The 230,686-nt window shown below is 45.3% G+C and carries 179 protein-coding genes, 1 rRNA gene and 1 riboswitch (1 of these 181 cut by a window edge); of the genes, 23 read left to right on the plus strand and 157 right to left on the minus strand.

Going from position 1 to position 230,686, the window contains the following annotated elements:
* Window positions 1-290 (minus strand): 16S ribosomal RNA (locus EL84_RS02600); the annotation flags it as partial.
* A 599-nt stretch (window positions 291-889) separates the two neighbouring features.
* On the opposite strand from EL84_RS02600, the gene EL84_RS02605 reads away from it, so the two are divergent.
* The gene (locus EL84_RS02605) at window positions 890-2,263 is read left to right on the plus strand and encodes a molybdopterin-dependent oxidoreductase (protein WP_047840608.1); all 1,374 of its coding nucleotides are present in this window, start codon (window positions 890-892) and stop codon (window positions 2,261-2,263) included.
* Window positions 2,264-2,391: 128 nt separating this feature from the next.
* Here EL84_RS02605 and ligA read toward each other — a convergent pair whose 3' ends face one another.
* From ligA to EL84_RS02725, 24 genes are all read right to left on the minus strand, one after another.
* Window positions 2,392-4,413, minus strand: a complete 2,022-nt coding sequence (gene ligA / locus EL84_RS02610; RefSeq protein ID WP_047840609.1) for an NAD-dependent DNA ligase LigA — start codon at window positions 4,411-4,413, stop codon at window positions 2,392-2,394.
* Window positions 4,414-4,699: 286 nt separating this feature from the next.
* Window positions 4,700-7,054: a DNA helicase PcrA gene (gene pcrA / locus EL84_RS02615; RefSeq protein WP_036612363.1), complete on the minus strand. Its 2,355-nt coding sequence runs from the start codon at window positions 7,052-7,054 to the stop codon at window positions 4,700-4,702.
* A gap of 437 nt (window positions 7,055-7,491) precedes the next feature.
* Window positions 7,492-8,187, minus strand: coding sequence for a heptaprenylglyceryl phosphate synthase (locus EL84_RS02620; protein WP_047840610.1), 696 nt, complete (start codon window positions 8,185-8,187; stop codon window positions 7,492-7,494).
* 115 nt (window positions 8,188-8,302) lie between these two features.
* Window positions 8,303-9,178, minus strand: a complete 876-nt coding sequence (locus EL84_RS02625; protein WP_047840611.1) for a phosphatidylinositol-specific phospholipase C/glycerophosphodiester phosphodiesterase family protein — start codon at window positions 9,176-9,178, stop codon at window positions 8,303-8,305.
* Between the two features lie 124 nt (window positions 9,179-9,302).
* The gene (locus EL84_RS02630) at window positions 9,303-10,703 is read right to left on the minus strand and encodes an undecaprenyl-phosphate glucose phosphotransferase (protein ID WP_047840612.1); all 1,401 of its coding nucleotides are present in this window, start codon (window positions 10,701-10,703) and stop codon (window positions 9,303-9,305) included.
* Window positions 10,700-11,692, minus strand: a complete 993-nt coding sequence (locus EL84_RS02635) for a glycosyltransferase family 2 protein (protein ID WP_082218814.1) — start codon at window positions 11,690-11,692, stop codon at window positions 10,700-10,702. Before EL84_RS02635 ends, EL84_RS02630 begins: the two co-directional genes overlap by 4 nt.
* 233 nt (window positions 11,693-11,925) lie before the next feature.
* Entirely contained in the window at window positions 11,926-12,798 is an 873-nt protein-coding gene (rfbD, locus tag EL84_RS02640) for a dTDP-4-dehydrorhamnose reductase (protein ID WP_047840613.1), read from the minus strand.
* Window positions 12,795-13,820 carry a dTDP-glucose 4,6-dehydratase gene (gene rfbB, locus EL84_RS02645; protein WP_047840614.1) on the minus strand — a complete coding sequence of 342 codons (1,026 nt, stop codon included), beginning with the start codon at window positions 13,818-13,820 and terminating at the stop codon, window positions 12,795-12,797. Before rfbB ends, rfbD begins: the two co-directional genes overlap by 4 nt.
* Window positions 13,821-13,850: 30 nt before the next feature.
* Window positions 13,851-14,396, minus strand: coding sequence for a dTDP-4-dehydrorhamnose 3,5-epimerase (gene rfbC / locus EL84_RS02650; protein ID WP_047840615.1), 546 nt, complete (start codon window positions 14,394-14,396; stop codon window positions 13,851-13,853).
* Window positions 14,397-14,414: 18 nt separating this feature from the next.
* A complete protein-coding gene (locus tag EL84_RS02655) occupies window positions 14,415-15,158 on the minus strand; it encodes a sugar phosphate nucleotidyltransferase (RefSeq protein WP_047840616.1) in 744 nt (247 codons plus the stop codon).
* Window positions 15,159-15,182: 24 nt separating this feature from the next.
* Window positions 15,183-16,310: a dTDP-4-amino-4,6-dideoxygalactose transaminase gene (gene rffA / locus EL84_RS02660; protein ID WP_047840617.1), complete on the minus strand. Its 1,128-nt coding sequence runs from the start codon at window positions 16,308-16,310 to the stop codon at window positions 15,183-15,185.
* Between the two features lie 40 nt (window positions 16,311-16,350).
* A complete protein-coding gene (locus EL84_RS33030; protein ID WP_047840618.1) occupies window positions 16,351-16,680 on the minus strand; it encodes an EamA family transporter in 330 nt (109 codons plus the stop codon).
* Window positions 16,677-17,042 carry an EamA family transporter gene (locus EL84_RS02670; protein WP_047840619.1) on the minus strand — a complete coding sequence of 122 codons (366 nt, stop codon included), beginning with the start codon at window positions 17,040-17,042 and terminating at the stop codon, window positions 16,677-16,679. The genes EL84_RS33030 and EL84_RS02670 overlap by 4 nt, the downstream gene beginning before the upstream one ends.
* Complete coding sequence (locus tag EL84_RS02675) at window positions 17,032-17,733, minus strand: WbqC family protein (protein ID WP_047840620.1); 702 nt, start codon at window positions 17,731-17,733, stop codon at window positions 17,032-17,034. The genes EL84_RS02670 and EL84_RS02675 overlap by 11 nt, the downstream gene beginning before the upstream one ends.
* The gene (locus tag EL84_RS02680) at window positions 17,730-18,434 is read right to left on the minus strand and encodes a metallophosphoesterase family protein (protein WP_047840621.1); all 705 of its coding nucleotides are present in this window, start codon (window positions 18,432-18,434) and stop codon (window positions 17,730-17,732) included. Before EL84_RS02680 ends, EL84_RS02675 begins: the two co-directional genes overlap by 4 nt.
* On the minus strand, window positions 18,415-19,383 hold the full coding sequence (locus EL84_RS02685) for an ATP-grasp domain-containing protein (RefSeq protein WP_047840622.1): 969 nt from the start codon (window positions 19,381-19,383) through the stop codon (window positions 18,415-18,417). Before EL84_RS02685 ends, EL84_RS02680 begins: the two co-directional genes overlap by 20 nt.
* 3 nt (window positions 19,384-19,386) lie before the next feature.
* Window positions 19,387-20,259 carry an NAD-dependent epimerase/dehydratase family protein gene (locus EL84_RS02690; RefSeq protein ID WP_082218817.1) on the minus strand — a complete coding sequence of 291 codons (873 nt, stop codon included), beginning with the start codon at window positions 20,257-20,259 and terminating at the stop codon, window positions 19,387-19,389.
* Window positions 20,228-21,184 carry a glycosyltransferase family 2 protein gene (locus EL84_RS02695; RefSeq protein WP_047840624.1) on the minus strand — a complete coding sequence of 319 codons (957 nt, stop codon included), beginning with the start codon at window positions 21,182-21,184 and terminating at the stop codon, window positions 20,228-20,230. The genes EL84_RS02690 and EL84_RS02695 overlap by 32 nt, the downstream gene beginning before the upstream one ends.
* A 52-nt stretch (window positions 21,185-21,236) precedes the next feature.
* A complete protein-coding gene (locus EL84_RS02700) occupies window positions 21,237-23,810 on the minus strand; it encodes a hypothetical protein (RefSeq protein ID WP_047840625.1) in 2,574 nt (857 codons plus the stop codon).
* A 404-nt stretch (window positions 23,811-24,214) separates the two neighbouring features.
* Window positions 24,215-25,843 carry an acyltransferase family protein gene (locus tag EL84_RS30670; RefSeq protein ID WP_053061360.1) on the minus strand — a complete coding sequence of 543 codons (1,629 nt, stop codon included), beginning with the start codon at window positions 25,841-25,843 and terminating at the stop codon, window positions 24,215-24,217.
* Window positions 25,844-25,873: 30 nt separating this feature from the next.
* A complete protein-coding gene (locus tag EL84_RS02710) occupies window positions 25,874-27,226 on the minus strand; it encodes a mannose-1-phosphate guanylyltransferase/mannose-6-phosphate isomerase (RefSeq protein ID WP_047840626.1) in 1,353 nt (450 codons plus the stop codon).
* Between the two features lie 11 nt (window positions 27,227-27,237).
* Window positions 27,238-30,552 carry a glycosyltransferase gene (locus EL84_RS02715; RefSeq protein ID WP_047840627.1) on the minus strand — a complete coding sequence of 1,105 codons (3,315 nt, stop codon included), beginning with the start codon at window positions 30,550-30,552 and terminating at the stop codon, window positions 27,238-27,240.
* Window positions 30,553-30,567: 15 nt separating this feature from the next.
* Window positions 30,568-31,851, minus strand: coding sequence for an ABC transporter ATP-binding protein (locus EL84_RS02720; RefSeq protein ID WP_047840628.1), 1,284 nt, complete (start codon window positions 31,849-31,851; stop codon window positions 30,568-30,570).
* A 12-nt stretch (window positions 31,852-31,863) separates the two neighbouring features.
* Window positions 31,864-32,625, minus strand: a complete 762-nt coding sequence (locus tag EL84_RS02725) for an ABC transporter permease (RefSeq protein WP_235431476.1) — start codon at window positions 32,623-32,625, stop codon at window positions 31,864-31,866.
* Between the two features lie 117 nt (window positions 32,626-32,742).
* Here EL84_RS02725 and EL84_RS02730 point away from each other — a divergent pair, with 117 nt between their 5' ends.
* On the plus strand, window positions 32,743-35,208 hold the full coding sequence (locus EL84_RS02730; RefSeq protein WP_047840630.1) for an O-antigen ligase family protein: 2,466 nt from the start codon (window positions 32,743-32,745) through the stop codon (window positions 35,206-35,208).
* Between the two features lie 101 nt (window positions 35,209-35,309).
* Here the strand turns inward: EL84_RS02730 and galU are convergent, their stop codons facing one another.
* From galU to uvrB, 8 genes are all read right to left on the minus strand, one after another.
* Complete coding sequence (gene galU / locus EL84_RS02735; RefSeq protein WP_047840631.1) at window positions 35,310-36,188, minus strand: UTP--glucose-1-phosphate uridylyltransferase GalU; 879 nt, start codon at window positions 36,186-36,188, stop codon at window positions 35,310-35,312.
* Between the two features lie 257 nt (window positions 36,189-36,445).
* Window positions 36,446-40,096, minus strand: a complete 3,651-nt coding sequence (locus EL84_RS31155) for a DEAD/DEAH box helicase (RefSeq protein WP_082218818.1) — start codon at window positions 40,094-40,096, stop codon at window positions 36,446-36,448.
* A 104-nt stretch (window positions 40,097-40,200) separates the two neighbouring features.
* Entirely contained in the window at window positions 40,201-42,714 is a 2,514-nt protein-coding gene (locus EL84_RS02745; RefSeq protein ID WP_047840632.1) for a U32 family peptidase, read from the minus strand.
* Between the two features lie 504 nt (window positions 42,715-43,218).
* Window positions 43,219-45,114, minus strand: a complete 1,896-nt coding sequence (locus tag EL84_RS02750) for a stalk domain-containing protein (protein ID WP_235431477.1) — start codon at window positions 45,112-45,114, stop codon at window positions 43,219-43,221.
* Window positions 45,115-45,157: 43 nt separating this feature from the next.
* On the minus strand, window positions 45,158-46,327 hold the full coding sequence (locus EL84_RS02755; RefSeq protein ID WP_047840633.1) for a S1C family serine protease: 1,170 nt from the start codon (window positions 46,325-46,327) through the stop codon (window positions 45,158-45,160).
* A gap of 277 nt (window positions 46,328-46,604) precedes the next feature.
* On the minus strand, window positions 46,605-46,817 hold the full coding sequence (locus EL84_RS02760; RefSeq protein ID WP_017692026.1) for a hypothetical protein: 213 nt from the start codon (window positions 46,815-46,817) through the stop codon (window positions 46,605-46,607).
* A 337-nt stretch (window positions 46,818-47,154) separates the two neighbouring features.
* Window positions 47,155-50,013, minus strand: coding sequence for an excinuclease ABC subunit UvrA (uvrA, locus tag EL84_RS02765; RefSeq protein ID WP_047840634.1), 2,859 nt, complete (start codon window positions 50,011-50,013; stop codon window positions 47,155-47,157).
* Between the two features lie 578 nt (window positions 50,014-50,591).
* The gene (gene uvrB / locus EL84_RS02770; RefSeq protein ID WP_047840635.1) at window positions 50,592-52,583 is read right to left on the minus strand and encodes an excinuclease ABC subunit UvrB; all 1,992 of its coding nucleotides are present in this window, start codon (window positions 52,581-52,583) and stop codon (window positions 50,592-50,594) included.
* Window positions 52,584-52,752: 169 nt separating this feature from the next.
* Between uvrB and EL84_RS02775 the strand changes: the two genes are divergently transcribed.
* Together EL84_RS02775 and EL84_RS02780 are read left to right on the plus strand one after the other, a co-directional pair.
* Window positions 52,753-53,550: a flagellar motor protein gene (locus tag EL84_RS02775; protein WP_036612388.1), complete on the plus strand. Its 798-nt coding sequence runs from the start codon at window positions 52,753-52,755 to the stop codon at window positions 53,548-53,550.
* A complete protein-coding gene (locus EL84_RS02780; RefSeq protein WP_036612391.1) occupies window positions 53,534-54,376 on the plus strand; it encodes a flagellar motor protein MotB in 843 nt (280 codons plus the stop codon). Before EL84_RS02775 ends, EL84_RS02780 begins: the two co-directional genes overlap by 17 nt.
* A 100-nt stretch (window positions 54,377-54,476) precedes the next feature.
* Here the strand turns inward: EL84_RS02780 and EL84_RS02785 are convergent, their stop codons facing one another.
* From EL84_RS02785 to EL84_RS02795, 3 genes are read right to left on the minus strand one after another with little or no spacing between them, the layout of a single operon-like run.
* Window positions 54,477-55,655 carry an ABC transporter permease gene (locus EL84_RS02785; protein WP_047840636.1) on the minus strand — a complete coding sequence of 393 codons (1,179 nt, stop codon included), beginning with the start codon at window positions 55,653-55,655 and terminating at the stop codon, window positions 54,477-54,479.
* Entirely contained in the window at window positions 55,648-56,844 is a 1,197-nt protein-coding gene (locus EL84_RS02790) for an ABC transporter permease (protein WP_047840637.1), read from the minus strand. The genes EL84_RS02785 and EL84_RS02790 overlap by 8 nt, the downstream gene beginning before the upstream one ends.
* Before the next feature lie 12 nt (window positions 56,845-56,856).
* Window positions 56,857-57,792, minus strand: a complete 936-nt coding sequence (locus tag EL84_RS02795) for an ABC transporter ATP-binding protein (protein WP_047840638.1) — start codon at window positions 57,790-57,792, stop codon at window positions 56,857-56,859.
* Between the two features lie 211 nt (window positions 57,793-58,003).
* Here EL84_RS02795 and EL84_RS02800 point away from each other — a divergent pair, with 211 nt between their 5' ends.
* Window positions 58,004-59,215, plus strand: a complete 1,212-nt coding sequence (locus tag EL84_RS02800; RefSeq protein WP_053061362.1) for a sensor histidine kinase — start codon at window positions 58,004-58,006, stop codon at window positions 59,213-59,215.
* A gap of 20 nt (window positions 59,216-59,235) precedes the next feature.
* The gene (locus tag EL84_RS02805) at window positions 59,236-59,925 is read left to right on the plus strand and encodes a response regulator transcription factor (protein ID WP_047840640.1); all 690 of its coding nucleotides are present in this window, start codon (window positions 59,236-59,238) and stop codon (window positions 59,923-59,925) included.
* Between the two features lie 90 nt (window positions 59,926-60,015).
* On the opposite strand, the gene EL84_RS02810 is transcribed toward EL84_RS02805, so the two are convergent.
* The 5 genes from EL84_RS02810 to ftsE all read right to left on the minus strand — a co-directional run bounded on the left by EL84_RS02810 (window position 60,016) and on the right by ftsE (window position 66,078).
* Window positions 60,016-61,344 (minus strand): PDZ domain-containing protein, encoded by a 1,329-nt coding sequence (locus EL84_RS02810; RefSeq protein WP_047840641.1) that lies wholly within the window; start codon window positions 61,342-61,344, stop codon window positions 60,016-60,018.
* Window positions 61,345-61,408: 64 nt separating this feature from the next.
* Complete coding sequence (locus tag EL84_RS02815; RefSeq protein WP_047840642.1) at window positions 61,409-62,881, minus strand: S41 family peptidase; 1,473 nt, start codon at window positions 62,879-62,881, stop codon at window positions 61,409-61,411.
* A 135-nt stretch (window positions 62,882-63,016) separates the two neighbouring features.
* The gene (locus EL84_RS02820; RefSeq protein ID WP_036612408.1) at window positions 63,017-64,297 is read right to left on the minus strand and encodes a murein hydrolase activator EnvC family protein; all 1,281 of its coding nucleotides are present in this window, start codon (window positions 64,295-64,297) and stop codon (window positions 63,017-63,019) included.
* Between the two features lie 187 nt (window positions 64,298-64,484).
* Complete coding sequence (gene ftsX / locus EL84_RS02825) at window positions 64,485-65,402, minus strand: permease-like cell division protein FtsX (RefSeq protein ID WP_047840643.1); 918 nt, start codon at window positions 65,400-65,402, stop codon at window positions 64,485-64,487.
* Window positions 65,392-66,078, minus strand: a complete 687-nt coding sequence (gene ftsE / locus EL84_RS02830) for a cell division ATP-binding protein FtsE (protein ID WP_024631580.1) — start codon at window positions 66,076-66,078, stop codon at window positions 65,392-65,394. Before ftsE ends, ftsX begins: the two co-directional genes overlap by 11 nt.
* A 254-nt stretch (window positions 66,079-66,332) precedes the next feature.
* Here ftsE and EL84_RS02835 point away from each other — a divergent pair, with 254 nt between their 5' ends.
* The gene (locus tag EL84_RS02835; protein ID WP_047840644.1) at window positions 66,333-67,766 is read left to right on the plus strand and encodes a VanW family protein; all 1,434 of its coding nucleotides are present in this window, start codon (window positions 66,333-66,335) and stop codon (window positions 67,764-67,766) included.
* A gap of 213 nt (window positions 67,767-67,979) precedes the next feature.
* Here the strand turns inward: EL84_RS02835 and EL84_RS02840 are convergent, their stop codons facing one another.
* The 4 genes from EL84_RS02840 to EL84_RS02855 form a co-directional block, all read right to left on the minus strand.
* Window positions 67,980-69,533 (minus strand): MDR family MFS transporter, encoded by a 1,554-nt coding sequence (locus EL84_RS02840; RefSeq protein ID WP_047840645.1) that lies wholly within the window; start codon window positions 69,531-69,533, stop codon window positions 67,980-67,982.
* 72 nt (window positions 69,534-69,605) lie between these two features.
* On the minus strand, window positions 69,606-70,289 hold the full coding sequence (locus EL84_RS02845) for a hypothetical protein (RefSeq protein ID WP_047840646.1): 684 nt from the start codon (window positions 70,287-70,289) through the stop codon (window positions 69,606-69,608).
* Window positions 70,290-70,323: 34 nt separating this feature from the next.
* On the minus strand, window positions 70,324-71,052 hold the full coding sequence (locus EL84_RS02850) for a polymer-forming cytoskeletal protein (RefSeq protein ID WP_047840647.1): 729 nt from the start codon (window positions 71,050-71,052) through the stop codon (window positions 70,324-70,326).
* A gap of 14 nt (window positions 71,053-71,066) precedes the next feature.
* On the minus strand, window positions 71,067-71,690 hold the full coding sequence (locus tag EL84_RS02855) for a YhbD family protein (protein WP_047840648.1): 624 nt from the start codon (window positions 71,688-71,690) through the stop codon (window positions 71,067-71,069).
* Window positions 71,691-71,964: 274 nt separating this feature from the next.
* Between EL84_RS02855 and EL84_RS02860 the strand changes: the two genes are divergently transcribed.
* Window positions 71,965-72,753, plus strand: a complete 789-nt coding sequence (locus EL84_RS02860; protein WP_047840649.1) for an alpha/beta hydrolase — start codon at window positions 71,965-71,967, stop codon at window positions 72,751-72,753.
* A gap of 205 nt (window positions 72,754-72,958) precedes the next feature.
* Here the strand turns inward: EL84_RS02860 and argH are convergent, their stop codons facing one another.
* The 8 genes from argH to argC all read right to left on the minus strand — a co-directional run bounded on the left by argH (window position 72,959) and on the right by argC (window position 82,398).
* A complete protein-coding gene (gene argH / locus EL84_RS02865) occupies window positions 72,959-74,362 on the minus strand; it encodes an argininosuccinate lyase (RefSeq protein ID WP_036612430.1) in 1,404 nt (467 codons plus the stop codon).
* 107 nt (window positions 74,363-74,469) lie between these two features.
* Complete coding sequence (locus EL84_RS02870; RefSeq protein WP_017692004.1) at window positions 74,470-75,705, minus strand: argininosuccinate synthase; 1,236 nt, start codon at window positions 75,703-75,705, stop codon at window positions 74,470-74,472.
* Window positions 75,706-76,030: 325 nt separating this feature from the next.
* Window positions 76,031-76,996 carry an ornithine carbamoyltransferase gene (gene argF, locus EL84_RS02875; protein ID WP_047840650.1) on the minus strand — a complete coding sequence of 322 codons (966 nt, stop codon included), beginning with the start codon at window positions 76,994-76,996 and terminating at the stop codon, window positions 76,031-76,033.
* A 199-nt stretch (window positions 76,997-77,195) separates the two neighbouring features.
* Entirely contained in the window at window positions 77,196-78,449 is a 1,254-nt protein-coding gene (locus EL84_RS02880; RefSeq protein ID WP_047840651.1) for an aspartate aminotransferase family protein, read from the minus strand.
* A gap of 368 nt (window positions 78,450-78,817) precedes the next feature.
* Complete coding sequence (gene argB, locus EL84_RS02885) at window positions 78,818-79,657, minus strand: acetylglutamate kinase (RefSeq protein ID WP_047840652.1); 840 nt, start codon at window positions 79,655-79,657, stop codon at window positions 78,818-78,820.
* Between the two features lie 44 nt (window positions 79,658-79,701).
* Complete coding sequence (locus EL84_RS02890; protein WP_047840653.1) at window positions 79,702-79,884, minus strand: hypothetical protein; 183 nt, start codon at window positions 79,882-79,884, stop codon at window positions 79,702-79,704.
* A 93-nt stretch (window positions 79,885-79,977) separates the two neighbouring features.
* Window positions 79,978-81,216 carry a bifunctional glutamate N-acetyltransferase/amino-acid acetyltransferase ArgJ gene (argJ, locus tag EL84_RS02895; RefSeq protein ID WP_047840654.1) on the minus strand — a complete coding sequence of 413 codons (1,239 nt, stop codon included), beginning with the start codon at window positions 81,214-81,216 and terminating at the stop codon, window positions 79,978-79,980.
* Window positions 81,217-81,348: 132 nt separating this feature from the next.
* The gene (gene argC / locus EL84_RS02900; RefSeq protein WP_047840655.1) at window positions 81,349-82,398 is read right to left on the minus strand and encodes an N-acetyl-gamma-glutamyl-phosphate reductase; all 1,050 of its coding nucleotides are present in this window, start codon (window positions 82,396-82,398) and stop codon (window positions 81,349-81,351) included.
* A 330-nt stretch (window positions 82,399-82,728) separates the two neighbouring features.
* Between argC and cls the strand changes: the two genes are divergently transcribed.
* A complete protein-coding gene (gene cls / locus EL84_RS02905; RefSeq protein WP_047840656.1) occupies window positions 82,729-84,177 on the plus strand; it encodes a cardiolipin synthase in 1,449 nt (482 codons plus the stop codon).
* Window positions 84,178-84,309: 132 nt separating this feature from the next.
* On the opposite strand, the gene EL84_RS02910 is transcribed toward cls, so the two are convergent.
* From EL84_RS02910 to EL84_RS03315, 81 genes are all read right to left on the minus strand, one after another.
* The gene (locus EL84_RS02910) at window positions 84,310-85,218 is read right to left on the minus strand and encodes a YitT family protein (RefSeq protein ID WP_036612451.1); all 909 of its coding nucleotides are present in this window, start codon (window positions 85,216-85,218) and stop codon (window positions 84,310-84,312) included.
* Between the two features lie 132 nt (window positions 85,219-85,350).
* A protein-coding gene (gene prfB, locus EL84_RS02915; protein ID WP_152682954.1) for a peptide chain release factor 2 occupies window positions 85,351-86,464 on the minus strand; the annotation gives its coding sequence in 2 pieces (ribosomal slippage) (window positions 85,351-86,391 and window positions 86,393-86,464; 1,113 coding nt in all).
* A 242-nt stretch (window positions 86,465-86,706) separates the two neighbouring features.
* The gene (gene secA, locus EL84_RS02920) at window positions 86,707-89,211 is read right to left on the minus strand and encodes a preprotein translocase subunit SecA (protein WP_047840658.1); all 2,505 of its coding nucleotides are present in this window, start codon (window positions 89,209-89,211) and stop codon (window positions 86,707-86,709) included.
* 786 nt (window positions 89,212-89,997) lie between these two features.
* Window positions 89,998-90,561: a ribosome hibernation-promoting factor, HPF/YfiA family gene (gene hpf / locus EL84_RS02925; protein ID WP_047840659.1), complete on the minus strand. Its 564-nt coding sequence runs from the start codon at window positions 90,559-90,561 to the stop codon at window positions 89,998-90,000.
* 421 nt (window positions 90,562-90,982) lie between these two features.
* Complete coding sequence (locus tag EL84_RS02930; protein ID WP_024631599.1) at window positions 90,983-91,180, minus strand: cold shock domain-containing protein; 198 nt, start codon at window positions 91,178-91,180, stop codon at window positions 90,983-90,985.
* Between the two features lie 248 nt (window positions 91,181-91,428).
* The gene (locus tag EL84_RS02935) at window positions 91,429-91,785 is read right to left on the minus strand and encodes a hypothetical protein (protein WP_047840660.1); all 357 of its coding nucleotides are present in this window, start codon (window positions 91,783-91,785) and stop codon (window positions 91,429-91,431) included.
* On the minus strand, window positions 91,778-92,164 hold the full coding sequence (gene fliS, locus EL84_RS02940) for a flagellar export chaperone FliS (RefSeq protein ID WP_047840661.1): 387 nt from the start codon (window positions 92,162-92,164) through the stop codon (window positions 91,778-91,780). Before fliS ends, EL84_RS02935 begins: the two co-directional genes overlap by 8 nt.
* Before the next feature lie 21 nt (window positions 92,165-92,185).
* Window positions 92,186-93,757, minus strand: coding sequence for a flagellar filament capping protein FliD (gene fliD / locus EL84_RS02945; protein ID WP_235431479.1), 1,572 nt, complete (start codon window positions 93,755-93,757; stop codon window positions 92,186-92,188).
* A gap of 12 nt (window positions 93,758-93,769) precedes the next feature.
* Window positions 93,770-94,159, minus strand: a complete 390-nt coding sequence (locus EL84_RS02950; RefSeq protein ID WP_047840662.1) for a flagellar protein FlaG — start codon at window positions 94,157-94,159, stop codon at window positions 93,770-93,772.
* A 151-nt stretch (window positions 94,160-94,310) separates the two neighbouring features.
* The gene (locus EL84_RS02955; protein ID WP_047840663.1) at window positions 94,311-95,504 is read right to left on the minus strand and encodes a class I SAM-dependent methyltransferase; all 1,194 of its coding nucleotides are present in this window, start codon (window positions 95,502-95,504) and stop codon (window positions 94,311-94,313) included.
* Window positions 95,504-96,427, minus strand: coding sequence for an NAD-dependent epimerase/dehydratase family protein (locus EL84_RS02960; RefSeq protein WP_047840664.1), 924 nt, complete (start codon window positions 96,425-96,427; stop codon window positions 95,504-95,506). The genes EL84_RS02955 and EL84_RS02960 overlap by 1 nt, the downstream gene beginning before the upstream one ends.
* A complete protein-coding gene (rfbC, locus tag EL84_RS02965) occupies window positions 96,424-96,957 on the minus strand; it encodes a dTDP-4-dehydrorhamnose 3,5-epimerase (protein ID WP_047840665.1) in 534 nt (177 codons plus the stop codon). The genes EL84_RS02960 and rfbC (EL84_RS02965) overlap by 4 nt, the downstream gene beginning before the upstream one ends.
* 25 nt (window positions 96,958-96,982) lie before the next feature.
* Window positions 96,983-97,717 (minus strand): cephalosporin hydroxylase family protein, encoded by a 735-nt coding sequence (locus EL84_RS02970; RefSeq protein WP_047840666.1) that lies wholly within the window; start codon window positions 97,715-97,717, stop codon window positions 96,983-96,985.
* A 22-nt stretch (window positions 97,718-97,739) separates the two neighbouring features.
* A complete protein-coding gene (locus tag EL84_RS02975; protein ID WP_047840667.1) occupies window positions 97,740-98,969 on the minus strand; it encodes a class I SAM-dependent methyltransferase in 1,230 nt (409 codons plus the stop codon).
* 18 nt (window positions 98,970-98,987) lie between these two features.
* Window positions 98,988-100,061 (minus strand): CDP-glucose 4,6-dehydratase, encoded by a 1,074-nt coding sequence (rfbG, locus tag EL84_RS02980; RefSeq protein WP_047840668.1) that lies wholly within the window; start codon window positions 100,059-100,061, stop codon window positions 98,988-98,990.
* Window positions 100,062-100,835: a glucose-1-phosphate cytidylyltransferase gene (gene rfbF, locus EL84_RS02985; protein WP_047840669.1), complete on the minus strand. Its 774-nt coding sequence runs from the start codon at window positions 100,833-100,835 to the stop codon at window positions 100,062-100,064.
* Window positions 100,836-100,874: 39 nt separating this feature from the next.
* Complete coding sequence (locus EL84_RS02990) at window positions 100,875-103,886, minus strand: TIGR00180 family glycosyltransferase (RefSeq protein ID WP_047840670.1); 3,012 nt, start codon at window positions 103,884-103,886, stop codon at window positions 100,875-100,877.
* A 67-nt stretch (window positions 103,887-103,953) separates the two neighbouring features.
* Entirely contained in the window at window positions 103,954-105,831 is a 1,878-nt protein-coding gene (locus EL84_RS02995; RefSeq protein ID WP_047840671.1) for a glycosyltransferase, read from the minus strand.
* Between the two features lie 167 nt (window positions 105,832-105,998).
* Window positions 105,999-106,895 carry a flagellin Hag gene (hag, locus tag EL84_RS03000; protein WP_047840672.1) on the minus strand — a complete coding sequence of 299 codons (897 nt, stop codon included), beginning with the start codon at window positions 106,893-106,895 and terminating at the stop codon, window positions 105,999-106,001.
* 144 nt (window positions 106,896-107,039) lie between these two features.
* Window positions 107,040-107,285 carry a carbon storage regulator CsrA gene (gene csrA, locus EL84_RS03005; protein ID WP_024631614.1) on the minus strand — a complete coding sequence of 82 codons (246 nt, stop codon included), beginning with the start codon at window positions 107,283-107,285 and terminating at the stop codon, window positions 107,040-107,042.
* Window position 107,286: 1 nt separating this feature from the next.
* Entirely contained in the window at window positions 107,287-107,694 is a 408-nt protein-coding gene (fliW, locus tag EL84_RS03010) for a flagellar assembly protein FliW (RefSeq protein ID WP_053061363.1), read from the minus strand.
* A 117-nt stretch (window positions 107,695-107,811) separates the two neighbouring features.
* Complete coding sequence (locus EL84_RS03015; RefSeq protein WP_047840674.1) at window positions 107,812-108,381, minus strand: DUF6470 family protein; 570 nt, start codon at window positions 108,379-108,381, stop codon at window positions 107,812-107,814.
* 18 nt (window positions 108,382-108,399) lie between these two features.
* Complete coding sequence (gene flgL / locus EL84_RS03020; RefSeq protein ID WP_047840675.1) at window positions 108,400-109,320, minus strand: flagellar hook-associated protein FlgL; 921 nt, start codon at window positions 109,318-109,320, stop codon at window positions 108,400-108,402.
* Between the two features lie 24 nt (window positions 109,321-109,344).
* A complete protein-coding gene (flgK, locus tag EL84_RS03025; protein ID WP_047840676.1) occupies window positions 109,345-110,901 on the minus strand; it encodes a flagellar hook-associated protein FlgK in 1,557 nt (518 codons plus the stop codon).
* Window positions 110,902-110,920: 19 nt separating this feature from the next.
* Complete coding sequence (locus tag EL84_RS03030; RefSeq protein WP_047840677.1) at window positions 110,921-111,424, minus strand: flagellar protein FlgN; 504 nt, start codon at window positions 111,422-111,424, stop codon at window positions 110,921-110,923.
* A gap of 11 nt (window positions 111,425-111,435) precedes the next feature.
* Window positions 111,436-111,720: a flagellar biosynthesis anti-sigma factor FlgM gene (gene flgM / locus EL84_RS03035; protein WP_047840678.1), complete on the minus strand. Its 285-nt coding sequence runs from the start codon at window positions 111,718-111,720 to the stop codon at window positions 111,436-111,438.
* A 178-nt stretch (window positions 111,721-111,898) separates the two neighbouring features.
* Window positions 111,899-112,303, minus strand: a complete 405-nt coding sequence (locus EL84_RS03040) for a TIGR03826 family flagellar region protein (protein ID WP_047840679.1) — start codon at window positions 112,301-112,303, stop codon at window positions 111,899-111,901.
* Between the two features lie 149 nt (window positions 112,304-112,452).
* Entirely contained in the window at window positions 112,453-117,930 is a 5,478-nt protein-coding gene (locus tag EL84_RS03045) for a fibronectin type III domain-containing protein (RefSeq protein ID WP_047840680.1), read from the minus strand.
* Window positions 117,931-118,247: 317 nt separating this feature from the next.
* Window positions 118,248-119,183: a ComF family protein gene (locus EL84_RS03050; RefSeq protein WP_235431480.1), complete on the minus strand. Its 936-nt coding sequence runs from the start codon at window positions 119,181-119,183 to the stop codon at window positions 118,248-118,250.
* Window positions 119,184-119,216: 33 nt separating this feature from the next.
* Window positions 119,217-121,100 carry a helicase-related protein gene (locus tag EL84_RS03055; RefSeq protein WP_047840681.1) on the minus strand — a complete coding sequence of 628 codons (1,884 nt, stop codon included), beginning with the start codon at window positions 121,098-121,100 and terminating at the stop codon, window positions 119,217-119,219.
* A gap of 455 nt (window positions 121,101-121,555) precedes the next feature.
* Window positions 121,556-121,933, minus strand: a complete 378-nt coding sequence (locus EL84_RS03060; protein WP_036612497.1) for a hypothetical protein — start codon at window positions 121,931-121,933, stop codon at window positions 121,556-121,558.
* 357 nt (window positions 121,934-122,290) lie between these two features.
* Window positions 122,291-123,013: a response regulator transcription factor gene (locus EL84_RS03065; RefSeq protein ID WP_026081439.1), complete on the minus strand. Its 723-nt coding sequence runs from the start codon at window positions 123,011-123,013 to the stop codon at window positions 122,291-122,293.
* A gap of 7 nt (window positions 123,014-123,020) precedes the next feature.
* Entirely contained in the window at window positions 123,021-124,181 is a 1,161-nt protein-coding gene (locus EL84_RS03070; protein ID WP_036612500.1) for a sensor histidine kinase, read from the minus strand.
* 47 nt (window positions 124,182-124,228) lie between these two features.
* Window positions 124,229-126,952 (minus strand): stalk domain-containing protein, encoded by a 2,724-nt coding sequence (locus EL84_RS03075; RefSeq protein ID WP_047840682.1) that lies wholly within the window; start codon window positions 126,950-126,952, stop codon window positions 124,229-124,231.
* Between the two features lie 303 nt (window positions 126,953-127,255).
* Complete coding sequence (locus EL84_RS30680) at window positions 127,256-130,981, minus strand: Ig-like domain-containing protein (RefSeq protein ID WP_053061365.1); 3,726 nt, start codon at window positions 130,979-130,981, stop codon at window positions 127,256-127,258.
* Between the two features lie 216 nt (window positions 130,982-131,197).
* Window positions 131,198-132,400, minus strand: coding sequence for a methionine adenosyltransferase (gene metK, locus EL84_RS03085; RefSeq protein ID WP_047840683.1), 1,203 nt, complete (start codon window positions 132,398-132,400; stop codon window positions 131,198-131,200).
* A 254-nt stretch (window positions 132,401-132,654) separates the two neighbouring features.
* Window positions 132,655-132,927 (minus strand): alpha/beta-type small acid-soluble spore protein, encoded by a 273-nt coding sequence (locus EL84_RS03090; RefSeq protein ID WP_017691962.1) that lies wholly within the window; start codon window positions 132,925-132,927, stop codon window positions 132,655-132,657.
* Window positions 132,928-133,075: 148 nt separating this feature from the next.
* A complete protein-coding gene (locus tag EL84_RS03095) occupies window positions 133,076-133,669 on the minus strand; it encodes a hypothetical protein (RefSeq protein WP_047840684.1) in 594 nt (197 codons plus the stop codon).
* 140 nt (window positions 133,670-133,809) lie between these two features.
* Complete coding sequence (locus EL84_RS03100; protein WP_047840685.1) at window positions 133,810-136,407, minus strand: hypothetical protein; 2,598 nt, start codon at window positions 136,405-136,407, stop codon at window positions 133,810-133,812.
* A 151-nt stretch (window positions 136,408-136,558) separates the two neighbouring features.
* Window positions 136,559-139,531 carry an S-layer homology domain-containing protein gene (locus tag EL84_RS03105; RefSeq protein WP_161799402.1) on the minus strand — a complete coding sequence of 991 codons (2,973 nt, stop codon included), beginning with the start codon at window positions 139,529-139,531 and terminating at the stop codon, window positions 136,559-136,561.
* A 603-nt stretch (window positions 139,532-140,134) separates the two neighbouring features.
* Window positions 140,135-140,476 carry a hypothetical protein gene (locus EL84_RS03110; protein ID WP_047840687.1) on the minus strand — a complete coding sequence of 114 codons (342 nt, stop codon included), beginning with the start codon at window positions 140,474-140,476 and terminating at the stop codon, window positions 140,135-140,137.
* Window positions 140,477-140,682: 206 nt separating this feature from the next.
* On the minus strand, window positions 140,683-144,582 hold the full coding sequence (locus EL84_RS03115) for an S-layer homology domain-containing protein (protein WP_047840688.1): 3,900 nt from the start codon (window positions 144,580-144,582) through the stop codon (window positions 140,683-140,685).
* A gap of 163 nt (window positions 144,583-144,745) precedes the next feature.
* On the minus strand, window positions 144,746-145,873 hold the full coding sequence (locus EL84_RS03120; protein WP_036667762.1) for a glycosyltransferase family 4 protein: 1,128 nt from the start codon (window positions 145,871-145,873) through the stop codon (window positions 144,746-144,748).
* A gap of 415 nt (window positions 145,874-146,288) precedes the next feature.
* Window positions 146,289-147,050, minus strand: a complete 762-nt coding sequence (locus EL84_RS03125) for a WecB/TagA/CpsF family glycosyltransferase (RefSeq protein ID WP_047840689.1) — start codon at window positions 147,048-147,050, stop codon at window positions 146,289-146,291.
* 7 nt (window positions 147,051-147,057) lie between these two features.
* Window positions 147,058-148,239 carry a polysaccharide pyruvyl transferase CsaB gene (gene csaB / locus EL84_RS03130; protein ID WP_047840690.1) on the minus strand — a complete coding sequence of 394 codons (1,182 nt, stop codon included), beginning with the start codon at window positions 148,237-148,239 and terminating at the stop codon, window positions 147,058-147,060.
* Window positions 148,215-150,236 carry a DUF5693 family protein gene (locus EL84_RS03135; RefSeq protein WP_047840691.1) on the minus strand — a complete coding sequence of 674 codons (2,022 nt, stop codon included), beginning with the start codon at window positions 150,234-150,236 and terminating at the stop codon, window positions 148,215-148,217. Before EL84_RS03135 ends, csaB begins: the two co-directional genes overlap by 25 nt.
* 217 nt (window positions 150,237-150,453) lie before the next feature.
* Complete coding sequence (locus EL84_RS03140; RefSeq protein ID WP_047840692.1) at window positions 150,454-152,175, minus strand: phospho-sugar mutase; 1,722 nt, start codon at window positions 152,173-152,175, stop codon at window positions 150,454-150,456.
* A gap of 111 nt (window positions 152,176-152,286) precedes the next feature.
* Window positions 152,287-152,718 (minus strand): 3-hydroxyacyl-ACP dehydratase FabZ, encoded by a 432-nt coding sequence (fabZ, locus tag EL84_RS03145; RefSeq protein WP_036613058.1) that lies wholly within the window; start codon window positions 152,716-152,718, stop codon window positions 152,287-152,289.
* A 486-nt stretch (window positions 152,719-153,204) separates the two neighbouring features.
* Window positions 153,205-153,426 (minus strand): DNA-directed RNA polymerase subunit beta, encoded by a 222-nt coding sequence (locus EL84_RS03155; RefSeq protein ID WP_047840694.1) that lies wholly within the window; start codon window positions 153,424-153,426, stop codon window positions 153,205-153,207.
* Window positions 153,427-153,438: 12 nt separating this feature from the next.
* Window positions 153,439-154,278 (minus strand): flagellar hook-basal body protein, encoded by an 840-nt coding sequence (locus tag EL84_RS03160; protein WP_047840695.1) that lies wholly within the window; start codon window positions 154,276-154,278, stop codon window positions 153,439-153,441.
* A 645-nt stretch (window positions 154,279-154,923) separates the two neighbouring features.
* Window positions 154,924-155,808 carry a flagellar hook-basal body protein gene (locus EL84_RS03165; RefSeq protein ID WP_047840696.1) on the minus strand — a complete coding sequence of 295 codons (885 nt, stop codon included), beginning with the start codon at window positions 155,806-155,808 and terminating at the stop codon, window positions 154,924-154,926.
* 102 nt (window positions 155,809-155,910) lie between these two features.
* Window positions 155,911-156,909 carry a rod shape-determining protein gene (locus EL84_RS03170; RefSeq protein WP_036612542.1) on the minus strand — a complete coding sequence of 333 codons (999 nt, stop codon included), beginning with the start codon at window positions 156,907-156,909 and terminating at the stop codon, window positions 155,911-155,913.
* Between the two features lie 219 nt (window positions 156,910-157,128).
* The gene (gene spoIIID, locus EL84_RS03175) at window positions 157,129-157,416 is read right to left on the minus strand and encodes a sporulation transcriptional regulator SpoIIID (protein ID WP_024632710.1); all 288 of its coding nucleotides are present in this window, start codon (window positions 157,414-157,416) and stop codon (window positions 157,129-157,131) included.
* A 170-nt stretch (window positions 157,417-157,586) separates the two neighbouring features.
* Complete coding sequence (locus EL84_RS03180; protein ID WP_047840697.1) at window positions 157,587-158,324, minus strand: M23 family metallopeptidase; 738 nt, start codon at window positions 158,322-158,324, stop codon at window positions 157,587-157,589.
* 1,148 nt (window positions 158,325-159,472) lie between these two features.
* Window positions 159,473-160,813, minus strand: coding sequence for a stage II sporulation protein D (spoIID, locus tag EL84_RS03185; protein WP_047840698.1), 1,341 nt, complete (start codon window positions 160,811-160,813; stop codon window positions 159,473-159,475).
* A 469-nt stretch (window positions 160,814-161,282) separates the two neighbouring features.
* Complete coding sequence (gene murA / locus EL84_RS03190; RefSeq protein WP_017691942.1) at window positions 161,283-162,629, minus strand: UDP-N-acetylglucosamine 1-carboxyvinyltransferase; 1,347 nt, start codon at window positions 162,627-162,629, stop codon at window positions 161,283-161,285.
* Window positions 162,630-163,151: 522 nt separating this feature from the next.
* On the minus strand, window positions 163,152-163,409 hold the full coding sequence (locus EL84_RS03195; RefSeq protein ID WP_017691941.1) for a DUF1146 family protein: 258 nt from the start codon (window positions 163,407-163,409) through the stop codon (window positions 163,152-163,154).
* 606 nt (window positions 163,410-164,015) lie between these two features.
* On the minus strand, window positions 164,016-164,420 hold the full coding sequence (locus EL84_RS03200) for a F0F1 ATP synthase subunit epsilon (RefSeq protein WP_036612555.1): 405 nt from the start codon (window positions 164,418-164,420) through the stop codon (window positions 164,016-164,018).
* A gap of 62 nt (window positions 164,421-164,482) precedes the next feature.
* A complete protein-coding gene (gene atpD, locus EL84_RS03205) occupies window positions 164,483-165,886 on the minus strand; it encodes a F0F1 ATP synthase subunit beta (protein ID WP_047840699.1) in 1,404 nt (467 codons plus the stop codon).
* 95 nt (window positions 165,887-165,981) lie between these two features.
* On the minus strand, window positions 165,982-166,854 hold the full coding sequence (gene atpG / locus EL84_RS03210; RefSeq protein WP_036612560.1) for an ATP synthase F1 subunit gamma: 873 nt from the start codon (window positions 166,852-166,854) through the stop codon (window positions 165,982-165,984).
* 170 nt (window positions 166,855-167,024) lie between these two features.
* Window positions 167,025-168,539, minus strand: a complete 1,515-nt coding sequence (gene atpA, locus EL84_RS03215) for a F0F1 ATP synthase subunit alpha (protein WP_047840700.1) — start codon at window positions 168,537-168,539, stop codon at window positions 167,025-167,027.
* A 16-nt stretch (window positions 168,540-168,555) separates the two neighbouring features.
* The gene (locus EL84_RS03220) at window positions 168,556-169,104 is read right to left on the minus strand and encodes a F0F1 ATP synthase subunit delta (protein ID WP_036612565.1); all 549 of its coding nucleotides are present in this window, start codon (window positions 169,102-169,104) and stop codon (window positions 168,556-168,558) included.
* The gene (gene atpF, locus EL84_RS03225; RefSeq protein WP_036612568.1) at window positions 169,101-169,589 is read right to left on the minus strand and encodes a F0F1 ATP synthase subunit B; all 489 of its coding nucleotides are present in this window, start codon (window positions 169,587-169,589) and stop codon (window positions 169,101-169,103) included. Before atpF ends, EL84_RS03220 begins: the two co-directional genes overlap by 4 nt.
* Before the next feature lie 113 nt (window positions 169,590-169,702).
* Window positions 169,703-169,927 carry a F0F1 ATP synthase subunit C gene (atpE, locus tag EL84_RS03230; RefSeq protein ID WP_017691934.1) on the minus strand — a complete coding sequence of 75 codons (225 nt, stop codon included), beginning with the start codon at window positions 169,925-169,927 and terminating at the stop codon, window positions 169,703-169,705.
* Between the two features lie 78 nt (window positions 169,928-170,005).
* A complete protein-coding gene (gene atpB / locus EL84_RS03235) occupies window positions 170,006-170,824 on the minus strand; it encodes a F0F1 ATP synthase subunit A (protein WP_017691933.1) in 819 nt (272 codons plus the stop codon).
* 45 nt (window positions 170,825-170,869) lie between these two features.
* On the minus strand, window positions 170,870-171,247 hold the full coding sequence (locus EL84_RS03240) for an ATP synthase subunit I (protein WP_017691932.1): 378 nt from the start codon (window positions 171,245-171,247) through the stop codon (window positions 170,870-170,872).
* Window positions 171,240-171,494 (minus strand): AtpZ/AtpI family protein, encoded by a 255-nt coding sequence (locus EL84_RS03245; RefSeq protein WP_017691931.1) that lies wholly within the window; start codon window positions 171,492-171,494, stop codon window positions 171,240-171,242. The genes EL84_RS03240 and EL84_RS03245 overlap by 8 nt, the downstream gene beginning before the upstream one ends.
* Window positions 171,495-171,679: 185 nt before the next feature.
* Window positions 171,680-172,837, minus strand: coding sequence for a non-hydrolyzing UDP-N-acetylglucosamine 2-epimerase (gene wecB, locus EL84_RS03250; protein WP_036667768.1), 1,158 nt, complete (start codon window positions 172,835-172,837; stop codon window positions 171,680-171,682).
* A 37-nt stretch (window positions 172,838-172,874) separates the two neighbouring features.
* Entirely contained in the window at window positions 172,875-173,504 is a 630-nt protein-coding gene (upp, locus tag EL84_RS03255) for a uracil phosphoribosyltransferase (protein ID WP_017691929.1), read from the minus strand.
* 429 nt (window positions 173,505-173,933) lie between these two features.
* Window positions 173,934-175,181 (minus strand): serine hydroxymethyltransferase, encoded by a 1,248-nt coding sequence (gene glyA / locus EL84_RS03260; protein WP_164783303.1) that lies wholly within the window; start codon window positions 175,179-175,181, stop codon window positions 173,934-173,936.
* A 218-nt stretch (window positions 175,182-175,399) separates the two neighbouring features.
* Window positions 175,400-175,993, minus strand: coding sequence for a TIGR01440 family protein (locus EL84_RS03265; protein WP_047840701.1), 594 nt, complete (start codon window positions 175,991-175,993; stop codon window positions 175,400-175,402).
* A 141-nt stretch (window positions 175,994-176,134) separates the two neighbouring features.
* Window positions 176,135-176,216, minus strand: a riboswitch (ZMP/ZTP riboswitch).
* Between the two features lie 96 nt (window positions 176,217-176,312).
* On the minus strand, window positions 176,313-176,885 hold the full coding sequence (locus tag EL84_RS03270) for a low molecular weight protein arginine phosphatase (RefSeq protein WP_036612575.1): 573 nt from the start codon (window positions 176,883-176,885) through the stop codon (window positions 176,313-176,315).
* A gap of 58 nt (window positions 176,886-176,943) precedes the next feature.
* Entirely contained in the window at window positions 176,944-177,504 is a 561-nt protein-coding gene (locus EL84_RS03275) for a manganese efflux pump MntP family protein (RefSeq protein ID WP_047840702.1), read from the minus strand.
* A gap of 175 nt (window positions 177,505-177,679) precedes the next feature.
* Window positions 177,680-178,852 carry an L-threonylcarbamoyladenylate synthase gene (locus EL84_RS03280; protein WP_414855707.1) on the minus strand — a complete coding sequence of 391 codons (1,173 nt, stop codon included), beginning with the start codon at window positions 178,850-178,852 and terminating at the stop codon, window positions 177,680-177,682.
* A gap of 247 nt (window positions 178,853-179,099) precedes the next feature.
* The gene (spoIIR, locus tag EL84_RS03285; protein ID WP_047840704.1) at window positions 179,100-179,759 is read right to left on the minus strand and encodes a stage II sporulation protein R; all 660 of its coding nucleotides are present in this window, start codon (window positions 179,757-179,759) and stop codon (window positions 179,100-179,102) included.
* Window positions 179,760-180,014: 255 nt separating this feature from the next.
* Window positions 180,015-181,235, minus strand: coding sequence for an FtsW/RodA/SpoVE family cell cycle protein (locus EL84_RS03290; RefSeq protein ID WP_047840705.1), 1,221 nt, complete (start codon window positions 181,233-181,235; stop codon window positions 180,015-180,017).
* A gap of 270 nt (window positions 181,236-181,505) precedes the next feature.
* Window positions 181,506-182,726, minus strand: coding sequence for an FtsW/RodA/SpoVE family cell cycle protein (locus EL84_RS03295; RefSeq protein ID WP_036667776.1), 1,221 nt, complete (start codon window positions 182,724-182,726; stop codon window positions 181,506-181,508).
* A gap of 85 nt (window positions 182,727-182,811) precedes the next feature.
* Window positions 182,812-183,696, minus strand: coding sequence for a peptide chain release factor N(5)-glutamine methyltransferase (gene prmC, locus EL84_RS03300; RefSeq protein WP_082218880.1), 885 nt, complete (start codon window positions 183,694-183,696; stop codon window positions 182,812-182,814).
* A gap of 24 nt (window positions 183,697-183,720) precedes the next feature.
* Window positions 183,721-184,788, minus strand: coding sequence for a peptide chain release factor 1 (prfA, locus tag EL84_RS03305; protein WP_017691918.1), 1,068 nt, complete (start codon window positions 184,786-184,788; stop codon window positions 183,721-183,723).
* 638 nt (window positions 184,789-185,426) lie between these two features.
* Entirely contained in the window at window positions 185,427-186,527 is a 1,101-nt protein-coding gene (ychF, locus tag EL84_RS03310) for a redox-regulated ATPase YchF (RefSeq protein ID WP_017691917.1), read from the minus strand.
* A gap of 192 nt (window positions 186,528-186,719) precedes the next feature.
* Window positions 186,720-187,190, minus strand: a complete 471-nt coding sequence (locus tag EL84_RS03315; RefSeq protein WP_235431481.1) for a GNAT family N-acetyltransferase — start codon at window positions 187,188-187,190, stop codon at window positions 186,720-186,722.
* A 214-nt stretch (window positions 187,191-187,404) separates the two neighbouring features.
* Between EL84_RS03315 and EL84_RS03320 the strand changes: the two genes are divergently transcribed.
* Window positions 187,405-187,845 (plus strand): hypothetical protein, encoded by a 441-nt coding sequence (locus EL84_RS03320; protein ID WP_047840707.1) that lies wholly within the window; start codon window positions 187,405-187,407, stop codon window positions 187,843-187,845.
* 182 nt (window positions 187,846-188,027) lie between these two features.
* On the opposite strand, the gene EL84_RS03325 is transcribed toward EL84_RS03320, so the two are convergent.
* From EL84_RS03325 to EL84_RS03335, 3 genes are read right to left on the minus strand one after another with little or no spacing between them, the layout of a single operon-like run.
* Window positions 188,028-188,465, minus strand: a complete 438-nt coding sequence (locus tag EL84_RS03325) for a hypothetical protein (protein ID WP_047840708.1) — start codon at window positions 188,463-188,465, stop codon at window positions 188,028-188,030.
* Window positions 188,465-189,070, minus strand: coding sequence for a hypothetical protein (locus EL84_RS03330; protein ID WP_152682966.1), 606 nt, complete (start codon window positions 189,068-189,070; stop codon window positions 188,465-188,467). Before EL84_RS03330 ends, EL84_RS03325 begins: the two co-directional genes overlap by 1 nt.
* Before the next feature lie 29 nt (window positions 189,071-189,099).
* Window positions 189,100-190,218, minus strand: a complete 1,119-nt coding sequence (locus tag EL84_RS03335) for a hypothetical protein (RefSeq protein ID WP_047840709.1) — start codon at window positions 190,216-190,218, stop codon at window positions 189,100-189,102.
* A 290-nt stretch (window positions 190,219-190,508) separates the two neighbouring features.
* On the opposite strand from EL84_RS03335, the gene EL84_RS03340 reads away from it, so the two are divergent.
* Window positions 190,509-191,072 carry an RNA polymerase sigma factor gene (locus EL84_RS03340; RefSeq protein WP_161799403.1) on the plus strand — a complete coding sequence of 188 codons (564 nt, stop codon included), beginning with the start codon at window positions 190,509-190,511 and terminating at the stop codon, window positions 191,070-191,072.
* Window positions 191,073-191,212: 140 nt separating this feature from the next.
* Here EL84_RS03340 and fni read toward each other — a convergent pair whose 3' ends face one another.
* The 9 genes from fni to EL84_RS03385 all read right to left on the minus strand — a co-directional run bounded on the left by fni (window position 191,213) and on the right by EL84_RS03385 (window position 201,828).
* Entirely contained in the window at window positions 191,213-192,280 is a 1,068-nt protein-coding gene (fni, locus tag EL84_RS03345) for a type 2 isopentenyl-diphosphate Delta-isomerase (RefSeq protein ID WP_047840711.1), read from the minus strand.
* A 334-nt stretch (window positions 192,281-192,614) separates the two neighbouring features.
* Window positions 192,615-194,096, minus strand: coding sequence for a phytoene desaturase family protein (locus EL84_RS03350; protein WP_047840712.1), 1,482 nt, complete (start codon window positions 194,094-194,096; stop codon window positions 192,615-192,617).
* Complete coding sequence (locus tag EL84_RS03355) at window positions 194,093-195,241, minus strand: glycosyltransferase (RefSeq protein ID WP_047840713.1); 1,149 nt, start codon at window positions 195,239-195,241, stop codon at window positions 194,093-194,095. The genes EL84_RS03350 and EL84_RS03355 overlap by 4 nt, the downstream gene beginning before the upstream one ends.
* A gap of 1 nt (window position 195,242) precedes the next feature.
* Entirely contained in the window at window positions 195,243-196,004 is a 762-nt protein-coding gene (locus tag EL84_RS03360) for a lysophospholipid acyltransferase family protein (protein ID WP_047840714.1), read from the minus strand.
* Window positions 195,973-196,740, minus strand: a complete 768-nt coding sequence (locus EL84_RS03365) for a carotenoid biosynthesis protein (RefSeq protein ID WP_047840715.1) — start codon at window positions 196,738-196,740, stop codon at window positions 195,973-195,975. Before EL84_RS03365 ends, EL84_RS03360 begins: the two co-directional genes overlap by 32 nt.
* Window positions 196,740-197,612 carry a phytoene/squalene synthase family protein gene (locus EL84_RS03370; RefSeq protein ID WP_047840716.1) on the minus strand — a complete coding sequence of 291 codons (873 nt, stop codon included), beginning with the start codon at window positions 197,610-197,612 and terminating at the stop codon, window positions 196,740-196,742. Before EL84_RS03370 ends, EL84_RS03365 begins: the two co-directional genes overlap by 1 nt.
* Window positions 197,609-199,072, minus strand: a complete 1,464-nt coding sequence (locus EL84_RS03375; protein ID WP_047840717.1) for a phytoene desaturase family protein — start codon at window positions 199,070-199,072, stop codon at window positions 197,609-197,611. Before EL84_RS03375 ends, EL84_RS03370 begins: the two co-directional genes overlap by 4 nt.
* The gene (locus EL84_RS03380) at window positions 199,069-200,619 is read right to left on the minus strand and encodes a phytoene desaturase family protein (protein ID WP_047840718.1); all 1,551 of its coding nucleotides are present in this window, start codon (window positions 200,617-200,619) and stop codon (window positions 199,069-199,071) included. The genes EL84_RS03375 and EL84_RS03380 overlap by 4 nt, the downstream gene beginning before the upstream one ends.
* Before the next feature lie 264 nt (window positions 200,620-200,883).
* On the minus strand, window positions 200,884-201,828 hold the full coding sequence (locus tag EL84_RS03385; RefSeq protein ID WP_047840719.1) for a MerR family transcriptional regulator: 945 nt from the start codon (window positions 201,826-201,828) through the stop codon (window positions 200,884-200,886).
* Window positions 201,829-202,200: 372 nt separating this feature from the next.
* Here EL84_RS03385 and EL84_RS03390 point away from each other — a divergent pair, with 372 nt between their 5' ends.
* The 9 genes from EL84_RS03390 (at window position 202,201) to EL84_RS03430 (ending at window position 213,514) form a co-directional block, all read left to right on the plus strand.
* On the plus strand, window positions 202,201-203,571 hold the full coding sequence (locus EL84_RS03390) for a phospholipase D family protein (protein WP_235431490.1): 1,371 nt from the start codon (window positions 202,201-202,203) through the stop codon (window positions 203,569-203,571).
* Window positions 203,572-203,697: 126 nt separating this feature from the next.
* Entirely contained in the window at window positions 203,698-204,321 is a 624-nt protein-coding gene (locus EL84_RS03395; RefSeq protein ID WP_047840721.1) for a TetR/AcrR family transcriptional regulator, read from the plus strand.
* Window positions 204,318-204,659 carry a DMT family transporter gene (locus tag EL84_RS03400; protein WP_047840722.1) on the plus strand — a complete coding sequence of 114 codons (342 nt, stop codon included), beginning with the start codon at window positions 204,318-204,320 and terminating at the stop codon, window positions 204,657-204,659. The genes EL84_RS03395 and EL84_RS03400 overlap by 4 nt, the downstream gene beginning before the upstream one ends.
* Window positions 204,659-204,973, plus strand: a complete 315-nt coding sequence (locus EL84_RS03405) for a DMT family transporter (RefSeq protein ID WP_017691901.1) — start codon at window positions 204,659-204,661, stop codon at window positions 204,971-204,973. Before EL84_RS03400 ends, EL84_RS03405 begins: the two co-directional genes overlap by 1 nt.
* A 266-nt stretch (window positions 204,974-205,239) precedes the next feature.
* Entirely contained in the window at window positions 205,240-205,371 is a 132-nt protein-coding gene (locus EL84_RS32710) for a hypothetical protein (protein WP_268794675.1), read from the plus strand.
* A gap of 213 nt (window positions 205,372-205,584) precedes the next feature.
* The gene (locus EL84_RS03415; RefSeq protein WP_036612627.1) at window positions 205,585-206,532 is read left to right on the plus strand and encodes a TetR/AcrR family transcriptional regulator; all 948 of its coding nucleotides are present in this window, start codon (window positions 205,585-205,587) and stop codon (window positions 206,530-206,532) included.
* A 33-nt stretch (window positions 206,533-206,565) separates the two neighbouring features.
* Window positions 206,566-209,790 (plus strand): efflux RND transporter permease subunit, encoded by a 3,225-nt coding sequence (locus tag EL84_RS03420; RefSeq protein WP_047840724.1) that lies wholly within the window; start codon window positions 206,566-206,568, stop codon window positions 209,788-209,790.
* 169 nt (window positions 209,791-209,959) lie between these two features.
* Window positions 209,960-211,552 (plus strand): hypothetical protein, encoded by a 1,593-nt coding sequence (locus tag EL84_RS03425; RefSeq protein WP_152682956.1) that lies wholly within the window; start codon window positions 209,960-209,962, stop codon window positions 211,550-211,552.
* Between the two features lie 285 nt (window positions 211,553-211,837).
* Window positions 211,838-213,514: a PucR family transcriptional regulator gene (locus tag EL84_RS03430; RefSeq protein WP_053061366.1), complete on the plus strand. Its 1,677-nt coding sequence runs from the start codon at window positions 211,838-211,840 to the stop codon at window positions 213,512-213,514.
* Window positions 213,515-213,530: 16 nt separating this feature from the next.
* On the opposite strand, the gene EL84_RS03435 is transcribed toward EL84_RS03430, so the two are convergent.
* From EL84_RS03435 to EL84_RS03485, 11 genes are all read right to left on the minus strand, one after another.
* Window positions 213,531-213,758, minus strand: a complete 228-nt coding sequence (locus EL84_RS03435) for a hypothetical protein (RefSeq protein WP_047840726.1) — start codon at window positions 213,756-213,758, stop codon at window positions 213,531-213,533.
* The gene (hydA, locus tag EL84_RS03440) at window positions 213,758-215,203 is read right to left on the minus strand and encodes a dihydropyrimidinase (protein ID WP_047840727.1); all 1,446 of its coding nucleotides are present in this window, start codon (window positions 215,201-215,203) and stop codon (window positions 213,758-213,760) included. The genes EL84_RS03435 and hydA overlap by 1 nt, the downstream gene beginning before the upstream one ends.
* Window positions 215,200-216,495, minus strand: a complete 1,296-nt coding sequence (gene preA, locus EL84_RS03445) for an NAD-dependent dihydropyrimidine dehydrogenase subunit PreA (RefSeq protein ID WP_047840728.1) — start codon at window positions 216,493-216,495, stop codon at window positions 215,200-215,202. The genes hydA and preA overlap by 4 nt, the downstream gene beginning before the upstream one ends.
* A gap of 672 nt (window positions 216,496-217,167) precedes the next feature.
* On the minus strand, window positions 217,168-218,535 hold the full coding sequence (locus EL84_RS03450) for an NAD(P)-dependent oxidoreductase (protein WP_047840729.1): 1,368 nt from the start codon (window positions 218,533-218,535) through the stop codon (window positions 217,168-217,170).
* Window positions 218,536-218,583: 48 nt separating this feature from the next.
* Window positions 218,584-219,465, minus strand: coding sequence for a nitrilase-related carbon-nitrogen hydrolase (locus EL84_RS03455; protein WP_047840730.1), 882 nt, complete (start codon window positions 219,463-219,465; stop codon window positions 218,584-218,586).
* Window positions 219,466-219,469: 4 nt separating this feature from the next.
* On the minus strand, window positions 219,470-220,759 hold the full coding sequence (locus tag EL84_RS03460; RefSeq protein WP_047840731.1) for a M20 family metallo-hydrolase: 1,290 nt from the start codon (window positions 220,757-220,759) through the stop codon (window positions 219,470-219,472).
* 98 nt (window positions 220,760-220,857) lie between these two features.
* Entirely contained in the window at window positions 220,858-222,231 is a 1,374-nt protein-coding gene (locus tag EL84_RS03465) for an aspartate aminotransferase family protein (protein WP_047840732.1), read from the minus strand.
* Between the two features lie 201 nt (window positions 222,232-222,432).
* Window positions 222,433-223,497, minus strand: coding sequence for an ABC transporter substrate-binding protein (locus EL84_RS03470; RefSeq protein ID WP_047840733.1), 1,065 nt, complete (start codon window positions 223,495-223,497; stop codon window positions 222,433-222,435).
* Window positions 223,498-223,641: 144 nt separating this feature from the next.
* Complete coding sequence (locus EL84_RS03475; RefSeq protein ID WP_053061367.1) at window positions 223,642-224,580, minus strand: ABC transporter permease; 939 nt, start codon at window positions 224,578-224,580, stop codon at window positions 223,642-223,644.
* A complete protein-coding gene (locus tag EL84_RS03480) occupies window positions 224,577-225,389 on the minus strand; it encodes an ABC transporter permease (protein WP_047840734.1) in 813 nt (270 codons plus the stop codon). The genes EL84_RS03475 and EL84_RS03480 overlap by 4 nt, the downstream gene beginning before the upstream one ends.
* A complete protein-coding gene (locus EL84_RS03485) occupies window positions 225,370-226,194 on the minus strand; it encodes an ABC transporter ATP-binding protein (protein WP_047840735.1) in 825 nt (274 codons plus the stop codon). The genes EL84_RS03480 and EL84_RS03485 overlap by 20 nt, the downstream gene beginning before the upstream one ends.
* A 524-nt stretch (window positions 226,195-226,718) precedes the next feature.
* Here EL84_RS03485 and EL84_RS03490 point away from each other — a divergent pair.
* The 3 genes from EL84_RS03490 to EL84_RS32830 all read left to right on the plus strand — a co-directional run.
* Window positions 226,719-228,944: a methyl-accepting chemotaxis protein gene (locus EL84_RS03490; RefSeq protein ID WP_321163400.1), complete on the plus strand. Its 2,226-nt coding sequence runs from the start codon at window positions 226,719-226,721 to the stop codon at window positions 228,942-228,944.
* A 119-nt stretch (window positions 228,945-229,063) separates the two neighbouring features.
* On the plus strand, window positions 229,064-230,065 hold the full coding sequence (moaA, locus tag EL84_RS03495) for a GTP 3',8-cyclase MoaA (RefSeq protein WP_047840737.1): 1,002 nt from the start codon (window positions 229,064-229,066) through the stop codon (window positions 230,063-230,065).
* Between the two features lie 376 nt (window positions 230,066-230,441).
* A protein-coding gene (locus EL84_RS32830) for a methyl-accepting chemotaxis protein (RefSeq protein WP_036612668.1) crosses the window boundary here: on the plus strand, window positions 230,442-230,686 show its 5' end (the start). Its footprint extends 592 nt past the window's final position; only the first 245 of its 837 coding nucleotides appear in the window; its start codon is at window positions 230,442-230,444; its stop codon lies beyond the right edge, outside the window.

Genomic DNA, 230,686 nt, shown 5'->3' on the forward strand with positions numbered 1-230,686 from the left:
GTCGCCTTGGTGAGCCGTTACCTCACCAACTAGCTAATGCGCCGCAGGCCCATCCCCAAGTGACAGATTGCTCCGTCTTTCCAGTTTCCTTCAGGCGAAGAAAACAATTATTCGGTATTAGCTACCGTTTCCGGTAGTTGTCCCAAACTTGAGGGCAGGTTGCCTACGTGTTACTCACCCGTCCGCCGCTAACTATCAGAGAAGCAAGCTTCTCTGATAGTCCGCTCGACTTGCATGTATTAGGCATGCCGCCAGCGTTCGTCCTGAGCCAGGATCAAACTCTCCAATAAAGTATTGAAAAGAGCGATAAGCTCATTTTGAATCTGACGATTCATTGTGAATCAAAAGTTACTATCCATTTGTTCAGTTTTCAAGGAACTTGTATGTCCGTTTATGTTGATGTTTGTCAACCGGACAGGAATCTTATCATATCATGTTAACTAACTTACTGTCAACACTTTGTTTTCGTCATCTTTCAAATGATTATGACAATCATTCGTTTGAAGCGACAAGAAATAATATATCACGTAGTGATTTATTTCGCAAGCATTTTTAATCAACCTTTTGATATCATCATATCTTCATCTACGGTGTCTTGTTTCCAACCTGTATTCGACAGATTAGCACATTCTCTGAACCCAAGATGGGATAACGATCCCTGCCCTTCTAATGGTTTGAAGAAAGTGATCCAAAAACTCTATAATAAGGTATATAGATATAGGGATAAGGTTAAGCAGTCAAGTGTACTACTTTCATAAGTAGCCTATGAACAATCGTATAACCATCTCGCATTGCACCTTTACACAGATCACGTACTCCATTCACAGCTAGCTATTACATATCAAAGTTCTGAATAAACTCATTACTAACCTATATGGGGTGATCGCACTTGAAGCAATGGTTGAAGAACAGACGCAAAGGTTACGGCAAAAAGTTGGTTTCCATCCATGCTTGGAATGCCTGGATTGTTGTGATCCTTGCTATAACAGGTCTTATGCTGGTAGGCGGCTTTTGGCGCGAGATACTCGGAATTGGACGTGTCTGGTTAAAATGGCTACATATCATCGTTGGGCTAGCTATGCTGGCACCCGTAGTATATTACTTGATTTTGGCCGGAAAGCACTGGAAACAACTTCGAAATAGGCCTTGGCAAAGGGTGAACACCATCTTTGTTCTTGCGCTGCTGGTAGGCTGGCTCATCTCGGGTATTGTATTATGGCAGTTCAAGCTAGCTGGACCTCGATGGTCGAATGCTGCACTTTTGATCCATGACCTGCTGACTTGGGTGGGCTTACCTTATATTATCTATCACTCCATCACTCGGACCAAATGGTTAAAGGATCCTGCACGTCGTGCGGTTAAAACCACTACAACTTCAACACGAACTCAAAATACAGCTGACCCATCTGATTCAATATCGGATGAAAAAGAAACTCCGGCTGCTATATCTTCTTCCCAGTTTGATCGCAGTTCCGAGAGAGATCCCCTCAAATCAGAGGAGCGACCTCAACCGTTGTATACACGACGAGCTTTCATCCGTTCTGCTGTGGGGGTTGGTCTCGCCGTGACTCTTGGTCCTACTTTTATATCCTGGGTAGGACGAAATCTCAAGATCGATAATAGTATTGATAGCATGCTGGAGAACGATCCTAACCGTATGGTTCCTCTGCCACAACCGCTGTCTGCCTCTTCACCTCCCATTGGAGGCGGAGCTGAAGGTCATTTCCGCGTATATACGGTTACGCCTATACCGTCCTTCTCCAATGCTAACTGGTCTTTCCGAATTGATGGACTGGTTGAACGGGCACAGGTTTGGAATTGGGAACAATTCGTGAAGCTGACGCGCACCGTACAGGTTAGTGATTTTCACTGTGTAACGGGCTGGTCTGTATATAAGAATACCTGGGAAGGTATCTCTCTTGCACAGCTTTTGAAACAAGCCGGGGTCAAACCGGAAGCTCACAGTGTGAAATTTTATTCCGGTGATGGTGTGTATACGGATGCCATTACGATGGATCAAGCGCAAATGGAAGATATTATGGTCGCTGTCATGCATGATGGCAAACCTATCCCTGCTGATCTTGGCGGTCCGGTACGGCTCGTCATTCCTCAGATGTATGCCTATAAATCAGTAAAATGGTTGAATCGCATTGAACTCATCGACAGTGAACATATCGGTTACTGGGAAGAGCGAGGATATGACAAGGATGCATGGCTTACAGGCGCATCTCAACGCATTCCTAACAATTTAAGTGGGTCATGATCAGATAAGATAAAATTGGTGAGCGTTCATTCGTTGTAAAAGTAATTCAATAAATAGCAAAAGCCCCCGATCATATATTCGTGTCTTCGGGGGCTTTTTTTATATGAACTCTTTTGTTCATTTATCCTCTAACCCTGTGGGTTCAAAAGACGTACAAGTTCGTCCTCATCCTCAATCGTTGGAATACCGAGATCATGAGCTTTGGTTAGTTTACTACCTGCCTTCTCTCCGGCAATCACCAGATCTGTCTTTTTCGACACACTGCCGGTCACCTTCGCTCCGAGCGCTTCCAGTCTTTGCGTTGCCTCTTCCCGCGTCAATTGGTGCAGCGTTCCGGTCAAGACGACCGTTTTACCACTGAAGAAGGAATCTTCCACAACAGCAACGGCTGGTGCCTCAGGTGCCTGAGCTTTCACGCCCAAGTTGAGCATTTTCTCAATCGCAGCCTGTGTAAACGGATCTGCAAAAAAGTTTACGATGCTCTCAGCCACGATACCACCGACGTCGGGTAGTTCAACCAGTTCTTCCACGGTTGCATTCATAATGGCGTGCAGATCTCGATAATGATCAGCCAGCATGCGCGTTGTCGATTTACCTGTGTTCGGAATACCCAGTGAGTATAAGAAGGAAGCCAAGTCTCTATCTTTACTAAGCTCAAGCGCAGCGATAAGGTTGTTCGCTTTCTTTTCCCCAAATCGCTCCAGCTTCACCAGATCATCAAACTGTAACGTATACAGGTCGGCAGGCTCACGTACGTTCAATTCATCATACAACTGAATCGCCGTTTTCTCACTGAACGTCTCAATGTCCATAGCATCACGGGAAGCAAAATGGGAAATACGTGCCACCGTTTGTGGTTTACACGCAAGTCTATTGTTACAGAACAGATGCGCTCCGCGTTGCTCCAGTGGGAATCCACATGCAGGACACTGCTCAGGGAAGACGATCTCCTCGCCATCACTCTCCTCCGTCACTTTGCCCAGAATCTCAGGAATGACGTCGTTGGAGCGGCGAATAAAGACCCGTGTACCCAGAGCAAACTTCAGATTTTTGCGCTCAATATCGCCGACATTGTTAAGAGTACAGTTCTGTACCGTTACTCCAGCAAGTTCAACCGGTTCTACGCGTGCCAACGGAGTTACTTTGCCAGTACGGCCCACATTCCATACCACAGCGTTAAGAACCGTCGTGGTCTCTTCAGCCTCGAATTTATATGCCACCGCCCAGCGAGGGAATTTATCGGTATAACCCAGCACTTCGCGGGTGCGCATGTCCGTAATTTTGATAACAGCTCCATCGATCAGATAGTCCAGCTGACCCCGGTTCTCCTGAATCGCAGCCAATTGTTCCATCACATCATCAAACTCATGGAAATACGTGATGGATGGATTAACTTTGAATCGGTTCTCACGCAGGAAGTCCATCATCTGCTGATGATTGGCAAACTGAATGTCATCCGAATAACCTACATTATAAAAATAAGCATTCAACCGACGCTCAGCCGTCGCCTTCGGATTCAGGTTGCGGAGCGCTCCTGCTGCTGCATTACGCGCATTCTTGAGTGGCTCTGCCGCTGTCTCATTGTATCGATCCAGGACAGACAGATTCATGATGCCTTCACCCTGTACTTCAATCGTACCGCTTGTGTAAGGAATTTTGAGCGGAACGGATCGGATCGTTCTTACCTGTGCCAAAATACCTTCACCTACGGTACCGTTCCCTCGTGTAGAGGCTTGCACCAACTCACCGTTGGTGTATGTCAGGTTCAGCGTCAATCCGTCAAACTTCAACTCAATGACATAACCTGGTTCCGGTAAAGGCGTATCGGGATTTTTACTGTTATAGTCATTAATCAGTTTCAGTACACGGGTATTCCAGCTCCGAAGCTGCTCAATATTCTGTGCTTTGTCCAGACTCCATAAGGAAGATAAGTGGCGATGCGGGGTAAACCCCTTGAGCAGTTCGCCACCCACACGCTGTGTTGGAGAATCAGGCAGAACCATGCCGCTTTCCTGTTCCAGCGTAACCAGTTCATCGTACAGAAGATCATACTCCTTATCGCTGATCTGTGGCTGATCCATCGTGTAGTACTGATAATTATGCTGGTTCAGCTCGGTAACGAGTTGCTCCATCCGGTGCATCGGGTCCATACAGGGCCATCCCTCCGTTAATTTGATCTATATATGTAGAACGAACACTCCTATTGCACTGAACTGTGATAACAGAAAAACGTTCCATCGTTGATATCACTACATAATTTCAATGAATGAATATCCACACTGACACTCCGATAACAGAATAACTTTCTGATCGCTGTCATCCCCGGACTTCTTTTAATCCATTTTAAAAGGTGGAAATCCGGGGATAAAGGCGAACGCTATGCTTCTTCAAGTTATTTCTGCTCTCTCTGTTATCGTGCAAAAGGAGGTTTCGTTCTTATTCTACTTTCGTAATTGGGGCAAATCCGGCAAGCAAACGTTTCACACCCACCGGAGCCGGGAAGGCAATCTGCAGTTCGGTATCATTACCTGTCCCTTTGACCGCAACAATGGTGCCTGTCCCCCATTTGCCATGCTGCACTTTATCTCCTGCCTTGAATCCTGCTTCACCATCAGAAGCTACCGGCTTGGAAGCAGATGATGGCGTAGAATATGTTGGGCGGGAGACACTTGTGGTCACACGCGAAGTTGGCGTGGATGAGGTAGCAGATGAACCGCTTTTACTTTGGTGATCAAAGAGCTTGGTGCCGCCACCGAAGTTACTTCCTCCACTAGAGCCTAACCCACGTCCACCATATGAGCCGCCTCCGCTACTTCCACGACGGTAACGATCACGAGCCATGGAGGTGTCTTCCTTCAGCTCATCCGGAATTTCATCCAGGAAGCGGGAAGGCGGGTTCGCTGTTGTACGTCCAAACAAGGTCCGCATCTGGGCACAAGACAGGAACAGTTGCTCTTCCGCACGGGTGATTCCTACATAAGCAAGTCGGCGTTCTTCTTCCAATTCTTCATTGTCCATAAAGGCACGGCTATGCGGGAAGACTCCTTCCTCCATACCTACGATAAAGACAACCGGGAACTCCAGACCTTTGGCGCTGTGCATGGTCATCAGGGTAACAGCGTCGCTCTGATCCTCTTCATCATCGTTCATGCTGTCGATGTCAGCAATCAATGCAAGATCGGTGAGGAACGACACGAGCGTTTTATCTTCATTATTTTTCTCAAATTCCATCGTTACCGACAGGAACTCTTCAATGTTCTCCAGCCGTGCACGGGATTCGAGTGTGTTTTCATTTTGCATCTCAAGACGGTATTGGCTCATCTCAAGAATCTTCTCGGTCAGTTCAGTTACAGACAGATACTCTACCATCTGATGCAACGCAGCGATCATGTCATAGAACTCCACCAGCGCATTCCGCGTACGACCAGCAAAACCAAGATCATCTACGACCTGAAGTACACGGAAAATAGAAATTCCACGCTCTCCTGCCGCAGCCGCAAGCTTAGCTACCGTTGTATCACCAATGCTACGTTTCGGTACATTAATGATCCGGGTAAGACTGATATCATCGTCCGGGTTAGATAACAGGCGCAGATACGCCAGAATGTCCTTGATCTCTTTACGATCATAGAACTTGATGCCGCCGACAATCTGATACGGAATATCAGACTTGATCAGAATTTCCTCTATAACCCGGGACTGAGCGTTGGTACGGTACAAAATGGCATGGTTCTGATAGGATTTGCCGTTCTTCACATTTTTACTAATCTCGGAGGTAACAAAATACCCCTCATCATGCTCGGAATCCGCACGGTACACCTTGATCTTCGAACCACCCTCTTTGTCCGTCCACAGTTTCTTCGGTTTACGCCCTGTATTCAGGCCGATCACTTCATTCGCTGCATTCAGGATATTGGAAGTTGAACGATAGTTCTGCTCCAGCAAAATCGTACTTGCTTCAGGGTAATCTTTCTCAAAGTTCAGGATATTGCTGATATCCGCCCCACGCCAGCGATAGATCGACTGGTCACTATCCCCTACAACGCAGATGTGATGGTGACTGTCAGCGAGCATGCGGCACAGCATGTACTGTGCACGGTTCGTATCCTGATACTCGTCCACGTGAATGTATTGGAATTTCTTTTGGTAAAAGTCGAGGACTTCCGGCACTTCTTTGAACAGTTGAATGGTCTGCATAATGAGATCGTCGAAATCAAGTGAGTTGTTGGCTCTTAACTTTTTCTGATACATCTTATATACCTTCGCCACAATACCCTCGAAATAGTCTCCCGACTGCTTCTCATATTGCTCCGGACTGATCAGTTCATTCTTGGCCGTGCTCATCATGGATTGAACTGCTTTGGGCTCAAATTTCTTGGTATCAATATTCTGGTCTTTCATACAGCTGCGAATAACAGATAATTGGTCCGATGAGTCCAAAATACTGAAGTTGGAGGTAAAGCCAATACGTTCAATATCACGACGCAAAATACGCACGCACATGGAGTGGAACGTGGATACCCATATGTCGCGGCCTTGGGAGCCACCAACTAGTTGGGATACACGATCTTGCATCTCACGGGCGGCTTTGTTCGTAAATGTAATCGCTAAAATGCCCCACGGGGGTGCCTTCCGTGTTGCAATAAGGTAGGCAATCCGGTGTGTCAGCACCCGGGTCTTGCCGGAGCCCGCTCCGGCCATAATCAGCAGCGGGCCATCCGTCGCCTCGACGGCTTGCCGTTGAGGGGTGTTAAGCCGTGCAACGGCATCATGTATATTTACAGGTTGCATGCATGCATGCTCCTTTCGTTGGTTGGTCGGTATAAGTGAGCTATCGGTTACACTCATCACTACGATGACAGAATAATCTTCCGATCGCTGTTATTCCCGGATTTTTCGATCTACTTTTCAAAGGTAAAAATCCGGTAATAAAGGCGAACGCTCCGCTTCTCCAGCTTATTTCTGTCCTCTTCGTTCTCGTGTAAACATAGTCCCTGTATACGAATTTCTTAGTAAAAAAAGAACAAAATCAGGTAATAGAAATATGCTTAGGATTTAGCTTTCTTACAGAAAGCTTTTAACGAGCATTTCGTTTCTCCAGCTCACTTCTCTCCTCTTTGTTATCGTGTAAACGACATTACGCTCATATAACTTCTTTAATTAGTAAGGGCAAAGTTCTATTTTAACAGATCATAAGGGGAAAATGGGGGAATGGTAAACTAAACCGATTAAATGGTTCCTTTTACAGCCAACACCGTCTCAAGTGCCTTAGTTAAATCGCTGTACACAATGTTACCTACCACGATGGTGTCTGCCACCTGCGCAGCTTGCGAGGCTTTCTCAGGATCATCAATTCCGCCGCCGTAGATAAGGTGTGCCCGATCCAATTGTCTGTGTGTCTCACCAACAAGCTCCATATCTCCGAACGTTCCGCTGTACTCCATGTATACAATTGGAAGATTGAGCAGACGCTCCGCTGCCTGGGCATATGCCACCGCAGCTCCTGTCGTCAGATCCGTATCTGCACCAGTCAACCGCGCTACCGTGGAGTTTGCATTCAGGACGATATAACCCTCGGCAATAAGCAGATCCCAAGGAATAAGATAACCATAACGCTCTATGGCTTGCTGGTGGTGCCCAATCATCCATTTGCTGTCTGTTGCATTCAGGACCATGGGGATCAAATATCCATCAAAGCCGGGAACAACAGCCTCCAGATCGGATACTTCAAGCACACATGGCAACTCATAACGACGCACACGGGACAACAGGTCTACCGTGTTATCATAGGTAATCCCGGAAGATCCGCCGACGATAATTGCATCGGTCCCCGACATGCAGACCAGATCGAGTTCTTCGTCTGTAATTTCCCGGTCCGGGTCAAGCTTAAATACATGTCTCCACTGCTTAATCATGTCTATCAACGAACATTCCTCCAGAGGTTCTTCTGCATCCTAGAAAGCTTGTAAACTAAGTCTAAGTCAGCAGACAGTGAGTGTCAATGTTCGTATAAAAAGGGGAACAGAAAAACATGAATTTTTACGGTTTCCAGGCAAAACGTGTATTCATCTCATCCAGTTCCTGCTCCGTCAGCACGTCCGAGTAGACCCCGTACACGCCCCATTTCTCATAGTTAGCCACCTGTTCAGTGTCATTGATAGTATGCACGTAGGTGACTGAGCCTGCACTATTCAGCTTGGCGACGAAATTCTGGTTTACTTTATATTCCGGCATAGTCACGGCATCAATATCATTCTTTTGTACAAAATCAACAACCTGAGCTTCTGTATCCTGTGTGGCATATAACGTATAGATAATGGAAGGGAATGCATAGACTTCTTTCACCGTTTCGAGCATCGGTTCGTTATAGATCTGTACAACCACCCGGTCCAGCACGGATGGATCATGTTCTTCCGCTGCATCCACGAGGGATCTTAACACCTGCTGAATATCCTCATCCTTCTGTTCCTTGGTGTCGGTTACGATATACATATCCGGATACTCGGCCAGTACATCTATAATGCCATCGGCATCCATGGGTTGATACATGCCCAAGATTGGCGTATCCATGAATTCATCATGTGTCAACGCCCCGGCCTGTTTATCCTCCGGAAGCTCTTCGTCTTGTCCTAGCATTTTGCTCATATTAGCGGTCCATTCATGTCTGGCTACGGCTTTGCGATCCGAGGTTAACATAAAGTCGATCTCAAATACACGTGTGCCTTTCTCGTAATTGGCAATCATCGCTTCATAGGCGTTGGTATATGGTTGATCACGAATGCTGCCCATCGCATGGGCGATTAATCTATAAGCAGTAAATCCGTCCCGTTGCTCCTCACTCTCACTTTCGTAGGCGAAAAAGAGTGTGCCCACGGTAACGATCAGTAGTATTAACACGGCGGCAATGCGTTTCATATAGCTTTCACATCCTCAGTACCTTTTTGTTAGCTAACTACCCGAATTGATGAGGGGCAAAACAAAATAGCCGCCCGAGGCGGCTGTTAAATGGTGGTATGCAAGATTAAATGAATTGTGAATCTCAGTAAGCATTCTTAAGGCCTTTGCGAATAGTCTCCCATATGATTTTGATATCAAATAATAAAGACCAATTTTCAATGTAAAAGATATCTTGTTCAATTCGATCCTCAATCGAGGTATCTCCTCGTAATCCCTTGCTCTGTGCCAATCCTGTTATTCCCGGTCGGACGTGGTGTTTGATCATATATTTAGGAATTTCATCCCGGAATTGATTCACGTAGTATGGACGCTCTGGCCTTGGACCAACTACACTCATATGACCAAGCAAAACGTTGAAAAATTGAGGTAACTCATCCAGGCTTGTGCGTCTTATAAAAGTGCCAAAAGCCGTTCGTCGCGGATCATTCTTGGTGGACCACCCTGTGTCCATTGTGCCCTCAGGAATGACTTTCATCGAGCGGAATTTGAACATCATGAAGTTGCGTCGGTTAAGTCCTACTCGCTCTTGTTTGAAGATGACGGGCCCAGAAGAAGTAAGTCGTACTCCTACCGCGACAACGAGCATTACCGGAGAAGTTAAGATGATCGCAGTAAGAGAGAAAAGAATATCGAAAGTTCTCTTCATCAATCGGTTCACCGCAATATCCAGTGGAATGTCGCGAACGTTAATCATGGGCATACCCGCAAAGTTATCGAAATGCGGCCGTGCTGGCAAGTAATCAAAGAAATCAGGAATGATTAGTGTCCGAACTCCTGCCTTCTCACACACATTGATAATATGTGAATACTTATCGTGAGCATCCAGAGGTAATGCCAGAATGACTTCATCAACAAGATGCGTAGACAAGAACTCTTCCAGTTCGTCTATTCGGCCGAGAATAGGTTTGTATCTTTTCTGTTCACTCTCATCCCAGTGACGATAATCATCCATAAATCCAGTTACTTCGTATCCAAGTTCGGGATAATTTCTAAGGTTATCATAGAAACGTTTACCTAGTGATCCAGCACCAAGGATGAGCACAAACTGACGGTTAAATCCTTTTTTACGGAAGCGTTTCAGTTGTACTTTCACTATATAACGATAGAATAGTGTGAATGATACATTGCCAATCATATACATGGCGAGATATGCACGAGAGATGTTTACTTCCTTGAAAAAGAACATCAGACTCAGCAGCATGAAGAAGGCTATGCCATGAGATTGGAGAATTTTCCAAAGTTCGTCTACAAATCGTTTTTTCCGCTTGGCTACATAAAGAGAGGACATCAGTCCTGTGATGATGGCAAGAACTGCGTAAACCAAGCTCCACATCATATATTTCTCTATAGGTAGTGGATTTTGGTTCGTTAACAGGTCACTCTCAAATTTCAGCCACCAAGCCACCAAGAACGAAAGCTGAATCACGCCAAAATCAGCCGCAATATACAATTGGGTTAGAAATCGTTGATTACGCCGAATCATGGGTTCACCTCGGAAGATGCTTCATTCTCCGCTCTCAGGCGGGTTTCAGTCCGCACTTGACGGGAAGGAGGAGACAACTTGCTGCGTAATAAAGATAACGTAAACTTGAGTGAAATCCCCATCCACACAGCCGTATTCGTGAGTAGATTGTACTTCTTCGCGTAGTGTTTGCGGTGGAACACCCACATCGCTCTATGAAACTCATACGTTATTTTCAAAGGTTTACGACGAGCACTGCCGCCCTTGTAGTGCACAATATATGTACGCGGATAATAAAAAATTCCCCATCCCGCTTCTTTGATGCGATAACACCAGTCAATATCTTCTCCATACATAAAGAACGTCTCATCCAACCCGCCAACCTGGTCAACCGTCTCACGCCGCACTAGCATGAACGCACCAACAAGACAGTCTACCGGATATTCATCATCCGGGCTCAAATGTCCCAGTTGATATTGATTGAACTTCGGCCGATCAGGGAAAAGACGAGAAACACCGAATGCATAATAAAATGAAGCCGATAGTGTAGGAAATCCACGCTTACAAGCCTTATCCAAGGAGCCATCAGGCAGGATGACTTTGCAGCCTGAGGCCCCCATCTCGGGGTAGCGGTCCATGAATCCGACCATAATTTGCAGCGTATCCGGCTGAATAACGGTGTCAGAATTGAGTAACAGGATATAGCGTCCTTTCGCTACTCTCATGCCTTGGTTGTTGGCAACTGCGAAGCCTGTGTTGTCTTCGTTAGCTATAAGATGCACTTGTGGATATGCCTCTCGGATCGCTTGCACAGAATCATCCTGCGAGGCATTGTCCACGACGATGATCTCGTAGCTGTATGAAGTATTGGAGGCATAGACAGAGTCCAGACAATCCAGCGTCAGCTGAAGGGTGTTGTAATTGACGATGATGATGCTAGTGTCGACCTTTTGAAATGCCTCTGTTGATTGTAAACCGACCGAATGGGAAGCTTCTGATACTTGGGCCATTTGTAAAACTCCTGACTTGTGATTCTTTATATAAAAACTGGAACTTGTCCTCATACGAAATATACATGGTAAAAGCAAGCTTCAATAAACTATCAATTCTTAAGATAGACGATATCTATCCAACGAGAGTATATCATATTTTGGAGGAGGTAGCAGTTGAAAGGTATTATAGATATTTTCTATACCATGAAAAATCTCCCGCTCAACCATTAATGGGCGGGAGATTAGAGTGCTTAATTTTGTACTTCGGATATTTTTTTCAAAAAATCGCACAGTCCTTCACGCCAAGGCCTAAGATCATTAAAACCATTGGTACGGATCGACAGATGCTCCATCACTGAGTTTCGCGGGCGTGGGGCAGGGCGAGGAAACTGATCTGTAGCACATGGATCAACTTTGGCTTGAATATGGAAACCAGATAATAACTGAGCCTCCTCAAAAATTGCTTGAGTGAATTCATACCATGTACATGCCCCACTGTTGGAAGCGTGGTAGACGCCGTATTTTTCAGTACTCATTAAATCATGCAAGAAGTAGGCCAAATCAACCGTATACGTGGGTGATCCCTTCTGGTCGTGTACAACTTGAAGCTTTGGCTTCTCCTGACCAAGTTTCAATATAGTTTTCACAAAATTATTACCATAAACGCCATACACCCACGAAGTGCGGACAATAAACCATCGGGAAGATAAAGATTGCACCAACAGCTCTCCCGCACGCTTGGACTTACCGTAGACGCTCTGGGGATTCGTGTTATCATATTCTTGGTAAGGCTCTTCGGAGGTACCGTCGAATACATAATCCGTACTGATATAAATGAGCTTTGCTCCAATACGCTCAGCAGCTACCGCAATATTTCGGGTTCCTGTGGCGTTGATTAGGTAGGCTCCATCTACATCCGTCTCGGCGGCATCCACCGCAGTATAAGCCGCACAATGGATAACCACCTCTGGATGATACGTCGATATAACATCATTGCTTTGAAACTGATCCGTAATGTCCAATTGTTCGCGATCACAAGCCATGACGTCATGCCCCTCTTTTTCCAAAAGAAGCACCATATCCCGGCCCAATTGTCCGTTAGCTCCAGTCACAAGCACCTTCATGCCTTGGCGTCTCCCAAACGAGAACCGTATTGCTTCGCATAGTAATCCTGATAGGCACCAGACTGAATACGTGTCCACCATTCCTTGTTATCGAGATACCACTGAATGGTTTCTTGAATTCCCGTCTCAAAGTTATATTTGGGCTTCCAGCCGAGTTCAGTCATCGTTTTGGTCGGGTCAATACCATATCTGCGATCATGTCCAAGACGGTCCTGTACGTATTGAATCAGAGATTCGGGTTTACCGAGCTGCTCCAGGATCGTTTCAACAATGTGTACATTGGTTCTCTCGTTATTGCCACCAATATTATACACCTCACCATTGCGTCCCTTGTGGATGACCAGATCAATCGCACTGCAATGATCCTCTACATATAACCAATCTCGAATGTTCAGCCCGTCTCCATATATAGGCAGAGCTTCATCATTCAACGCACGCGAGATCATAAGTGGAATGAGTTTTTCCGGGAACTGGAACGGTCCATAATTGTTAGAACAGCGTGTAATATTCACAGGAAGACCAAAGGTTTCGTGATAAGCGCGTACCAATAAATCTCCTCCAGCCTTGGAGGCAGAGTACGGGCTATTCGGCTGAAGTGGGGTCTCTTCCGTAAACAATCCGGTAGGTCCGAGAGAGCCGTACACCTCATCTGTTGAAACTTGAACAAATTTAGTAATATTGTGCTTTTTGGCAGCATCCAGTAATACCTGAGTACCGTTGACGTTCGTTCTTACAAACACATCCGGTTCCAGAATACTGCGATCCACATGAGACTCAGCTGCAAAGTTAACAACCACATCCACGCCCTGACCGATCAGGCGGTCCATCTCCTTGGCGTCAGTGATATCTGCTTTAACAAAGGTATGTCGCTTGTTGCCTTCAAGTGACTTTAAGTTCTCCAGATTGCCAGCATATGTGAGTGCATCCACGTTGATAATCTCATAGTCTGGGTACTGCTCAAGCATATACATGACAAAGTTACTTCCGATAAATCCGGCACCGCCGGTAACGAGCAGTTTCATACAGTTGAAACCTCCTAATTACTTCACTATCTAAAAATTCATCTCTGCGTCCTTAAACAGAGGATGCTGTTTGTCTTTCTCTGATAAAATTGGATTTAATGTAGGCCAGTCTATACCCAGTGTTGGATCATCCCATAATATTCCACGATCATTTTCAGGGGAATAGTATTCGTCCACTTTATAAAATACTTGGGTATTCGGTACCAACGTACAAAAACCATGAGCAAACCCTTTGGGAACCAGCAATTGTCGGTGGTTATATTCGCTAAGAATGAATGCCTCCCATTGGCCGTATGTCGGAGATCCTGTACGTATATCCAAGATAACATCGTAGATCGCTCCAGCAATAACACGAACCAGCTTGGTTTGAGCTTTTGGATTGATTTGATAATGCAGGCCACGAAGCACACCTGGCTGTGTAGAAAGAGACTGATTATCTTGAATAAAATGATGGCTTAGTCCCTTCTGCCTCATGATTTGTTCATTATAACTCTCCATAAAGAAACCACGATTGTCTCCATGAACGACTGGTTCAAGCAACATTGCGCCTTGCAACTTGGAGGAAGTCACTTTCATGATTGAACTCCCCTTTTATTATAATTTTAACTTTCCAAACTCTTCTCCGAACACAATCTTTTGGGAAAGCTCATTAGCTCGTGCAAGAGAGGCATGCGTACCGGCATCGGTCCACCAACCTTGCAAGATATCAAAGCTTAGCTCTCCTTTTTGAATATATGCGTTGTTTACATCGGTTATTTCAAGCTCCCCACGTCCAGAGGGTTTCAGTGTCTTGATGATGTCGAAGACCTGGCTATCAAACATGTATATTCCAGTAACTGCATAGTTGCTTTTAGGCAACTGCGGTTTTTCTTCAATGGATACTATGCGTGTTCCTTCAATTTCAGGTACTCCAAAACGTTGCGGATCCGAAACCTCTTGAATCAAAATTTTGGCTCCAGTTCCCTGTACCCTAAAATTATCTACATAAGTAACGATATCATCCGAAAACACATTATCTCCTAATATGACGGTCATTTGATCATTTCCTACAAAATGCTTAGCGAGATCCAGAGCTTGAGCGATACCTCCAGCCTCATCTTGAACTTTGTATGTGAAAGTGACCCCCATATCGTTACCACTACCAAGCAGATTGACAACATCCCCCATATGGTCTTTACCTGTAACAATCAGAATATCCACAATACCGGCTTGTTTTAGTTTATATACGGAATGAAAAATCATAGGATACTTCCCCACAGGAAGAAGGTGTTTATTAGTAACTTTGGTCAAGGGATACAAGCGTGAGCCTGTCCCACCTGCTAGAATTATTCCTTTCAATGTAGTCACATCCTAATTATTATTTTAGAGGTAGAACTTATATAACATTTCAATAACTTTACCAATATCGCTACTATTCATATCATAATACATTGGTAGCCTTAAAAGCTTCTCACTTTCTTTTGTAGTGTGATTATCCATTCCATGAAAATAACCAAACTTTTCTCCTGCTTTTGAAGAATGTAAGGGTATGTAATGAAATACGCTCTGTATTTCATTACTTTTCAAAAAGTTTATCAACCGCGTTCTTTCATCAAGAGATTTACACTTCAAATAGAACATATGCGCATTATGAATACAATTATCAGGTATAAAAGGTAATGTAATCCTCTCGAGACGTTGCAACTCTTCTAATTCCCTGTAATATAAATCCCAACTTTTCCTACGATTCTCATTAATTACATCTGCTGTTTGTAATTGAGCGTATAGAAAAGCAGCGTTTATTTCACTTGGTAAATACGATGATCCTAAATCAACCCATGTATACTTATCTACTTGGCCCCTGAAAAATCGGGAACGATCAGTACCCTTCTCCCTAATTATTTCTGCTCTTTCAACGAATGGTAGCTCGTTCACAAGTAAGGCTCCGCCTTCTCCGCAATTATAATTTTTGGTTTCATGGAAACTATAACACCCTAAATGTCCTATGCTTCCAAGATACTTACCTTTATATTTACTCATAACTCCTTGCGCCGCATCTTCAATAACAAATAAGTTATATTTCTCAGCTATTTCCATAATGGCGTCCATTTCACAAGACACACCTGCATAATGAACAGGAACTATAGCTTTAGTACGAGGAGTAATAGCCGCCTCTATTAAAGTTTCATCAATATTCATCGTGTCTGGACGAATATCGACAAAGACAATTTTTGCCCCTCTTAACACAAAGGCATTTGCTGTTGAGACAAAGGTATAAGAAGGTAGAATAACCTCATCTCCTTCTTTAATGTCAGCTAATATAGCTGACATTTCCAGAGCATGGGTACAAGATGTTGTCAACAGAGCCTTTGTAGTATCGAATTTTGATTCCATCCATCTGCTACTTAAACCAGTAAATTCTCCGTCACCAGAAAACCTGCGATTTTGAACAACTCTTTCGATAAACTCTTGTTCTTTTCCTGTAACAGCAGGTACGTTAAATAATATCATTGATGAAGAGCTCCTATCATATATTTCAATATTTATAGCGTTATAAATTGAATACAATTACTCCGACAATAATCATGAAACTTGCAAGAAACTTTTGTCTGGAAAGTTTTTCTTTTAATATAATATATGAAAACAATAAAGTAACAATGTAGTTTAGAGCAATGATTAACGTAAAATTCTTTAATGGGATAACTTTCAATAAATAAACAGATAAGACTGTTGTTACTAAAAAAAGAAAATAGCCTATTAAAATAGGTATATTAATTGAGAGTATTGCCTTACTTTCTCTACTTCTCATTGCACCTAATTTCAGTAGAATTTGAGCTAGACTGTTAATCAAGACCAACAATGTACTAAGAATTATGATCATTTCTCTTCGCTCTTTATATTTAAAATAATTATACCAATCATAATAATAAGCACTCCGATTAGATTATTGAAAGTGACTTCTTCATTGAATAAAAAATAGCTGAAAGCAACAATCAGAATATTGTTCAAAGCTGTAAATGGATAAGCAACTGACAATTCTAACTCTCTAAGTGTATATTGCCAGAATAGAGCCTGAAAAAATAAACATGCTAAAGACAACATATAGTAGCTGTTAGTAATTAAGAATAATAAGTTACCTTCTCTGACAGTTTCAGCAGCATATTTTGAAAAAAGAGAAGCACTTGATTGAAAAATAACACTTAAAGATAGGAATAGAAAGCTCTTTCTTAGTTCAATTTTCATCTTCTCTCCAGCCCCAAATGAAATAGGAAGCATCCGGCCCAGTATGGAATAACACATCAAAAATCGATACATAGTGCTCAAAGGGGGGGTGAAATTGATTGTATTCTGGATAATTGTCATAATTTTTATATACTAATTCAATCCCCTGTTCTTCAAAACGAGTACTATCAATGTAATCCTTAGCAGCTGGTCCTGAAACGTAAAGATCAGCTTTAGACTTAGATAGTAAATCGAGTAATCTGTCTAACTTGTTACCTTCACTCTTGTATTCCCTTGAATCTTTGAAATCTGTTGAGACGCCTAAAAATTCACTAGAAATAGAAGTTATTAGATACTGATTGAGTTCGGATAAACTATTCCAACTTCGTTCCATATAGACATACTCCAAGAAATCTTTGTATTTTTTGAAATATGGTGCTTTCGAATATAAAGCTTCTATTGTTTTCATGTGCTTAACATTCCAGTTAGTCTCAGGTAGCATAACCTCACAAATCAACGAAGCATTAGAACTCTGTACAGGAATCGTAAGCCACTGAGTACCTGAGGAGCATTTGACTTTATTACGGTTTCTCCAATCATTTTTTGTGTATTGGACATCATCGTAGAAGATAAACTCATCGACATCATGAATAATATCGAAGTAACCTTTCCACGGAATATAACTTGATTGAAGAACAGCCACTCTATTCATAATTCACCACCATTAACTTTTATGCTCGAGATGCCTCCTCCTATTTTCTCACCTGTATATAAATTAGAGTAAAAATAGGATTCAAACCCCGACCTTTCCATCTCATAGGCTACGTCCTTGATAGCATATTCAACTCTTCGTAATTCAATAGATTTATCTTCACGCAGTAATGCATAAGCAGCTCTCGGATCACCGTCCCTTGGTTGTCCGATTGATCCCGGGTTGCAATATAATTTATTTCCTAGTTGAACCTTAAACTGAACATGACTATGACCTGAAAAAAAATAGTTCCATCTTAACTTCCTAAAATATTCTTCGGAAACTGAATAAAGGTATTCTTCTAAGTAATCATTCCAGCCTCCGTGCACAAAGCAAACATCATTTATTTCATGTAAGTTTTTTGAATCACTAAGCCAACTATAATTTTCGGAAGTTAATATTTTTTTCTGATACAAAATACATCGATCAGCTGTTTTGGAACGTCCAGAAGTGATATTATTAACTAAATAATAATCGTGGTTTCCCATCAAATGAATGATATTCCTGTTCTTTAACGCCTCTATGCACTCGTTTACCATACAATAGTATCCGGCAATGTCTCCGAGTGATATGATTTGCTTACACCCCAGTAAATCAATCTCTTTTAATACAGCAGACAATGCTGGATAGTTGCCATGAATATCAGAGATTATCGCTATCATAATTTATCCAATCTTCAATATATCTAACAGCATTTCCTGTTTTCAATTCCCTTAATTCGGGGTCTTTTTCTTCTAAATAATATTCAATGCACATTTCTGCCTCATTGAATCCAAAGGAAGATCGTAAAGAAGTAGAAGAAGAAATCCTTGGGTTTATCTCAAGTAGATAGTAATGTCCGTTTTCATATCTGAACTGAAAATTTGTTGGTCCCTCTGGTCTGAATATTTGAACCAATTTATCAATCTCAGCTTCTAGTACTTGATTTTTGACAATTTTCGCTTTGGAAGTTGAACCTTCTCCACTCAATTGACGCTGCATAACAATTTTTTGCGATTGTCCACTTCTTGTTACAAACACACCAGCAGTATACTCGCTGCTCGAATCACCAACAATTTTTTGTACCATAAAGTTGGCTCCAATTTTCTTTTTCCAATAGTCAAAGTCCGCTTCATTGTCAATCTCCAAAATACCTTTAGAAGCATAAGATCTTCTTGGTTTAAGAAGCATAGGTTTACCGACCTCATTAGAAATATGATGGTATTCTCCTTGTATATAAGAAGGAATCGATTGTACTCCAGCGGTCTCAAGCTTCTGATGTGTCAACCACTTATCGTCAGATACATGAAGTAACTCTCTGTTATTAATGACAAATTTAACATTTGTATTGCCTAATTTCTCATAATCTGCAGATATCCGAGTTATATCTTGTTCAATCCCAGGAATAACCAGATCAATCTTATATTTACCAATCACTTCTATTAGAAAATCCGTAAATAACGGATCCTTCGCCATAACACCTTTTTCAAAATGATCACACCAATGCTGTCCAACAGCATCCTCGTAAATGTCCATTCCTACAACATTAACGGGATATTTTGATTTTTTTAGCGACTTTACTATCCCATATCCGATAATAGCTCCTACGCCTGTAACGAGAATATTATACAAGGACTATTTCCCACTTTCTCTTAGATCATATTGTAGCTTAAGCATTTCAATACCTTGCTTCAAGTCAATTTCTGGTTTGTAATCTAACATAGTATATAATTCACAATCATCAGGAATATATATACTTCCAATATCAGGTTTGTCCCTTAGAAAATTAATGGTTCCGCCCTTATTAAAAACAGACTGAGCCAGCATTGCTAATTCACCTATTTTATAGGAGCGTGGATAAGTGCAGTTATATTTTCCATTAATCCTCAAATCGATCGTCTTAGAAATGATTTTCACTAAATCTTTAATATGCAAATAATTTCTTAACGGATCTTTATTCCCAAAAATATTAATATCTTGTCCCTCGTAAGCTTGCTTGATGATCCGATAAAACATCCCCTGATGTTTAAAAAATTGTAAATGCTCATCATATATTTGAGATACCAATAATGCAGTAAAATTTATTCCTTGCGATAAACATAAAAACTCTAAATTCTCTTGACCATGCCGTTTCGATAATCCATAGGACCCAAAATACTCATTTTCAGCATGACTATAAGTAGATAGAGAAGATATATATATAATGTTCTTACAGTTAGTTCGTTCGGCAACTTGCATAATCTTAAACGAACCTAAAGAATTAACAATTTCATTTCGCATAGCTTCTTTAACTGAATTTCCTTCGAAACTAGCGACACAGTGGATAATAACATCAAGATTTTCTGGAAGATTGGGAATCTCTAAATTAAGGTCAGAGAAATCAATATAGACTTCGGCATCATGGTTTCTTCCTGACAAAAACACTTCGTGCTTAGAAGATAAACTATGATACAAATTCCTTGCCAGTGGTGAAGTACTACCTGTTATTAACACTTTCATAGTCCCCATGTCCTTCCTCGTATATTTTTCTAATCACAGAAATTGGTCTGTTCTTAGTCTCATTGAATATTTTTGATATATATATCCCTACTACTCCTACAGAAAATATAATAAGACCACTCATTAACCAGATTGAAACCATTACACTGGTCCATCCTCCTATTACTGATTGGAAAAACACTTTTTGGAATACCAAGAAGAAAGCATAGGTTAATGAGAGAAAAGCAATAAAAAATCCGCTGCCCATAATAAGTAGAAGTGGCCTACTGCTGAAAGAAGTGACCCCATCCATCATTAATGTTAGCTTTTTAATAAGATTATAGGAACTAGAACCTTTGTAGGTCTTTTTGATAGCCAATGGCTTTTGTTTATATCCTACCTTCTCATACATAGCTGCAAGAAAAACATTTTGGTCTTTGAATTCTAATAAACTTCTGACATAACGCCTAGTCATCAACCGAATCGTACATGGATTTTTGGGGATTTTTTGATCTGATACTAAATTAAATAACTTGTAAAATAAATCACCTGCAATCTTTCTGTAAAACGTCCCTTCTCTTTCCTGTTGCACACCAAAGATCACATCGTACTCATTGTTACCTTGTAACCATTCTTCGTAGAAGATCTCTAGATTTTCTGGTTCTTCTTCCAAATCACAATCCAATAAAAATACCAAATCGCCTTTAGTATGAGAGAGACCACTTAATATAGCTTTGTGATGACCAAAATTCTTAGATAAATCTATTACTTTCACACATGGATCTTGTTGTTGTATTCCTATTGCAACATCCAGTGAATCATCAGGCGACCCATCATTAACCATAATAATTTCATGGGACAAACCAAGTTTGGATATATTTTTTTTGATTCTTGTATAGAATTCAGGAAGGTACGTGGCGGAACGGTACATTGTAGTAACAATAGAGATATTCATAATTCTTCCTTTCTTGAAAACAATTAAACTCTTTCAACTAACTTAAGTCTAACTATTTAACCTTAAAGCTATTAACAACTAAAGATAACTCTCTTGTATCTTCTCCCGTACCAACTTTGTTCGGAATAAACGATTTATCTAATTCCAGACGCACTTCCATTTTTTTGTTTTTGTCCAAGTCATATTTTAATTGGCGTTGACCCTTTTCTAAGAACTCTGTCCGGTATAATTTGTTGTCGATATATATCTTCAGCGTCGCTTTTTTTAAATTCTCCGGCAAACTAACATTTATATCAATTCCCCCTTCACTTCCGGTCGTAATCAGTGCGGTTGCTTTTTTGCTTATCCACCTGTAACCTCCTTCATAATTGTACCAACCATCTAAATACTCAACATCATTACTCAAATTATTTCGAATTGTAGCAAAATCAATTTTAATCAGATCATACTGATTGTCAGCTATTATATTTCCATTAGCTCGACTCGCAGATCTTATTTGATCAAGTAAATTATAAACTAATGGCCATTCTCCAGAATTAGAATGAGGCATTATTATATATTGCGTATCATTCCATTTTAGATAATTAATTAAACTTTCCATATCAGAAAATACTTTAGAATTACCCAAATAATCGGATGCCGAGGCGTTAACGGTTTCCATTCGACATGAAAGCTGATTCAAGGCGACATCATCACCAAAGCCCAAGCATTTCTCCATATTCCCAGTATTTTTTAAATAATTCTCAATACCTAACATACCCTTATATTCGAATAGTTTACGTTCAAATTTTTGTGTGTTATTTTCGTGAAACGGAAGTTGTAATGGTGAGAGGCCATAGCTCCACGATGGATGTGATATAAACATGGTCAGAAATTGTAAAGGCACAAATAGAATAAGTGAAACAAACACTACTTTTCTTAATTGGAGCATTGAAACTGTCGAAATAAATTTAAATAAACCTATCATTGATAAAATCAAAGGAATTTGATAAACATTACCATCTCCTCCGTTTGGCAATGTAGTTCCATAATACAACCACGCAAGGAAAACTGGTAATACTAAAAGAAGAAAGCTATCTTTTGATATTCTCTTAACATTGCACACATTAAAAACCAGGAAAAGAAAGAATAAAAATAAAAATATATTTCCAATCCAGAGCATTATTACGTGCCCAAAGGGTTGAGGATCAAGAAACATATGATACCAGCGACCAAAAATATCAATTAACTTAAAAGAAGCAGATGTAGAAGTATCACCAACATTTTTCATAAGAAAGGGATACTTCACTTTAAACCCTAGAAATTCCCACAATCCACCCACGATTGGATACATAGGAACCCCCGTTATCCTGTATGTCCGATAACAAATCCCTATAAATACAGCAACTGAGACCACAAATAGTGTTAAATAATTATAATTAGTACGAACTCCACGAAGTATTGTTTTGATACCAAACAACTTTCCATTAATCATTAAATAAATTATAACTCCAAATATAACGAGTGGCGCATACAATATGCTCGTTGACTTTCCGCCTAGAGAAAGAATGAAAGCAATTATCGCTATCCAGAAATATCCTGTTTGAACGTTATCCTTTGTTTGCAAACTAATAATCCATCTCCATATATAGAGAGACCCAAGAAGAACTAGTGTAGTAGAAAATAAGTCTGTTTTAGCTGTTGAGGCCATATTTGATAGAGCGGGCACACAGCTTATTAAAGAGGTAAAAAACAGAGATTTAAATTTATCTAAATTTAGTTCTCTTAGTAAAGAATAAATAATGAAAATTATAAATAAATAAAACATAACATTTATAGAAAGAATGTAACTATAATTCCCTAAATTACTTAGCGGAATACTAAATAGCTCAAAGAGCTTAGGATACACATGTACGAAACTCAAAAAACCAAGATTGTCAAAAAAGGAACTATTACCAACTAGAACCGCTTCTGGTCGTAAACCGTACCACACAGAATCATATTCATATGCTAATAAAGTATTAGTTTTTCCGAATTGAATCAATACCAAAAGCAATAAAAAGAAGGCAAGCAACAACTCTCTTGGATTAAGTTTTGTTGCTCTAATATAGAGACTTATAACAAAGGGGGTATTAACTCCATTAAGGAAACTTGCTAATGTTAAAACTACAGTTACTATTCTCAAATCACTAAAGGTTCCGAAGTTAAAATAAGAACTGACAATGGCTATAAAACTCCATATTAGGAATCCAATCAAGAAAAATACTAAATACTGATTTTTATTATCTTTGATAAACATATATTTTGAAATTGACCGTCCAACCGATATCATAGCTTCAAAATACAATAAAACAAGAAGTGCAGATATGAACACCCCATGGAAAATTAAAAATATAACACTAACTAAGGTTGCAAAAAAAACACTCCAGTACCCTTTGAAAAATAGAATACAGATCAAAAATAGAAGAACAATCAATGAAATCTCCATTACTCCATGTATTGTTTCTGGTTGAAACAACTGCCATTTATATACTTTATATACAATATTTTTTAAGGTAGTAAACTGTAACAATAACGAAATCAATATTATCGAAACAAACAACGTATAGTATTTTTTTTTCTTAAGGCTGAGAATAACTTCCTCCATATGTTCCTCCAATTATGAAAATCAATAAACAAATAATCAATGAATAATCTTTATTCAAATGAGAATTTATGAACTCAAAGAATACAAGCAACGATATAGAATACTCAAAATTTATATCATTAGGCCCTCACACAAAAAGTAATTCATAATGCCTACGTATAAAAAACTTAAAATAGCCAAGCTGTTTGAAGTAATTAATCAAAATCCCAGCAAGTTGTGAAATCAAAAATTCCTATAAAATAGATTTTTCATTCCTTTTCCAAAAACTTCTTTTGGGTCATAGCAACAACAGACGCGGGCTGGAGGCATCAATCCATCTTGCTGCAATTTTTTTCTCATGCTTGAGCTTAGAAACACTCAAATTATCCAAAGACTAGATAATGGCCCCTTTACTCCGTAAAGAATTATTTCACTTGGATTTTACTGATCAGTGCACTCATCTTACGCTGATCCTCGCTAGCTTGATCAGGAGAATGAACATCATTGAATTCCATTAGTATTATAGAATTTCCTTTCCCGTTACTAATGGGTATGTCAAGAAAAAAGCCTTCACCGATTACAAGTGCAGTATTGTATATCTCCTCATCATTTAAATATACTTTTATCGAATTTATTTCAGTAAATGTATCTGGAACAAAACCATCAATTAACAAATGACCATTGGTCGGCAAGTCAAGAACAATACCTGCCTGCTTTGCAACCCAACGATATTTCTCACTATTACTCTGGGGAAGCCAATCTCCTTTAAGAATATTCTGATTCTTTGTATATGGAAATTCGATAGCTGTAGGCTGCGATTGATAAGTAAGAAATATCGTAGCAGCAACTATAAGATAAGCGCCAAACTTGATCCAATTCATACGAAAGAAGTAACCGCAAACCTTAGCTATCCAACCATTCCAATGATTATTCAATTGTAACATCGCCAAAGTAAGACGCTCCCCAAAAAAATTTCGTTTTTTGAAAAGAAGAGCTCTTTTTTCTATTACATACCATGAGATAACAGCCAAAATGTATGTAATTGGAACCGAAATTAAGAAGTTCAACCATACATAGGTGCTTCCTCCATAAAAATAAGTCACCATCTGTTGAACAGGGAAAGCGTACAAATACAAACCGTAAGAAAAGTCTCCGTATTGGGTCAGTACATGCGCTCTGGATTTAGGTAAATAAGCAATATAAAGTATCAAATATGTTCCTGCAATAACAAATACAGGCTTAAAGCCCCCATTGAAAAATGAAATCAATAATAATGAAAGGCTGAGCATTGCCATCTCTTTTTTTATTATGATTACGTCCTTGAACAAATAAACTATGCTTCCTGCCATAAAATAAACAGATAATTCAATCAAAGTCTTAATTTCCATACCAAACAAATGTCCACTATTAGCAAGCAGGGAATCACCAAACGTATAAAAATAATACAAAATAAGAGAAAACAAAAGAACTACATACTTATACCTTAGAATCCCTAAGAATCCTAGAAGGCCCACTAAAAGATAACAAATGAATTCAAATGGAATAGTCCATAAAGATCCATTAACTACTCCTTTATATACATTACTTTCGAATACCCCTGGTAAATTCCATTGCATAGGAAACAAGAAAACCGCTTTAAGATATTCCACAATTCCGCCACTTGTAAAGTAGTCTGCTAACGGAAGTTCTGTAACTATCGGTCCTATGATAAATACAGAAAATAGCAGAACCCCCATTAAACCAGGAAAAATCCTTAGGAGCCTAGATTTAAGAAATACAATTAAATTATTAGAATGTAAATAACTTTGAGTGATCAACAATCCACTTATTACAAAAAATATAAACACAGCCAAGTTTCCAAAATTAATTTGACCGTTTGAGAAACGACTTAACGGTTCACCGGATCCATCACCCGACAATGGATAAGCATGAGAAAAAATTACAAGTATTGCTGCAACCACTCTGATGAGGTCAAAATAGTTATTTCTCCCCATCAGCAGTTCACTTAACCTACGCGATACATTCTGTCTTTTATCACCATTTACTTTATTCATGCTATACTCCCAACATTGTTGATTTAAGTATCAACTTCTGACCACATCATCTTCTCCAATATACTCCCCTACTTGAACCTCAATTAAATGTAAATCTATCTTCCCTGGGTTCTGGACCGTATGCTCATCGCCCATATGAATGAAGGTTGATTCATTTCTACGAAGTAGGGACTGTTCTCCATTCACTGTAATTAAAGCCGTCCCGCTTACAACGATCCAATGTTCATTACGGTGGAAATGTTTTTGCACACTAAGCTTTTCCCCTGGCTTCACTACCACTTTTTTTATCTTATAATTCGTTGAAATATCTAATTCCGTATGGTTTCCCCACGGTCTGTAAGCAGTAACATGGTTATCACAAAGATTAGATTTTCTTCGTTTCAATTCATTAACAATTTCTTTTACTTTTTGAGAAGAGCCATGTCTGGATATCATTAATGCATCAGGCGTATCTACAATCATGAGATCTTCCACATCGATGGTTGCAATCGTCCTGTCATTTGACAGGATAAGATTACGCGAAGAATTAACACTAATATAATGATCAGCCAGAGAATTACCTGCCTCATCTTTGGGCAGTTGTTCATATAAAGCTTCGAAGCTGCCAAGATCGGACCATCCAATGTCGGACGAGACGACTTTTACGTTGGTACTGTATTCCATAACCGCATAATCGACACTGTTAGAAGGTATGGCCTCCATCTCTTCTTTGAGTACACGAATGGTGTCGTAATGGAATCTTGCATTGTTAAAAGCCAAGAGCGTTCTATCATAAATCTCATTGGCTGAGGCCTCTAATTCCTTGAGGAATACCCCTGCTTTGAATAGAAACATTCCGCTATTCCAATAAAAGTTTCCTGATTTCAAATACCTTTCAGCAGTTAATAGATCTGGTTTTTCTTTAAAGGAAACCACAATCTGACCATCCGCTTCTATGTATCCGTAACCTGTTTCAGGATAATTCGGGTTAATCCCAAATGTTACCATGTGTCCTTCAAGAGCCAGTCCTTTGGCTATTTCGAGACAACGATTATATTCTTGCTGATTTTGAACTACATGATCAGATGGTGTAATCAATACCAATTCATCTTCCTCTGCAGCAAAACAAGCCAAAGCTATAGCCGGCGCGGTATTCCGGCCGACTGGCTCCAGGATAAATTTATCTGCTTTCATCTCTAACTCATTAAGATGATCTAATGCCAGGAAATACTGTTCTTCATTAGATACAATATATGTTTGATCACAAAGGGAGGCATTTCTCTCCACGGTCATTTGAAATAAAGAGCGGTCTCCTATCATTTTATTAAATTGTTTAGGATACAAAGTTCGAGATAGCGGCCATAACCGGGTACCATTCCCTCCGCATAACACAACATTTATCATATTCGTATCTCCTAGTCTTTAAAATCGAGAGCAAGGATCTTACTAGCAGCCTCTCGCGTGAAATATTTTTCTATATATTGGACTGATGCTTGGAAATGGGCATTCCACATCGTTTCGTCTTGATACAATTGAATGACGGAATGAGCAAACTGCTGTGCATCATTGGCTATTGTCATTACTATCTCAGACTCTTCCAATCCTTCTGAACCGATTGATGTTGTAATAACAGGCACTTGATAATAAATCGCTTCGACTACTTTTCCTTTGACGCCCGCTCCATAACGTAGAGGCACAATGACAAGCTTGGACTGATTATAATATCTCTCCAGTTCTTCATCGGATACAAACCCAGTAACGATTACATCCTCTGCGGATCTTGCTTTTAAATCATCAGGAGGATTCGAACCCACAATATAAAGCTTCACATTTGGAATTTCCCTCTTGATGGTATCGAAGATCTCATCCAAAAACCATACGATTCCATCATAGTTCGGAGCATGGTTAAAACCACCAACAAATAGCAAATCTTTTCTAGCATCAAAGCCCTCAATCTTTTTAGCGTAATTATAAGAATGTTCATACGGAAATAACGGAATATTTCTTACTGGTTTATTCGGGAACTCATTTTGAAGCAGTGATTGTTCATATGAACCTACTACATGAATAACATCAGCATCATTAAATAGGGAAAACTCTGTTTTCTTCCACTCTTCTGAGGATTTTATAAGATTTATATTTCCCGTTAATTCATAATTTCTCATTTCTCTAAGAAAATGAAGATCGTGGCCGAAATAGATGATTTTCGCTGAAGTGAATTTCTTAAACGTTTCCATGTATTTTATAGAAATATGTGGACGATTAAGATAAACATAATCAATATAGGCTCCATTATTTTTAATCCATTTGTTTATATTTTTCGCATAATAGTCTCCATATAAGACTTCTATTCCAAGTTCTTGTAAGTTCGAAGTGTAAGGCTCATGTTTAAAGAAATTATCTCCTATGAAAATCACATGGAAACCCATCGAAACAAATAACTGTAAATAGAAATACGTCGCTCTACTACCTGCATCTTTGTCATAATGCGGCACATAGTGGTCCACGACTACAATGGTTTTTCTACCTCCAGATCTGTCTCTTGCCCAAAAAATATGTTCTGCATTTGGAAAATGTTCTTGCTTCAGCACCGAATCCCATTTATGCAAAAACTTCTCTTTATTTTTGACCTGATAGCTTTTAATCCCACTGTTTGTATCTGTCCCATGAGATATTCCTTCGAAATGGACAATGACAGATTTGGGTTGGAATATAACTTTATATCCTAAATCCCTAATGGAAAACGCCAGATCTGTATCTTCAAAATAAGCGGGCACATAGCGTTCGTCAAATCCGCCCAAATCCTTCCATATATTGTGTCTAACTAAAATTGCCGCCCCTGAAATGTAGTCAACTTGCTTCACATAGTTGTATTCTGGCTTGTTTGGATCGTCCAATCTTCCGAAATTCCAACCACTCGCATCATTCCAAATAATGCCGCCTGCTTCCTGTTGTCTACCATCCGGATAAATCAACTTGGATCCTGCCATACCAATTCGGGAATCTGAGTCCATCAGTTCCACTAGTGAACTTAACCATTTAGGCTGTACATTCGTATCGTTGTTCAGGAAAAATAGATATTCTCCTTTAGCACACGCCGCTGCATTATTGCAGTTAAGTAGGAACCCACGGTTAACTCCATCTCTTACTACTCTAATGTTAGAAACATATTCATTTATCTTTACGGTATCATCATCGGACATGTCATCGGCAATGATTATTTCGTAGGTTACATCAGTGGTGTTTTCAAGAATGGACGCCAAACAAAGATACGTATATTTCCATTGATTATACACAGGAATAATAATGGACACTCTTGGATTCTCTTCAATTGGGAAGCTCAACTGTTCAAAATTCACAATGTCAGGCACTGCAACTTGAAGAGTTGGAAGTGGCGTTTCATTATGTTTCTCAATGTAGTTATTAATCCTGCCGTTAAGTCGACCCGTGTCTTCCGCTTTTAAATAATATTTAAGTTTCCGAAAATTGGCTTTGTTCAAGGCGGATAACATGATTTGAGGTCTTTTTATAGTCATTTTGGTGAGTTTTAACAACATACGACGCTTGCTGTTCATAGGAACCAGACTATCACGCAACCTATAATAACTGCTCAGAACTTTCCAACCGCTGGACTTGTAAATATTTTGGAGTGTCCTCTCTTCTTGAAGCAATAGATCGATATGCCCTTTCTGGTTCTCGATCCGAACTAAGTGTTCATTCAGCTGCTGTGAGAAATATTCGTTCTCTTTTTTCACTTTTTGAAGTTCGTTCTCGGCCTCCAGCTTTGTGCCGTAAAGTTCATCAAGTTTCTTTTGAATTGCCTCATATTCTTTATTAGAATGTTCTAACTGATCATTTAAATCTTCTTTAACATCCTTCATTTGCGCGAGCCTGATCCGGATTGATTCGAGTTGCTTATACTGTTCTCTTAAAAATTCAACTTCTTTGTCTTGAAGAGAAATATGATTATTCCGTTCTTCAACTTCTTCCTGAAGAGTCATAACTCGTTCAATAAGATTTTGATATTGCCCTGACTGTACATTAATGGAGTATGCAGGTTGGGCATTCTGAGAATCATTTGAGCAAAATGCAATCATATACTTCTCATAAAATCCCTCTTTTTTCTCCTGTTCTTGCATAAAAAATTCAGTCCCTCTTGCAGTTGAAGGGTTATCGATTAGTGATACCACTTCGAAACGCTGAGAGACCATATTTACATAAATAAAATATTCTTTTAGTAGTTCAGAAAATTCTTCTTTATATAATTCTTTCACATGAAAATTGTTACTGTATCCTCTTTCATCAGAATAGTATTTCTTGTTTGGGGTAGAGATAATGAAGGTTCCATTTTCCTTCAACAACCTTTGAACCTCTTTCAAAAATGCTAACTGCATTTGTTCATCTACGTGTTCCAATGTTTCGAATGAAACAATGATGTCAAATGAGTGATCAGGAAAGGGCATATGATCTATACTCGTTACAAAGTAATCCAAATTATCCTTCACATATCTATTCTTCGCATGATTAATTGTCTCTGAATCAATGTCTATACCGATAACCTTAGCCGCGGAATTTGATAATAAAAATGAACCATAACCTTCGCCACATGCGGCATCCAGAACTGATTTATTTTCGACTAATTGATTTAGCATATTGTACCTTTGAGTATGCTCAATCTCTAACTCCTCATCTGATTCATTAGGTATAAATCGCTCCCCCGTAAAATCCAAGTTTATCCCCACTTTCTATACGATTGCTGAAAAAGAAACATCTTTCAAACACAGAATACCACTAACAGATTCATAGCCAAGAGGTAACACTTCAACGACCAAAGCATCGTGGACCCAGCTATGTTGCTTATGTTCTTGTTGCGTCCCGGAAGCAATCGCTGGCGATATTGTATAAGAACCATGATTAAGGCTTGGGAATCGGAAACCAAAGCTAAAAACGTAACTTTCACCAGGCCGAAGTGACTCGAGTTCGTCTCCAAGGATATAATTGTTTGTCTGAACAATAATATTTCCAAGCCGATCCTTCATTGAAAAACCAACAATGGGATAATCAATAATTTCATAAATATCCAGTCTAATCAGGACTTCCACTTCTTGCTCCGCTTCTACAAGCGTGACCTTATCTTGCCCGTTGGCTTCAAACATTGATATTCCAGTGATAACTGCTTTTTCATCACCCATCATATCTAGATTACCTTGTAATGAATCTACCAAGTGTGCCTTCGAAGAACCAGTGAACTCTTCCCCGGAATCAGACAACTCACTAAGATCTAGCTTTTTGTAATTAGCGCCAATCATAAACGCTTGGTATTTTTTTGAGATGTCTCTTGGCGAACCTTCCTCCACAAGTTTCCCCTCATTGATCCATACAACTCGATCACAATACTTGTTAATTACTGACATATCGTGAGTTACAAACAAAATGGTCTTCGTTTGCTTCAGCTCATCAATTTTTCTGTAACATTTCTGCTGGAACCGTAGATCACCAACACTGAGTGCTTCGTCTACGATCAATATATCAGGGTCAACGTTTATGGCTACTGCGAAAGCAAGTCTTACAAACATACCACTGGAATATGTTTTAACTGGTTGGTATATAAATTCACCAATGTCCGCAAATTCCAAAATCTCGTCAAGCTTCAACTGCATTTCGTCCTTGGAAAAGCCCATTATCGTTCCATTTAGATATATATTCTCCAGTCCTGTAAGATCAGGATTAAAGCCTGCTCCCAGCTCTAATAACGCAGAAATACTACCTTCTACATGAAGTGAACCGGATGTTGGGGTGAGTACGCCCGTAATCATTTTAAGTAACGTAGATTTTCCAGATCCGTTTTTACCAATAATGCCGAGACATTCCCCTCTATTTACCTGAAAATCAAGATGATCTAGCGCAGTGAATTTTTTATGATATATTTTGTTTGAAAAATGTAAAGCTTCTTTCAATCGATCTACCGGCTTATTATACAGTTTATATTGTTTAGTTAGGCCTTTAGCCTCAATCACATAATTGTTCATTATATTCCACCCTTAGAGAACATCAGCAAAATGCGGTTTCAGTTTGCGATATAAGAAGTACCCCACTACAAGTGTAACAAGAGTAAACGACCAAAAATAAATTGTAAGTTTCATGTCTTGCCAGAACCACTGCCGATAAATAAATACCCTCCGGTAACCGTCTGTAATATAGTACATAGGGTTAGCCTTAAAGAGAAACATGTATTTTTCTGGGATCATTTTTAGTGGATACATAATTGGAGTTAACCAAAACCCAAATTGAACGATCAAGGCCACAATCTGTGCGGTATCCTTAAAAAAAAGAATCACTGAGCTTGTTATCCAAGATAGACCTACAACAAGCAATACTGTAGCAATCAGATAATAGAATATTTGGAGATAGTATAGCGTGAATTCATATTTATATATTGTAAACATGAGTATAAGGAAAACTAAAAAAAACAAATGGACAAACAATGAAGAACAAATACGAATAATCGGCAGTATCTCTAATTTAAATACAACTTTCTTAACGAGAAAATTGTTGTCGGTCACGGACGTAGTTGCCGTTTGAAATGCATCTGAAAAGAAATTCCAAGGAATCATGGCACATATCAACCACAGGATAAAAGGTGCATCATCTACTGGAGTTGATCTAAACCCAACTTGAAACACAAACCAAAACAATAGGATAGTCACCAGAGGCTGGATAAACGCCCATACAGCACCGAAATAAGATCCCAGGTACCTTTTTTTGAAGTCACTTTTGGCCAAATCAAAAATTAGCCTTCTCATCTTTACAAACTCCGAATACATATGTTAAGTCCTCACTCACTTTTTATTTGAAGTGGAATAGCTGAATAATCCTATGTTAGAATATTGTCGTATCTACAAGAAAAGGAGACTCAAACCTTGTCGAATCCAGTATACGGGAAACAAAGGAAGACGTCGAGCAAAGTAAGTACTAGCTCAACTTCGCCTCTACTATGGACCCTGACCATAGGACTGATCATATTTTTACTCTGGTCCGCTTTTCAAGTTGCGCTATTCAATGGGCAATTGCTGCAATTTGAAGCTCCCATTTATTGGGCGGTTGCAATCACTACCCTCCTATTTATCATCTGGGTAGCCATTTACTTCAAACAAATCAAGTTAGAAACACAGCAAGATTGGCTCAAAGTGGCCGTGCTATTGATTCCACTTACCTATGTACTATCCCTCATCAGTGCTGCATCGGAATATTTGGCAATCAATATGATCCTCATCCAGTGCATTTATGCGATAATTTTTGTGATGACGATGTACCTGCTTCAAAACAACAAAATCAATCATATCATACAATCTTCTTTAATAGGAATTGCATATGTTATTGTGGGTTTTGGTTTGTTAAACTGGCTAGGAGCCTTCAGTTTCGCCGGCAAGCTGGTGGGGTGGTTTTCTGCAGGAGTTATTAACGGTGTATACAACCAAGCGATCTGGAATGATTCAAACGGACCACGACTTGCATCAGTGTTTCAGTATCCTAATACATACGCCGCATTCCTAATGGCATTTTTATTTATCACCATTTTTAGTATGATCCGTTCCAAAAAAGTGTACACGCAGTTTCTACATAGTTTTATGCTTGTACCTATTATTTTGTCGCTACTGTTGACACTTTCCCGGACTGGGCTTGTCATGCTTCCGATTGTGTTCGTTATACTGTTATTATTGTTAAAACCCGCTAAACAAATTCTATGGTTTATCTATAGCGGAGTAGCCGCAATCGGCACACTGGTTGTATTGAATCCAATAAATACAGCAGGACTTGAATTGCAACTACAATTTTCCGGCTCACTCGCAGCCAAGGGTTGGATTTATCTGTTAGCAGCATCCACCATTGTGGCAATAGTAAGTTGGGTTATCCAGCGTTGGATCGCACCACAACTAGAGCATGGCATTCAATCCTGGTCAGCTCGAAAAGGCTCCAGTTTATGGATTCCACTAGGATCTGTTATTCTCACAGTTGTTGTTTCCGTGCTTCTGCTCGGTACGAGTGTGAGAAACATTTTACCTGATAGCATTAGTACACGACTTGAAAATATCAATTTCCAACAACACAGTGTACTCGAGCGAATTACGTTTTATAAAGATGCCACAAAACTATTTGCTGACTATCCAATCATAGGTGCGGGTGGTGGAGCATGGACCACTTTGTATGAAAAGTATCAGAACAATCCTTATGTCAGTGCTCAAGCACACAACTTCTTCATGCAATACCTCGTAGAAGTTGGGATCATTGGATTTGTTATCTTTATGGCATTTATACTCTTTGTTTTCTATCAGTATGTGCGTGCTTTTTTAAGGCGTAGTGAAGAAGAGCGTGAATCCCATTTTGTGTACTTTATCCTGTCCATGTCCATTCTTATACTGAGTTTACTCGATTTCAATATGAGCTATGTCTTTATTGGAATGTTGGTATTCCTTGGCCTCGGCGGTATGACTGCTTCGATGGATCCCAAACCACTACGTCGATTGAAGTTTAGCAAATCTGCGGCACGTGGGATCTACAGTGTAATTGCCGGTATTGCAGCAATTGTCCTGCTCATTACATCCGTTCGCTTCCTGCAAGCAAATCATTACGCTTACGAGGCGAAAAAGGTAGCTCAAACTAGCCAGGACTTCCAAGAGATAAAGGTGCCACTCGATAAAGATCTATCGATTCGCAGTACACACACAGATTCATTGCTAATGCTTAGTTCCCTCTATCAACAAGGCTTTCAGCAAACACAAGATGATCAGTTCTATTCGAACTCCATACAGTTACTCCAACGTGGTCTTGAAGCAGAACCATTTAATAAGAACATTGTTAAACAACTCATGAGTCTATATGAAATGAAAGGGGAATCTGGCCAAGCCTACACTCTTCAAAAAGAATATGCCAACAACTATATCTGGGATATGGAGTGGTACGAACGGCTAATCACCCGTTCGTTCGATCTAGGATATCAAGCACTCGGACAAGGCGATACAGCTAAGAAGGAATCTTATTTTACTTCAGGTCTGGAAGCCTATCAGCATGTTGTTGATGGAGTAGAACATCTACAGACTCTCCCTGAAGGACAGCTTCAAGGACAGCCGTTCGAGCTGACTCCAACAATGATTCTGAACACGGGGAAAATGAAATATATGTTAAACGATTCAGCTGGAGCAGCTACTATCCTTAAGGGTGGGATTGCAGACGATCTGAACGATGCTACCAACCGTGAAATTGCTCGTTGGTACCTTGCCGCTCTAACTAAGGATGGGCAACAGGATCAAGCTATATATGATAAGCTTATCGCTGTCGCACCTAACGAAGCAGACGAGATAAAACAGATAGCAGAACTGAATTTCTAATAACAAAATGCACTAGTGGTCCTCTATAATTCCACAAAAAAAAAGGTTTGCCTTCATCAAAGGGCAAACCTTTTTTTTTGATCTAATACGTTAGGGATGTGTTAGTTCGATGCCGTTATCTTCTTTAAATACGCCAACAAATCATCACGTAGATCCGGGCGCTGCAATGCGTAGTGAATAGATGTCTCAATAAAGCCCAACTTCTCGCCAACATCATGACGCAATCCATCAAAGTGATATGCGAGAATCTGCCGCTGTTCATTCAATCGGGACAAGGCATCCGTAAGCTGAATTTCTCCCCCGACACCAGCAGATTGTTGACCCAGGATCTCGAAAATATCCGGTGTAAGAATGTAACGTCCCATAATAGCCAGGTTGGAGGGAGAGTCTTCGGTCTTTGGTTTCTCAATTAAGCGGCGGGCCCGAAAAACACGATCATCGGTAGGGGTCAGCAACTCTCCGTCCACTATCCCATAGCGGGATACCTCGCTCCAATCAACAGGCTGTACACCAACAATCGGAGATTGCAGTTCATCGTAGACATCGATCATCTGCTTCAGGCAGGGATGGTCCGCTTCCACGATGTCATCCCCTAACAGGACGGCAAAAGGCTCGTTGCCGATAAACTTGCGGGCACACCAGATGGCGTGACCAAGTCCCTTCGGTTCCTTTTGACGGATATAATGGATATCTGCCATCTCGGAGGGTTTGCGTACTTCGTTAAGCAAGTCCCACTTCTGTTTGTCCGCCAGATTCTGCTCCAGCTCAAAAGAATAATCGAAGTGATCTTCAATGGCCCGCTTGCCTTTACCTGTCACAATAATGATATCTTCAATGCCAGAAGCTACGGCTTCTTCAATAATGTACTGGATCGTTGGCTTGTCCACGATGGGCAGCATTTCCTTAGGCATCGCCTTGGTCGCAGGCAAAAACCGGGTACCCAGCCCCGCGGCTGGAATAATCGCTTTGCGAATACGCACACGAACCCACTCCTTTTGCTAAACAAGTTGAACTAAAGATTATTTACACTGACACTACGATGACAGAACAACCTTCCGATCGCTGTTATCCCCAGATTTTTTAATTCACTTTTACAAAGGTGAAATCTGGTGAAAAAGGCGAACGCTACGCTTCTCCAGCTTTTTTCTGTCCTCTACGTTTCTCGTGTAAATGATTAGTTAAACTTGTATAGATTCATATATTTAATGATTCTGAGAGCTAAGATGCTTGGACTCCATTATACCATCAACAATTCGCGGATATCCTGTTCGGATAAGGTCGTCGATCCTCCGTCTCCCGGTTCGATTACTTCGGCAATCAAGTCCTTCTTGCGCTGCTGGAGTTCCAAAATCTTCTCTTCGATCGTACCCTCGGTAACCAGGCGGATGACTTGCACCACTTGTTTCTGTCCCATGCGATGGGCACGGCCAATTGCCTGTTCTTCCACGGCAGGATTCCACCATAGATCATATAATATAACGGTATCTGCCCCTGTTAAGTTTAGTCCGGTACCGCCAGCTTTCAGGGAGATTAAGAACAGTTCAGCTTCGCCCTCATTAAATCTGTGGCACATCTCAACCCGGCTCTGTGCAGGGGTCTGACCATCGAGGTAGAAAAGATTCCTTCCCTGGGCCGAAAGGGTCTGACGAATCAGGTTCAACATGCTCGCAAATTGGGAGAAGATGAGAATTCGTTTCCCTGCAGCCAAACAATCCTCGACCGTTTCAAGCAACTGTTCCATTTTCCCGGAATCGCCTTGATATCCTTCCACAAAGAGGGCCGGATGACAACACAACTGACGTAAGCGCGTGATGCCAGCCAAAATTTTGATACGATTCTTCTGGAATCCGTTATCCTCCATATCCTTCGATGCTTCATCCTGAAGTTGGGAAAGATATGCGGCGTACAATTTCTTCTGCTCAACCGTAAGCTCTGACCGCTGTACCGTTTCAATTCGATCAGGCAATTCTTCCAACACATCCTTCTTCAGGCGGCGCAGAATAAACGGACGCACCATCCGCGAGATCCGTTCCGGAGGAAGGTCACGGAATCTTCTGTAACTTGGAAACAACCCTGGGAAGACGGCTTCAAAAATGGACCACAATTCATCCAGTGAGTTCTCTACAGGCGTTCCTGTGAGTGCAAAACGACGCGGAGCTTGAATCTGTTTGACTGCCTGCGCGGTCTGAGAAGAAGCATTTTTAATTGCCTGAGCTTCATCCAGAATGAGCGTATGAAAGGTTCGGCCCAGGTAGGTATCCAAATCCCGTCGCAACAGAGGATACGACGTCACAATCACATCTGCCTCATCCATTCCAGAAAGCATATTGGCTCGCTCTTCTTTCTGACCGGCTGCGATCAGGACTTTCAGATGCGGGGCAAACCGTGCAAACTCATTAGCCCAGTTATAGGTTAGCGAGGCAGGCGCCACGACAAGTACCGGGGGATGAATGACCCTCGTTCGGATTGTCAGTCCATCCTGCTGCATCGTGGACCATAGGCCATCCGTATTCTCTGAATCCATCTTATCCAATGGGAGCCCAGTTTCGGAATCAATGTTGGAAGTCGCCAACGTTTCACCGCCCCGTAATGATCCGCTCTCCCGGTATTTATCAACGCCCGTATTGTCCATATTGTAGTCGGGCTTCTCCTGAAGAACCGCTGTGATATAGGCGATACTTTGCAACGTTTTGCCAAGTCCCATATCATCCGCCAGAATGCCGCCAAAACGATAATAAGCGAGGGTACGCAGCCACTGGTATCCACTGTTCTGATAATCCCGCAGGATGGGGGTCAGTGTCTCTGGCAATGCAAAATCCATCCGTTCGGGATCTCGCAGATCATCAAGGAAACGTTTCAGGGAGCCTCCCCACTTCACATGACCGGAAACTTCATCCCTGCCTGGCAATTGTAACGCCCGAACAGCTGGCAGCCGGATATGGCTGCTCTTGATGTCATCTGCTCCAAGTCCCAGTGAATCGGCCATATGAGCGAAACTGTCTGCACCTTCATTTTCAAGCGACAGAAAGATACCGCTCTTGAGACGGAAATACGGTTTCTTTTCCACAATGCGACGCATGAGTTCTTGAAGCTCCTGCTCGTCCACACCTTCCATCTCGAATGAAATCTCAAGCCAGTCCAGTCCTCTCCCCAAATCTGCTCGTACTTTCGGCGGTGTTGGATAGGATTGCACCATGGCCTTCACGGCGTTTGGCATATAGATGTCTACCTGTTTTTCAAGCTCAGGCAACAGATGATACATAACATCATAGATGGCATCTTCCCGTTCGCTCGCCCAGACACTACCATCACGTTCCAGGAAAGAACGATCGAGCCGTTCAATGAGATTCCGTTCTTTGTATCGATCACGCACCAAAATAACCTTTTTCTCTTCTTCATCTATTAAATACTCTGCAAGTGGATTAATAACCATGACCTCATAGTCGAATTCCAGACGCGCTGTAATACGTTCACGATAGAAGTCGATGTACAGCTTCGGTGAAAGTTCCGGTTCCGCGATCTGTTCACGCACCTGTGAATCAATGGACAGATGTCCAAGCGTACGCAGTTCTGGCACGACATGCTGTACGAATTCATCCACCTGCTGAGTCGAAATATCGATGCTTTCCTTGATTCCATACGACGTGAGCGCCCCACTCAAGTCCTCCAGACTTCGCATCTGCATCGGCTCCAACATATGCAACTGTCCTTCCACCACAGCGGCATCATAAGCAGGGAGAAGAATCAGCTCACGCAGTCCAGAAATTTCAAGCTGATATCCTTCATTCGCTCCCTGGGCGATCCGGTAAAATAAAGGAAGTACCCCCTCACCCAGTGTGAGTGGTCCATTGGCAAATCCCGTGCCCTCCATCCGGCTGTCAGCCTGTAGCAACAATTCCAGCAATGGCTTCCATACGAGAGGAGCAATCAATATATCCCGTCCGTCCGAAGCTCCCAGATAACCGGAGATGGATTGGCGATAGGCCTCCTCACTCTGCCTCATTCGAATAAGCATCGAGAGAATGGCCTGATCCTGCGGAGTGAAAACATGCATCAATGGATCATAGTGGAACAGCTTGGTAAATGACATTGGCTCGCCCTTCTCGATACAGTTCAGGAATTGCTTCACTTTCTGCACCACATACAGACGTTTGTTACCCACTTTCAATTCAAGAGCAAGTTTCCCACCACCCTTGTGAACCTGTGTCAGCTTACATATAAACTGAACCTGCAATTCTTCCCGCAGGGAGGAACGGCTGACAGGGGCAGTGTATTTACGATCATTTCCATGCAGCGGTCTCCGATCCTTGGCAAACATGGACAGAATCTGATCCGCCGTACGGTAAGAAGGTTTATCTGCCGAGCGGCCCCACCCCGAAGCTGAGCTTGGACGACCTGCTTGGGCAAAGTGAACGGGCGGACGCTCTGGGGCATCATTCAGTTGCTCTCGTTGTGAAGCGGACTGTGGTCGCTCCCATATGCTTTCTTCGACCAACGTCCCAACCCTGGACTTGGAACCTGAGCTGGAACTGGTATTGGCTCCTTGGCCTGGAGCAGGTTGAGGAGGCTTCCCCGAAGCAATCGTGGCATTACGCTCCTGCTGCTCACCCCATTCGTGAATAGCCAACAGGACAGCAGCGACATGTTTGCAATAGTCATAATGCCTGCCGTCACCCGGACAACTGCAGCCTGCCACAACCTCACCTGATCCATCTATATCCACCGTCACCTGATAACGCTCCGATCCACGTACCTGTGCTTCAAAATGAAGCTGATTCTCACTGACCACCAGATTGGTCACCCTGCCAGATTGGTTATAATCTTCTCCGCGCTTGAATGCCGTGACCCCGCACAGCAATTTGATATCCATAATTGTGAATGGCGCCACGCTTCTTCGCCTCCTGTATCATGATGTAAAAAAACCCCAAGAGCTCCTTGAAGCAGAGATTGGGGTTCCTTCATGCTTGTAACTGTTGTAGTACCATACAAACGTTATTTCACCAATTGACCACGTGTAACGCCCAGTTGGTTCGTTGCTTTGAGTGTTTTCCAAACTTGTGTACCACTGATCTCGCCGCGCAGTGCGCGGTTGTATAGATCGATAACTTCGCGTACCTGCTCCGGTGTCTCTTCCAGGAATTCCACACGGTAACGGGATACACCCAGATCCATAAAGTTGGTCAGATACTCGGCACCTGACTGTTCCACTGCATTGTACACCGTATTACGGCAACCTTCATCCACACGTACCGGGTGGGACATGCCGATCCGGTCTTGCAGTGATGCACGCTGTTCCTCACAAGGACGGCCACAGTTCGTGAAGTCCGTTCCTTCACTCATGAACGTACAATATACACAGTGCTCGGTATGGAACATCGGCAGATGCTGATGGATAACCACTTCAGTCTGACTTGTACGGGAGTGGCCCAGCAAATCAACCATTTGTTGAATGTTCAGGTCATAGGATGGCGTAATCCAGTCACATCCGGCTTCCAGGAACAATTCTACTGCTTTGTGATTGGCGATGTTCAATGAGAAGTCGCCGATCAATTCCGGGTGCTTCGCATCCGGGTTTTCCATCCGGTGGCGAAGGTAGAAGTACAGTGCGCCTGTATTACGTACCAATACCGCATCTGGCTTCAGACGCAGGATGTTGTTATGATATCCGTTCTCCCCAGGCATATGAATACGCGGTGTTGCCAGCGCGATCTTGCGACCAGCGGCATGCACAGCTTCCACGGCTGCCGGGAACTGTTTGATAAACTCGAAGTCGGCATAGATCATACCGATTCCTGCTTCAATCGCTGCCTCCACTTGTGGCAGGCTGCGGCAGAGCGCGGTCAGCTCTGCTTGACCGCGAGTGACTGGCGATGCCGGTTTAACTGAATCGCCGTACACATCTACCGCCCGTTTCACGTAGACAGGCGGTTTAGGACGTTCACCCGCGAGTTGTTCTACCGCCTGACGGCGAATATTATTCAACTCGCGCATTGGGATGATGACGTCACCGTGCAGGTTGACGTCCATTCCTTCCAACTGGAACACGGTGCCTCCCAGACGTCCGAACTGCTCTTCGAGCAATTCATGTGTCATTGGACGCTTCTGGGCGATGTCCAGTTCCATCTCGGAATCAATACGGACGGTCGTGCCTTTCTGCACGTCTGTCCACCATGTGCTAAGCGGCTGCCCCGGGCTGCCGATGACCTTCACCTTCACTGGGAATACACGGTACGGCTTCTCGGTCTCGAAGCTTTGACGTAGACGTTTGTCCAGCGCCGGGTCATTCGTTTTCCACACTTTGTCGCCAACTTTCACGCGGCGCAGATCTACGTCACTGCGGCCTGGCACAACGTCAACGATCCAGCCCTCTTCGGCTTCGCCTTCGAGTTTTACACCTTTGCGACGCACATCGTATACCCGTCCGCCTTCTTCCTTCTGAGTCGGGTCTCCGGCGTCAAATACAATTCCGTCTCCACGTTTCACAGGTGCATCCAGTTTCAGGACCACACCATCGCGCAACACTTGATCCACACGACCGAGGTAGACACCACGGCTTTTCGGGAATGTTCCATCCACCAGTTCTTTGTTGTTTGTACCACTGAGGAAACCATGCGTGAATCCACGGGAGAAGCTTTGCTGCAATTCGCGAACTTCTTCCTTGCTTGGCGGTGTGTTATCTCCATCAAAATAACGGTCAATCGCTTTGCGGTATTTGCTTACTACGTTTGCTACGTATTCTGGCGTTTTGAGACGTCCTTCAATTTTGAAAGAAGTTACTCCTGCTTCGATCAGTTCCGGCATCAGATCAATCGCTGCCAGATCCTTAGGAGACAACAGATAAGCTACATCACCCATCGGTTTGTGCACCCCATCCACCATCAGATCGTATGGAAGACGACAAGCTTGTGCGCACTCTCCGCGGTTCGCCGAACGTCCTCCCCACATTTCGGAAGTAAGACACTGCCCCGAGTAGGATACACACAGCGCACCATGAACAAATACTTCCATTGGAAGTTTTGCCTGCTCACCGATCTTCTGGATCTGCTTCAGGTTGTTCTCCCGTCCCAGAACGACACGTTCCATATCAAACGGCTTCGTAAACTCGACCGCTTCCGGAGACGTAATTGTCATCTGTGTTGAACCGTGAATCGGGAAATCCGGTGATATCTCGCGGATCATCTTCACCAAACCCAAATCCTGAACAATTACAGCGTCCACACCTGCATCGACACAAGCGTCAATCAGTTCTTTGGCATCCGTCAATTCATTTTCAAAAATCAATATATTAAAGGTCAAAAAACCTTTTACGCCATAACTGTGCAAAAACGCCATTATCTCCGGCAGCTCGTCCATACGGAAATTGTTCGCCCGTGCCCGTGCATTAAACTTTTCGACTCCGAAGAAAATTGCATCTGCGCCATTAGCTACCGCCGAACGCATACAATCCCAGTCACCAGCCGGTGCCAGAAGTTCAACGTCTTCTCTTCGTATTGTTGCTGTTTTCATGTAGATCCTCCCCATAACCGGCTATCCGCCGGATTTCATCCCTATATCCCTAAACGTCTGAACATACTAAGCCTAAGACTGCACCTTATCGGGTACACCTGCATTGTCACGGTATTACAATATCTATCTATTATGTCTGTATTGCCTGAACTCCAAGCTTACAGTCATTCCTATTCATCAGATCAGTAGTCATAACTCCTGAACTAGTATAGTGTACCACTTCTGCACCGACTCTTCTACGTTTTCCTGAAAAAACCGTTTACCATTTTCATTTCCATTAAGATTTACACTAGACACTTCGATTGCAGTACCATCTTCCGATCGCTGTTACCCCCAGATTTTTTTTATTTCCTTTTCTAAAGGGGAAAAATCTGGTGATAAACGCGCACGCTTCGCTTCTTCAGATCGGTTCTGCACTCTTCGTCCCAGTGTAAATATTTAATTTATCTTATACAGAAAACAAATAAGCCGAAAGGTCTTTTGACCCTCCGGCATGCATCAATATTATTTAATAAAAGTAAATGAGTTCACTGCTTTTTCCAAGGCGGCTGCCTGAACTTCTGTCTTGTTGGCATCATTCAGCCCACTTGTGATCGTATAGGTTGTTCCGTCCTTTTCAAACACGATCTGACGACCCGCATATGGCACGCCTTTGTCCAGCTCATGATACGTAAAGGAAAATGCAGGCACACCCGCAAACGTCAGCTCTTCACTGCCAAGCAACTTGAAGTTCTTACGGGTTTTGGTGGCTTCGGCATAGGCTTCTCTCAATTGGCTGACCGTCATCTCGATCGACTTGTCTTCGCTCGCCGCAATGGAGAATTCTCCGCCAGTAAAGGTGTACACCACAGGTGAATATTCGAATCGATCACTATACGGCGTCCAGTAACGCGGAATATCTACACTGTAATGATAACGTTTGGACGTACGTGTAAGTGTCTTCGTTTTGTCTGTCAAATACGGATCTTCATCCAGCTGACCGAAATTATCGGCAACCGTATCAAAGTCAATCTCCACACTCTTCATAATCCGTTCAAACCATGCCCGATCTGCACTTTGCTCCTCAGGGAACGTATACTCTGCATAATACCGATACCCATTCTTCTGCAAAAGAACATCAAACTCGGTCTGCCAGCCCCCGCCAAAGTTATAACGGAATTCATTCACCTCGGCAGTTTCTCCCGAGATATCCATCGTATATGAACCAATTGGCTCGTAACTCTCTGGTGTAAATGTCTCGCGCATCCACTTATCCAGTTGGCCGCTCCAGTCTTTTACCGTTGTACCTGCTTTCGCCGAAGTGACACGCCATTGCAGATACGCACCATCCTTGGCTTCATAGATCATCTGATTGTTATCCATCGACCAGCCGGCAGGAATCTTCAATTCAATACCATAGTCATCGTTCCAAGCGGAGCGCATGCCATTATCTACGGTGGACAGATCCTTGATCGTTCGATCCGATTCCGCATAGGTTGGCTGGAATGAATTGAGTAGCGCTGCACGTGTGCCCAGATCTTTATAATTCAGGGCTTCGTAATCCGCGAGGTACACATCATATTGACGACCTTCGCTCAGATACTGACGCATCTCCCATAACATGCCGTCTACATCTTTCACGATAATCCGTGCATAAGGCGTTTTGTCTTTCGACACCGCTTGACGATCCAGCACCGTATCTCCCGATTGTTTGGCCTCCTGGACAAGTTGCTGCAACAAATCATCCGCATCCAGAGCCACATCCTGATCGCTGACATACACTTCAAGATAATAACTGTTGTCCGCAGTGCCAAAAGTCATCATGCGCTCCTGCTCACCGGTCTGGAAAACTATAAGGTCTGCCGGGTAGTTAATGGACCAACCGTAAAAACTGTTGCCAATTCTGGTTTTGCCTTCATCCGGATGAATGCCATCCTCGTCATCCACCGAATCATCGGTTTGCAACAGACGAATGACCATTTCTCCGGAGCTGGTTGGAGCTAGCGTCGCCCCGATACCGGCAGCAACCGGACGAAGTGGAACCATAAGTACACCATTCACCATCTTGGGAGCGGCACCCATCTCATGTTTTACACCATCCACCCAGGCAATTGAACTGCCAATCGTTAGGGTAACCGTGTGTGGACCTTCCTTGATTTTGACGACATCATTTTTCTCCAACCGGATTTCACTGCCAAATGCTTTCTTGAATACACCGACAGGTACCATCGTAACACCCTTGAACTTGTAAGGTTTGGCTATGGCCTGCTTATCGCCGTTGATGTAGGCGCTCGTGCTCCCAGCTTTGACACGTAGTTCACTTGTCGTCAGATCAGATGCCCATACAGGCAATGCCGCGCCAATGGTCAGCATCCCGGTTAATACACCTGTGCTTAGCACACGTATCCATGACTTTTTCATTCCGTTCTTTCGTCCTCTCTCCATCCGGGCTGATCGCCGGGCTTTATTGTTCTTCATCTGCAAGGAACGCTTCATCTTCCTCGTCTACGATGTCTGCGCGATCAGCAAGCACCAACGTGCGGGTGACGATATCGCCATCCGATTGCATCAACAGCTTTACCTTTTGCCCAGGCAGATACTTTTTGAGCAACTCATTGATATCCACTACTGAAGAGACACGTGTGCCCGCGACACTGTATAGGACATCGCCCTCTTTGATTTTGGCTTTCTTGGCTTCAGGAGACAGTACGCCCGTAATCGTTAATGGATCATCTGTAGGCAGGCCCACAATCGCAGACCAGCTTTCTTCCAGCTGTAGCCCCAGACTTGCACGTTTTATTTTGCCATATTTAAAAAACTGATCGATGATATATTGAACGGTATCCACGGGAATCGAAAACCCCAAACTCTCTACGCCTACCGCAGAGAATTTCATCGAGTTGATACCAACTACTTCACCCTTCAGGTTGACCAGTGGTCCTCCGCTATTTCCTGGGTTAATGGCCGTGTCGGTCTGAATCAACCGGTAGGTCGCCTCAACACCACGATTCAAGCCGCTAATTACCCCTACCGTTGCCGAGTTGCGCAAAGAAAAGGAAATCGGCGTACCCAAGGCAATCACCGTTTCTCCAACAGTAGTTTGTGAAGCTTTGGCAAAGCTCGCCGGTTTGAGTGATTTGGCATTGATTTTGATTAGCGCCAGATCACTTAGTGCATCACTGTATGTTTTCGTAATTTTGTATGTATTGCCATCCGTCGTTACGACCACGGGATTCGTTAATCCGTCGACCACATGAGCATTCGTTACAATCCATCCGTTCGACCGGATAATGACACCTGTACCATGTGCAAGATTATAACGGTCGTCTGATGTTGCACCGTCCTGCACTTCGGTAGATTTCCCAATAATGCCTACGACCGAAGGAGATACCTTTTCGATCACTTTGGGAATAGCTTCACTTCCCTTGTACGTGTACGTTCCTGATTTGGCATCATATTGTCCACTTCCACCAACTGCCTTGAGCAGATCCTTGGTGTTCACATAGACTTGACCGTCTACCACTTTCGCTTGCATCGCCGCTTTGGATTCAGCTGCACCGGCCGTTGCCGCCACACTAATCGAGAGTACAGCAGCCATCAGTATGGCTATCCCCTTTTTACCCAACACGCTCATATTCTCACCTGACCCTCTCTATACATCCTTCTTGCGCGACTCGACATCGGATTCATCGCTGAATCTATTCTCTCTTTCTCTCATCTGCAATTCCGGTATCCCTCAATGTATCATACAGAATCTGGATATACAATTGTTTTAAGTCCTATTTTAGTAGAGAAGGTAGAATCTTGTTCAATCGCTCGATATACACGAAAAAAACACCCTCCATGTCTCCCATGGAAAGTGTTCCTTCATACCTCTTTTGGCTTAAATTCCATTCACTTCAGTGGTATTCCTACTGAGCAAACCAACCGGTTATCATCGCATAGTCTGTCATCAGAAATACCAGTAGGCTGACTACTGCAAATCCGATCGCAAACAGATTTTTCTTCGGTGCCCGAAGAAGCCGAACAACTCCGATGAAAATCAGGATCGTAAATAAGATGACAAAAATATCAAATGCATTAAAATTCGATGTACTCGCCGTGGCAGCTTCTGCAAACAGCATGGATAGACAGACCTCCTTACCATAGTTGAACAGCTAACGCATACCCTAATATCTTCCTCTATGTTATCTGTACCCTGCTTGTAATGCAAGCCCTATCATCCATAAAAATGAAAAAAAACCAATTTGGCCGAATATTCCTGTAATGCTCGTCATTATGCATATGTAAACACTTTCACGAAATAACCTTAGTCTGGGGGAAACACGTGCATCACTCAAAATGAAAAGCCCTTCTTCTCGGAAGCAGAGCACATCAGATCGTAATCCAACGTCTCAACCTTTTCGAAAAGAAGGGCCAATACTGCCACTTCATATTGATATAACTACTGGTTAGAGGACCTTAGTCTACTAATTGCAGTGCCTTGCTCCGCTCGGTGTCCCGCTCCAGAACCGGCTTCAAGTACTTGCCGGTATAGGAAGCTTCCACTTTAACGATATCCTCAGGTGTTCCGGTTGCAACAATGGTTCCTCCACCGCTACCACCTTCTGGACCCAGATCAACAACATAGTCTGCCGTTTTGATCACATCCAGGTTATGCTCAATCACCAGCACTGATTCCCCGGAATCAACCAGACGGTGTAATACGTTCAGCAAACGGTCGATATCATCGACATGCAAACCGGTAGTCGGCTCATCGAGGATGTAGATGGTTTTCCCCGTACTGCGGCGATATAGCTCGGAAGCGAGCTTCACACGCTGGGCTTCACCACCAGACAATGTGGTTGCAGGTTGTCCCAGATTGATATAACCCAGACCCACATCCATCAGCGTCTGCATTTTGCGATGGATCTTCGGAATGTTCTCGAAGAATTGGGTTGCATCTTCAACCGTCATTTCCAGCACATCGGAAATGTTTCTGTTTTTATATTTCACTTCAAGCGTTTCCCGGTTATATCGTTTGCCTTTGCAGACTTCACAAGGAACATAGACGTCCGGCAAGAAGTGCATCTCGATCTTGATAATGCCGTCTCCACGGCAGGCTTCACAACGTCCACCTTTGATATTAAAACTGAACCGGCCTTTCTTGTATCCACGTACCTTGGCTTCGTTCGTCTGAGCAAACAGATCCCGGATATCATCAAAGACTCCTGTATACGTAGCCGGGTTGGAACGTGGTGTCCGCCCGATTGGCGACTGGTCAATATCGATAACTTTATCGATATGCTCCAGACCACGAATCTCTTTATGCTGACCCGGACGTACCCGAGCACGGTTCAGATCACGTGCCAGCGTTTTGTAGAGGATCTCATTGATCAATGTGGATTTACCTGAGCCAGACACACCCGTTACCGCAGTAAATACACCTACAGGAATCTTCACGTTCAGATTCTTCAGGTTATTTTCTTTGGCTCCACGCACTTCCAACCAACGGTCTCCTACACTTCTACGTTCTGTACGAATCGGAATGAATTTGCGTCCACTCAGATATTGACCGGTTAAGGAGTTCTCATCGTTCATGATCTCTTCCGGTGTACCCTGTGACATGATGGTACCTCCGTGGATACCTGCACCTGGGCCAATATCAATAATATAGTCGGCAGCCATCATCGTATCTTCATCATGTTCAACCACGATCAAGGTGTTACCAATGTCTCGCATATGCGCAAGTGTTGAGATCAGACGGTCATTATCCCGTTGATGCAAGCCAATACTTGGCTCATCGAGAATATACAGCACACCCATCAGGCTGGAACCAATCTGTGTAGCCAGTCTGATCCGCTGAGCTTCCCCACCGGACAATGTTCCGGCAGCGCGACTCAGTGTAAGATAATCCAGACCAACATTCACCAGGAAGCCGAGACGACTGTTGATTTCTTTCAGAATAAGCTTGGCAATCGTCTGCTCTTTCTCCGACAATTCCAATGTATCAAAGAATCGGCCAGCTTCACCAATGGACAAACTAGTCACATAGGCCATGTTGTGATCATTGATCGTAACCGCAAGACTCTCGCGTTTCAGACGCTGACCTTTACATGTACCACAAGGCTTCGCACTCATGTAACCCTCAATAAACTCACGAATACCTTCAGATGCTGTATCCCGGTAGCGACGCTCCAGGTTATTCACGATACCTTCAAAGGTGACCAGTGCTTCCTTCCGTTGTCCAAAATCATTCTCATAGCGGAAACGGATTTTCTCCGTACCTGTACCCTGTAACAACTTGTTCATCTGCTCAGCTGGCAGATCTTCGACAGGTACATTTTGCGGAATGTTGAAGTGCTCACATACTGACTTCAGGAACTGCGGATAATAGGTGGATGTACCACCTGTCCAAGCATCAAAAGCTCCATCTTCGATGGTCTTAGCCCGATCCGGTACGAGCAGATCAGGGTCAACGATCATTTTGACACCTAACCCATCACAATCCGGGCAAGCCCCGAAAGGGCTGTTAAATGAGAACATCCGCGGTGCCAGCTCTTCAATACTGAATCCGCACACCGGGCAGGCAAAGTTGGAACTGAATCGCAGCTCTTCTTCACCCATAATGTCCACCAGGAGTTGTCCACCAGACAGATTTAGTGCTGTTTCAATAGAGTCGGCCAGACGCGCCTGTACATCATCCTTAACAACGATCCGGTCAACAACCACTTCAATTGTATGCTTTTTATTTTTCTCCAATTGAATATCTTCTGACAGGTCACGCAGTTCCCCGTTTACCCGTACACGGACAAAGCCCTGCTTGGACACATCAGCAAATACACTTTTGTGCTCGCCCTTACGGCCCGAGATAATGGGTGCCAAAATCTGCAACCGGGTACGCTCTGGATATTGCATAATGCGGTCAACCATTTGTTCTACGGTCTGGGAACTAATCTCCACGCCATGGTCAGGACAATGTGGATGGCCCACACGTGCAAATAACAGGCGCAGGTAATCATAAATTTCGGTCACGGTTCCTACTGTGGAACGTGGGTTACGGCTTGTTGTTTTCTGATCTATTGAAATGGCAGGAGATAATCCTTCGATGGAATCCACATCCGGTTTCTCCATCTGTCCCAGAAACTGCCGTGCGTAAGCTGACAATGATTCTACATAACGCCGCTGTCCTTCGGCATAGATCGTGTCAAAAGCCAGCGAGGACTTGCCTGAGCCACTCAGGCCGGTCAATACAACAAAGCGGTCACGCGGGATGGTAATGTCGATATTTTTCAGGTTATGCGCTCGTGCGCCTTTAATGACAATGTTATCGCTCGCCAATAGTATTCATCCTCTCAGTGTGTTAATCCAAACCTTTAAAGGCTTTTCGATCCCTCCCAAACCCTCCCTTCCAAGGGAGGGCCCCAGAGGGCGCAGCCCTCTGGACACCCGAAACAAGCGGTGCAACGGTGAGGGGTCGGGTCTTGCTATGTGAAGGGTGGTCGTGTGCCCGCGGCTCCGTATAAGGTTCCGGCTCATTGCCGGAACCTTATACGGCCGCTCTACTGCGAGGTGACGCTCTCGGCTTCGCCACGTTCGCGACAAGGTCGCCATTGCCTTCGGCTCGGCTCCTAGGTCAAGAGCGGGACGCTCTCAGCTTCGCCTTGGTCGCGTCAGGTCGCCATTGCCTTTGGCTCGGCTCCAAGGTCAACACTGGGGCACTCTCGACTCCCAATTGCTTTCCTATAAACCTTTTAACCAATTTCAACATTTCTATCAGTATAGACTTGATTTCAGGATTTCAACATCTCTTATTATCGGTAGATATCAACGATTTCCTTACTCAACAAGAGAACGGCCAATTGGCCGTTCTCTTGTTACAGATCCATCTTTACCGGAGCATATGAATGAGCAGTATCTTATTCAGCGCGAAGTTCCAGCAACGCATCGCGAAGCTCGGCAGCACGCTCAAACTGCAGGTTTTTGGCTGCGTCTTTCATCTCTACCTCTAGGCGCTGAATAAGTGCCTGGCGATCTTTCTTCGACATCTTCTCGGCTGCGCCTGTGAGATAGTCTTTCTTGGATTCGGCAACTTTGGTTGCCTCTATTACATCACGCACTTTTTTGCGAATCGTCTGTGGTGTAATTCCATGTTTCTCGTTGTACTCAATCTGGATTGCACGACGACGCTCTGTTTCCTTTATCGCTTTATCCATCGAATCCGTCACTTTGTCACCGTATAGAATAACGCGACCCTCGCTGTTCCGTGCCGCACGACCAATCGTTTGGATCAGTGAGCGTTCGGAACGCAGGAATCCTTCCTTATCAGCATCCAATATAGCGACGAGGGAAACTTCGGGCAGATCGAGACCTTCCCGGAGCAAGTTGATTCCGATTAGGACATGGAAAACGCCCAATCTTAAATCACGTAAAATTGCCATCCGTTCCAACGTCTTGATCTCGGAGTGCAGATAACGAACTTTGATTCCAACTTCCTTCAGATAATCCGTCAGGTCCTCGGACATCTTCTTCGTTAATGTTGTAATCAACACACGCTCGTCTTTGGTAATCCGGTCGTTAATCTCACCAATCAAGTCATCGATCTGCCCCTTTGTTGGACGCAGTTCAATGATTGGATCAAGCAGTCCGGTTGGACGGATAATCTGTTGCACCATCGTATCGGTATGCTCGATCTCATACGGGCCTGGTGTTGCTGATACATAGATGATCTGATCCATCTTGCCTTCGAACTCTTCGAATTTGAGCGGACGATTATCCAATGCTGATGGCAGTCGGAAACCATGTTCAACCAATACCGTCTTCCGCGCTTGGTCACCATTGTACATCGCACGGATCTGTGGCAGGGTCACATGGGACTCATCGACCACGATCAACATGTCATCCGGGAAGTAATCCATCAGTGTGTATGGCGTATCGCCACGTTCACGGAAAGTCAGCGGACCGGAATAGTTCTCAATCCCCGAACAGAATCCAACTTCCTTCATCATCTCGATATCATACCGTGTGCGCTGCTCCAGTCGCTGAGCCTCCAGCAGTTTCCCCTGTTCACGCAACACCTCAAGACGCTCCTCCAGTTCACGCTCAATGTTCACCAGCGCAACCTTCATTGTCTCTTCTTGGGTTACGAAGTGAGACGCCGGGAAGATGGCAATATGTTCCCGTTCGCCAATCAGTTCTCCGGTCAACACATCAATCTCCGTAATTTTCTCGATCTCATCACCAAACAACTCAACCCGAATTGCATGTTCGCCCTTGGAGGCAGGGAAAATCTCAACAACATCCCCACGAACACGGAACGTACCCCGCACAAAGTTAATATCGTTCCGCTGATACTGGATCTCTACCAGACGAGACAAAATCTGATTGCGTGGTTTCTCCATGCCTACCCGAAGTGACAGCAACATGCTTGAATACGAGTGCGGTGAACCCAAACCATAAATGCAGGAAACACTCGCTACAATAATGACGTCCCTGCGCTCAAACAACGAACTTGTCGCTGCGTGCCGCAGTTTGTCGATCTCTTCATTAATACTTGAATCCTTCTCGATATACGTATCGGAGGATGGGATATATGCTTCTGGCTGAAAATAATCGTAATAACTGACGAAATACTCAACCATGTTATTAGGAAAAAAATCTTTGAACTCACTTGCAAGCTGCGCTGCCAACGTTTTGTTGTGTGCAATAATCAGCGTCGGACGTTGCAGTTGGGCTATCGTCTGGGCTATCGTAAACGTCTTACCCGTACCCGTTGCACCCAGCAGTGTCTGGTACCTCTTCCCCTCCTGAACACCCTTCACCAATTCTATAATGGCTGCAGGCTGATCACCTTGGGGAGAAAACTCTGACTCGATTTCGAACGTTTTGTCGCTCATTATAATATCGCTCATTGCCGTATCTCACCCTATCGTCTAAAATAATAGTCACTATATATTGTCGAAGTTCCCCGAATTTTCATATGGGAAAACTTATAGTAATAGGAATATTTGTTCCCGTTTAATTATACCTCGTTCGTTTTAGTGATGCAAACGTGAAATGAAGATAGGAGTGGGTTAATTTATGGATATTGCGACACTTATCGGTATTATTGCCGGAATTGCCGCAGTCATTAGCGGTTTTTTGTGGGAAGGCGGCCAATTGTCTGGTCTCCTGCAAAAAACGGCTGCTTTAATTGTATTCGGTGGAACGATTGCTGCTGTGGTTGCCAGTTTCCCGGCGCATCGCCTTCGTACGATTCCAGCTGCTCTGCGTATGGCTTTTGGACGTAACAATAATGATTCAGGCTTGTGGGTTGAAGAACTGGTGGAGATGTCTTCAATCGCACGCCGCTCAGGTGTACTTGCATTGGAACGCAAGGTTATGGATCATCCGCATCCATTTTTGCAAGACGGTATTCAGATGGTTGTTGATGGTACCGATCAGGATGTGGTTCGCCAGATCCTGGAGATGGAAATTGACTCGATTGAACAAAAACATGAGGGTTATGCCAAAATATTCGAATCCGCTGGTGGGTACGCTCCAACCATGGGGATCATCGGAACCGTGATGGGACTTATTCAGGTCCTTGGCAGTTTGACCGATCCAACCGGACTCGGACCTGCCATTGCTGTTGCCTTTACCGCAACCCTGTATGGGGTCGCCAGTGCCAATCTTATCTTTTTGCCCATTGCCTCCAAGATCAAATCCAGAGGTGCCGACGAAGTTCAGACCATGGAAATGCTTCTCGAAGGTGTACTTGCCATTCAGAACGGTGAGAATCCCCAGCTTGTACGCAAAAGACTGGAGTCCTTCACCCTTACGCATCGTCAGCATATACGCCCCCTAGCAAAGGAGGGATTGGATGAGTCGGCGCAGTAAACGGCGCGGAAAACGTGAAACTATCGATCATCGGGATCGCTGGATGATTACTTATGCCGATCTCATAACTCTGCTTTTGATCTTTTTTGTCATCATGTATGCCATGAGCAATCTCGATTCCGGTAAATATGACGTCGTTACTCAATCGTTACAAAATACATTTAATGCGTCCGACTCTATCCTTGAGCTTGGTGAGGGACTCGGCGAGAAACCCGGTCAAACGATTACAGAGACTCCACCATCCGAGGTGCAGGGTGAAGATCCTTCAAAAGGTGAAGGAAACCCTTCCGATACCGGGACTGCAACACCAGATGATGACAACAAGCCCCTCACAGAACGGGAAGAACAGTTCAGATCACAGGAGCAGGAATTGCAAAATCTGTTCAATGTGATTACCCAATATATCGAGGATAATAAACTGGAAAATCAGATTTTTGTTGCGGACAAGCCACAGGGCCTATCCATTACCCTCAGTGACCGCTTCCTGTTTGATCAGGGACAGGCCGCTCTAAAGGATGGTGCAGCACCAACGCTCAGTAAACTTGCCAGCCTGTTCCGTGATCTGAATACCGTTGTCAGCATCGAAGGACATACGGACAATATTCCGGTCGGGGCCAACTCCACGTACAAAGACAACTGGGAACTTTCTGGAGAACGTGCACTGTCTGTATTACGATTCTTTTTGGATACAGAGAAACTTAACCCGGACGGCTTCCAGTATGCCGGATATGCGGATACTCGCCCAACGGGTGACAACACCACTGCCGCCGGAAGACAAAAGAACCGTCGGGTTGAAATAACGGTCCTGCGTCAACTCCAACCTTAATCATCAATATCTCCCATAATGCATCATTACTTATGCAAAGAAAGCACGCTCTAACTGAATTCAATTCAGCAGAGCGTGCTTTCTTTTATGTCGTATTACCTTATGCCTCTACTCCTGGCTGGCTAGGGCGTAGAATCGCAGAGCCTACAGTCAGCAAAATGGCAGCCATGCCAAACAAAATCAATAGTGGCAATGTGATATCCGACAATGTACCGCCAGCAGAGATCGTCTCCACCGCCTGAATCGCCCATTTCTGTGGAACAAAGTTGGCGAGCTTTTGCATATAATCCGGCATCAACGAGATAGGCCAGAAACAACCACCTATCATACAGGTTGGCATAATGACAAGTGAATTCAGCATATTGGCATTTTTGGGATTACGGATTAATCCTGCCACGGTACTTGCGATCCCCATGGAGACCAGCATGAATGCAGCCAAGATGATGAAATGAATGCCAAAAGGAATACCGGCATCATAATGCAGCAGCCACCTGCTGACTCCCAAAACCATAACAATCTGTATCATGCCAATGACAAAGCTGCCGAGGAAATTACCAAGCGCAATCTCATATGCACGGACGGGTGCCGTATATACTCTGGCCATCGTACGTTTCCTGCGATCTTCCATTATCACAGCCACTGCACTGGTCAACAGCCCCATCATAAACATGATTGTAAATCCAGTCACATTGTTCAGGCCTGGCTTGGGATAGATCTGAAGATCGGTGACTTCACCAGCAACCTTATGTTTTCCTATCTCCTGTAAAAGCTGTTCAAATGGCTTCTGTATACTCGATAGTATATCTGTCTCACTTGAGACAGGACCTGCCGCCACCTTAACAGCTGAAGCAGATTGTAACAATCCGCTCGTCAAACCTTCAACTGCTGCTCGTAGGGTATAGGAACTTTCACTTATACGCAGTTCCACCAATTGAATTTCGGTTGGCTTTCCTTGTAACAGATCCTCCGTATAATGTGCCGGAATGATGATGCCAGAGCTTCCTTTTTGCTGAGCAATAGCTTCCTTCACTTCTGCTTCGTTTGTCATCGGCTTGAGCAGGTACTCCTCTTTGCCAGCAAGTTCATGAATCATCCATGTCCCTGCCACCCCTCCATCCTCATTCACATAGGGAATAACAGTACGTGCAATCTGCTCGCTTCCAAAAAGAGCAACTGCTCCTGTAACCACCAGGCAAGGCAGAAGTAGAAACGTAATGAAGCCCATTTTACGGCCAAGTGTACGTCTAATCATCAACCAGGCAATGTGTAGACTATTCATATCGGTATCCTGCCTTTCTATAGATCATCCCTGAGATGAACAGTAATACAGCGCATACCACGCCTAACATCAGAATGCTATATACAATCTCTGCTACAGGTGCATCCAGCATCATTCTCAGAAAACTTTGGAGCGCCCAGTGGTTAACCGTAAATTCGCTAAGCCGTTGTACAAAATCAATCGGAATGGGCGTGAACCCACCGCTAATAAATGTCATTGCAACGATGATACCTTGGATGGTTGCACTGGCCGATGCTGTGCTTTTGCATACCAGTGCGACGATTACACCAAGGGTCATGGAGGCCATTGTGATACATACACAAGTCAGCACAATATACCAAGGATGGGTTCCCCAATCCACACCGTAGAGCCAATATGTCATAAGGATGATCGTTGTTGCTTGTGAGAAAGCGAGCAGACTATTACCTGCAATTTTGCCTGCGAAAATAACTCCATTACCTATAGGCGCAGCCTGAAGGCGAATTAACGTTTTGTTATCACGCTCTCCAAAAAGGCTGGTACTGGTTGTCATGCCTGAGTACAACATGAACATCGCCAGCATGGAAGCTGCATAGTATTGGGAGGCACTATACGCCGTACCTGTCTTACCGGGATTAGTGACAGCAAGCGAGGTTGAATTCGCCGTACCAGACTCCGAAGCAGAGGCCATGGCAGCAATTACTTCCGGACCGAGCACTTTGGTAATCGCCATCTGTCGGTTCCATTCATCCGTAAAACGTGTGAACAAAGTTTCACCCAAGGTATTAAGTGTGTTGTCCTTTCCTCGTATCCACTGTAACCTGGCCTCTTTCCCCATCATCACGTTTTGCTCAAAATCCGAAGGAATCATTACAGCAAAGTCCAGCTTGCCGGTACGCAGCGAATGAACGGCCTCTTCTTCTGTCGTAAAGTTCTGCACCTTGACCATCTCAGCCACTTCCGGGGATTTAACGAATGTATCCAGCGCTTGATTAACTGTACTTGATCTTCCACCAGATTCAGTGCTCAAATGGATGATTCCCACACGTACAGTATCCGGAATAACATCCTCCGCCGTACCCATCGTACTGGAAAGTGCCGTGCCCAATATAAAAATCAGTAGCAACGGTAAAATAAACAGGTTTAACACCACAGATCGAATCTTAAGAATACGCCTTAATTCAAAGATGCAAATATGCCATATATTCATCTCTTGTTCCCCCTAGTCCCGAAGCGTACGCCCGGTCAGATTGAGGAACAACGTTTCCAGATCCGGCTCTTCGACCTTGAGCGACTGAATCGCTACTTCATGTTTGCTGCAAATGAAGAGCAGATCCTGCAGATCCTGCTGTGCCGAAGGCAGCGTAATGGTCAGTGTATTCTCTGAAACGTCTACCATCCGCACACGGGGGTGAAGTTTCAGTTCTTCCACGACGTCGGGACCGATACCGGAAGTGGAGAGCACTACTTTTTCCTCCGATGCTACACGTTCTCTCAGCTCTGCTTCAGTCCCACAGGCAATAATTCGCCCCTGATCCATAATCGCAACCCGGTGACTAATCGCAGCCACTTCCTCCATGTAATGACTTGTATATATAATTGTTGAACCCATCTTGTTGAGTGTGCGTACCGATTCAAGAATATGATTCCGAGATTGCGGATCAATGCCAACTGTAGGTTCATCCATAATAATGAGATCCGGGCGATGTGTAATCGCACATGCGATGTTTAACCTGCGTTTCATACCACCAGAGAAGGTCGAGGGAGCATCCTTTGCTTTATCCTGTAACCCTACAAATTCAAGAGACTCCTGCACTCTTTCCTTAAGCAATTTTCCACGCAGTCCATACAGTCTGGCAAAAAAGGTCACATTCTCGGCAGCAGACATGGTTTCGTATAAAGCCAGATCCTGCGGAACGAGTCCAATCTTGCGCTTCACTTCAAGCGGTCGCTCCTTGACCGATATGCCATTTAATCTAATTTCACCCTGATCCATATTCAGGAGCCCTGCAATCATGCTGATGGTCGTACTTTTTCCTGCTCCATTGGGACCGAGCAATCCAAAAATCTCGCCTTTGCCGACACTAAGGTTCAAATGATCCACGGACAGCTTGCTGCCGTATCGTTTTACTACATGATCCACTTCAAGTATGCCCATCCCTTTTACGCCCCTTTTCCGTTTCGGCCTTCGCCGCTGGATTTCATAATTTTATTGTAACGGATCGCAATCTGTAGCGAAGGTACAAAAAGTCATGAATTGAAGGTGACTTAAGTCATCTCCTGATTCGAATGCTGCTTATGGTATAATCAAGGGCGCATTACCAAGAGATTTTGTACTCCACTTTTTATATAAAGGATGTCATTTACATATGCCAATGCGGTTTCTGCAATATGGATTAATTATCGTTCCAGCAGTACTGTACCTGTTGATGCTGCCCTTGGAAAATGAAGCCGTCTACACCTTGTATATCATCATCGCGTTTGTACTCTCCGTGTGGAAAGATTTTAACCGTTCAAGTACACAGCAATGGCTTTTGCTGCTGGCCGAAATACTCTGGAGCTGCTGGCTGATTGCTTCGTATGGAACATTTATGGTATTCCTCTCTCTATCCGTGCTCTACGTGTATATGTACAGACTCAAGGGGAGCCGGAGGTGGTTGATGTTTGCGATTCAGCTTGTCGCTAACAATGTCGCTTTGCATTGGCATTATTCTGTCCCACAGGCACCGCAGCTAGGGTTAACTACACTAAATACAACCGCCACTACATTACTCTCCACAGAGACAACTGCGATGGTTCTTGGCAACCTGCTTTTGCTTATCACAGCGGCTCTGTCCTGGCAGGGATCAAGAGCGGCGAACAGCCGCGGACAACTGGAACAAGTCTATGACGAGCTTCGCAGCAAACATTACGAACTACAAGAAGCTCGTGCGCAGCTGCTGTTATTTACAAAGCAACTTGAAGGAGTGGCTCAGGCAGAGGAACGCACCCGGATCTCAAGACAACTTCATGACGATATCGGGCATCGGCTGATTCGCACCAAAATGATGTCGGAAGCCGCCCTGCTGACCCTTCCCCTGAATATGGAACAAGGAACGGAAATGGTGAGACAGATTCGCGATCAATTGGCCGATAGTATGGATGATATGCGCAGCACACTGCACAAACTGCAACCTAATTCCTATGCATCCGAAGCCTACGCCCTGGATCGTCTCCTAGAGGAAGTGGGCAGAGATACCGGCGTGAAGACCAATTATGAAGTTCATGGCCCATCCCATGTGCTGTATCCCAGCATACAAATTGTTTTATACAAAAATGCCAAAGAAGCCCTTACCAATGCCCTGCGACACGGAAATGCTTCTTCAATCAAAGTAGAGCTGGTATTTGGGGATCAGGAAGTGTGTATGAGTGTGAGTAATGATGGCAAAATCAATCCTCATTCTTCCAAGCGAAATGGCATAGGACAGGAAGGTATGCTTCTGCGCACACAAATGGTGGGAGGAGCCCTGGAGATTCAATCGGCTTATCCGTATACAGTGATTACACGCATTCCATTAACGAACCAGATGGATATACTCTGAAAAAGGAAGTGAATATTCTCATGTCCGAACGTAATGATGTGAACAACAACAATGATTCAGCCCAGCTCCCACTTATTCGGCTGATTCTCGCAGACGATGATTACTTCATTCGTGAGAGCCTGAAAGTGTTGCTTGGACTCGACTCTGGCATTTTCGTTACAGGCACGGCCTCAAATGGGCAGGAAGCGTTGGAATTGCTTGAATCAGGGACGTCTGCGGACGTGGTTTTAATGGATATTCGGATGCCGGAATGTGACGGAGTTGAAGGTACCAAACGCATCAAGGCACGTTTTCCTGAAATCCAGGTGCTCATGCTGACGACGTTTGACGACGATGAGTATATTATTCAGGCATTACAGAATGGAGCAAGCGGTTATTTGCTCAAAAACGTCCCCCCCGAACGGATAATTCAAGGCATCAAGACCGTACATAACGGCGATATGTTAATCCATCCGGATATAGCCCGCAAATTGGCAGGCCTTCTTCGTCCTGCTGCGATTCCTCTGACACAAAACCCAATCGAAGCCTATGGACTGACACGTATGGAGCTGGCGGTTGCCGAGGCCATATCGGAGGGTTTATCCAATAAGGAAATTGCCGCCAAGCTGTTCCTCAGTGAAGGCACTGTCAAAAACTATGTCACGGATATTCTCGGTAAGTTGAGCTTGCGTGATCGGACCCAAATCGCCATCTTTATGTTAAAACAATAACAAAAAAGGTATTTCCCTTGCCTGTGACGGCGCTCGGAAATACCTTTTTCATTGCTTGATTTATGCAACATACTTCATCACGTATACTAGTTACATCTCCACTGACCCTTTATCGCTGGCCACAGGGGCTGGCGGTAATGCCAAGGGAGCTTCGTCCCTTTGTGGTTTTTTCAGACGGGCGAACAATTTGAGGTTGATGATATGGAACAGCGTCAGTGGACGTAACCGAATCGCCCAGACCTCGTGATTGTCCGGTGCCATAATGACCCCAAGCTGATGATGCTCCCCTTCATAGATCGCTCTTTGCATGAACTTGCTTTCTCCCTGGTGATTTCGCACTTCAAGTTTGCAAAAAGCTGGGTTCATCCGCAGAGCACGATGCAACTCTTCCGGTGAATGAACCAACTTACCATTCACCTTGTACAATGTCTCTCCTGCTTCAATCCCCAAATCCGCTGCAGGACTCTCCGGAATAACAGCCAATACCTTCAACCCATGCTGCGGATGGACAAATACCGGACTACGGTTTTGCTCTTCAAACGCGCTGTACCATACCAGAAATTCATGTCCAATAAATGCGATCAGCGCAGCAACCACCATGAGTGGAGACCACCATGCAGCAAGCAAACTGAACACGAGCAAAGTTGCCCCGTATATCATCAACCGCTTGGATGAGATCTGTACCTTTTGTCCCGGAAGCATACTCTGCGTTATCTCACCAAATCCGAGCATAATCGGCAACGCAACCAGCATGTAACTATGACCTGCATTCATCAGTGGATTCCATGCCAGCTCCGCGCCACCTCCTGTGACTGGAACAAGAATCAGTAGAGGAATGGCCCAGAACTGCTGCAATTGATATCCACCAACCAGTTTCCCGCGTTTTCCCTCGAAGAGAAGTGGTGATGCCATCGATACCCCCTGCATGCGTACCAACAAGGCTTCACCCATATGTAGAAGGGCAGCCAGGACAAGCAGTGCAGGCATATCCAGGGTACGTAGCGTTTCCGTGATAGTGCCCATCCAACCCGATGGTTGCCAGCCTGAAGCCACATTCAAACCAAATTGCAGCACACCCAGTAACCCGGCCGCATAAGCAAAGCACAGATACCGGATACGGAATAAGGATAGAATTAATGTTGCAGCCCATATGCATATCAGGCTTCCCAGTGTAAGGTGTGCACCGAGGAATAGGGACACGATCGAGACAATGGTACCGATGAGTATGCCTCCGAGCACCGCCCGAATCGTCTGTGTTATCGAGCTTTGCAAACGGACATGAAACAATTTACGCTCCTGTAGTAACTGACGATGATAGATCAGCGCAATCAGGATCACCGCAATATAATAAAACGGCTGAATAAACAACTGCAACAAAGCTTCCCCTAATGTAGTTAACCACGGCCATACCCATTCCATTGTGGTCGGTCACCCCTCTCTTTCAGCCGGTTCAGAAAAAAAGAAGGCTGAAAATCAGCCTTCTTTATGGCTTCGACACAGCGGACGAAATATCCTTTGAGACATTTTCGATCGCGCGTTTCAGCTGTGCATCATATTGAGGATTGGCAATACGTTCAATCAGAGCCGCTTCCAGTGATTCAGCGGTTTTCTCGTCAATCTGGCCTGTAGCCTGAATGCCTTTTTGCTTCTGGAATGCCTTGACCGCTTCTTCCGTCTTCTGGTCGTAGTATCCATCCACACGATCCGGTTTGAAATCGAGTCCTCTCAGCATCGTCTGCGCACTTTTCACATCCGTGCTATTACTGTCATATTTCAGTGGTAACTTCTCTTTGTTAATCGGTGCCACCGAGAAATAATCTGGCTGGTCTACCGCAATATCCGGTTTGATTCCTTTTTCATGAATCCAGTCTCCGTTCGGAGTGAGCCACTTGGCAATGGTGATCTTCAGCAAGCTGCCGTCACCCATCTGCTTGTCATAACTCGTCTGTACGGTTCCTTTACCAAAGGAGTTTTCACCAATCAACTTAGCACCTGCTGATTGTTGTAATGCACCGGCCAAAATCTCCGACGCACTCGCACTGCCTTTGTTCATCAGGACTGTGACTGGGTAAGCTTTGGCTGATCCATTGGATTTACTTTGTTCCTTTTTGCCGTTCTTGTCTTCAACTTGCACAATAACCTTGCCTTTAGGAACAAACTGTTCAGCAATATCAATAACAACTTGCAATACACCGCCTGGATCATTCCGTACGTCGATGACCAGACCTTTCATGTTCTGCTTCTCAAGCTTCGCCAACTCTTCCTTAAAGCGATCGCCTGTATTCAAAGAGAATTGAGTAATGGCAATAACGCCAATTCCGCCATCCTCCATGTGAGCATATACGGTCTCCAGATCAATATCATCACGTACAATCACAAAATCAATCAGCTCGGAAGATCCAGCACGTTTAACTTGTACCTTCGCTTCACTGCCCTTGGGACCTCTGATTTTGTTAACAGCCTTGTTCAGTTCCAAACCTTGCAAGGATTCGCCGTTGACCGACATAATCATGTCTTTTGCACGAATACCCGCTTTCTCGGCAGGAGATCCTTTGATTGGGGAAACAACAACAACGTTTCCATCCTGTGAGGATACCTCTGCGCCAATACCGGTAAAGGAACCTTCGATCGACTCTTCAAACTGAGCAGCCGTTTCCTGCCCCATATAGTTGGAGTACGGATCACCAAGTGATTCCATCATGCCGTTGATCGCACCGTCAATCAATTTGGTCTGATCCACATCTTTATAATAGTTGCTTGAGATCAAATCCATCGCGGTTTCAATCTTCTTCAAATCGTTCTTCTGCTGTGTATTACCGGTTACACTGGCCAGCAAACCTTCGCCCGGTGTGGCCTGGCTCGCTATTCCCGGATACGTCATTAATACCAGGGTTAGTAAACTACCGCCAAGGAGACCCACAATGACAAGCAGTAGCGCCGATCTTTTCTTCATCATCCGTTTGTCACCGCCTTTAGTTTTGAAGCGTGTCCGATTCCATTGTTGCCAGAATCCATTCCCTGAACATGCCAGCTTATTATATGTCTAGCTTGTACGGAATATGTTTTTTCCATTCGAACGATGGAGCAATAATTACAAATAGTTCATCGGATTTACAGCGGTACCGTTGTCTCTCACTTCAAAGTGCAAGTGAGGTCCAGTAGAGTTCCCTGTATTTCCTGACTCAGCAATGGTATCCCCTTTGCTTACTGTGTCTCCCTTGCTGACTTTGAATCCACCTTCGCGCAAGTGACCATATAACGTCCATAGTCCACCGCCGTGGTCCACAATAACCGTATAACCATAACCGCTATACCATTCAGCCATGATCACGATTCCGCCAGAAGCAGCGTGAACCGAAGTTCCCTGAGGAACAGCAAAATCGACACCGGCATGCATTTTACCCACTACACCCGTAATTGGATGGGTACGGGGGCCGAATCCAGAAGAAATACGTCCTCCAGATACCGGTCTTGAGAAGATACCATTACCGGATGAATACGTGACCTCACTGCTACTATCCGAACTCACTCTAGTAGGCGCCTTGGCTGCAGCTTTCGCCCGAGCCGCTGCTGCGGCTTTTGCTTTGGCTGCGGCAGCTGCCTGCTGTTCACGCAATTTATTTTTCTCTTGAAGAAGTGCCGAACGTTTGCTGGCAATCTGCATTAATACATCTTCCTGCTCTTGTGTCAGCTCTTCTGACTCTTCAATTTTAGCATCATATGAAGCGAGAAGCACTTGCTTTTCCGCTTCTTTTTCATTCAATTGGGACTTGCGCTGTTTCTTCTGTGCATACAGACTCTTGGCTTCCGCATATTGCACATCCAGTTCTGCCTTTTTGTCCACAACCAGTTGCTTGTCCGCTTTATGTTCATCCAGCAGATGCTGATCCTGATCCACAATCGTTTTGAGTGAATCCGCACGGGTCAGGAAGTCAGTGAAGCTAGTAGAGGACAACAATACATCCAGATAGGATACAGCACCGTCCGTATACATCAGACGCACGCGTGACTCCAAAAGTTTCTCCCTTGCAACAATGCGTTCTTCTGCCGCTTGCAGATCTTTTTTTGTTGTACGGAGATCTTCCTCCGTGTTCTCGATCTGCAAGGATACACTGGCCAGTTCATCACTAACGACATTGATCTGTTCCATAACAACCTTCAGATAAGCGTTGGTTTTGTTCTTGTAATGCTGTGCTTCCTTTTTGTTGGAAGCCGCTTTTTTTTGCTCCTGCTTGGCAGAAGCGGCCTTGCTCTCCAGTTGCTGAATCTGTTGGTCAATATCGCTGATGCTACTCTTGGCATATCCGTCAGAAGGTTGAAGCGTCAAACTGGCCAATAACGTAAAGGCCAGCAGCGAAGCGGTTTTTTTCAAAATGATGATCCCCCATCCTATGATTTCACAAGAAAGCAACCTGCACAGGTGGTGAACAGCATGTTCTTTGCTTTCTTCAATCTTAAAAGACTCCGTCTTTCCTACATATCGTCAAACAGCGTCCATTAATGAACCTGCTTTACCATTCTTTTCGACATATTCTGCAATTCGATCGTTGAAAACAAAATTAAACGTTGAGTGATTTCCGAATGGACAGTGTACTTCCCAAAATACCTACCAGCACACCAAGTCCGATCAACAGTGTTCCAAACAGCCCCCAGATTTCGCCGAGCGGGATCAAGTTAAGCATCTGCATGAAAACATCCTGACCAATCGTCTTCATCAACTGGCTGTACCCAACAAACAGCACACCAACCGTAATGACAGAGCCAATAAATCCAATGAGTGCACCTTCAATAAAGAAAGGCCAGCGAATAAAGGTATTGGTTGCACCAACCAGCTTCATAATTCCGATCTCCCGGCGACGTGCCAGAATCGTTACGCGAATCGTATTCGAGATCAGGAACATGGACATGAGACCCAGTCCCCCGACAAAAATAAATCCGATGTTACGAACAAGCTTCGTAAATTTGAACAACACTTCCACCGTTTCCTTGCCGTAGTTCACTTTCATGATCGGCTTCTCCGGGTGTTTTTCGTTCAAAGCTTCGATTTTTTGCGCCACAAAAGTGACGGTTTCCGGTTCAATGACCTCAACTTCAATGGTCTCCGGCAGTGGGTTGTTGTCCACATCGAAACCGCTAAGCACGTTATCTGCACTCTCTCCAAGACGCTCACGGAACTCCTTGAGTCCTTCTTCCTTGGAAACAAAACGAATCTCACTTACTTCAGGCATCGCGCTGATTTCTTTCTCCAGTGTGTTACGCAGGTTCTCGTCCACATTCAGTTCGAGGAACGTGCTGATCTCCACCTGGCTATCAACCTGATTCGCCATGGAGTTCACATTGAGCACCAGCAACATAAACACACCAAGAATCAATAGCGACACAATGATGGACATGATGGAGGCCACAGACATCCAGCCGTTGCGGAATACGTTTTTGAATCCCTCCCGCAGATGGCGCAAGAGAGTACTAAAATTCATAACCGTATTCCCCTCTCATCTGATCCCGTACAATCTGTCCACGTTCAATCGCAATTACCCGCTTACGCATCGTATTCACGATATCTTTGTTGTGGGTTGCCATAACAATGGTTGTTCCCCGGAAATTAATCTCATCCAATAGTTGCATAATGCCCCACGACGTCTCCGGATCGAGGTTACCTGTAGGTTCATCCGCGATAATAACCGATGGGTTATTGACGATAGCCCGTGCAATGGCAATACGCTGCTGTTCTCCACCCGAGAGCTGTGAAGGTTCGCGATTTGCCTTACTCCGCAGTCCCACCAAGTCGAGCACTTCCATCACTCGTTTTTTGATATGACGCTTCGGTGCTTCAATAACTTCCATGGCAAATGCCACATTCTCAAATGCTGTCATCCGTGGCAGCAGACGAAAATCCTGGAACACAACGCCGATGTTACGACGCACATAAGGAATCTTTCTTGGCTTTAACTTACCAATATTAAATCCGTTAATGGATATTTGTCCTTTGGTCGGAACTTCTTCTCTGTACATCAATTTCATAAATGTTGATTTACCTGCGCCGGACGGACCGACGATATAGACAAATTCATTGCGGTCGATCTTCACCGACACCCCTTGTAATGCGTGGGTCCCATTGGCGTAGGTCTTCCACACGTCCTGCATTTCTATCACATCATCACTTCCTGCTCGCATAGTTAGCCATTATAATTTCGACACAATCCCGGCATTTCCTTTAAAAAGACCTGAATTTCATCAGGGAAAAATCCACTTCGTTCCTGTTTCAATGGTGAAGCATGGATTCATATGAAGTTTATTGTAACAAATTTGTTACCTATTGAGTACCCGAAAGTTTTCCTGCATTGGATCATATATATAGAAAGTGTTACAAAGTCGGGAACAACTGAAGTATAAAGGAGCGTACGGTTATGAAAAAAATACATTTGACGGTCATTGTTCTATTCTCCATCCTCTTGATCGGCTCCGCGTCTTATGGATTGCTGTATATGTACGTGAATCAACCTGCCCTGCCCAAAAACGTTCATGTTGGCGGCATGCTGGTGGAGGGGAAGAATCGCAAGAACGTATTGCATGAATTGGATGAGCAGATCCAAAAGCTGGAGGACTGGCCTGTCACCTTTGAAGTGACTGAACCCAACCCCCAGACGATGTCGTATAGCGCAGCTCAGGTGGGGGTGAGCTACAACGTTAACAGCTTGAAATCCGCGATACAACAGCTGGAGGAAGGTAACCTGTGGGAACGCGCTTATGCACGTTATCATTTTCCGAAAGAGTTCTCTCTCGATATGACCTACAACTCAAGACCACTCCAAGAACATCTCAGCCCTGCCTGGGAAAAAGAAACCTTCGGTACACCTGCGGACGCTGTTCGCCGCATTACCACAAGTGACAAAGTCCAGTATATCCCGGAAAAGGGCGTCCGCCGCATTGATTGGGATACACTCACAAGTCTCATTCAGACCAAGTTGCACCGAGATTTCAGTGTACTGAACCCGGATGAAAAACCAGCCCCATTGCTGATCCAGGTACCACTGTATACGCTGAAACCTGAAGTAACTCTTGATTCGCTGCGCCAGGAAGGCATTGACCGAAAGATCATCCAGTTCTCCACGGGTCTGGGCAATAGTAGTGAAGGCCGGATACATAATGTCAGCGCAGCAGCGGAAGCGATTAACGGCATGATTTTGCCACCAGATGCCACATTCGATTATGAGAAGGTCGTCCGTAAAGCTGAAAAGGAGTATGGGTTTCGTGAGGCCCCGGTCATTGTTAATGGCAGACTAACCCCCGGAATTGGCGGGGGAATCTGTCAGGTATCCAGTACGGTGTATAACGCAGCGCTATTGACGGGTCTTGATATTATTGAGCGTCGCAACCATTCCCTGCCGGTCAAATATTTGCCCAAAGGACTGGATGCCACCTTTGCCTCGGGAGCCATCAATTTTCGCTTCAAGAACAATACAGGAAAATCCTTACTCATTCATGCAGAGGTGAAGAACCATCAATTGATGGTGAAATTTTTCGGCACATTCCCGGAGAATGTCAGCTATGCACTTGAATCTCGCACCATTGAAACATTAAGTGTTCCGGTAAAGTATGTGTCCAGTACTGTACTGCCTGATGGTGCACAGCAGGTGCTGCAAGACGGACAGCCTGGATATATTGTTGAGACGGTAAGAACCAAGAGGCTGGACGGCAAAGTGGTCGAATCCAAAACGATTACACGGGACACGTACAAAGCTCAGAATCGCCTGATTGCCCGCTCCGGTCATAGCAGCCTGCCTGACCCACAAGGGCCTTCTGTTGTCGAGGACGGGATTAGCGATACGAAACAGCCTTAGGTTCCTTTTCTGAAGCAGCCAAAAGAGTTCAATCTGTAATTCATGCATTCTAGGATAAACTGATCCTACGAAAACAAAAAGACACACTTCCCGTCCCTTTTAAGGATACGCGAGAAGTGTGTCTTTTTATGGTTTAAGATATGTTATTCGAGTTTTACCAAGCTACGATCAGCTGTACTACCTTAACTTATAGTTAGTTTACTGCATTACGGTTTAGTGACCGCCGGTGTATTCGCCTTGCCCTTCCCCTACGACCATCTTCTCTTTTCCCATGAAGAAGGAAGCGACCAACGCGAGTGCAGCCGGAATTACAGCCCAGGCAAATAACTGCACGATGGAAGAGGACAGGGCATGTGTGATGGTATCCAGCACCTGAGGCGGAATCGCCTGTCTGAGTTCTGGTGAGAGCAGCGCATGTGGATCGGTCAGATCCACTCCCTGCGGCACGCCACCCGCAGAAGCACCGCCTGCTTCCGCAGCTGAACCAGCGAGAGCATCATTCATTTTACGCGTAAATACCTGGCTCTGTACGATACCAAAGATCGTAATGCCCATCGTCATACCGAGGGACCGCAAAAAGTTAAGTGTGGAGCTTGCTGCTCCGCGTCTTTGCGGTTCAAATGCGTTCATGGCTGCATTGCTAAGTACGGAGAACGAAGCACCGACACCCAGACCAACCATCACCATGTAGATACGTATCGTCCAAAGGGATGAATTCTCATCCAGTGTAGTCAACAATCCAAGTCCAATGACAAGCAAGGCTAACGTAGGAATCATAATATTACGATACTTGATTTTGGTCATCAACACCCCGCCTAGGGACGCCGTCACAACGGACCCAAGCATCATGGGCAGAAGCACAAGACCGGAGTTGGTCGCTTTACCACCGAGTACCCCCTGTATGAAGATCGGAATGTACACGGATGCTGTAATGAACGCCGCACCACTGAACATACCAATAACGTTACTGGACCAGTAGACCCGGTTGCGGAACATGCTGAAGGAGATGATTGGTTCTTTGGCTTTGGTTTCTGCAAAAAGGAAGAGCAGGGCTAATGCTACAAATCCGGCAAACAAGCCAAGAATCTGCCACGAACCCCAGGCAAATGTTTTGCCACCAAGTTCCAGACCAAAGATCAGGCACACAACAGCACCGATCAGTGTTACAGCACCCAGCCAGTCGATCTGTTGGGATTGATGCTGATGGGATTCTTTATAGAAGAACGCAATAAACACAAATGCAATCAAGCCTAGCGGCAGGTTGATATAGAATACCCATTCCCATGTCGCATACTGGGTAATGTAAGCACCGAGCAGAGGTCCGAATACGCTGGAGAGGCCAAAGACGGCTCCAAACAATCCACCCAATTTACCACGAGATTCTGGTGCAACGACATCAAACATGATCGTAAAAGCAATCGGCACCAGGGCCCCCGCTCCAATACCTTGAATCGCTCTGTACATCGTCAATTCCACAATAGACGTTGCCGTTCCGCACAGCGCTGAGCCAAGCATAAACACAATAATACCAAATACAAAAAACTTCTTCCGTCCATACATATCGGATAGCTTACCAAAGATCGGCATCCCTGCCATCTCAGCCACCATGTACGCGGAGGTAACCCAGACGAACTTGTCGAGCCCACCCAGCTTCCCGACAATATCCCCCATAGCTGTTGCCACGATGGTATTATCCATCGAAGCCATTAATATGCTGAGCAGTAACCCTGCCAGCACCAATCCAATACTGTTTTTACGTGCAACCATTGTACTCAATCTCTCCATTCACGCTCTATTCATATGACTGCATTAGTATATCCGAAAAGAAGTCTGCGTTAATCAGTCCAAGGACCGATTGCTTTGCAGCAAAACTTCCGATTGCGGATGAATTTGCAGAGATGAACGGTATTCCACTGTACCAATCCGGCAGCCAGGACCAATTTTTATTTTATCGCCACGGACAATCTCGGCCTCCGTATTCTCTAATTCAATATCATCACCTTCGATAATCTGTGCTTTGAGAATTGATTTATTCCCCGTAAACAAGTCATTCAACCGTCCACTCTTCACAGAGATGATGGAACCACCCATTTCCTTGACCTCGGATGGACCCATGATTTTGAGTGTGATGTGTTCAGCGCTGAGCATCCCCGCTATCGTCAACCGTCCGTTCAGCTTGATATTTTCCGCCTGACAATCCCCTGACAGATGAAGTTCACCGACCACTTTTATATGCTCAGCTTTGGCATGCAGGCCAGATGCCTGGATTCCATCCTCACCACCGTTGCTGGCCTCTCGCTCTGTCAGAGTAAGGGTTCCGGTAATTTTAATATCTGTGGATTCAAGCGATCCGTATATGACCGATGTACCCGTACATTTGAATCGATCACAAGATAGATTGTCGTTAAAGGACGCGTCCCCTACGACCTTGATCTTGCCGTACACGCCACCAGAAGAACTGCCATCACCAACGATGCTGATATCCATTTTTTTGTCCAATGAACGCCCATGATTGTTATTCATGTCGATCCCATCCCTTTCTCTCCATATCCAAACTTTAAATTCGCTGACTGCTGCCCACCTTGGCATCCTGATCTACCTCAAGTTCACCTGAATACTCAACCAGTCTGATGTTACAGCCGCGACCGATAAAAATGTTACTCCCCCGCACAATGTCAGCTTCGGTATCTTCCAGCACAATCTCATCACCCTCAATTAAGGATGTCTTAAATGAAGGGGTCCCGCCCAGACCAATACTTTTCCAAAAGCCATTCTGTTGTTCCTTGCGACGAATATCGATACGCTCTCCGCCAATCTCTTTAGCCGAAGAAGATGTATGCAGCCTGATCTCCACTGTTCCCGCATTCAGTAAGCCGCTGATCTTAATATTGCCCCGTACATTCAGGGACTCACATTGGACATCCCCTTCAATATCGATCACACCGCCAATATCAATTCGTTCCCCATCTACTCTTCCACGTACGGTACACTTTCCGTTCACTTCAAGTTCAGGGCTATGGAGATCTCCGTTAATCGTCGTCAAACCATCCACCCGAACACGAGAACTGGTCAGAGGTCCATTCAACGTGCACATGCCGTTAATCGCTGCACTCTCGGAGGTCAAAGCGCCGTGCATCTTCAATGTTCCATTCACTTCCATAGAGGTGCAGTCCAGGTTGCCGTTCACCTTAGCCATGCCATCAATAGATACACGGTGAAAATTCCCGCCTGCCGTTTGACTTATACCCGCCACATTCAGATCATTCCGCTTATTCCGCTCTTCCATAGATGATCCTCTCCTTATCCCAATTTGAGTTTTAATTCTTCCATAAATGTTCCCATCGGCTGCCTAAGAACCACTTTCACACCATTGTCAAAATAAAACTCCGTTCCTGCTGTTACCAGCATGAATGAAGGAACACCCATCTTACGAATAAGCACGAGTTCGCTGGGTTTGCCTGTAAAACGATAATAATGTTCGGACATCACTTTGATCAGCAACGAACCCTCTTGCCGAGTAATATCTCCGCTCATTAACAGCTTATCAAGGACGTAGAGCATCATAATCTGCTCCAAAGCATACAGCGGTTGTTCTCGACCTGCTTCTTTTAACAGATCCAGCGAGATCTGTGAAACAATGTTTCGCTCTAATAGTTGCTGTGCAGACATCTCTACTTCACCCAACGTAGGTGAAAACACGTCTGCCAGCTCATCCAGCGATAATCCGTCTTTCATATTGAGAATCTTGTCAATGCGCAGTAAAATCTGTTGTTTGGGAAAAAAGGTTTCTTGTCCGGTGTAGGACGACTTCCGAATGAACCATTCTTCCGGAATGAGATTTTTCCGCTTCCAACGGTATAACTGGCCGTATGAGATTCCTGTCAGGTCCAACAATTCTTTCTTGGAGATCAAATCATCCGTCATATATGGTCCCCCTTTTTATTGAAATGAGTGTAACATAACATTGTTACGTTGTAAACTATACTTAAAAATCGATGATCTGATTACATATTTCCACTTTAACCACTGGTGTGAAATTCTTTGTTTTCTACTGTAGATCTTGTTATTGCAATGGAAGCGTAATGCGTATAACCTGTTACATATAAACACTTTGGAGGACTAGGCATCCGATTTCCATCCCATCGTCTCATGTCAGAACACGTGGTTAACGAACTTATGAAAGGGGTTTCTTATACTCATGGCACTTATTAAATGTGATTTTTACTCGGATACGCTCGGGCTTAGCACCAGCATGCATGTCATTCTGCCGCAACAAACCCACAATCAGATCGGTATGGAGAATGTGACTGGCAAAGGACTACACCCAACCCTGTACCTGCTGCACGGCCTGTCTGATGATGATTCCATCTGGCTGCGTCGGACTTCCATCGAACGTTATGTGGCCAACCTCGGAATCGCCGTTGTTATGCCACAGGTTCACCGCAGCTTCTATACAGATATGGTAGAAGGCGGACGTTATTGGAGCTTTATCAGTGAAGAACTGCCGGCACTTGCTCGTTCTTTCTTCCCGCTCTCAGACCAACGGGAGGACAATTTCGTTGCCGGATTATCCATGGGTGGCTATGGGGCGTTCAAGCTGGCCCTTCGTAAACCAGATCAATATGCTGCAGCTGCCAGTTTGTCTGGAGCACTCGATATGTCTGCACATATGGATAGAAACGCATCCTCAGCATTGCAACAGACGGAGTTACAACGTATTTTCGGACCAGAGGTGGCAGGCACCGAGAATGATCTGATTCATCTGTTAAAAGAAAGACAATCTAGCGAAAGTCCTCGGCCTTTGCTCTACCAATGCTGCGGAACGGAAGATTTCCTGTATGAGGATAATCAAACCTTCCGTCAAGCCTGTGAACAGACGAACTTCGAACTGACGTACGAGGAAGGGCCTGGTGAACATGAGTGGGGCTACTGGGATGCCAAGATTCAGGATGTATTGAAATGGTTGCCTTTACAAAAGCGCGATTAGTGGAGAATTGCAATGGAGCTACCGCGAGTAACTAAACTGGTACTCCGATAGTAGAACAACCTAACATCCGTTCGCGGTTGAGTAGAATGTATCTAAAGCACATCGCTGTAAAACACAAAAAGCAGGCCGCTGAGAACAAAGTTCTCTGGCCTGCTTCTTTGTTGTACTGTTGTATCTGTAAGGGTACCTTATAGTAGCGGTGGTATTAACCGCGGTTCGTAATCCATTGCTCGGTGATCTCCAGTACCTTCTCACTGCGTCCAATCGCTTCAGCAACTTGACCCGAAGCTGTCCCGCCGTAAACATTACGAGCGTTCACTACCGCTTCCGGTTGCAGCACATCATAGATCCGGTCATCAAACAGTGGTGAGAACTGACGGAATTCATCAATCGTCAGATCCAGCAAATACTTGCTGTTCTGGATGCAGTACAGTACCGTTTTACCAATCACTTCATGCGCCTGACGGAAAGGCAAGCCTTCTCCCACGAGGAAGTCGGCAATATCCGTAGCGTTGGAGAAATCCTGGTTGACCGCTTGACGCATGCGATCCTTGTTCACTGTCATTGTCGCGATCATTGGAGCAAACAGTTGCAGTGCACCCTCCAGCGTCGCTACTGTATCAAACATGCCTTCTTTGTCTTCCTGCATGTCTTTGTTGTATGCCAGTGGAAGAGATTTCAGTACCGTCAGCAATCCGATCAGGTTGCCGTACACACGTCCTGTTTTACCACGCACGAGTTCAGGAACGTCCGGGTTTTTCTTCTGAGGCATAATGCTGCTGCCTGTGCAGAACGCATCGTCCAGTTCAACGAATCCAAACTCTGTGCTGCTCCACAGTACCAGCTCTTCACTCAGACGGGACAAGTGAGTCATGATCAGCGAAGCTGCCGCCAGAAACTCAACGATAAAGTCACGGTCGCTTACTGCGTCCAGACTGTTCTCGTAAACCCCATCAAAGCCCAGTTGTTCCGCCACAAAATGACGGTCAATCGGGAATGTTGTGCCCGCGAGCGCACCTGCGCCCAGTGGCAGGATGTTAATGCGTTTGTAGCTGTCCATCAGACGCTCCGCATCCCGTTGGAACATGGATACATACGCCATCAGGTGATGAGCGAACAGAATCGGCTGTGCCCGCTGAAGATGCGTATAACCCGGTACAATTGTATCGAGGTTATCTTTCGCTTGTCCAATCAGTGCTTCCTGCAAGGAATGCAGCATGCCTACAAATCCAACGACGCGCTCACGCAGGTACAAGTGCATATCCGTTGCAACTTGATCGTTCCGGCTACGGCCTGTATGTAATTTACCGCCTACAGGACCAATCGTCTCGATCAGGTTTTTCTCAATATTCATGTGGATGTCTTCGTCCGATACGGAGAATTCCACTTCGCCCGCACGGATTTTGTGCAGAACGGTGATCAATCCTTCTTTGATCGTCTCTACATCTTCCGCTGGCAGAATGCCACATTTGCCCAGCATCGTTACATGAGCCAGACTACCCTGAATGTCTTCCTCAGCCAAAGCTTTGTCAAAATTGATCGATGCCGTATATTCCTCAACCAAATGATTGGTTTGTTTTGTAAAACGTCCTCCCCACAGCTTGCTCACGGTGAGTACTCCCCTTTCGCTCATGGACAAAGCCGCTCCTGCCAGATGTGCAAGAACGGCCTGCCTTGTCATTTATATTGATATAGCTCTATAGATGCAGGTTGAAATTAGTTTTTGTTTTGCTCCACGCCGGAGTTTACTTTCAAACGCAGTGCATTCAGGCGGATAAAGCCTGTTGCATCACCTTGATCGTAGGCTTGCGTTGGATCAGCTTCCATCGTTGCGATGTCCGGATTGTAGAGGCTGACAGGACTTTTCACGCCTGCGCCGATGATGTTGCCTTTGTACAGTTTCACACGAACTGTACCTGTAACGTTCTTCTGGCTTTCAGTCACCAGTGCTTGCAGCGCCAGACGTTCCGGTGCGAACCAGAAGCCGTTGTAAACGAGTGTGCTGTAACGTGTGATCAGGCTATCACGCAGGTTCATCACTTCACGGTCCATCGTGATGGACTCCATTTTGCGATGTGCTGTGAACAAGATTGTTCCACCTGGTGTTTCGTATACGCCACGGCTCTTCATACCAACAAAACGGTTCTCAACCATATCTACACGGCCAATACCATGTTTGCCACCCAGCTCGTTCAGTTGCTCCATCACTTGCAGTGGGCTCAAGCGCTCACCGTTCAGTGCAACACAGTCACCTTGTTCGAATTCCAGTTCAACATATTCCGCTTGATCTGGTGCATCTTCAGGTGCACTGCTCAGCAGGAACATGTCTTTGTTCTCGTCCGCGCTTGGATCGAACCAAGGATCTTCGAGCACACCGCTCTCATAGCTGATATGCAGCAAGTTACGGTCTGTGGAGTATGGTTTAGCCGCAGAAGCGGTTACCGGAATACCATGTTTCTCAGCGTACGCGATCATCTCGGCACGTCCCGGGAATTGGTTACGGAATTCTTCCAGACGCCAAGGTGCAATTACGTTAATGTCTGGTGTCAGTGCAGCCGCGTTCAACTCAAACCGAACTTGGTCATTTCCTTTACCTGTAGCGCCGTGAGCGATGGCTGTAGCACCTTCTGCACGAGCGATGTCCACCATACGTTTAGCGATCAGTGGACGAGCAATACTTGTGCCAAGCAGGTATTGTCCTTCATAGAGGGCACCTGCCTGGAACATCGGATAGATGAAATCTTTTGCGAATTCATCGCGCAGATCGTCAATGTATACTTTGGAAGCGCCTGTTGCCAGTGCTTTTTCCTCCAAACCGTCCAATTCATCCTTTTGTCCAATATCCGCTGTGAAAGCGATAATCTCTGCATCATACGTTTCTTTCAACCATTTCAAAATTACAGATGTGTCCAACCCGCCTGAATACGCGAGTACAATTTTTTCCTTAGCCATGTTCGATGGTCCTCCCCAAGATCAGTTAAGTTAAACAGAGCCTTCATACACTGAATCCTACGAGCCAGAAAATCCTTCCGATCACTGTTATCCCCAGATTTTTTTCATCCCTTTATGACAAAGGGTAAAATCCGGGGATAGCCTATGCTTCGGATGCAGCTTTCTTTCAGAAAGCTTTCAGGTGCACGCTTCGCTTCTTCAGGCTTTTTCTGTCTCTCCGTGTTTGTGTATGCTTCTTATTTAATTAACTTTTTAAAGTACATTATAGATGAATCTATCATCGCGAAATCTGCGCCTAAAATCAACCCATAAAGGCAAATAGCATCTATTCGCTCATTAATGCAGCCATTAATGCTTTCTGTGCATGCAAGCGATTCTCCGCCTGATCAAAGATCAGAGAGTTCGGTCCGTCAATTACACCGGCACTCACTTCTTCGCCGCGGTGTGCTGGCAGACAATGCAAGAACATGTAATCCGGCTTCGCGCCTTTCATCAGTTCCTCGTCCACTTGATATGCGGCAAATGCCTGCTCACGAATCTTCTGCTCTTCCTCAAAGCCCATGCTCGCCCATACATCCGTATACACGATATCTGCATCTTTGGCTGCTTCCTGTGCACTGTACGTTACAGTCACTTCAGAACCGCTCTCCTGTGCGATAATGCGTGCCTGCTCCACAACTGCACTATCCGGCTCATAACCTTCTGGCGTTGCTACAGCAACATGCATTCCCATCTTCGCTGCACCGAGCATCAGGGAGTGCGCCATGTTGTTGCCATCTCCGATGTAGGCCATTTTCAGACCTGCCAGCTTGCCTTTGTGCTCCAGCACCGTTTGGAAGTCTGCCAGTACCTGACAAGGATGCGCCGCATCGCTCAGGCCGTTAATGACCGGAACATCCGCATGCTCTGCCAGTTCAGTTACATTATGGTGTCCAAAGGTACGGATCATGATGCCGTCCAGGTAACGGGACAATACTTTGGCTGTATCATGTGTTGTTTCCCCGCGACCCAGCTGGATATCATTTTTGCTCAGGAAGAGCGCGTGTCCGCCCAATTGGAACATACCCACTTCAAAGGATACACGCGTACGTGTGGATGATTTTTCAAAAATAAGTCCGATCGTTTTGCCTTTCAACGGTTGAAAAGGTACACCGCTTTTTTGCTTGCCTTTAATCTCAATCGCGAGATCAAGCAGATAACGAATCTCCTCGGCCGTGTAGTCCGTGAATTCGATAAAATCTCGGCCTCTCAGATCAATCTTCTGAATCTTTTCCGTCTGTTGTGCTGTCATGTATAATGTCCTCCTTATTTCCGGTTCCCTGCACCCGCATGGGCAGAAGAGAGAGCAACATTGACACTTTGTCTTGGTGCTTCTCAAGTTTATTCTTTTCCGCCTTCTGCAAGTTCACCGCGCGGCTACAGGGATTCATCATCTCGTTCTGCTTCGAGGCCGGTAATGGCCCCGAGACAGAAAGGTTCTCATTTTTATGTTAGGCTTTCGCCGCTACGTGCTCTTCGATCAATGTGGCTACCAAGGATACCGCCTCGTCGATCTCTTCTTTGCTCACATACAGGTTCGGAAGCAAACGAATCACATTCGGTCCTGCAGAGACAAACAAGATACCGCGTTTTTGCCCAGCAAGTACAATATCACCTACCGGCTCAGCACATTCAATGCCGACCAACAATCCCAAGCCACGAACTTCCTTCACAAAGGAATTACCCGCCAAACGATTCCGCAGGGAGCTCATCAGGTATTCACCCATCTCTGCTGCACGCTCTGGCAAACGATCTTCCAGCATCGTTTCAATTGTTGCAATCACAACGGATGAAGCTAGTGGTGTTCCACCAAATGTTGTCGCATGGCTACCTGGCGTGAATGCATCCCGCAGGAAACCTTTACCCAGCATTGCGCCTACAGGGAAACCACTGCCGATACCTTTGGCAACGGTGAACACGTCTGGCTCAATGCCATAATGTTCGTGTGCGAATAGTTTGCCTGTACGTCCCATTCCGGTCTGTACTTCATCAACAATGAGCAACAATCCGTGCTCGTCACACAATTTCCGTACATGTTTGACGAATTCCGGTTCAACCGGATATACACCACCCTCGGCCTGAACCATTTCCAGCATAATAGCTGCTGTGTTAGGTCCAATTGCCGTTTCAAGGGCAGGGATATCATGCAAAGGTACAGTTACAAATCCGGCTGGCAATGGCAAAAATCCTTCTTTCACCTTATCCTGTCCGGTTGCTGTCAGTGTAGCAAGTGTCCGTCCATGGAAGGACTGGGCAAAGGTGATCACTTCATAGCGATCTGTGCCTTTCACCTTTTGGTGATAACGACGTGCAACTTTGATAGCTGCTTCATTCGCTTCGGCACCACTGTTGCAGAAGAACACTGCATCAGCGCACGTATTGGCTGTCAGCAATGCTGCTGCTTTCTCCTGGCCTGGAATCTGGAACAGGTTGGATACATGCCACAGCTCATTAATCTGAGCTTTCAGCTTGGCTCCAACTTTCTCCGGTGCATGGCCCAGGCTAGTTACAGCGAGTCCGCACATGAAATCGAGATAGCGGTTCCCCTGATCGTCCCATAACCAGCTGCCTTTACCTTTGACCAGACTGATTGGATAACGTGCATACGTTTGGAAAAGCGAGCTTTCCGTCTGTGCCGCTGCACCTGTTGCTGTTGCGCCCGCTACCGCTGTGCCAGAACCTGGCTGTTCGTTGCCTTTTGCCATGACCATATCACTCCTTATTGGTGGTACAACGGCAATTATATAAGAGCTCTTATTTACACTAGATCACTCCGATTGCGGAACCATCTTCCGAACGTATGCATACTCCACTTCGATGACAGAACAACCTTCCGATCGCTGTTATCCCTGGATTTTTTTTATTCCCCTTCAATGGGGAAAATCCTGTGATAAAGGCGCACGCTCCGCTTCTTCAGGTTATTTCTGTCCTCTCCGTTATGCATTTTTATTCTTCAGATTGGTTCTGCACCCTACGTTATTGTGAGTGTAATATTAGATTTCTTATATAAAAAAGCCATGCACATATTTTTTTATTTAAATAAGACTATTAAGACCCTAGCGTATCGAGCAAATTATTGCATACGGATTATTCTTGTTCCGATGATTTCTCCGCCGAGCACTCGGCTCAGGATCTGGGGTTCGCTGCCGTCTACGATGACGACCTCACGTACTTTGCCATGGATACATGCGATAGCTGCACGTACTTTGGGAATCATGCCGCCATAGATTTCTCCGGTCTGGATCATGTCCTCAATCTCTTGTACAGATACGGATGGCAGTACTTTTTTCTCACCGCCTACGTTCTTCATGATGCCTGGAACGTCGGTCACGACAATCATCCGACTTACTCCGAGATGAGACGCCACTGCACCCGCAGCTGTATCTGCATTTATGTTATAGCGTTGTCCAGTTGCATCTACGCCAACTGGTGCGATAACTGGCATGTAACCCATGTTCACGATGCCTTGGATAATCTCTGCGTTCACACCAGTGACATCGCCTACCCAACCGATCTCTGCGTGGTTCGATACGGGCTTCGCCTGAATGAGACCCCCGTCCACGCCGGACAAGCCTAGTGCACGACCGCCCACACGCTGAATCAGGCGCACGATCTGTTTGTTGATACTGCCCGCAAGCACCATCTCCACTACGTCCAGCACAGGTTCAGTCGTTTTGCGCAGGCCATTAACGAATTCGGTTTCGATACCAAGCTTCGCCAGATTATCCGAGATCGCAGGACCTCCGCCATGCACGATTACCGGCTGCGTGCCCTGAGACTGCAGATCACGCAGATCCGCAAAGAAAGACTCGGGCAATGCTGCCAGCGTGCTGCCTCCACATTTCATGACAAACATCTGTTTCTCTGTGCTCGCTTCCGTTGCGGTACTCTCGTTTGGCATTGTTGAATTCATGAGGGCAAGCTCCTTTCGTTCAAATATTCTAAAAGGCTTAACACTTAATTGATGCGATATTCGGTGGCAGACCGTTCCGAATCCGGATCGTTCTTTTGATCGCTGTTGTCTCCAGGTTTTTTGATTCCCTTTTTAAAGGGGAAACCCGGAGACAAAGGCGAACGCTTCGCTTCTACAGAATCGATTCCGTCTTCTCCACTGCCTTCGCCAGTTATCTCAAAGACCAAATAAAGTTCAATCCTTATAGATTTTCTATATATTTACGAAACAGCTTCTCATAGGGAAGCTGTTAGCTTCAATAGAATAAATGCTAAGTCTTATTACGTACGGTATGCTGCGTTAATTCGGACGTAGTCATACGTCAGGTCGCAGCCCCAGGCTGTTGCTATTCCTTCGCCGTGGTGCAGATCCACCACAATGCGAACTGTATCGGTCTGCAAATACGCTAATGCTGCTTCTTCGTCAAACACGACTGGGCGGGACTGCGCAAGTACCGAGATATCTCCCAAACGGATATCTACGGTATCCGGGTTCACCGGCTGTCCTGCACGCCCTACGGCTGCAATAATCCGTCCCCAGTTAGCGTCAGCGCCGAACATGGCTGATTTCACAAGACTCGAACCGATGACAGTTTTAGCGATTGCTTGCGCGGACTCATCACTTACTGCTCCTGTAACTTCTACCTCGACCAGTTTGGTTGCTCCTTCGCCATCGCGAGCAATGGCTTTGGCCAAAACTTGGCATACATAGGTGAAGCCGGCTGCAAAAGCGTCCCAATCTGGATGCTCTGTGGTCAGCTCTTCATTGCCTGCATATCCACTGGACATTGCTACCAGCATGTCGTTTGTACTTGTATCCCCATCAACGGTAATCATGTTAAATGTATGATTGGTTGCCTGGCGCAGCAGGCGCTGCAACGCTTCTGCACCAATGACCGCGTCAGAGGTCATGAAAGCGAGCATTGTCGCCATATTCGGATGAATCATACCCGAGCCTTTGGCGGCTCCCGCAATCGTAACCGTCTTGCCGTTAACTATAACGGAGACGCAAGCTTCCTTTTTCACCAAATCCGTTGTCAGAATCGCTTGTGAAAATTGCTCCGCCTCATTCGACTCCTTGCCCATATGCGCTGGAAGTCCGGTGACGCCTGAATGTACAGCATCCATCTTGAGCAATTCACCAATGACACCTGTGGATGCCACAGCCACGTCCTCTTCTGCCACACCCAACTCACGCGCAGCCGCCGAACGCATCGCATAAGCATCTTCTTCACCTTGTTGCCCTGTACATGCATTGGCGTTGCCGCTGTTAACGATAACAGCCTGAAGGCGTCCGTTGCTCAAGCTTTCGCGCGTTACTTTGAGTGGTGCGGCCTGAAACACATTCGTTGTGTATACAGCAGCAGCTGTAGCCGGTACATCACAGCGGATCGCTCCGATGTCATTGCGAGATGTCTTTTTCAATCCGCAGTGAAGTCCACCAGCAGTGAATCCCCCAGGGGTTACAATTGTTCCGTTCTCAACCACGGTAAATTTCTGTTGCTCCACATTCGTTCCCATATCATATCCCCCGTATGCGTTCAGCTATATGCCGATGATCCGCCTGCTTAACCCTGATCCGATCTCCCTAAGTTAACTCCAAGAATGCACTCTTACGTCCATTGTTCCAATGCTCTTCTTGAATTCCATCTCTTATGGATATACCGGTGTCATGTTCAGCCCGAGGTTCTCCTCCCATCCCATCATCAGGTTCATATTTTGAATCGCTTGCCCGGAAGCACCCTTCACCAGGTTGTCGATGACCGAAATAATCGTTAAACGCCCTGTGCGAGGATCCACCGCAAATCCGATATCACAATAGTTGGATCCGTACACTTCTTTGGTAGAAGGCCAGATGCCCGGTTCACGTACACGTACGAAAGGTCGGTTCTCATAATATTTGCGGTACAAATCCACGATCTCCCGGTCGCTGTGTTCCCCAACGAGGTTTGCATACATCGTACTCATAATTCCACGTGTCATTGGCACCAGATGTGTTGTGAAGGTAACTGTAACAGGCGTTCCCGTTATATTGCCAAGCACTTGTTCGATCTCGGGAATATGTTGATGTTTATTCAGTTTATAGGCTTTGAGATTCTCGTTCATCTCTGCATAATGGTACGACAGATGGGTTCCACGTCCTGCACCGGATACGCCCGATTTGGCATCAATAATAATAGTTGAAGGATCAATCCAGCCTGCCTCTACTGCAGGGATCAGTCCAAGAAGTGTAGCCGTTGGATAACAACCTGGGTTGGATATAAAATTCTGCCCCTTCACTTCTTCGCCATACACCTCAGCCATGCCGTATACCGCTTGTTCCAGCAAATCAGCTGGAGGCGCCTGATGTTTGTACCACTCTTCGTACACTGTTCCATCCTTAAGTCTGAAATCGCCAGACAGGTCAATCACCTTAAGTCCTGCTGCCAGCAGGCTTGGTACGAGCTTAGCACTTACGCCGGACGGGGTCGCTGTGAATACCAGATCCGCACGACTCGCAATTTCAGCCGGATCTACACCGTCGAGTGGCCTGTGAATCACGCCCGTCAAATGCGGAAATCCATCTGCGATGGACTCACCACTGCTCGATGATGAGATCACCGATGTGATTTCAACCAGCGGATGGTTCTGGAAAAAACGAATCAGCTCCACCCCGCCGTAGCCGGTGGAACCGACGATTGCTACTTTTAATTTGTTATTCACTCTCGCTCCCCCAATCTCGATGTATGCGCTACTTGTGCTATGTCCTTGCCTGAAGGATACTTGAACACAGCAATTCCGTCGCTTATATGCATATTTGTGTATTATTATACGACTCTGGTTATATAAATACAACACTCTATCATCAATTTCACATGGATTTTCATCCAATCCGAACATATCTTTTTTTCTCATCCGGGACGAATAGGTATACATCTGTTAAAATACGTATTAGTAGGAAACATTACAATCAGGGTCTCATTCATAACTAACCTGCTACCAAGGACATATGAATAGATTCATGATGGTCATTATGAGACGTGGGGGACTATAGTGCATATCGAATCCATTTTACTTATTGTACTCCTTGGCCTGAATATTATTTTTGCGGCAGCAGTCGTTTTCTTCGAACGGAAGGATGCCAGCGCTTCATGGGCTTGGCTGCTCGTCTTGAACTTTATTCCGGTGTTTGGGTTTGTACTTTATCTTTTAACCGGTCAGAACCTGACCCGATACCGGCTTTTCCAGTGGAAAGAACGTAAGAAGCTCGGGCTAGAGGAACGTATTGAAGCCCAGCTCACGCAGTTGCACGATAACCGCACACCTTTCCGCAACCAAGCAACCGAGACTAGCCAGGACATGATCTATATGAACCTGAAGCAGAACGGTGCTCTGGTGACGGAAGATAATGCGGTCGAGATCATTACGGATGGAACAGATAAATTCCAGCGGCTCTTGGATGACATCGAAGCGGCTCAGGATCACGTGCACGTACAATACTACATTTATAGAGGCGACCGTCTGGGCAAAAGAATTCGGGATGCACTCATCCGCAAAGCGCGTGAAGGCATCAAAGTTCGTTTGCTGTATGACGCGCTCGGATCGCGGCGGGTATCCAAACGCTTTTTCAAAGAATTGCGCGAAGCAGGCGGTTTGGTTGAAGTCTTTTTCCCCTCCAAATTCAGTCTGATCAACTTGCGTATGAACTACCGGAACCACCGTAAGATTGTCATCATCGATGGTAACCTTGGGTACACAGGCGGGTTTAACGTTGGAGATGAGTATCTCGGCTTGAACTCCAAATTCGGTTACTGGCGTGACACACATCTGCGTATTCAAGGGAATGCCGTTCATGCGCTGCAGACCCGTTTTCTCCTGGATTGGAATGAAGCGTCCAAACAACACGACACACCTTATGTTCCGGCGCATTTCCCTCATATCGAGGGTACAGGAAAGATTGCCATGCAGATTGTCTCCAGTGGACCGGATGCAGAGACTGAACATATCAAGAACAGTTACCTCAAGATGATTAATGGGGCCAAACAATCGATTCTGATTCAAACGCCTTATTTTATCCCGGATGCCAGTGTATTCGAAGCTATTCGTCTCGCGTGTCTGTCCGGTATAGATGTTCGCATTATGATTCCAAATAAACCCGACCACGCCTTTGTATATTGGGCTACGCTATCTTATATTGGTGAGTTGTTGAAGGTGGGCGCCAAAGTATTTATATATGATAATGGCTTCATTCATGCCAAAACACTTATCATTGACAGTTTGGTTGCATCCGTGGGAACCGCCAATATTGACTACCGCAGTTTCCGGTTGAACTTTGAGGTTAATGCTTTTATGTACGATGAAGCGATTGCGACAGCACTTGTACAAACCTTTGAGCACGACCTGCATGTATCGCGAGAAATGACGCTCGATGAATACCAAAAACGTAGTCTCATTATCCGCTTCAAAGAAGCCATTTCCCGTCTGCTATCTCCGATTTTGTAGCGGTCAATATTTATAGTAAAAAAACAGGCACATCCTCTCCCGTCATTTTGGAGAAAGATGTACCTGTTTTTTCTTGTCTTGAACTTCCAAACTTATGAGCATACGCGGCTCACTCACTAGTTTTCAACCCGTTCACACATGTTCTCCCCGCTTAAAGCCTTCGCCGAGCACTTCGTGCGCGTTACTGATAATGACAAATGCTCCCGGGTCCACAGACCGGATCAACGCTTTAAGTCTTGGTACCTCATTTTGCCCAACCACGACCATCAGTACTGTTCGTTGATCATCGGTGTAACCACCTTTGGCTTCCAGCTTTGTTAATCCGCGATCCAAGTCATCCAGAATCACTTTGCTAATCGCTTCGGTCTGGTTGGAGATAATATAAGCCACCTTGGAAAAGCCCAGCCCCATCTCAACAGCATCGATCACTTTACCAGTAACATACAACCCAATCAGCGCATAGAGGGACTGCTCCAACGACAATACAAAAGCAGCCATAATAATAACCGTAGCATCCATGATGACTACACACAGCGAGTAACTCAATCCACTGTATTTCTGTACGATTCTGGCAAGAATGCTCATGCCACCTGTTGATCCTCTACCTCGGTATACAATTCCAATCCCTAAACCAACACCAATCCCACCATACAGTGAACCAAGTAGCGGATTCGTTGTTGGAATGGCCCAATCCTTCGTGAGATAAACTAACAGTGGCAGGACAATACTGCCCAATACCGAGCGAACACCATACTGCTTGCCAATGAGCAGGAAACCCGCAATCAAAAGTGGGATATTAATTGCCCATTGGGTATATGCCGGCTCCCAATTAAGCCATTCCTTGCCCAGAATTGATAACCCGGACACCCCACCCGAAGCGATCTGATTTGGTAATAAAAATAAATTAAAGGCCACTGCAATTAAAAACGAACCTACAATGATAGATACCGTATCCACGACGTTTCTCCATGGACCATTGAGTGGAATGAGGCTAGTTATCCTCTTTTTGCGATTATTGTGAAGTTGTGATCGTTGTTGCATGTTCTCGTGCTCTCCTTTTATGTGACTGATCAGTTGTTCGCTCATTTTTTCTATCCTATAAAATTATTCAAAAAAAAGCTCCCGTATACACCAGCATACGCCTACACGTATGGGTCCATACAGGAACTTATATTAATCGGTTTCTACTTTAATCTGGCTACGCAAATAACCATCGATGAATGCATCGAGGTCGCCGTCCATTACTGCCCCTGTATTTCCAGTCTCTACGCTTGTACGGTGATCCTTTACCATACTATAGGGATGGAACACATAGGAGCGAATCTGGCTACCCCATGAAATATCCGACTGATCTCCTCGGATTTCATCCAGCTGTTGTTTTTGCTCTTCAATTTTACGCTCATACAATTTCGAACGAAGCATCTTCATCGCCCGCTCACGGTTCTTGATCTGTGAACGTTCATTCTGACACGTTACAACTACACCTGTCGGAAGGTGGGTAATCCGCACGGCTGAGTCGGTGGTATTGATATGCTGTCCACCCGCGCCACTCGCACGGTAGGTATCAATCTTGAGATCCTCTGTTCGAATGTCCAATTCAATCGTATCATCAATCTCAGGAACCACATCACATGATACGAAGGACGTATGTCTACGGCCCGATGAGTCAAAAGGAGAGATCCGCACCAGTCGGTGTACACCCTTCTCGGCTTTCAGATAACCATAAGCATTGTGCCCCTTGATCGATAGCGTGACGCTCTTGATCCCCGCCTCATCTCCTGGCAGATAATCCAGCACCTCAACCTTGAAGCCACGCTTCTCGGACCAACGTGTGTACATCCGCAGTAACATTTGTCCCCAGTCCTGTGACTCGGTACCACCTGCGCCCGGATGAAGCTCTAGAATGGCATCCATCTTATCATACGGCTGGTTCATGAGCAGCTGAAGTTCGAACTCTGCCACCTTGCTCACGATCGCTGTGACGCTTCTACCGATCTCTGCAGCGAGGTCTTCGTCGCCTTCCTCGTCAGCCAGTTCTACCATCATCACCGCATCATCATAGTCCTGTTGGAGTTTGGTGTATTGATCCACAGATCCCTTCACCGCATTTAGCTCAGCGATTACGGATTGCGCCTTGTCACTATCATCCCAGAAATCCGGAGCAGACATCTTCACTTCGAAGTTGCCGATCATCTCTTGCTTCAGATCTAAGTCAAAGAGACCCCCTAAGGTTGGTTAGTTTCTTGCCTATTTCACGCAGGTCATGCTTCACGTTTGGATCGATCATGTGCAATTCCTCTTTTCATTAAGATAAGCTCCCCGCATCCAGGGCATTCCTCCAGATCAAGTATCCGATGCGTTACCCTGGTGTTGAGACTACTGTTGTATCAGTATATCTCTTCCCCGTGATCATGGTCATATTATTATAACTATGCACCATTAATCGGTTTTGCATCCTTCACTTCATCCTATGGAATACCCGGCTGCAAGGAGCCATTCATGTCATTCGTGTATAAATGAACCCTTTAACTACTCTTGACCGTGGCAGTGTTTGAACTTCTTGCCACTACCGCATGGGCATGGATCGTTACGTCCGATTTGGTCAGAAACCTTCACTGGACGTTTCTCAGCAGGTTCACCACTTGTCGAGATCTGACTTTCCTCAACAACCGCTTGACGCTCCTGATTGCTCTCGATCTGTGCTCTCATCACATAAGTCGCTACTTCTTCTTGAATCGAAGCGATCATCTGATGGAACATCTCGAAGCCTTCGAACTGGTACTCACGCAGTGGATCTGTACCGCCGTAGGCACGAAGGTGGATACCTTGACGCAATTGATCCATTGCATCAATATGATCCATCCACTTGCTGTCTACTGCACGGAGCACAACCACTTTCTCGAACTCACGAACCATCTCTTCGCCAATTCGCTCTTCACGTGCATTGTACTTGTTCTGAACTTTCGTGAACAGGAACTCGATGATCTCTTCTGCTTCCTTACCCCACAGATCATCTTTAGTTATGGAACCATCGTCCAGCAATTTGCTGTTCATGTAATCAGCAACTTCCTGAAGCTCCCAGTTTTCCGGGATATCGTCACTACAATGTGCTTCAACGATACGTTCAATGGAAGGCTTGATCATATCCATAACGATTTGTTTGATATTTTCGGACTCCAGTACCTCGCGGCGCTGTTTATATATAATTTCACGTTGTTGGTTCATTACATCATCATATTGGAGAACGACTTTACGCACGTCAAAGTTGTTACCTTCAACACGCTTCTGCGCTGATTCTACTGCACGGGTAATCATCCGGCTCTCGATCGGTTGGTCTTCTTCAAAACCAAGACGCTCCATCATGTTCAATACATTGTCTGCACCGAAACGTCTCATCAATTCATCACCCAGTGACAGGTAGAATTGTGTTGAACCCGGGTCACCTTGACGTCCCGCACGGCCACGTAGCTGATTATCAATCCGGCGTGATTCGTGACGCTCTGTACCGATGATATGAAGGCCGCCTACTTCAGCTACACCATCACCCAAGATAATATCTGTACCCCGTCCTGCCATGTTGGTTGCAATCGTTACTGCACCCGCTTGACCAGCTCCTGAGATGATCTCAGCTTCTTCCGCGTGGTACTTGGCGTTCAGTACCTGGTGTTTGACACCACGGCGTTTAAGCATGTCAGACAGGCGTTCAGAGTTCTCAATGGACACTGTACCTACCAGAATCGGTTGATTCTTACTGTGGCGTGCCACGATCTCTTCTACAACGGCATTGAACTTGCCATCGATGCTCTTGTACACGACATCTGCCATGTCATCCCGCTTGTTTGGGCGGTTGGTTGGAATTTGCAGTACTTCGAGACCGTAGATTTTTTTAAACTCTTCTTCCTCGGTTTTCGCTGTACCCGTCATACCCGCAAGTTTACGGTACATCCGGAAATAGTTCTGGAAGGTAATCGTAGCAAGCGTCATGCTCTCGTTTTGTACTTCAATGCCTTCTTTGGCTTCAATCGCTTGGTGCAATCCATCACTGTAACGACGTCCAGACATCAGACGACCTGTGAATTCATCGACGATCATAACTTCTTCATCACTGACCACATAATCCACGTCACGACGCATGATTGCATTTGCTTTCAAGCCCTGTACAATGTGATGGTTGAGAGTTACATTGGCATGATCATACAAGTTCTCGATACCAAATGCTTTTTCTGCTTTTGCCACGCCCGCCTCAGTCAACGCTACGGATTTCACCTTAATGTCTACCGTAAAGTCTTCTTCCGGCACCAAACGTTTCACAAAACGATCTGCTGCATAGTACATATCCGTCGACTTCTGAGCTTGTCCAGAGATAATGAGTGGCGTACGCGCCTCATCGACCAGGATGGAGTCTACTTCATCAATGATACAGAAGAACAATGGACGTTGTACCATTTGCTCTTTGTACAGCACCATGTTGTCACGCAGATAGTCAAAACCAAACTCATTGTTCGTTCCGTACGTAATATCACATGCATACGCATGTTGTTTCAAAGCATGGTCCATACCGCTCAGGTTAACCCCTACCGACATGCCCATGAATTCATAGATTTGTCCCATTTCCTGGCTATCCCGTTGTGCCAAATAGTCATTGACCGTGACCACGTGTACACCTTTGGACATCAACGCATTCAGATATACCGGAAGTGTTCCTACCAGCGTTTTACCTTCACCCGTTTTCATCTCGGAAATACGGCCTTCATGCAGAGCGATACCGCCCAGCATCTGTACATCGTAGTGACGTTTGCCCAGTACACGGCGTGATGCCTCACGTACGGTTGCAAATGCCTCTGGAAGAAGCTCATCTGTTGTTTCTCCCTTTTCAATACGAGCACGGTATTCGTCCGTTTTACCTTTCAGTTGTTCATCAGACAACGCCTGAAATTGTGGTTCCAGTTTATTGATCACATCGACCGTCTTCATCAGACGTTTAACATCACGTTCATTCATGTCGCCGAAGATCTTTTTGACAAGTCCTAGCATGGTATACCCCTTTCGTGCAAAACAGAATAGACCCCCTGTTGCCGCCATGCGACACCATCGGATGGATGTTGTATCCACTTGCCCGGGGGTGACAAACAATATAATAAGTAATATGGATGAATCAACTTCAGGCTTGCCAAGGGTTCCTCATGAAGCTAATTCGGTATTCAAACGGATTCGGTTATTAAAAACTAGCCGAAGCCCGAGCCTTGCGAATCATGTTCATGGTGCTGTGCCTGTCATTGATTGTGATTAGCGATCATTCGTTGACAATTCCTCATCAGGACAATGATTCTCTTTGCATAAATTGTAACAGTTTGTAAGGGCCGCCGCAACACGCCACGGCACACTTCTTTGAACTTATGAGACATATCAAATGGAGTTTAAGTGCAAAAAATCATAGTCGTTAGCGGAAGCGTCCGATTGTCATGTTTCGTTTTGCAGGCTAGACAGCTCTGTCAACGAATTTTGATGGTAAATTTGGATGGAAATCTCATATCCAGTTCTCGAATGTAGGCGTACGAATATTTTCGTAAACATCCGAATCTGGTGATAAACTTGTACCAATTATGATTATTCTTACTATCTATTAGACGCAGCAGCATAGGGAATAGTTTCACCATTTTATTTCCAAAGGTTATTTCCCAGCTCCTCTACGCACAAAAGAGCCCCATCCCTAAGGGATGGAAGCTCTTGTTAAGTCTAATCCAGGAAACTACAGTCCCTGTCTTCATTATTATTAGATATTCATATGCAAGTTCGATCCGATGATCCTGTACGTTAAGATTAACCTTGTTCGATCAATCCGTACTTACCATCGTTCCGTTTGTAAACAACGCTAACTTCTTCACTGTCAATGTTGGAGAATACGAAGAAATTGTGACCAACCATGTTCATTTGGAGGATGGCCTCTTCCACGTCCATTGGTTTCAACATAAAGCGTTTCGTCCGTACAACTTCCAGATCATCGTCATCCGTGTCCGCATCCAGTTCAGCTGTAGCTACAGTACCTGTTGGATCTTCAACGAAGAGTGTCTTCAGGCTGCCTTCCTGGCGGAACTTACGGTTAATTTTTGTTTTGTGTTTGCGGATCTGACGTTCCAGCTTGTCCACCACGGAGTCAATCGATGCGTACATATCGTCGCTCTCATCCTCGGCGCGGAGCACAATGCCTTTCAAAGGGATCGTCACCTCTACCGTATGCAAACCTCTCGTCGTGCTCAATGTAACAGCACCGTCAGAGTTAAGGGGTGCATCGAAATACTTCTCGAGTCTACTCAACTTTTTGTCGACATAATCCTTCAAAGCATCAGTAACCTCGATTTGTTGACCTCGAATACTTAAATTCATAGGGCACTCCTCCTTTTTCCTTTGCCACTTCATTATAACACGAATGTAAGCGCCATGTAAAAACTCCCGGTGACCGAATAATGACATCTGTTCAAGCCACATCTGCCAACGTAGGCATAACGCCATATTTCGCGATATTTCATCATATTCAGCCATAATCGAATATTTACTTGGTATGAATTATTAGGCGCTTGATGATGTATTTAACCGTTTTTGGGCCAGCTCAATCTAATATGTAAAATGAACTTCAATCTATCTTTTAAATCTATTAAATTCAATAGAAAAATGTTCCTCGGATGATTCTCAAATCTCTCATCTATTGAAACAAAAAAAGACCCCGGAAAGTACCGGAGTCTGATGCTAGCGATAATTCAATTTGGTAACCATCTAACCATATATGTAGGTCGGATTGTCCGGATGATTATAATTTGATTACGTTAGCTGCTTGCGGTCCACGCGCGCCTTCGACGATGTCGAATTCTACGGATTGACCTTCTTCCAAAGTTTTGAATCCTTCGGATTGAATTGCGGAGAAATGTACGAATACGTCGCCGCCATCTTCAGTCTCAATGAAACCGTAACCTTTTTCTGCGTTGAACCATTTTACTTTACCTTGCATGCACTAACATTCCCTTCGTCATCAAATGAAGTGAAGCTTTCGGCCTTAACCTCTGCCCACAATTCAGATAATACCATCCAAAGTTATCCATTGTCAATTGGAAAAGTAAATGTTTTCTTGGAATTTTTTGTAGATTAATTGGGGTTTGTGTTGAAAGGTGGGATATCCTGAATATATCAGGTAATTGGAGGGTTGGTAAGTGCAGAAAAACCAGTACTGCAAAGAGCAATACTGGTTTCGACATTAGTTTACTTCCGTTTATCCATCAAATAACTATCTACTGCGTAGTTGTTCTCGTACACGCTCCGCTGAGATCTTGCTGCACTTCGCTGAGTCAGCCACTGTTGCGCCTCATTTTTAAGAAATAACATGTGACCCTGTATTCTTTGGTCATAACCCAGAATACGCTTCAGCTCATGTTGTTGCTCGCTATCCATCTCTTGAACATCCAGAACCTTTTGCAGTTGTCCCACCAATACCTGTCTTTCTTTAACGAAATTTTCGGTCTCATCAGAACTTTTTGTTTCCAATTCTAGCATAAAACTATGTGTAAGATCCGAAAGTTCACTTAAAACCGTATCTATGGCTGCATGGTTACTATTCATTCATTGATGTCCCTATATATTGCTTATTGGCGACGACCCAGGTTTCACGAAGTTCCTGCAAGTAGTTCAATGCCTCTAATGCAGGTTGTGTCTCTTTTTTAATATTGGATTGAATTAGCAAGTGATTCATATATTCATACATTGAGAACAAATTTTTAGATACAGGATACGAGTGATCCAAGGTAGACATCAGTTCACTAATTATTGTTTGGGCTTTCCCCAAATTGACGTTAGCCTTCATGTGGTCCTTGCTTGAAATACCCTCTAGACCAACCTTCACAAATCGGATGGCACCATCATATAGCATAATAACCAACTGACCAGGCGTAGAGGTTTGTACCGAGGATTGTTTGTATTTCTCATAAGGAGATGTAATCATATGGAATTATTCCTCCTTTGATTATTGAAAATAACTTGATAAACTCGACGACTGTGATTGAAACTGGTTCATCGCTTTTTCCATTGCAGCAAACTGTTTATAGTACCGGGTTTCCCAAGCTGTCATTTTTCTTTCCAGATCAGAAATTCTTTTGTTGTAATTCTTCAATTGCTCACCCATGATACTTTCAGTTTTCAATGTCATGCTGGCGTCAGCATCTCTATTGGAAGTACCTACCTTTTTCACAAAAAGGTCTAATGTTGAATTTAACTCAGTTCTCAATCCACTAAAGATCCCTTTTCCATCGATATCCGAACTGGAGCCACGGAAAATACTCAGAACTTTATCTGGATTGCTTGACAGTGCATCATTAAGTTTGGCTTCGTCTATTTGCAACTTACCTTTTTCATAATATTGCCCTGTTGTTATTCCCGCTTCACTCAAACCCTTTAAGTTACTAGTAATTAAAGTTCTCATTGAAGCTACTGCCGAGCTTAAAATAGTGTCATTTTTTAAAAGTCCACTTTTAGCTCTCTCTTCCCAGTTCTTAATGTCATCTTCTGTCATATCTTTCTTTTGTTCTGATGTCAGCGGAGCATAATCTCTATACTTTTGTTCTGATAATTTAGAGTTCATTAACCCCAATAATTCGTTGTATGTGTCAACAAATGATTTGATTGTTTCTACAGCTTTAGATGGGTCAGACTGTGTAGTAATTTTGGAAGGAGTTCCAGACGTCTCTTCCAGAAAGGTCAATTTGACGCCATTTACGGTTAGTGTATCGCTGTCAGTGTCAAAAAGCTTACGTGTGGGATCTAAGGCACTAGTAATATAAACCTTACCTTTTGTAAAATTAAGAGTACCCCCTTCACCAAACTTCTTTCCATTACCTAATGGATCTGCAGTAGTATCAGAGAAATTGAGTACTGAGAAAAGAGAACTGGATTTAGACTCGTTTACAACCGTTTCTTCGCCTGTATCTGGATCGATAACCTTGCTTTCGCCCAAATCCGTAATCGTTTTGCCAAACTCTTTACTAGTAATTGTGAATTTACCGCTTACCTCATCAAAAGTTGCGGTTACTGTAGGAATTGCAGAGTTAATACGTGCAACCACAGTGGATATTGAATCCCCTTTTAAAAATTGAACTGTTTTCCCATTTATATTAAGATCAAATTCATTTTGTCCTGCATTACCTGATAACTCCCCCAACGTAGTGCTTGACTTCGCATTATCGCCACCCATTGTAAGCAATCCCGAATTGCTCTGTATACCAGACTTTTTGGCGAGTGACTCCACTTCAACAGTCAAACCTACAGCGCTAGCATCCGCGTTTGCTTCTGCTCTAACTGCTGTTGTATTACCACTGACAGTTGATTTTTGAGTATTTGTCGCTTTAGACATATTCATATCTGCAAGTTTTTGATTAAATTGAACGATTTTGCTGTTTAATTCCCTGTAGCTATTTCTTGTCCAATCGAGAATTTGTTTTTGTTGATTCAATTTATCCAGTGGAACTCTCTTCACTGTCATCATTGATTTAACCATACTGTCGATATCCATTCCTGAAAAACCATTAATACGCATATTCATCTACCCAACCCCCTATACCTTTTCATCAATTATAATTCCGGCTATTTCCATCATCTTGGCAACTAAATCCAACGTTTTCTCTGGAGGAATTTCACGAATCAGCTCACCTGTTTCCTTATTAAGAACCTTCACTAGAATTTGATGCGTTTTCTCATGAACGCTCATTTCCAAAGTAGTTGAAGGCCCCTGAAGAGCTTTTACCGCCCTATCAATCGCTTTGATAAGGTGTTCATCTCCAAAAGGAATGTTGACCCCTTGCTGTTCCAGCTTGGATAAATCTACTCCATTCCTGACTGCTTGCAAAAGTTTACTGCTTGGGTTTTGTGATATATCGCTTGGCTGACTTATTGAACCTGACGTTCCATTCACCATATTCGTCGAAAATGAAAATTGTAGATTCATCGTTCATCCTCCGATGGAATTATTTATTATATTTATCGGTTAAAGAGGTTTGAGATTGAATAACAGAACTGATTTTAATGTCTCTTCCTCAAAAAATTATTACAAGCTAGCATTCGTACAACTTGTCTCTGCTCTTTCTTTTTCCAGAACGTTATGATTGTTGAGCTGACCATGTTTCAATATCGACAAGGTTTATATTAAGTTTCTTCTGTTGAACTATTTTTTTTATTTCATTCAGATAATTTGAATTCGTTATAATAATCGTTGCTAAATCTTTATTCCCTACACTTTCAATTCCAATTATTTCATGACCAGTTCCAGGTAAATAATTACCTACCTTATTAGGGTTCACATCTATTACACAATCGATATACTTCATCTCTGGATCAATTAAATTCAAGAATGTTACTCCCTTAGCCCCTGCTCCCCAAATAGCAGTTTTCCCATATGCTGAGTAAATAGAAAGCTGCTCCATTGTTCTACGTTTCCACTCAAATTCATGTTCGGAAAACCCAATACTACTTGAGTCAGCATAATGTACATATGACTTGTCTTTCGATTCTCCATCTAATTCGGTTGGTCTTGCTTCTAACCACATGTATTGACCATTAAATATACGATCTATACTCACAACCTCAAACCCTGCAAGCTCAAATGCCTTGGAAATCGATTTCTCATTAAAATATGAACAATGCTCATAGAAAAAATCAAACATAACTTTATTCTCAAAAATCCAGTCAACGCAGGGCGTTTCGAAAAACACTCTGGCTTGGGGAGAGTGCACCAGTGCTTTTCTTATAGATCTAAGTAACATAACAGGTTCAGAGATATGTTCAATAACATGTCGGCAAAGAACTACATCGGCTTTGATATCAACACTATCTTCATTATAGAGTTTCTTTTCAAATCTCAATCTCCCACCGTAATCAACTTCCGGTCCAATATAACTTGGGTCAAACCCATATCCATAATTATTTCCAGCCTCAACTACTTTTCTTAAGAAGCCGCCTTTTCCACACCCAACTTCTACTACATTGAGATTACTGACACCTTTTTGGTTCACAAGTGTTTCTACCAAATCATCTAAATAACTATTAAAGTATGTGGAGTATGACTGTGTATTTTCGTAGTCGCTACTATAAACGACTTTGTTAGTATCAAACATGCTATTATAAACAAAACCACATTCCATGCACTCCAAAATCTCCAAATCACCTCTCGGGATTTGTCTTGCAGCCTCAAAACTATTAATTAGGACATTTTGGTACACGGGAATATTACTACGTTTTAGTATTTCACTTAAACTAGATGACTGACATATCGGACAATAATTTTCATTCAACATTACTTACCTCCAAACAGACTAGACTTCCACCACTGAACAGTTTCATATAACCCATCTTCCATCTTCGTGGAGGGAGTCCAACCAGTATTTTCTCTCAGCTTAGTTATATCGGCCAGAACGACCTTAGGTTCTTCAAGTGAGGTTGGAATTACCCCTAACCGGATTAATTCTCTATGTTGAAGGATATCAGTAATTTTATATATAATTTCAGATAAGCTTACCGGCTTGCCAGAACCAATATTAACGGGTCCATTACTTTGACTGCTTAGCAATTCCACTAACGCCCGGGCTGCATCTTTAACGTACAAATAATCGCGAATCTGCTGTCCATGGGAACATTTTGCTTCCTTTCCCTCCAGCAAAGATAAAATCACCGACGGAACCAAACGTAAATGATGTTCACGTGGGCCATACAGATAGAAGATTCGTGCCCACGCACTCGAAATCTCATAGTGCTGTGAATATGTCATTAACATATGATGTAATGAGTTTTTACTTGATCCATAGATTGTATTATAGTTCAATGGGGTCTCAGATTCCTTGCATAATCCCTGACTTAAATCATACTCTGCGCAAGAGCCAACTCCCACAATCCTTTTACCTCCAGCTACACGAAAACGGTCAAATAGAGAAAGACTTGCACTTACCCATTTGAAATTTGATGAGGAGTTCCAATAATGATTTGGTGTGGTGTCCCATGCCAAATGCAGAAGATGAGTGGGTGAACTTACACGAGTGAATACTTCTTCGATTTGATTATCATCAAGTAAATCAGCTTTCAACCATGTAATATTACTAGTATTTATCTTGTCTTCAATTTTTGATGATATAGCATATATTTCACAGTCTGTAATCGACAATTCATCCACTACATGGCTCCCAATAAATCCATTTGCTCCAGTCACAATTATTCTTTTTTTCATGAATGATACCCATCATAATTCTGGTCTTTTTCTGACATAATTCTCTTGTCTTCTTCAGGCCATTCAATATTAAAAGCAGGATCGTCCCACCTGATTCCACGAGCATATTCCGCTTTATAAAACTGGGTCATCTGATAAAAAACTTCCGTATGATCAGACAATGTTTGAAAACCATGTGCGAACCCTTTGGGGATGTAAAGCATTTTGTAATTTTCATCCGACAACTCAAAAGAAAGCGACTCTTTATAGGTTGGAGAATCTGGTCTCAGATCAACGATAACATCACAAATAGCCCCCTTCGTACAACGAACTATTTTGACTTCTTCGTAGGGAGTAGTCTGATAATGTAATCCTCGCAGAGTTCCCTTTTTCTCGTTATATGAGATATTGCACTGAACAAATGAACTCTCAAGTCCATGTAACTTAAACTCATCTTGGCACCACGCCCTAGCAAAATGTCCCCTCACATCTGTCAGCAACTCTATTTCTATAAGATAAGCTCCTGGTAACATAGTTTTGATAAACCTCATCAAATATTCCTCCGTTGGATGCTCACTAGTCAGTAATACATTTCAGATACCCCTCAGGAGCAACAGTTATTAAAAGTTTATCTTCTAGATCTTTATCATTTATGAAGCGATTGTTTCCCCGCAAGAATTGCCTTACAGCACTTTTGGGGCTGTTTCCCGCTTTCCACGGACGGTTTTTAAAAAAGTGATCCGGCATGTCTTCAACAACTGTGTCCAACACGACTAAATAACTCCCCTTGGAAACTAATGGGGAAAACACCTCTAATTCTTTTAAAACATGATCGTGAGTATGGTTAGAATCTAGTATGACCATCACACTTTTACGTTCTGAAATAATATCCTTTACTCGTTCTATAACCTCATCACTAGTAGAATCACCTTCAATTAAATGGACACAATCCGAAAAAGGATGATTCTCGATAGCTTCTTTGTTTTGAGATCTAATATCAATATCTATCCCTATGACTATTCCGCCCTTGCCAATTAATCTTTGCATAGATGAATGGAAAATAATTGATCCTCCACGTGCAATACCTGTTTCAATAATTACATCAGGTTGCACTTTCCAAATAATTTCTTGCAGAGCAATAACATCTTGTGGGAACTGAATGATAGGTAGTCCCAACCATGTGAAATTGTAGGTATAGTTATGTGCTGTCTGCTGAAGAATAAAATTGTGCACAGTATTCCTCAATTCAGTATCAGCAGCTTGTCGTTTCATATTTTCTTTCTTCTCCAACTCGAAGCGTTCTTTATCCATGTGTGCTCACATCCCTTTTCAGTCATTCAACAATGTGTATATCCGGTATAGGTAAAATCCATTTACCTCCCCATTCACGAATGAATGAAGTTTGTTCCATAATTTCGTCTTTTAAATTCCACGGCAAGATAAATACATAATCGGGTTGAGCCAATTTTAGTTTCTCAGGTGAGTACACTGGAATTCGTGACCCAGGCAGAAAAGTACCTTGTTTATACGTACTTCGATCCACTGTAAAATCAATAATATCGCAGTCAATACCACAGTAGTTGATTAAAGTGTTCCCTTTAGCAGGGGCACCATAACCCGCTACAATCTTCCCTTCGTCTTTCAATTCGATAAGGAATTTTGTAATTCGACGCTTTAACTGAACAATTCTCGCTTGAAATCCTTTGTACATCTCGATATTTGTCATCCCAAGCTTAATTTCCTTAGCAAGCAGTTCATGAACGGAGGATTGAATTAGAAAATTCGGATTTTCTGAATGAGTTGCGTAGATACGAATAGATCCACCATGAGTACTCAATTTCTCGACATCATAAACAGTTAGATTGTGCTGCCTAAAAAGTCGAATAACTGTGGTAAGTGAAAAATATGAATAATGCTCATGGTATATCGTATCAAATTGATTATGCTCTATAAGTTGAAGTAGATGAGGAAACTCCATTGTAATAGTACCCCGAGGCTTTAACAGTATTTTCATACCTGCAACAAAATCATTCAAATCAGGGACATGTGCAAGCACATTATTTCCCAGAAGTAAATCCGCTACCTTTCCCTCTTTGTTTAATTCTTTTGCTACTGAAGTTCCAAAAAAATTCACCGAAGTCTCGATTCCCTTGCTCACAGCGACTTTAGCTACGTTTTCTGCGGGCTCGATGCCTAGTACCGCTACCCCTTTTTCTTTAAAGTATTGGAGTAAATACCCGTCATTACTTGCAATTTCAATCACTTGTGTTTCGCTTGTATAATGGAATTTATCCATCATGTGTTGAACATAATTCTTCGAGTGGCTTAGCCAAGTATCTGAATAGCTACTGAAATATGCATAATCACTAAATATATGCTCAGGTGACTCATACTCCTGCACTTGAACAAGAAAACAGACTTCGCAAACATATGTTCTCAACGGGTACATATTCTCCATTTGATTTTCTGACTTCACATATGAATTAGCCAGTGGTGAAATCCCCAAATCTAGAAAAACAGTATTTAATGCTGCTCCACAGCAACGGCAATCCTCAGTTGACATCAAATCATTCTCCCTAAGTTAAGGCAATTTTTCTGCTTTTATTTTTTCAAAATCCTTTATTTGTTGCAACGTTCTGTGCTCGGAACTACTGTTCATATAACCCAAATACCAGTCCATAGTCCATTCTATTGTCTGATTTATGTTTAACTGTGGCTCCCACTGTAACAAATTAGTTGCCTTGTCAACATTAAGAACCAAACGGGAAGCTTCATACAAATGTTTTTCAGATTCACAGTTCCATTTAATTCTGTTTCCCAAATGTCTGTTACATTGTTCAATTAGTTTCTCCACTGACAAAATTGAAGATTCCCTCGGGCCAAAATTCCAAGCACCTGTGAATTTATTACCAAACCTCCACATGTTTTGAGCAAGCAATAGATACCCATCCAAGCAATCCAACACATGTTGCCAAGGTCTAACAGCATGAGGATAACGAATTTTCATTACTTCCCCATTTATTACCGAGCGAATAATATCTGGTATGATACGATCAACGGCCCAATCACCGCCCCCGATCACATTCCCCGCTCTAACTGAGGATAATAATTTTCCATTGTTAGAATAAAAGGATTGCTCAAATGCAGAAGTAACAAATTCCGAGCAAGCTTTACTAGCGCTGTATGGATCCTGTCCTCCCAAAGGGTCGTTTTCAGCAAAACCCTGTAGTGATTCTCCACTATTCTGGTAACATTTATCAGTTGTTACATTTATAACAACTCGTACCGAATCGACGTGTCTTGCAATCTCTAATAAATTCACTGTCCCCATAACATTCGTAGAAAATGTCCCAACTGGATCAGCATAAGACTCACGAACCAAGGGCTGCGCTGCAAGGTGGAAAATGATATCCGGCTGAATTCTACGAATAAAAGATTGCATTTTCCCAAAATCCAAAATATCACCATACATAGAATTCATGCTCTTGGATACTTGTGCAATTTCATACAAATTAGGATCGCTAGTCGGTAGAGGGCTGCTATAACCATATACATCAGCCCCTAAATGTTGTAACCATAACGCTAACCAACTACCTTTAAACCCTGTATGTCCTGTGATTAATACCTTTTTAGACTCCCAGAAACTAGACGCCATTTAATCCCACACCTTCCACGGTGCTTTTCTCAAGCTCCACAATTCTTCCAGTTTAACTTTATCTCTAAGCGTATCCATAGGTTGCCAAAAACCGTCATGCTTGAATGCCGATAATTGATTATCATTCGCCAAATTCTCCATCGGACCAAGCTCCCAAACTGTTGTAGGATCTTCGATCAGATCAAAAACCTCAGGTTCAAGGACAAAATACCCTCCATTTATCCAGTTTCCATCCCCTTGAGGTTTTTCTTCAAAACTTGTTATTCTACTATTATCTAAAATATCTAATGCACCAAAACGACCTGGAGGTTGCACTGCTGTTAGAGTAGCTTTAGTTCCGGCATTTCGATGAAAACTAATAACATCAGTAATATTAACGTCGCTGACGCCATCGCCATACGTAAAGCAAAAAGTTTCGTCTCCTACATACTTTTCTACCTTTTTCAAGCGACCTCCTGTCATTGTTTCTATTCCGGTATCTACAAGAGTCACCCTCCAAGGCTCACTTGTATTATGATGTACCTGCATTTCGTTATTTTTCATATCAAAAGTCACATCCGACATGTGTAAGTAATAATTAGCAAAATACTCTTTTATTAAATAGCCCTTATACCCCAAACAAATAATAAAATCGTTTATACCATAATGAGAATAGTTCTTCATAATATGCCATAGAATAGGCTTCCCACCAATTTCAATCATTGGCTTCGGTTTTAAGTGGGTTTCTTCACTAATTCTTGTACCGTATCCTCCCGCCAAAATAACGGCTTTCATAAATTATACACTCCCTAAAAATAGGCTATTTACATATTTCTACAGATTAACAACAAACCTTTCTTTAATTCCCCAACTATTATCTAAGAATGAATCCATTATTTGATCCATACATTCGTCTAACTCATCAGCTTGTTCAGAATTTTCGAATAAACTAACTAAAGCTGATTTAAATACTTCATATTTTTCATTAAAAGAATCCTCTTCGATATAATTGGCGAATCCCCAAGCTACATGTCCCTCTGAATCCATGCTGAAATCCCGAATATTTAATGGAATTTCCATATTCTCAACCTTACCAATCAAAGGTATTGCGAAATACCATAAATATTCTATGAATACAAAGGGTAAAGATCTCACTTCTTCTTTTGTTAATAAATTCGTTACTATTTTTAATGTATCCTTACGGAATACAGAATAAATCAATTGTGGTACCCAATTTTTTGTTAATTTACTAATTCTATCCACAGGAGAATCCTCTATTAATCTTTCACAACAATCCTTAGGGAATTCAAAAATTTCAGAGATATTATTATTTTTATACACATATGATCTACCTTTTACAGTAACAATCTCCATATTAGCTTCCATAATTTTAATCGATGATATAATACCTTCTTCGGCTATAAAGTCATCATCCGCGCATACTGCACAGTACTCATCTTCAATTTCAGGAAAAATATGTGAGATCCTATCTATAGGAGAAGAAGAGCTATCAAAGTGAGAATAGATAACATTCTTAAAGTTATTTTTTTGTAGCAATTCTAAGTTAATTCCTTTTTCATAAGTATCACTACCATCTAGCACCCTTATATTAAGAGTTATATTTCTAAACCCTGAGAAATATAATAAACATCGTTCTAGCAGAGCAGGTCTGTTTCTTGTAACGATAAGGATTGTAATTCTCAAATTCCCAGACTCATTTTCTCTATGGTCTTTTTCGTACTCCAGGTACTTTTTACAGAGTAATTCGTATCTTTCTTCGAAGTAACTATAGCGATTATTTTTTGATAGCTCTAATAAGTAAGCAATGTTAACTGATGATAATGGGGAATCATGTACTAGATAGTTGTTGAAAGAATTATTCCAATAAATCTGTAAAGCTTTATTTAGGTTACCTACTTCAAAGAGATAATTCGCATAGTCAATTGATTCATTGTAATCTCTTTTGTCATTTAGATAGTTATAAATCTCATGGAAATCATTTATGCAATATAACAATCTAACCAAGATATCTTTACCATTTTCTTTCGCATAAATTAATTCAGCTTTGTATTTTTTATCGATTCCCTCATAATTCAATACGACTTGAGTTGCAGTTGATAATTCATCGTTAAGGATCAATAATTTCATGTAGTTTTTAAACGTATAGTATATTCCGACTTCTGAATAAGCTTGTTCAGCTAACATTAGAGCACGTACTTTATCGCTCTCTCCAATTAGTAATGAATACATGGATAGTAAAACAGCATTATCATCTATAGCCGTCTCCCAATTTTTCCTCATTTTTTTCAAGATAGAATCTCTATTATATTGATCAGTTCTATCATCAATTAAATTTATCATTTGTATACTTCTCATCGCCCAAGTATTATCGTGAATGAACTCTCTCATTTCATCTTTTGGCAGTTTAAAATTAATAAAGTGAGTTATAACTGAATTCCATTCGTTAATATTTTTACATGTCTTAATAAAAGATTTATTAAGAATGAGCTCAGGCATATTTGTTGCAATCACAGGTAAACCACTCATCACGTATTCATACATTTTTATCGGATCACAATTTATAATTATATCAGTGTTATCCTTAAAAGGAACAATACCTATATCCATAAACTTCAAGTACGATTTTAACTCACGGTGTTCTTTCAAGCCTAAGATGTATAAATTATCTTCTTTTTCATTCAGAATACCTTCTTTTACAGGCCCTATAACAACAAATGATTTATCTTTATTAGTTCTTACAAGCTCATAAAACAACTCTTTATCAAACCAGCTATCAACTGCACCAATGTAACAAATCCTTGGACTAGGTATCTCTAGAAGATCATCAGGTAGTATAGTTTCTTCATATCTTGTGAAGTCTTCAACATTAACAGCATTTTTAGAAAGATATACATTGTTATTTTTGTTTTGAATGGATTTAGTAAGGTAAAGAGCATTACTAGTTGTTGTTACTACATCGGCTCTATCCAAAATTTGAATCTCATATTCTCGATCTTGCTTATTGCTCCAGTATGAATGTTCCAGATCACTATGATCATCTACACATTCATAAACCACCTTGAATCTACCGCTAAGCTGATTAATTATATTAACTTGAGATGGAAGGTAGCATATCAATATAACTTCTTCATCTGATTCATTTATTATATCCTGGACTATGTTGCTATAATTATTTAATAGGTAGTTTTCTTTATAATATGCTGAAACCGGATTGTGTATTTTGATTAATTCATATTGTCTGATATGGTCCTCACTAAATTTCATTAATTCATCATTCGTAACTTTTTCATTACTAGCTTCTACTTCAATAGAAGGTTGAATATAATCAATTTTATATCCTAACTTGGATAATGCTCTTGCTATTTGATGTGGGCGTTGAAGCATTACTCCCCATGGACATGATGACAATACAATGAATTTCCTTTCAATAGGAAACTCTACATCTTCAAAATGTGATAATATTTGTTTTATTTGAAACTTTCGTTCTAAATTCTCTGTTTTTTGATAAGCTTGTCTGTAAAAATTTATAGATTTTTCAAGTTCCACTTTTATTTCATATAAATAAGCCAAATTAAAAAGCGTGTCTGGACTATCTGATTCTATGCCTACTGCTTCCCAAAGAAATCGTTCAGCATCATCTAGACTATTTTCCATTATGCTTATAATAGCTTTCATATTTTGAATTTCTATATCTTTATCCTTTATGAGTTGAAACTCTGCAATCAGTTTTTTTGAATTTTCTAAATCTCCACTTGATATAAGATATTCTATATTTTCTTTAAAAAGTTTGATCTCTGTATTCAGATCACTATTAATTTTCCCCATCGTCTTTCTTCCTCCTAACGAAGATACCCCTAGTTCAAATAGATATTTACTAAAGAAGAGAGTCTTTTCAAGCTTCTCTTACCCACAATACATTCCTAAATCGGTTTTTGATTTCTTCTTTTATTGTTCGACAACTAATTGTGTCTTCTTGTTTTTCATAAAGTTTAAAACTTCTCTCATAGGAACTGTATTGAGAATCCATAGTCAATAGTTTAGAAAAGAACAATTGAGTATCTTCCATATAGCCATTTCTCAGACAAAGATCACCTAGCAACCGGACAAGTTGAACATTATTAGGTTGATCTTTGAACATAGTAATTAACATATCAATAGCCAACTCATCAAATCGATAATCACTTAACAATTTTCCTATACTTAGTCTTGACTCTGATTTGATTTCTATCATTTTCTCGACAAGTAACTGAAATTGTTCAAACTCTTGTAAGATAATCATTTTACAGCAAATATCCAATAGGCGGCTCTCAATCACAGGGGTTAACGAGTATTTACCATCTTGATCCGTAATCATCTTCTCCAGAGCATTTCTTTCTTTGTTACTTAAGTTCAATAAATTTTGTATATGCACTAAATTACTAACATCTTTCAGAAGGAAAGCTAGTAGCAATAGATCTTGCCCATTTTCATTTTGTTTATCCGCTATTTCATTCCATAATAAACTAGCTTCCATATAATTTTTGCTGTAAATTTTAGAAGTTGCCAGCACATTAGGTTGTACTGTTATGTTATAAGTTGTAAGATATTTCTCCAATAGAGGACTTCGTACGCCATACATAATATCTAACAACTGCTGCAAATCTTCCACACTTTTTAACGTATAATGCTGATTTATTCCACTTTGGATGTTTTCGGTACTCACTTTTAACTTAAGCATAAGATTTAAATATTGCTGTAGAGCTGGAGCAAAATTCCTCTTAAGATTTAACACAAATACGGCTTCTCTATGGCTATCTTCTAATTGTCCAATCTCTTCATACAGCTCAGACAATCTCATATGAGCCATATAACCGCCACTACCTTCAGTAATAAGTGAACCCTGATCTCCAAGTTCTATACATTTACGGAAGCATACCTCAGCATCCCGGTAATATTCAGCTTTCTGATAAATCATCCCCAATATATATCTCATCTCTGTTTCTTTTGGGAACATCATCACAGCATCTGCCAGTATGGATAGAGCATCTTCCATCTGATTGATTTCTGCCAAGGCATAAGCTAGCTTTGTAAGCAACTCTGGAAGAAAGACTCGATCCTTACTTAATGGATATGCCTTTTTAAAAAAATCTACTGCTTTCTTATATTCCTGAATAGCAAAATAGGTCTTCCCCATATTGTAAAGATTATACGCTGTAGGATTTTCTGCTACTTCAAGTTCCATTAAGGGCAAATTTCGTTTGTGTTTATCTTTCTCGAGCATTTTACCATCGGTATAACCAACATGATTAATTAACAAATTTGATTCACCCATAGTGTATTCTGCCGTGCCGTTAATGATGTTCAAATGCTCATGTAATCTATTTTCAAACTTTAAAGATATGTGATTCTTAAACAATCTAATTGCCGCGAAGGTAAAATTTCTATCCCAAGATATTTCATTTCTTATTCTAAATAAATAGTAATCACAGTTTTTCTCTAAGTCCTTCTGAAAGTCCGCTCCTACTTCCAAATATTCATCTGCATCCAACACCAGTATATAGTCTGAAGTTGCATATTTTAGTGATTCATTTCTTGCTGCAGAAAAATCGTTTACCCATTCGAAGGAATATATTTTGTCCGTATACTTACGAGCAATGTCAAGAGTCATATCAGTTGATCCCGTATCTACAATAATAATTTCATTAACGACATCTTTGACACTTTCAAGACATCTACCGAGTACTTGTTCTTCATTTTTGACAATCATACATAACGATATTGTTTTGCTCATGGTTGTCCTCTCATCTCTAATAGTCTTATACTATATGTCGGAAAATTTAATACCTTTTGTTAGCGAATGTAGGCCTCAAATAACATGAAATTATAACCAAAAACCAAAATAAAAACTGCCAGGTAAAACCTGGCAGTTTAATGTGATGATATATAATTTTATTGAAATTAACGAAGCAATTGCAGAACAGCTTGTGGCTGTTGATTCGCTTGTGCCAACATTGCTTGGGAAGCTTGAGCCAAGATGTTGTTTTTCGTTTGGTTCATCATTTCTTTCGCCATGTCTACATCGCGAATACGGGATTCCGCAGCAGACAAGTTCTCGGAAGTGGTTCCCAAGTTATTGATTGTGTGCTCCAAACGGTTTTGGTAAGCACCCAGTTTAGCACGCTCGGAAGAAACTGTTTCAATCGCAGTGTTAATCGTTGTGATAGCGGCATTAGCAGAAGCTTGTGTAGAAATGCCGATACCATCAACAGCAACACCTGCAGCAGTACCAGTTGCGGCCACGTTAGAAGCACCTGCTCCGCTTACTGCTAGTGTTTTAGCATCCATTGCTTTAATTTTCAAAGTAATGTTTTGATCTTGGTTCGCGCCGATATGGAATGTCAAGTCAGCAGCACTTGTAACGCCCCCACCAGTGCTAGCAGAACCATCCAAAAGTTTCTTAGTATTAAATTCAGTTGTGTTAGAGATACGAGTGATCTCTTTCGCCAATTCATTTACTTCATCTTGCAATGCAGTACGGTCTTTATCTGTATTTGTATCGTTGGAAGATTGAACTGCAAGCTCACGCATACGTTGCAGGATGGAGTGAGTTTCGTTCAGCGCGCCCTCAGCTGTTTGGATCAATGAAATGCTATCTTGAGAGTTCTTAGTAGCCATATCCAAACCGCGGATTTGACCGCGCATTTTTTCGGAAATTGCCAAACCTGCAGCATCGTCACCAGCGCGGTTGATACGCAGACCAGAAGACAATTTTTCGATAGCCTTGTTTGTGTTAGTTGTGTTTGCACCCAATTGACGGTGAGTGTTCATTGCAGCAATATTGTGGTTGATAATCATTAGAAATTTCCTCCCTGAAAATAAGTTAGTTCCACATCCTTGTGGTAAACGCCGCGACATTAAGGTCGGCCGCCCTGCCGAAGCAGCGTCTAAACTATATATCGACAGGAAGAGAAGAACAGTTAATAGTAAATTGGAATATTTTTATTTTTTTTTGTTTTCAATGCCTTGAAGCAACTCCATAAAAGCAGCGACACTAGGAGCATCAGGTTTTGCAGACTCTCGATTAGCCTCCTGAATAGATGCATATACCTCTTTCCGAAAGATATCAATGTGTTTGGGGGCGGAGATACCAATTCGCACTGTATCACCTTCCACTGCCAGTACAGTTACCTCAATATTATCTTGAATGATAATAGATTCTCCCTTTTTACGTGACAATACTAACATTTCAGACCCCCTCCTTTGCCGAAGTCGATTCTTCTGTCCATATGAGATGTTTAGTCACATAACCTGTTTGCTGAAGAACAACTTGTTTACCTACCCGATGTGCAGGATTAATTATGACTGGGGCCAAGAGGTTCATCGTTGATTTTGTCACATCTGAATGTATAGTGACTATGGAATAAACGGCTACATCTTCTTTGATTTTGAGTTCTTCTTTATCTTCTTCACTCAGTTCAAAACTATAATCCTGTTTAAACTCAAATGGACTGACTACCAAAAAAGAGAGCTCTTTCTCCGTTAATGATTGTAAGTAACTAAATGGTGTGTCTTCCCAAGGGATTAGTGCAAAACTAGTTTCGTTTTCAAAACCAGGCAGACCTCTTCGAAATTGATATATACTGTTTTCATCCACTTCAATTTTTCCCCATGTACTTGTCTCAATAAAAATAATAAACGCCTCCTTGGCGATGATTTTATAGAAAAAAGCTATAGCGGGGTATTATAACCGTCTATAGCTCTACATTATATATTATAATCCCATATCAATCGTAGGCGGAGTGTATTGTATAGAAGCATATTGCTGCACATAAATATCCAATTTACCACGTTGATATTCAATCTCTGGCTTGTTCACAATCACATTCATCTCGGATTCCGCTGCTTCAAAGCGAATGTCTGGTGCTTGCGTAAACACACGTACATCCACATTATCAGAGGAAGCTGCCGTGCGTGTCTCAGGAAACGGTTTAGCTTGCCAATTCGTTCCTACAATATTGGCAATCGTATTGCCTGGTTTGTGGATGGCTGCCATATCATTTCCTTGTTGCACACGCTCAGCCATATTCTGCATGAATAATTGCTGAATACCCGAATATATTCGGGCATTCATATCGATCATATTCCCACCATGATAGGCAGAAAAAGCCTTGGACTGATCCACATTCAGCTCTATTGCATGACTTTGAACCGTTAATTTACTAGGCTTGGTATGGAGTTGGACCTCCGCCTTCGGCTGACGAATCGAATACTGACCAATGTCCGCATCGATATGTAATAGCGTAGGCGTTGTGTGTATTTGTACCACTGGAAGAGTATTCATCAGATGATCTCTCCTTTGTTATCTAAGAAAATCAACTAATGACTGAGATATAATTTTAGCACCAGCAGAAAGTGAAGCATTATATATGTTTTCCTGGATTTTAGACTTGATTGATAACTCAGCGTAATCTGCATCCTCAACCTTTGCTTGCAAATCCGTTAAGTTCACTTCAAGATCACTTAATCGACCTTGCATGAGTTCAATGCGATTGGTTTTCGCCCCGATTTCTGCACGAATAGCGAGCATCTTGTTTGTTCGAGTATCAATGTTTGCAAGCTGATTCGACACTTCTTTTTGATCCCCACTGGCGAGAGCCTGACTAATCGTATTAAAGATTACAAATAGATTATCGGCTTCCGTTGAATCACCAAACACTTCATTACCGGTTACGTTAATTGGTAATTGGATACTCTCACCCACGATAAAATTAATTTTACCCGAATCAGTAACGACGGAAGCAGCATTAGTTGTATCGAACGAACCGTCAGCACTGGTAGGAAAGTCATAAGGTTTCACATCGTAGGTTTCACCATTAAATACATACTTCCCATTCAACGTGCTGTTTGAAATATCAACAAGTTGTGCTTTTAATTGTTTGACCTCTTCGTTGATGCTATCTAGTGCAGATTGAGGGTTAGTCCCCGTAGCTGCCTGTACCGTCAATTCTCTCAACCGCTGAACCACGCTGCCTGCTTGGTCCATTACTGTATCATTAAAATCCAACCATGATACTGCGCTATCCACATTTTTTTGATACTGTTCATTGGAAGACAGTTCTGCACGATAACGAAGGGAGTACGTAATCCCTACCGGATCGTCAGAAGGTTTGTTGATCTTACGTCCCGTTGCCAATTGAGTTTGTGTACTATTCATCTGTTGTGCATTACGGTTCAAGTTAAGAATCAATTGCGAGCTCAACATATTATTCGTAATTCTCATCGTCTGTTATGTCACTCCTTTCTATTATCTGCCTACTACGCCGGTAGAGTTAATTAATTTTTCGAGCAATTGGTCATATGTGGTCATAAAACGTGCAGAAGCACTATAAGCATGCTGAAATTTAATCATGTTGGCCATCTCTTCATCCAAGGAAACACCACTGACCGATTGACGGCGAGTGTCCACTTGTTCTACGAGAAACTCAGAATTGGACGTTTGACGTGCCGCTTCCTGAGATTGAACTCCCAACTGTCCAACGATTGCACTAAACTGAGCACCAATCGTTGCATTCCTCAATCCATCAACGGATTTCATTGGAGTATCCTTCAAATTAGCCAGCAGATTAGCCAGTGTATTGTTACCTTTAATCACAGATTCTGCTCCTGAAGAATCCGTAGTGGTTCGGAGCGAAGTTGCAATCTTATTCGGATCAGCCAAAATTTCAGCATTCAATGAAATATTACCAGCTGTAATCGCTGTTCCACCACCCGCTGCTGTAAAGAAAGGTAATCCTGGCGAATTGGTTCCGTCCATACTGTATCCAAGCTGATGCAATCCGTTTAGGCCTTTGACTGTAACCTTCAGATCAGTTGCCAGTGTCCGTGCTGCACCTGTGTATGTAACTCCATCCAGTACAGTATTATCTGGCAAGACAGAACCCGCAGGAAGCGTGATCTCAATATCCCCATTAGCAAGTGTATTAGCTAAGTCATCCATTTGCTTCTGATAATCAGTCACCAAAGTGTCTCTGGACTTAATCATGCCGTGGACCTCACCGTTGGTGAGCGTGCCAGCTGTATACGCAGCATTCAGAAAAGCAGGGTCTACCGCAACTTGTACCGCCCCGCCTGTGACGAGTGCCTGTCCATTCATCTGAACTTGGTATCCTTGCGGAGAATCCGTAACTGTAACATTCATGATTTTGGACAACTTGTCCGTCATCAGATCACGTTGGTCACGTAAATCGTTGGCATTGTCGCCAAGAGACTCGACTTTTACAATGGCACTATTAAGGTTCGCAATGTTACCAAGGTAGCCCTGAATTTCATTGCTTTTCACAGCAATGTTACTATCCAGATCCTCGCTAAGTGCATCCAGTTGACGGCTAATCTGATTCATCGCATCCGTAAGAGCCAGTGTTGTTTCCTTGACAATACGACGTGCTGTAACGTCCTCAGGGTTTTTACTCAGATCTGACCATGATTTGTAGAAGTTATCCATAACAGTTCGAAAACCGGTGTCCGATGGTTCGTTTACAATAGCTTCAAGTTTCTCAAGTGTATCTCGTTGAATGGACCAACTCCCGAAGTTGGTGTTTTCATTGCGATACTGGTCATCCAGAAATTTCTCACGCACACGTGTAATAGAGTCAAATTCTACCCCTGTACCAAGCTGTCCTGGTGTTGTGCTATGCAGAAATGCGAACGGCTCCATTGGAATAGATGCCTGCATGTTTACCTTTTGGCGTGAGTAGCCTTCCGTGTTGGCATTGGCTATGTTATGGCCTGTTGTGCTAAGAGCTGTCGTCTGTGTGAACAAACTGCGTTTAGCCGTTTCGATTGAATGAAATGTAGATGTCACCTGGTTTCCCCCTAATTAATCAGGCACGCGTGTCAAACAGACCGATTCGCCCTGGATTACCGTTCTTATCAGCAGGATGCTGATATGTGGCATCCTGTTCTGGTCGAGAAGCAAAGATGTCCATTGAAAGATCAATAAACATCAAGGATTGCTCGATCAACTTTTGATTCAGTTGATTGATTTCTTTTAACTCCTGCAGTGTTCCCGCCAGCTTCTTCTGGACTTCAAGCAATCGCAGTTTATCAGCCGGATCAAAAATCAGCTTTGAGATCTCAGTAATATTCAGGTTCAGCATAGATTTGATTCCACGCTCCTGTAGCAGTTCGTGAACTGCACTCTGCCGTTCGATCTCCAATGGCTCCTGTTGTTTCATGAAACGAGATTCTTTGTTGAGGAGGGCAATGAGTTCATCTACATCATTTTTGACAATGACCTGTCTCTTGACCTCACTGAGTGCCAGCATATCGCGGTGACTTTGTTCCATTTGCTGCAAAACTACAATCAATCTGTCCAGTGCTGCCATTACGTGATCACCTATTCCTTATCAAAAGACTTAAAATACGGCAGCAGCTTGTCAGCAAGCTTGCTACTATCTACCTGATATGTTCCCGAACTCACCTGTTCTTTGAGTTCCTGTATCCGTTGTATGCGTCCTGCATCCTGTGTACGACTTTGTTCCTCAAGCATCTTCATCGCCTCCGGAGAAATGGATACCTCGTCCTTACGGCGGCTCTTCTTGGCATCAGCCTGCTGATTGGATTCAACGTTCCTTTGATATGAATTGATGGCGCCAATTCTACTCGGTTCATTGATTTTCATTTAAAATGCACTTCCTTCCATGATTAGGAATTTATGTTGATATACGTTTTTCTTACTTCAATCTTTATGTTGTCAAAATGATTAGGATAATAAAAAAAACCGATAATCTTTAATAAGTTTATCGGTACGTTTCAAAACATTTGTTATAGCAAAACATGTATTTGAGCCCTCGCTCCTATTAATCGCGTAGTTTGTCGACAGCATTGTAGGTTCGTCCGCCTAAATTGTTGTTATCCTTCTGACCTACTTCACGAGCTGCTCCTGCCAAGTCTTTCGTTAAACGATTACGACAAGAGTCGCACATATGACCTTCACGAATCAATGTTCCGCATACTTCACAAGGATACATCATATTCGGGGCATTCTCGATGGAAATTCGTCCCTCACGGATGAACTTGGTAATGTTTTTTATTGAAACTTCCGTTGCATCGGATAGCTCCTGTATGTTGGTGCCCTTGTTTTCGCGTAAATAATCTACACATATCTGATATTCCTTCTCTATTTCCTTAATACAGTTTGAACATACATCTCGAAAATTCAACGCATATAATTTACCACAGCGAGGACAGTTACCTAGATTCATCGCTAAAACGCCCCTCTCAAACTTCCATTTCCGAATAGATAATAACTATACATTACCTTATTTTCTCTGATGAAGCCATAGTCTATTTGCAAAACAAAAGAGGGGAACAGGATGCACATATACGCAATCCTGCTCCCCATTATATATCACTAATTCAATGTTCTAATACTTAGTACAGAAGACCATACACTTGTGTTTTGATCGTTGAATGCCCGAATACGATATTTATGCGAACTGGACGGTAACAGATCAGACTGAATAAACGTTGCATCACTGACAGTCGCCACAATTTGCCCATCGGCTTCAATTTCGTAAGACGAAGCACCTATAGCCGCGTCCCATGTCAGAATAACGTTTGTTCTGTCCGAAGTTCCCTTCAGCACAGGTGTAGTTAATTGAGTCATTCCCGCTATAATTTCACTCCAAGCTCCTGCACCAGAAGCATTTTTAGCACGAATCCGGAAAGTATGCTCCGTATTTGGTGCAAGTCCACTCTTCGTATAAGCAACTCCACTCACGGCAACCACCGTACCATCAATCTCCAGATCATACCCGGTAGCTCCGGTAACAGCACCCCATCTCAGCGCGATAGCCGTTGTTGTTGCTGAGTTAATACTTAAACCTGAGACACTGGCAGGTAACGTAGTTTGGGACAATATTGCTGTCCATGCACTAACATTAGTGTCGGTCAGGGCACGAATACGATATTTATGAATTGTTCCACCAAGTACTCCATTATGGACATACAAGAGATCACTTACAGTAGCAACCACTATGCCATCTGCCTCAATCTCATATTTTGTTGCACCAACAACTTCATTCCATGTCAGCGTAACTGCGGTTTCATCAGGTACAGTTTTCAGCGTTGTTGGTACATTTAATTGGGTCGAGGCGGTTACAATCTCACTCCAGCTACCAATGCCAGCAGCATTTTTGGCACGAATGCGGAAGGTATGCTCTGTATTGGCTAGAAGTGCTGTTTTGGTATAAGCCAAAGCGGTTACAGCGACTATTTTACCGTCAATTTCCAGATCATATCCTGTTGCTCCCGTAACTGCATTCCATTTCATAGCAATGGCTACTGTTGTTGCAGAATTCATACTCAATCCGGTCACAATGCCCGGGAAAGTGTTTTGAGTCAAGACCGTAGACCAAGCGCTACTGTTCTTATCCGTTAATGCACGCACACGATAGGTGTGCGATGTTCCTGCAAGCAAATTACTATGAACATATGAGGGATTGGTTACTGTAGAAACAATTGTTCCATCTGCCTCAATTTCATATTTAGTTGCATCTTTAATATCAAGCCAATTCAAAGTAATAGCTGTTTCCTCTGATGTTGCTTTCAGAGCAGGTGTGTTTAACTGGGTTGTAACATCTGTTACATCTCCCCAAGCTCCAGCCCCAGCAGTATTTTTGGAACGAATACGGAATGTATGATCCGTATTGGCGATAAGTCCCGTTTTGGTGTAAACCACTCCACTAACAGGTACCACCGTGCCATCAATTTCAAGGTCATATCCCGTCGCTCCTGAGACTACGTTCCACTTCAGAGCAACAGCTGTGTTCGTTACACTTGTTACCGTTAGCCCGGTCACAGAACCAGGCAACGTATTTTGTGTCAAGACCGCAGTCCAAGCTCCAACATTGATTTCGGTCAGAGCGCGTACGCGGTATTTATGTGCTGTTCCAGCTATAAGATTATTGTGAGTATAAGTAGGCACCTTAACGGTACCCACTAAGACTCCGTTCGCTTCAATCTCATATTTGGTTGCATCTTTAACTTCAGGCCATGTCAACGTGATCGCTTGTTCCTCAGAAGAAGCCTTCAACACAGGTGTGTTCAGTAAAGTTGTGCCAGTTACAATCTCACTCCATATACCTGCACCTGCTGTATTTTTAGAACGAATACGGAACGTATGATCCGTATTTGTCACAAGCCCGCTCTTTGTATAAGCTACTCCCGTTACCGGTACAACTGTACCATCGATCTCAAGATCATATCCTGTTGCTCCCGTTACTGCCGTCCATTTTAAGGCAATGGCTACATTGGTAACGGAGCTAATACTTAAACCAGTAACCGAAGCAGGTATCGTATTTTGCGTCAGCGCCGCAGTCCAGGCACCTGTATTAGAGTCCGTCAGTGCACGTACACGATATTTATGCGCCGTTCCTGGAAGCAAACTAGTGTGCACATATTTCGGTTCGCTAATTGTACCAGTAACGACTCCATCTGCTTCAATCTCATACTTGGTTGCATCTGTTACATCTGCCCATGTCAATGTAATCGCAGTCTCTTCCGAGGAAGCTTTTAGAACAGGGGTATTCAATAACGTTGTACCACTTACCTCATCACTCCATGCTCCGGCACCTGCCACATTTTTGGAGCGAACGCGGAACGTATGATTCGTATTGGCTGCAAGACCTGTCTTGTTGTAGGTTAATCCACTTACAGCTACTACCGTGCCATCAATTTCAAGCTCATAACCTGTTGCTCCGGTTACAGCATTCCATTTCAAAGCCATTGTTGTGTTCGTTACAGAGGTAATACCCAGTCCAGTAACTGAACCTGGTAGTGTATTTTGATTTAAGACAGCAGTCCAAGCCCCGTTGTTTGTATCTGTCAGTGCTCGTACACGATACTTATGCGCTGTTCCTGGCTGAAGACTTGAATGCACATATTTCGGCTCATTAACTGTTGCAACAATTGAGCCATCTGCTTCAATCTCATACTTGATCGCATCTGATACATCTGCCCATGTTACTGTAATAGCAGTCTCTTCCGAGGAAGCTTTTAAAACAGGGGTATTCAACAATGTCGTACCGTCAATGATATCACTCCATACTCCGGCACCTGCCGTATTTTTGGAGCGAACCCGGAACGTATGATTCGTATTGGCTGCAAGACCTGTCTTGTTGTATGTTAATCCACTTACAGCTACTACCGTGCCATCAATCTCCAAGTCGTAACCCGTTGCTCCAATTACGGCATTCCACTTAAGCGCGATAGCGACATTGGTTGCAGAGGTTACACTCAATCCTGTGACTGAACCCGGTAAAGTATTCTGAGTGAGAAGTGCAGTCCAAGGGCTAACGTTCATCTCCGTCAGGGCTCGTACACGATACTTATGCGTTGTTCCTGGAGTCAAACTCTCGTGCGTATAGACTGGCGCCGTAACCGTAGCTACAACAATACCATCTGCCTCCACTTCATATTTGGTTGCATCAGTAACATCTGCCCAAGTTACTGTAATTGCATCTTCTTGGGAAGATGCTTTCAGAACAGGCGTATTGAGTTGAGTCATGCCACTTACTACGTCACTCCACACACCCACACCTGCAGTATTCTTGGAACGGATACGGAACGTATGGTCCGTATTCGCTGTAAGACCACTCTTCGTATATGTTAAACCAGTAACTGGAACTACCACTCCATCAATCTCCAAGTCATATCCAGAGCTACCGGTCACTGCACTCCATTTCAAGGCAATTGTGGTGTTTGTTGTGGATGTTAAACTGAGACCTGATACCGCTGCGGGCAATGTACTCTGTGTCAGGACAGTTGTCCAAGCACTTGTGTTAGTGTCAGTAGCTACACGAACACGATATTTATGAGAAGTACCTGGTAATATATTTCCATGTGTGTAGTTTGATTCACTTACATTCGCAACAATCACGCCATCTGCTTCAACTTCATATGCAGTAGCATCTGGTATGGAGGTCCACGTCAATGTGATTGCTGTTTCTTCCGAGGATGCCTTCAATACAGGAAGATTAAATTGCGTACGACCTGTTACTATTTCGCTCCAGGCTCCTGCACCTGCAACGTTCTTTGAACGAATACGGAAAGTGTGTTCCGTGTTTCCGACGAGTCCACTCTTCGTATAACTTGTAGCTGTCAAAGAAATCGGAGTGCCGTCAATCTCCAGATCGTAGCCTGAAGCACCGGTAACCGCATTCCATTTTAGCGTAATGGCTGCATTGGTGACTGCACTCACATTCAATCCACCCACCGAGCCAGGCAAGGTATTTTGCGTTACCACTGGTGTCCAAGCACTTGTATTCGTCTCATTGATTGCCCGCACACGATATTTATGCGCTGTGCCTGGTGTCAAATTGGTGTGGTTAAAGATTGGATCTTCTAAACCTGAAGAAACAACTCCATCTGCTTCAATCTCATACGAAGTTGCACCTTCAATTGGAGCCCATACAAGCACAACTTCCTCTGCCGTGGCATTAGACTGAACTACGGGTGTACTCAATTGAGTGGTTCCCGTTACTGGATCACTCCAACTTCCTGCCCCACCTGAATTTTTGGATCTGATTCTGAAGGTATATTCTGTATTGGCAGCAAGTCCAGTCTTGTTGTATGTGGTTCCTGTTACCGCAACAACTGCCCCATTGATCTCCAGATCATATCCTGTGGCTCCCTTAACAGCAGTCCAGGATACAGACAATTTATTCAATGTAGCATCTGTAATTTTCAAACCATCTGCACGGTTAGGTACTGTCAATTGACTTAGTGGTTTACTCCATGAACTCTCATTATCAGTTGAGAAAGCTTTCAGCACATAGGTATGTGTTGAATTGGCCTCCAAATCGTCATGCTCATATGAGTTCACATTGCCCAATTCAATAGGTTCTCCTCCATCAATTCGCAATTGATATCGATCTGCAATTTCAACGGATTTCCAATTCAATGTATTCTTTCCCTCTTCGCCTTTTACGGTTAAGATCGGTTTTTCAAGCAAAGTTCTCAGAGAGAATGGATCACTCCACTCACCTACACCTCTTTGATTAATACCACGTACTCTGTAAGTATAGTTCGTATTATTTTTATAAGGGCCACTTGTATAGTTCAGACCATAAAATGGACCTTTAGTTACTCCATTTTCTTCAATCTCATACTGAACTGCTTGTTGTGCAGCTGACCAGTTAAGGTTGATCGTCGCATCATTCGCAGTGGCTACCAGGCCAGTTGGAATAGCAGGAACCGTAGTAATTGGCTCCTTTGTTCCCGACTCCTTAACAAAGCTGAATGATTCTGCCTTGCGTGTGTAATATGGATTAAGGTTGGATACAAAATCTACCACAGCACCTGTATCCGCACTAATCACCAAACTCAGTTGAGAGGCTTCATAACTTTGTACATATCTGGGTGTTTCCATACCAAATTCATCGACTCTGGAGATGTCCCAAACACCTACATTCGTACCTGATTGTCTATATTCCATGGTACTGTAATATTCCCACACCTCGGAAAAGTCAACGATAAATGCGTTAGTCACTTGCCCAGTATAGGTAGAAGTATACTTACCAAAGGTAACATTGGTCATATCTTCAACAGTTCCTCTAATAGACTGACTTCTTGAGAAGGAATACCCTGTTGCTGAAAAGCTGTATGATCTGACCCAACCCAAATCAACCTGTTTCTGATTCACCATCAGATTTCCATTCTGTTCTGATAATACAAAACGATAATCATTACTGGATGCAATAATTCTATTACTCGTTGCGGCATCTGCCCGGTTCCCCCCGTACACGCCAAACTGTCCGAATACCAGCATGAGTACTAGTAGACGGACGGTCCATAAGTAAAATCCATTTTTTCTTTTTCCTGCGACCACTTTTGTTCTCCCCTTCAACAGATATGTTGTGCCACTCCCTATGCTGTCACCAGTGGTGAACGGCAAAACTATCTATTCTGCGCGAGAAAACCAATTCCTCTTTTTTACATGTAAAAAATTTCTTATTACGCTTTCATTTATAATTTCATCAAACAACTATATTTCAAACAGAATAAATGGAATGGAGACACGCATTAACGTACCAATGATTAATAAAGGAACATATTTTCCTGTCTACTATTAATTATACAGTATAGATCACCCACCTAAAGTGGCTGAAGAATGCTGGACCGTCATTTATTACTTGGATTTACTTTCTAGGATCTTGCCAGTGTCAGGGTGTAAATCTCGACCGGAATCGCCATGTGGAAGCCAGCATTTAGAATAACCCGCCCACAAGCGTCCAAGGTGCTGCCTGTTGTATAGATATCATCAATCAGCAGTAACTGTATGGGTTTGGCATGCGATATGCCCATATGTGTTGGCAGATGAGATCCCTTGTATAGCTCTTCAATTAACTTCGTGCCATCCGGGTTGATGGAAAAAGCGTTTTTCATCGTTTCAATACGCTCACCGCGTGATTTGAAGCTTTGTTTGGTGGTGTTGATCTGGCGCTGCAACAGATCAACGATGGGTAGGCGGCAAGCGGTGGCGAGTCCAGCAGCCAGCCGCTCCGCCTGATTGAAGCCACGCTCGGCCAGCCGCTCGCTGCTCACCGGGACATAGGTGACCGCGTCAGGCCGCCATTGTGGCTTCGTTTGTTGAGCATGTGTGGCGGAATGAGCCACGGGGGCTGGGGGTTCTTTTGCCAAAGCAGAATTTCGTTCATCTCTCATCGCTTGAAAGGCTTGAATCAACAGCGCGGTTAAGAGCGGCGCGTATCGTTCATGGCCCCGAAATTTGTACATGCCAATCCATTCTTTCATAAGAGCGTTGTACTGTACGGCGCTGCGGTTGAGGATAAAAGAACGGTTTTGCATGTGTGGACGAGCACAGTCCGGGCACCCAACACCCCGACCACAACGCAGGCAGCGGATAGAACGAATCCATGGAATCTGCTTCACACAACGTGGGCATATGCCCGGATAGATTGAAGACAGAATCGCTCGAGTGCCACATGTTAAACAAGTCGCTCCCGGCGGGGCGAGCAGGTGATGAAGACGTCCGGTCAGGTGCTGCGCATAATCGGTTATGTTGCTGAACCAGTTGAACATGGATGAGCAAACCTCCAGTCTTGGGAATGTATTGTGCAATGTGGATACGAACTTGTCAGATAACGATTATGTTTAGGATGGTGGGTGCAGGTAGCCTTTGCGACGAGCGATGATGTTCATTTTCCGAATTTGTGCAACGGCCTTCACCTGTGAACGTGTCCGACGAGATGATGCAAAAACCACTCTCCCCGCCGGGTCATCCATGGAACGCCCTGCTCTACCCGCCATCTGGACCAGTGAAGCTTCATCAAAGAGACCATTGTCTGCATCCAATATAAAAACATCGCTACGCGGAATGGTTACACCACGCTCCAGAATTGTGGTGGTTACGAGCAGACGAATGGTACGTTCACGAAAAGCAGTAACTTTGGTAGCGCGGTCAGGATCCTGAGATGAAGTTCCTTCGATATGGATTCCGGGAAAAGTACGACGCATTAGATTCACAAACGCCTCAATCTGGGCAATGCGTGTCACAAAGACAAATACCTGGGCGTCACGCTTCAATGAAATTTGGATGTTAGTCCTCAAGGCAGAAGGAAAATTTCGTTTCTTAATACATTCAGCAACGGTAACCATCTTGACCAATCTTGGCACGGGCAAAGGATGACGGTGGAAACGTACTGGAACTTTGGCATGATTGAGTTTCCCCCGTGCTGCTTCCCTCTGGAGCCGAGCAGGTGGTGTGGCAGATAGATAGACAAAATTCCCGTCCGGCTTACAGGAGGATGCTGCCGCGTGAGCGAGCATGGGATCGTTGTGATAGGGAAAAGCATCCAATTCGTCGATGATAACAAGATCAAACCCCTGATAAAAACGCATCAGTTGATGTGTGGTCGCAAGCGTGAGCTGAGCATCTTTCCAGCGTTCCTCACTGCCTCCGTAAAGGGTAGCGAGTGAGGTGTCCGGAAAAGCTTTGGCCAGACGCGGGGCTAGCTCCAGCACCACATCCCTGCGCGGCGTAGCGACCAGTGCTCGTCCACCGCGGTCCAATGTATGTTGGAGCAGGGGGAAAATCATCTCCGTCTTGCCGGCCCCGGTCACGGCCCACAGCAAGAACCGCCCCGGCCCATCCCCTGCGGGCGGCCGGGCCAAAAACGCAAGCGCCGCGGCTGCTGCCGCGCTCTGCGCTGCGCTAAGCCCCCACCGGGCGAGCCCGCCGCCGGTGGGGGCCAAGGCCGTGCCACGCGGTGCTTCGCCGCGTCGTGGCACTGCCCCTTGCGCTGCACTGCGTAGCAGCAGCGCACAAGCACGGCTGCGCCCCAGCGCGAGGCAAGCCTCGCAGTAGGCGCACGCCGCCAGGCCGCAGGCAGCGCAGGGCACGCGCTGCCTAGCTTCGCTGCCACAACGGTGGCAGCGGGGCGCGCTCCGCGCGCGTCCAAGCCACGCGTGCCGACGGCGCGTGGCAGGCCCTTCGAGGGCGGCTGTGATACTCAGCCGCCCGTGCAAGCGCGCGAGCTGCGCAGCCGCGCGCCACTCCCTTGGCGGCTGGGCGGTGTCCGCCAGCAACGCCTCCGCCTCGGCCGCCAGTAATTGGCGGCCGCTGATCCGCTCAGCCAGCAGGGCCGCGTCCCGCTCCAGCTGAGCCCACTGCCCGGCGGGATACGGCTCGGGCATCCCGCCTACCTGATTGCCACGCACAGCGGTACTTCCAGCTTTGCCCGCTATACCTTTTCTGGCCTCTGTTTCCCCCGAGGCCAATTCATACACATCCAGCTTCCGCGCAAGATAACTCTGCCATTCGCGCTGGCCCCACTGATCCATACCTCGCTCCATCTCATAATGTTCAACCAACCAGGATGCCTGACTTAACGGTAACGCCTTGTCTAACAGCAACCAGCGCAGCACATGTCGCCCACTTCCTCCCTCCAGCCACCAAGCCACATCCACTCGAATGTCGAGTGATAACATCATGCTCCACCCTTCCCCTACACGGCACATATACAAAGCAACCTTCATTTACTCTCCTCCCCCATCGCACATTCTCCGAACGCAAAAAAAGCACATGCCAACCCGGCTGTACGCCGGAGCATGTGCTTCATGTCCATATTCCATCTTCTTATGATCAATCTACTTATCACTATACCAATTGAATCTTTACATCACAAGGTTAGTCACACAGCATGATCCATCACACCAATTCTGCTAATAACCAGAATCTTTCTATAAAATTGCGAAACTTTTTCCAATCTGAATCGTCTATACTTTTAAATTAAGAGTTCTGACTTCGAAAAGTTTATTTTAATACTCATGAACTCGTCAAAACCCAGACAATAACCATAGATTGCATAAAAACCCATTTTTAATTTAAAAGCAGACTTGGCTACAATTACAAAAAAAGACTACAGCTTCTGCTGTAATCTTTTCACTGTAGATCTGCGAAATGTTAATCCCATTTCCGTTCACATGATGATTTATTGCTCTGACTCACGCAAATCAATCAGTCGAAACGTGTGATCGGTCTGTGCTACCCGTTCAATATCAGCAGGGACAGCAGGCAGATAGGATGTCTCCATGCCTTGCCTTTGCATAAGCTTTTCAATAATCGTAATCGTTTCCGCTTCTGTACGATCAGCGACAACTGTTAATCTGAAGCTCTTACCACGGTATAATAATTCCCGACAAAGTTCTCTTACAATGCCTTCGATCCGCCCTGCCTGATTGGAAGGGATGAGCAGGATCTGCTCGAAACCTTCAGATTCCGGACGGGAAAGATGGCGCTGGTGCATGGCATGAACGGCCATTGCCGCCAGGAAGTATATGAGCAGAATCATAGTCAGATGAGCAACCATGGCAACTGCACCTCCTCGGAAGGTCATGCTCACCCATGGCGAACATCCCTGTATACAACAAGTATATGCTGTACTTCCTGAAGGGTTACACTTACATTTCCTATCACTCATATTCCACGCTGATCGACACCGGACGAAGAAAGACAGGCCAGGTCATTCATTCACGCCTAAGCTTGAACATATGTTCCGCACAACCTTACACTTTGCTCATTTGCAGTGATAAAGTCCATTAACCCGCAGACCAATCCAACATTCTGGAAAGGGCGCGAGTGAACACCAATCTATACTTCGTCTAGGTTGAATCAACCAATGGACTGACTTAACGTAAGAATACTGCTTTACGAAAAATATAAGGTATTAGAGCGTAACCCAACCATATTTGATCGAATTGATAACAGCTTGCGTACGGTCGTCCACTTCCATCTTCTGCAGAATACTGCTGACATGGTTTTTTACTGTTTTTTCACTAATGAACAGGAATTCACCAATCATTTTATTGCTCTTACCTTCTGCCATCAAGCGAAGCACTTCAGCCTCACGACGTGTGAGCGGGTTATTGTCGCCAGCGACAAATTTAACACCTGCTTCCTTCGAAGCTCCTTCACTCATTGCCCCTGTTTCATTAAGGTACGTCATACGACGTAGTTGCATGATCAGTTTGCCTGTTACTTTCGGGTGTATGAACGCATGTCCTTCATGCACGGAACGAATCGCATTGATCAGAGACTCGGCCTCCATATCCTTCAGCAAGTATCCGTTAGCCCCTTTACGAAGCGTCTCAAATACATAACTTTCATCATCATGAATGGACAAGATAATCACTTTGACATCAGGGAACAGCTCACGCAATTTCTCCGTTGCTTCAACCCCGTTTTCGATTGGCATGTTGATATCCATCAATACGATATCAGGTTTATCCTGATTGCAGAATTCGAGCACTTGAATTCCATCGCCGCATTCGCCGATGACCTCAATGTCGTCCTCCATATTTAAAATGCGTTTCAGTCCCTCACGGAACAGCTGATGATCATCAGCCAAAAGAACTTTAATCGATGCTTTACCAGTATCACGGTTTTCCATCATCCTGCTACTCCTTTCCCTTATCCACGTTTGTCGGGATATGAATCACTATTTTGGTTCCTTGATTTTCTCCGGATTCAATCTCTATTCTTCCTTCTAACAGTTCAACCCGTTCTCTCATCCCAATCAGACCGAAGTGGGTATGATCCTTGCTTTTCTTGGCAAGAAGCTCCGGTTTGAACCCAAGCCCATTGTCCTGAACGACAATTTTGACGAGCTGAGCCTGGTATGTAATTTCCACTACAACATAAGTGGGATAAGCATGCTTTGCAGCATTCGACAGACCTTCCTGCACGAGGCGGTAGATTGCAGCCTCCATGGCTGAAGATAAACGATGTTCCTTACCTCTTGTTTCAAAAAGCGACCGGATTTTCGTTTTTACCTCAAAATCCTGCACGTACTTCCGAAGCGTTGGAATCAGTCCCAGATCATCCAGTGCCATAGGACGCAGATTGAAAATAACTTTTCTCATTTCTTCAAGACTGGAACGAACCTGGCCTTTCAAATCTACTATTTCGGCCTGGACCATCTTAAAATCCTGCTTAATGAGCATTCTTTCTACAATTTCCGTCCTAAGCACTAGATTGGCGAGCATCTGGGCAGGCCCGTCATGAATTTCACGAGCAATACGTTTCCGCTCTTCTTCCTGGGCCAAAATTATTTTCAAACCAATCATTTGTCGATTTTTGGCATTTTCAATGATCCGGGTCACTTGACCTAGTTCACCTGACAGGTATTCGAGTACAACACCCATCTGCGAACCGATGGTCTCGGCACGCTCCACAGAAGCTTCCACATTTTTGGCACGCTTCTGCAGATCATCCCGACGGGCCTTCAGATACATTTCCTTCTCACGATAAATCATCAGATCCAGCTGCAGCTGTGTTGCTTTCTCATATGCCTGCTTGATATCATGCTCGGAATAACGGACAAAGTCGCGGCTAACCTCAGTCAGCCGGATCCGGGAACGGCGGTAGTTCAGCTCCAACTGATCTACTTTCTCGATCGTTTCCGCCGTCTCCTTCAACACCGACTTCAACTCCTCGTTGAGCGTTTTCAGCTCATCGCGAGTCGAGTCCATGATTTCGAACATTTGATATTTGCTGTTTTCCATGACTTGTATGGCGTTTTTAATGACGCGGTCTATGGCATCGGCTTGTAAATCCACGTTTGTTCGACTCCATTTCTATCGTTTCCGGTATATATCATACCATATCACGATGAGATGGTAACGGTCTTCGTTTTCTGTTCCCATTTTACAGTGAGACCAAGTTGCTCGGAAACGAGTCTGAGCGGGACTAAAGTCCTACCACCCGTTACGTATGGTGCAACAGTTGCGCTCTGTCTTTTACCATTCAGAATGAATTCTTTCTGCCCTACAACCAGATCAATCAGCTTGCCACCACGTAATACCGTGATCCGCTGATTTTTGCTATCCCAGCTTGCCTGACCACCAAAAGCGTCCAAAACATGTTTGATTGGCACATACGTTGTACCATTTTTCAGGACCGGTGCTGCATCAATGGCTTTTTTCGTTCCATTCACCGTCATCGACTTCTGTCCAAGCACAAGTGAGGCAGTCCCCGTAGGCAATCCGACTTCACTGGACTTGGAAGGCATCGTGAATGCGATGTTGTCAAAAGCAACCGTACCTGATTTCGCACGCTCATCCTGACCTTCCTCCACGTTCACCACATAGACCCGCTTCAGCTTCGCCGGATAGGCGATGTTCAGTCCATTCAGGTCCACGCTCAGCTTCTTCCACCCGTTCCAGTCAATCGCCTTGGCGAGATCGGCATATACCGTTTTGCCATTGGCATCCGTGAATTCGGCACGTAACCAGTTCAGGCTTTTATCTCCCATAACATCCATTGACATCGATGTAGCTGCAGCAGATACCTCTCTACCGGTAGAGCCATTCAGTTGTGCATAAGCGTACATTTTGCCTGTTCCAGCAGTCATATCATAACCGAGTTGCAGTACATTGGAGCCGGCTTTTTCACCAGTTCCTGCTGTAACGGTTGCTGTACCAGTTACACCCGCTGCGTTTGTCGTGAAGTTGATCGGATAATTCACATTCTCGAAGTTCTCCCAGATCGTTTCGCTCGCAGAAGCCGAGAGTACTACGACTGTGCTGTAACCATCATAACGTCCAATCGCATATCCTACTTGTGCACCAGAATTGACAGAAGATACGGTTAATTGGTCAGCAGTGACTTTACCTTTGAACCCGATAAATTCCCATGTCAGCGAGTCTGCAGGAACCGTAACACTTTGTCCGCTCTTCGTTGTTGCCGTTATCGGAATGGACATCGTTGTGCCTGCTTTAAGCGAACCGAGACCTGATCCTGCTGTCAGTGAAGCCAATTCACTTCCACCCAATACCGATACTTTAATAGAAGATGAAGCTCCATTGCTCGTTGCCGTCAGCGTTGCTGTGCCTGGCTTCACGCCTTTGATCGTGCCGTTACTGACACTCACGATGCCGTTGTTGCTGGACTTCCAGGACATGCTGATATCGCCTGTTGCGATCGGGTTGTAGTAGGTGTCATATCCTTTGGCTGTGTACTTGCCCTCTTGCCCCACCAGCAACGTTTGGCTGCCACTCACGGCAAAGCCCTTCAGTTTACCTACAGGAGCCGTAGAGAACACACCCAGCGTGTTTACAACCTGACGTTGCTCGGTGCCATACTCTGTGTTGAACGTCAGACCGGCGGTTTGCTCACCCAACGGACGGGTTACCATTGTTGTGGAGCCTCCTCCGTCCAGGTTCATGCCTTTCCAGACACCTACACTGGTCATAAAGGATTGTAGTTCCGTCAGCGACATCCCACTGCTGTTACTGTTTTTCTCCGCTGCAATGATATAGACATACCGACCATCCTGAGAGTATCCTACTGCCGTTCTTGCACGAATGCCACCGATGCCGGAAGATGCGATATCACGGGAAAAGGAAGCTGCCTTGCCACCGTTTACCAAAATGGTGTGACCGCCAATCATCATCTCCAGGTTACTAGGATCAACCGATTGCCCGGTTGTTTTGGCTTTTAGCTTGTAATCCGCATCCAAGGTTTGCCCAACGGATAGATGGCTCATGATCCATGTCGCCGCTGTTCCATGCGCACGCAAAATGTACCCATCCTTCGGCACCGTCATGTTTAGCGCTTTTTTATCCGAGATTTGGGTGATTACTCCGTTCTGCACGAGAACCTCTGTTGGGGTTGTCGAAGGATCATTTGGTCGTTTGCTCGATGTCCATGCCGGTGTATAAATATACATCGAGTTGGCATGACTATACTTCACCGCACCCGACTCTACTGTATAATCCTCTTTATTTATCCCACGTAAAGCAAAGGTTGAACCATCCTGTGCCTTCACTGTTCCGTCAAAAGAATACTCATCGATCATCGGTTTGCCATCCTTGGTCACCGTGAGGGCATACATGCCTGACAGTTCGGAAGGTGTGGAGACCAGAACGCCATCGGAGACCTGTCCACCAATTGGCGAGAGTTCCCCGGATACATTGAAGTAATCGCCATTTACAGCAGCTACTGCACCGTTTTCCTTGGCCATGGCACCTGTGCTCTGTTTACTGTTCAGATTACCGCCCTTGCCTGTCATTACATCCAGCTTCACATACGGGTTCTGCAGATCCACCTGGACTACATCCGCCAGTACGTTGACCGTGGAACCGGAACGTGTTGTTGTATATCTGTATTTCATGAGCTTCGCACCCGAAGTCAGAATTTCTTCACTCAACTTGCTTGTATTTGTAGATGCTGCTGCGGCCACCGATTTCCACGAAGTGCCTGACCACATCTGCCCGCCTGCGCTCATCACCGGTGCAATCCAGATTACACCCGCCAGCGTCACAATTGCCCATTTCTTCACCTTACTGCCCTTAACGTCTTCCAGCTGTTTCTCATGTTTCCCCAGCATGTCTGAAACGTCTCTCCCATCTTGTATATCAATCTTAGACATCACGAACACTGCCAAGTAGGCAGCAGATAGCGAGATCTCTAGTATACTCTTCTATTAATAGACTGCTTTTTGTGGAAAAAGTTACGTTTGTCCCCTATATTAGCATGCATTCATTATGAAAATAGCACACTTTCATATCTCGGATGTAATATTCCTTTCATTCATATATAGGTCTATATAAAAAGAAACACATCAGCGTGAGTAGTTCGGCTGATGTGCTTTTTAGATACCTAACAATGATTATGTCTTTAAGATTATCGGTTAAAGATAACCAATTCTATTTAGCATACGTTTTAGCATGACTGCCGCTTGTGCTTTTGTTGCATGTGCCAGCGGCTTAAATTCAGTATCCGACACACCATTAATAATTTCTGTCTGTACTGCTTTGGCAACAATGTCCTTGGATTTAATAGATTTCTTATCCTTGAATTTAGATAAGGTATCCTCAACTGAAAGTTGAAGGGGTGCTGATTGCCCAGCATAATTCATTGCTCTCATCAACATAATGGCCATTTGTTCCCGGGTGATGAATCTATTGGGTTGGAATTTATTATCGCCAACACCCTCAATAATTTTCGCCTCCACTGCAGCGCCTATATATGCATAAGTTGAACTGTTTGCATTCAAATCTCGGAACTGTTGTGCAGCTGCACGATTGCCTTTTAGCCCTAATCCTTTGGCAATCAACTCAGCAAACTCTGCTCTAGTGATTTTCATATCTGGCTTAAATGCAGTAAGGTTATCAGCACTTATGATCCACTTGGAGGCCAACTCTGTAATAGCATCTCGTGCCCATGGTTTTGCATTCGGGAAGCTTACCAAATGAGTCACGGGGGCTACGATCTGATTACCGTTTAATTTACCTCTAGCAACCATTCCAGATGTTGTAGTTCTGAAAGTTGTTGGTACATAGGATAACGTCTGTGTGTTCGAATCCACAGCAGTGAATCCGGATAAGACTGTTGACGTGTTACCAGGAAGTTGCATCCAAAACTGACTTTTGATATTCTGTTCTACAGTTTGCCCGGTATTTCCGTTATAGAGCTCAATATGAACTTCTGTCACGTTAGCCAGTCGCTGAGCGTTTGAACTTGTTAACATATACTCTAACGTTCCTAGGGAGAATATAGGAAGAGCCTCTAACTGCACATATAATATGGCAGTACCAGGGGCTGTTGTTATCCCTGCACTTTGTCCCATAGCCACAACTTCCAGTTGTGACAAGGGCACAAGCCAGACACTATCACTATATTTAATGCCAAATGAACCCGTGCGGTAAGTTGCAGCTATCCGAGAGAGCGTATGGAACGGGATTCCCACAGATGCTGTTGCTTCACTCTCTGGAACTTCGAACATGACGGGTTGGTTTAGTTTCCCGCTAGAATACGCATATTCAAATGCTTGGGCAAGCTTGGTCTCATCAATGGTAAACTGCCGTGTTGGACGATTGTTCCGTGAAGTTATAGTTTCGACAGCAGCTGTATCACTTTTCATAATGTACATTGATTGTCCAAAACCGGATTCAGCTGCACCTACTTCACTAATCCATGAGGGACGGCCCTCCAATGGAGCAGTGGGTGTGGGTGTAACTGTATCTACCTCTTTTATTTGCAATGTCAGTGGACCAAAAGCATCTACTTCAGTATTAAGAGCATCCCGAAGCGAAACTGCACCCGGTGTATAACTAACGATTCCTGTTTGTCCTGCAGATGCAGAAGTGGGCAACTTTAAAGTAACAACTGAGCCGGATGCCGATGCGGAGCTAACAGCTACGTTATTGCTACCAATCTGTACTCTGAACTGAGCTGGACTTAATGCAGACTCTGCCTTTAAAGCATTACGGAAGTTAATGAGTATCGTGTCTCCTTGTAACACACCAGACAGGATCGTTCCATTTCCATATGTGTACGTCACGGGGGTTAAATTCAAGTATCCCGCCGGGTTTCCGTTTAGGTCCGTTAGACGGCTCGTTCCAGGAACGTAAGATAGCGTCACAGTCTGTGTACTTGTAACTGGCGAGGCCAATGTCAGTGTAACGACATCATCTTCAATTTCCGAATCATTAACAAACACAGCTTTCCCGTCTACCAGCACCGAATACTGACTTTTCAAAGGTTTATTTGATCTACTTAGCGGTTCGTTGTAGCGAATCCATAGTTTATTGCCGCTGACCTCCGCGCTTTGGAACTCAGGGTTCTTCGTGTCAATACTATTACGAACGTAAAATTCGTTAAATCCGGCAAGCGCTTGACCGCGACTATCCTTTACAGCCCATTCACCCGGCTGATAGGATACACGGACGACTTCACCATTCGTAATCGAACGACTAAGGTTCAGGGTGATAAGTGAACTGTTATTGGTAGAAATGCTACTTACACCCACAGAAGTCCCATCCGCAGTCACGCTGAATTGTTTATATGCTTCACTAGAGTTAATATATACGGTCTCAGGATAATAGAGATTGAGCGTACTGTTATAGACGCTGCCTTCTCTAGGCTTGGACATGATTGATTCCAAACTATTTTCCACATCTCTGGCTCCGAAGGCAGCTGCCGAATTCATAGATAAATCCTGAATTTTGCGCGTTGATGTTCCAGGGGAGTATCCAATGCGAACCACTTGTCCTACTGCTACACCTGTATCTAGAACTACGTAAACACTATCTCCAGACACATAAGACGTAGATACACTACGTGACTCCCCATTAACAGTAACGGAGAAACTGGATGGCAGAGGATCAAGACTTGAGAGCAATTTATCATAGGTCAGACGAATGATGGTATTACTGTACATTTTGGAGGTTTTGAGCACAGGAGCAGTTCGATCTAACGTTAGTGTACGGAATGTCCACGATGTGGCTCCGTTAAGTCCTGTATACAGATTACCTGATTTGTCTCGCAACACTCCTCCTGGAATATCCACGGTATAGCTTGTATTGCTAGTTAGACTACTCGATGGGATAATTCGCAGCTGTCGATGATTCGAGCTATTGACAGACGTAGATGTTGTTATTACTGCTCCGTTCGCATTTCTTAGCGTTACTGATCCGGGATAGCGAGGATCAAGCTCTTTGTTATATGTAACTATCAGCTCTCCTGTCAGCGCGACTCCACTCGCTCCGTTAGATGGTGATAGAGAAGATACCACTAAGGAAGTTGGGTCCGATTGAAAAACTGTAAATTGCCACCCGTTAATTCCTGTTCCAGCGACATCATTCCCTGCCTTGTCTCTTAAAGCTCCTTGATCTATGTCAACTGAGTATGTAGCATTATTGGAAAAACTTTTCACGGGATCAATTGTAAGCGTATTGCCGCTAATCACGACACGAGACTGCGGTAGAGCCATGTCATACTGCTCAAACTCAACGCCGCCTTCGTAAATTACGATTTCTCCCACACCAGCCTCAATTGGATTGCTAAAAGTTACTTGTAAATTTGAATCACGAGTAACAGAAACTGCACCGTTAATTGGGAATAAAGAATTTATAGTCGTAGCCCCTAGTCCCAAGGTATAGAATGACCAAGCTTCTTCATTTAAGCCATCAAAAGGCTCATTATCTCCGTATTCAAAGGATTTCGTTCCAATTCGAATGGCGTAGTGCCCACCTTTTAATGCTTCGTTCAACTGAAAATTAATGATTTTTCCTACACCCGGGATATCAGCGGAATCGGCTAAAACATTTACTGCAGAATTCACAGGAACTTCTGCAACCAGCTTGTTCTCCGGTAATCTGTATATGGATATGTTCTCTAGCGTACCTGTAACTTTTCTTACTGGCTTCTTGAAGACAAGACTAAATGGTAATGTACTATCAACGTTTCGAGCACCTAATGCTGGCATAGATGACTCAATCCCCAAACCCGTTAAATCATCATCTGCATATGCAGTACTCTCTTTCAACCCCAAACCACTATACCAACCTTGCGTAGTCAATAATACAATTAACAATCCGATGATCCCCTTGCGGATCATTCCTTTTATACTCACCTTTCGTTCCTCCTCATCCAGATTCAACTGTTTATTCCATGTATAGACCTCTTTATGTATTTCGGCAAAAAGGAAATATTTGATTAGCGAATAGTTATTATATGTAAATATAATTTCCTTTTTTGTAATGAAGAGATATCCATAATACTAATGCAAAAAAAGAAGCCCAAGATTCCTTATAGGAATCTTGGGCTTCTACACGTGTTGAACAGAAGCTTACAGACCTGCTTGAGTTTTCAAAAGGTCTACTTTGTCCACTTGTTCCCAAGGTACATCCAGATCTGTACGGCCGAAGTGACCGTAAGCAGCCGTTTGTTTGTAGATTGGGCGACGCAGATCCAGCATACGAATAATGCCAGCCGGACGAAGATCAAAGTTGTTACGCACGAGCTCAACCAATTTCTCTTCGCTGACTTTGCCAGTTCCGTATGTATCCACGTTGATCGATACCGGGTTGGCTACACCAATTGCGTATGCGAGCTGGATTTCCACTTTGTCTGCAAGTCCTGCAGCTACAAGGTTTTTCGCTACGTAACGGGCCGCATATGCTGCAGAGCGGTCTACTTTAGTTGGATCTTTACCAGAGAACGCACCACCACCATGACGTGCATAACCGCCGTAGGTATCTACGATGATTTTACGTCCAGTAAGGCCTGCATCTCCCTGAGGTCCGCCAATAACGAAGCGCCCTGTTGGGTTGATAAAATATTTAGTCTGCTCATCCAGCAATCCAGCTGGAACGACAGGCAAGATTACATGTTCTTTGATATCTTTTTGGATCTGCTCCAGCGTAGTCTCTTCAGCGTGCTGAGTAGACACAACGATTGTATCCACACGTACCGGTTTGTCACCGTCGTATTCAATCGTTACTTGCGTTTTACCATCCGGACGAAGATATTCCAATGTACCGTTCTTACGCACTTCCGCCAGACGGCGTGCGATACGGTGGGACAATGCGATTGGCAAAGGCATGAGTTCAGGTGTTTCGTTCGTCGCAAAACCGAACATCAAACCTTGGTCACCTGCACCAATGTTTTCTGTTTCACGAGCGACTTGTTCCGGGTCACGGTTCTCAAGCGCTGCGTTCACGCCTTGGGCAATATCAGCGGACTGCTCATTCAGAGAAGTCAGAACTGCACAAGTGTTATAATCAAAACCGAACTTGGCACGTGTGTAGCCAATATCCTTAATTGTATTACGAACGATGGACGGAATGTCCACGTATTCAGAAGCTGAACTGATTTCACCGATGACAAGCACTAAGCCTGTGGCTACGGAAACTTCGCAAGCTACGCGAGCATTGGGGTCGTTTGCAAGAAATGCATCCAATACGGCGTCTGAGATCTGATCGCAGATTTTATCCGGATGTCCTTCGGTTACAGACTCCGATGTAAATAGATGTCGGCCTTTAATAGACATGAAGTTTCAACCTCCCATAACTAGTAGTATGGCGATTGCCCGAACAAAACATGACAGCGATTCGTTCACTGTACCCTCGAAGCTTTCCAAAATGGATTAAGGACGCAGGTCCGCAGTACCGAAGATAAGGATTTTTCAGGTAATTGCCTCAAACGAAAATCAACCTTTCCCTAGTGGAAAAGGTTGCATACCTCAAGTGCCATCTTAACGTATTTGTCAAGACGTGTCAAACGAAATGGGGTAAGGAAAATGCCCTATAAGTGCTGTTCTGCCTGGCGAATTAGCCTTTTGGTGATCTCTCCACCAACCGATCCATTCTCGCGGGAAGTCAGATGTCCCCACCCTTTGTATTGCCCATAGGAGTGATCACTTACTTCACCCAGTTCAGATCCAAATTCTGTATCCGCACCAGCCAAACCTCTGCCACCATAACCTACATTGAGACCAAACTCTGCAGCAATCTCATACTTCATCTGATCCAGCATTTGACGACTTTCGGGTACCACTTTGCGATTGCTTCTAGCCATGATTCCTGCACCTCCATTAATTGATTGTCAACAGTAATAGAGTGAGCAGGAACAAGGCTGGCTAGCCGTATTAATGTTTGTTAGAATTGGGTAATCTGAGCAAATGAAATGTATGACTAATGAATAATTCCTTTAACAGCTACAAATCCTATTTTAGAGTATATCCACCACGAACCATTACAGTTAAGCTGTATTTGTTTCCTTCCAATACCGTGATCCCCCGTCCATCCCTTGGAAAAGAGAGCAGGTGATTGGTCGGCGCCGCCTGTCCATTCGTCAGGTCAATCCCGTCCGTCAGATCAGCTACACCATTCGTACCCTCACTGACGATCACAGCTTTGCCGCTACGTACAATGAACTCCGCGCCAGACTTGCCGATCAGCTGTTGACCCGGCTTCACCGTTACGATCTCAACGGCTTCAGAAGCGCCCGAGACCAGTGGAGGAAGGGATGTGTCTCCACCTGTGCTACCGGAGTTACCGGTTCCTGTAGAGCCAGTGTTGTTACCATTTCCTGCATTGCTGTCTGTTCCCTTATTGGTACTTCCTCCTCCAGTCGGGATCTTACCGCCCAAAGCCTGTTGGATCTGCTGATCTACATAACTCTTTGTTACAACCGGATCATCTGCTGTTCCTGGCTGGCTTGTACCTGCACCGATGGCTGTATTACTGTATACCGACCCAACCCAGACGCCAACACCAATGGCGAGCGCAGCGAGAGATACTTTCATATAAGGTTTCATGTGAATCATTTTCCTCCTCTGGTAATCTATTAACTTTAACTATAGAGAAAAAATAGACATGCGACAAGCAAAACCTCGTTTCCATTGGGGAAGAAACGAGGTCTTGTGGACAAATCTAACGATTATTCGAATATCTGCATTTATCTCAAATCGACAGGTTCTTCCTTCGGAAGCTTGGTCAAATCATATCCGTAGCTCTGTTCTGCAAGACGAAGACGTTGTCCCTGGAACTGATCATCTACGCTTAAGCGATACGAACCACCACGCAACTTCTCGTAGAAGCTATCTTCTACGCTCCAGCTCAGTGTCTGGTTGGTTCCCACTTTCAGATCGGTTCCCAAAGTCAGCTCTTTCTCATATGATTTACCTGCTTGGTCCGTCATTGTAAGGATTAACTTGTGCTCGTTCTCACCCATCTCAATCTCTTCATTACGGGATAAGCTGTAATTCATCTCGATCTGTACAGACGAACTCCCTGCCAGATATGCTCTCACACTGTTGGCAGTCCAAGAGTAAGGATAAAGATCAACATTGGTCAACGAGCCTTGAACACTAATGGAGGTTGGCGGCACTTCAAATGCCAGAGCATTCACATAAGCAGTCGCTTCACCTTCACCCGTTACAAACTTGCTGTCTGCAATACCTTCACCCACAATCAGGCGCAGGTCTGAGAAGGTAACGGACTTCGGAATCTTAGCCCAGAACGTAACAATCGACTTTTGACCTGGTCCAGGCAGACGCTCTGCTTGCTTCGCTGTTGCTCTGTAATACTGGCCATCCGATGTTTTGAAGTAACCTACCAGTTTACCGAGACCACTTTGACGTAGTGATTTGTTCGTCATCTCGAATTCGGTATATACGATGTCCGATGACGTTCCCGGATAACGAATCGTTCTCCGCACACCCATTTCGGTCTCTTTATCAGCAGTACCCGATGTGTATGTCTTGCCGCTTCCAACATAAGATACAGGCGGAATTAATCCAGACGTATTTAACGTAATCCACTCATTCGTCTCTTCTTCACTAACTTTCTCGTTTAGACTAAGTTCGAGACGAGATATACGTATTTCAGAAGGAATCTTGGTCAAAAGGTAAGCCTCGGTTGTCATGCCGGCTCCAAGTAGCTTGCCACTTTGTGTGTAGATTAACTTCTTGTCTCCTTCAATCTCAGCAGAATCAATCATAAACATTGCTTCAAGTTCAGGAAGTTGAACTGTTTTGTTACCTGCATTACGAATGGTCACTTTTGCGGCGATAATATCACTATCAAGCCACGGCAACCGCTGTAACGATCCAAAAGACACACCAAATGTACCTTTGTTATTCTTAATGACCGTTTCGGTTGTCAATCCATCTCCACTGGATACCGATTCAGGAATCCCATAGACACCTACAGGATAGGAGAAGACAAATCCATTTGTAGGAGAAGACGTTGTGGATTCTGTGCTTTCATTTTTGTCTACCGGACTCATCACATACAACTTGATTTTGCTCGTATCTCCATCACCCTGAAGGGTTGCACTGAGCTTAATGGTCTTGATATCACCCGGGTTCAACTTCAATGTATCCAATGCTTTAGTTTCAATCGGATAGACTGTTCCGTCTGTATTTCGTACCTCGAAGGTATATGTCGGCACCTTAATGGCTTTCTTACCTTCATTCTTGAGCTTCATTTGAAGATTAAGGCTATACTCACCATCATCGATTCGGACTTTAGCGGATTCAAGCAATGTGGATAGTCGTTGTCCTTCAACTGAAATAATGTTTGGTTGATTGGCAGCAACCTCTACATTCGTTTTGCTAGCCTCTGGCAATTGCAATGCAGCAACAGGCAGAACACTCTTCTCTTCACCCTGTTCTTCTACCAGCAACAACTCAGACTTTTGAAGCTTCACTGACGTAGGAAGAGATGCCATCAAACTGAGGGCCTTATTAGCTTGAGCCTGGATGCTGACACTCGTGCTGTCTTTATCCGGAGTTAACGGATAGTTGGTTCCACTTGGTGTACGCAAGATCCATTTGATATTCGGATTTTCAAGCAATTTATAACTAATATTGTTTAAATTCACGCCAATTTTCACATACTGTTTCTTATCCTCACCTGGAAACACTTTAATACCTGATACTTTCACCTTCACGGCAGAATCGCTTAGACGAACCGTCTTTGGTTTGCCTACAGGTGTGGTAATACTATAGGATGCGGGCACGTTAAACTTACCCAGCGTACGTTCATAGTTAGCTTGACTGAAATCCCATTTCACGATGAGGAAGTTCAGATCACTGAGTTTCACCTCGCGACCCACTTTCATGACATAGGTCAACTCAACTGTTGATCCAGGGGCGACCGTTTTCTTTTCCTGATCCTTCGCAATCAGTTTAGGTGCGAACGATGTTCCACCCTTGGTTTTCACCTTGCTCCAGTAATCGAGCATCATCATTGGGGTGCTGTCATTGTTCTTATAAGACAACGTATACGTAACCACATTGCCATCGTCCTGCGCCAAGATATTTACATCTGTTAATCTTACGGAACTTCGTGCAGTCACTTTAACAGCCGATAGGTTACCGAGTGTATGTACAACCTGTTTCGTGGTTGATGTCGTTTTCTTCGATGTGCTGCTATTTGAACTGGTGGCAGACGTTTTATTGGTTGTGCTCGCCGCCATAGCAATGCCAGCCGTTGAACTAATCAACATCGCACTCGCGAGCAAGCTCACAAACATTTTCTTTTGATCCACTTCCAAACCTCCCATAAGTTGCTTGTTGCTCTTATAGTATAAACGTTTGGAAAGGTGAGAAAGTTACGATGTTGTTGTGATTTATCGAATAAACCACAATAAAAAAAGACCCTTAGATTTCTCTAAGGGTCTTCTCTAAAAAACTTATAAATTAGTACTGTCTTTGTACGGAAACGTTGGAAGCATCAGCAGCGTTACCGGATTTGTCAGTTACAAATTTGTTAGTTGCATTTGTAGAATTGAGGTACAGTTCTACATAAGAACCAGTCAACTGTGTAGTACCAGCAGCTTCAAATGTAACTACTACTTCATTACTGTTAGTACCAGCAGCAACTGCAGTAACGGTAGCTTCAGATCCGCCAAGGCGAGCCAAGAAGCCAGTAGTGTTGTTAGCAACATTCAAAGCTTCGTTGAATGTCAATGTAGCTGTGTATTGTTTCTTACCATTGGTTTGGACTGTACCTTCAACTACGTTGAAGTTACTGTTTGCTGCCAACTTAGGCGCGATACCATCTGTCAAACCTTCGTTAACAGTACCAACTTTAATACCATTAGGGCTTACAGATTGGATGTTTTCAACAGAACGAATTGTTACAAAGTTAGCTGTGGAAGCTGTTGCATCCAAAGATTGACCTGTAGTGATTTCGAAGTGAGCCAAAGTGTTACCATCTTTAGTCTCAACACTGTTCAATTTCAAACCGTAAGTTGCGCTAGTCGCACTGATAGCGAAGTCACTTGCACTTACAGAGGACAAGTATCCATTGAATTGAACTTCAATTTTTTTGTCAGATACAGCTTTAGCTGACTCAACACCAATTTTTCTGGAGTCTTTAGCTACAACAGGCGTAGAAACTACGTTTCCAGCGATGTAGTTATCTTTAGTATCTGCTACATTAGCGATACGCAGATTCAGAGTATCAGTTGTAGCCAAGTATCCATTTTCTTTGGCAGGCAAGGAAATGCGCACTTGTTGTGCATTTACTTGAGTTACCTCAGTATTGTTAGGAAGTGGCAACAAAGGACCATTGCCGATTTGATAGTTATATTTGTTTGGATCAATCGCACTACCGTTACCACTTACAGCCATTTCTTTGCTGAATGTAACGTAGATATCCAGATCTTTCAAAGATCCATTACCAGTGTTTTCTTGAACGAACCAAGCATCGTTAACTTTTGGTTTAGCAACGTCACTTACATCTACAGTAGTAGTGTACGGCAACATTGTGTTTGCAATCGCAGCGATATCACGGATACCAGCGATTTCCAAAGTATATTTACCTTGTGGCAACTCACCGATTGTAGTGATTTGAACACGCTTGTTACCAGTACCATCTACGAATTTAGGAGCATTAACTGGGTGACCAGCAGCTGTGAAGCCTCTAGTTGTAACCAGTTCGCCTTTTTCATTCTTCAAAGTGAAGTTAGCGTTTGCTGTTTTCGCAACATCAGTAGCTTCAACAGCTTTGCTGAATTCAATAGTGAATACGTGGTTGTTGTTGTAAACTTCAGCAGTTACAGAAGCAACTTCTGGACGAGTAGTGTCAATCACTGGAGTCACTTTAGAAGTACGTGTAGCAGAGTTGTTGCTATAGTCTGTTACGCCTTCCAAAGTAATTGTGTTTTCACCCAAGCTAAGCTTGTTGTCGTTTTCGAAGTCAACAGTTACTTTGTTATCTTCAACAGTAACAGTTCCTGTTTTACCAGAAGACGTGTGGTAAGCTTTGCTCACGGATTTAACAGACTCGTTAAATTCGATTTCTACTTTGTTCAGGTTTGTAGCTTTAGCACTAACTACTTCTGGAGCTGTAGTGTCTTCAACTACTTCGAACTCAACTTCTTTTTGTAGAAGTTTGTAACCTGCATAGTCTTCAACACCATTTACTGTCAATGTGTGTTTACCAACGCTCAGGTCAGTTGTGATAACTGCAACACTTGGATAAGTGAAGTTAACATATCCAGAAATTGCTTTACCGTCGATGCGGAAGTTAGAAGTTGTGTTTACAGAAGAAGCTTTAACCGGCTCAGAGAATACAACTTTGAAAGCTTTAGTTCCGAGGCCTTTTACTTCTGAAACTTCTGGCAAAGTAGTGTCAACTGGAGTCACTGTTACTGTCTCTTTGAACACTTTTGATTTGTCAGAGTTTTTAACATTGCTTACATTCAACTTGTAAGCTTTTTGGGAAGTGAATGTTTGCTCTGCTGGCAGCAACAAAGTTACTGTTTTCTTGTCAGAAGACAATGTAGCAGATTTGAATTTGAATCCGTCTACTGTGTAGTTAGACTCAAGCTCAGCGCTATCAGCATCAACATCACCATCAAATGTTACAACAACTTGTTTAAGGTTGTTAGCAGTTGCACTAACAACTTTTTGAGCTGCAGTTACAACATAAGTAACTTTTTCAGTGAAAGTTTTATCTTTGTAAGTAAATTTCACTTCAGTTTCTTTGTTAGCTTCAAGAGCTTTATCCAAAGTTACTTTTACAGTTTCGCCGTCGCTGATTTTGAACTCAACTACTTTACCAGCTTCAGATACTGTGTAAGATTCAACTTTAATGCTTTGAGCTTGATCGATGGAGTAAGCTGCACCTACCAACAATTCACGGGAAGCATTACCAGAGAAGTTAGCGTTAGCGTCGATCAGACCTGCGTTGATCGCTGCTTGAACATAACCTTTAGCCCATGCTGCTGCATTGTTGTTAGTTTCAGTTGGGATTTCAAGATCAAGTGCACGAGTCAAGATTGTAGCCATTTCAGCTACTGTCACTTTACCGTTGAAGTCAAAGATTTTTTTCTCTACGTTTTTACCTTCCATGATACCTGCAGCAGTTACTGCTTCGATGTAAGGTACAGCCCAGTTTTTAGCTGTGTAGTTTTTGTCAGTGTAAGAAAGAGTTCCAGTGATCTCTTTCAAACCAAGCAATTTAGTGATAACTTTTGCGAACTCAGCGCGAGTCATCTCTTTGTCCAGACCAGCTGTGCCATCTGGGTAACCATTGAAGATACCTTTTGCTTTCAATGCATCAAACTGTTGTTGTGGTGTTACTGCTGTGTCACCGAATGCTACAGATGCAAACATTGAGAATGCCATTGCTGTAGACAGTGCTACGGATAAAATTTTCTTCATAACCTTTTTGTCTCCTCCTTGGGCGTTCATAACATTGGAATTTTCTTTAATAGGGTCGCTCGTATTCCTCATTCTATTGTCGCACCCCCTTTCCAGAGTTATGAGCAAGTTAATATAAATGATGTCTGTGAGCATATCACAGAAACTTGTAAACAAAAATAAATGATAGAATCATACGTAAATAGAGTAGTTTCCTAATCCTACCTTACGTATTATACAATGGGTCTCTCGTGCCGTAAAGCAATTTTTTCTAATAAATAGACAAGATTCTTCACGAGGTCATTCTTGGTAAGTTGCCCAATGTTTTCGACTCTACATCTTAAACGCAGCAGATTTCAAAAAGTTGCGGATTCATCAAAAAAAGTTTTGAATTTATTTATGTATTGATGCAGTGCGGGTCTTTATTAGGTTTGAAACCTTTATCACAGCTGTACTTATCACGATATTTTCTAAGAACATCTTGCTTAAGAAATGATTTAGTCGTTTATGTATACCCGTTATTTTCCACGATGAAGCGACAAATTCTACAAAATTAAAAATAAAAGAAGAGGTGCCCCTCGGGGCACCTCTTCTTTTAACACTACAATTGCTATAAGCTAACGATTAACGAATTTTCATTGCCAATTCAATAATCTGAGCACGCATATTCGGATCACTATTCAATCTCAGATACATATCGTCAATTGGTTGTCTGTTCTCCCGGTATGTCTTCTCATGCTTCATCGTGGTGTGAGACCATTCAATCAATTCATTCTCGGCCAGAACCAGACTGTTATACGCATCATGGAAGCCAGTGGACTGTACAAGTCCTTCCATTACTTCCTGAGAGATCTCCTCTTTCTTACGTGTATCTTCCAACTTTTTCTCCAGAATGACTGCCTGCTTCTCGAACTGTGTCTTTGCCTTCATGTAACCCAATTGGGCTCTCGAATAAATCGGTTTCATTAGCTAACTTCACCCTCTAGATCATTGTGTATTTACCGTTATTGTATCTTAATCTCTAACAAATTACAAAAATAGTTATTGGTAAAAAACAGATCTCTTCTATTATAAAAGAGTTCTATATCAGTTGCTTCACAGTCATAAAAAGAACCCACCCCTTGCAGAATGAGGGGCAGGTCCTTCCTAAAATGCATTAATCCATCTCAAAACTAGCTTAAGTTTTTAGGGAATACTTTTGTGCTCTTTTTGAGCAATTCAACTGCAATTTTACCCGCTTCTGCACGTGTCAGATTGCCTTTGGGATTAAATGCAAATTGTGGTTTGCTCTGACCTGTTACTGTGACTGGTGAGCCTTCCATAATCTTCGCTTTGGTAACAGCTTGTACCGAAGGTCCCGCATAGTTTTCCATGCTACCTGAGTCAATGAAAGACTTGGCCAATGCACTTTGGAGTTTACTATCATTTGTGGCTAATTTGAGTTCAAGCGCTCTCGCAATCATAACAGCTGCCTGCTCACGTGTGAGAGGACGGTCCGGACCAAATACTCCATCGGTCAAACCGGTAATAATCCCTGCTCTAGCTGCTGTTTCAATACTGTCATAATCCCAAGTGAAGGAACTCGTTCCAGGAGCTACATCCGTAAAGGTTCTTCTGCTGTCCGAAGTGATAGGCAAATTCAATCCTTTTACCAGAAGTGTAGCAAACTCACCTCTGGATGTCCGATCATCTGTGCCGAATTGTTCAAATCGCAATGGTGTCATAAAGCCTTTGGCATACAATGCATTAAGAATATTTCTGGCCCATCCATGGTTCGTAATATCGTTATAACTTCTTCTCAATTTCATTACTTTGTAATAACCAAAATTATCAAATGGTACAGTAATTGTGTGTTTCTTGGAATCAACTTCTCCACCGATTCGTTTCCATTCTCGACTTGGAGAGTAGTAGAAGACCGATATTGTAGAACCAGCATCATCAACGACATTTGAATCGTATGTCAATGTCAACGAACCACGAACAGAGGGTTTAATTTTGCGTTCAGTAGGCGTCAAAGGATTACCATACAAAGAATCCAAAGTATACGGACCAATCCCATTCGTTGGCTCCTTGTAATTATCAGTGCCTCTGGTTCCAGATTCTCCGAGACCACCACTAATCCAATAAATCTCTGAGATTGGACTAAAGTTTACAGAATCACCTGTTATAGCAGAGAATCTTCTATAATATTCGTCTGGTACGCTTAATGGATTAGGATCTCCATCCTCTGTTTTAAAACCAACGATACTGCCATAGTCATTGCGACGTTCCACAATTCCCGTATTCGGGTCTGCAATACCAAATAGCAACTTGTTATTCGGGTAAAACTTAGCAATTCCACTATTGTCTGTACTCTCCATTACTGTCCCTTTTGGAAAACTCAGCTCTAATTGCTTGTTGAATGCAGAGTATTTATTTGCAACTTTAGGTGCCATATACTGTGAATCCACACCTGCAGCACTCGTATAATACACCTCGATTGTATCGGTGGTCTTTACACCACTACGATCAATAGTAAGTTTAATTTTATTCACTTTATCCGCTTTGAGTCCAACATAGTCGAGAGCAAAACGGTCAGATTCCGTTCCTTGAAGTTTTTTAGCCGTTTCTTTGTCTATGACAATCGAAGTTGCTCCCTCAGCTTCAATATCAAAGTGAACAAAGTTTTTGTTAACGACAATTTGGCTACCGGAAGTGGGTTGTGGGGATATAATGCGATAACCAGCAGCTTCCCTTACCACTTCAATCTTTTGACTTGTTTTAGCACCAGTTTTGTTATACAGGTCAAGGGTATAGATATATGTGCCCGGAGTTTCTGCCTTCAAATCTCTTAGACGTACTACAAAATCCTGTTGTCTACCGGTACGATCAACAATAACTGTACCGTTGTTCAAAGCATACTCAGCAGAGATTTCTGGGTCTTCCCATGTTGTACTTCCGGCAGACCCTTCTGGTATGTTCAGTGTAAATATATTTTGGGTACCCATACTCAGACTCATACGGGTAGCTCCTGCACCACGAATAGCCAAATCGAAATTTTTAAGACTTGTGGTGTACTTCTTATCAGCAAATGTAAAATCGGTGGAAAGGTTGAATAAGTTCTTCACCCATTGATCGTCAGGATTAAAGGGTTCCAAAAATGTTGAACGAGCTCTACTTGGTGACGGCTGTAGATTTTTAATGGTAGACACATTATTGTCATTGATATAAATGCGTAATTCTTTGGAAACTTCGTTTAACTGCCCCTTATCTCCCGTACCGGTACCTGTAAGTACAATACGGTTCTCCCCAAAGTAAAGAGGTCCCGTGTCTCCGTCTACTTTAATAATAGCCTTAAAGCTACCATCGCTACCCAAGGTAAGCAATTGTTGTGGTGCTGTTGTCCCAGTTGGATTCTGGGGATGAGTAGAATATACTTTGACACCATTTGCAAAAATTTCAGCTACGAAGAAGTTGCTATCCAGTGTCGCAAAATCTACATATTTACCTTCAACTGTAATTTCATCGGTCGCCTTTGAGTTCATATCATATGTTTGACCATCCGATAAATTACTTACGAAAATATAATTTTTGGATGCAAACGAAATGGTTGCATTGCGACTTGACGCCGATCCATCAAATTTAAACTGAACTGTCTGATTTCCGTTTTTGAAGCCTTTAATTTGATAAATATATTTGGTTGGCGTAACTTGCTGAACGAACTGCAGATCTATCGCACTAGTTCCTCTTGGAAGATACTCAGCTGATAACACTGCACCGTTTGGGTTTCTACTTGTCTCAACCAAAATGTAGAAATCCGCCGCATTGACACTTGCACCTGTCAAAGGCACACCATCAGGAATTGCACCTGTTCCTTTATAATCTCTGAGATACTTCAGATCTGTAATGACTGTCTCATTTGCCAAGTACTGAAAGTTCATATTTGTTGTTGCCGTGCTTTTACCATATTTCACAGTAAGTGAGTGATTCTGCAAACGATCCAATTCCGCAGGAGTTCCGGAGCTGGTAAAAGTAATGGATGGGATATCAAAAGAAATCAAAGCATAGGACGGTGTATTGACTCCAACACTCGGTATCGGTACAACATTTGGAGTAATTGTAGAGTTGATTGCACCATCAATTGTAATTTGTGGTAAAGCATTTGTCTCATCGTCTGGGACAAGCAATTCCACCATCACATTGGCTTCCGCAGGATTTCCTCCATAAGTCGGTCTAGTAGATAACATGCTTTGAGCCAAAGCACCTGGAGCCACGCCCTCTATCAGATCCAATTTAGAGTATGGATTGGTTTCATCATAGTATAACAATGAGTAATTGAAGACGTTCTTGTCTACGCCACTCTCAATAGTTATTTTCACATCATTTAAACCAGCCTTCAGTCGCATCATCGGAGAATAAAATTGTCCATCCGGTTGCAAAGCGGTTGGAAGAGACTCACCATTATTCAGGGAAACCGTAACTTTGGATGAGTTTTTGGCAACACCACTAAGTGTTACTTCGCCTGTATCTACGACCACTTGAGATCCTTCATTCAGATCAAGGTTGTCTGCTCCTCCAAGAACTTGCAATTTTTCAATATATGGAACAGAATCATACAAAATATAAAAACTCTCTGATCTTTCACTTGGTCCTTGTGAACCTGTGAACGTAACTTTATTCATACCGGCAAACAATGTTAGTGTTGCTTTAAAGCGGTTATCCGGACGATCCGGATCAACGGTTACAACTGCTGGTGCTACTCGTGTGCTATCTGGAACCCAAGTTCCGTCTTTAAGATTCATGAGTTGAACGTTGGCCCCCAAAGTGGAGCCTGTAACATTGGTGAACGTACCAGTTACAGGCTGTTCACTACTAGTTACCACAAAAGCAGTTGAACGTGATAGCACATCCGTGCCGGTTCCAGTCAATTTGAGGCCTACTGTATCTTTCAATTGGACATTCCCAGCATTATCAGGAGTAAAGTAACTTGTCTGTCCCGCCGCCGATGCGACTGGTGCAAGGCCAGCTGGTATTAGAGATACAACCAGCGCCACCATCATCAGCCAGATTAACGGCTTCTTCGTACGTTGCATTCAATCATCTCTCCTCTTTTTAAGTCAGTTACCTTTATATATCGGCAAAAGGTTCCAATTATTTAGTAAAAATCTCAAAATAAACAAAAAACCTTATCCACAAGGGATAAGGTTGGGTCTGGAATAATATTCAAGAATAGCTGTAACCATTACATTTATCTATTTATGATTTCGAACGAGTCTCCGGATTCAGCTTGACGCGCATGCGCATCAGGAAGTTAATAACCGGTCTTCTCGTCTTGCTAACAAGCCCGATGACTTCTGCTCCCACCTGGAGGAAGAACATCATGATACAGATGACCACAAACGTTACCCAGTTCGCTTCGAACATGGCAGCGGAAGATTGGATAATCGCCAGAACTCCGAAGAATGCGGCAATTCCATAAATGATCAGTACCGTCTGACGGTGACTGAATCCAAGTTCACGCAAGCAATGATGCAGGTGACCTTTATCCGGTGCGAAAATCGGTTTCCGTTGTACCGCACGACGGATAATTGCGAAGAAGGTATCCGAGAGCGGCACACCGATAATGATCAGCGGTGTAATAAAGGACACGATAGCAATTTGTTTGAATCCCAGCATAGATAGCATTGCCAGAGAGAAACCAAGGAATAGTGATCCGGTATCCCCCATGAAGATCTTGGCCGGGTGGAAGTTAAAGAACAGGAATCCGATAATACTACCCAGCAACACAAGGCACATCAAGGCAATCATCATGTTACCCATCAGGAAGGACATCACGGCAATGGTACCAATTGCAATACCAGATACACCGGCTGCCAGACCATCCAGACCATCAATCAGGTTAATCGCATTGGTTACACCAACGATCCAGAAGATCGTCAGCGGAATGGATACCCAAGCTTCGAGTGAAGAGTAGGAATCCTGAAACGGAATGTTAACGAAATCTACCCGGATATTAAATCCAAATACAACGACAGAAGCAGCAACGATCTGACCAAGCAACTTCACTTTGGCCGATAGTTCAAACCGATCATCGAGTGCTCCGATCAGTACGATAATTGTTCCACCAATCAGAAACGCGCTGACAAAACTCATATCACGAGTCGTGAACCATGCCGATACAAACGGAAGCAATGCAGCAACTGTAATAATAAAGGCCAGGAATATCCCCAGACCACCAAGACGTGGCATGATCCGTGTGTGTACTTTACGTGCATTCGGCGTATCCATTGCGCCAATGCGGACTGCGAACTTTTTGACAAGTGGTGTCAGGGCAAGAGCCAGTCCCATTGACACGATAAATCCAATGATAAAGATCGCTACCATTTGAACATTCGACCCCCAATTATAATACCTGTACGAAATTATAAATCCCCTGATCTCTTTTTATATATAAAATTATTTGTTAGTCACTTTTGATGAAAAATGCAATTTGCACCAGAACGGAGAGGGCAGAAATAACCTGTAGAAGCGAAGCGTTCGCCTACAAGCTTTCTGAAAGAAAGCTACACCGTAAGCATATGCTATCGCGGGATTTCAACCTTGCAAAGGTGGATAAAAGAAATCCAGAGATAACAGCGATCAAAAGGTTATTCTGACATCGAAGTGGCCGTATGCAACAACTTCCGTTTTTCATGGAATGGCGCACATGTAATCCGGAATGAATTATACGCTCATCACACCCGAAAAGCCATCCTCAATTTCTAGCAAAAACACGCATTTATCTCGCAATTACCTGTTTTTAACGGACTTTCGTCACGTTTTCTTTGTCACGCATCACCTTAACAGCGAATTTCGGAAGCGCAAGCATCCGTCCAGCCCGGCTTGGTTCACGCAATAAGCGATAGAACCACTCCAGTCTTAACTTTTGGAACAGCATAGGCGCACGTTTGGTTTTGCCCGAAATCACATCAAAGCTGCCGCCAACGCCCATGGTTACGGGAACCTGTAGTGCATCTTTGTGCTGGTGAATCCACGGTTCTTGGGTGTCGGCCCCACGTGCTACAAACAACAGATCAGGTGCTGCTTCTCGAATGGAAGCGACGACCTGTTCATCCTCAGCCGGACCAAAATAACCGTCGCGATAACCCACAATTCGAATCGCCGGATATTGCTGTTGTAACCGAACTGCCGTTTCTTGAATCACCTCAGGGGTAGAACCAAGCAGATATACGCCCCATCGATAGTTTTCTCCAACACGCAGCAATTCATGTAAAAGCTCAAAACCCGGCACTCGCTCAGCTACAGGATCTCCACAATAGTTTGATGCCCATACGACACCCGTTCCATCAGGAACAATCAATTCCGCAGCTTGCATGACTTCCATAATTGCGGGATTTTCCAATGCGGCCATAACCATAATGGGATTGGCTGTAATGACCTGATGTGGTGTCTGCTTGGATAGCACAGCTTCCTGGAGAACCTTTACCGTTTCTTTCATCGTCAGTTTGGAAAAAGGAATGCCGTAGATTGAAACGGTAGGTATTGATCCGGTCTGACTCATCTTTATCTCATCCTTTGCGGCCTAAATAGTTAATGATCTGCTGTGCAGGCACTCTGGCTTCCTGCTTCAGTTGGGTGATACCTTCTTCATGTTCCTTCAACCACTGTGAACGTTGATCCAGCAGTCCAACTACAGTCTTAGCGAGTTTGTCGCCATCGAGTGTATGCGTATTGCCTGCTGGTTCACTATCCAGACGAAGCAGGAATTGATCAATTTTCGGATCATACGAGATACCCACCGGAGGCACATATTGCGAAGCTGCATAGATCAGACTGTGCAGACGCATACCGATGACGAGATCACACTTGCTGACTTCCTCCAGCATAAGCTGAGGGTCGGTCAGATCTTCTGTGATGCTAATCTCGCTGCCCTTGCTGGTCACATCACCTAGCATTTCCATAAGGAATCGTGATGCCTGTTCATCAACTGGCAGATGAAATGGCAGAAAACGCAAGTGCACCGCTCTTTTGGAGCACAGCTTTTTCAATCCTGCGGCAATAGCCGTAAGTTCCTTCCGGTCTGACTCCCAGAAACGTACCGATACGCCGATCACAGGAAGCTTGGTATGTCCTCCAGTTGAAGGTTCCACTCGATTAGCTTGAGTAGCAGCATTTGCTGAGACAGCACCTGCGCCCCTCTCAACTTTTGTTTCAGGTAATGGCAAACCCATTACAGGGTCGGGTACAACATGGATCTGATTCCACTGTAACCCCAGCCCACGCAGGTAGTCTGCAGATTGTTCATCCCGTACGGATACATAGGTGCAGGCCTTAAAAACCGATTTGATCATCGGATTGAAAATTTTACGATTCACAGGGCCAATCCCCTGTGCATAGATAAACGTTGGTTTTTTCAGCCACTGGGCCAGCTTGATTACACCCAGATAATAAGGAATGGATTTCAGTCCAGTTGCATCCTGCAATAGACTTCCTCCGCCACTGATTAACCCGTCGCTCTCCTTGAGTGCTTCACGGACTTCCTTCAATTTCATACGATGCACGGATCGCACACCGTACATGGCGGTTGTTGACTCGGGATCACCCGAGAGAACAATCGGTTCAATGGTTATGTTCGACCTTTGGCTTTCCTCTTCCAGCGCTGTCAAAATCGACTTTAGCACCGCTTCGTCTCCGCTATTGCGGAATCCGTAATACCCCGAGATGACTAACTTTTGAGAAGTGGTGACCATTTTTTCCAACATCCTTCCGCTACTTGCCACACACCCACAGCAATGATACCGAAGATTAAGCCAAGTCCCAATCCCATCACTCCACGAATGAGTGACAATACAGCCGGCGTATGGATATGCGCGAACGTATCCACCATGGACAACTGTCCAATCGCTGCAATAATGAGCACAAAGATGACTTTACGATATTTTAAAGCGGCGAACACGCCAACGATAAACAGCGGGTGTCCCAGCATAAATTCTTTGAATCTCGGACGTACACCGAACGTATCTTCCAACGTGGTACGAAGGAACATCTCTAATGGTGTTACTGAACCCGAGTTGCCTGTACGGCTCAAGTAATAGTACCCAACAACGGCAGCAACAAGCGCCAAAACAACCATTAACACATTAATTGGCATACGAAGCATTTCTTTAATTTTCTTAATAGAGAATGAACCCGAGCCACGATAAAACACAATATAGATCGCTACCAGTGCCATAGGTGCAAAGTGCAACAGACTCACGCCGCGGAACTGGTTAATGACCAGACTGTACGTAATACTGTTAAGCAATGCGATGACAAAAGGTACCGCCAGGAACGACAGAATTGACGTTCTTACATATAAAACTAATGTCTGTTTCAAACGACGACCCGCAGATGCGTCGGGTTGACGCTGCTGCTGATAGTTCACTGTACGAACGGCCAGCACCATCGCTATGGTCGGCGCCGCTATGGCCACAAGCAAGGCAATTCCTTGCTCCAGCAGCGTTGGTTTCAAAAGGAACAATCCTGCACTGCCCACCAAAGCAACCACAAATGCGATCAAGGTCAGTAGTGGAATAAAATAAGAAACCATAAGTGCAATCATGGCAATTGCACCAACAAGAGCAACCAGCTTGGCATAACGCTGAATCGAAGAATCCTTAACTGTAAATGCCTCAGCTTGTCCTAGCTCGAATCCATGCTTCGCCATCCGTTCTACGGCATGACCCGGCTCACCCAGGCTGTTGATGAGATTCTCAATTGGATCTGTAATCATGGCCTTTGCTGTATTCCGGCTTGGCGATGCATTCATATAGAGCATACGAATGTTGCGATCCTTGGTTGCGAGAACAAAACGGTCAGCAATCGTGTCTACGTCCAGATTGGCATCTCCATCACTAAGCGAGTACAGACGCGTAACGTTGTAATCCGTTTTATATGCAAGAGTCTGGAAACCAGACTGTGGTTTCTTCAAGTTCTCGATGGCTGCAAGACCAATATTGTGCTTGTTCAGCAACTGTGCGAATTGGTCGAGACTTTTCATCTCTTCATTATCATTGTACCCTTTCACAGCATCACCATCAAACAAGATGCGCTTTACGCCATTCTCTTCGAAGAAGGTAAGCAAGCGCTCCATCGATTCCTGGCTGTATGGCACACTGTCCGAGATCCGCGGCAAAATGTAGAAACCTTTATCACGCAGCATCTTCACGGCAACCGGATCGGGCTGCAAAGGCTGCATGTTGGCATTCTCCGGAGGAGTCTGCAATATTAAGCCGCTACGACCTTCATATTCCCAAGGTACTACCGGAATCTGCCGATCAGCGAACGTTTGTTCAATAATAGGGGTATACGTCTGTGCGTTTTCCTCCGATGTAAATAACACATACGTGTAATTTGCATTAGAAGGGATCACATCTTTGGTCAGGTTCGCGAGATCCTGTCCGTTATATACCATTAGTCGGCGTGTCTTTCTCAGCTCGTCCAATGTACTTTCGAACACAGCCATCGTTGTTACGCCTGCGTCTTTTAGACGAGTCAATTGTTCATTCATGAAATCTTGGGGATGTGCCTGATACGCTGAGATATCCAGCAGTCCTCGATAGTTGAAAACAAGTTCCACCTTTTTGGCAGAAGATTCTGTCTGCACCCGATCACTGATTACAGGGATGGACGCAACCAGACCGATGATAACGACGAGCCACAACCACTTCCGAGAAGCGTTATTCCAATAAAGCCATTTTTGACGCACTACATGTACCTCCTCAAGTGTTGGAACCAAATGCACGTTCAGCTCAAGTAATTCGTTCATTTAACATTTATACAATAGGTTACAAACAGCTTGTGTCAACAAGCCCTCTTATATGCTAGAACCATCTACACTTTTATTTCAAAGAAAAACCCCTCCGCCAACCAACCTTACGGTGCGGAGAGGCCTTCTCATGTTCTTGCTCATTGTTGCATTCGTATTATTGTGCGTCTACACGCGACATCACTGTAGTCACCAGACGCTCGATCCAGCTTTCCGCATCTTCCAAATTTTCTCCACGCACGGCGAAGTATACTTTGATCTTCGGTTCTGTTCCTGAAGGGCGCAAGCAGAACCATGAACCGTCTGCCAAAATGAACTTCAGTACGTCCGCCTTCGGAAGACCGTCCAGACCAAGGGAGTAGTCCAGTACATCTTGTACAGCAATTCCCGCTACTTCTTGTGGCGGATTGGAACGCCAGTCCGTCATTTTGGCTTGAATCTGAGCCACGCCGTCTTTGCCTTTCAGCGTACGGGACTCCAGCTTCTCCAAGAAATATCCGAATTGGTTGTACAGCTCTTGCAAGACATCATACAGCGTTTTGCCTTGACTCTTATAATACGCAGCTGCTTCAGCAATCAGCATCGAGGCAAGGACAGCATCCTTGTCACGGGCATAGTTACCGGAAAGGTAGCCATAACTCTCTTCATATCCGAACAAGAATGTATGACTGCCTGTTGCTTCGAACTGGTTCATTTTTTCACCAATATATTTGAAGCCCGTCAGTGTGTTCATCACTTCTGCACCGTAATGTTCAGCAATAACAGCACCCATCTCACTTGTTACGATTGTTTTGACAACCGCACCATTGCTTGGCAGTGTACCTGTCTCTTGCAGGCGACTGAGCAGGTAATGTACCATAATGGCACCAGACTGGTTACCGGACAAGACGAAATATTTGCCATCATTGTCTTTCACGACAGCACCCATACGGTCTGCATCCGGATCTGTTCCGATCAGAATGTCAGCGCCTACGGATTCTCCCAGCTTCATTGCAAGCGTAAACGCTTCGCGTTCTTCCGGGTTAGGGGATTTCACGGTAGAGAACTCAGCATCCGGCTGTTCCTGTTCAGCTACAATGTGCACTTGCTCGAATCCGATCTGCTCCAGCACGCGACGTACAGGAATGTTACCTGTTCCGTGTAGCGGTGTGTAAACGATTTTGAAATCACGGCCTATGCCGGATTGGATCAGTTCACGGCTCAGACTGCGGCTCGCTACGGTATCCACAAACGCTTGGTCTTGGTCTTCACCCAACCAGATCAGGAGTCCTTGAGCTTCTGCTTCTTCTTGCGTCAGCTTTTTCACGTCAGCAAGGGAAGGCACTTCCTGAATGTACTGAATGACTTTCTCCGCTTCATCCGGTACCAATTGACCACCCTCATGATTGTAGACCTTATATCCGTTATATTCCGGTGGGTTATGGCTCGCTGTTACAACGATCCCTCCAGTTGCCTTCTGATGACGCACTGCGAATGACAACTCAGGAGTTGAACGCAGGGATGGGAACAGCTTGGCTACAATGCCGTTTCCAGCCAGTACAAGCGCAGCATCCAGTGTGAATTCAGGTGAGAAATGACGGGAATCATGAGCAATGACAACAGAAGGTTTACCTTCTTGATCACCATGCTGCTCAAGCAAATAACGCGCAAATCCTTGCGTTGCCCGACCTACGGTGTAACGGTTCATCCGGTTGCTTCCTGCACCAATGACTCCACGCAATCCACCTGTACCAAACTCCAGGTTTCTGTAAAAACGTTCCTCCAGCTCTTTCGGCTGATCCTGCAAGTCACGAAGCTCCTGTTTCGTTGCTTCATCAATCGAAGCATCCTCCAACCATTGCTGCAACGTCTCTGCTGCTGCTGTGCTTAACTGTTCCATTCCGATAAACCCCTTCCGTCTATATAAATTCAGGTGTGCTGAGTTACTTCAGCATCTTGCATCATTCGGTCCGTCTACGTTCCTGCATGATGTCAATGCTCACATATGTAATCAGCTTGGGTCAGACAGTGCAAACATAATCTCGCCTTCAGCGACCACTTTGTCGTTCACTCGGGCAGTTGCTTTACCTTTACCAATAGAACCCTTCAGACGTGTAATCTCCACTTCCAGAATCAACGTATCTCCGGGCACAACTTGTCCACGGAATCGGAAGTTGTCCAGTCCCGCCAAAAATCCGATTTTTCCTTTGTTGCCTTCCAAATTCAGAATGGCTACCGCACCAACTTGAGCTAGTGCTTCTGTAATCAGTACACCCGGCATTACTGGATACTCTGGGAAATGACCAATGAAGAAAGGTTCGTTAATGGTTACGTTTTTCAAACCAACGGCACGTTTGCCATCCTCAATCTCTAGAATCTTGTCCACCAGCAGAAACGGGGGGCGGTGCGGGATGATTTCTTGAATCTGTTTGATATCGAGCACAGTGTAATCTCCTCTCAGGATGTTTATATGAGCGTTCTTCATCATGATTTTTCATGTGCGCATAGGTGACCGTTACGGTTACGGATCGTTCTTTCGATCGCTGTTGTTTCCTAATGTTTCTGAACTATTTTTCAGATGGATAACATTAGGAAACAAAGGCGAGCGCTTCGCTTCTTTCGAACGATTCCGTTCCCTTCACTGACTTTAGTGCGGACATGGAAAACCTGATTATGATCAAGTCGAAGCTCATATAAAAGGTTTTTAATTTTAAATTTTGTATGGAAAGCATATTTTCGGTTAACACTAGTTATATCCTTCATGACTGCAGTAGTGAAGGTTAAGATAAGGGGTCTCTCTTCGCGATGACGAATGTCTTTCGCAGGGGAGGCCTCTTTTGTGACGTCAAACGTCATCCATCATTATACTGTTTTCAACGTCAAAAAGAAAACTCCTGCCTGCGCAGGAGTTTTCGCTTAACTCGTTACATTATGGAGCGAATACCAGATTATATACATGTTCCCATGTACTCCATTGCCATACGGAACCGATATCCTGTTTGCCCAGTACCACATATCCAGCTACCATTCCGCCAGCGAGGGCAAGAACAAGCAGGACCGGAACCAGGAACCATCTTGCGATGCGCCATCCACTCTTCTTCTTGACTTCCTTTTTCTCCGGCTTACTGTTCTGCTGCTGTGTTTCTGTCATCACACTCACCTTTTACGCTCTCATATTGTTGGCAAGACCCAACATGGAATCACTTGAAGTTAGCGCCTTTGCCGCCAGCTGATATGTCCGCTGTCCTTGCATAAGCAAAGACATCTCCTGTGTCAGATCCACATTGGATTGCTCCAGAAATCCTGGACGAATCAATGCAGCTGCTTGACGTGTAGCTGCATCAGCGCCAAATACATCATCCTCGGTTAATCCCGCATCCAGTCCAAACAGGTTATCCGCATACTGTACGAGCCCCTCAGGGCGTTCAATGTCTACCACTTGCAGCTGTGCTCCAATGGTTGCATTTGCCGCATTACCGCGTCGGATTAACAGGTTGCCATTTTCATCAAAAGCAACTTTGCTATTATTCGGTGCCGTAATACGATTGCCTTGACGATCCAGGGCAAAGTGGCCTTCGCCATTGACCATCACCATCATATCAGGTGAATTCGGAGTAGGCTTAGGTCTTGTATCAGGTACAAAATGAAATGCACCCTGACGTGTCCACATTTTCTCCCCATTCGCTTCAACTGCAAACATCGCATTTCCTTCAATGGCCAGATCGGTCGGAAGGCCAGTCTCGTTCAAGGGGCCTTGAGACATATCCTTCGTTACATCTGCCAAACGAGCACCAAAACCGAGGTTATATCCCATCGGTGTGGAACGTCCATCCAGTTTGTACTTGTCCGGTTGTTGTTGAACCCGGGTCAGCACATCCTCGAAGGCCGCTTGCTTGCTCTTATAGCCTGCCGTATTCACGTTGGCAATATTATCGGAAATGACATCCAGACGCTGCTGTATCGCAGTCATGGACACCTTGGCACTAATCATGGAATTATTCATTGGTGGTATACCCTCCCTTGTGTCCTGTCCACCCTCCCAAACCCTCCCTAGTAGGGAGGGCCCCAGATGGCGCTGCCCTCTGGACTCCCGAAACAGGCGGATTAGGTAAGTGGGGTACGATCTTGCTAAGTGACGGTGGTGTGTGTGCGCCGCGCCTGCCGTGCTATGATTCCCGCCATAGTTTCACATGGCTGAATCATAGCACGGCACGCTCTTTATGCGGCGTGTAGCTCCGCGGGGTCTCTTCCCTGCTTTGCTCCGCAAAGGGCTGTCGAGACCGTCGCTGCGCTCAAGTATTGCCACGCATTCCTCGCATAGGCTCGGTTGCGTCTAGGCTCTTGTGCTCCGCGGGGTCTCTCCTTGCTTTGCTCCGCAAAGGACTGTCGAGACCGTCGCTTCGCTCAGGTACTGCCACGCATTCCTCGCATAGGCTCGGCTGCGTCTAGGCTCTTGCGCTCCGCGGGGTCTCTTCCCTGCTTTGCTCCGCAAAGGACTGTCGAGACCATCGCTTCGCTCAGGTACTGCCACGCATTCCTCGCATAGGCTCGGCTGCGTCTAGGCTCTTGCGCTTCGCGTGAGCCTCTCTGCTTTGCTACGCAAAGGGCGTTTGGCTCTCCGCTGCGCGGTTATATTTAAACGTCGGCGTTATACACGCCCGACTTCATTGACGGCTTTATCCAGACTGCGGTCGTAGAATTGTACGACCTTCTGGTTTGCTTCATACGCCCGGAATGCGGCGTTCATATCAACCGTTGCCTGTGAGGCATCGACATTCGAACCTTCCAGGTAACCCTGACGGATCTGCACATTATCTCCTGCAGCCATCATCCGGGACGTTGCCCCGTTTGCATCGCTGAGACTGAAATTGCCATTACCTTGACGAACCATTTGATTCGGCTGGTCAATGACACTAATGCCAAGAGTAACCCCTGTTGGTGCACCCGTTGCTGCATTCACCAAACGGCCTTGCTCATCCACTTTAAATTGCTCCACAGAACCTGTCAACACTACAGGTTGTCCATTATTATCCAACACTTGTGAACCTGTTGAACTCAGCAATTGTCCCGTTCCAGTGATCTCGAAGTGACCATCGCGTGTATATCCGGTGTTACCTTCTGCATCCTGAACTGTAAAATACGCCTGAGGCTGGTAAGTCACCGTGCCGTCGGCCCGTACAAATTTGCCTGATGCGTCAAACGGGACAGGTTGTCCAGTCTGCGGATCATTGACAGTCATATTGGATGAAATGGAAAAATCATTTTTCTGCCCAGTCTCCATAATAGTCCCCTGCAAATTCATGGACAAACTTTCTTCCGCGAACACCCCCGTGTTCAGCTTGCCCAGCCGCTTTGTTGGAAGATTTGCATCTCCGCCTACCAAAGTAATGAGCATTTCCGGGAAGGAACGGCTTACGCTGTTCACCTGTTTGTATCCCGTGGTGTTCATATTTACGATATTCTGTGTTGCTGTGTCATGGCGGCGTTGTTGCGTAATCATTCCCGCAGTAGCGGTGTACAGACCTCTTAACATGAATTAACCCCTCTCCTCAAGCGCTTGACCTGCATCACAGGTTGGCTGCTTGTCCGTTCTGCTTTCCGAGCATGGCGAACCTTTGCTATTTATATCGGCAGATTAGAACTTTTTCTTAACCACCTGATCCAAATTATTAAGCATTATGCCTGTCCCCTTCACGACACAGTGCATTGGATCTTCCGCAACCCATACCGGTACATGCAATTCATTGGACAAAAGCTCGTCCAGTCCGTTCAGCAATGCACCTCCGCCAGTCAATACAACACCACGGTCGATAATGTCCGCTGACAATTCAGGCGGTGTACGTTCCAATACCGATTTGGCTGCCACGATGATGGATTGTACGGAATCCCAAAGCGCTTCCTGTACTTCATTTCCCGATATCGTTACGGTAACGGGAAGGCCGGATACCATATCGCGTCCGCGAATGTCCATCTCTGTTTGATGTCCACCCGGATGTACGGTACCAATCGCAATTTTGATGTCTTCAGCGGTCCGTTCACCGATCATGAGCTTGTACTTGGCTTTGATAAACTTGATAATGGCTTCGTCGAACTTGTCCCCTGCGACTTTAATAGAAGAGGCGGTGACCACGTCGCCCATAGAAAGGACTGCAACGTCAGTCGTACCGCCGCCGATATCCACGACCATATTGCCGCTCGGCTGAAAAATATCCATTCCCGCACCGATCGCTGCCGCTTTCGGCTCTTCTTCCAGAAACACTTCTTTGGCACCGCTGCGTTCTGCCGCCTCACGGATGGCCTTCTGCTCCACGGAAGTAATGTTCGTTGGTGCACAAATCAAAATCCGAGGGTGGCTGTACCAGCTTCTTGCACCCACACGATTAATGAAATGTCTGAGCATCGCTTCTGTAATCTCGAAGTCCGCAATAACGCCGTCACGCAGCGGTCTAATGGCAACAATGTTACCTGGAGTACGCCCCACCATACGACGCGCTTCTTCCCCAACAGCAAGGACACGCTTCGTATCTCTTTCAATGGTCACGACGGAAGGTTCATCGAGGACAACCCCACTTCCTTTCACGTGAATAAGCACGTTGGCCGTGCCAAGATCAATACCGATATCCTTGCTAAACATAAAAGAGCCCCCAAAGTGATATTATTTGGTCAGCGTATCCTGTGAAAAAGAGTCCCTTATCACGTCACCGCTCGTTCGACAAAGTGCAACATATATATGTAAAAATCGGGCTGATAAGATGTCATAATTCGATCCTGTACCAGCATTTAACATATCATACTTCAGGGGAGGGATTCAATGCATGTGTGAGCTTTTTGGCCTACGTCTTTGTGAAGATGCTTACGATTTGGCGGAAGCCAACACCTCACGTTTCTTGCCACTCGTTTTTTTGTATTTAATTTTGGTCGCTTCACCGCCCCGCAAATGGCGGATGGACTTGTGATACTCCAAAATGTGTTTCACCTGGTCAGCAAGATCAGGGTTGATTTCCGGCAGACGCTCCGTCAGATCCTTATGCACAGTACTCTTTGACACGCCGAATTCTTTGGCTATGGTACGGACCGTATTCCTCGTCTCAACAATGCAGCGACCAATTTTGATGGTCCGTTCCTTGATGTAATCGTGCACGCTCCCGCCTCCCTACTGTGTGGATAGTTTGGTACATTATATGAGGAGCATGCCTATATATTCGCGGTTTAGAGGTGTGACAAGCTTCGAAGGTCCCATTATTTTCTGAAAAGCACAAAAAGAGCAGAGGTTTAACCCTCTGCCCGTCATGTTGCTGCGGTAAAATTCATTTATTTTTCCGGAAGATATCCTTGCGGGTTAACTGGCTGTCCGTCTTCGTACACTTCAAAGTGAAGGTGGTTGCCAAGCGTTTTACCCAATTCATTGACGCCAGCGGATGCAATCGCATCTCCCTGTTTCACTTCGTCGTCCTGTTTCACTTTGACGTCTGCCAAGCTTTGGTACACCGTCTTCAGGTTATCGCTATGTGTGATTTCCACAACTTGACCTGTGAGCGGATTTTGCTCAACCCGGGTAACTTTACCAGCAAGCGCTGCTTTTACTTCAAACGTTTTGTTATCCCCACGTGCCAGATCCACACCTGTGTTCGGGATGAATGTATCATTGTACTGCACCATTGCCGCTTCATGTTCCTCGGTTGAAGCTTCGCTATCATAGAAAGGTTTCACTACCGAAATTTCGGACGGTACCGCTACCGGCCATACAAAATTCTCCGACTTTGCAACAACTTCCACACTTTCTTCTTCGCCTACTGCTGTTCCTTCTGTACCCACCGATGCGCCTGTTTCTACTACCCCGCTAGCAGGGTCCGAGTTTAGCGTTTTGTCGCCTGTACCCTGATAGACCCACACTAAGGTTAGTATAATGCCTGCTGCTGCGATGTAGGCTGCCGGGAAGACCCAGCGTTTGGACATTGCTCTTTTCCATGAAGAGGGCTGGCTAGCCGGTACTCCTTGAGTTGTTTTAGGAGTTTCTTCTTGGTTTGTTTTTTTGTTTTGTTCATTCATGTTAATCACCTCAGTAACAAGTGTTACCGGGTGCAACTCTTTTATACACGCGCGACTCTAATTATTTTCACGGAGGTTTCAGAGAGTGCTATATATGTGAGGGGTGAGTAATTAGTGCGTACACCGCTTCGGGGCCAGAAAACCTTTCGACCGGCTGTTATCCCCGGATTTCCTGATTATTTCTCCCAATGGAGAAATCCGGTGATAAAGGCGGCCGCTTCGCTTCTACAGGTCTTTTCTGTCCCCTGCGCTCCCCATACGCTAGCACTCTCCTCATATATAGCCGAATCTCGAAAGCTCGGGAATGGTGAAATCCGGTAGTAAAGGCGGACACTTCGTTTCTACAGGTCTTTTCTGTCCCCTGCGCTCCCCATACGGCTAGTACTCTCCGCATATATAGCCAAATCTCGAAAGCTCCGGAATGGGTGTTGGTAGACTGGTCCGGATTGGCTGTAGAGGCCAATCCTTCTATGAAGTGCATTTATCGGTGAGAGAAAGGATATAGGATGTGACTGGATAATGCAGATTTAAACCGCCCAGGTTCTTTGAAAGTGAGATGTGAGATTAGAGATAGACAAAGCGCGCCAATACTGAATGTTCCATCTAACATCTAGATTTAAAAGAAGCTGGATCTTGAATGGTTACAGTATAGTTAGAAGTTGCTTGGTAGACAGGGAACATAAATCAATTTTTTAACCTTAGGGATTGGGAACTTGATTTCAACGTTCTGATTTTGGTTTTGGTTTGGCTGCTTATTGCGAATGAGCATGTGGTGAATGACAGCACCCTCAATTCTGCTAATAATTAGATAATAATATATTTCTAACGAACTCAGGCGGCCTTATTGGCGGGGAAACCGTGGCTTAGGAATTCTAACGAACCATAGACACGCTAATTACTCTTTTGGACGCTATTATCGGATCAGTTCGGTGGTATGTCATGATATAACGCGTCTGAGATTCGTTAGAATCTCCATTCACTGTGATAACGCCCAATAAGATCTCCCAGGTTCGTTAGCGTGCAATGATATACGGGGAGTCAGATGAGTTCCAAACCAAAACTGCTCTCATTCACATACATTTGTATACATTCGCACATACTCCTACTCATTCGAATTATTTCGCTTTATCCATCCGTGTTCATCTCTCCTACTTCGATGCAAGCATCTTGGATGCCTGTCCGAATGAAATGCCGGTATAGTAGTGTTTGAGAATTTGGGTGGCCGTGTGTCCCTCCTGCGCCATGCCGTTTGCTCCCCATTGGCTCATGCCAACCCCATGACCGTAACCGTACGTTGTAATCTGGATTTCGTCACCTGTGGTCTTCCAACTGAACTGGCTGGATCTTAATCCAAGCAGCTTACGCACCTCGGGTCCGCTGAATGTTTCACCTGCGACCTGCATTTCTTTAATCCGATGCCCTTTGGTTGTAGACAATACTTCCATCCACGATCCACCCTTCTGGGCGGTAACCGGAATGGCATCCAGGTTTAACTTCTGCAGAATCTCGTTACGCTTCATGGTGACGGTCTGCTTGAATCCTGGTGCCAGGTTTTTGTCCCACGGACTGTCTACACTTTGCAGATACGGCACAGCGTTCCCCCATACATCCTCAGCATTCTCGGTATACCCATTACTTGTGGAAAAAAAGGATGCGGTGATTGCCTTGCCCTGATATGTCATCACCGTATCTCGACTTTCGCGTACAGCCTGTTGCAGCTTCTCCCATTCCTTCGCCTTCCCTAGACGCGTCCAATCCGCTTTCACCTGATCTGGCGGAATAAACACCTGATGGCTGACCGTATCCGTTACATCCGCCGCACCTGATGGAACACCGCTTGTATCACTCGCAGCTAACCTACGCACGATAAATGTACGAGCAGCTATTGCCTGCGCTTTTAACGCCTCCAGTCTGAATTCCGCTGGCATCTCAGCTGCCACAACCCCGGTAACATAGTCTTCCAATGGCAGATTCATCGTTGTGCCCGTTGCAGACAGGTATACGCGCACTTTAGGTTCAGGGTACGTAACAGGAACGGCTGGCGCAGGAGCTGGGGTTCTTGTACTGCTTGAATCTGTTGGAGCAGGGATCGGCTTTGGTGATTCGCTTGTCCGCGGCCATACCAGAATTACCGGAATCAGTAACGCCATTGCCAATAAGGCAGATACAGCGGCAGCAGGTTGCCATCGCGTCGTATTACGTCCCCATCGGGGTTTTCGTCCAAATGTCCGCATTCGGCGACGCTTCACTCGGCGGAACTGGTCCAGCTCAATAACAGGTATATGAATATGCTCGGTTGTCTTTCGGTTCAGTTCATCTGCCGACACCCGTCCTGGATTGGATAATCTTGCAGGCTGTGATGGAACAGTCCTCAGGTTCAATGGGGCAGGCTTGTCTTTTTCCACTCCAGAAACGGTATTTCCCTCCGGCTCTTGCATACCTGGACGAGGGACAAGGGGTACCTTTACCTGTACACGAGCTTCTTTCATTCGAATATAACCCTCCGTTATCTATGGCCGGTCATGTGCCGGTCGTGTTGTTCAAATCCATAGTTTAGGTTATGAGCTGGCTTGATCTGATAGAACCTGATTTGAGAGAAACGAGGCCCTTTTCGTTCTGTTCAATTTCTTATTTTCTTTTGCTATGTACATCTTAGAAACGTTGATCTGTCGCTGAATACCAGTGTTAGCTGGAATCGACACTCTATATAAAAGTACGCTCTTTCATTTGGTTGAGAATCGATACAGAATACGATGTTATGCTATACAAGTTAGGACCAGCTATTAATAGAATCAGGTATCAAATATCTCGTTGTCTTCTTAAAAGTAAACACAAAAAAAGCCAAGCCAGATGGCTTAGCTTTATCATTTTTTACAATATACGTTCCATCGCATTCATAATCCACACAACCGTGTGACTCATAATAGAGGGACCATATTTTTTCTATTCAATCCAGTGTTAAGCCAAAGTTGGTTGTACCTTAAACATCGGTACTTCTTTCTCCACTTTTTCACTAGGTGCTTTGGTTGCTTCCAGCTTAGGCTCATCAACCGAGATCCGATAGATGTCAGCGCCAAGTCCGTTAAGCTTCTCAGCGAGATGTACATAGCCACGGTCGATGTGATGAACACCGCCCACTTCCGTTGTACCTTCAGCAACAAGACCTGCAATAATGAGTGCGGCACCCGCACGCAGATCGGTAGCCGTTACTTTGGCACCCTTCAGTTTGGCATTACCTGTGACGATGGACGAACGTCCTTCGACTTTGATCTCCGCATTCATCAATTGGAATTCATCCACATGCATGAATCGGTTTTCAAAAACAGTCTCTGTCACGACACTTGTTCCTTCAGATGCAAGCAAAAGTGCCATCATCTGGGATTGCATATCGGTCGGGAATCCTGGGTATGGTAATGTTTTTACATCCACAGCTTTAAGAGGGCGATCTGCGATTACACGCACGCCATTCTCATCCGGTTGGATTGTTACACCCATCTCTTCAAGCTTCGCGATAACGGAGCCTAAATGATCAGAGATTGCACCTTCAATGTACACGTCACCACCAGAGATTGCAGCAGCAGCCATATACGTACCAGCTTCTACTCGATCCGGAATAACGGTGTGTGTTACGCCTGTCAGTTTCTCCACACCTTCGATGCGGATCACTCCAGTACCAGCACCACGTACGATGGCACCCATTCCATTCAGGAAGTTGGCAAGATCCACAATCTCAGGTTCTTTTGCCGCGTTCTCCAGAACAGTTACACCTTCGGCCAATGTTGCAGCCATCATAATATTTTGAGTGGCACCTACGGAAGCCACATCCAGATAAATTTTCGCGCCACGCAACCGACCTTGGCTACGAGCTTCGATATAACCTTGGCCCAAGCTGATCTCTGCGCCCATGGCTTCAAAACCTTTCAAATGCTGATCAATAGGCCGTGTACCGATGGCACATCCACCAGGAAGTGAGATTCTTGTATGACCCATACGAGTCAACAAAGGCCCCATGACCAGGAAAGACGCCCGCATTTTACTTACCCATTCATACGGGGCTTCACAGGAAGTAAGTTTCTCCGCATTTACGGTAATCACTTCGTCCCGGTATGTAACTCCCGCTCCCAGCGATTCCAACACCTTGTTAATCGTCATCACATCGTCTAGAGGAGGCGCGTCAATAATAACGCTTTGTCCTTCTTCCCCTAAGAGAGAGGCAGCGATGATCGGAAGAACAGAATTTTTAGCGCCGCTAACTTTGACACTTCCGGTCAACCTTTTGCCACCGCGGACGATAAATTTGCTCATCATGGTTCCCTCCGCGCTTTTATTCCCTTTTCTTCATTCCGGAATACGTAAGCCCCACTATGCTAGAAAGGACTGTTGCTGTGTGTGGAATTTCGACATATTCTGGCATATTGCCACAGATGTCTGTTCAGAAAAGAATTGGTTTTTATAATCCATATCAATGATACCATGTGCCGTGCATCTTGCTATTCAGCATGTAAAAATCAGTGTCTTACAAGCCAGCAGAGCATCAGAACAGACAGAGTGGGATGGTTATTAGCCGGCATGAACCGGATATCCCGTTTATAACTACAAAATAAGTGAACAATTGTGAATTCCCTAACTTCCATCATAACATTGTTGAATTGTACGATACAAGCATTTTTACATAAAACATCTCAAATTCATCCAATTTTACGTCACATTTTTTTCTTAATTTCTTTACCGACAACTCATACTCTAATTGTTAACACAATTAATCGATGTTATTCGACAATGAGCAGCTTGAAGAACCTAACAGATGATTAACCAACCATCTCAACATTAAAACAAATTACGCAACATTTGAGTCCAGGACAAGTAGTCAATGACAAAGCCAGCAACGGCATGCCCCAAAATGATGGCGAGCAACAAATGCAACAGTCTTCCCTGAGCACCTCGTGGTTGCCTGATGATTAAATCCAGTTTGAGATTTGTCAAAGCCCACCAAGACAATGCAATACATAACAGGGAGACGATGATTGAGACCAAGCCGTTGGTGCTTAACGCTTGGTTCACCTGATTCGTCAGATCAGTATCCATATATTCTTTACCTCCACATTTGTTGCAGCGATCAGCATATCATATGCCCGGCACCCATAACTTGTTAGTATACTGGAATGTCTTAAGCACAACATACTGAGCGTACTGTCAGATTTACTCCTGCCAGGCAGGAATCTCCTGATGCCCAATCACCGATCAGCAACAATGCGGCTGTGCATGACTATGGAATCTACTACGCAGCTTCCTGCTTCTGCTGACTCTATGGAATATAGGCTCTTTCATCATACATTGTCAATTACATTGATTTCCACTTCTAAAATATTTTAATTTTAAAATGCCGGGATTTTGTGACTAAAACGACATAAAAGAGCGCTATTTCGATATCGATTCTGTCATTTCCTCGGAAATAATTTAAATTTACTCATGAAAAAAATGGTTCTCTTAGTGGTAAATACGCCCACTACTTTAGTCCTACATTCTATTCAAATCCTCATAATTGGTGAATATTTTGCTTAAAATACTTCTGTTTACTGAAGGGATAGGATGGATTTGTGGTCAGCCCTTTTGATATATTCGATAAAACAATTCTATTAAACAAACTCAAAAAAGCCCGGCAGACTAAGCCGCCAGGCTTCAAAGAATCGTTTATTTGCCGAACACATTAATCCGGTTAACCGCTTTTTGCAGCGCAATCTCTGCACGACGGTGATCAAAGTGGTCCTGATTGCTTTGGCTTGCAAGCCGACGTTCTGCCCGCTCTTTCGCCGCACGCGCACGATCCACATCAATGCTTTCCGGGAATTCAGCACTCTCTGCGAGTACAACAACCTTATCTTTACGAACTTCGATAAACCCGCCACCGATAGCAACTCGTTTATTTTCTTTTCCGTTATGGATATAGATTGGTGCAATCTGCAAAGGTGTAACCATAGGAATATGACCTGGCAGAATGCCCAGTTCCCCTTCAATACCACGAGCCGTAATGCTATTCACCTGTTCTGAATAGACCAAACGCTCGGGTGTTACGATTTCCAACAAAAAGGTGCTCAATTCCATCCCTCCTGAAATATCCGAAGGATAGCCCGCTTCATAAGGACAATCCTGGATTCAGACTAAACCAGTGTTTTGGCTTTCTCCACTGCCTCTTCAATTGTACCAACAAAGAGGAAAGCTGCTTCCGGAAGATCATCATACTTACCTTCGAGAATCTCTTTAAAGCTGCGCACCGTTTCTTTAACTGGAACGTATTTACCCGGAATACCGTTAAATGCTTCAGCAACGTGGAAAGGCTGGGACAAGAAACGTTGGATTTTACGAGCACGGTATACAAGCGCTCTATCTTCTTCACTCAACTCGTCCATACCCAGGATTGCAATGATATCTTGCAATTCATTGTAACGTGCCAAGATACGTTTAACGCCTTGAGCTACGCTGTAGTGTTCTTCACCTACAACTTCAGGGGACAAGATCCGGGAGCTGGAAGCCAGTGGATCTACCGCAGGGTAGATACCCATCTCGGAAATTTTACGCTCCAAGTTCGTCGTTGCATCCAAGTGGGCAAACGTCGTTGCAGGAGCCGGGTCAGTGTAGTCATCCGCAGGCACGTAGATGGCCTGGATGGATGTTACAGAACCTTTTTTCGTTGATGTGATACGTTCTTGCAGTTGACCCATTTCTGTTGCCAGCGTAGGTTGGTAACCTACCGCGGAAGGCATACGTCCAAGCAAGGCAGATACTTCTGAACCCGCTTGGGTGAAACGGAAGATATTATCGATAAAGAGCAACACGTCACGGCCTTCTTCATCACGGAAGTATTCCGCCATCGTCAGACCTGTGAGGGCTACACGAAGACGTGCGCCTGGAGGCTCGTTCATTTGTCCGAAGACCATTGCTGTTTTGTTGATAACGCCGGAATCACTCATCTCGTGATACAAGTCATTACCTTCACGTGTACGCTCACCAACACCCGCAAATACGGAGATACCGCCGTGCTCTTGTGCGATGTTGTTGATCAATTCTTGAATGGTTACCGTCTTACCTACACCGGCACCACCGAAGAGACCGATTTTACCACCTTTAGCGTAGGGAGCGAGCAAGTCGATAACTTTGATTCCTGTCTCCAGCATTTCTGCTTGGGTAGTCAGTTCATCAAATGCAGGTGCTGAACGGTGAATCGGGTTCTTGTGCTCAGCAGCTACGGCACCGCCAGTATCAATCGCTTCGCCGAGTACGTTAAATACACGACCCAGTGTTGCTTCTCCGACGGGTACAGAGATTGGTGCTCCTGTATCTAAAGCTTCCATACCACGAACAAGTCCATCCGTGGAGGACATCGCAATACAACGTACTCGGTTGTCACCCAGATGTTTCGAAGCTTCGAGTGTAAGGTTTACACTAACGCCGCTCTCACTAACTGTAGTGATCGTAATGGCATTGAGGATTTCCGGCAGACCGCCGCGATCAAACTCGACGTCAACAACCGGACCCATGATGCTCACAACGCGTCCTTTGTTCATCTTAACGTTCCCCTCCTACAAGCCTGCTACTTTTGCAAAAATAATGTACCGTTCGTTTATCTTTGCTCTGCAAGCCTTCATTAATAAAAAAACGGTTAGCCTTGTGCTGCGTTGGCACCTGCCACAATTTCCGTAATCTCCTGCGTAATCGCCGCTTGACGGGCACGGTTGTATGTCAATGACAAGTCGTTAATGAGTTTGGATGCATTTTTGGTTGCATTACCCATTGCCGTCATTTTCGCGCCGAGCTCACTTGCCTTACCGTTCAGAAGTGCACCATAGATCAGCGTTTCCGCGTAACGCGGAAGCAGAACCTCCAGTACAGCTTCAGCAGACGGCTCGTATTCGTAGCTTGCCGTTGGTCCTTCCGCAGCAGTTACCTCAGGTGTTTCCATCGGAAGAAGTTTTTCTACCGTAGGAATCTGGGTCAACGCATTCACAAAGCGGTTATAACAAATGTACAATTCATCAAATTCAGCCAGTTCAAACCCATGAACAGCTTCGTGTGCGATGGATTTGATGTCTGCAAATGAAGGCGAATCCGACAGATCCGTTGTTGTGGATGCCATCGCAATTTCACGACGTCTGAAGTAATCGCGTCCTTTACGTCCAATGACGAACAATTCGTAGTCATCCTGGGAGTTGTGGCGTTCTTTGAGCGTCTGATTAACCTGACGCAAAACGTTCGCATTGTATCCACCTGCAAGACCACGGTCCGATGTAATGATCAGGTAAGCTGTCTTTTTGACCGGACGGCTCTCCAGCATCGGATGCTGTATACCTTGCGTGCTTGATGCAATACTAGCTACAACTTCTTTCAGTTTCTCCGAATAAGGACGGGCTGCTTCCGCTTTTTCCTGCGCTTTACGCAGTTTTGCAGCAGCTACCATCTCCATTGCTTTGGTGATCTGCTTGGTGCTTTGTACGCTTTTAATTTGCCGCTTAATTTCGCGCATGCCTTTTGCCATGATTTCACCACCTCAAAACTTTGACGGGGTCAAAGTTACTTCGTAAGCATCACCACTAGTTTTGACAAAGTCAAAACTACATCGTAAGCATCATCTTTTTTGACAGAGTCAAAGTATTACATGCAGACATGCGGAATCGGTTAGACAACTCCGCACCTGCAATCATTTATTTAGACAGAGACAGCAAAGCTCTTTCTGAACTTCTCAATTGCACCTTTCAGTGCATTTTCGTTGTCTGCAGTCAATTCTTTAGTATCACGGATGGATGCAAGAATCTCCGGATGGCTGCTCTCCATGAACGCGAGGAACTCACGCTCGAAACGAGTAACATCACCTGTTGGAATCTCATCCAGGAATCCTTTAACCGCAGTGTACAAGCTGACAACCTGTTGTTCTACAGGCAGCGGCTGGTTAACACCTTGCTTCAGGATTTCCATCATACGCGCACCACGATTCAGGCGGGCCTGAGTCGCTTTATCCAGATCGGAACCGAACTGGGAGAACGCTTGAAGCTCACGATATTGAGCGAGGTCGAGACGCAGGGAACCTGCAACCTTTTTCATCGCTTTGATCTGAGCAGAACCACCGACACGGGATACGGAAATACCTACGTTGATCGCCGGGCGTTGTCCAGCATTGAACAAGTCAGCTTCCAGGAAGATTTGTCCGTCCGTGATGGAGATTACGTTCGTTGGGATGTATGCAGATACGTCGGAAGCTTGTGTTTCAATAAACGGCAGTGCGGTTAAAGAACCACCACCAAGTTCATCATTCAGCTTCGCAGCACGCTCCAGCAAACGGGAGTGCAGGTAGAAGACGTCACCCGGATAAGCCTCACGGCCCGGTGGACGACGAAGCAACAAGGAAAGCTCACGATATGCAGAGGCTTGTTTGGTCAAGTCATCATAGATAACCAGAACGTGCTCGCCTTTGTACATGAAGTACTCACCCATCGAACAACCGGAATACGGTGCGATGTACAAGAGTGGTGATGGATCGGAAGCTGCTGCAGTTACAACGATTGTGTACTCCATTGCGCCTTTACGACGAAGAGTTTCCACAACTTGAGCAACCGTAGACTGTTTCTGACCAATAGCCACATAGATACACTTCATGCCGCTACCTTTTTGGTTCAGGATCGCATCAATCGCGATGGATGTTTTACCTGTTTGACGGTCACCGATGATCAACTCACGTTGTCCACGACCGATTGGAACCATTGCATCAATGGCTTTGATCCCTGTTTGCATCGGCTCATGAACCGATTTACGATCCATTACGCCTGGTGCTTTACCTTCAACCGGACGGAATTCCGTTGTAGCGATTGGCCCTTTGCCATCTACAGGAATACCGAGCGGGTTCACAACGCGTCCAATCAATGCTTCGCCTACAGGCACTTGCATGATTTGACCAGTACGTTTCACTTGGTCACCTTCACGAATATCGTAGTAAGGTCCCAGGATAACGACACCGACATTGCTTTCTTCGACGTTCATGGCGAGTCCCATAACACCGCTTGGGAATTCAACCAACTCGTTGGACATGACGTTCTCAAGTCCGTAAACACGAGCGATACCATCACCAACCTCGATTACCGTTCCGACTTCGACTACATCGATATCGGTCTTGTATTGTTCGATTTGGCTCTTAATTAATGTACTGATTTCTTCTGGTTTGATACTCAAGTGTCCTCACCCCAATCTACTGTACTCGTCTGTTAAAAGACTGCTCAAGACGTTCGAGCTTGCCAGCCAAGCTGCCGTCATAGATCGTATCGCCAATGGCGACTTTCAATCCGCCCAGCAGAGTCGGATCAACAATGTTCTCGATACGAATCTTTTTATTCACACGGCCACCGAATTCACGGGCTACCGCTTCTTTTTCTTCATCATTCAACGCATAAGTCGAGTAGACACGCGCATCAGCGATGCCCAGCGACTCACCTTGGATCTTCCGATAATCATTCAGCAAGTCTCCCAGCAATTCAACGCGTCCGCGCTCAATCAACAACAAGACTGTACGAAGGACTGAATCGGATACCTTGCCATCAAGACTTGAGTGAATTACGTTCTGCTTGGCTTCATCAGAAATGTTAGGGGATACGATAAATTTCTCGATATCTGCATCTCCGGTCAATGCACTGACTACTGCAACCAGTTCCTGTTCAACCTCAAGCACCTGCTGTTGCTGAAGAGCAACTTCGAATAATGCTTTCGCATAACGCTTGGCAACTATCGTATCGCGGCTCATTGTCGGCCTCCTACCTCATTGAGGTATTGGTTCACAAGCTCTTCTTGTGCAGGACCGTTCTCAACTTCTTTTTTGATCAACTTGGATGCAATCTGAACGGAAGCTGTACCCAGTTCGCTGCGAAGTGCTGCGACTGCTTTGTTCTTCTCGCTCTCGATTTCGCGTACTGCATCGTCTTTCAGACGATTAGCTTCAGCTTTTGCATCAGCCAAAATCGATTCAGCTTGTTTGCCACCTGTTTGTTTGGACTGTTCAATGATGTCGTAAGCATCTTGACGTGCTTGTTCAAGAGCTTGTTTTTGTTCCTCCACATAGGCAATGGCCTGTTCCCGAGTCTGTGCAGCCTCATTCATCTGCGTCATCACGAGTTCACGACGTTTTTCCATAATGGAGAACAAAGGCCCGAAGGCATAACGGCTAAGCAGCCAATATAAAATTGCAAATGCAACAATCGCAAGAAGCGTATTTTCCCATATGAAACTCAATCTGTTCACTCCTTCCTGGAGGTATCCTTAAAACGTCATCCGTTAGACCGGACATTACCTAAAAAGAAGGCGCGGATGGCTATGGCCTTCCCCGCCAAACCTTTAAAATTTGATTAAGCCATACCGTAGAACATGAACGCGAGTACCACACCGATGATCGGCAATACCTCGATCAAACCTACACCGATAAACATTGTTGTTTGAAGAGTGGATTTTGCTTCCGGTTGACGGGCAATACCTTCCACCGTTTTGCTGATTACCATACCGTTACCAATACCTGCGCCAAACGCGCCCAGTCCTGCAACAATTGCTGCTGCGATTAATGCCATTGCTCCCATTTGTATATCCTCCTTAAAATGATAAATCGAATTTTTTATTGTTCAGCCTGGTGAAGAAATCTTCGTAGGGCTTGAAACTTAATGCTCGTCATGCGTCTCGATGCTCTGTGAAATGTACACCATCATCAAGATAACAAACACAAATGCCTGTATCGCGCCGATAAAGATACTAAAGCCTTGCCACACCATAAGTAGCGGAATCGCTGCAATAGCACCAAACACTTTGAATGTGGTCAGTTTCAGGATCGTTGCGATCAGTACCTCACCCGCGAAGATATTCGCGAATAGACGCATACCGTGTGTCAACAGCTTGGATGCCGTCTCAATCAAGTTGATTGGCAAGAACAAGGCGAATGGCTTGAAGTAATGCTGGAGATATCCTTTTGTGTTACGGAACAATCCAAGTCCATGAGATACAAGGAACGCTACGAGAGCAAGTCCCATCGTTACAGACAAGTCGGCTGTTGGTGATTTCCACCAGGCCAGTTCAACGTGTGGGTGTGCTTCAGGGTCCTTGGCATGCGCTTTTTCAAACGCCTCCACCGCTGTAACAATCGGCTTACCGAATACCTGTGCCTGATTAACATCTGTTACCTCAGATACAGCCACGAGCGGAAGGCCGAGCATGTTCCCTACAAAAATGAACATAATCATGGAAAGAGCGAGAGAGATAAAATGTTTACCTTTCTTCATATCCATTGTACTGGAAATCAGATTGCGGACGAATTCTACTGCCCACTCCATAAAATTTTGCAGCTTGCCGGGATTTTCAACGGATAATCTCCGTGTTGCCAGTACAGCAAAAATAAAAACAATTGCACCTGTAACTACCAGCATCAACAGGACCGATAGATCCAGTCGAAATCCGCCAAGCATAATAATTGGAGCTTCATGCATATTTTTCTCACCCCTTTCTCGACTTGAAAGCTGCAGCCCTTAACATCATTCTGCTCTGCGGGAATAGACAATCCCTATAATCAATAAGGAATATTGTGCAATGACGAGACCGCCTGCAACCGCATATGTATTGAAGTACTGCGGAAAGCGCATCGATATGAATATACCGAGCACAGCGAATGCCGCTCTTGTCAAAAATCCCAAGTTGACACGCTTCAAGTTACCTTCTGCCGCATCATCAGACATTTTCCTTACTTTGTAGCCCAGGTAAAATGCATTGATCCAGCTAACTCCTGTACCCAGGGCCAGTCCCAAAGCAATTGTCTCCACACGTGGCATAAAGGCCGCTGCGAGAAAACAAATCATAAGAAAGTACATGACGAAAACAGTCATCGATCTGCGGTATCTGGTTAGTTCACTCATCACTTTCCCCCATGATTTTTTTCGCGATAAAGTAGATGCTTACACCGCCTGCCGCAAGAAAAAAGAGAACGCTTACGGCGATCCATATTCCGTTACCTCCGATGGTCTTGTCCAACCAGGAGCCAGCGTAATACCCGGCAACAGCGAGAATGGCAATCTCGATCCCAAAAGCTGTCACGAGTCCCATTGCTTTCCATACATTATCGTCATGGTTACGGGATGAATTTGGTTTGTTCGAATCGGCCATTTTCCACGCCACCCTTGCAATCCCAGTTAATTTTACTGAATGATGAGAGCCTTTGTCAATTGAATGATTTTAGCGTTTTAAAGGGGGAAACGACGGGAATACAGACCCTCAAAGCCCATAAACCCGCGTAAACCGTACAGTTTAACTGTATGCTTGCCCTTTATAAATCCGTCAGAAAAAATGTATTATTTTTTGAATTTTCTGTGAAATGATTCCGGACGCTCACTATTTACACCGAAATGATGCAAAATCGCATTGACAATTCTTTCCGAAGCATGTCCATCACCGTATGGATTGGCAGCCTGGCTCATGCTTGCATATAGGGTTTTGTCTGTAAGCAGAGCTTTGGTCCGTTCATACACACGTTCCTCTTCGGTACCTACCAATTCCAGCGTTCCGGCTTCAATACCTTCCGGGCGTTCTGTTGTATCGCGCAATACGAGCACAGGCACACCAAACGAAGGTGCTTCTTCCTGCAAACCGCCTGAATCGGTCAAAATCAAGTGAGTGTGCGGGTAAAAGTTATGCAAATCCACTACGTCTAGTGGATCAATTAATTGAATACGGGGATGATTCCCCAAGATCGCGTGAGCCGGCTCCTTCACAGCAGGACTTGGATGCACCGGGTACACGATGGCAATATCTTCGAATTCGTCGGCAATCCGTTTGACGGCCTGGAAAATGTTGCGGTGAGGCTCGCCTTGAGATTCACGGCGATGAGCTGTCATCAGCACAAGGCGTTTGCCTTGGGCCCAATCAAGTACCGGGTGTGTGTAGTCCTCCCGTACAGTATATTGAAACACATCTGTTACCGTGTTGCCTGTGACGTACGTACTAGACTCCGATTTATTTTCTTTGGCAAGATTGGAAGAAGACCAATCCGTAGGCGCAAAGTGTAGATCAGCCAGTACTCCCGTCAGCTGACGGTTCATCTCTTCCGGATATGGAGACAGCTTGTTCCACGTCCGCAGCCCCGCTTCCACATGTCCTACCTGAATCTGTTGCAAGAATGCTGCATAGCTCGCTACAAAGGTAGTTAATGTATCCCCGTGAACCAGTACAATATCCGGCTTAGCTTCGGCTAACACTGGCTCCAGACCGCCAAGCACACGAATTGTGATTTCATTCAATGTCTGACGGTCCTTCATCACATCCAGATCATAATCGGGATGAATGTCGAAAACTTCAAGTACCTGATCCAACATCTGGCGATGCTGCGCAGTTACGCAAACAATAGATTCAATAGACTCAGGGTGTTTCTGCAATTCCAAAATAAGCGGAGCCATCTTGATGGCTTCCGGACGCACCCCGAAGATCGTCATGACTTTAATTTTGTTGGACATTCGAGCAAGCCCCTTTTCTACTCCGCATGCAATATGCTTATTTAGTGCCGTATAGACGGTCTCCTGCATCTCCAAGCCCTGGAACGATATAACCATGATCATCCAGACGGTCGTCCAATGCTGCTACATAGATGTCCACATCGGGATGTGCATCTTGCACAGCTTTTACGCCTTCCGGTGCCGCAACCAGGTTCATCATCTTGATTTGGGTACAGCCACGTTTTTTGAGCACGTCAATAGCTGCAATTGCCGAACCACCGGTTGCCAGCATCGGATCAATTACAATCAATTGACGCTCTGTTACGTCTGTAGGCAGTTTGGTGTAGTATTCTACCGGTTGCAGTGTTTCCGGGTCACGGAACAGACCAACATGTCCAACTTTTGCCGCTGGCAACAATTTCACAACGCCATCCAGCATTCCGAGTCCTGCGCGCAGAATCGGCACCAGTCCGAGCATACGTCCAGAGATGACTTTACCTTGTGTTGCAGCTACAGGTGTCTGTACATCAATCGTTTCCAGTTCAACATCTCTTGTAATCTCATAAGCCATCAACGTTGCTACTTCATCCACCAATTCACGAAAATCTTTCGTATTCGTACGCATGTCGCGTATAAACGTCAGTTTGTGTTGAATCAAAGGGTGATCACATATTACTAATTTTCCCATCTAATTTGTCCCTCCGGTAAGTTCTTCATGTTCAGCATTTCCAAATATACCTAGCCGCCATTCATGGGCTCGATAAATCCTGTATATTATATCATCACCAACAACGAATTACACCATCAAAGGGCACCCAATCATTACAGATTACCGAATCCTATAAAAAACAGGACCGGAAAATGATCCATCCGGTCCTGTTTTGCTCTTGCTGTTATGTCATTGAGTATGTTCAAAAACGTGTAAACACTAATGATGCTCCGCAAACCGAATGACCTTCCGATCGCTGTTATCCCCAGGATTTTTTTGAACCACTTTAATAAGGGGTAAAATCCAGTGATAAAGGCGAGCGCTACGCTTCTTCAGGTTCTTTCGGTTTGCTCCGTCTGCGTGTGTACATTAAAAACACTCAAATACAAACAGCATGAGCAAAGTTTTTTAGTATTTAAGATCTGTATAGAGCGGGAATTGGTCTGTCAGTGCAGTCACTTCTGCACGGGCTTCATCCAGCTTCGCTGTATCTTTTGGATTTTTCAGCGTTTTGGCAATGATCTTACCGATCGCTACCATAGCTTCTTCGTTCATGCCACGGGAAGTTGCAGCAGGTGTACCAATTCGAATACCACTCGTTACAAACGGGCTTGTAGGGTCGAATGGAATTGCATTTTTGTTCACGGTAATACCGATGGAATCAAGCACATGCTCAGCTTCCTTACCTGTGATGTTCACACTGCGTGTGTCGATCAGCATCAAGTGGTTATCTGTACCACCGGATACGATGTTCAATCCTTCAGCGATCAGTGTTTCAGCCAGAACCTGTGCGTTTTTCACGACATTCTCTGCATACGTTTTGAACGATGGTTGCAAAGCTTCACCGAATGCTACCGCTTTGGAAGCGATCACGTGCATCAGAGGTCCACCTTGGGAACCAGGGAATACGGCTTTATCAATCGCTGCTGCCCACGCTTTGCGGCACAGAATCATACCACCACGAGGTCCACGCAGCGTTTTGTGTGTAGTTGTTGTTACGAAATGCGCATGTGGAACCGGGTTTGGATGCAAACCAGCAGCAACCAATCCTGCGATGTGAGCCATGTCCACCATGAACAAAGCGCCAACATCATTGGCGATGGAAGCTAGCTTTTCAAAATCAATGGTACGCGGATATGCACTTGCACCTGCAACGATCAGACGAGGACGGTGTTTGAAAGCCGCTTTGCGTACTTCATCATAATCAATCAGGAATGTATCTTCCTGTACGCCGTATGCTACAAAGTTGTACAGCAAACCAGATGCGTTAACCGGGCTACCGTGTGTGAGGTGTCCACCATGGGCAAGGTTCATACCAAGTACAGTATCACCAGGTTTCAACGCTGCAAGATAAACTGCCATGTTCGCTTGTGCACCGGAGTGAGGTTGAACATTCACGTGTTCTGCTCCGAACAATTCTTTTGCACGATCACGCGCGATGTCTTCAACGATGTCCACATGCTCACAACCGCCATAGTAACGTTTACCTGGATATCCTTCAGCGTACTTGTTGGTCAGAACAGATCCCATTGCTTCGATTACTGCTTCACTTACGATGTTCTCGGATGCGATCAGTTCGATGTTGTTCTGTTGACGTTTCAGTTCAAGATTCATCGCTTCCAGTACTGCCGGGTCATTCTTGCGCAATTGTTCCATGATTAAATTCCTCCCAGTTATAAGTGAAGTTATAAAGCGAAACTAATGTTTACACGAAAACGGCGAGTGCAACACCAATCTGAAGAAACGAAGTGGTCGCCTTTATCACCGGATTTCCCCTTTAAATAGGGAATAAAAAAATCTGGGGATAACAGCGATCGGAAGATAGTGATGCAATCAAAGTCAGGAGTGTAACCCAATTAGTCTCGCTTTATATGTTAGTCACAAAATGTCGAATCTGGTTGTTCTTCCATACGATACACCGCGCGTTCGCCGCCAATCAACTTCGGACGGGTCAACGCTGTGGTAACACGAGCATCTCCAACATAGCGGAGCGCTGTACGATAAGGTACGGCTACATGCCGGAGATGCATCCCAATCATCGTCTCCCCAATGTCCAGGCCAGCATGGGCCTGCACATGTTCAGCCAGGCATGGATCGGTCAGCGAACGATATGCTGCGGATGCCATTGAACCTCCGGCCTTGGGCACGGGTATAGCACCAACCTCGGTCAATCCAAGACGAGTAAGCACAGAACGTTCCATTACCAGCGCACGATTCAGATGCTCACAACATTGGAATACCGTGTCAAAACCGAATTCCTCCTGCACCTCGCGTATACCCGCAAGAAGCTGCTGCGCCACTTCAATGGCACCACTCGTACCAATCCGAGCGCCTGCGACTTCACTTGTGCTTGTACCGATCACAACGATCTGTCCAGGTCCAAGCTGTCCGGCAAGCGCCAGTTCATGCAGAATAGACGCGGTCTGTTCCTGCAATCCGGGTTGTTCCGAATCTAACTCTATAGTCATCCTATTATCGCCTCCCGATAAAATCATGCCCGCTGTCTCTTGGTTGTCCTTCGTATTCTTGCACGGCATCTCAGGTACTATTATAGCGAATAATCAGATGAAAGACGAAAAAAAGAGCAGTCTGCGGGTAACGCAGAATTGCTCTTTTGCCCAGGCGACCGGCCGTTTGTTCCGGTGCTCCATCGTGGTTATGCCCACTTCGTCGCCAGTTACACCGGATCCCTGTTTTCCCCTTCATCATAAAACAACCCGCGGCTAAAATCAACGGTTAATTTACATCACGTGTCCTATTTCTATAACCTGCCTCGCAGGATCAGAATTATCCCAGCTTATCCAAAAGCCGGTCCAATGCCGTCCGAATCTCAGCTGCAGCTATATTGTAATCATCACGACTTCCCCCAAACGGATCGGAGATGTCGAAACTTGGAATTCGTTGTCTAATCTCAATGGCTCGCTCACGCTCCGATGCCAGGATCTCTTGGCCAAGGGCACGTTTCATCTCCAGCGTTGCAAACAGGCTGTCCAACTCCTGAACATCACTTAATACCTGTTCATCATCCTCCACATATTCTTTCAATGTATAGGTTTTGTGGACTGAATCGGGAAAAACCTGCATGACATGCTGCTTATGACTCCGTGTTAATGTAAGAACCAGATCGGCCCAACCTACCAGGTTAGAGCTAAGCTGTGTGGAATGAGGTGGACCTTCAACGTTATGATCTCTCAAAACCGCTTCAGCGTGGCGGGAAATCGGCATACCTGACGTTGCTGCCACACCTGCGGAACGAACTTCTACCTGAATGCCACGCTCCGATGCCAGTTTTCGCAAAAGCCCCTCTGCCATGGGGCTGCGGCACGTATTTCCTGTACATACGAATAAAATATGTTTCATTGTGTTAGCCTCCCCATTTTACATATGATGCGAATGATATGATATCTCAAGTTTTATTCTAAAACATAAACAAAAGTCCAAACGCAAGCAAGATTGCGCCACCAATTGCTTCGCCGTAATCCCCGAGATTCTGGCTTACCCGACGGCCTAATAGCAGACCCATAACCGACATCACCCCGCCACACACACCGAAAGCAAGTACGGTCAAGATCAGATCACTGCTAAACATCCCTAAGGAAACGCCAACGGAGAATGAATCCACACTTACGCTGAGGGAGAACAACACAACGCCGAGCAGGGAACGGTGGTCCACCAGCTTTGTATCGCCTTCACGGAATGCATTCAGAATCATATGAGCACCCAGCAAAACAAGCAATCCACCTGCCGCATACGTCGTAATGTCACCGAGCAGGGAGCTGACGTATTTGCCCATATACATGCCGATGAGCGGCATGATGATATGAAATAGAGCCGTTACAATACTGATTCGCAATACATCCCGCAGCCGAATGCCCTTCATGCCAATTCCGATCCCGAGTGAGAACGCATCGAGGCCAAGCGCAATAGCCATGATCAAAATGGTTACCAACTGCCCCACATGGGCAGACACATCCCACATCCCCATACCCCCAAGTCACGTAAAGGTTCTTGTACACGATATGCGGACAAGGACCTAAACATGACCGATGAAAGGCAAACGGCGACGGATCTCTGGTCAGATGCCGGCTTTATAGAATCTTGATTTTGTTTTGGAAAAAGAGTGATTACTCTCCTGACTGTATGATCAGGAGAGGTTAAGAGGGGCGCTGGTTGCCAACTTGTATGAGTTGGTTCCCCGCAGCCTTGAGCAGCCGATTCATGACGGCTGCTCCCAGCCCTTCGCGTGAGCAGGCTTCAGCCACAATATATGTGGCGCCTTGCTCATCGCAACTGCGCAGCGCGGCGTATAGCCGGCGCGCTGCTTCTTCCAGCTCGCTGGCGTCACCCAGCGAGAACACGGCATCGGCGCGGTACTGCTCCGCGTGCTCGGCGAACGCCAGCACAGCGGTGCGCTCTCCGCGCTGCGCCGCCTCTGCGAGGGCGGCGCTGATCCAGGCCGCCACCGCTGCGGGCGGCCCCTCTACCACGCACAGCGCCCCTGCGGGTGCGTAGTGCGTGTACTTCATGCCCGGCGAGCGCGGCGCCGGGCTGCCCACGCCATCGGCCCCCTCCGCGAGCAGCGCGGGGTCCGTGGCGACACGGGCGGCAACGGCGGACAGTTGTTCCGCCGTAATGCCGCCAGGGCGCAGGATGGTGACGGTACCGTCGTCACCGACCTGCACAACCGTGGACTCGACGCCCACCCCGGTGGGGCCGCCGTCCACAATGCCGCCGATGCGGCCATCCAGATCCTCGCGTACATGAGACGCGAGTGTCGGGCTTGGCCGCCCGGAGCGGTTGGCGCTTGGCGCAGCCACAGGGCATGCCGCCGCCGCGATTAACTGCAAGGCCACCGGATGGTCCGGCATGCGCACGGCCACCGTGTCCAGACCGGCGGTGACACGCGGGGACACCGCCCCCAGCCTAACCGGCAGCACCAGCGTCAATGGTCCCGGCCAGAAGGCCGCCATCAGCGCTTCCGCCGTTTCATTCACTTCCGTGACCAGAGTATCCAACTGGTCACGGTGCGCGATATGCACAATCAGTGGATTGTCGGAAGGTCGGCCTTTGGCGACAAATACAGCCTCCACGGCTGCTGTGCTACGCGCATCAGCACCCAAGCCATAGACCGTCTCGGTCGGAAAGGCCACCGTCTGACCTTGACGAATGCAGGCTGCGGCAGCCTGCAAGTCGGCGAGCGCCTGTTGATCGGCGCTCCCCTTTTTCACATCCAACATTTCAATATTACCCAATCCGTGATCGTTCTCAGCGCTCACCAAGACGCGTACATCCCACATCTCAGTGACCAGCTCTCCCGGAGCTTTCATATCACGTTCTTCTCTATCATCCCTCATCTCAGAGGTGTGTTGCACTGGTTCGTTTTCTCTGCTCATATATCATCATTCCTAAACTTCAAGTAGGTTAGTTCATATCCATATTCAATATAAGTAATTATAACATACCTGTCCCAACTCGGATGCCCTTCATACTTCGCCCGGAAATTCACCACTAATTCATATCAAAAGGGCAGCTCCCATAATCGAAGTCGCCCTTTATCATAGTATAAACTGGTTGTTATGCGAACAATCCAGTTACCCAACTCCACAGTTTCACAGCCATATCCCACAGAAAGAATCTTGCTTCCGGTGTATCTCCCTGCACAGATGCTTCTGCATCTCCTGGTTCAGCCGCTGCGGCTGATACCGTTGAAGGTTTCGCAAGTGCATCCCCGGTCCCTGCATCAATGAAGCACAACGGCGGGAACAACACACACCACCAGTTCTGACCTTTCCCTTCGCCCAGCGTAATCCGAACCGCTTCATAATCTCCGGCAGGATACACAGTGCCACCATATAGTTTGGTCGGGAACGGAACGGAACCCAGCTCCACCTGATACTCATAATTTAAACCGCGACTGGCCAACTCTTCTCCTACTCTATTCTCAATCTCGGACAAATGCTCACGAATAACCTTGCGCGCTTCATCCAGACTTTGCGGATTCTCCAGTTCGGCTACCCACTCGCCCATCTGAGCAACGACCGCATCCCGAATCTCGCGTTTCACCAATTGATCTCCCGGTGCATCCGAGTTTGCTAGAATACGCAAGCGAATCGATTGTTCTGGAATTGCTGTGGCCGCCACAGCTGCATCCGTTTTCTGACCTTCCCACATCATGATAATCAACATAAGACATACAATAATAAGTCCAATTTGCTTTACAATTCTTCTGCTCATTCCGTTCTCCCCCTCGGCTCTCTGATCACGCTACCTGCAACTCTCTCATGTCTATCAGTATGCCCGGTAGAGACGGAAGTAAACCTAGCATTTGCAATAAATCTACTAAATCGTTTCTATGATTCACACTTTCTCACCCATCATATTAAAAAGGTTGATCTGCACCTGGTACAGGGCAAATCAACCTCTTTATTCCTATGAACGATCACGTTATACGTCTCACCACTTTACTTTTCACTTACACCGACTCAACAGTTACACAGCACTTTTCTCTTTCTTGAGCATATTCCATAAACGTTCCGACAACCGAGGTTGCTGCTCCCCCATCAGAAGTTCATCCTCCTCTTCTTGCCCGTACAACTTAATGCTCATGACTACACCGATGCAAGCCATATTAATAAGCAAAGAGGTGCCGCCGTAACTGATGAACGGTAACGTAATACCTGTGAGTGGCATCAGTCCGAGGAACGCCCCCACGTTCTCAAACACCTGATACAATAACATTCCGATAATACCTACAATGATGACGGGTCCCGCGCGATCTCTGCATGCCAGAGCAATCAGCACCATGCGGTGGATCAGGATAAAGTACAACAGAATCAGTACGGATGCACCAACAAACCCAAACTCCTCTGCGATCACAACAAAAATGGAATCAGAATACGTATAGGGGACTCGTCCACTCTGAACGGATGTTCCTTGCAAATAACCTTTGCCGATGATGCCCCCTGAACCGATGGCTAAACCTGCATTTTTCGTATGCCAGGAAGCTTTGGAGGTAGCTTTTTCCGGTACAAGCCAAGGATCAATTCGCTCCGCCCAATGCTCACGTTTTATCTTTTCAAGAAAAGTGAATACTTCATCATGGTAGAAGGTATAAGCTTTGACAAAACCAAAGAACGCCACTCCCACAATCGCCAGTGCAATCAATGCGTGCTTCAGCCTCATATTTCCGATCCAGAATACCGCAGCCAGAATCACGACATACCCCAGCGCATTCCCCAAATCATTCTGAGCCATAACAAGGGCAAACGGAATAAACGCCCAACAGCCAATCGGCACAATATCTCTCCAAAATTTCAGCGTGCCTCGTTGTCTCTTCACGATCAAATGGGCGAGAAACAGAATCAGAATCATCTTGAACAGCTCTGCCGGTTGAAAAGAAAAGTTCTCGCCCAGCTTCAGCCAACCGTTGGCGTTATTGATTGAACTTCCCAGGACATTGGCCAGGATCAGTAGTATGATCCCCAAGCCATACAAATAAAACGCATATTTCACGTATAACTTGTAATTCACAAGCCCGATCACAAGCACCGCAATGAACCCGGCCACATAGAAATACATCGTTTTGACATGATGATTCGCCAGGTTGGCATCTGTCTGCGTTCCGCTATAAATCGCAAATACACTAATAATCATGAGCAACAGCATTACAAAAAGAATAACACCGTCCATCTTTTTCAACATTCTCAACATGACTCTGTCCATCCCCCTGAAATCTAGCATTCTATGATTTCCAATTGAACTCAATATTACCATTGTATATAATTGGATAATAAAATGGAAATCAGGGTCGTTTCAGGTTAAAAAACGAACTATTCAACGGCCTGAATTACGCCGTAAAAACAATAAAAACCCCAAAACATCCACCCAATGTAACTTGGGTTGGTCTGTTCCAGGGTTCTATAGTTATCTAGCTTATATACATAAATCTGACGTGCTATTTCACGGTTTGACTCAGAAACGTTATTGCTCCTGCTGGGATGGCTTGCGTCTTAGCAATTTCCTCACCAGATCCGTAATACTCGGTTGTTCCGCAGAGCCAAGAATATCCTCATTCTCTTCCGTGTGGACCTTAATACTCATCACAAGACCCATGCTGATCATGTTGATCATAATGGAGGTACCACCCGAACTGATAAACGGCAGCGTAATTCCTGTCAACGGCATCAGACCAATGAATGGACCAATATTAACAAAGATCTGGTAAAGCAGCATCGCTATGATCCCAACAATGAGATAAGGCCCCGCGCGATCCTTACACTCCAGTGCAATCAGCACCAGCCTGTGAATAAGGATAAAGTACAGGAGAAGCAGTACCGAGGCACCGATGAAACCAAATTCTTCCCCAATCTGCACAAAGATGGAGTCAGCATAGGCCAGCGGCACCCGATTTGACTGAATCGTCGTGCCTTCCATATAGCCTTTGCCTGTAATCCCACCAGAACCAATCGCAAGCTTTGCATTATACGTCTGCCAGAGTACATCTCTTGAGGTCAGCTCTGGTACAAGCCAAGGATCAAAACGATCCGCCCAGTGCGAACGTCCAATGTCATTCAGGAATTTAACAATCTCATCATGGTAATGAATATACGCCTGTGTACCACCGATAAAAGCAGCCACTGCGATCATAAAGCCAATGAGGGCATGCGTAAATTTAATGTTACCAATCCACAGTAGGCCCACAAGAATGACTACATAGCTTAATGCATTTCCCAAGTCATTTTGAAGCAATACGAGTAGTAACGGCGGCAGAACACAGAGTGTAATCGGGATAACATCACGTCCAAAATAGAGCGGACGGTTCTTCTTTCGGGCCAAAAAGGCCGATAAAAACACAATCAGGCATAACTTGAACAATTCAGCAGGCTGCAAACTGACCCCGAAGATGGACAGCCAACCTTTTGCACCATAATACTCCTTACCAAAGAACATAACGAATATGAGCAGGAGCATCCCCACGCCATAGATATATAAATAATTTTTGATTATGAATTTATAGTTGATCATCGACATCCCAAAAAAGACTACGAAGCCCAAAATATAAAAGATCACTGCGCTTTTCGGGAGTCCCTCCAGCTTTGGACGACCAAACGTTGTACTGTAAATCGATAAAATACTGATACCCATCAGAATAACGAGTATAAAGACAATAGAATAGTCTATTTTTTTAAATTTGTGCAGCATGTAATTATGTTCCCCCAAGCATTCAGAAATCTTCGGTATATCTCATTGTAGAGGATTTCACGGCAAAAAGAAAACCCGCGGAACCTTACATTTTCGTCACCTGTTCCGAAGTACGAACACCCAGGACATGCCGCTCGATTCCGGCAAGGTCCGGTACAATGATAATTTCCGGCCAATGTCCCGCCGATTCAAGCAGAGCTGCGATGTCGCGAGCCTGCCCTTGGCCCAGCTCAAAACCAATGATCTGCGGCGGCGCAGGCAACAACGCCAACTGCTCCAGCATGATACGGTACGGTGCAAGCCCGTCCGGACCGCCGTCCAATGCCATGCGCGGCTCATGATCGCGCACCTCTTGCTGTAACCCGGCGATATCCGCCGCCGGGATGTATGGCGGGTTGGACACCAGGATGTCCACCCGGGCCCCGGCGAACGGGGCCAGCAGATCGCCTTCACGGAAGTCGATCTGTACCCCGTTCGCGGCCGCGTTCCGCGCGGCCACTTGCAGGGCAGCCGCCGAGAGATCCCCGGCGCCAACCTGCCAGCGCGGGCGCAGTGAAGCCATCGTCACCGCGATGGCCCCACTGCCCGTGCCGATATCGACGGCGAGCGGAGCGCCGTCGGGAAACACGCGGTCGGCTTCGCGCAGCACAGCCTCGACCAACAGCTCGGTCTCCGGCCGCGGAATCAGCACGGCCGGCGTGACCTCGAACGGCAGCCCATAGAATTCCTGGCTGCCGATAATGTATTGCGCCGGCTCACCCGCAGCCTTGCGCGTGACGGCGTCCTCCCAGCGGCTGCGATGCTCGCTGGGAAAAGGCTCCGGCTGCATCATGTAATACGCGGCGCCATAAACGCCGAGTACATGTTCCAACAGCAGCCGGGCATTGTTTTGCGGCTCGTACACGCCGCACTTCTCCAAAAAAGAGGAAGCCTCCACGAAGGCTTCCCGACAGCTCTGTTCCGGCGTCATGACAAACTGCGCGCGGGTCACAGATTATTCTCCTCTATCCATCAACTCGGTCTGCTGAGCAATCGTCAGTGCAGACAAGATATCTTCAATCTCCCCGTTCATGATCTGATCCAGCTTGTGCATCGTCAGACCGATACGGTGATCCGTCACACGGCTTTGCGGGAAGTTGTACGTACGAATACGCTCACTACGGTCGCCCGTTCCCACTTTGCTCTTCCGCTCAACAGAGATCTTCGCTTCCTCTTCCATACGTTTCATATCGAAGATACGTGTACGCAGAACCTGCAACGCTTTTTCCTTGTTGGAGTTCTGTGATTTTCCATCCTGACATGTCGCCACAATTCCCGTTGGAACGTGCGTTACCCGTACTGCGGATTTCGTGGTATTAACCGATTGTCCACCGGCACCACTGGAACAGAACGTATCAACACGGATGTCTTTGTCATGAATTTCGATATCGAAATCTTCGGCTTCAGGCATAACCGCAACCGTTGAAGTTGACGTATGAATACGTCCGCCGGATTCAGTTGTTGGAATACGCTGCACACGGTGTGCGCCGCTTTCGTATTTCATTTTGCTGTAAGCGCCACGTCCGTTGATCAGGAAAACAACCTCTTTGAACCCACCGAGATCATTTGTGTTAACGTCCATCAGCTCTACACGCCAGCCTTGTGCATCTGCATAACGTGTGTACATCCGATACAGATCTGCTGCAAACAACGCTGCCTCATCTCCACCAGCTGCTCCGCGAATCTCAACAATAACGTTTTTGTCGTCATTCGGATCTTTTGGCAGCATGAGTACACGAATCAATTCGTCCAGTTCCTTCTGGCGAGTGCTTAGTTCGTCAATTTCCATTTTGACCATTTCACGCATCTCATCATCCAGTTTCTCACCCTGCATTTCCTTTGCAGCTTCGAGATCCTGACTTACCTGTTTGTATTCATTGTACGCTTCATAAGTCGGTTGCAGATCAGATTGTTCTTTGGAATATTCCCGCAACTTTTTGTTGTCACTTGCCACATCCGGGTCACACAAAAGCTCGCTCAACTTGTCATAACGGTCGGCTAACGCCTGTAATTTATCCAACATGTATAGTCACCTCACACATTATTTTGTCCATGCAAATATCGTTTTTAATAATTATTTCGGTTTAATTATTCATAACATCTATAATCTATATTCCACAACGCACAGGATTCTCACCGAATCCCCTGACCGCAGCATGTATTCACATTCCTGTATGATCGACGTATAACATCGCTACAACGTCATCAAATCCTTTACTTTTAAAGTGAAATCAAGAAATCGCGTACCCTGTATGAAACTCGCTTATGCTCATCTGTTACAGCGCGAATTTTAACGTGGTATACGACTCTTAATTATAGCATATTCTTATGGTTCTGAATAGTAACTGTTCCGCAGGCGGATGAACTAATTTTTAGTGCTGCGAAATACAAAATGAAATTGTTGTTCGATGTTGTTCCGAAATGTAAAATAAACAAAAGCCACGATGCGCTAACATCGTGACTTCTCTAACAAAGGCCGGTGGGCGACCACGGCGAATTTCAATCAAATGAATGAAGAACCACCGGATTGCAAGGCGACCAACCTAATCCCGGTGGTTTTTCTTGTTCCTCATCTGCAAAACTCTAAGTCAAAGACCCCACGAACTTCACGAGAAGGTCGTAGGGTCATGTTATTGAATCTACATATAAAGGTGTAACAACCTACACGTTGAAACGGAAGTGCATAACGTCGCCGTCATTTACAACGTACTCTTTACCTTCAAGACGAAGTTGTCCGCGCTCTTTGGCACCGTTCATGGAACCCGCTGCAACCAGATCGTCGTAGGAAACAACTTCTGCACGGATGAATCCGCGCTCGAAGTCCGTGTGGATAACACCCGCTGCGCCTGGCGCTTTGGTGCCTTTACGGATTGTCCACGCACGAACTTCCTGCACACCTGCTGTGAAGTATGTGTACAGACCGAGCAATTTGTAAGCTGCTTTGATCAACAGGTTCAGACCGGAATCCTCAATACCGAGCTCTTCCAGGAACATTTGTTTATCTTCGCCTTCCAGCTCAGAGATCTCTTCTTCAACCTTCGCACTGATCGGCACCACTTCTGCGTTTTCAGCAGCTGCGAATTCTCTTACTTTTTGCACGTAAGCATTGTTCGCCACGTCGCCGATTTCGTCCTCAGCTACATTGGCTGCGTACAGAACAGGCTTCAGGGTAAGCAAGTGCAGATCGCGCACGATCAGAAGCTCATCATCCGTAAGTTCCATGCTGCGTGCCGGCTTGTCATCGTACAGAACAGCCTTCACTCTCTCCAATACTTCTACTTCTTGAGAGGCAGTCTTGTTGCCGCCCTTCATGTTTTTCTTGGAGCGATCGATTTTCTTCTCAACACTCTCGATATCGGCCAGGATCAGCTCCAGATTGATCGTCTGGATGTCGCTCACCGGGTCAATTTTACCATCGACGTGTGTAATGTTCTCATCTACAAAGCAACGTACCACGTGTACAATCGCATCTACCTCACGAATGTGGGCAAGGAACTTGTTACCGAGACCTTCGCCTTTGCTCGCACCGCGAACAAGACCAGCGATATCTACAAACTCAAACGCCGTTGGTACTGTTTTCTTAGGTACAACGAGTTCTGTCAGTTTGTCCAAACGCTCATCTGGTACTTCAACGATCCCCACGTTAGGGTCAATCGTACAGAACGGATAGTTTGCCGATTCGGCACCTGCTTGTGTAATAGCGTTAAACAACGTAGATTTTCCGACGTTCGGAAGCCCTACAATTCCTGCTTTCAAAGCCATGTATATGACAACTCCTCATTGATTACTTGTTCGGTATGGATAATCCTATACATTATATATGACAAACCTCAAGGCATCAAGGAACTTCGCCAATTCGACCAGAGTCCCATACGCTTCCCGATATCCCCGTTTACTGCGGATAATTCGTTTTGCGCAGATCTTGAGTTTTGCCTAGAATATCCGCTATTAGGCTTACCCTTTGATTTCCTTATACATCGTCAGATCCGTTACCTCATATCCCATCTTGCGATACAGGCTGCTCGCCCGCACATTATGTCCAAACACATGCAAACCAATGCGATCCACGCCAAGACTCAAGGCCGTCTGTTCAAGCGCCTGCATTGTCTCTGTTCCGTATCCCTTACCACGATGCGCTTCTTCAACCACAATATCCAGCAAAAAAGCATCCTTCCCGCGGCGATTATCCGTGATATTAAACCAGATATACCCCACATTTCCGTCCACAGGATGCACCAGATTGTAGAGATACGCTCCCGGTGTATTCAAGCCTTCTGGCAGATAACGTTCATAAGATTCCTCCGCCAGTTGCTGTGCCTCTTCCTCAGCCCAGGTACCCGCTTCTACTTTTTCCTGTGCAAAATCCTTAATCGATCGAATGCAAAAACTCGTATAATCTTCCTGATTCATTGGAGAAAGTTTCAACTTTTTCCCCTCCTTATTTCGAGTGATCTTAATTATGTATGATCTCTGTGCAATCCTTTTTGCACTACTAGTATCTTATTGTATCCTGTTCTCCCGCTTAGCGCATGAAGTTATTCTGACGATTCGAGCTTCAATTTCATATTTATCCATTTTATTTATAACTTTTGATCTCTTCCCATCGTTTATACCTCATGAAGGAAAGGAGTGGATCATATTGAACACACGTCGCCGATTCTCCAAAAAGAAAATGATTATCTTATCCGCTATCATACTCGGAATCTCCATCGTCGCTTTTATGAGCTTTCTGAATGCAATCGATCCCTTTCGCCACTTAAGGATCACGATCCACAATCAGTCCGACTATGACCTCACCAATATTCAGGCTAGCCTAGTCCAAGGCGACAACTCGTTTAACAACAACAACAATGAGAGTGGCTCCACCTACGTATTCGATAAGGATATTCCCAGCGGAGCAAACGTGAAATTCGCCCCGCAACTGAAACTTTCCGGGGAGGGCGTCGTCTCCTTGGCGTTCACAGACAGTCGCGGAAAAACCTATAATAAAATGGTTTGCGGTTATACGGAATACTTGTCCGGCAATTCCTACGTTACTGTAACCAATGAGAATGTCACTGTGAAAGAGGAATGTATGTAGATCAAAGGGGGCCTTTCCAGTCAAGTTCGTTCCTTGGTTCTATAGTATTTGAGTAATCTGCATACATCCAAAGAGAGGCGATTAATCAGCTACAATGTACCTCATACCAATAAATAAGTTTACACACCAAAAGTAGCTTCATAATTCAGAAGCTACTTTTGGTGTTCTAGATGTATAAGATATCATTTCTCCCCAAAGGTTACGGACCTTTTTTTAAAAATTTTCCCCAATAAAACACCCACAATACTACTCACATAAACTATCACAATACTCACTAAGGCAAAAACAAGATTAGCTGGTAGCTCTAAGAAATACCTTATTCCGTAAACCGGGCCTGCCCAAATAATAGTCGCAGGAATAAATATAATTGCCGAATTCGCAAAATATCCTATAGTAAGTAAAATTACACCTGCTAACCAATACAAAGTGGAGAGCAATGCATATTCTTTGTATTTGTCACTTTGCATTATGCCATAAACAAACCATACAAGGATAAAGAGTATCGATGCTGCCGCTTGAAAGATACTCGGAGTATGCCCTTTCAAATATGAACTAAAATTAATAATTGTGAAAGGAACAACGATCAGAAGCATTAGAAGTAAATGTTTATATTTTCCCATTATATCGCTGTCAGGTAGTTCACTTGTTTTTTAGGAGTGATCAGAGTTCCACTGTGCTGTTCCCTGATCCAAAAATCATTTTTAGTGACATCCCATTGAGTATCGTTTCCATATACTCTAAAACTGTACCATTCATAAATATATTCAATAACACCATCACACCGTATAGAACTCACTTCATCATACTTAACATATGTACTTGCGCTACCAGTACTATAATATACCTGGTAACCTAAGTTATAAGAAATATTTTGTGTACGCAGATTTCTGCCCATAGCAACAAACAAATCTCTCTGAGCTGAAGAGGGGGCAGTATTTGGTCTATATGTCCCTTTGAAATTATTACCATCAATGAAGTTAGACCAAGTGTCCCATTGTACACTTTTTCCGGTTCCTGGAGCATGCAGAATAGGAAGACCATAGTTTGATGCAGGTTCATCCCATAATCCTGCATGCCAGTCAAATCCAAAAAACACTCCATCTCTATAGGCAGCATACCCTTGATTTCCAGTAGCTGCATCAGCTGTTCCACCTCCAGTATATGAAGTCCCTAAGAGAACTATAGCAAATAGAATTAGAGATAGCTTTCTGCTAATTGTTTTCATTTTATAATCAGCCTCTCTTTCATATATTTTCATTCAGCCCATTTATAATTTCCGCTGATGCCTTCCTTTTGAGCCACAATGATGACTTCTTCGCTCCGCTTTTTCAAATCTGGATCACTAATACTTGAAGTTACTTCACTAAGAGGTTCAACCAAGTCCACAATCGGTAGTATTTCTAACGCAGAAACTACGAATCTAATTTCGTCTTCTGTCGGATTCCCTGTAAGTATCTCTTTTAGAGTGATAAAGTTTTGATCGACCGCAAAAGCTTTAAGTTCCTGTTCGACCAAATCACTTTCGATAATTTGTGTAATAGCCTTTTGACTTCCGATCTCGGAAATGGCGAAAATTGCAGAATCTTTAAGAACTTCATCATTACTTGATTTTATAATTTTAAAACTGGTGTCAATGAAATCAGCTTCTAGATCCACTGTATTTTTTTGAAGGGTAGACTGACTTTCATTTTTAAGATACTTTGCTGTAGCTCTTAACGCAGCAGAAATTTTATTTGGAGATTGCTCTTCAATATTAGACAAAATGCTCTCTGAAATTCCATATGCCTCGCTTACATTGATATTACTTAAACGTTTCAAACCATTAAATGCAAGAATATCATCGTCTTCATGAATAATATCTTTTAATAACCCCACATCATCTAAAGTGAAATCTGCTGTAGCAACAATTCTCGATTTCACTTGTGCATCAATACCATCTTGAAGAAGAATTTGTTTTAATTCCCCACCATCTTTATTTTGTTCATGTTTAAGCACATACAAATCCACTAGCGCTTCACGTGTAATGACTGTCTTTGTATTATCGGCAACCATCTTAAGAATATCTTCATCTTTCAACTGATCTTTTCTTTCGAAAAGCGCCGATACAAAAGGAATGAGGGTATTAATCTCATTTTGACCCACACTATTGTTCTTAGCCAGTGTTGAAGGTTGACCCACTGTAGCAGCCAAGTTATCAATTTCATCAATTAATTGTTCATTACTCATATTGTTGATATTATTTTGCAGAACCGCCTCATCCTCCACTAGATGCTTCTGTAGGACATTTCCTAAATTCGCACCAGCAACACCTACGGATAAGAATAGTGCGAGACAAGCAGAAGATCCAATTAACATTAACTTCTTCTTATTCATGTTAAAATCACTCCTCCATTATTGATATTCCAAAAAATTTCTACCATAAAAAATAGTTAATCCTTGTAATGAATGTTCTTCCTCCTTTCAATAAAGCTAATCTCATTGTTGTTACTAATATAGAGACTCCAGTTTATCTCCTCATCTAACGTTTTTTTCATCAAAAAAAATCCATAATTATGTATTTTATGAATTAATCCGCTTATATTATCCTTATATATGCTATAACATTAAGGATGACCTTTGTTTTCTTTCATTAACTAAAATATGTAAGAAAGGATTGGGGTATCTTGGATTTGAATTATCTTTTCCACCAAAGTTATTACGACCTTCCCCCTCCGTTACAAAAATCAGTCTATCGTTCATTTTATAATTTGGTGCATCAAGATATTACATATTTGTTAGGCGGAGACCATGTTTTAACGGAGGATGTCATTCAAGAAAGCTTCCTGAGAGTCATTTCCAATGTCAATAAGTATAAAATTGATAACTCCAAAGCTTGGTTAAGACAAGTTACTCGTAACTGCGCTCTGGATTACTTAAGAAAAACAAAATTAGATCGTCAGTCAATAGACATAGCTAGCTTATTTGAAGATAATAAGACGCTTGCAGTACAGCAAATTAGTGTTGCTCTTGAAGTCGAAAAAAAGCTGCGATATGAAGCGCTACGAACTGCCATTACAGAGTTAAAACAGGACTATCAAACCATTATCACCCTTTTTTATATTAAGGAAATGTCTTACAAAGAGATAGCTAGACTGCTGGGTCATTCCGAGCAAGCCATAAGTCAGAAGTTGGCGCGAGCACGAAAAAAGTTACATCATCAATTTCTAAAAAAGTGGGTTGAAAATTAAAAAACACACTCCAAAGGGAGTGTGTTTTAATGCGCAACCTGAATATGATAATAGCTATCAATTCAAGCATGTGCCAACGGGAATAGATTGTTCCTTATATAAGACAAAACATTACATCTTTTCATAATTCAAAATTTTATCTAACGCCGCTCCACCAGTCGCTCCGTCTGCTTCAAATCCTCAATCTGACCTGCACCAATGCCAAACATGACAGTACGAAGTTCAAACTCAACCTGTTCCAGCCGCTCATTCAGCGCATCATCGGAAGCTACTGCGGATTCGAGAAGAGATCGGCCAAAACCAGCCAGGTCCGCCCCGAGCGCGAGGGCTTTGGCCGCATCCACGCCAGTGTACAGTCCACCGCTGCCAATCAGGGCACCAGTAGGATTCAGCGCTCGTACTTCCTGAATACACTCCGCTGTGGGAATACCCCAGTCGGCAAAAGCTTCCGCTGCCGCCCGGCGTACCGGGTTATTGTTGCGGTACTTCTCCACCTGTACCCAGCTTGTACCTCCAGCCCCGGCTACATCGATAAACGCGACACCTGCTTCATATAAGCGTTGAGCCGTCACACCATCGATGCCAAAACCTACTTCTTTTACGCCAACAGGCACGTCTAGCTCACGACACAAGTTTTCAATCCGTTGAAATAATCCACTGAAGTTAGTATTGCCCTCCGGCTGAAAGACTTCCTGCAACGTGTTCAGGTGAAGGACGAGCATGTCCGCACCCGCAATATCTACGGCACGTTGGAAATCAGCCGTGGTGAAGCCATAGTTCAGCTGTACCGCACCCAGGTTGGCAATGACCGGGATGTCTGGTGCCCAACGGCGGACATCGAAGGTACTTGCCAGTTCCGGCTGCTCCACGGCAGCCCGGATTGAACCTACGCCGAGCGCCCAGCCTCTGGCGTTTGCTACTCGAGCGAGGCGCTCATTGATGGCGCCCGTTGTTTTGCTTCCACCCGTCATCGAACTGATGAGCAAGGGTGTACGTACTTTTTTACCAATAAACGAAGTCTCCAGATGCACCTCTTCAAAATCCAGTTCCGGCAGTGGATGATGGCGAAACGCATACCGCTCCATACCGCTGGTTACCCCTTCTCCTGCCACATTCTCCTCAAGACAGAGGCGCACGTGCTCTAGCTTCCGTTCTCCCGTAGCCACTTCGGGAAGCAGCCGTTCGCCGGCTCGCTCTTGTTCATTCATGATGAGACCTCCTATGTGAGAATCGTGCGGATCGACAGGATAACCTGCCTGTTCCTAGCTTTTATGTATATACGTCTTTTGCAAAAGACAAAAACATTAATCCTATAAGCATTACAGCTCAGCAGTTTAACTCTATCCAGTATAACGTTCCAAACCGGCTATTGAAAGGATGCCCCGACACCAAATGTCTCACTTAAATCCCGGAGCACCACTATCTCATACCTACTCAACAGCACGGATCATCCGTAGCAGCTTCAAAGTTAATTAGCAGAGACGATACACACGCACATGGATCAACAAAACACATTTTCACTCCATCATCTGCACAACAAACTTATCTCAAGATTTCCGATGCCAATTGCTCACCAACAAGCTGTCCGGACAATGTCACTATCGGGGTTCCGCCGCCTGGATGTGTCGTTCCGCCTACGTACCAGAGACCTTGTACATCTTTGCTTCGGTTGCCCGGTCGCATAAAGGTCTGCTTCACCGAATTGGACGAGATGCCGTAGATCGAACCTTGATGCGCCAAAGTATCCCGTTCAATATCTCGCGGTGTGTACCGGATCAGCACATCGGATTCATTCAACCCGGTGATTCCCCGTCCTGCCAACTGTTCCAGCACAAACGCTCCATAACGTTCCGTCTGTTGCTCCCAATTCCATGAATCCGACAAGTAGGGAGCATTGACCAGAATGAACAGGTTACTGGCTCCCGCCGGAGCCATGCCCGCTTCCGAATAACCGGAATAACAGATGTAAATCGTCGGATCTTCGGGCATTTTACGGTCACGGAAAATATGGTCAAACTCCGGTTCATACCGTTCCGGGAAAAAAACCGTATGATGCAGCAGTGCATCATATTGCCTTCGCACACCTGCCAGCGTCACAAATCCCGAGATGGATGGTTCATATTTCTGTATGCGGGCATCGCTCATCTCTTTCCGATGTTCCGGTGCGAGCAGCAGTCGATTCACGCTTAGCACATCTCCATTCGCAACCACTTGATCTGCTTCGCGGAAGCCTTGATCCGTATCCACGCCAGCCACTTTTCCATTCCGAACAACAATCTGCCGGACCTCTGTGCCGGTAATGATCTGTACACCTTTTTCCCGTGCCAGCCGGGTCATTCCTTCGATCAGTTGATAGGTTCCACCTTTAACCCCGTAGATGCCCACCTCTGCTTCCACATGACCCATCATGGCAAAGATGGAAGGCGATTGATACGGCGATGATCCCACATAGGTCGCGTACCGTCCGAACATAGCGAGCGTATGCGGATGTTGGAAATACGAGCGTAGCAGCTTATCCAGCTTCACCGTTGGCCGCACGCGGAGCAGGCTGCGCAGCATTTGGAGATTGTATTTGTCAAAAGGAGACAGCAGCAACTTACCCAGAAAATGACGATTGGCTTCCGCATACAGTGCAGCAGACTCATCCATAAATGCATCATAACGAGCCGCATCCTCCGGACTGTACGCTGCGATCTGCTCCTTCATCCACCCGCGATTGCCTGACAAATCTACCACTGTGCCATCTGCAAATACATTACGCGTGCGCGGCTCTAGCTCATATAACTGTACGTAATCTTCCATTGCTACACCCGCATGGTCGAAGACTGAACGAAAGGTCGATGGCATCGTGATTGTGCTCGGTCCCCGGTCAAAATGATACCCGTCCCGCTCAAAATGCTGTAGCTTGCCACCTACGTGTTGCTGCCGTTCCAGAATGGTCACCTGCACACCTTGTGAAGCCAGTCGTATTGCACACGACAGACCTCCAAATCCTGCACCGATTATAATGACGTTACCTCTCAACTGTACCGCCTACCTTTCCATACATACCCCTTGCCGGAGCGGCCTGCCTGCCAGGAAGCGAATCCGATGGCAATGACACAGGCCATGCTGACCGGTTGCAGAAGGGCAAGCCACCAGGGTTGTCCGCCAGCATGATCCGCTACTCTTTTTACAGCCATACCTAATAATGTTCCTAACAATCCATACAGAATGGACATCGAACTGCCCATAAGGAGTCCAATAATCAATCCTAGTGGAGGCACAATATACATCAGTGTATACATTAACATCGTGCCAAGCAGCAGCACGTCTTTGCGCCCCATACCTTCGTACATGTTTTTCTTATATCCGTTCCATACTTCTGCCCCGTTCTGATACATACGGGTATTTGTTACATCATGCACATCGGTCAGCATCACCGGATGACCTGCACGCTTGACTGCTTTGGCGAGACTCATATCATCCACCAGATGTGCCTGAATGGCAGCATGACCACCGGAAGCTTCGTAACTGGAGCGATGAATCAGCAAAAAAGCCCCCGTAGCGGCCACAAACATCGGACTGGATGATCTACGTATCATGAAAATGGGCAGATGACTGATGATGGTGAAGACCATCATCGGTACAACAAGCTTTTCCATCCACGTCTTTGTTACCTGATAAGGAAAACCGGTTACCAGCCCCCCGCTCTGCTCACACCCTGCCGCAAGAGTCTGCCGAATGGCACTTGGCTCCAGACGCACATCCGCATCCACGAACATATACCATTCTCCCTTGGCCTCCTGAACCAGCCTGTGACACGCATGGGATTTCCCCATCCAGCCTTCGGGAAGATCAACGCCATGCAGCAAACGCACACGCGTATCACGATCCGCAATCGCTTGTACCATGGCCGCTGTCTCATCTTCGGAGCGATCATCCAGCACCAATACTTCCATCCGGAATCCTGACGTATCGCTCGCGAGCACACTTTCCAGACATCCTTCGATATGTAGTCTTTCATTTCTGGCTGGAATCAGCACCGAGACCAGCAGGTCTGGTGGTTGTATTGAGTCTGCTCGGAATGAACGCACTTTGGGCAGACAGGAGACGTTCCATAGAGCGAACAGCAACTGTATGCCCAATATGCAGGTAAGCACAATCCAGAAGATTTCAGATGCATTCATGCTAACGGTTCACCCGCTTTCGTGCCGCATCGTATTTTTCACTTGTCGAACGTACATGACGAATCAGTGGAATCGCATCTGGCAAACTTCCCTGCCCCATCCGTATAAGCTCTGATCTATGATCGTCTAACTGCTGTTCCAGCACATGGCCGAGTCTGGAGGCAATCTCTTCACTCTTCAACGCCTTCCAGTCTTCCATCACAGCTGGGCCCGCCTGCATCGATATTTCCGGTAAATCATGCTGGACCATCCCATGACACAAGGTTACCGGTACGGCGATGGCATTCGGAGAACGACGAAGCAACAATCCGATGCCTGGACGGAACTGAATTGGTCTGGCCTCCTGATGCAGAATTTCTCCTTGGGGAAAAATCCAGACCCTTTTACCTGAATCCAATAATTCACTGGTGTACTGTAGAGAGGTCCGAATACCGGACGCACTCTCCTTATTGATCGAATACGCACCCAATTTACGAAAAAAAGCATACTGCTGAAGCTGTTGCTCCTCCATCATCACATAATGATCACCCCGCGATGTCTGCCTGGCCGCATGATAGAGCAGCAGACCATCCCACCAGGAGCTGTGATTCATGAAATAGATCACCGGACGAGTCGCTTCAATCGGGGAGTTGTCCCTGATGTCCACCTGTGGGTCCAGTGACCCTGTGAGCGTGAAGGAGCGGAAGCGCCGACGTAGCAGATAATAGTGATTGTATAAGGCAAAAATACGATTAAACGGTTTTGATTTTACGGCGCGAATCATAGAGCCAGCTCCCTTCGGCAAGAAGCACACCAGCAATGGCGATGATAAAACTGCCTGTAATCCCTTCCTTTAGAGCAAGCAGGCCGAACAGAAGAATAAACAGCTGATACAACCATTTTGCACGCAGCAATGAGCTACGGTCATTAGGCATGGCCGGAAGGAAAAGGGATAAGAATGCACCCATGATAAACCAGCTTATGTAATTGGTCCACGGAACACCGTAGAATCCACCTGGGGCTTGCCACTCCCAGAATCCTCTTGCATGCGCAACAGGGTCGAGCACCAGATCAAGTACAATCGCCCAGAACCCGGTCTTCACTGCTCGAAGCAATTTGCCAGTCCACGTTGAACCACCGCCACTTAACAGCGCCGAGTTACCCACCACTGCGATCCAGGCGAAACCCAGCGTAACTGGCACACTGAACAGATGAATCCCGAAGAAGTCTGAGTAAGCATACTCACCAAAGGGCCAATGCGTATGCACTCCTACCCACTCTACGCCCATACCTCCAAGCCAGATAATCACAGAGGATATCCAGAGTCCGGGTTTCAGCCAGATGACTGACTGGTCGGACAGGCCTGTCCGATTACGCCCTTGATAGATCAGATCCAGCACATACAATGCGTAGAAGATTAGAAATAAACCATTCGAAAAAGATAATACGTCAGGCACACCGATCGTTAGCATCAAGGTTGCTCCAATGACATACCACGCCCAGTAAAGCCACTGGATCATCAGGATACCGCCGTTCGGGAGGCTTGATAGGCCAGCATCGGGTAACGTTTCACAATCGCACCCAGCATCTCCAGTTTCAATTCATCGCTAACATATGCCCGTTTGGTATATACGTCATAATCGTTGCGTTCAACCGCGTGTAGAATGGTGGAGTAAAAGGCTGCTGCCAGCTCGATGGAAAACGCACTTTCCGTTGGGTACGTATCCAGACGATCCATGCCAATACGGAACCAGTTCAATGCTGCAGCTTTTAATTCATGAACAATGGCAATAAAGCGTTCGTCCACAACCCCGTCTTCAAAGTCCTGCTCGGTGTAACCATGCTTCTCCATGATCTCCAGCGGAACATACCGACGCACTCTGGCCCGATCTTCACCAACATCCCGAATAATATTAACGATCTGCATCCCTTTACCCAAAGCAATCCCGTTCACGGCTACTTCCGCGCCGTTATCATCCCGCAATACAGGCAACAACATCTCGCCTACGGTTCCGGCCACCAGATAACAATAATGCTCCAGTTCCTGCATCGTTGTATAATGCGTTACTTTAAGATCTGTGAGTTGCCCTTCCATCTGACGGAAAAATGGCCCCTTATCCAGATGAGGGAAACTGCTGAACAACCATCTCAGTGCTGGCCAGATAAAGTGTCCTTCCGCATCGTCTAGCCGATCAAACAAATCATTGATCTCGTGAATCGTATATGGCGAATGTTCCGGCTCGTCTACACTGTCATCAATCATGCGGCAGAAGGCATAAATGACATATACCGCTTCCCGACGTGGACTTGGCAGCCCTCTAAAGGCCTGATAAAAAGAGGAAGAACCCTTTTGCATCAACTCTTCACACCTGCTCAAAATCGCTTCATTCATGTTCCCATCTCCTTCATGAGTTGATTGACGGCCATCCGTGCACTCTGCATTACAATCGGCACTCCGCCACCTGGATGTACAGATGCTCCTGCGGCATATAATCCCTTTATATTAGGGAATGGTTTGGGTTGCGGTCGGTATACACCGGACTGGAATAATACAGGTGCTATACCAAAGCTTCCGCCCCCATAGAGCCCGTCTCGCTCTGCGTCAGCGGGTGTACGTACCTTTTTCCACTTGATCGCTGCACGAAGTCCCGGGAATCCACGTTGCTCCGCTTCTTCCAGTACCCGTTCTGCCAATGCTTCACTCTCCTGATCCCAGTCGACACCTTCGGCATCTGGTACGGGAATGAGGAAATATAATACACTCTGTCCTTGAGGCGCTGCAGTTTCATCCAATGCGACCGGATTAAATACGTAAAATGAGGACTTTGCCGGAATGCGTCGCTGATTGAACACTTCCTGCAAACTGCCTTCAAGACTCGGTGGCAGGAAGAACTGGTGCGTCGTTGCATCTTCCCAGGTTTTGTCCACGCCCACATAGAGCAATACACATCCGGAAGAGGGACGATACGGTTTTCTTTTACGTGCTACCTCTGGTGATTGTCCAAGCAAACCTGATAGATGGGGGAAATCACCATTGTAGATAACTGCATCCACATTTTCTGCGCCTGCTGCCGTTTCTATACCTTCACACACACCATTTTTAATCTTGAGTCCGGTCACTTCCGAATTCAGCACGACACGTCCACCACGTGATATCAGTTCCTGTTCCAGAATGGCCGGCAATGCTGCATATCCACCTTTGACCATCCAGATACCATATTCATGCTCTGCGTAAGGCAAAAGGGAGTAAATGCCTGGCGTCCCAAACGGTGATCCACCGATGTATAGACTTTGCAGAGAGTAAGCGTCGAGCAATTCCTCATGGTGAAAATAATCGCCTACCGCTTTCCGGACACTTTTGTGTGCACGCAATCTGCCCATGAGGGACATGAGCGAAGGGGTGAAGAAATCCCTTTTGCGCGGAAAAGCCCTTTCCAGAAACGCTGCCCGGCCTGCCGGAAACAACGTGTCCATATCTTTCATGAACCGTGTGAATCCTCGGCTCTCTCCAGGGAACAAACGTTCAATCTCCGCCGTCTGCTCTTCACGTGAGGTCATCTTGGTCATGACACGACCACTGTGGTAGTGGACTCTGTATAACGGATCACAGCGAAGCAGCTCAATCTTCGAACGATCTACGCCTGCTTCCTCCAGTATGCCAAGTAACATCTCCGGCAGCAGTACGATGGTTGGCCCCTGATCGATCCGATACTCACCTTCCTGCTCATATCCAATGCGTCCGCCAACGCGGGAACCCCGTTCATACACGGTGACATCCCAGCCTTGACGGTTCAATAACAGTGCCGAAGTGAGTCCGCCAATCCCTGCGCCTACAATAGCGGCCCGCTTCATGAATGCCCTCTGGCTTCTGCCGTCTTCACATAAGAGGATGGCTTGGAACGTGTGCGTGCGTCCTCTTCCTGAATCAGTCTGACACTGATTCGTGCCGATTCGAAGATCGTGGGCAACCCGCTGCCCGGATGTGTTCCGCCGCCTACCAGCCATACACTTTTCAACTCTTCAAACTGGTTATGGGGACGCATATACATCATCTGACCCAGGTTATGTGCCATATTAAACGTTGCTCCGCGATACACATCTAGTTCAGTCTCCCAATCAAGTGGAGTGAACAGCATACATTCTTCAATACGGCTGCGTATGTCTGCCAGCTCAGGAATGCCTTCCATGCGTTTCATCATGGCCTCCTGCACATTCTCCCGTTCTGCCTCCCAATCAATGTCTGCGGTAAGGTTAGGCGTAGGCATAAGAACATACAAAGCAGATTTCCCTTCCGGTGCCAGCGTCGAATCAAGTCTGGAAGGGTTATGAATATATAGAGATGGATCGGCTGATAACATTTTGTGCTTTGTGATCTCATCAACGTTTAACCGGTAGTCCTCGGGAAAATAGATCGAGTGATGCGGCAGATCCACATCACCATCCACGCCCAGATACAGCATTGCTGTAGAGCAGGAATACTTTTTGCGTTTCATTTTCTCCGGGGTATATTTCTTAAGCACGCCTGGTTCAAACAGATGGTTCACGGCATGTGCAAAGTCGGCGTTCACCACCACATGGTCTGCTTCGATGCGTTCACCGTTCTCAAGCAACACCCCTTCTGCACGACCATTGCGAACGATGACCTGTTTCACCGGGGTGGAAGTATGTATGCGTCCTCCGTATTCTTCCACGACATCGGCCATGGCTTGGAAGATCCGATTCACGCCGCCAATGGGGTGGAACAATCCGTAGTGATGCTCAATAAACGATAATATGGTAAAGGTGCCCGGACAATCCCAGGCAGACATGCCAAGGTATTTGGATTGAAATGTAAATGCCCAGCGCAGACGCTCGTCTGTAAAATAGCGGGACAAGATTCCATAGACTGTATTGTGGACATCAAGCTTAGGTAGAGCTGTTACCGCATCCTTGCGTAGATAGTCAGTCAACTTGCCAAAAGGACGACGGAGCAGAGGCATGACTTTGCCAAACTTCACTTCTTCTTCTTGCATGAACCGAAGGTAATTGTCTTCATTGCCCGGAAACAATTCCTTAATCTGTGCAGCTGTATCTTCCCGATTACGAGAAGGCTTGAACACCTTGTTACCAAAGTTCAGTGCGTACAGCGGAGTTAGCTCTTTCATATCCACATAATCGGATAATTTGCGTCCCACCACATCGAACATCTCTTCGATCAGCTGTGGCATCATCAAAAATGTAGCACCCCGGTCGAATCGATATTCACCCAGTTCCAATCTGGCAGAACGCCCCCCGATGACTGGCTGTTTCTCATACACATCTACCTCGTACCCCTGACCGGACAATAACATCGCTGCTGCAAGTCCACCTGGACCTGCGCCAATGACAGCTGCACGTTTGCGTTGTTGATTCGGTATCATGCCACTCACCTTTCTATGTAGGGAATTCCTATAGTTCTCTAGCCCCTAACCTATTATTAAACCGCCCAAGAACACTTTAAGCGGTAACTAGCAAAAACATTATACAAATATAATACAAATATTATACGACCTTGTAAACCAAAAAATGACCCGTCGGTCAAAATACCTGGTAATCCATTTATAAACACAAAAAACACCCTTTGATCACTTTCGTCAAAGGATGTCCTTTATACACTAACCTATTCATATCATTTGAGATTATGTTTAGTTATTTGCCTGTCCAAACCTCGCACCAGGTGGTCGCTCGGAGAGATATTCACGCTCCATCCACGACTGCCAGTCCGCAGAACTCTCCGGCATAATCCATTGCGGATAACGCGCATGCTCTGCACGCTCATAGCCTTTACCTCCAAGTACAAAGCGAATATGCGGGAACTCGTTCATAATCCGCTCGACGAGTTGATCACATTTAACAAGAAGCCCTGGACTTGTGATCGACAGGCAGACCAACTTGATCTTTTGCTCCCGAATAATCGGGAAGATGCCTTCTTCTGGCGTGTTCGCACCCAGATACAGTACTTCTGCTCCATTTTTGCGCATAAAGAGAGAGAACAGCAGCAATCCGACCTGATGATGCTCCCCTTCCGGACACAACGCCAGAACTTTGGGCAGATGCGGATAGATCGGGAACAGATGGAAAAACTGATAAAACCGCTGTGATATCAGCTGTGTCATGAAGTGTTCCTGAGCCACCGAAGCCCTGCCTTGCTCCCATGCATCTCCAACCCGAACCAGAATGGGCACCAACACATGATAGAACATCGAGTCATACCCATACATGGTGAACCCAAAATCAATCAAACCATTGGCACGTTCACCCTGAAAGTTGTAGAGCGAGTCATAGATCTGATCTGCCATGCGTGCGTAGGCTTCTTCCATCGTAGGCACCGGAGCCATGATCGGCGTGGGCACAGCCTCGGGCGGATTTAATTTGTTTACTTTCAACATCCGTACCGCTTCCGAAATATTGGTCTGATGTAGCTCAACCTGTTCTTTCAACCAGCGCAGATCCGCAACATTCTCTTCGGTATACATTCGATAACCCGATTCCGTCCGCTCAGGGGTGACCGCACTATACCGATTCTCCCAAGCCCGGAGCGTCACCGTCGGGATACCGAGCATGGCAGCGACTTGTTTGATGGAATACACCTTATTACCCACTTTCTTTCCTAAATGTCCAGATTTCAAAGGTTATATCATTGGTTCCCCGTCCTTGTCAGGCATATGAAAACCCTAACATTCTACAAAAATAATACACTCATTATACACAACGCTCAGACACCTGTCGATTGCATACTGCCAATTTTGCCATATGCATTTTAACGCTACAGTCGTTATGCTAGCGGGTTCTCCTGCGTCAACGTTATCATCCGTGTGGTAATAGAAGTCAGCAAGTACAGAAGGGGGAGTCCACCGTTGGCCTCATTACGCCGCCATACATCAGACCGCAAGTCTTCACGCGGCAAAATTCCATACATACGAACAGGACTTGTCCTATTAGTCCTATGGCTCATCGCCGTCATGCTCTATCAGACCTACAAACCATTACCAGCGGGCATTTCCTACGAAAGTCCGGAGTATCGTGTGGATCAAGTCGAGTTCCTGCATGACCTCACTTATCCTTCCTCCGACGGACAGATGCAGCATGAACAACAGATATTCCAGCGCATGATGCAGATTGTCGAGGAAGCAGAGCAGTTTGTCCTGGTGGATATGTTCCTGTTCAATAATTATCAGCACAAGGGACAGAACTTTCCTCCCGTGAGTACTGAATTCACCGAAGCGCTGGTCGCCAAAAAAAATCAGCATCCTGATATGGACATCTGGTTCATTACAGATGAAGTAAATACCAACTATAACTCAGCACCCAATCCGTTGCTGGAACAAATGAAACAAGCAGGCATTCATGTGGTCATCACGGATGTGGACCCTCTGCGTGATTCAACTCCGGTATACTCTGCGGTCTGGCGGACCTTCTTCCAATGGTTCGGCCAATCCGGAGATGGCTGGATCAAGAACCTCATGGCTACGGATGGTCCGGACGTCACTGTGCGTTCCTATCTCAAGCTGCTCAACGTGAAAGCAAATCATCGCAAAGTTGTGGTTAGTGAGAAGACGGCAATTGTCTCTTCTGGCAATATCCATGATGCGAGTGCCTACCACTCGAATATTGCATTTGAAGTAACAGGTCCAATCATTGGCGATATTCTTCAGTCAGAGCAAGCTGTTCTCGACATCTCAGGCGGAGGCAAGGTTCCTGCCTACACAGCTCCTTCCTCGAATTCAAACATGGGAGATTTGCGAATACGCTATTTAACTGAAGGCAAAGTGAATGACGCTGTACTCCATGAGATCAATCAGGCTGGCAAAGGTGACACCTTATGGATGGGCATGTTCTATGTGGCCTCTCCGAAAGTATTGGAAGCCCTGCTGGAAGCCGCAAAACGAGGAACCGAGATCCGGCTTGTACTAGATCCAAATGAAAATGCCTTTGGTCAGGAAAAGATCGGCATTCCGAACCGTCCTGTCGCTGCTGAATTGCATGATAAGTCCGACGGTAAAATTCAGATCCGCTGGTATAACACCACCAAGGAGCAATACCATACCAAAATGATCTATCTTGCCAAAGCAACCGGAGATCATATTGTCCTAGGGGGTTCAACCAACTTTACACCACGAAACATGAATGACTACAATCTGGAGAATGATCTATGGGTTGCTGCACCTCCAGACAATAAGTTCACACTCGATATCGCGAATTATTTTGAGCGTATTTGGAATAATAATGATGCCGAGTTCACGTTAGACCTGGATGAGTTCCAGGAGAAGACTACGTTTTTGAAAGGTATCCTATATAAGCTGCAACTGATTCTGGGTCTTACGACCTTTTGATCAGAAACCACATCCATACCTGTTATATCCGCCTGTACTCTACTGTGCAGGCGGATATTTTCATCTTGACAGGTGATGTAAAGTGTGGAAATATAATTACCTAACGACCGTTAGGAAGGTGATTGAATGACTGCACAATCCATTCGGGATGCAGCCCTGTTCCATTTTGCCAGAGATGGCTATGAGGGAGCTTCTCTGAGAGCTATTGCTGATGAAGTCGGGATTAAAAAACCGTCCATATATGCGCATTTCAGCTGCAAGGATGACTTGTTTTTACACACACTGGACTTTGCATTTCACGAGGTAACACGGCACACACTGGAATATTTCCGCGATCATGCGGATCTGCCATTGGAGCAGAGGCTGAAAGGCTTGTTGATCTGGTTCGAACAAGAATACAATGCCCATGCTTCGGCTCGTTTGATGTTGCGTAATTGTTTTTACCCCCCCCTTTCTCTGTATGGCGAAGTGATGGATCAAGTGTATCCGTTTATCGATGGTATGGAACGTGCACTGACTCGTCTGCTGCAAAGGGCAATGCGTAATGGAGATATTCCGGCCATTCCCGCGGAACAGGCTGCCATTGCATTCATGACGTTTCTCGACGGTATTACCGTGGAAATTATCTATGGAAGTTCCCGTCGGTACAAGAGACGGTTGGAAGCAGCCTGGCCTGTATTTTGGCATGGCATTCATCATTTGAACGACGAGGCACACAGCGTTGTGCCGGAAGGAGATTTAACAACATGAACCGCAACTGGTTATATGTATTTATCGGTGGAATTATTGAGATTGTCTGGGTAAGCGGGCTGAAACATGCCTCGAATGCCTGGGAGTGGACTTTAACGGGGATTGCCATCGTGATCAGCTTTGGACTGATCATTGCCGCTTCCAAAAGGCTGCCTGTGGGTACGGTGTATGCCGTCTTTACGGGAATTGGTACGGCGGGTACCGTCCTTACGGAAATGGTATTGTTCGGTGAACCGTTCCGCTTGGCCAAAGTATTGCTTATCGGGCTGCTGCTCTGCGGCGTAATCGGACTGAAGCTGGTTACGGATCAGCAAGAAGCCAAAGGAGGTACAGTATAATGGCTTGGATGGCAATTGTAGGTGCAGGGATATGTGAAATTTTCGGCGTAATCGGTATTAATGGTGCTTCCACCAAGAAAGGATGGCCATACATCGTACTTATGCTGGTGTCGTTTGTGTTCAGCTTCTCGTTGTTGTCCTACGCCATGACGTCTATTCCGATGGGCACAGCGTATGCCGTGTGGACCGGGATCGGGACGGTCGGCAGTACGTTAACAGGCATGTTCCTGTTCGGTGAACGGAAAGAAGCGAAGCGTATCCTGTTTATCGCGATGATTTTGGTGGCAGCCGTTGGTCTGAAACTGATCACGTAACGAAAGTGAAATGAAGTTATACTTTATATCTCCGGTGATAGCATATGCTTCCGAAGAAACTTTCTTAGACCTTTAAGGCGAACACTTCGTTTCTTCAAATCGGTTCTGCAATCTCCGTTATCGTGTAATTCTTAGCTTCCATTATGATATCTATTAAATTCTGCATATAAAAAAGACGACTTCGATCAGAAAGTCGTCTTTTTTGGGGAATGATATAAATAGGGAACCTCTTTATACTTTGCCACGTAAGAAAGGATGTCGTAATCATGAGAAAATTATTGGCACGCATGGGCTCTTTTACCGGGTATACCCTTCTGATCGCCATGGCCATTTTCTATCTCATCGCTCTAGTCGCTATTATTATACTCGCCTTATACGCCTTCACTGGAGGAAACTAACTTAAACGTTCTTGATACCTTATCCCTATCGTACATACAAGTTGCACCTTGTTACTTGCCGTCTCTCCTTCCCTTTGATCAGCCACTTTTCCCCATATACATTTTCCAATTTACTCCCATTTGAATTCCTTTAACCAGATCGTTTATACTTATTTTGACCTTAAAGTCAATTCAAGAACTCACAAGTTCCCTGATGAGGTGAATGCATCGTTAATGAACCCTATACATGAGATGAATGAGAAGAAAAAGCTCATCATTACTACAGCACTCAAGTTATTCTCATCCAAAGGCAGTGCTGCAACATCCATGCAAGAGATTGCAGAATTATGCGGGATGTCCAAAGGTAGCCTCTACATCATGTTCAAATCCAAAGAGGAATTAGAAGCCAGTACTCTGGAGTACTGCATGTACACGCTCATGGACGAGATGACACAGATTGAGCATGAAACCAGCCTTACCTCGCGTGAACGTCTTCACAAGCAGATTGAGACACTGTTGATCCATGTTGCCGAGCTCAAGGAATTTTTGCGAGTACAGATGCGCAGCATGATGATGGATGATGAACAGCAACGCAAGGAACAATGCCATCCGCTGCAAAGAGATCTGGAAGTCCGTACCTTACATTGGTTTAAGGATAAGCTGGAGGAGCAGTACGGATCGGAGATTGAACCTTATACGATTGACCTTATTTTGCTGACACAGGGGCTATTCCTTTCCTACGTCAAGATCTGGTTTACAGAGATGCCGTCCCTTACTGTTACCAAAATGGCAACAAATTTACTGCAAATGATGGACTATGCAGCGCACGGATTCCTTAAGCAGCGACCTTTGCCTTTGATTCCTTTGGAGGACTGGCCTGCATGGATTACCGAACCCCATCCGGATTCCACGGTGATGCGGCATCCTATTCATATTATCAAGCAAATGCAGGATATTGCTGCCTCCGAATTGCCTGCTGGGCAACCAAAGAATGATGTACTTGAGACCATTGCCATTCTCCGGCAGGAGATGATGGAATTCACACCGCGTCGTGCCATTATTCTGGGCATGATGCACAATCTGGAGAACGTAACTGCCATTCAATCTTTGCACTCCGAGCTTCAGCATATTCTGGATGCCATGTATAGCCGGTTCATCCAGGCTGACTCGTCACACACATAAACAGGAGAAACAGAGAGGAGAAGAAACCATCGTATGAAAGGTATTATTAATTTTTCACTGAACAACAAGTTTGCGATTTGGATTCTGACGATTATCATCTCTTTCGCAGGTTTGTACAGCGGATTGACGATGAAACAAGAAACAATCCCGAACATCAACGTACCGTTTCTGAATGTCACTGCCATTGATCCGGGGGCTGCACCGGAGGGAATTGTTGAGGATGTCACGAAGCCGCTGGAAGTAAAACTACGCAATGTAGATGGCGTGAAGACGGTGACCTCCACTTCCATGGAGAACGCAGCATCGATCACACTCGAATTTGATTATGGAACAGATCTGACCAACGCAACTGCAACCGTTCGTGAGGCACTGAATGAAGTTCAACTGCCTGACAGTGTGCAGAAGCCGACCATTTCCAAGTTCAGCATTAACTCTTTCCCGGTTGTATCTCTGAGCCTGTCCGACAAGGACGGCGGTGACCTGGAACAATTGACACGACTGGTTGAATCGGATATTCAGCCTGCACTCGAAGACATTGACGGTGTAGCTCAGGTTCAGGTGTCCGGTCAATATGTGAAAGAAGTTCAATTGAAGTTTGACCAAGCCAAAATGGCCGAGCTGGGCCTAACGGAAGATACGGTAAACGGCATCGTTCAAGGTTCATCCATTCGTGTGCCCCTTGGACTGTTTGAACTGGATAAATCCCAGAAAGCCGTTGTTGTAGATGGCAACATCATCGACATCGATGATCTGAAAAACCTTGCCATTCCAGTTGTACCCGGCGGTGCCGGTGCTTCCGCAGGCAATGGTTCAAACGCAGCCCCACAAGGCTCTGGAGCACCAACTGGTGAAGCTGGTCAAGGTACCGCTCCAGGTGCTTCACAAGGAACGGACCAAGCCGCTGGTGGTAATGCCGGTGTAGGTAGCCCTTCAGGTGCTGCCAACGCAGCTGGTATCCCGACAGTGAAATTAAGTGAAATTGCCAAGATCGAAGTCATCGGTCAAGCGGAATCCATTTCCCGGACAGACGGCAAGGAATCGATTGGTATTTCCATTGTAAAATCCAACGATGCCAACACGGTTGATGTCGTTAACGCAGTCAAAGATAAAGCTGAAGAGTTGCAATCGCAGTTCAAAAATGCTGATTTGACTGTATTGCTTGACCAAGGTAAGCCGATTCAGGACTCGGTGAACACGATGTTGGGCAAAGCCGTTTTTGGCGCCTTGTTTGCCATCCTGATCATCCTGCTCTTCCTGCGTAATATTCGTTCAACCATTATCTCCATTATCTCGATCCCGCTCTCCTTGCTCATGGCATTGACTGCTCTCAATATGATGGATATTACTTTGAACATGATGACGCTGGGTGCGATGACGGTTGCCATCGGACGGGTTGTCGATGACTCCATCGTTGTTATCGAGAACATCTACCGCAGATTAACACTCAAAGGTGAGAGATTAAAAGGCCGTGAACTAGTCCGCGAAGCAACTCGCGAGATGTTTGTGCCAATCCTTTCTTCCACGATCGTAACTATTGCGGTATTCCTGCCACTGGCATTGGTAAGCGGTATGGTCGGTGAGTTATTCACACCATTTGCACTGACCATGGTATTCGCTTTACTGGCATCCCTGATCGTTGCCATTACCATTGTGCCGATGCTTGCGCACACCCTGTTCCGTGGAGGGTTGAAGAACAAACAGAATCACGAAGAAAAACCAGGCAAAATGGCGGAAGGTTACAAACGCTTGCTGAACTGGACCCTGTCACACAAACTCATCACCGTCAGTATTGCAGTGATCTTGCTGGTCGGCAGTTTGTTCCTGTACCCGTTCATCGGTGCAAGCTTCTTGCCAGAACAACAGGATAAATACGTGACTATTACGTACAGCCCACAAACCGGAGCTTTGCGTGAAGATGTCGAAAAAGAAGCACTCGTTGCCGAGAAGTGGTTGCTGGAACAACCAGGTCTGGAGAAAATGCAATATTCCATCGGCGGAAGTAATCCACTGAGCAGCATGGGTGGCGGTGGTTCCAACTCGGCTCTATTCTATATTGAATATAACGAAGACACGAAAGACTTTACCAAAGTGAAGGAACAGCTTGTAGAAGGTCTGAAGAAAGAAGTTACCGTAGGTACCTGGAATGAGCTCGACATGTCCGGCGGTCTGGGTGGCAGTGGCTTGAGCCTGTCCATCTATGGCGATAATGTAGAGCAACTCAAACCTGTATCGGACGAAATTCTGAAACTGGTTGAAGCGGATAAGGATAATTTTGAAAAAGCAGACACTACACTTGCTGACACCTACGGGCAGTATACGCTCGTGGCAGATCAGGAGAAATTGAGTTCCCTGGGCCTGACTGCAGGCCAACTGGCGATGACGCTGAGCCCGGCACGGGAACGTCCTGTGCTTACGGAAGTCGATATCGATAACAAAACGTACAAAGTATATGTAGAGACAGACAACAAAACATTCAGCAGCATTAAAGAGATTGAGGATGAAACCGTCACTTCACCGCTTGGCATCGAGGTACCAATCAAAGATGTTGCCAAAGTGGAAGAAGGTACATCCCCGAACTCCATCATGCAAATTGATGGTAAAGTTGTTGTACAAGTCACAGCCAACATCCTGGCTTCGGATGTAACGAAAGCTTCGAGTAACCTACAGGCTGAGATCGACAAGCTGGATCTGCCTGATGGCGTTGAAGTGAAGTTCGGCGGTACAACCGAACAGATTAATGATACCTTTACTCAACTGGGTCTCGCCATGCTGGCGGCCATCGCCATTGTATACTTCGTGCTCGTTGTTACATTCGGCGGCGGATTGGCACCATTCGCAATCCTGTTCTCCCTGCCATTTACGGTCATTGGTATTATGGTAGGTCTGTTCATCGCTGGTGGTACGCTCGACGTCTCCGCCATGATGGGTGGACTGATGCTCATCGGTATCGTGGTCACCAACGCTATCGTGTTGATCGACCGTGTTATTCACAAGGAAAAAGAGGGTATGCCTACCCGTGAAGCCTTGCTGGAAGCCGGTGCAACTCGTCTGCGTCCAATCCTGATGACCGCTCTCGCAACTATCGGTGCCCTGTTGCCACTGGTTACGGGCCTCGAAGAAAGTGCGGGGATCATCTCGAAAGGATTAGGAATTACCGTAATCGGTGGTCTGATCAGCTCCACGCTGCTCACGCTGGTTATCGTACCGATTGTGTATGAGTTCCTGATGAAATTTAAAAAGAAAAGAATCGAAGATTAAGAAGTCGTTGATTGTACTCATGTAACGGTTCGAGTACAACTTAAATGTAGACTATAATATTAGCTTCTCGCCCCTTAGCGCATATTGGAATGGTTGAATTCCGATATAAAGCTAAGGGGCTTTTTTTTGAATGAGAGCTCTAATTTTAATAAACTATAGGAGGTCATAGTTGTATATGTTATTTAGGTCCAGAACGAGTCTTTACACCTGTTGTTTACTTGTTATCTTTCTTATTTCTATCACAGTTGTCGGTATTCCAGGCACAGCACTCGCATTACCCATTGAAGAAAAGGAACTTCCCCAGGTCTCATCCAAGGAACATTTACGGTTTCGGGCTACATTTAGTGGAGATGTACAGAATGGTCAAATGGTTGTGACAGTAAAAATGAGTACGACCAGCTTTAACACGGGTGAACGAATGAATGAGAAGTTTACATTTAATCAGCCGCCAATCAAAAATATGAAGAAGTCATCAATAGATCTGAATTGGAGGAATCGAGGGCAAGGCGAACTTACGATGACACCTGCCGGATTGAAGGCCTATGGAATTATCGATCCTGAGGATGGTGTCGGTGGAGTACTCTTTGAGTTTAATCTCAAAACTGAGACATTGAGAAAAGTTGTGGATCTACCTACTGACGCTACGGTGTTCGTATATCCTTCAGCAGGCGCATATATGCTAGAAAGTAATTCTATTCGCAATCCGGCATCCTACTTGTATCGCATTACAGATAGCAAACCCATTCCTACAGCTACACGTTATCCAGACCGATTTAGTGGTGTTGGTGAGAGGTTCATGCCCTGGTTCAAAAAATATCCAAGTTATGGAACTCACATTATTAGTAGTACTGATTCAAAGAATCCAACCATGTTTACCTTGATCGATGGTCAACTAAAGAAGCTGGCAATTCAGGCCTCTACCGAGGAGTCCAATATTGGATATACACGCAGAATCATTCCTTTTAAGAAAGAGCAATTGGAGCTATACATGCCTCATACATACACTCCTTTTTCTGAAAACACAACAACTCTCAGCTACACTAAGGGAAAAAAGAAAAAGATCCTGTTCAAAGGCAAAGGATATCTGATGACCTTTATGTCACCGAATCAAAAATACATGTTGCTCTCTCAGGAAATCGTGGAAAAGGGAAAGCTCCAGCAATTAAGAATGTATCTATATGACTTATCCGGCGAACCCAAATTGGTACGTGAAATCAAACCTCATTATGGGTTGGGAAGTCGCGACGTAGTATGGTTCTCCGATGATTTAATGATGATTAATTACAGCACTGGTATGCCAAACACATTTCCACCTGTCTTCTATTCAGTAACAAGTGATTATGCCATACCTGCAGATGATCAGACCTTCATGTTTTATAAGTCCTATAGTCATCCAGAGAATTACTGGGACAATTTCAGCTATGAACAATTAAATTCACTTAACGATCCTGTACCTTTTATCTACAATGGCAAATATCTTGTTTTTAAAGGGCAGGGACCCTTCTCGCTAAAAGGAAAAACGTACTTTCCGATTAAAGCATTTGCCGAACAAACCGGGGTAACCCTAACAACAGATGCTACGCATGTCAATTTAACAAAAGACAATAACGCTGTGACTCTATTCAAAAAGGATCTTCCAAAATCATTTGGTAATTTATATATGTCTACCGGAGATCTTCGAAAGCTCGGTTTTAAATTTACAGATGCCGGTGCACACGGATTCGAATTTAACGACTCAAGTTCTACCGTTCAAACAGAATAACTACATTCACTTGTACTTCCGGATTCGCATGAAGCATCGTCCGGAAGTGCTTTTCGTTCATGATAGCGAACTCATCGTTAAATAAACGTCATATAGACTGACATATAAATTCTTTATTTTAATCAAAATCACAAAAAGAACAGTCCCATTTGTCATTTGAAACAAATGAACGTTAGATTTCAGCCCATTGGCTGTAAATAGACTTATAATATGGATTAATTATGCAAGTTGACGGATTCCAGACTCCAGATAGATCACATGTGATTGGGGAAGGATGGTGGTTGTGTGGGGGAGACAACGCTTCATATTCAAGTCAGAGACATGTTAAAACGTCCTGTGTTTCGCAAGGCAGAAGTCCTGGCCAGTGATCGTGCGCTGGAGCGGTATGTTCGCTGGGTTCATATCATGGAGGTTCCCGAGGTGGGGGACTTGCTCAATGGCGGGGAATTGGTGCTGACAACAGGCATTGGCTGGCAGGAGGGTGAGCAGCAAGGCCTGTCTTTTTTGCGTCAGTTAATTGCACGCGGGGCTGCCGGACTCTGTATGGAACTGGGGGATCACACCAAGTTACAGCTCGGGGCTATGAAAGAAATTGCAGTAGCAGCGGATTTTCCGTTGATCTGGTTCCACGAACAAGTCCGTTATATCGATATTACGCAAGACCTGCATTTCACCCTGATTCGCAGTCATCAGCGGATGATCGCTGAACTCGATAGTCTCACCACCTCCTTTAACCAACTTCTTCTGAATGGAGATGGCGTACAACCTCTGCTTCGATTATTGTCACGAACAACCGGATGTGCTGTGGCGTTATATCCACTTGAAGGGGAAGCAAGTGCCGTTCCCTACTGCCCTCCAGAGCAGCTGGAGACTCGTCGGCAGGATTGGTTTTTGCAGCGGGAACATTTGGCGGGGGAGGATATTTCGAATTTAATGCAGCTGTCAGATAACACATTGGATGTGATCAGCATGCCTGTTCAGGCGTTGGACTACACCTTTGCCGACCTTGTGCTGATGTATCAAAAGCTGACGGATCAAGATTCAAGCATACCGATCAAACCTTCGGATGAATTCGTCATTCAGGCACTGGAACGATGCGCGGCCGCGATTGCTCAGGACTGGATGCGAACCAAATACATGGAAGAGAAACGCCGCTACAAAGAAGATATGTGGGTCATTGATTGGCTTAACGGACACCACTCCACGAAGGAAATCCATGAATATATATCTACCGTTAATCCCCTTCTCGCAACGAGCAAAGCCACTATTATTTTATTCGACAGCAATCCAGCATACACAGATAGCCTCAGACTTCAGAAGTTGTTGATCCAACGTAACATCGTCGCCCGGTCGGTATTTGCTCGGGAGAACTTCACCCTCTACAGCACCGTTTTGAACCACCAGATCATTCTTATCATTCTCGACCCACTACCTGGATCTCAGCGCAAAAGCAGTCTCTGGCGCTGCATCGAACAGCTACAGCAGCACGAGCAGGAGCAGACCCACTGCCTCTTCTCAGGCTTGATCGGTATCAGTCATAACTGCACAGACCTCTCCCGTCTCAAGGATAGTCTGGAATCCGCGAAGGAGACACTGCGAATTCAGAAGGACATCGGCGAGATGCAGCAGCCCTTTTACAGTAATCTTCATTGTTACCGCATCATCGCCAGTATGAAGCAGAGTGGCAACCTGGATGATTTCATCGAAGAATATTTGGGGCCGCTCATTCGTTACGATGTGGAGAAAGGAGGTCAGCTGCTGCGGACCCTCAAGCAATATTTGGTCCTGTGCTGCTCCAAGCAAGAGACGGCCACCGCTCTATATATCGTCAGACAGACACTGTATCACCGTTTGGACAAAATCGAAGCCCTTTTGGGAGAAGACTATATCCTCCCCGAGAAAAGGGTCGCGATCGAACTTGCCATCTACGCTTATGAGTACGTACACGGCCCGATCGCATGAAGAGCTTCAGTATGGTCTACGCTCCCCGCTGCTCCTGAAGCTGGCGAATCAAAATGTGACTGAACCACTTCCGTCCAGACGCCGTGCCCACGTACTGCTCTTGTTTCTCTTCGGGAAGATCCGGGTGCCCCCATATGACGTGAGCACCCTCCAGATGTTCCCGTACCGCATAGATCCGATAACCCTGTGCAACCATTCGCTCTATGGCGATCCTCTCGGTCTCAAACACATCATGATCCGACATCAGCTTCTCCCTCCATTCACTGCCGTCACAGGCTGTTTCATCGGTATGGGCGCGCCTGCATCATACTTGTTGCGCTTCACATATTGGCCTGCCCCTGCTGTTCCGGTATACTGCCGATCTCGAATGACATACTCCCCGCGGCACAACACCGTCACCGGACATCCCTGTACCTGCATCCCTTCAAATGCACTGTAATCCACGTTCATATGATGCGTATCTGCCGAGATCACCCTGTTTACAGAGGGGTCAAAAATAACGATATCCGCATCTGTCCCTACAGCCAGAGTCCCTTTCTGCGGAAATAGTCCAAATAACTTGCTCGCTCTTGTCGAACATAGATCAACCCACTGATTCAGTGTGATCCTTCCTTTGACTACACCTTCGGAATACAGAATGCTGAGACGATCTTCGATGACAGGCCCCCCGTTAGGAATTTTGCTAAAATCATCCTTGCCCAAGTCCTTCTGCCCCTCGAAATTAAACGAGCAATGATCGGAGCCAATCGTCTGCAACTGACCGCTTTTCAATGCATTCCACAGCACTTCCTGATGTGCTGCTTCCCGCAGCGGAGGTGACCAAACATACTTTGCACCCTCAAAGTCCGGCTGATCCATGATCGATTGATCCAGTGTCAAATACTGAGGACAGGTCTCCCCCCAGATCCGGTAGCCCATTTCACGCATACGCGCGATCTGCTCCACCGCTTCCGCACAGGTCACATGCACCACATACAACTGTGAATCCGCAAGTGCAGCGAGACGCGCCGCCCGACCTGTCGCTTCTCCCTCCAGCATGGATGGACGAGTCAGCGCATGATGAATCGGTTCCGTTCGCCCTTCGGCGAGCGCCTGTCGAACCAGCAGGTCAATGACATCCCCGTTCTCGGCATGAACCATGACGAGTGCGCCGTACTCTTTTGCCTTTTGCAACGTCTGGAAGAGAATCCCGTCATCCGCCTGAAACTGGTTTTTATACGCCATGAACACCTTGAAGGATGACACACCCTCTTCTTCAATGATCTGCGGCAGCTCTTCCAGCACCTGATCGTTCATCTCGCCGATCATGAGATGGAAACCGTAGTCGATGGCAGCTTTACCCTCGGCTTTGGCATGCCACTCCTGGAGAGATTCGATTAATGGACGGCCTTTTTGTGTCAGACAGAAATCAATGATCGTCGTTGTACCTCCAAAGGCTGCCGCTGTTGTTCCCGTCGCAAAATCATCCGCCGTTACCGTTCCACCGAAGGGCATATCCAGATGCGTATGCGGATCGATCCCGCCCGGAATGACGTAACAGCCTGCTGCATCCACAACCTCCGTTCGTTCGTCAGGCATCAGTCCGATGCCAATCTGTGTGATTTTACCCTTTTCGATCAAAATATCTGCTTCAAAGGTATCTGACGCTGTGACCAACACACCGTTACGAATCAATTTGCGGGTACTCATGATATCGCCTCCTTGGTTGATTGATCTCTAACCGATTGCAGCATCGCAATCGCAGACTGACGTTCATTCCAGGTTACAGGTTCCTGCTCAGGTACAAGTTCAACCATATCAATCGCCCCATCCACCGGGCAAACGATCGAACACAGATTACAGCCAACACAGTCCTCTTCCACCACTTCCAGATAGGAACCGGATGGGTCGGTCAACATATCAATACACTGATGCGAGGTGTCCTCACAGGCAATATGGCATTTGTTGCAGTTGATGCAGATATCGCGGTTGATGCGGGCGACGACTTTGTAGTTCAGATCGAGATTGCCCCAATCGGAGTAACGCGGAACCGTCTGACCTACCAGTTCTGCTACACTGCTTAGACCCTTTTCATCCAAATAATCGTTCAGCCCCTCAATCATGTCCTCCACAATGCGGAATCCATGATGCATCGCTGCGGTACATACCTGAACCCCTGTAGCGCCCATGAGCAAAAACTCTGCCGTATCCCGCCAATCAGATATGCCACCAATCCCTGAGATTGGAACACCTACCTCCGGATTACGGGCACACTCCGCAACCATGTTCAGTGCGATGGGCTTTACAGCTGGGCCACAATATCCACCGTGCGCTCCTTTGCCGCCCACATGCGGCACGGTATTCCACGAATCCAGATCCACACCTGCCAGGGAGTTAATCGTATTGATCAGGGAGATCGCATCCGCGCCGCCTCGTACAGCTGCCCGGGCGGTCGCCGTAATATCCGTGATATTCGGTGTAAGCTTCACAATCACCGGTGTGGTCGCCACTTCCTTCACCCACATCGTCTGGAGTTCGACCAGGTCAGGTTGCTGACCAGAGGCGGCTCCCATACCACGTTCAGCCATGCCATGCGGGCAACCAAAGTTCAGCTCCAGGCCATCGACGCCGACAGCCTCCACCTTTTTGACAATCTCATGCCACTTCTCCCGCGTAGGTTCCACCATCAGTGAAGCGATAACCGCACGGTCCGGGAAGCGCTTCTTGGTCTCGGCGATCTCCCGCAGATTCACTTCCAGCGGACGATCGGATATCAATTCAATATTATTAAACCCCGCCACCCGTTGCCCACCAAAATGGACCGCCGCGAAACGCGAGGATGTATTGATAATTGGCTCACCCAGTGTCTTCCACACCGCACCACCCCAGCCCGCCTCGAACGCACGCTGGACCTGATATCCCGTATTGGTTGGTGGTGCAGAAGCCAGCCAGAATGGATTGGGTGATCGAATACCTGCCAGATTAATGGATAAGTCAGCCATAACGATCCCTCCTTGGTGTTGTTTGAACATATTAGTTACACTGGACACTCCGATGACAGAATAACCTTCCGATCGCTGTTATCTCCAGATTTTTTTGATTCCTTTTATAAAGGGAAAATCCGGGGATAAAGGCAAGCGTATGCTTGCGATGCAGCTTTCCTTCAGAAAGCTTTTAGCTCCGCTTCTTCAGGTTCTTTCTGCCCTCTCCGTTTCGTGTAAATGTTTAGTTCAATTTTTATCGTTGTACTGGATATTTGGTCGTGCTCAGCATCTCTGCGTAGTAGTGGGGTTTCTGGATAACACCTAAATTCTAACGAACCGTACACCTCTTATTGGGCACATTAGCGGCACTTTAAAAATCTAACGAATCGTAGAAAGCTTATTTGGCTGTAATCGTTCATTTCGGCTTCATTTCAACAGGTATTCGTCAAAATAAGACGTGTGAGATTCGTTAGATTTTCCAATCCTCCATAATTGCCACTATAAGGTGTGCTGGGTTCGTTAGCGCGTCAGGGACACGAAGAATTGATGTACCACACTTCTTGCTCAGATCTGATCTACACCTCTATCACTCTAGCAGTCTCTTACGCCCTCCCACCCATACTCTCTCCTTGCATGCTTTCATTTCACGCTTTCCGTGTACTCTCCACTTTTCCTTGTCTCGCTCACAACTCACGCCGTCTCTTCCACCTGCCCAGGTAGTGCCTTCATGACTGCGGCGGCAGCCAGCTTACCCTGCTGTGCAGCCGAGACAACCATCGCCTCACCCTGACCCTGACCAAAAACGACATCTCCTGCCGCATAAATCTGAGGGTGTGAGGTACGGTACGTATGCGGCTCGATCTCGACAACACCCCAGTGGTGACGCAGCCCAAACGCTTCGATTAATGGTAATAAACGATGCTGTCCAATCGCCCGGATGACCGTATCACATTCAATCATGAACTCCGATCCCTCCACAGGCACGGGCAACGCACGCCCACCTCCAGGCGGAGTAATTAACTCCATTTTCACGCATTCCACAGCTTGAACCCGACCGTTCTCGTCTCCAATGATACGCTGCGGCATCGTAAACCAGCGGAACTCCACACCCTCTTGCTTGGCAAACGTATATTCAAACGCATACGCCGTCATCTGGCTTTCCCCGCGCCGATATAACATCTGCACCCGCTCGGCACCAAGGCGTACCGAACAGGTTGCTGCATCTACCGCCGTATTGCCCGCGCCAATAACGGCGACCTTCAGACCATTCAATGCGGGCGGAACACCCTGCTTAGTAGACTCCACCAGTTCAATCGCATCATAGACACCTTCCAGTGTCTCCCCTTCAATGCCCAGCATAGGTACTGAACCCATGCCACAGGCCAGAATGACCGCTTCATGCTGCTCCAGCAACCTCGAAGCAGGGATATCCACACCGATGCGTACCCCATAACGGATCTGTACACCAAGCGCTTCTACCTGCTCCACTTCCCATAGCGCAACCGATTCGGGCAGACGGAAGGACACGATGCCGAACGTATTCAGCCCGCCGCCTTTGGGTTTGGCTTCATAGATCGTCACCTCATAACCCGCACGCCCTAGTTCACGTGCCGCCGACAACCCAGCAGGCCCTGCTCCCACAACAGCAACAGTTCTCCCATTGGCAGGTGCTGCCTGGAATAACGGCTCATTCTTCGCCCGCGCCCAGTCGGTGGCGTAACGCTGCAAGTCACCAATGCGAATCGGCTTCGACGATTCGTTCAGAACACATGCACCTTCACACAATTCCTCTGTGGGACACACACGTGCGCAGCTGGCTCCAACCGGATTTGCATCCATGATGGTGCGGGCCGAACCTTTCAGGTGCCCTGTGGATATTTTGCTAATAAAAGAAGGGATATTAATGTCGGTTGGACAGGCTTTGATACAAGGTGCATCGTAACAGTACAGACAGCGGTTTGATTCCTCCATCGCTTCCTTGCCTGTCATGGCGGGTTTCATCTCGGCAAAACGACTCTCCCACCCATAATCGGATAACGTTGTTCCTGAGCTGTTCATCAATGTCATGCACCTCCTGAAGTTTGATCCGCGCACTTCCAGCTACTTTTACAGACTAACCAGATGTTCGTACGTTTCCGGCCTGCGATCGCGGTAGAACTGCCACACATTCCGCACCTCACGAATCATCTCCGTATCCATCTCGCCAATAACGACCTCATCCTGATCCCGGCTACCTATCGCTACCATTCTGCCTCGCGGGTCGACTAGGTACGACTGTCCATAAAATTCACCCATATTCCACGGCGCTTCCACGCCGACCCGGTTGATGGCTGCAACGTAATAGCCGTTAGCTACCGCGTGAGCAGGCTGTTCCAGTTTCCACAGATATTCCGATGTCCCCGCAACCGTAGCAGACGGATTGAACACAATCTCTGCCCCCGCCAGCCCGAGCAATCGTGCCCCTTCCGGAAAATGACGATCATAACAGATGTACACGCCGACTCTGGCGTAGGCCGTATCAAAAACCGGAAACCCAAGGTTACCTGGTTTAAAATAATACTTTTCCCAAAACCCATTCGTACCCTCACCCGCTTCCACATGCGGGATATGATGTTTGCGATATTTGCCCAGATACGTACCATCTGCATCTATAACGGCTGCCGTATTGTAATACGAAGCAATGCCCTCCACCTCATACACAGGTAAAATAATCACCACCGCAAGCTCCTTTGCCAGCTCCTGAAAACGTCTGGTCGTTGTCCCTTCCGGCACCGGTTCAGCGGATGCATACCATTTGGGATTCTGCTCTGTGCAAAAGTACGGCCCATAGAATACTTCCTGCAATCCGATGATCTTGGCCCCTCGTGCAGCAGCTTCACGGACCAGCGTTATGTGCTTCTGAACCGCAGCTTCTTTGTGTACCTCAACGGGAGCCGAACCTTCAATTTCATGGGAAGCCTGGATTAATCCGATGCTGATTTTGCCCATAACGTCACAAGGCCTCCTCAGGTAAAATGATTGGTTGGTTCATCCCACTGCACATCCTCTGAATGGTGCGATATAACACTTCCGTGCCCAGCCCAATATCCTCTGGCGAGGAATATTCGCTGGGATGATGACTGATGCCGTCTTTGCTGCGGACAAAGATCATGCCATAATCACACACAAGCGAAAGGGCCAACGCATCATGGAACGGACCACTCATCAGCTCTGGCAAAGTAACCCCGATCTCTTCCGCGGATGAACGAATCACCGACTTGATTGGCTCTGCACAATACCGCGGCTCACTATTCGTATCCTCTGTCAGCGAATAGGTTAGACCATATCGGAAACTCACGTCATCCAAAATGTTCATCAATCGGGCTTCAAGCCGGTTCCTGCGCTCCATCTCCATGTCTCGTAAATCAACCGTGAAGCTGACTTCCTCCGGAATGATGTTCCGTGAGTCTGGAAACACCCTCAAACTTCCCACCGTACCTACGGTTGGAGCTTCCGGGTCTTCTCTCACCATATCGTCAAAAGCCGCAATGACTTTGGCGCTACCTACCAGAGCATCATGCCGCATCCCCATCGGAACGGAGCCGGCATGACCCGCCATGCCTTTCATCGTCACAGTAAGCCACAACGGACCCGAGATGCCCGTCACCAGACCTACTGGAGCATTCATCGCTTCCAGCACCGGCCCCTGCTCAATGTGTAGCTCCAGATAACTCCCTATGGAACCTGGCGGATAGATCGCCTCTTCAAAATCCGAAGGAGAACAGCCGAAGGCTTCCAGCGCCTCCCGACGGGTCACTCCGTTTTTATCCTGCCGCTCCAGTTCGCCTTCTTCCAACTGACCGGTTATACCACGTGAGCCGAACAGGCCTTTGTTAAAACGGGAACCCTCTTCATCGCAAAAGGTAATTATCTCAATTGGCATATGGGGCTGAATGCCATTTTCGATCAGGCATTGCACTGCTTCGAGCGCGCCTAGCACACCAATCGCTCCATCATATCGACCGCCATAAGGCTGAGAGTCGATGTGGGAACCAATCATGAGGATCGGCAGTGCCTGATCCGCCCCTTCCAGACGACCAATCAGATTGCCGAAGGCATCAAGTCGCGTCGTAAGACCGGCACTTTCCATCCAGAGACGAACCTGTATGATGCCGTCCATATCTTCCGGGGTCAGGGCAAGTCGGCAAACACCCGTCTCCGAGATTCGGCCAATCTGTGACAACTGCTCAATTCGCTCATTCAGCCGAAGCTGATTAATGACTTTGCCTGTTGTGGTCTGCATCCTGCCTCGCCTCCTTGCGCTTATTTATCGCGTAATGATATGAAAATTTTCATTTTGCTTGCTAAACCGTAAACGCCTGTCGTACCTGTGTATGGCAACTAACCTGCGTCCAGACTACGTAGCGCAATGAGCAAACTTCCAGCGATCAGATCCAACTCATCCTCGGTGGTGACAAATGGTGGGGAAATCGTCAAAATGTTTGCAAACCCCGGCACGGTATCGCCGTTCTTGCCAATCAGGATGCCATCCCTTTTACAACTGGCGAGTACCTTCATTACTTTGTCCGCCTCCGCAGGAGACCCGTCTGCTTCAATCAATTCAATGCCACAGGCGAACCCGAATGAACGGATATCCCCCACAATGGACAGCTCCAGCAATGACTCCAGCTTCTCACGAAGCAGATGTCCCAGTTCTTCCGCGCGGCTGACCAGATTCTCTCGTTCCAGAATCTCCAGATTCGCCAGTGCAACTCGGCAGGACACCGGATTTCCGCCAAATGTATTCACATGGCGAAAATGGGCATCCGGTCCGGGTTCGCGGAACGTCTCATACAGATCGGCTCGCACCGCCGTTGCTGATAGCGGTGAATACGCACTGGTCATGCCTTTTGCCATCGTTACGATATCTGGCTGTACACCATAGTTCTGATGACCAAACTTCTGCCCGGAGCGGCCAAAACCACAGATTACCTCATCTACAATGAGCAGCACGCCATAGCGCTGACAGATCTCTTGCACGGTGCGCATATAATCCGGCGGGGGCACAATCATGCCGCCTCCTGTAATCACTGGCTCCATAATTACTGCGGCAACCGTCTCAGGACCTTCCCAACGAATCACCTCTTCATAGATGGTTGCACATTCGAGTCCGCATCCATCCTTGTTTCGTCCAAACGGACAGCGGTAACAATACGGTGGCGGAACATGAGAGAACCCTACGCCGAGCGGCTCGTATTTGATCTTGCGGGCAGCTTGACCGGTGGCGCCCAGTGCGCCCATGGAGTTGCCGTGATAGGCACGGTGACGGGAGATGAATTTATGCCGTGTAGGCTCACCATTCTGATGGTGATACTGACGGGCTATTTTGAAAGCCACCTCATTTGCATCTGAACCCGAGTTGGAGAAGAATATTCGATACTCCCCCTCCAACCAGTCATTCAGCTTCTCCGCCAGCAAAATCGCCGGTTCGTGACTTTGCGTCATCGGTACATAAGCGAGTGCTTTCATCTGTTCGTAGGCACTCCTCGCAATCTCCTCCCGGCCATGCCCCACATTCACACACCACAGTCCCGACATCGCATCCAGATAACGCGTACCATCCTGATCGGTGATCCAACTACCCTCCCCACTCACTGCAATCATTGGATGATCGTTATGAGGCGAGATGTGATGCCATACGTATTTGCGATCTTTCTCCAGCCATTCTTCTTTCGTACCGCCAAGCGGCTGGGGCTGCTGATCTACAGAACTCATTCGTCATCCTCCTCTTTAAGCTGGACCTACAGACTTTACACTCGCCCACTCCGATTGCAGTACCATCTTCCGATCGCTGTTATCCCCAGATTTTCTAGATTCATTTTTTTCCTTAAGGAAAAATCCGGGGATAAAGGCGCACGCTTCGCTTCTTCAGATTGGTTCTGCACTCTTCGTTCTTGTGTAAATGTTCGTCCACGCTTATTTCACAGCTTCTTCATAGATACTCTTCTCCAGCGCTTCATCCAGGTTGGCAGCTTTTTTGATCAAGCCATAGTTCAGTGCAATATCCGCAGTTCGGGTAAATGACTCATCAACAAAGCTGCCGACTTGCTGTTCCGTAAATCCTTCCGGGCGGATCAGCTTTGCAATCTCTTCGAGCATCGTGACCTGATGCTCGCGGGTGGTGCTGCCATCCGTCACATTACTCATTACGATATCGACCGTCTCATCCTGTTGATCAATGGCGTAGTTCCAGCCTTTCAAAATGGCACGGGTCACTTTGACCGCAAGCTCACGGTTGCTGTCTACCCAATCTTTCTTGGCAATCAGCGTATCCTCTAACATGCCAACACCGGCATCTTCAATGTTGAACACATCCAGATCGGATTCTTTCGTTCCACTTTCCAGCACAACGTGGTATTCGTTATAGATCGTCGCCGTAGCTACATCCACCTGATCGTTGAAAAACTGATCCATTGTGAACCCTTGCTTCACCAGTTCAATATCTTTCTTCGGATCTAGGCCATTCTTCTCCATGAACGCGAGCACCTGAAACTGCTGACTGCCAAACCAGGTACTGACCTTCTTGCCCTTCATCTGAGTGGGATCAGTAATGCCTAGGGACTTCTTGGCAATCAAGCGATAACTACTCTTCTGTGAGATCTGAGCGAGCGAGACAAGCGGCAGACCGTTATCCCGGCTGACCAGCAAACTGTCTACACCCGTAATGCCCACATCGGCCGCGCCATTAACCACCTGCTGCTCAATCACGATATCCGGACCACCCGGAATAATCTCGGCATCAATGCCTTCCTCTGCAAAAAAACCTTTTTCCTTCGCTGCATAGATCCCGGCAAACTGCGCCTGCGGCACCCATTTCAGTTGAATTTTCACTTTGGTTAAGGGTTGATCTGCTTCGCCCGCCCCTCCTGAACTCGCAGCAACAGGCTCAGCCGCCGGCTCGGACTTCGTAGAACATGCGCTCAGCATCGTAACAACCAACAGGACCAATACCAGCAAACCCGGCTTCAACGTTTTGTACATGTACAGAACAACCCCCTGTTTATATACGATTTATCAAGCATCAGTCCGTGTTCAAAAAGTCTGCTTTTCAGTACCGTGGACTTTTTGAACAACCTCTATCAGGTATTAAGATCTATGGATGGATGGTTGTTACCCTGATGAACGTTATTGATCTGTGCGTGTACGATTCCACGGAATGAGTCGCTTTTCTGCCAGGACAACCGCTTCATACAACACAATGCCGAGCGCGGCGGCGATAACAATGCAGGACCAGGCCAAGGGCATGTTTGCCAGTCGAATCTGATCCGAGAGCAAGTACCCCAGCCCCTGGGAGGCGATGAAAAATTCACCCACAATGGCCCCGATAATACTGGTCGACATGTTGATCTTCAGACCGGCGAAGAGGGAAGGCAGCGCATGAGGCAGTCTCAGCTTCCAAAAAAACTGCATCCTGCTCGCGGCAAGGCCACTCAGCAGATCACTGTACTGCGGCTGAATGGAAGTCAGCCCTTTGAACAGGCTAACAGCCATCGCTGCCATCGTAATCACCGTGACGACAGCAATACGCGACCAGATCCCGTCTCCGAACCAATTGTTCATAATCGGGGCAAGGGCCACAATCGGAACTGCGTTCAGTGCCGACAAAACCGTAACCGCCGCCCTGCCACTTGTTGGAAAGAACGATGCACCTGCCGCTGCCAGAGCACCCAACAATGAACCGAGCAAAAAACCTCCCAGCATTTCGGTTCCGCTATACATCGCGTATCGAAAGAGCATATTGGCATTTTCCTGAATGGATGCCGCAATCGCAGAAGGCACAGGTAGTTGGTAGCTTTCCAACGAAAATATCCAATGAAACACCCTGAGCTGCCAGAGGGCGAGAAACAACATACCCGCACCCCAAGGAAGCATACTCAGTGCAACCGATCGTCCGCGAACGCCAGGGCCTAATCTGGCCTTTTCGGCTTGTCCCTGTTGTCCATAAATTTCCGATCCTGGGACAGCTGCCGTCTGCGGACCATTGAGGGGCATAGCCGCGCCAGTTACAGCAGCAATCGACACACCTTCATCACTTTTCCGGCTCAACACTCTACCTTCACTCATGTGGCCTGACCTCCTTTGGCCCTGAATTCAGGCTGCCAAGGGGTTAGCCAACGTTCAGCCAGACTGATGACCAGATACGAGATCAGGCCAATGCCAATGCTAAGCATGATGGTTGCCCAGAACATGCCAACTTGGGCATGGCCGTAATATAACGAACTGACCATCAGGACGCCGAGCCCGTTGGGGGCGCCCATCAATTCCACAACGATGGAGGAGGTCACCGCCAGCGGAGCAGCTATTTTCATACCTGAAAATAGTCCCGGCAGTGCTGAGGGCAGCAGGCATTTGATATATCGTGCAGTCAGTGAAGCTCCACAGGAACGCATCAGTTCCAGATGCTCTGGTGCTGCACTTTTCAATCCTTTTAACGTATGGATGATGATCGGGAAGAAAGTGACATACGCGGCCATAACAATTCGGGCCCACTCCGCATTGTGGATGATGCCGTACACAATTGGTGCGAGACCAATAACCGGAACCATCTGTGAGGAGACAACATATGGCGATAACGTGCGCTCCAGCCAGACAGCCGCGCTCATAAGCAGCGCCAAACCCAGACCCAGCAGCGTTCCCCCTGCAAAACCAATGGCGGCATTGCCAAACGTGACACCCCCCTGCTCTGCGAGCGTACCCGAGTAACGAAACAAGGCTGCAAGGACTTCGTGCAGATAAGGAAGGCGAGACGCAGCCTGCTGGGGTGACAAGAACAGTTGGAGTATCCAGGCAATTCCTTCCCACAGCACCAATATGGCCATAATCCAGATGACAACCCAGGATCGATATCCCGGTTTAAAGAACCGCAGAGACATGAGATTCATCACGCTCCTCGTAGAAGCAGTTGCGAATGGTCGTGATCATGTGGTAGAAGGCTTCCGTTTCTCTCAGTTCACTATGACGTTCGGAAGGCAGATTGACGGAATGAATGGAATGTACTTGCCCCGGATGTGCCGAGAGCACGATGATCCGGTCGGACAGAAATACGGCTTCGGGGATGCTGTGTGTGACAAAGAGGAAGGTCTTGCCTGTTGAGCGCTTGATCTCAAGCAGCTCCAATTGAAGTTTTTCTTTGGTGAATTCGTCCAAGGCCGAGAAGGGTTCATCCATGAGCAGCAATGGCGGATCAAGCGCAAGTGCACGTGCAATGGATACACGTTGCTGCATCCCGCCACTGAGCTGCCATGGATAATGGTCTGCGAAGCGGGTTAACCCCACCATTTCAAGCAGTTCACCGCTAATGCGGCGGCACTCCTTCCGGCGGGTACCCAGCAGCTCCAAGGGCAATTCCACATTTTGACGAACGGTGCGCCAATCGAACAGGGCTGGTGTCTGGAAAACGATGCCGAACTGTCGCTGTAGCCGGGCACGCTCAGGCTCCTGACCTGCAATGCGTACGGTGCCTGAGGTAGGTTGAAGTAAATCACCCACCAGCCGGAGCAAGGTCGACTTGCCACAGCCGGAAGGGCCCAGCAGAGAGACAAACTCATTAGACTGGATCTGGAATGTAACATCCGATAAGGCAGTGACTTGTTGTGTACCTGTTCCAAAAACAACGGACACATGATCTACATCAATATGGCAGGCTTCGGGGACTGTGGCTGAGGGTGCGGAGGACATGGGCATTCTCCTTTGTGGGAAGTTATTTTCATTACACACCAAGGCTGAATGGGAGGTTTATATACACAAACGTAACAGGTTTTGCTTGTTAGATAATACTATATCGCTTTGGGCGGGGATTACATTATACAGTGTGTTTTGAGTATGGGCCTGTTCATGTTACACAATGTAAAATGAGACGGATTCTCATATACATACATGTGAGTTTTCTTCGTAGATAGCTAACATACATTTCACCTAACAACAAGCGCACGATCATTTGTATTTATTGATTAAATATTCGGAAAATATGACATATCCCCTCGTATTCTTGCTCGTTTTCTTGTATAAAGATTGAATAGACGTACAAGGACTTCCACCTCCACGTGAGTCAACGCTCCTGAATGATGAAGGCGGTATCACTATTCGGATTAATCACCACGCAGGTTGGATTCCTCTGTCAAGTATCACTTTGAAAATCACATATATAGGTCTATCCAAGGATCAGTAGAACGAAGCTTTCAAATCCAGAAATCGGGGTGGTCATGATGTTTGATTGGCTGGGATGGAGAAAAGGATTGCCGCTGTGGCGCTCGTATCGGTTGAACGCACATATGAAGGAAGATGTGGAACAGATTTTTGAGGGAATTGCCGAAACGAGACGGCAGCTTATGATGGACTGGGCAGATGAACAATGGAACCACCTGGATCGTTTGCTTCAACAGATACAGTCGGTCCAATTAGAGGATGTATTACAAGGTTCACAGCAACGAAGCAAACTAGATGCATGGTTTCAATCCAGTTATATTCGAGCCGTAGACAGTACGGAGCTATTTATGCTGAACGAACAGAATCAGGTGGTATTCTCTACATATAAGAAACATATTGGACAGATCTATGAAGATTACGAAGCTTTAATTGGACCAGGATTGAAATACTCCAGAGCAGATCGTCATGGCAAAAAATGCTTGTATGGTCCATATTCTGATCCACTGACGTTGGATATTGGTCCCCGCTCGTCCGCTTTTCACGATGATGTCACCTTGCTGTTTATCTCCCCAATCCTGCAGGACGGTCGATATGTCGGTTCATTATGCAGCCGTGTTCCCGGGGATGTACTCGGTGACCTGATCCAACGAGAATCAGGTCATATCTATCCCGATTCCGGTGACAATTACCTCTTTATGGCTGAGTCGATATTACGGCCCCATCTGCAACCCGGCACCGCCTTATCCCGAAGTCGATTCGAAGACCGTACCTTTACACATGGGGAAAATCTCAAAGATGGTGTCACCACCGAATGGGGTATCGTTTCCGTTAAGGAGCATACCGAGCTGGAACTCATGTTCACTGATCCGTCGACCGGAGAACTACACCCCGGAGTAGCAAACACCATTCAGAATGGTTCCAATCTGTTCGTAGCTTTTCCCGGCTACTCGGATTATCGCCATATTTCTGTGATCGGCAAAGGCATCACCTTCCAGCTGCCACACTGTCCTGATCGCTGGGGCATGATGTGTGAAGGGGATCTGGAGGAAGTGTATCGGATACGAAGCATCGGCTGGCGCCAGTTCAAGCAGCACAGTCTCTTCACGCTTTTGTCTGGCGTTGCAGGAGCAGCTCTTGTCTATGCCTTCACTGGTAGTGGTTGGAGCGCGGCAGCAATGGGCGCTTTTAATGTGTTATTCGGATTCTTCACTGCATTACAGCTCCATCGTAGCCAATATCAACGAGTCCATGAAGACTTGCGTCGCATCAGCCGATTTATTCGAATTAACGCCGAAGGCAGGGGTGATCTGACCCAGCGCCTGGACACGTCTGCTTTTGCCCAAGACGAGTCAGGTGAACTGGCGAAGTGGATCAACAACATGATTGATTCTCTGGAAGGCATTATGCTGAAGGTTCAACTTGCCACGGTAGACGTTATGGATAATCAGTATCAGATGCGAACTTCAACAGAGACAACCCAAGGCACGACTGAACGTGTGAATTACAAGCTTGGTTCGATGATTCAGGCCATTCGCACCCAACTGGAAGATCTCGACCAGGCCAAGATCGCTGCTGATCACATGCGCATAACGCTGCAACAACTGGAGACCTCTGCTACCGAACAGATCAGCGTGGCTCAGCAGGAAGTGGAACGAATCGGCGATAAAATGACCCAAATCTCAGGAGCGGTATCCGATACTAATCGTACCATCCTGTCCTTTATGGATACCATGAAAGAGATTTACCGTGCACTGGCTGTCATTGATGAAATTTCAGCTCAGACCAACCTGCTGGCTCTGAATGCTACCATTGAAGCTGCACGCGTGGGCGAACATGGCCAAGGGTTCTCGGTCGTGGCAGGGGAAATCCGCAAGCTAGCCGAGTTATCCCGCTCTTCAACTGAAAATATTCATCAGATTCTGGACCGAATCTCAACGGCAGCAGGAGCTGCATCTCAATTGATCACAGAGGGTGATCAGGTGCTGGCTGAAGGAACAACACTGGTTCAGGCCGCTTCGCAACTTCTGCAAAATGCTACCGCTGAAGAACCTGAGCGCACACAAGTCGTGGATCAGGTGGTCATGCTGATGGAGAATATTGCTGCAATCAGCCATCAGAATCGGGCGACTTCTGCCGAGGTAGAAGCAGAGATGATGGAGCTGATCCGTGATATGTTGCAGGTTCAGCATTCTTCGCATAACGTGGAAGCCATTACGGTCTTTCTGCAACAACTCGTGGGACAATTCCATCTGAATCACCCCGCAAAAAATGCTGTCATCTGACGTCATCGTTGACGCGGATTGGAGAAATAGCTAAAATTTGATGCAACTGTTCCTTTTGAAATTGTCGTATCATTTATAATAGAAGATTTCCAATCTGAACCGATGAAAGGGTGGTCTGCATGGAACTGCTTCAGGATTCATTTGGCCGGATACATGACTACATCCGTATTTCTGTTACGGACCGCTGTAATTTACGCTGTGTGTATTGCATGCCTGCAGAGGGTATGGAGTTTGCTCCACATGATGAGATTATGAGTTACGAAGAGATCGCACAGGTGCTGAAGGTGCTTGCTCCGATGGGCATGCGCAAAGTCCGACTCACCGGGGGCGAACCGTTGGTACGGAAGGATCTGCACAAGCTCGTCAGCATGATCTCGGCAATTGACGGGATTGACGATATTGCCTTGACTACCAACGCTCTTCTGCTGGACAAACAAGCTCAGGCGTTGAAAGATGCTGGGTTAAACCGGATTAACATCAGTCTGGATTCCCTGCGCGCTGATCGCTTCTCCATGATTACCCGCGGCGGAGATGTGAACAAGGTACTGAAAGGTATTGAAGCTGCAACAGCCGCTGGCCTTGCTCCGATCAAGCTGAATGTTGTGCTGATGAAGGGTATCAACGATGATGAGATCAAGGATTTTATTGCAATGACGATTGATCAACCTCTTCATGTGCGTTTTATTGAATATATGCCGATTGGACAGGCTTCGGACTCATGGCGCAAATCTTATTTGCCGCTGGAAGCCGTGACAGATGTATGTGCTGCATCAGGCTGGACGGTAGAAAATACAACAGGCCCTGCGGGCAATGGCCCATCACGTAATATGAAAATTGCGGGCTCCGAAGGCACATTTGGATTGATTCATCCCGTGAGCGATCACTTCTGTGACAATTGCAACCGACTTCGGCTGACCGCTGACGGACATATCAAAGCCTGCCTCTACTGGTCCGATGAGTATAATGTTCGCCGCTTCGTGGATGATCCGCATGCCATGGCGGCACTTTTCCTCAAAGCGCTGGGTACGAAACCAAAGAATCATGAGATGGCTCTGGCTTTGGAACAAAAAATGCAATCGCACACGCCGACGGTACGCCGCATGTCCCAGATTGGCGGATAACAACAGTACGCAATATAACTCAACCGCGTATTCCTGCATATGGATATATATCTTTACCGTCAGGATGACCTCTTCACACAACGGATGAGGTAACGCTGGCGCGGTGACCCCTTACGTAAATCAGCTTTCATAACGTGAAGTGGAGCGTGTCATAAGGCATAGGTGGATAGCCAAAGCAGACAAGAACATGATGTTCTTGTCTGCTTTTTCGTTATATTTTCATAAATTTCTGAAAATCATCAATTCTCCTGTTTCATTTGTTGAAAATTTAATTAATATACGTTATGCCCTTATCAGGCCTTCAAGATTAACCTTATTCTGACGATGTATACAATACATCTAGATGATACACATACATTATAGGAGCTGAACCTTATTGAACATCGTTGAAGCACTCGTTGCAGCAAGTCCATATTTTAAAATCATGCTGAAAGAACACGATATCATGATTGCGGTAACCGACACGGAGAAGTTCTGGTATTATGTTCCCAGCAACGAACTCGATCTGGGCATCAAGGCTGGAGACCCCGTTTCCCTCGATGACCCTACACTCCGCCGGGCACTTATACATGGGGAAACTTCAGCGAACCGTATTGATGCAAAATTCTATGGTACATCCAT

The organism is Paenibacillus sp. VT-400, assembly GCF_001029205.1.
GTDB classification, from domain to species: domain Bacteria; phylum Bacillota; class Bacilli; order Paenibacillales; family Paenibacillaceae; genus Paenibacillus; species Paenibacillus amylolyticus.

What these genes read in the sequence shown, in the direction of transcription:
- EL84_RS02720 (WP_047840628.1), bottom strand. Translation starts at nt 31,851, where the DNA reads ATGAACAATTATGTGATTGAGGCTAAAGGCCTAACTAAACAATATAAA.
- ftsX (WP_047840643.1), bottom strand. Translation starts at nt 65,402, where the DNA reads ATGAATTTTAGTACTCTCTTGCGCCATCTGCGGGAGGGATTCAAAAAC.
- EL84_RS02880 (WP_047840651.1), bottom strand. Translation starts at nt 78,449, where the DNA reads ATGGCAAAAGGCAACGAACAGCCAGGTTCTGGCACAGCGGTAGCGGGC.
- EL84_RS03180 (WP_047840697.1), bottom strand. Translation starts at nt 158,324, where the DNA reads ATGAATGAACAAAACAAAAAAACAAACCAAGAAGAAACTCCTAAAACA.
- hpf (WP_047840659.1), bottom strand. Translation starts at nt 90,561, where the DNA reads ATGAATTTAAGTATTCGAGGTCAACAAATCGAGGTTACTGATGCTTTG.
- EL84_RS02970 (WP_047840666.1), bottom strand. Translation starts at nt 97,717, where the DNA reads ATGGATAAAGAACGCTTCGAGTTGGAGAAGAAAGAAAATATGAAACGA.
- EL84_RS03335 (WP_047840709.1), bottom strand. Translation starts at nt 190,218, where the DNA reads ATGAATAAGAAGAAGTTAATGTTAATTGGATCTTCTGCTTGTCTCGCA.
- EL84_RS03065 (WP_026081439.1), bottom strand. Translation starts at nt 123,013, where the DNA reads ATGGAAAACCGTGATACTGGTAAAGCATCGATTAAAGTTCTTTTGGCT.
- EL84_RS03090 (WP_017691962.1), bottom strand. Translation starts at nt 132,927, where the DNA reads ATGGCTAGAAGCAATCGCAAAGTGGTACCCGAAAGTCGTCAAATGCTG.
- EL84_RS03450 (WP_047840729.1), bottom strand. Translation starts at nt 218,535, where the DNA reads ATGAACAGCTCAGGAACAACGTTATCCGATTATGGGTGGGAGAGTCGT.
- csaB (WP_047840690.1), bottom strand. Translation starts at nt 148,239, where the DNA reads ATGGTCACCACTTCTCAAAAGTTAGTCATCTCGGGGTATTACGGATTC.
- EL84_RS03460 (WP_047840731.1), bottom strand. Translation starts at nt 220,759, where the DNA reads ATGCAGACCACAACAGGCAAAGTCATTAATCAGCTTCGGCTGAATGAG.
- EL84_RS02935 (WP_047840660.1), bottom strand. Translation starts at nt 91,785, where the DNA reads ATGAATAGTAACCATGCAGCCATAGATACGGTTTTAAGTGAACTTTCG.
- EL84_RS02860 (WP_047840649.1), top strand. Translation starts at nt 71,965, where the DNA reads ATGGCACTTATTAAATGTGATTTTTACTCGGATACGCTCGGGCTTAGC.
- hydA (WP_047840727.1), bottom strand. Translation starts at nt 215,203, where the DNA reads ATGAGTACCCGCAAATTGATTCGTAACGGTGTGTTGGTCACAGCGTCA.
- EL84_RS03485 (WP_047840735.1), bottom strand. Translation starts at nt 226,194, where the DNA reads ATGTCCTCCGCACCCTCAGCCACAGTCCCCGAAGCCTGCCATATTGAT.
- atpD (WP_047840699.1), bottom strand. Translation starts at nt 165,886, where the DNA reads ATGAACAAAGGACGCGTTGTGAGCATCATGGGTCCGGTTGTTGACGTC.
- EL84_RS02700 (WP_047840625.1), bottom strand. Translation starts at nt 23,810, where the DNA reads ATGGAGGAAGTTATTCTCAGCCTTAAGAAAAAAAAATACTATACGTTG.
- EL84_RS03400 (WP_047840722.1), top strand. Translation starts at nt 204,318, where the DNA reads ATGAACCGCAACTGGTTATATGTATTTATCGGTGGAATTATTGAGATT.
- EL84_RS02745 (WP_047840632.1), bottom strand. Translation starts at nt 42,714, where the DNA reads ATGAAAACAGCAACAATACGAAGAGAAGACGTTGAACTTCTGGCACCG.
- EL84_RS02675 (WP_047840620.1), bottom strand. Translation starts at nt 17,733, where the DNA reads ATGAATAGAGTGGCTGTTCTTCAATCAAGTTATATTCCGTGGAAAGGT.
- EL84_RS03105 (WP_161799402.1), bottom strand. Translation starts at nt 139,531, where the DNA reads ATGAAGAAAATTTTATCCGTAGCACTGTCTACAGCAATGGCATTCTCA.
- rffA (WP_047840617.1), bottom strand. Translation starts at nt 16,310, where the DNA reads ATGATATTATTTAACGTACCTGCTGTTACAGGAAAAGAACAAGAGTTT.
- rfbF (WP_047840669.1), bottom strand. Translation starts at nt 100,835, where the DNA reads ATGAAAGCCGTTATTTTGGCGGGAGGATACGGTACAAGAATTAGTGAA.
- flgL (WP_047840675.1), bottom strand. Translation starts at nt 109,320, where the DNA reads ATGAGAATTACGAATAATATGTTGAGCTCGCAATTGATTCTTAACTTG.
- EL84_RS02910 (WP_036612451.1), bottom strand. Translation starts at nt 85,218, where the DNA reads ATGCAACAACGATCACAACTTCACAATAATCGCAAAAAGAGGATAACT.
- EL84_RS03120 (WP_036667762.1), bottom strand. Translation starts at nt 145,873, where the DNA reads ATGGTAGCGATCTTTATCATTGGATTTATCGTGTCAATGGGACTGGCT.
- preA (WP_047840728.1), bottom strand. Translation starts at nt 216,495, where the DNA reads ATGGCTGACTTATCCATTAATCTGGCAGGTATTCGATCACCCAATCCA.
- EL84_RS02815 (WP_047840642.1), bottom strand. Translation starts at nt 62,881, where the DNA reads ATGATGAAGAAAAGATCGGCGCTACTGCTTGTCATTGTGGGTCTCCTT.
- EL84_RS03015 (WP_047840674.1), bottom strand. Translation starts at nt 108,381, where the DNA reads ATGAATACTCTTCCAGTGGTACAAATACACACAACGCCTACGCTATTA.
- EL84_RS33030 (WP_047840618.1), bottom strand. Translation starts at nt 16,680, where the DNA reads ATGATCATAATTCTTAGTACATTGTTGGTCTTGATTAACAGTCTAGCT.
- EL84_RS03160 (WP_047840695.1), bottom strand. Translation starts at nt 154,278, where the DNA reads ATGAATAATTCCATGATTAGTGCCAAGGTGTCCATGACTGCGATACAG.
- wecB (WP_036667768.1), bottom strand. Translation starts at nt 172,837, where the DNA reads ATGTCCAACAAAATTAAAGTCATGACGATCTTCGGGGTGCGTCCGGAA.
- EL84_RS03125 (WP_047840689.1), bottom strand. Translation starts at nt 147,050, where the DNA reads ATGAGTCAGACCGGATCAATACCTACCGTTTCAATCTACGGCATTCCT.
- EL84_RS03280 (WP_414855707.1), bottom strand. Translation starts at nt 178,852, where the DNA reads ATGAAAGCTCCGGGAGAGCTGGTCACTGAGATGTGGGATGTACGCGTC.
- rfbC (WP_047840665.1), bottom strand. Translation starts at nt 96,957, where the DNA reads ATGAGGTTTATCAAAACTATGTTACCAGGAGCTTATCTTATAGAAATA.
- EL84_RS02840 (WP_047840645.1), bottom strand. Translation starts at nt 69,533, where the DNA reads ATGGTTGCACGTAAAAACAGTATTGGATTGGTGCTGGCAGGGTTACTG.
- EL84_RS02950 (WP_047840662.1), bottom strand. Translation starts at nt 94,159, where the DNA reads ATGAATCTACAATTTTCATTTTCGACGAATATGGTGAATGGAACGTCA.
- EL84_RS02800 (WP_053061362.1), top strand. Translation starts at nt 58,004, where the DNA reads ATGCCAATGCGGTTTCTGCAATATGGATTAATTATCGTTCCAGCAGTA.
- moaA (WP_047840737.1), top strand. Translation starts at nt 229,064, where the DNA reads ATGGAACTGCTTCAGGATTCATTTGGCCGGATACATGACTACATCCGT.
- EL84_RS02775 (WP_036612388.1), top strand. Translation starts at nt 52,753, where the DNA reads ATGGATATTGCGACACTTATCGGTATTATTGCCGGAATTGCCGCAGTC.
- murA (WP_017691942.1), bottom strand. Translation starts at nt 162,629, where the DNA reads ATGAGCAAATTTATCGTCCGCGGTGGCAAAAGGTTGACCGGAAGTGTC.
- EL84_RS03170 (WP_036612542.1), bottom strand. Translation starts at nt 156,909, where the DNA reads ATGTTTAGCAAGGATATCGGTATTGATCTTGGCACGGCCAACGTGCTT.
- rfbG (WP_047840668.1), bottom strand. Translation starts at nt 100,061, where the DNA reads ATGGCGTCTAGTTTCTGGGAGTCTAAAAAGGTATTAATCACAGGACAT.
- EL84_RS03295 (WP_036667776.1), bottom strand. Translation starts at nt 182,726, where the DNA reads ATGCTGCACAAATTTAAAAAAATAGACTATTCTATTGTCTTTATACTC.
- EL84_RS02955 (WP_047840663.1), bottom strand. Translation starts at nt 95,504, where the DNA reads ATGTTGAATGAAAATTATTGTCCGATATGTCAGTCATCTAGTTTAAGT.
- fliD (WP_235431479.1), bottom strand. Translation starts at nt 93,757, where the DNA reads ATGAATATGCGTATTAATGGTTTTTCAGGAATGGATATCGACAGTATG.
- EL84_RS03155 (WP_047840694.1), bottom strand. Translation starts at nt 153,426, where the DNA reads ATGACAGAAACACAGCAGCAGAACAGTAAGCCGGAGAAAAAGGAAGTC.
- flgM (WP_047840678.1), bottom strand. Translation starts at nt 111,720, where the DNA reads ATGAAAATCAATGAACCGAGTAGAATTGGCGCCATCAATTCATATCAA.
- EL84_RS02835 (WP_047840644.1), top strand. Translation starts at nt 66,333, where the DNA reads ATGAAAAAAATACATTTGACGGTCATTGTTCTATTCTCCATCCTCTTG.
- EL84_RS02790 (WP_047840637.1), bottom strand. Translation starts at nt 56,844, where the DNA reads ATGAATATATGGCATATTTGCATCTTTGAATTAAGGCGTATTCTTAAG.
- EL84_RS03395 (WP_047840721.1), top strand. Translation starts at nt 203,698, where the DNA reads ATGACTGCACAATCCATTCGGGATGCAGCCCTGTTCCATTTTGCCAGA.
- atpB (WP_017691933.1), bottom strand. Translation starts at nt 170,824, where the DNA reads ATGCATGAAGCTCCAATTATTATGCTTGGCGGATTTCGACTGGATCTA.
- EL84_RS03380 (WP_047840718.1), bottom strand. Translation starts at nt 200,619, where the DNA reads ATGATACCGAATCAACAACGCAAACGTGCAGCTGTCATTGGCGCAGGT.
- rfbB (WP_047840614.1), bottom strand. Translation starts at nt 13,820, where the DNA reads ATGAAACTGCTCGTTACCGGCGGTGCCGGATTTATCGGAAGTAACTTT.
- EL84_RS03370 (WP_047840716.1), bottom strand. Translation starts at nt 197,612, where the DNA reads ATGAATGAAGCGATTTTGAGCAGGTGTGAAGAGTTGATGCAAAAGGGT.
- EL84_RS02845 (WP_047840646.1), bottom strand. Translation starts at nt 70,289, where the DNA reads ATGAATAACAATCATGGGCGTTCATTGGACAAAAAAATGGATATCAGC.
- atpE (WP_017691934.1), bottom strand. Translation starts at nt 169,927, where the DNA reads ATGGGAGCAATGGCATTAATCGCAGCAGCAATTGTTGCAGGACTGGGC.
- metK (WP_047840683.1), bottom strand. Translation starts at nt 132,400, where the DNA reads ATGTCTATTAAAGGCCGACATCTATTTACATCGGAGTCTGTAACCGAA.
- EL84_RS03040 (WP_047840679.1), bottom strand. Translation starts at nt 112,303, where the DNA reads ATGAATCTAGGTAACTGTCCTCGCTGTGGTAAATTATATGCGTTGAAT.
- EL84_RS03355 (WP_047840713.1), bottom strand. Translation starts at nt 195,241, where the DNA reads ATGAATGCATCTGAAATCTTCTGGATTGTGCTTACCTGCATATTGGGC.
- prfA (WP_017691918.1), bottom strand. Translation starts at nt 184,788, where the DNA reads ATGTTGGATAAATTACAGGCGTTAGCCGACCGTTATGACAAGTTGAGC.
- EL84_RS03060 (WP_036612497.1), bottom strand. Translation starts at nt 121,933, where the DNA reads ATGGTTGCTCATCTGACTATGATTCTGCTCATATACTTCCTGGCGGCA.
- ychF (WP_017691917.1), bottom strand. Translation starts at nt 186,527, where the DNA reads ATGGCTTTGAAAGCAGGAATTGTAGGGCTTCCGAACGTCGGAAAATCT.
- upp (WP_017691929.1), bottom strand. Translation starts at nt 173,504, where the DNA reads ATGGGAAAATTAGTAATATGTGATCACCCTTTGATTCAACACAAACTG.
- EL84_RS02630 (WP_047840612.1), bottom strand. Translation starts at nt 10,703, where the DNA reads ATGATTCGGCGTAATCAACGATTTCTAACCCAATTGTATATTGCGGCT.
- EL84_RS02695 (WP_047840624.1), bottom strand. Translation starts at nt 21,184, where the DNA reads ATGAATATCTCTATTGTTACTACAATGTACCGTTCCGCCACGTACCTT.
- rfbD (WP_047840613.1), bottom strand. Translation starts at nt 12,798, where the DNA reads ATGAAGGTGCTTGTGACTGGAGCTAACGGACAATTGGGCCGGGATATG.
- EL84_RS03275 (WP_047840702.1), bottom strand. Translation starts at nt 177,504, where the DNA reads ATGTGGGATGTGTCTGCCCATGTGGGGCAGTTGGTAACCATTTTGATC.
- EL84_RS02855 (WP_047840648.1), bottom strand. Translation starts at nt 71,690, where the DNA reads ATGACGGATGATTTGATCTCCAAGAAAGAATTGTTGGACCTGACAGGA.
- EL84_RS02670 (WP_047840619.1), bottom strand. Translation starts at nt 17,042, where the DNA reads ATGAAAATTGAACTAAGAAAGAGCTTTCTATTCCTATCTTTAAGTGTT.
- EL84_RS02990 (WP_047840670.1), bottom strand. Translation starts at nt 103,886, where the DNA reads ATGGGGAAAATTAATAGTGATCTGAATACAGAGATCAAACTTTTTAAA.
- fni (WP_047840711.1), bottom strand. Translation starts at nt 192,280, where the DNA reads ATGAATGAACAAGAGCGAGCCGGCGAACGGCTGCTTCCCGAAGTGGCT.
- EL84_RS03325 (WP_047840708.1), bottom strand. Translation starts at nt 188,465, where the DNA reads ATGGGAAAATATAAACATTTACTTCTAATGCTTCTGATCGTTGTTCCT.
- EL84_RS03465 (WP_047840732.1), bottom strand. Translation starts at nt 222,231, where the DNA reads ATGAGTTCTGTAGATCAGCAGCCCCAGCCGCTTGGCGGTACGAAAGAA.
- fliS (WP_047840661.1), bottom strand. Translation starts at nt 92,164, where the DNA reads ATGATTACATCTCCTTATGAGAAATACAAACAATCCTCGGTACAAACC.
- EL84_RS03390 (WP_235431490.1), top strand. Translation starts at nt 202,201, where the DNA reads ATGCTCTATCAGACCTACAAACCATTACCAGCGGGCATTTCCTACGAA.
- EL84_RS02635 (WP_082218814.1), bottom strand. Translation starts at nt 11,692, where the DNA reads ATGGCCCAAGTATCAGAAGCTTCCCATTCGGTCGGTTTACAATCAACA.
- EL84_RS02870 (WP_017692004.1), bottom strand. Translation starts at nt 75,705, where the DNA reads ATGGCTAAGGAAAAAATTGTACTCGCGTATTCAGGCGGGTTGGACACA.
- EL84_RS30670 (WP_053061360.1), bottom strand. Translation starts at nt 25,843, where the DNA reads ATGAATAAAGTAAATGGTGATAAAAGACAGAATGTATCGCGTAGGTTA.
- EL84_RS03360 (WP_047840714.1), bottom strand. Translation starts at nt 196,004, where the DNA reads ATGATTCGCGCCGTAAAATCAAAACCGTTTAATCGTATTTTTGCCTTA.
- prmC (WP_082218880.1), bottom strand. Translation starts at nt 183,696, where the DNA reads ATGACGCCGGAACAGAGCTGTCGGGAAGCCTTCGTGGAGGCTTCCTCT.
- EL84_RS03075 (WP_047840682.1), bottom strand. Translation starts at nt 126,952, where the DNA reads ATGCTGGGGAAACATGAGAAACAGCTGGAAGACGTTAAGGGCAGTAAG.
- csrA (WP_024631614.1), bottom strand. Translation starts at nt 107,285, where the DNA reads ATGTTAGTATTGTCACGTAAAAAGGGAGAATCTATTATCATTCAAGAT.
- EL84_RS03165 (WP_047840696.1), bottom strand. Translation starts at nt 155,808, where the DNA reads ATGTTAAGAGGTCTGTACACCGCTACTGCGGGAATGATTACGCAACAA.
- EL84_RS03365 (WP_047840715.1), bottom strand. Translation starts at nt 196,740, where the DNA reads ATGATCCAGTGGCTTTACTGGGCGTGGTATGTCATTGGAGCAACCTTG.
- EL84_RS02760 (WP_017692026.1), bottom strand. Translation starts at nt 46,817, where the DNA reads ATGCTGTTTGCAGAAGCTGCCACGGCGAGTACATCGAATTTTAATGCA.
- uvrB (WP_047840635.1), bottom strand. Translation starts at nt 52,583, where the DNA reads ATGAGCGATATTATAATGAGCGACAAAACGTTCGAAATCGAGTCAGAG.
- EL84_RS03265 (WP_047840701.1), bottom strand. Translation starts at nt 175,993, where the DNA reads ATGACTATAGAGTTAGATTCGGAACAACCCGGATTGCAGGAACAGACC.
- EL84_RS03375 (WP_047840717.1), bottom strand. Translation starts at nt 199,072, where the DNA reads ATGAAGCGGGCCGCTATTGTAGGCGCAGGGATTGGCGGACTCACTTCG.
- pcrA (WP_036612363.1), bottom strand. Translation starts at nt 7,054, where the DNA reads ATGCAACCTGTAAATATACATGATGCCGTTGCACGGCTTAACACCCCT.
- EL84_RS03240 (WP_017691932.1), bottom strand. Translation starts at nt 171,247, where the DNA reads ATGAGTGAACTAACCAGATACCGCAGATCGATGACTGTTTTCGTCATG.
- EL84_RS32710 (WP_268794675.1), top strand. Translation starts at nt 205,240, where the DNA reads ATGAGAAAATTATTGGCACGCATGGGCTCTTTTACCGGGTATACCCTT.
- atpG (WP_036612560.1), bottom strand. Translation starts at nt 166,854, where the DNA reads ATGGCAAAAGGCATGCGCGAAATTAAGCGGCAAATTAAAAGCGTACAA.
- EL84_RS02625 (WP_047840611.1), bottom strand. Translation starts at nt 9,178, where the DNA reads ATGAAACGCATTGCCGCCGTGTTAATACTACTGATCGTTACCGTGGGC.
- EL84_RS03480 (WP_047840734.1), bottom strand. Translation starts at nt 225,389, where the DNA reads ATGTCTCTGCGGTTCTTTAAACCGGGATATCGATCCTGGGTTGTCATC.
- EL84_RS02960 (WP_047840664.1), bottom strand. Translation starts at nt 96,427, where the DNA reads ATGAAAAAAAGAATAATTGTGACTGGAGCAAATGGATTTATTGGGAGC.
- spoIID (WP_047840698.1), bottom strand. Translation starts at nt 160,813, where the DNA reads ATGAAAGAAGCTCGTGTACAGGTAAAGGTACCCCTTGTCCCTCGTCCA.
- spoIIR (WP_047840704.1), bottom strand. Translation starts at nt 179,759, where the DNA reads ATGAGCAGAAGAATTGTAAAGCAAATTGGACTTATTATTGTATGTCTT.
- argF (WP_047840650.1), bottom strand. Translation starts at nt 76,996, where the DNA reads ATGACAGCACAACAGACGGAAAAGATTCAGAAGATTGATCTGAGAGGC.
- EL84_RS02690 (WP_082218817.1), bottom strand. Translation starts at nt 20,259, where the DNA reads ATGGGGACTATGAAAGTGTTAATAACAGGTAGTACTTCACCACTGGCA.
- EL84_RS03270 (WP_036612575.1), bottom strand. Translation starts at nt 176,885, where the DNA reads ATGAAACATATTTTATTCGTATGTACAGGAAATACGTGCCGCAGCCCC.
- EL84_RS02710 (WP_047840626.1), bottom strand. Translation starts at nt 27,226, where the DNA reads ATGATAAATGTTGTGTTATGCGGAGGGAATGGTACCCGGTTATGGCCG.
- EL84_RS02850 (WP_047840647.1), bottom strand. Translation starts at nt 71,052, where the DNA reads ATGGAAGAGCGGAATAAGCGGAATGATCTGAATGTGGCGGGTATAAGT.
- rfbC (WP_047840615.1), bottom strand. Translation starts at nt 14,396, where the DNA reads ATGAAAGTGACTTCCTCCAAGTTGCAAGGCGCAATGTTGCTTGAACCA.
- EL84_RS02995 (WP_047840671.1), bottom strand. Translation starts at nt 105,831, where the DNA reads ATGAGCAAAACAATATCGTTATGTATGATTGTCAAAAATGAAGAACAA.
- EL84_RS02750 (WP_235431477.1), bottom strand. Translation starts at nt 45,114, where the DNA reads ATGAAAAAGTCATGGATACGTGTGCTAAGCACAGGTGTATTAACCGGG.
- EL84_RS03420 (WP_047840724.1), top strand. Translation starts at nt 206,566, where the DNA reads ATGAAAGGTATTATTAATTTTTCACTGAACAACAAGTTTGCGATTTGG.
- EL84_RS03470 (WP_047840733.1), bottom strand. Translation starts at nt 223,497, where the DNA reads ATGTACAAAACGTTGAAGCCGGGTTTGCTGGTATTGGTCCTGTTGGTT.
- EL84_RS02755 (WP_047840633.1), bottom strand. Translation starts at nt 46,327, where the DNA reads ATGAGCGTGTTGGGTAAAAAGGGGATAGCCATACTGATGGCTGCTGTA.
- EL84_RS02785 (WP_047840636.1), bottom strand. Translation starts at nt 55,655, where the DNA reads ATGAATAGTCTACACATTGCCTGGTTGATGATTAGACGTACACTTGGC.
- EL84_RS03245 (WP_017691931.1), bottom strand. Translation starts at nt 171,494, where the DNA reads ATGGCCGATTCGAACAAACCAAATTCATCCCGTAACCATGACGATAAT.
- EL84_RS02805 (WP_047840640.1), top strand. Translation starts at nt 59,236, where the DNA reads ATGTCCGAACGTAATGATGTGAACAACAACAATGATTCAGCCCAGCTC.
- EL84_RS02725 (WP_235431476.1), bottom strand. Translation starts at nt 32,625, where the DNA reads ATGAGAAGGCTAATTTTTGATTTGGCCAAAAGTGACTTCAAAAAAAGG.
- EL84_RS03195 (WP_017691941.1), bottom strand. Translation starts at nt 163,409, where the DNA reads ATGGATACTGATCTGACGAATCAGGTGAACCAAGCGTTAAGCACCAAC.
- EL84_RS03475 (WP_053061367.1), bottom strand. Translation starts at nt 224,580, where the DNA reads ATGAGTGAAGGTAGAGTGTTGAGCCGGAAAAGTGATGAAGGTGTGTCG.
- EL84_RS03115 (WP_047840688.1), bottom strand. Translation starts at nt 144,582, where the DNA reads ATGCAACGTACGAAGAAGCCGTTAATCTGGCTGATGATGGTGGCGCTG.
- ligA (WP_047840609.1), bottom strand. Translation starts at nt 4,413, where the DNA reads ATGGACCCGATGCACCGGATGGAGCAACTCGTTACCGAGCTGAACCAG.
- EL84_RS02810 (WP_047840641.1), bottom strand. Translation starts at nt 61,344, where the DNA reads ATGGAATGGGTATGGCCGTGGTTAACTACATTAGGGGAAGCTTTGTTG.
- EL84_RS02975 (WP_047840667.1), bottom strand. Translation starts at nt 98,969, where the DNA reads ATGTCAACTGAGGATTGCCGTTGCTGTGGAGCAGCATTAAATACTGTT.
- EL84_RS03415 (WP_036612627.1), top strand. Translation starts at nt 205,585, where the DNA reads ATGAACCCTATACATGAGATGAATGAGAAGAAAAAGCTCATCATTACT.
- EL84_RS03455 (WP_047840730.1), bottom strand. Translation starts at nt 219,465, where the DNA reads ATGGGCAAAATCAGCATCGGATTAATCCAGGCTTCCCATGAAATTGAA.
- argB (WP_047840652.1), bottom strand. Translation starts at nt 79,657, where the DNA reads ATGAATTCAACAATGCCAAACGAGAGTACCGCAACGGAAGCGAGCACA.
- EL84_RS02930 (WP_024631599.1), bottom strand. Translation starts at nt 91,180, where the DNA reads ATGCAAGGTAAAGTAAAATGGTTCAACGCAGAAAAAGGTTACGGTTTC.
- EL84_RS03435 (WP_047840726.1), bottom strand. Translation starts at nt 213,758, where the DNA reads ATGTCGGATCATGATGTGTTTGAGACCGAGAGGATCGCCATAGAGCGA.
- EL84_RS03110 (WP_047840687.1), bottom strand. Translation starts at nt 140,476, where the DNA reads ATGAAACCGATTTATTCGAGAGCCCAATTGGGTTACATGAAGGCAAAG.
- EL84_RS03140 (WP_047840692.1), bottom strand. Translation starts at nt 152,175, where the DNA reads ATGGAACAGTTAAGCACAGCAGCAGCAGAGACGTTGCAGCAATGGTTG.
- glyA (WP_164783303.1), bottom strand. Translation starts at nt 175,181, where the DNA reads ATGGAACAATTGCGCAAGAATGACCCGGCAGTACTGGAAGCGATGAAT.
- EL84_RS03490 (WP_321163400.1), top strand. Translation starts at nt 226,719, where the DNA reads ATGATGTTTGATTGGCTGGGATGGAGAAAAGGATTGCCGCTGTGGCGC.
- EL84_RS03220 (WP_036612565.1), bottom strand. Translation starts at nt 169,104, where the DNA reads ATGAGCCGCGATACGATAGTTGCCAAGCGTTATGCGAAAGCATTATTC.
- EL84_RS03290 (WP_047840705.1), bottom strand. Translation starts at nt 181,235, where the DNA reads ATGTTGAGAATGTTGAAAAAGATGGACGGTGTTATTCTTTTTGTAATG.
- EL84_RS03055 (WP_047840681.1), bottom strand. Translation starts at nt 121,100, where the DNA reads ATGAAGGTTGCTTTGTATATGTGCCGTGTAGGGGAAGGGTGGAGCATG.
- secA (WP_047840658.1), bottom strand. Translation starts at nt 89,211, where the DNA reads ATGCTAGGACTTGTCAAAAAGATCTTCGGCGACATGAATGAACGTGAT.
- EL84_RS03330 (WP_152682966.1), bottom strand. Translation starts at nt 189,070, where the DNA reads ATGAAAACAATTAGCAGAAAGCTATCTCTAATTCTATTTGCTATAGTT.
- hag (WP_047840672.1), bottom strand. Translation starts at nt 106,895, where the DNA reads ATGATTATCAACCACAATATTGCTGCAATGAACACTCACCGTCAATTG.
- EL84_RS02680 (WP_047840621.1), bottom strand. Translation starts at nt 18,434, where the DNA reads ATGATAGCGATAATCTCTGATATTCATGGCAACTATCCAGCATTGTCT.
- EL84_RS03405 (WP_017691901.1), top strand. Translation starts at nt 204,659, where the DNA reads ATGGCTTGGATGGCAATTGTAGGTGCAGGGATATGTGAAATTTTCGGC.
- argJ (WP_047840654.1), bottom strand. Translation starts at nt 81,216, where the DNA reads ATGGGAACGAATGTGGAGCAACAGAAATTTACCGTGGTTGAGAACGGA.
- EL84_RS03095 (WP_047840684.1), bottom strand. Translation starts at nt 133,669, where the DNA reads ATGAAACCTTATATGAAAGTATCTCTCGCTGCGCTCGCCATTGGTGTT.
- EL84_RS02780 (WP_036612391.1), top strand. Translation starts at nt 53,534, where the DNA reads ATGAGTCGGCGCAGTAAACGGCGCGGAAAACGTGAAACTATCGATCAT.
- EL84_RS03030 (WP_047840677.1), bottom strand. Translation starts at nt 111,424, where the DNA reads ATGGCAGCACTGGACAGATTGATTGTAGTTTTGCAGCAAATGGAACAA.
- EL84_RS02795 (WP_047840638.1), bottom strand. Translation starts at nt 57,792, where the DNA reads ATGGGCATACTTGAAGTGGATCATGTAGTAAAACGATACGGCAGCAAG.